The 230686-nt window shown below is 70.4% G+C and carries 186 protein-coding genes, 4 tRNA genes, 1 other RNA gene, 5 pseudogenes and 1 CRISPR repeat array (2 of these 197 cut by a window edge); of the genes and pseudogenes, 69 read left to right on the top strand and 127 right to left on the bottom strand.

The window, feature by feature from the left end; all coding sequences use genetic code 11:
• A protein-coding gene (locus tag IPK24_08130; GenBank protein ID MBK8075519.1) for a transposase family protein crosses the window boundary here: on the bottom strand, positions 1 to 441 show its beginning. The gene continues 864 nt to the left of window position 1, outside the view; 441 of the gene's 1305 nt are visible here — the first part of the coding sequence; it begins with the start codon at positions 439 to 441; its stop codon lies beyond the left edge, outside the window.
• 128 nt (positions 442 to 569) lie between these two features.
• On the opposite strand from IPK24_08130, the gene IPK24_08125 reads away from it, so the two are divergent.
• Positions 570 to 646: transfer RNA gene (locus tag IPK24_08125), tRNA-Pro, on the top strand.
• Positions 647 to 1329: 683 nt separating this feature from the next.
• Here the strand turns inward: IPK24_08125 and IPK24_08120 are convergent.
• Positions 1330 to 2535 carry a beta-lactamase family protein gene (locus IPK24_08120; protein ID MBK8075518.1) on the bottom strand — a complete coding sequence of 402 codons (1206 nt, stop codon included), beginning with the start codon at positions 2533 to 2535 and terminating at the stop codon, positions 1330 to 1332.
• A gap of 762 nt (positions 2536 to 3297) precedes the next feature.
• Between IPK24_08120 and IPK24_08115 the strand changes: the two genes are divergently transcribed.
• Positions 3298 to 4740 carry a putative DNA binding domain-containing protein gene (locus IPK24_08115; GenBank protein ID MBK8075517.1) on the top strand — a complete coding sequence of 481 codons (1443 nt, stop codon included), beginning with the start codon at positions 3298 to 3300 and terminating at the stop codon, positions 4738 to 4740.
• 1007 nt (positions 4741 to 5747) lie between these two features.
• Here the strand turns inward: IPK24_08115 and IPK24_08110 are convergent.
• The 8 genes from IPK24_08110 to IPK24_08075 all read right to left on the bottom strand — a co-directional run bounded on the left by IPK24_08110 (position 5748) and on the right by IPK24_08075 (position 11947).
• Entirely contained in the window at positions 5748 to 6281 is a 534-nt protein-coding gene (locus tag IPK24_08110; protein ID MBK8075516.1) for a hydrogenase maturation protease, read from the bottom strand.
• Positions 6278 to 7603 (bottom strand): Ni/Fe hydrogenase subunit alpha, encoded by a 1326-nt coding sequence (locus tag IPK24_08105; GenBank protein ID MBK8075515.1) that lies wholly within the window; start codon positions 7601 to 7603, stop codon positions 6278 to 6280. The genes IPK24_08110 and IPK24_08105 overlap by 4 nt, the downstream gene beginning before the upstream one ends.
• Entirely contained in the window at positions 7600 to 8391 is a 792-nt protein-coding gene (locus IPK24_08100; GenBank protein MBK8075514.1) for an oxidoreductase, read from the bottom strand. Before IPK24_08100 ends, IPK24_08105 begins: the two co-directional genes overlap by 4 nt.
• Positions 8391 to 9242 carry an FAD/NAD(P)-binding protein gene (locus tag IPK24_08095; protein MBK8075513.1) on the bottom strand — a complete coding sequence of 284 codons (852 nt, stop codon included), beginning with the start codon at positions 9240 to 9242 and terminating at the stop codon, positions 8391 to 8393. The genes IPK24_08100 and IPK24_08095 overlap by 1 nt, the downstream gene beginning before the upstream one ends.
• On the bottom strand, positions 9239 to 9703 hold the full coding sequence (locus tag IPK24_08090) for a cyclic nucleotide-binding domain-containing protein (protein MBK8075512.1): 465 nt from the start codon (positions 9701 to 9703) through the stop codon (positions 9239 to 9241). The genes IPK24_08095 and IPK24_08090 overlap by 4 nt, the downstream gene beginning before the upstream one ends.
• A gap of 9 nt (positions 9704 to 9712) precedes the next feature.
• Entirely contained in the window at positions 9713 to 10849 is a 1137-nt protein-coding gene (locus IPK24_08085; GenBank protein ID MBK8075511.1) for a 4Fe-4S dicluster domain-containing protein, read from the bottom strand.
• A 102-nt stretch (positions 10850 to 10951) separates the two neighbouring features.
• Positions 10952 to 11161 carry a DUF4177 domain-containing protein gene (locus tag IPK24_08080; protein MBK8075510.1) on the bottom strand — a complete coding sequence of 70 codons (210 nt, stop codon included), beginning with the start codon at positions 11159 to 11161 and terminating at the stop codon, positions 10952 to 10954.
• A gap of 114 nt (positions 11162 to 11275) precedes the next feature.
• Entirely contained in the window at positions 11276 to 11947 is a 672-nt protein-coding gene (locus tag IPK24_08075) for a DUF4386 domain-containing protein (GenBank protein ID MBK8075509.1), read from the bottom strand.
• A gap of 303 nt (positions 11948 to 12250) precedes the next feature.
• Between IPK24_08075 and IPK24_08070 the strand changes: the two genes are divergently transcribed.
• Positions 12251 to 12895 (top strand): dihydrofolate reductase family protein, encoded by a 645-nt coding sequence (locus IPK24_08070; GenBank protein MBK8075508.1) that lies wholly within the window; start codon positions 12251 to 12253, stop codon positions 12893 to 12895.
• 28 nt (positions 12896 to 12923) lie between these two features.
• Here the strand turns inward: IPK24_08070 and IPK24_08065 are convergent, their stop codons facing one another.
• Together IPK24_08065 and ureB are read right to left on the bottom strand one after the other, a co-directional pair.
• Positions 12924 to 14600, bottom strand: coding sequence for an urease subunit alpha (locus IPK24_08065; GenBank protein MBK8075507.1), 1677 nt, complete (start codon positions 14598 to 14600; stop codon positions 12924 to 12926).
• The gene (ureB, locus tag IPK24_08060) at positions 14597 to 15301 is read right to left on the bottom strand and encodes an urease subunit beta (protein ID MBK8075506.1); all 705 of its coding nucleotides are present in this window, start codon (positions 15299 to 15301) and stop codon (positions 14597 to 14599) included. The genes IPK24_08065 and ureB overlap by 4 nt, the downstream gene beginning before the upstream one ends.
• A gap of 188 nt (positions 15302 to 15489) precedes the next feature.
• Here ureB and IPK24_08055 point away from each other — a divergent pair, with 188 nt between their 5' ends.
• Positions 15490 to 16530, top strand: a complete 1041-nt coding sequence (locus IPK24_08055; protein MBK8075505.1) for an agmatine deiminase family protein — start codon at positions 15490 to 15492, stop codon at positions 16528 to 16530.
• A 465-nt stretch (positions 16531 to 16995) separates the two neighbouring features.
• Here the strand turns inward: IPK24_08055 and IPK24_08050 are convergent, their stop codons facing one another.
• Entirely contained in the window at positions 16996 to 17739 is a 744-nt protein-coding gene (locus IPK24_08050; GenBank protein ID MBK8075504.1) for an HTH domain-containing protein, read from the bottom strand.
• An 88-nt stretch (positions 17740 to 17827) separates the two neighbouring features.
• On the opposite strand from IPK24_08050, the gene IPK24_08045 reads away from it, so the two are divergent.
• Positions 17828 to 18250, top strand: a complete 423-nt coding sequence (locus IPK24_08045; GenBank protein MBK8075503.1) for an SRPBCC domain-containing protein — start codon at positions 17828 to 17830, stop codon at positions 18248 to 18250.
• Positions 18247 to 18663 (top strand): hypothetical protein, encoded by a 417-nt coding sequence (locus tag IPK24_08040; protein MBK8075502.1) that lies wholly within the window; start codon positions 18247 to 18249, stop codon positions 18661 to 18663. The genes IPK24_08045 and IPK24_08040 overlap by 4 nt, the downstream gene beginning before the upstream one ends.
• Before the next feature lie 38 nt (positions 18664 to 18701).
• On the opposite strand, the gene IPK24_08035 is transcribed toward IPK24_08040, so the two are convergent.
• A complete protein-coding gene (locus IPK24_08035; protein ID MBK8075501.1) occupies positions 18702 to 20411 on the bottom strand; it encodes a GNAT family N-acetyltransferase in 1710 nt (569 codons plus the stop codon).
• A 291-nt stretch (positions 20412 to 20702) separates the two neighbouring features.
• On the opposite strand from IPK24_08035, the gene IPK24_08030 reads away from it, so the two are divergent.
• Positions 20703 to 21926 carry an ATP-binding protein gene (locus IPK24_08030; GenBank protein ID MBK8075500.1) on the top strand — a complete coding sequence of 408 codons (1224 nt, stop codon included), beginning with the start codon at positions 20703 to 20705 and terminating at the stop codon, positions 21924 to 21926.
• A 24-nt stretch (positions 21927 to 21950) separates the two neighbouring features.
• On the opposite strand, the gene IPK24_08025 is transcribed toward IPK24_08030, so the two are convergent.
• The 9 genes from IPK24_08025 to IPK24_07985 all read right to left on the bottom strand — a co-directional run bounded on the left by IPK24_08025 (position 21951) and on the right by IPK24_07985 (position 35172).
• Complete coding sequence (locus tag IPK24_08025; protein ID MBK8075499.1) at positions 21951 to 22559, bottom strand: hypothetical protein; 609 nt, start codon at positions 22557 to 22559, stop codon at positions 21951 to 21953.
• 62 nt (positions 22560 to 22621) lie between these two features.
• Complete coding sequence (locus IPK24_08020) at positions 22622 to 23764, bottom strand: MFS transporter (protein ID MBK8075498.1); 1143 nt, start codon at positions 23762 to 23764, stop codon at positions 22622 to 22624.
• A gap of 4 nt (positions 23765 to 23768) precedes the next feature.
• Complete coding sequence (locus IPK24_08015) at positions 23769 to 25265, bottom strand: AMP-binding protein (protein MBK8075497.1); 1497 nt, start codon at positions 25263 to 25265, stop codon at positions 23769 to 23771.
• Positions 25266 to 25274: 9 nt separating this feature from the next.
• Positions 25275 to 26195, bottom strand: a complete 921-nt coding sequence (locus IPK24_08010; GenBank protein MBK8075496.1) for an LLM class flavin-dependent oxidoreductase — start codon at positions 26193 to 26195, stop codon at positions 25275 to 25277.
• Positions 26196 to 26241: 46 nt separating this feature from the next.
• Positions 26242 to 27063 carry an ABC transporter permease gene (locus IPK24_08005; GenBank protein MBK8075495.1) on the bottom strand — a complete coding sequence of 274 codons (822 nt, stop codon included), beginning with the start codon at positions 27061 to 27063 and terminating at the stop codon, positions 26242 to 26244.
• Positions 27060 to 27896, bottom strand: coding sequence for an ABC transporter permease (locus IPK24_08000; protein ID MBK8075494.1), 837 nt, complete (start codon positions 27894 to 27896; stop codon positions 27060 to 27062). Before IPK24_08000 ends, IPK24_08005 begins: the two co-directional genes overlap by 4 nt.
• Positions 27880 to 28875, bottom strand: a complete 996-nt coding sequence (locus IPK24_07995; protein ID MBK8075493.1) for an ATP-binding cassette domain-containing protein — start codon at positions 28873 to 28875, stop codon at positions 27880 to 27882. Before IPK24_07995 ends, IPK24_08000 begins: the two co-directional genes overlap by 17 nt.
• 46 nt (positions 28876 to 28921) lie before the next feature.
• Positions 28922 to 29686, bottom strand: a complete 765-nt coding sequence (locus IPK24_07990; GenBank protein MBK8075492.1) for a thioesterase — start codon at positions 29684 to 29686, stop codon at positions 28922 to 28924.
• A complete protein-coding gene (locus IPK24_07985; protein MBK8075491.1) occupies positions 29686 to 35172 on the bottom strand; it encodes an SDR family NAD(P)-dependent oxidoreductase in 5487 nt (1828 codons plus the stop codon). Before IPK24_07985 ends, IPK24_07990 begins: the two co-directional genes overlap by 1 nt.
• A gap of 347 nt (positions 35173 to 35519) precedes the next feature.
• Here IPK24_07985 and IPK24_07980 point away from each other — a divergent pair, with 347 nt between their 5' ends.
• Together IPK24_07980 and IPK24_07975 are read left to right on the top strand one after the other, a co-directional pair.
• Positions 35520 to 41111 (top strand): SDR family NAD(P)-dependent oxidoreductase, encoded by a 5592-nt coding sequence (locus IPK24_07980; GenBank protein ID MBK8075490.1) that lies wholly within the window; start codon positions 35520 to 35522, stop codon positions 41109 to 41111.
• 31 nt (positions 41112 to 41142) lie between these two features.
• Positions 41143 to 42186 carry a helix-turn-helix transcriptional regulator gene (locus IPK24_07975; GenBank protein ID MBK8075489.1) on the top strand — a complete coding sequence of 348 codons (1044 nt, stop codon included), beginning with the start codon at positions 41143 to 41145 and terminating at the stop codon, positions 42184 to 42186.
• Here IPK24_07975 and IPK24_07970 read toward each other — a convergent pair.
• The 3 genes from IPK24_07970 to IPK24_07960 are packed head-to-tail and all read right to left on the bottom strand — an operon-like array spanning position 42179 to position 44335.
• Positions 42179 to 43222 carry an HAD-IIIC family phosphatase gene (locus IPK24_07970; GenBank protein ID MBK8075488.1) on the bottom strand — a complete coding sequence of 348 codons (1044 nt, stop codon included), beginning with the start codon at positions 43220 to 43222 and terminating at the stop codon, positions 42179 to 42181. The genes IPK24_07975 and IPK24_07970 overlap by 8 nt on opposite strands.
• Entirely contained in the window at positions 43219 to 43443 is a 225-nt protein-coding gene (locus tag IPK24_07965) for an acyl carrier protein (protein MBK8075487.1), read from the bottom strand. The genes IPK24_07970 and IPK24_07965 overlap by 4 nt, the downstream gene beginning before the upstream one ends.
• A gap of 37 nt (positions 43444 to 43480) precedes the next feature.
• A complete protein-coding gene (locus IPK24_07960; GenBank protein ID MBK8075486.1) occupies positions 43481 to 44335 on the bottom strand; it encodes an NAD-binding protein in 855 nt (284 codons plus the stop codon).
• A gap of 307 nt (positions 44336 to 44642) precedes the next feature.
• Between IPK24_07960 and IPK24_07955 the strand changes: the two genes are divergently transcribed.
• Both IPK24_07955 and IPK24_07950 read left to right on the top strand, forming a co-directional pair.
• Entirely contained in the window at positions 44643 to 49439 is a 4797-nt protein-coding gene (locus IPK24_07955; GenBank protein MBK8075485.1) for an SDR family NAD(P)-dependent oxidoreductase, read from the top strand.
• Positions 49436 to 53302, top strand: a complete 3867-nt coding sequence (locus IPK24_07950) for an SDR family NAD(P)-dependent oxidoreductase (protein MBK8075484.1) — start codon at positions 49436 to 49438, stop codon at positions 53300 to 53302. The genes IPK24_07955 and IPK24_07950 overlap by 4 nt, the downstream gene beginning before the upstream one ends.
• Here IPK24_07950 and IPK24_07945 read toward each other — a convergent pair.
• From IPK24_07945 to IPK24_07895, 11 genes are all read right to left on the bottom strand, one after another.
• On the bottom strand, positions 53299 to 55659 hold the full coding sequence (locus IPK24_07945) for a lantibiotic dehydratase (protein MBK8075483.1): 2361 nt from the start codon (positions 55657 to 55659) through the stop codon (positions 53299 to 53301). The two genes, IPK24_07950 and IPK24_07945, sit on opposite strands and share 4 nt — an antisense overlap.
• Positions 55656 to 61460, bottom strand: a complete 5805-nt coding sequence (locus IPK24_07940) for an AMP-binding protein (protein MBK8075482.1) — start codon at positions 61458 to 61460, stop codon at positions 55656 to 55658. Before IPK24_07940 ends, IPK24_07945 begins: the two co-directional genes overlap by 4 nt.
• 14 nt (positions 61461 to 61474) lie before the next feature.
• A complete protein-coding gene (locus tag IPK24_07935; protein MBK8075481.1) occupies positions 61475 to 62887 on the bottom strand; it encodes a hypothetical protein in 1413 nt (470 codons plus the stop codon).
• Positions 62888 to 63034: 147 nt separating this feature from the next.
• Complete coding sequence (locus IPK24_07930; GenBank protein ID MBK8075480.1) at positions 63035 to 63664, bottom strand: response regulator transcription factor; 630 nt, start codon at positions 63662 to 63664, stop codon at positions 63035 to 63037.
• Between the two features lie 216 nt (positions 63665 to 63880).
• Entirely contained in the window at positions 63881 to 65023 is a 1143-nt protein-coding gene (locus tag IPK24_07925) for an acyl-CoA/acyl-ACP dehydrogenase (protein MBK8075479.1), read from the bottom strand.
• 219 nt (positions 65024 to 65242) lie between these two features.
• A complete protein-coding gene (locus IPK24_07920; protein ID MBK8075478.1) occupies positions 65243 to 65899 on the bottom strand; it encodes a 4'-phosphopantetheinyl transferase superfamily protein in 657 nt (218 codons plus the stop codon).
• Entirely contained in the window at positions 65896 to 66750 is an 855-nt protein-coding gene (locus tag IPK24_07915) for a metallophosphoesterase (protein ID MBK8075477.1), read from the bottom strand. Before IPK24_07915 ends, IPK24_07920 begins: the two co-directional genes overlap by 4 nt.
• Before the next feature lie 63 nt (positions 66751 to 66813).
• Entirely contained in the window at positions 66814 to 67569 is a 756-nt protein-coding gene (locus IPK24_07910) for an ABC transporter permease (GenBank protein ID MBK8075476.1), read from the bottom strand.
• Entirely contained in the window at positions 67566 to 68495 is a 930-nt protein-coding gene (locus IPK24_07905) for an ABC transporter ATP-binding protein (protein ID MBK8075475.1), read from the bottom strand. Before IPK24_07905 ends, IPK24_07910 begins: the two co-directional genes overlap by 4 nt.
• A 48-nt stretch (positions 68496 to 68543) precedes the next feature.
• Positions 68544 to 69239: a response regulator transcription factor gene (locus IPK24_07900; protein ID MBK8075474.1), complete on the bottom strand. Its 696-nt coding sequence runs from the start codon at positions 69237 to 69239 to the stop codon at positions 68544 to 68546.
• Positions 69236 to 70396: a sensor histidine kinase gene (locus IPK24_07895; protein ID MBK8075473.1), complete on the bottom strand. Its 1161-nt coding sequence runs from the start codon at positions 70394 to 70396 to the stop codon at positions 69236 to 69238. The genes IPK24_07900 and IPK24_07895 overlap by 4 nt, the downstream gene beginning before the upstream one ends.
• 373 nt (positions 70397 to 70769) lie before the next feature.
• Here IPK24_07895 and IPK24_07890 point away from each other — a divergent pair, with 373 nt between their 5' ends.
• Positions 70770 to 73781 carry a CotH kinase family protein gene (locus IPK24_07890; protein MBK8075472.1) on the top strand — a complete coding sequence of 1004 codons (3012 nt, stop codon included), beginning with the start codon at positions 70770 to 70772 and terminating at the stop codon, positions 73779 to 73781.
• Here the strand turns inward: IPK24_07890 and IPK24_07885 are convergent.
• Together IPK24_07885 and IPK24_07880 are read right to left on the bottom strand one after the other, a co-directional pair.
• Positions 73742 to 76219: an EAL domain-containing protein gene (locus IPK24_07885; GenBank protein MBK8075471.1), complete on the bottom strand. Its 2478-nt coding sequence runs from the start codon at positions 76217 to 76219 to the stop codon at positions 73742 to 73744. The two genes, IPK24_07890 and IPK24_07885, sit on opposite strands and share 40 nt — an antisense overlap.
• 158 nt (positions 76220 to 76377) lie before the next feature.
• On the bottom strand, positions 76378 to 77577 hold the full coding sequence (locus tag IPK24_07880) for an amidohydrolase family protein (protein MBK8075470.1): 1200 nt from the start codon (positions 77575 to 77577) through the stop codon (positions 76378 to 76380).
• A 375-nt stretch (positions 77578 to 77952) separates the two neighbouring features.
• Here IPK24_07880 and IPK24_07875 point away from each other — a divergent pair, with 375 nt between their 5' ends.
• The 4 genes from IPK24_07875 (at position 77953) to IPK24_07860 (ending at position 84310) form a co-directional block, all read left to right on the top strand.
• Entirely contained in the window at positions 77953 to 79428 is a 1476-nt protein-coding gene (locus IPK24_07875; protein MBK8075469.1) for a DUF4389 domain-containing protein, read from the top strand.
• A 56-nt stretch (positions 79429 to 79484) separates the two neighbouring features.
• Positions 79485 to 80528, top strand: a complete 1044-nt coding sequence (locus IPK24_07870; protein ID MBK8075468.1) for a hypothetical protein — start codon at positions 79485 to 79487, stop codon at positions 80526 to 80528.
• Positions 80529 to 80671: 143 nt separating this feature from the next.
• A complete protein-coding gene (locus IPK24_07865) occupies positions 80672 to 81592 on the top strand; it encodes a hypothetical protein (GenBank protein ID MBK8075467.1) in 921 nt (306 codons plus the stop codon).
• A 237-nt stretch (positions 81593 to 81829) separates the two neighbouring features.
• Positions 81830 to 84310, top strand: a complete 2481-nt coding sequence (locus tag IPK24_07860) for a glycogen/starch/alpha-glucan phosphorylase (GenBank protein ID MBK8075466.1) — start codon at positions 81830 to 81832, stop codon at positions 84308 to 84310.
• A gap of 148 nt (positions 84311 to 84458) precedes the next feature.
• Here the strand turns inward: IPK24_07860 and IPK24_07855 are convergent, their stop codons facing one another.
• Positions 84459 to 84800: a winged helix-turn-helix transcriptional regulator gene (locus IPK24_07855; protein MBK8075465.1), complete on the bottom strand. Its 342-nt coding sequence runs from the start codon at positions 84798 to 84800 to the stop codon at positions 84459 to 84461.
• An 89-nt stretch (positions 84801 to 84889) separates the two neighbouring features.
• Here IPK24_07855 and arsM point away from each other — a divergent pair, with 89 nt between their 5' ends.
• Together arsM and arsB are read left to right on the top strand one after the other, a co-directional pair.
• Positions 84890 to 85774, top strand: coding sequence for an arsenite methyltransferase (gene arsM, locus IPK24_07850; GenBank protein ID MBK8075464.1), 885 nt, complete (start codon positions 84890 to 84892; stop codon positions 85772 to 85774).
• A gap of 108 nt (positions 85775 to 85882) precedes the next feature.
• Positions 85883 to 86944, top strand: a complete 1062-nt coding sequence (gene arsB, locus IPK24_07845; GenBank protein ID MBK8075463.1) for an ACR3 family arsenite efflux transporter — start codon at positions 85883 to 85885, stop codon at positions 86942 to 86944.
• Here arsB and IPK24_07840 read toward each other — a convergent pair.
• Both IPK24_07840 and IPK24_07835 read right to left on the bottom strand, forming a co-directional pair.
• Positions 86931 to 88013: an aspartate-semialdehyde dehydrogenase gene (locus tag IPK24_07840; protein ID MBK8075462.1), complete on the bottom strand. Its 1083-nt coding sequence runs from the start codon at positions 88011 to 88013 to the stop codon at positions 86931 to 86933. The genes arsB and IPK24_07840 overlap by 14 nt on opposite strands.
• The gene (locus IPK24_07835) at positions 88010 to 89287 is read right to left on the bottom strand and encodes an aspartate kinase (GenBank protein ID MBK8075461.1); all 1278 of its coding nucleotides are present in this window, start codon (positions 89285 to 89287) and stop codon (positions 88010 to 88012) included. Before IPK24_07835 ends, IPK24_07840 begins: the two co-directional genes overlap by 4 nt.
• A 319-nt stretch (positions 89288 to 89606) precedes the next feature.
• On the opposite strand from IPK24_07835, the gene IPK24_07830 reads away from it, so the two are divergent.
• Together IPK24_07830 and IPK24_07825 are read left to right on the top strand one after the other, a co-directional pair.
• Entirely contained in the window at positions 89607 to 90578 is a 972-nt protein-coding gene (locus IPK24_07830) for an ABC transporter ATP-binding protein (GenBank protein ID MBK8075460.1), read from the top strand.
• On the top strand, positions 90575 to 91729 hold the full coding sequence (locus IPK24_07825) for an ABC transporter permease subunit (GenBank protein MBK8075459.1): 1155 nt from the start codon (positions 90575 to 90577) through the stop codon (positions 91727 to 91729). Before IPK24_07830 ends, IPK24_07825 begins: the two co-directional genes overlap by 4 nt.
• A gap of 137 nt (positions 91730 to 91866) precedes the next feature.
• Here the strand turns inward: IPK24_07825 and IPK24_07820 are convergent, their stop codons facing one another.
• The 4 genes from IPK24_07820 to IPK24_07805 are packed head-to-tail and all read right to left on the bottom strand — an operon-like array spanning position 91867 to position 96312.
• Positions 91867 to 92478 carry a DUF5063 domain-containing protein gene (locus IPK24_07820; protein ID MBK8075458.1) on the bottom strand — a complete coding sequence of 204 codons (612 nt, stop codon included), beginning with the start codon at positions 92476 to 92478 and terminating at the stop codon, positions 91867 to 91869.
• 51 nt (positions 92479 to 92529) lie between these two features.
• The gene (recR, locus tag IPK24_07815; GenBank protein MBK8075457.1) at positions 92530 to 93129 is read right to left on the bottom strand and encodes a recombination protein RecR; all 600 of its coding nucleotides are present in this window, start codon (positions 93127 to 93129) and stop codon (positions 92530 to 92532) included.
• 10 nt (positions 93130 to 93139) lie between these two features.
• Positions 93140 to 94015 carry a beta-lactamase family protein gene (locus IPK24_07810; GenBank protein ID MBK8075456.1) on the bottom strand — a complete coding sequence of 292 codons (876 nt, stop codon included), beginning with the start codon at positions 94013 to 94015 and terminating at the stop codon, positions 93140 to 93142.
• Positions 94012 to 96312 carry a DNA polymerase III subunit gamma and tau gene (locus IPK24_07805; GenBank protein MBK8075455.1) on the bottom strand — a complete coding sequence of 767 codons (2301 nt, stop codon included), beginning with the start codon at positions 96310 to 96312 and terminating at the stop codon, positions 94012 to 94014. Before IPK24_07805 ends, IPK24_07810 begins: the two co-directional genes overlap by 4 nt.
• 169 nt (positions 96313 to 96481) lie before the next feature.
• On the opposite strand from IPK24_07805, the gene ffs reads away from it, so the two are divergent.
• An RNA gene (gene ffs / locus IPK24_07800) (signal recognition particle sRNA small type) lies at positions 96482 to 96578 on the top strand.
• Between the two features lie 175 nt (positions 96579 to 96753).
• On the opposite strand, the gene IPK24_07795 is transcribed toward ffs, so the two are convergent.
• Positions 96754 to 99273 (bottom strand): GGDEF domain-containing protein, encoded by a 2520-nt coding sequence (locus IPK24_07795; protein MBK8075454.1) that lies wholly within the window; start codon positions 99271 to 99273, stop codon positions 96754 to 96756.
• A 127-nt stretch (positions 99274 to 99400) separates the two neighbouring features.
• Here IPK24_07795 and IPK24_07790 point away from each other — a divergent pair.
• Together IPK24_07790 and IPK24_07785 are read left to right on the top strand one after the other, a co-directional pair.
• Positions 99401 to 99485: transfer RNA gene (locus IPK24_07790), tRNA-Ser, on the top strand.
• Between the two features lie 165 nt (positions 99486 to 99650).
• Complete coding sequence (locus tag IPK24_07785) at positions 99651 to 101315, top strand: GGDEF domain-containing protein (protein ID MBK8075453.1); 1665 nt, start codon at positions 99651 to 99653, stop codon at positions 101313 to 101315.
• A gap of 51 nt (positions 101316 to 101366) precedes the next feature.
• Here IPK24_07785 and IPK24_07780 read toward each other — a convergent pair whose 3' ends face one another.
• The 4 genes from IPK24_07780 to IPK24_07765 form a co-directional block, all read right to left on the bottom strand.
• Positions 101367 to 101993, bottom strand: a complete 627-nt coding sequence (locus tag IPK24_07780; protein MBK8075452.1) for a class I SAM-dependent methyltransferase — start codon at positions 101991 to 101993, stop codon at positions 101367 to 101369.
• Between the two features lie 62 nt (positions 101994 to 102055).
• Complete coding sequence (locus IPK24_07775) at positions 102056 to 103132, bottom strand: hypothetical protein (GenBank protein MBK8075451.1); 1077 nt, start codon at positions 103130 to 103132, stop codon at positions 102056 to 102058.
• A 153-nt stretch (positions 103133 to 103285) separates the two neighbouring features.
• Positions 103286 to 104950 carry a glycoside hydrolase family 3 protein gene (locus tag IPK24_07770; protein ID MBK8075450.1) on the bottom strand — a complete coding sequence of 555 codons (1665 nt, stop codon included), beginning with the start codon at positions 104948 to 104950 and terminating at the stop codon, positions 103286 to 103288.
• Positions 104947 to 106533, bottom strand: coding sequence for a DUF853 family protein (locus tag IPK24_07765; protein ID MBK8075449.1), 1587 nt, complete (start codon positions 106531 to 106533; stop codon positions 104947 to 104949). The genes IPK24_07770 and IPK24_07765 overlap by 4 nt, the downstream gene beginning before the upstream one ends.
• Positions 106534 to 106663: 130 nt before the next feature.
• Here IPK24_07765 and IPK24_07760 point away from each other — a divergent pair, with 130 nt between their 5' ends.
• The 3 genes from IPK24_07760 to IPK24_07750 all read left to right on the top strand — a co-directional run bounded on the left by IPK24_07760 (position 106664) and on the right by IPK24_07750 (position 108904).
• On the top strand, positions 106664 to 106963 hold the full coding sequence (locus tag IPK24_07760) for a type II toxin-antitoxin system VapB family antitoxin (protein ID MBK8075448.1): 300 nt from the start codon (positions 106664 to 106666) through the stop codon (positions 106961 to 106963).
• Positions 106964 to 107037: 74 nt separating this feature from the next.
• Positions 107038 to 107706: a LytR C-terminal domain-containing protein gene (locus tag IPK24_07755; protein MBK8075447.1), complete on the top strand. Its 669-nt coding sequence runs from the start codon at positions 107038 to 107040 to the stop codon at positions 107704 to 107706.
• Between the two features lie 82 nt (positions 107707 to 107788).
• Positions 107789 to 108904 carry an ionic transporter y4hA gene (locus tag IPK24_07750; protein MBK8075446.1) on the top strand — a complete coding sequence of 372 codons (1116 nt, stop codon included), beginning with the start codon at positions 107789 to 107791 and terminating at the stop codon, positions 108902 to 108904.
• A gap of 25 nt (positions 108905 to 108929) precedes the next feature.
• Here IPK24_07750 and IPK24_07745 read toward each other — a convergent pair whose 3' ends face one another.
• The 4 genes from IPK24_07745 to IPK24_07730 are packed head-to-tail and all read right to left on the bottom strand — an operon-like array spanning position 108930 to position 113331.
• Positions 108930 to 110174, bottom strand: a complete 1245-nt coding sequence (locus IPK24_07745) for an FAD-dependent oxidoreductase (protein ID MBK8075445.1) — start codon at positions 110172 to 110174, stop codon at positions 108930 to 108932.
• A complete protein-coding gene (locus tag IPK24_07740; GenBank protein MBK8075444.1) occupies positions 110171 to 111649 on the bottom strand; it encodes an NAD(P)/FAD-dependent oxidoreductase in 1479 nt (492 codons plus the stop codon). Before IPK24_07740 ends, IPK24_07745 begins: the two co-directional genes overlap by 4 nt.
• Positions 111646 to 113079, bottom strand: a complete 1434-nt coding sequence (locus tag IPK24_07735) for a carbohydrate kinase (protein ID MBK8075443.1) — start codon at positions 113077 to 113079, stop codon at positions 111646 to 111648. Before IPK24_07735 ends, IPK24_07740 begins: the two co-directional genes overlap by 4 nt.
• A 24-nt stretch (positions 113080 to 113103) precedes the next feature.
• Complete coding sequence (locus IPK24_07730; GenBank protein ID MBK8075442.1) at positions 113104 to 113331, bottom strand: hypothetical protein; 228 nt, start codon at positions 113329 to 113331, stop codon at positions 113104 to 113106.
• Positions 113332 to 113605: 274 nt separating this feature from the next.
• Between IPK24_07730 and IPK24_07725 the strand changes: the two genes are divergently transcribed.
• Genes IPK24_07725 through IPK24_07710 form a run of 4 tightly spaced genes read left to right on the top strand, consistent with a single transcriptional unit; the run spans position 113606 to position 116485 of the window.
• Positions 113606 to 114049, top strand: coding sequence for a hypothetical protein (locus IPK24_07725; protein MBK8075441.1), 444 nt, complete (start codon positions 113606 to 113608; stop codon positions 114047 to 114049).
• Between the two features lie 34 nt (positions 114050 to 114083).
• Positions 114084 to 114926, top strand: coding sequence for an ATP-binding cassette domain-containing protein (locus IPK24_07720; GenBank protein MBK8075440.1), 843 nt, complete (start codon positions 114084 to 114086; stop codon positions 114924 to 114926).
• A complete protein-coding gene (locus IPK24_07715; protein ID MBK8075439.1) occupies positions 114923 to 115684 on the top strand; it encodes an ABC transporter permease in 762 nt (253 codons plus the stop codon). The genes IPK24_07720 and IPK24_07715 overlap by 4 nt, the downstream gene beginning before the upstream one ends.
• Positions 115685 to 115714: 30 nt before the next feature.
• On the top strand, positions 115715 to 116485 hold the full coding sequence (locus tag IPK24_07710) for a MerR family transcriptional regulator (protein MBK8075438.1): 771 nt from the start codon (positions 115715 to 115717) through the stop codon (positions 116483 to 116485).
• 64 nt (positions 116486 to 116549) lie between these two features.
• Here the strand turns inward: IPK24_07710 and IPK24_07705 are convergent, their stop codons facing one another.
• From IPK24_07705 to IPK24_07680, 6 genes are all read right to left on the bottom strand, one after another.
• A complete protein-coding gene (locus IPK24_07705; protein MBK8075437.1) occupies positions 116550 to 118037 on the bottom strand; it encodes a beta-lactamase family protein in 1488 nt (495 codons plus the stop codon).
• A gap of 113 nt (positions 118038 to 118150) precedes the next feature.
• Complete coding sequence (locus tag IPK24_07700) at positions 118151 to 118489, bottom strand: hypothetical protein (protein MBK8075436.1); 339 nt, start codon at positions 118487 to 118489, stop codon at positions 118151 to 118153.
• Positions 118490 to 118510: 21 nt separating this feature from the next.
• A complete protein-coding gene (locus IPK24_07695; protein ID MBK8075435.1) occupies positions 118511 to 118723 on the bottom strand; it encodes a hypothetical protein in 213 nt (70 codons plus the stop codon).
• 560 nt (positions 118724 to 119283) lie between these two features.
• The gene (locus IPK24_07690) at positions 119284 to 120102 is read right to left on the bottom strand and encodes an ABC transporter permease subunit (GenBank protein ID MBK8075434.1); all 819 of its coding nucleotides are present in this window, start codon (positions 120100 to 120102) and stop codon (positions 119284 to 119286) included.
• The gene (locus IPK24_07685; GenBank protein MBK8075433.1) at positions 120099 to 120998 is read right to left on the bottom strand and encodes an ATP-binding cassette domain-containing protein; all 900 of its coding nucleotides are present in this window, start codon (positions 120996 to 120998) and stop codon (positions 120099 to 120101) included. The genes IPK24_07690 and IPK24_07685 overlap by 4 nt, the downstream gene beginning before the upstream one ends.
• A gap of 165 nt (positions 120999 to 121163) precedes the next feature.
• Entirely contained in the window at positions 121164 to 121853 is a 690-nt protein-coding gene (locus tag IPK24_07680; GenBank protein ID MBK8075432.1) for a hypothetical protein, read from the bottom strand.
• A 45-nt stretch (positions 121854 to 121898) separates the two neighbouring features.
• Here IPK24_07680 and IPK24_07675 point away from each other — a divergent pair.
• Positions 121899 to 122869: pseudogene (locus tag IPK24_07675) on the top strand (DUF4143 domain-containing protein).
• Between the two features lie 209 nt (positions 122870 to 123078).
• Positions 123079 to 123459, top strand: coding sequence for a RidA family protein (locus tag IPK24_07670; GenBank protein MBK8075431.1), 381 nt, complete (start codon positions 123079 to 123081; stop codon positions 123457 to 123459).
• A 174-nt stretch (positions 123460 to 123633) separates the two neighbouring features.
• On the opposite strand, the pseudogene IPK24_07665 reads toward IPK24_07670, so the two are convergent.
• The 4 genes and pseudogenes from IPK24_07665 to IPK24_07650 form a co-directional block, all read right to left on the bottom strand.
• Positions 123634 to 123827, bottom strand: a pseudogene (locus IPK24_07665) (NUDIX domain-containing protein).
• 115 nt (positions 123828 to 123942) lie between these two features.
• The gene (locus tag IPK24_07660; protein ID MBK8075430.1) at positions 123943 to 124224 is read right to left on the bottom strand and encodes a helix-turn-helix transcriptional regulator; all 282 of its coding nucleotides are present in this window, start codon (positions 124222 to 124224) and stop codon (positions 123943 to 123945) included.
• Positions 124221 to 124625 carry a hypothetical protein gene (locus IPK24_07655; protein MBK8075429.1) on the bottom strand — a complete coding sequence of 135 codons (405 nt, stop codon included), beginning with the start codon at positions 124623 to 124625 and terminating at the stop codon, positions 124221 to 124223. The genes IPK24_07660 and IPK24_07655 overlap by 4 nt, the downstream gene beginning before the upstream one ends.
• A gap of 176 nt (positions 124626 to 124801) precedes the next feature.
• Positions 124802 to 125508 (bottom strand): annotated as a pseudogene (locus tag IPK24_07650) (4a-hydroxytetrahydrobiopterin dehydratase).
• Positions 125509 to 126448: 940 nt separating this feature from the next.
• On the opposite strand from IPK24_07650, the gene IPK24_07645 reads away from it, so the two are divergent.
• Together IPK24_07645 and IPK24_07640 are read left to right on the top strand one after the other, a co-directional pair.
• Entirely contained in the window at positions 126449 to 127165 is a 717-nt protein-coding gene (locus IPK24_07645) for a helix-turn-helix domain-containing protein (GenBank protein ID MBK8075428.1), read from the top strand.
• Positions 127162 to 127884 (top strand): hypothetical protein, encoded by a 723-nt coding sequence (locus IPK24_07640; protein MBK8075427.1) that lies wholly within the window; start codon positions 127162 to 127164, stop codon positions 127882 to 127884. The genes IPK24_07645 and IPK24_07640 overlap by 4 nt, the downstream gene beginning before the upstream one ends.
• Positions 127885 to 128439: 555 nt before the next feature.
• On the opposite strand, the gene IPK24_07635 is transcribed toward IPK24_07640, so the two are convergent.
• A complete protein-coding gene (locus IPK24_07635; GenBank protein ID MBK8075426.1) occupies positions 128440 to 128757 on the bottom strand; it encodes a helix-turn-helix transcriptional regulator in 318 nt (105 codons plus the stop codon).
• A complete protein-coding gene (locus IPK24_07630) occupies positions 128754 to 129101 on the bottom strand; it encodes a type II toxin-antitoxin system RelE/ParE family toxin (GenBank protein ID MBK8075425.1) in 348 nt (115 codons plus the stop codon). Before IPK24_07630 ends, IPK24_07635 begins: the two co-directional genes overlap by 4 nt.
• A gap of 141 nt (positions 129102 to 129242) precedes the next feature.
• On the opposite strand from IPK24_07630, the gene IPK24_07625 reads away from it, so the two are divergent.
• Positions 129243 to 129581, top strand: coding sequence for a hypothetical protein (locus IPK24_07625; protein ID MBK8075424.1), 339 nt, complete (start codon positions 129243 to 129245; stop codon positions 129579 to 129581).
• Positions 129582 to 129600: 19 nt separating this feature from the next.
• The gene (locus tag IPK24_07620; GenBank protein MBK8075423.1) at positions 129601 to 130545 is read left to right on the top strand and encodes a transposase family protein; all 945 of its coding nucleotides are present in this window, start codon (positions 129601 to 129603) and stop codon (positions 130543 to 130545) included.
• A gap of 428 nt (positions 130546 to 130973) precedes the next feature.
• Here IPK24_07620 and IPK24_07615 read toward each other — a convergent pair whose 3' ends face one another.
• Together IPK24_07615 and IPK24_07610 are read right to left on the bottom strand one after the other, a co-directional pair.
• Positions 130974 to 131720 carry a hypothetical protein gene (locus IPK24_07615; GenBank protein MBK8075422.1) on the bottom strand — a complete coding sequence of 249 codons (747 nt, stop codon included), beginning with the start codon at positions 131718 to 131720 and terminating at the stop codon, positions 130974 to 130976.
• Entirely contained in the window at positions 131717 to 132217 is a 501-nt protein-coding gene (locus IPK24_07610; protein ID MBK8075421.1) for a sigma-70 family RNA polymerase sigma factor, read from the bottom strand. Before IPK24_07610 ends, IPK24_07615 begins: the two co-directional genes overlap by 4 nt.
• Positions 132218 to 132617: 400 nt before the next feature.
• On the opposite strand from IPK24_07610, the gene IPK24_07605 reads away from it, so the two are divergent.
• On the top strand, positions 132618 to 133400 hold the full coding sequence (locus IPK24_07605; GenBank protein MBK8075420.1) for a hypothetical protein: 783 nt from the start codon (positions 132618 to 132620) through the stop codon (positions 133398 to 133400).
• A gap of 419 nt (positions 133401 to 133819) precedes the next feature.
• Here the strand turns inward: IPK24_07605 and IPK24_07600 are convergent.
• Positions 133820 to 133902 (bottom strand) — tRNA-OTHER (locus tag IPK24_07600).
• Between the two features lie 746 nt (positions 133903 to 134648).
• Between IPK24_07600 and IPK24_07595 the strand changes: the two genes are divergently transcribed.
• Positions 134649 to 139730, top strand: a complete 5082-nt coding sequence (locus IPK24_07595) for a tetratricopeptide repeat protein (protein MBK8075419.1) — start codon at positions 134649 to 134651, stop codon at positions 139728 to 139730.
• Positions 139730 to 141123, top strand: a pseudogene (locus IPK24_07590) (hypothetical protein). Before IPK24_07595 ends, IPK24_07590 begins: the two are co-directional and overlap by 1 nt.
• A 33-nt stretch (positions 141124 to 141156) precedes the next feature.
• On the opposite strand, the gene IPK24_07585 reads toward IPK24_07590, so the two are convergent.
• The gene (locus IPK24_07585; protein MBK8075418.1) at positions 141157 to 141318 is read right to left on the bottom strand and encodes a hypothetical protein; all 162 of its coding nucleotides are present in this window, start codon (positions 141316 to 141318) and stop codon (positions 141157 to 141159) included.
• A gap of 211 nt (positions 141319 to 141529) precedes the next feature.
• On the opposite strand from IPK24_07585, the gene IPK24_07580 reads away from it, so the two are divergent.
• Entirely contained in the window at positions 141530 to 142306 is a 777-nt protein-coding gene (locus IPK24_07580; protein MBK8075417.1) for a hypothetical protein, read from the top strand.
• A 75-nt stretch (positions 142307 to 142381) separates the two neighbouring features.
• Positions 142382 to 143083, top strand: a complete 702-nt coding sequence (locus IPK24_07575) for a hypothetical protein (protein MBK8075416.1) — start codon at positions 142382 to 142384, stop codon at positions 143081 to 143083.
• Between the two features lie 712 nt (positions 143084 to 143795).
• Here IPK24_07575 and IPK24_07570 read toward each other — a convergent pair.
• The 4 genes from IPK24_07570 to IPK24_07555 are packed head-to-tail and all read right to left on the bottom strand — an operon-like array spanning position 143796 to position 148469.
• The gene (locus IPK24_07570; GenBank protein MBK8075415.1) at positions 143796 to 145277 is read right to left on the bottom strand and encodes an SAVED domain-containing protein; all 1482 of its coding nucleotides are present in this window, start codon (positions 145275 to 145277) and stop codon (positions 143796 to 143798) included.
• A 5-nt stretch (positions 145278 to 145282) separates the two neighbouring features.
• On the bottom strand, positions 145283 to 145822 hold the full coding sequence (locus IPK24_07565) for a Mov34/MPN/PAD-1 family protein (protein ID MBK8075414.1): 540 nt from the start codon (positions 145820 to 145822) through the stop codon (positions 145283 to 145285).
• On the bottom strand, positions 145819 to 147441 hold the full coding sequence (locus IPK24_07560) for a ThiF family adenylyltransferase (GenBank protein MBK8075413.1): 1623 nt from the start codon (positions 147439 to 147441) through the stop codon (positions 145819 to 145821). Before IPK24_07560 ends, IPK24_07565 begins: the two co-directional genes overlap by 4 nt.
• Positions 147438 to 148469 carry a nucleotidyltransferase gene (locus tag IPK24_07555; GenBank protein ID MBK8075412.1) on the bottom strand — a complete coding sequence of 344 codons (1032 nt, stop codon included), beginning with the start codon at positions 148467 to 148469 and terminating at the stop codon, positions 147438 to 147440. The genes IPK24_07560 and IPK24_07555 overlap by 4 nt, the downstream gene beginning before the upstream one ends.
• 478 nt (positions 148470 to 148947) lie before the next feature.
• Between IPK24_07555 and IPK24_07550 the strand changes: the two genes are divergently transcribed.
• On the top strand, positions 148948 to 149256 hold the full coding sequence (locus IPK24_07550) for a hypothetical protein (protein MBK8075411.1): 309 nt from the start codon (positions 148948 to 148950) through the stop codon (positions 149254 to 149256).
• A 38-nt stretch (positions 149257 to 149294) separates the two neighbouring features.
• Here the strand turns inward: IPK24_07550 and IPK24_07545 are convergent, their stop codons facing one another.
• From IPK24_07545 to IPK24_07485, 13 genes are all read right to left on the bottom strand, one after another.
• Positions 149295 to 152660 carry a LysM peptidoglycan-binding domain-containing protein gene (locus IPK24_07545; protein MBK8075410.1) on the bottom strand — a complete coding sequence of 1122 codons (3366 nt, stop codon included), beginning with the start codon at positions 152658 to 152660 and terminating at the stop codon, positions 149295 to 149297.
• Entirely contained in the window at positions 152660 to 153112 is a 453-nt protein-coding gene (locus IPK24_07540; GenBank protein ID MBK8075409.1) for a hypothetical protein, read from the bottom strand. The genes IPK24_07545 and IPK24_07540 overlap by 1 nt, the downstream gene beginning before the upstream one ends.
• Positions 153109 to 153558 carry a pilus assembly protein gene (locus tag IPK24_07535; GenBank protein MBK8075408.1) on the bottom strand — a complete coding sequence of 150 codons (450 nt, stop codon included), beginning with the start codon at positions 153556 to 153558 and terminating at the stop codon, positions 153109 to 153111. Before IPK24_07535 ends, IPK24_07540 begins: the two co-directional genes overlap by 4 nt.
• Positions 153555 to 153959, bottom strand: a complete 405-nt coding sequence (locus tag IPK24_07530) for a pilus assembly protein (protein MBK8075407.1) — start codon at positions 153957 to 153959, stop codon at positions 153555 to 153557. Before IPK24_07530 ends, IPK24_07535 begins: the two co-directional genes overlap by 4 nt.
• Positions 153960 to 153969: 10 nt before the next feature.
• Positions 153970 to 154170 (bottom strand): hypothetical protein, encoded by a 201-nt coding sequence (locus IPK24_07525; protein ID MBK8075406.1) that lies wholly within the window; start codon positions 154168 to 154170, stop codon positions 153970 to 153972.
• Positions 154171 to 154216: 46 nt separating this feature from the next.
• A complete protein-coding gene (locus IPK24_07520; GenBank protein ID MBK8075405.1) occupies positions 154217 to 155176 on the bottom strand; it encodes a hypothetical protein in 960 nt (319 codons plus the stop codon).
• Positions 155173 to 156045: a type II secretion system F family protein gene (locus IPK24_07515; GenBank protein ID MBK8075404.1), complete on the bottom strand. Its 873-nt coding sequence runs from the start codon at positions 156043 to 156045 to the stop codon at positions 155173 to 155175. Before IPK24_07515 ends, IPK24_07520 begins: the two co-directional genes overlap by 4 nt.
• Positions 156046 to 156077: 32 nt before the next feature.
• Complete coding sequence (locus IPK24_07510) at positions 156078 to 157511, bottom strand: CpaF family protein (protein MBK8075403.1); 1434 nt, start codon at positions 157509 to 157511, stop codon at positions 156078 to 156080.
• 5 nt (positions 157512 to 157516) lie between these two features.
• Complete coding sequence (locus IPK24_07505; protein MBK8075402.1) at positions 157517 to 158368, bottom strand: hypothetical protein; 852 nt, start codon at positions 158366 to 158368, stop codon at positions 157517 to 157519.
• On the bottom strand, positions 158365 to 159015 hold the full coding sequence (locus tag IPK24_07500; protein MBK8075401.1) for a hypothetical protein: 651 nt from the start codon (positions 159013 to 159015) through the stop codon (positions 158365 to 158367). Before IPK24_07500 ends, IPK24_07505 begins: the two co-directional genes overlap by 4 nt.
• Positions 159012 to 159932: a hypothetical protein gene (locus tag IPK24_07495; protein ID MBK8075400.1), complete on the bottom strand. Its 921-nt coding sequence runs from the start codon at positions 159930 to 159932 to the stop codon at positions 159012 to 159014. Before IPK24_07495 ends, IPK24_07500 begins: the two co-directional genes overlap by 4 nt.
• Complete coding sequence (locus IPK24_07490; protein MBK8075399.1) at positions 159920 to 160531, bottom strand: hypothetical protein; 612 nt, start codon at positions 160529 to 160531, stop codon at positions 159920 to 159922. The genes IPK24_07495 and IPK24_07490 overlap by 13 nt, the downstream gene beginning before the upstream one ends.
• A 234-nt stretch (positions 160532 to 160765) precedes the next feature.
• Positions 160766 to 161380, bottom strand: coding sequence for a hypothetical protein (locus tag IPK24_07485; GenBank protein MBK8075398.1), 615 nt, complete (start codon positions 161378 to 161380; stop codon positions 160766 to 160768).
• A 91-nt stretch (positions 161381 to 161471) separates the two neighbouring features.
• On the opposite strand from IPK24_07485, the gene IPK24_07480 reads away from it, so the two are divergent.
• Genes IPK24_07480 through IPK24_07455 form a run of 6 tightly spaced genes read left to right on the top strand, consistent with a single transcriptional unit; the run spans position 161472 to position 166434 of the window.
• On the top strand, positions 161472 to 161684 hold the full coding sequence (locus tag IPK24_07480; protein MBK8075397.1) for a hypothetical protein: 213 nt from the start codon (positions 161472 to 161474) through the stop codon (positions 161682 to 161684).
• Positions 161685 to 161689: 5 nt separating this feature from the next.
• Complete coding sequence (locus IPK24_07475; protein MBK8075396.1) at positions 161690 to 162364, top strand: hypothetical protein; 675 nt, start codon at positions 161690 to 161692, stop codon at positions 162362 to 162364.
• Entirely contained in the window at positions 162298 to 162444 is a 147-nt protein-coding gene (locus IPK24_07470; protein ID MBK8075395.1) for a helix-turn-helix domain-containing protein, read from the top strand. The genes IPK24_07475 and IPK24_07470 overlap by 67 nt, the downstream gene beginning before the upstream one ends.
• Positions 162441 to 163268, top strand: a complete 828-nt coding sequence (locus IPK24_07465) for a bifunctional DNA primase/polymerase (GenBank protein MBK8075394.1) — start codon at positions 162441 to 162443, stop codon at positions 163266 to 163268. The genes IPK24_07470 and IPK24_07465 overlap by 4 nt, the downstream gene beginning before the upstream one ends.
• Positions 163265 to 165037 carry a hypothetical protein gene (locus IPK24_07460; GenBank protein MBK8075393.1) on the top strand — a complete coding sequence of 591 codons (1773 nt, stop codon included), beginning with the start codon at positions 163265 to 163267 and terminating at the stop codon, positions 165035 to 165037. Before IPK24_07465 ends, IPK24_07460 begins: the two co-directional genes overlap by 4 nt.
• Positions 165034 to 166434, top strand: a complete 1401-nt coding sequence (locus IPK24_07455; protein ID MBK8075392.1) for a hypothetical protein — start codon at positions 165034 to 165036, stop codon at positions 166432 to 166434. Before IPK24_07460 ends, IPK24_07455 begins: the two co-directional genes overlap by 4 nt.
• Positions 166435 to 167108: 674 nt before the next feature.
• On the opposite strand, the gene IPK24_07450 is transcribed toward IPK24_07455, so the two are convergent.
• Positions 167109 to 167465: a hypothetical protein gene (locus tag IPK24_07450; GenBank protein ID MBK8075391.1), complete on the bottom strand. Its 357-nt coding sequence runs from the start codon at positions 167463 to 167465 to the stop codon at positions 167109 to 167111.
• A 1140-nt stretch (positions 167466 to 168605) separates the two neighbouring features.
• Between IPK24_07450 and mobC the strand changes: the two genes are divergently transcribed.
• From mobC to IPK24_07415, 7 genes are all read left to right on the top strand, one after another.
• The gene (gene mobC, locus IPK24_07445) at positions 168606 to 168854 is read left to right on the top strand and encodes a plasmid mobilization relaxosome protein MobC (protein ID MBK8075390.1); all 249 of its coding nucleotides are present in this window, start codon (positions 168606 to 168608) and stop codon (positions 168852 to 168854) included.
• Positions 168855 to 169043: 189 nt separating this feature from the next.
• The gene (locus IPK24_07440) at positions 169044 to 169610 is read left to right on the top strand and encodes a hypothetical protein (protein MBK8075389.1); all 567 of its coding nucleotides are present in this window, start codon (positions 169044 to 169046) and stop codon (positions 169608 to 169610) included.
• Between the two features lie 794 nt (positions 169611 to 170404).
• Positions 170405 to 170557 (top strand): hypothetical protein, encoded by a 153-nt coding sequence (locus tag IPK24_07435; protein MBK8075388.1) that lies wholly within the window; start codon positions 170405 to 170407, stop codon positions 170555 to 170557.
• Positions 170558 to 170636: 79 nt separating this feature from the next.
• Complete coding sequence (locus IPK24_07430; protein MBK8075387.1) at positions 170637 to 171107, top strand: hypothetical protein; 471 nt, start codon at positions 170637 to 170639, stop codon at positions 171105 to 171107.
• A 62-nt stretch (positions 171108 to 171169) separates the two neighbouring features.
• Positions 171170 to 171472, top strand: coding sequence for a hypothetical protein (locus IPK24_07425; protein ID MBK8075386.1), 303 nt, complete (start codon positions 171170 to 171172; stop codon positions 171470 to 171472).
• Positions 171463 to 173526, top strand: a complete 2064-nt coding sequence (locus IPK24_07420; GenBank protein ID MBK8075385.1) for a tetratricopeptide repeat protein — start codon at positions 171463 to 171465, stop codon at positions 173524 to 173526. The genes IPK24_07425 and IPK24_07420 overlap by 10 nt, the downstream gene beginning before the upstream one ends.
• Positions 173436 to 173900 (top strand): tetratricopeptide repeat protein, encoded by a 465-nt coding sequence (locus IPK24_07415; GenBank protein ID MBK8075384.1) that lies wholly within the window; start codon positions 173436 to 173438, stop codon positions 173898 to 173900. The genes IPK24_07420 and IPK24_07415 overlap by 91 nt, the downstream gene beginning before the upstream one ends.
• Positions 173901 to 174008: 108 nt before the next feature.
• Here the strand turns inward: IPK24_07415 and IPK24_07410 are convergent, their stop codons facing one another.
• Entirely contained in the window at positions 174009 to 174500 is a 492-nt protein-coding gene (locus IPK24_07410; GenBank protein ID MBK8075383.1) for a DUF4913 domain-containing protein, read from the bottom strand.
• A gap of 72 nt (positions 174501 to 174572) precedes the next feature.
• Between IPK24_07410 and IPK24_07405 the strand changes: the two genes are divergently transcribed.
• The 8 genes from IPK24_07405 to IPK24_07370 are packed head-to-tail and all read left to right on the top strand — an operon-like array spanning position 174573 to position 181912.
• Complete coding sequence (locus tag IPK24_07405; protein ID MBK8075382.1) at positions 174573 to 174875, top strand: hypothetical protein; 303 nt, start codon at positions 174573 to 174575, stop codon at positions 174873 to 174875.
• Positions 174872 to 175708, top strand: a complete 837-nt coding sequence (locus tag IPK24_07400; GenBank protein ID MBK8075381.1) for a hypothetical protein — start codon at positions 174872 to 174874, stop codon at positions 175706 to 175708. Before IPK24_07405 ends, IPK24_07400 begins: the two co-directional genes overlap by 4 nt.
• A complete protein-coding gene (locus IPK24_07395; GenBank protein MBK8075380.1) occupies positions 175705 to 176652 on the top strand; it encodes a hypothetical protein in 948 nt (315 codons plus the stop codon). The genes IPK24_07400 and IPK24_07395 overlap by 4 nt, the downstream gene beginning before the upstream one ends.
• The gene (locus IPK24_07390) at positions 176649 to 177266 is read left to right on the top strand and encodes a hypothetical protein (protein ID MBK8075379.1); all 618 of its coding nucleotides are present in this window, start codon (positions 176649 to 176651) and stop codon (positions 177264 to 177266) included. Before IPK24_07395 ends, IPK24_07390 begins: the two co-directional genes overlap by 4 nt.
• Positions 177266 to 178126 (top strand): hypothetical protein, encoded by an 861-nt coding sequence (locus IPK24_07385; protein ID MBK8075378.1) that lies wholly within the window; start codon positions 177266 to 177268, stop codon positions 178124 to 178126. The genes IPK24_07390 and IPK24_07385 overlap by 1 nt, the downstream gene beginning before the upstream one ends.
• Positions 178123 to 179538, top strand: a complete 1416-nt coding sequence (locus tag IPK24_07380; protein MBK8075377.1) for a DUF87 domain-containing protein — start codon at positions 178123 to 178125, stop codon at positions 179536 to 179538. The genes IPK24_07385 and IPK24_07380 overlap by 4 nt, the downstream gene beginning before the upstream one ends.
• Complete coding sequence (locus IPK24_07375; protein MBK8075376.1) at positions 179535 to 181313, top strand: type IV secretory system conjugative DNA transfer family protein; 1779 nt, start codon at positions 179535 to 179537, stop codon at positions 181311 to 181313. Before IPK24_07380 ends, IPK24_07375 begins: the two co-directional genes overlap by 4 nt.
• Positions 181310 to 181912, top strand: coding sequence for a hypothetical protein (locus tag IPK24_07370; GenBank protein ID MBK8075375.1), 603 nt, complete (start codon positions 181310 to 181312; stop codon positions 181910 to 181912). Before IPK24_07375 ends, IPK24_07370 begins: the two co-directional genes overlap by 4 nt.
• A 589-nt stretch (positions 181913 to 182501) precedes the next feature.
• Positions 182502 to 184482: direct repeats of the CRISPR family, unit length 28 nt; unit sequence GGATGACCCCCGCGTGCGCGGGGAGGAC.
• Positions 184483 to 184569: 87 nt separating this feature from the next.
• On the opposite strand, the gene IPK24_07365 is transcribed toward IPK24_07370, so the two are convergent.
• From IPK24_07365 to IPK24_07305, 13 genes are all read right to left on the bottom strand, one after another.
• Positions 184570 to 184686, bottom strand: a complete 117-nt coding sequence (locus IPK24_07365) for a type I-E CRISPR-associated protein Cas6/Cse3/CasE (protein MBK8075374.1) — start codon at positions 184684 to 184686, stop codon at positions 184570 to 184572.
• A gap of 38 nt (positions 184687 to 184724) precedes the next feature.
• Entirely contained in the window at positions 184725 to 185246 is a 522-nt protein-coding gene (locus tag IPK24_07360; GenBank protein ID MBK8075373.1) for a type I-E CRISPR-associated protein Cas6/Cse3/CasE, read from the bottom strand.
• Positions 185243 to 186055, bottom strand: coding sequence for a type I-E CRISPR-associated protein Cas5/CasD (cas5e, locus tag IPK24_07355; GenBank protein MBK8075372.1), 813 nt, complete (start codon positions 186053 to 186055; stop codon positions 185243 to 185245). The genes IPK24_07360 and cas5e overlap by 4 nt, the downstream gene beginning before the upstream one ends.
• Positions 186052 to 187251, bottom strand: a complete 1200-nt coding sequence (gene cas7e, locus IPK24_07350) for a type I-E CRISPR-associated protein Cas7/Cse4/CasC (GenBank protein MBK8075371.1) — start codon at positions 187249 to 187251, stop codon at positions 186052 to 186054. Before cas7e ends, cas5e begins: the two co-directional genes overlap by 4 nt.
• Positions 187252 to 187262: 11 nt before the next feature.
• Positions 187263 to 187982 carry a type I-E CRISPR-associated protein Cse2/CasB gene (locus IPK24_07345; protein MBK8075370.1) on the bottom strand — a complete coding sequence of 240 codons (720 nt, stop codon included), beginning with the start codon at positions 187980 to 187982 and terminating at the stop codon, positions 187263 to 187265.
• 88 nt (positions 187983 to 188070) lie between these two features.
• Complete coding sequence (locus tag IPK24_07340) at positions 188071 to 189186, bottom strand: type I-E CRISPR-associated protein Cse1/CasA (GenBank protein ID MBK8075369.1); 1116 nt, start codon at positions 189184 to 189186, stop codon at positions 188071 to 188073.
• Entirely contained in the window at positions 189186 to 189719 is a 534-nt protein-coding gene (casA, locus tag IPK24_07335) for a type I-E CRISPR-associated protein Cse1/CasA (GenBank protein MBK8075368.1), read from the bottom strand. The genes IPK24_07340 and casA overlap by 1 nt, the downstream gene beginning before the upstream one ends.
• A gap of 207 nt (positions 189720 to 189926) precedes the next feature.
• Positions 189927 to 192563, bottom strand: coding sequence for a CRISPR-associated helicase Cas3' (gene cas3 / locus IPK24_07330; GenBank protein MBK8075367.1), 2637 nt, complete (start codon positions 192561 to 192563; stop codon positions 189927 to 189929).
• A 695-nt stretch (positions 192564 to 193258) separates the two neighbouring features.
• On the bottom strand, positions 193259 to 193738 hold the full coding sequence (locus tag IPK24_07325) for an NUDIX hydrolase (protein MBK8075366.1): 480 nt from the start codon (positions 193736 to 193738) through the stop codon (positions 193259 to 193261).
• 11 nt (positions 193739 to 193749) lie between these two features.
• A complete protein-coding gene (locus tag IPK24_07320; GenBank protein ID MBK8075365.1) occupies positions 193750 to 195081 on the bottom strand; it encodes a helix-turn-helix transcriptional regulator in 1332 nt (443 codons plus the stop codon).
• A 134-nt stretch (positions 195082 to 195215) separates the two neighbouring features.
• Positions 195216 to 195938 (bottom strand): aldo/keto reductase, encoded by a 723-nt coding sequence (locus IPK24_07315; protein ID MBK8075364.1) that lies wholly within the window; start codon positions 195936 to 195938, stop codon positions 195216 to 195218.
• A gap of 77 nt (positions 195939 to 196015) precedes the next feature.
• Positions 196016 to 196654 (bottom strand): 3'-5' exonuclease, encoded by a 639-nt coding sequence (locus IPK24_07310; protein ID MBK8075363.1) that lies wholly within the window; start codon positions 196652 to 196654, stop codon positions 196016 to 196018.
• A complete protein-coding gene (locus IPK24_07305; protein ID MBK8075362.1) occupies positions 196651 to 197790 on the bottom strand; it encodes a radical SAM protein in 1140 nt (379 codons plus the stop codon). The genes IPK24_07310 and IPK24_07305 overlap by 4 nt, the downstream gene beginning before the upstream one ends.
• 272 nt (positions 197791 to 198062) lie before the next feature.
• Here IPK24_07305 and IPK24_07300 point away from each other — a divergent pair.
• Positions 198063 to 198221 (top strand): annotated as a pseudogene (locus IPK24_07300) (excisionase family DNA-binding protein).
• Between the two features lie 23 nt (positions 198222 to 198244).
• Positions 198245 to 199492 carry a site-specific integrase gene (locus IPK24_07295; GenBank protein ID MBK8075361.1) on the top strand — a complete coding sequence of 416 codons (1248 nt, stop codon included), beginning with the start codon at positions 198245 to 198247 and terminating at the stop codon, positions 199490 to 199492.
• Positions 199493 to 199567: 75 nt separating this feature from the next.
• Here IPK24_07295 and IPK24_07290 read toward each other — a convergent pair.
• The 3 genes from IPK24_07290 to IPK24_07280 all read right to left on the bottom strand — a co-directional run bounded on the left by IPK24_07290 (position 199568) and on the right by IPK24_07280 (position 200859).
• Positions 199568 to 199654 (bottom strand) — tRNA-Ser (locus IPK24_07290).
• A 171-nt stretch (positions 199655 to 199825) separates the two neighbouring features.
• Positions 199826 to 200260 (bottom strand): nucleoside deaminase, encoded by a 435-nt coding sequence (locus tag IPK24_07285; GenBank protein MBK8075360.1) that lies wholly within the window; start codon positions 200258 to 200260, stop codon positions 199826 to 199828.
• Positions 200261 to 200334: 74 nt separating this feature from the next.
• On the bottom strand, positions 200335 to 200859 hold the full coding sequence (locus IPK24_07280; GenBank protein ID MBK8075359.1) for a tRNA adenosine deaminase-associated protein: 525 nt from the start codon (positions 200857 to 200859) through the stop codon (positions 200335 to 200337).
• A gap of 59 nt (positions 200860 to 200918) precedes the next feature.
• Here IPK24_07280 and upp point away from each other — a divergent pair, with 59 nt between their 5' ends.
• The 3 genes from upp to IPK24_07265 all read left to right on the top strand — a co-directional run bounded on the left by upp (position 200919) and on the right by IPK24_07265 (position 202975).
• On the top strand, positions 200919 to 201554 hold the full coding sequence (upp, locus tag IPK24_07275; protein MBK8075358.1) for a uracil phosphoribosyltransferase: 636 nt from the start codon (positions 200919 to 200921) through the stop codon (positions 201552 to 201554).
• Positions 201555 to 201791: 237 nt separating this feature from the next.
• On the top strand, positions 201792 to 201962 hold the full coding sequence (locus tag IPK24_07270; GenBank protein ID MBK8075357.1) for a hypothetical protein: 171 nt from the start codon (positions 201792 to 201794) through the stop codon (positions 201960 to 201962).
• A 5-nt stretch (positions 201963 to 201967) separates the two neighbouring features.
• Positions 201968 to 202975 carry a PH domain-containing protein gene (locus IPK24_07265; protein MBK8075356.1) on the top strand — a complete coding sequence of 336 codons (1008 nt, stop codon included), beginning with the start codon at positions 201968 to 201970 and terminating at the stop codon, positions 202973 to 202975.
• Positions 202976 to 203048: 73 nt separating this feature from the next.
• On the opposite strand, the gene IPK24_07260 is transcribed toward IPK24_07265, so the two are convergent.
• The 21 genes from IPK24_07260 to IPK24_07160 all read right to left on the bottom strand — a co-directional run bounded on the left by IPK24_07260 (position 203049) and on the right by IPK24_07160 (position 230333).
• Positions 203049 to 203840, bottom strand: coding sequence for a VWA domain-containing protein (locus IPK24_07260; protein ID MBK8075355.1), 792 nt, complete (start codon positions 203838 to 203840; stop codon positions 203049 to 203051).
• A 481-nt stretch (positions 203841 to 204321) separates the two neighbouring features.
• Positions 204322 to 205905, bottom strand: coding sequence for an Hsp70 family protein (locus IPK24_07255; GenBank protein MBK8075354.1), 1584 nt, complete (start codon positions 205903 to 205905; stop codon positions 204322 to 204324).
• A gap of 34 nt (positions 205906 to 205939) precedes the next feature.
• The gene (locus IPK24_07250; protein ID MBK8075353.1) at positions 205940 to 208708 is read right to left on the bottom strand and encodes an ATP-binding protein; all 2769 of its coding nucleotides are present in this window, start codon (positions 208706 to 208708) and stop codon (positions 205940 to 205942) included.
• Positions 208709 to 208718: 10 nt separating this feature from the next.
• Positions 208719 to 208970: a hypothetical protein gene (locus tag IPK24_07245; GenBank protein MBK8075352.1), complete on the bottom strand. Its 252-nt coding sequence runs from the start codon at positions 208968 to 208970 to the stop codon at positions 208719 to 208721.
• A complete protein-coding gene (locus tag IPK24_07240) occupies positions 208967 to 209671 on the bottom strand; it encodes a hypothetical protein (protein MBK8075351.1) in 705 nt (234 codons plus the stop codon). The genes IPK24_07245 and IPK24_07240 overlap by 4 nt, the downstream gene beginning before the upstream one ends.
• Positions 209672 to 209698: 27 nt before the next feature.
• Positions 209699 to 210295: a hypothetical protein gene (locus IPK24_07235; protein ID MBK8075350.1), complete on the bottom strand. Its 597-nt coding sequence runs from the start codon at positions 210293 to 210295 to the stop codon at positions 209699 to 209701.
• 322 nt (positions 210296 to 210617) lie between these two features.
• On the bottom strand, positions 210618 to 210824 hold the full coding sequence (locus IPK24_07230) for a hypothetical protein (protein ID MBK8075349.1): 207 nt from the start codon (positions 210822 to 210824) through the stop codon (positions 210618 to 210620).
• Positions 210821 to 212500: a hypothetical protein gene (locus IPK24_07225; GenBank protein ID MBK8075348.1), complete on the bottom strand. Its 1680-nt coding sequence runs from the start codon at positions 212498 to 212500 to the stop codon at positions 210821 to 210823. Before IPK24_07225 ends, IPK24_07230 begins: the two co-directional genes overlap by 4 nt.
• Positions 212501 to 212531: 31 nt before the next feature.
• Positions 212532 to 214955, bottom strand: a complete 2424-nt coding sequence (locus tag IPK24_07220) for a hypothetical protein (GenBank protein ID MBK8075347.1) — start codon at positions 214953 to 214955, stop codon at positions 212532 to 212534.
• Positions 214913 to 216115 (bottom strand): hypothetical protein, encoded by a 1203-nt coding sequence (locus IPK24_07215; GenBank protein MBK8075346.1) that lies wholly within the window; start codon positions 216113 to 216115, stop codon positions 214913 to 214915. Before IPK24_07215 ends, IPK24_07220 begins: the two co-directional genes overlap by 43 nt.
• 2 nt (positions 216116 to 216117) lie before the next feature.
• Positions 216118 to 218802 (bottom strand): fibronectin type III domain-containing protein, encoded by a 2685-nt coding sequence (locus IPK24_07210; GenBank protein ID MBK8075345.1) that lies wholly within the window; start codon positions 218800 to 218802, stop codon positions 216118 to 216120.
• A 3-nt stretch (positions 218803 to 218805) separates the two neighbouring features.
• The gene (locus tag IPK24_07205) at positions 218806 to 220377 is read right to left on the bottom strand and encodes an Hsp70 family protein (protein MBK8075344.1); all 1572 of its coding nucleotides are present in this window, start codon (positions 220375 to 220377) and stop codon (positions 218806 to 218808) included.
• A complete protein-coding gene (gene grpE / locus IPK24_07200; protein MBK8075343.1) occupies positions 220377 to 221186 on the bottom strand; it encodes a nucleotide exchange factor GrpE in 810 nt (269 codons plus the stop codon). The genes IPK24_07205 and grpE overlap by 1 nt, the downstream gene beginning before the upstream one ends.
• 328 nt (positions 221187 to 221514) lie before the next feature.
• Positions 221515 to 221796, bottom strand: a complete 282-nt coding sequence (locus IPK24_07195) for a hypothetical protein (protein ID MBK8075342.1) — start codon at positions 221794 to 221796, stop codon at positions 221515 to 221517.
• Positions 221797 to 221806: 10 nt separating this feature from the next.
• Positions 221807 to 222469, bottom strand: coding sequence for a hypothetical protein (locus tag IPK24_07190; GenBank protein MBK8075341.1), 663 nt, complete (start codon positions 222467 to 222469; stop codon positions 221807 to 221809).
• A 71-nt stretch (positions 222470 to 222540) separates the two neighbouring features.
• Positions 222541 to 223290 carry a VWA domain-containing protein gene (locus IPK24_07185; protein ID MBK8075340.1) on the bottom strand — a complete coding sequence of 250 codons (750 nt, stop codon included), beginning with the start codon at positions 223288 to 223290 and terminating at the stop codon, positions 222541 to 222543.
• Positions 223284 to 224519 (bottom strand): OmpA family protein, encoded by a 1236-nt coding sequence (locus IPK24_07180; GenBank protein ID MBK8075339.1) that lies wholly within the window; start codon positions 224517 to 224519, stop codon positions 223284 to 223286. Before IPK24_07180 ends, IPK24_07185 begins: the two co-directional genes overlap by 7 nt.
• Positions 224516 to 225847 (bottom strand): hypothetical protein, encoded by a 1332-nt coding sequence (locus IPK24_07175; GenBank protein ID MBK8075338.1) that lies wholly within the window; start codon positions 225845 to 225847, stop codon positions 224516 to 224518. The genes IPK24_07180 and IPK24_07175 overlap by 4 nt, the downstream gene beginning before the upstream one ends.
• A 219-nt stretch (positions 225848 to 226066) precedes the next feature.
• Entirely contained in the window at positions 226067 to 227230 is a 1164-nt protein-coding gene (locus IPK24_07170) for a CHAT domain-containing protein (GenBank protein MBK8075337.1), read from the bottom strand.
• The gene (locus IPK24_07165; GenBank protein MBK8075336.1) at positions 227227 to 228774 is read right to left on the bottom strand and encodes a hypothetical protein; all 1548 of its coding nucleotides are present in this window, start codon (positions 228772 to 228774) and stop codon (positions 227227 to 227229) included. The genes IPK24_07170 and IPK24_07165 overlap by 4 nt, the downstream gene beginning before the upstream one ends.
• On the bottom strand, positions 228771 to 230333 hold the full coding sequence (locus IPK24_07160) for a hypothetical protein (protein ID MBK8075335.1): 1563 nt from the start codon (positions 230331 to 230333) through the stop codon (positions 228771 to 228773). Before IPK24_07160 ends, IPK24_07165 begins: the two co-directional genes overlap by 4 nt.
• Before the next feature lie 187 nt (positions 230334 to 230520).
• On the opposite strand from IPK24_07160, the gene IPK24_07155 reads away from it, so the two are divergent.
• On the top strand, positions 230521 to 230686 hold the 5' portion of the coding sequence (locus tag IPK24_07155; GenBank protein ID MBK8075334.1) for a hypothetical protein. It continues 110 nt past the right edge of the window; only the first 166 of its 276 coding nucleotides appear in the window; its start codon is at positions 230521 to 230523; the stop codon falls past the right edge of the window.

Here is a 230686-nt window from a genome sequence, read left to right as displayed (position 1 = left end):
GGCGGCGACCAGTCCGACCCGGTGGGTCTTCAGGCGCCGGTCGATGGTGGCCGCCGACATCGCCAACAGGGCATCGATCACGGCCGGGTCCTGGGGCAGTTCACCGTGGGCCAGCAGGGCCGGGACCAGGGCCGCCAACGCCGGTTGCAGCCGTTTACCGGTCGGGCCGCCCAGCACCGCCCAACACGTCGCCAACGCCGTGATCGCCGCCTCGTCGTAGGTGTAGACCGGTGCCCGGGCCGCCCGCCGCTGACCGACCGCCCGGTCGCTGCCACCATCGGCCACGGCCGCCCGGATCATCTTGCGGGCGTGGTCACGATGCCACCCGTTGACCGCCACCAGATGATCAAGGATGGCCGACTTCTCGACCTTGGTGGCCTTCGGCCACGCCGCCACCTGCGAGGCCAACACCGCCCTGCGCTGCACCATGGTCAACCCCATCGAGCGAGCCTGACCCACGCGGGCATCCACCGATGAGTCAACGACCCCACCCACGCGGGCATTCGACGTGAGTCAACTCGCCGGTTTCATGGTCCGGGGTTGCCTCCGCTATCCTGACTGGGCTCCACCGGGGTGTGGCGCAGCTTGGTAGCGCGCTTCGTTCGGGACGAAGAGGCCGTGGGTTCGAATCCCGCCACCCCGACCATGAAACCGCAGGTCAGAGGCCATATGGCTTCTGCCCTGCGGTGCTTTGAGTGTTGGTTTGCGATGGTTTCCGGAAGGACTGGGAGAAGATCTTGCCGAGATCGTCTCCCGAGACGTCGCCCAGCGGCCGGCTGACATGTCGCCGGCACGAGGTGGAGGGGCCGCCGACCAGCGGCTTTGCCATCCGGTGACACCCAGCGCCGCTGCCGCACCATGTCGGTTGAGACGAAGTGATCGTGGATTCAGGTGCCGCGGGGTGACGGCGCGCTGGTCCACTGGCGTTCTTCGGGAAAGACTCCGGAGACGATCTTGACTCCGGAGTCCCTCCCGATGCCGTGCCGGGCACGCGCCAGCAGAGGCTCACCGCCCACGTGACAAGGCTCCTTGGAGACGTCACAACACCGGCAGGATGGCCACAGGGACCAACCAGTCGGACCTCGATCCCGGCCGGGGAGAGACCCGGGAGACGATCATGACCCTGAACCCGTCACCGACCATCACTCTCACCATCCGCCGGCGAGGCTGTGACCAGCCATTTCGCCGATCACCACAGGCGACGGCGCGATCGCACCAGCGTTCGGGACGAAGAGGCCGTGGGTTCAAATCCCACCGCCACCCCGACCCATGAAACCGCAGGTCAGAGGCCATATGACTGCCGGCCTGGCTCGAGGCCTGCACGACAGGTCAATTCGCCGAGGCAGCGGTGTGCAACTGCATGACGAGCTCGTAGATCTGCGAGCCGAAGTCGGCCGGCTGCGGCGTGATCACGGCGACGCACACCGGCTGGGCGCCCGCCCACACCAGCGTGATCGAGGTGTAGGGCCAGTCGCGCCCGCCCCCGGCGTGACCGTACGTGGGAGTGCCCTCGTCGTCGCCGACCATGGTGCCGAGTGCGTACGGGCCGACGTTGGGCTCCTCCTGTGGGTCGGCCACCATCTGCTTCACCGAGGCGGAGTCGATGACCTGGCCGCCGAAGAGCAGATACGCCCACCGGGCGAGGTCCGCGGCGTCCCCGGCCATGCCACCGCCGGCGCCGGTGAACGAGGCCGCCGAGCGCGACGGGAGGTACGGGCCGGCAGGATCCACGGTGTCGGCGGCCGGCGTGTTCTTCCCGACGGTCAGCGGGCCCGTGGGTGTCTCAGCGGTCTGGACCCAGGTGCGGTGCAGTCCGGCCGGATCGAGCAGGTCGACGCGCAGGGCTTGGGCGTAGGACTGGCCCGTGACCTTGGCGATCAGCTCGCCGAGCAGGACGTAGTTCAGGCTGTTGTAGTAAGGCGTCCCGCCGAGGGTGCCCTGCCGGACGGAGTCCTTGGGCAGAGTGGCGAGCATCTGCGCCGGCGTCCAGTCCTTGGCCAGGTCGGCGGCGATGGTCTTCACGTACGGCGCGGTCGCGTAGTCGGGGAAGCCGGTACGCATGGCCAGCGCCTGCCGGACGGTAGCCCCTTTCGTGTCGAACGGCGCCTGCACGTAGTCGGTGAGCGGCGCGTCCAGGTTCACCAGGCCTCGTGTGGCCAGCAGCATCACCTCGGCCGCTGTGAAGGACTTGGTGACGCTCATGATCGCCATCGCCGCCTCTGGCTGCAGCCGGGTGCCGGCGCCGTCCACGCCGGTCGCGCCGGACCACACGCCCTGCGGCGTGACGACGGCCGCCGTGGCGCCGATCAGCTTGTCCTGGGCGATCCAGGAATCCAGGGCGGACTGCAGCGCAGCGCCCTGGGTCGCGGTCAGTGCTGCGGTGCCCGGTGCGGCCCACAGCGGCGCGGATCCCGCCGAGGGCGCCACTCCGCTGGTAGGAGTGCCCCCCGAGGTGGAGTCGCTGCACGCGGCGATCCCCAGGGATGCGATGAGAAGGGTTGTGAGGCCGAGCAGCAACGCACGACGGAACGTCATGGCGATCACCCCAAACCCACTCTGTCACCGCGCACACGAGGTTCCAGGCGCGAACGTCCCAGCTCCCCATGCCGGGGGCAGTCGCACAGTTGATCACTTGCGCCAGCCGCGCGTACGGCCCTCAATGCTTGGGCTTCTGCGGTCCGACCCGGATGAGTAGACGGCACCCGGCTACGCGATGGGGAGAGCTCTGGGAGACGATCATGACAATCTGACCGACACGAACCGACGGCTACCTCGGACTACCGACGCCGTGACAAGCGATATCGCCGCTCCATGCTGGTCACGCGCGCCTCGATTGGTCGTTCGGGACGAAGAGGCCGTGGGTTCAAATCCCGCCACCCCGACCCATGAAACCGCAGGTCAGAGGCCATATGGCTTCTGGCCTGCGGTGCTTTGGGTGTTGGTTTGCGATGGTTTCCGGAAGGACTGGGAGAAGATCTTGTCAAGATCTTCTCCCATGGTCGCGCATGCAGACGTCCAACGTGTCGCGACCACGTGCACACAGGGTCGATGGCCAGCGGCTTTGCCCGCGCGTCGAGCGGCGGCTGTGGCGCTACTTCGGCTCGTTCGAAGGAGCCGTCCGTTCAAGGTCTCAGCAGCGAACGACCGCGGCGCTGGGCAGATCACCTCTGGGCATGCCGGGCATGTCCCCGCAGGGAAGCAGACAGCCGGAACGACATCTGCCTCGCCTCCGAAGCCCACGAGGCCACACCTATCAAATGGGACGGAAATGGTGCTGCATCCCAGATAATGGGATCCATGCTGGACGTGGCTCTCGACGAACTCGTCGCACGGCTCCGCGACCGCCGCGGGGACACCCTCGACGTGGAGGTGAAGACCGCAGCGGGAGCCGACGGCCGTGGGGCGCTTCCCGAGGGCGTCCGGTACTCCCTGTGCGCGTTGGCCAATTTGCCAGGTGGCGGGATGGTCCTGCTGGGTCTCGACGAACGGCGTGGTTTCCACCCTGTCGGACTCTCGGATGCCCAACAACTGATGCAGGGCCTGGCTCAGCAGGCTCGCACCTGCACTCCGCCGGTGGTGCTCGATCTCGAGGTGCAAGCCTTCGAGGGTTCACAGGTGATCCTCGCCCGGGTCACCGAATGCGACCCGGCGGCCAAACCATGCCGTGTTCAGGGCCATGGATGGGTTCGCGGATATGACGGCGATTACCGCATGTCCGACCTCGAAGAACAGGCATTCCTTCGACTGCGACAGCCTCCGCTGCACGACCGCCAACCCGTCTCGGGAACCAGCACCGCCGATCTCGACCCTGAGCTGACCCGGATCTGGATCACCACGGCACGATCGCTCGACGCGCACGGGCTGGGACGGTTCACCGATGAGCAGATGCTCGTGCGTGGCGGGGTGGTCCACTCGGACGGCGAGCTGAGCGTCGCCGGGCTGCTCACCCTCGGCGTACACCCTCAACAGTTCTTCCCCAGATTCGTCATCACACTGGCCGCCGACTCCCCTGGGGTTCGCGCCCGCGAACTCGTGAGTCTCAGCGGGCCCATCCCGCGACTGCTCGAGGGTGCCCTGGACTGGGCTCGCAAGGCGCTGCCGCGCACCACGGTCGAGGAACCCTCGGGCCACCTCAGGGACAGCCTCGAATACCCGTTGGAAGCATTCCGCGAACTGGTCGGAAACGCCCTCGTCCACCGCGACCTCGATGCCTGGTCGGCGCACAAGGCCGTCGAGGTGCGGCTGACCCCCGACAGCCTGGTGGTCACCAACCCGGGCGGGCTCTACGGCATCACCGTCGACCGACTCGGCCTACCCGGCACCTCCTCACCCCGTAACGGCCAACTCATCCAGGTCTGCCAGTACGCCCGAACCGCCGATGACGCCCGCGTCGTGGAAACCCTGGCCAGCGGCATCCCTCGCGTGATCCAGTCACTCCGCGAGGCACACATGCCCCCGCCCACCTTCTACGACACCGGTCTGCAGTTCACCGTCCGACTCATCGCCGGCGCAGCCGACCCCACACCAGGCCTGCCGCCATCGATCGCGCGCCGTAACCCGACCCAACGAGCCGTCTACACCGCCCTGCTCGATGGCCCCCTGCAAGTACAGGAGGTCTCCGAACACGCGGGCATCCGCCCAGAGACCGTCCGCAAGGCGCTGCGCACCCTGGTCAAGGACGGCCTGCTCGACCAACACGGTGGCCGCGGCCGCACCACCACCTACAGCGTCCGCACCTGACCCTCACAGTAATGGGAAGCAAATGGGACTATCGCCCATTTGAATCCCATTCGCCTACCCAACGCGACCAACAGCTGATCTTCGTATCATCGATGCTGGTGCAGCAGAGGCCCGGCCGGGCTGAGCCTGCTCCGCCTCGATCTCGATGCCGCGTGAACGACCCGCGGGGAGAATCCTGGGAGACGATCATGAACGCCGGACCCACGCGGACCGATGCATCCAGACCCGGACCGACGCACTGACCAGCGCTATCGCCGGGCTCCCGCAGGTCACCGGGCAGTCCGGACAGTGTTCGGGATGAAGAGGCCGTGGGTTCAAATCCCGCCACCCCGACCCACCGAAAGGCCCGCACGGCGACAGCCGCTGCGGGCCTTTGGTGTGTCGGGCGTGGCCGGATGCCGGGAGCCGGAGCGTGCAGCGACGAAGGAGCTGACCGCGACGGCGGTTCCCGCCGTCATCAGTGCAGTCCAGGCCAAGTTTCGAAATGAAGATCATGCCCCCTTGGGCGACGATGTTGGCTCCCGGCGCTCCTGATGCTCGCCCAGACCGTGCACGCCGAGGCTCTTCTCCCACGTGACCAGGCGCCACCTTGTCGCGGTAGGCGGTTCGCTGGGCGGCTGCGCTTCGAGCGGGACCAGGGATCGCTGAATAGACCGAAGCATCGGTGATCGACCCTCGGAGGGCGGTGATCGATCGATGGGACCGGGCTGACTCCCACAGTCAGCTGTGACATTGAGATTCGCGAAATGGCCAGATTCCGCCCGTGACGGAGCCGGTCACCGAACCCCGAGACGCAGTAGAGCTGCCCGTCGACCCGGGCATAGTTCAGCGGGGTCCACCGCCGCAGGCCGCCGGCCCGTCCGGTATGACCGAGCACCAGCATGCGGCTGGAGCCCCGCGGCCAGATGTTCACCAGGCGACCCAACCCCAGCCGCCACATGATGACCATGAACCGGTTCAGTTACCGGAACACGGTTCGCAGGCGCTCTTGTGAAGCGTGGAGCAGATCAGCCATGCGGCACCTCGACGGTGATGATCGATTCCCGGCTCGCCGCATCGAGGGGCAGCAGTGCCCGCCTCACCTGCTCGACCGCCGCCGGCACCGCGCGCGCCACCACCGGCGACATCGCTGCCCCGTGCCGCACTTGCGCCAGCTCGATCCCGACCAGGACCACCCGCGGCGGCAGGATCCCCAGCGCCCGACCGAGTTCCACCGCACCGAGGACGCCGAAGGCATGCGTCCCGCGGCCCCTGCGCCCGGCGCCCGCGGCCTCCGGCACCGGAGCCGCGCCCACCTCCCGCACCCGCACCTCACCGGGACTGCCGCCGCCGGTCATCGCGTCCACGATGACCGTCACGAGCTGCCTCCCGACGGCCTGCTGCCAGAGGTCGACCAGGTCGAGTGGATCCTCGATCTGGTGCACCTCGGCCCCCGGCAGCTCCAGAGCACGGACGGCGAGCGCCACCGCCGGGCCGACCGCGTCGTCCCCGCGGTCGCCGTTGCCCACGGCGACAACGAGTCCCGAGAGCACGGCCGTCATGACCGGCTGACCCGCAGGTCGAGGAAGTGCGTGGCGCAGGAGATGCACGGGTCGTAGTTGCGGATCGCCTGCTCGCAGCGGCGGGTGAGCGCCTCGTCGTCCAGGTCGACCCAGGCCTGGGCCACCGTCGCCAGGTCGGCCTCGATGCTGCGCTGGTTCTGCGAGGTCGGCGGCACGATCTGGGCGTCGGTGATCAGGCCCTCGGCGTCCAGGGCGTAGCGGTGGAAGATGGTGCCCCGGGGCGCCTCGCTGGCACCGCACCCCTCACCGGCGCGCGGCTGCACCGCCACCGACGGCGGGTGCCCGTCCTGCCAGCCGTCGATGATGCGTAGCGCCTCCTCGACGGCGTACACCAGCTCCACCGCGCGAACCACGATCGAGCGGAACGGGTTGCGGCACACCGACCCCAGCCCTGCCTCATCGGCCGCCTGGCGACTGACGGCACTGAGCTGGTCGTGGTTGAGGCTGTAGCGGGCCAGCGGCCCCACGGCGTAGGTCTGCCCGTCGAGCCGGGCGTGCAGGGCGTTGGAGCGGGCGACATGTTCCTCGGTGATGTGCCGGGGGAAGTCGGCGACGGCGAAGGTGGCCCCGGTCGAGGTGACCGGCGCCCCGGACTCGATCGCGTACCCGTGCGGTGAGCGCAGCGCCAGGTAGGTGTAGGGCTGCTCGAAGTCCGGGATGTCGAAACCCGCTGCCATGCGCACGGTCTCGAGCGCGTCGTCCAGGGCCTGGACGAGCTGCGGCCGGACGGCGCGCAGTTCGGCAAGGGTGGGCATGCGGTAGAACCCGCCGACCTTGACGTTGACCGGGTGGACGGCGCGCCCCCCGACGGCCGCCATCAGCTCGTTGCCGGCCTTCTTGAGCCGCAGCCCGCGTTCGACCACGTCGCGGTGATCCGCGGCCAGTTCGATCGCGCTCTCGTAGCCGAGGAAGTCCGGGGCGTGCAGCAGGTAGATGTGCAGGGCGTGGCTCTCGATCCACTCCCCGCAGTAGAGCAACCGCCGCATCAGCCGGATCGGTTCACCGACCTCGACCCCACAGATACTCTCGATGGCCGCGCAGGAGGCGGTCTGGTAGGCCACCGGGCAGATGCCGCAGATCCGGGCGGTGAGGTCCGGCGGCTCGGTCCACGCCCGCCCGCGCAGGAACGCCTCGAAGAACCGCGGCGGTTCGAAGATGTTCAGCGCGACCGAGGTGACCTGCCCGTCGTGGATCTCGACGTGCATGCCCCCCTCGCCCTCGACCCGGGCGAGCATGCCGACCGAGAGCACCGTGCCGGTCCGAGCGCGGCCGGAACCAGCCGGCCCGCCGTTGTGCGTCATCGTGTTCCCCTCTCGGCCAACCGATCTGCCTCGGCCCGGAACGCCTCGGCTCCGGTGTTGAACGTCCGGTACAGCCGGCGGACGGCGTCCGTGGGCACACCGTGCTCGATCAGGCGGTGGCTGAGCCCGGCCGGGTTGGCGCTGTCCTGTGGGCCGAAGCAGCCGTAGCAGCCGCGGGCCATGGCCGGGCAGATCGCCCCGCAGCCGGCCTGGGTCACCGGGCCCAGACACGCCGTCCCGTGGGCCACCGCGACGCAGACCGCGCCGCGACGCTTGCACTCCACACACACGCTGTAGGTCGCCAGCCGCGGCGCGCGACCCTGCACTGTGGCGGCGATCAGCTCGAGCAACTGGCCGGCGTCCACCGGGCAGCCCCGCAGCTCGCCGTCCACCCCGACGTGGGCCGAGATGGGGGTGGAGCGATCGAGCGTGCTGAGGTACTGGGGGTGCGCGTAGACGATGCTGCGGAACTGCTCGATGTCCGCGGTGTCGCGCAGGGCCTGGACGCCGCCCGCCGTGGCACAGGCGCCGATCGTCACCAACCGTGCGGAGGCGGCTCGGATCTGACCGATGCGCTCGGCGTCCTCGGGGGTGGTGATCGACCCCTCGACCAGCGACAGGTCGTACGGGCCGTCGACCACGGCCCGGGTGGCCTCGGGGAAGTAGGCGATCTGCACCTGCTCGACGATGGTGAGCAGTTCGTCCTCGAGGTTGAGGATGCTCAGCTGGCACCCGTCACACGAGGCGAACTTCCATACCGCGAGCGTGGGCAGCTTCCGCTCGGCCATCACAGCTCCCAGCGCAGCATCAGCGGGGCGAGCCGGCCATAGTCCATCACCGGTCCGTCGACACACACGAACACCTCGCGCAGCTGGCAGTGGCCGCACAGGCCCACGCCACACTTCATGTTGCGCTCCATCGAGAGTCGGATCCGCGAGGCCGGAACGCCTCGATCGCGCAACGCCGAGGCGCAGGCGCGCATCATCACCTCGGGGCCGCAGACCAGGGCCAGGGTGCGGGTCGGGTCGAAGCCGGCGCGGGCCACCAGCTGGGTGACCAGACCGACCCGGCCCGACCAGCCCTCCGGGGCGTTGTCCACGGTTACCTCGACCACCACGTCGTGCTCGTCGGCCCACGAGCGCAACTCCTCGCCGAACAGGATGTCCTGCGGGGTCCGGGTGCCGTAGAGCAGGACGATGCGCCGGTAGGCCGCGCGGTGCGCGATCAGCTGAAGCAGCGCCGGGCGCAGCGGAGCCAGGCCGATCCCGCCGGCCACCACGACGACGTCCCCACCGGCACCGTCGCCCACCTGCCACCCGGTGCCGAACGGCCCCCGAACACCCAGCACCGCACCAGGTTTCGCGGCGACCAGGGCCGCGGTCACCGATCCCACGTTGCGGATGGTGTGCTCCAGCGGGCCGGCGCCGGCCGGGTCGCCACTGATCGAGATCGGCACCTCGCCGACCCCGAAGGCGTGCAGCATGGTGAACTGCCCGGGTGAGAAGCGCAGCGACTCGCCGTCGGTCGGGGCCAGCTCGAGGGTGAAGGTGTCACGCGTGTCACGGCGGGTGCGCTGAACCTGGAACAGCCTCGGCAGCAACGGGTCGAGGGATGGCCGCGCCGTCGTGGGTGCGGTCATGACCGGCCACCGCCGTACAGGTCGAGCAACCGGACCCGCGCCGCCTCGAGCCGTTGGTGCATCACGGCGTTGACCCGGCGCATCAGCTCGTAGCCGACCAGCGGTTCGGCGTCGCACTTGGCGCGCAGGCACACCGCGTCGAAGGCGATGGTGCTGGTCGAGAGCACCGCGCGGGCGTCGAAGCTCCACCGGTAGGGCGGCACCAGCCAGGACCACCCGACCACGCCCCCGGCGTCGACCGTGTCGAGCACCAGACCCCCACCGGCCGGTCGGTGCACCTGGATCGCCACCCGACCGGTGCGGACGACGTAGAACGCGTCGGCGTCCTGCCCCTCGGTGAACATGATCTCGCCCTCACGGAAGTGCACGTTGCGCGCGCACCCGGCGAGCAGATCCACGGTGGCGGCGTCGACGTCCTCGAAGAACGGGTGCTCGCGCACGAATTCGGCGATGGTCCTCATCTCGGCTCCTTACCGGTGCGCGTGGGACGTGGGAGAGGTCTCGTGCAGGGCCGCCACCTCGGCGGTGAGGTCGATCCCGGCCGGGCACCAGGCGATGCACCGTCCGCAGCCCACACACCCGCTGGTGCCGAACTGGTCCTGCCACGAGGCCAGCTTGTGGGTGATCCATTGCCGGTAGCGCGAGCGCACCGACTCCCGCACGCTGCCGCCGTGGATGTAGGAGTACTCGCGCGAGAAGCAGGAATCCCACACCCGGTGCCGCGCGGCCTCGCCGTGCAGATCGGTGGTGTCGGTGATCGTGGTGCAGAAGCAGGTCGGGCACACCAGGGTGCAGTTGGTACAGGCGAGGCAGCGGGTGGCCACCTCCTCCCAGCGGGGGGAGTCGGTGTTGGCGTAGAGCAGGTCGTGCACCTCGTCAGCCGGCAGGGTGCGGTGGATGCGCTCTCGCGCTCGGGCAGCGACCCGGGCAGCGGCCGCGACGTCGTCCGCGGTGGCGATCTCGGCGCCGACCTGCTCGAGAAGATCGGCCCCTCGCGGGCTGGCGGCCTCGACCACGAAGCGGTGCGACCCGTCGTCGTACAGCTCGGTCAGGGCGAGGTCGTAGCCGCTGTCGGGTTTCGGGTCGCCCCCCATCGAGGTGCAGAAGCAGGTGCCGGCGGGGTCGGTGCAGGTCACCGCGATCAGCAGGCACTGGTCGCGCCGGGCGGCGTAATGGACGTCGACCGCGGCGCGGCGCAGCAGGATCGTGTCGTGCAGCGCGATCGCGCGCAGGTCACACGGCCGCACCCCGAGCAGCGCGAACCGGGGGGCGTCCTGCGCCGGGTCGGGGGCCGACAGCTGCGGCCCGTCGGTGCCCTGGCGGCTGCGCCAGAGCACCTGGTCGGCCGGGAACAGCACCGGCTTGACCGACTGGGCGCCCGCGGCGTAGGCGAACAGCGCGTCGTCCTCGCGCTCACGCAGCCGGTAACGACCGGGCGCCTGGTCGTCGCCGACCCCGCGCGCCAGGTCGGCGACGCCGTGCACCGGCGCGAAGTCGATCGCCCCGTCGCGCACGGTCGGGCCGAGCACGCGCCATCCCGCCTGTTCCAGCAGAATGATCAAGGCATCCAGACCGGCGAGGTCGATACGGCGAGCGTCGGTGGTCACGGCAGCCTCCGGAAGGGGTCACCTTCACGCTAGGGCGCACCGCGCACCGCGCACCGTGACCGAAGGCTCGGATTGCCGACGACGGGGGCTCGGGGTGGTCGCTCAGCCGATGGGTCGCTCGAAGGTGATGAGCATGCCGTCGACGCCGCCGGGGCCGACTCGGCCCTTGATCTCGGCCGCGGTGAGCGCCTTGAGCTGCCAGCCCTCGGCGGCATGCTGATTGAGGATCGCCTGCAGCTTCTCGCCCGACATCTTGCCGCCGATCAACTTCTCGCGAAGCTCCACGACCCGGTACTCGTATCTCGCTGTCACGCACCTACGGTACGCCGCCCAGAGCTCGGGGCAGTGGCTACGCGGCTGGAGATGACCCCGCCGAATACGGGGACCTCTGGTGTGTCCAGGTCAGGCAGGTTCAGTGCATTCCGCTCAGCTGTGGACGCCGGCCAGAGCTCCGCTCGCAGACTCCGGCGTGGTCGTCCCACCCGCCGATCGGAAGCCACGGACGATCAACCACACCCCCAGCACCATCTCTTGCAGGGCCAGGGGAAGAACCAGCAGGTTCAGCGCGGTGGAGGTGTAGCCGATCACGTCGTACAGCGCGAGCACGAAGGCGGCGACATAGAACGGGATCCCCGCGAGGCCCCACCCGGCGAGCCAGCGAGGGACGAGGCGCGACCGCAGGAGCAGGGCGTAGAACATGGCGCCGCCGAGGCAGAACACGATGCTGAGCACCACGCCGACGGCGTCGGAGTCGATCAAGAAGATGCCCAGCCGCACGCCTGCCGGCGAGGCCGTGCCCGGCCCAGCCGACATGACCCCGCTCAGCGGCACCAACAGCAGCATGGCCAGCGCGCTGATGACGTAGCAGGCCGCCTCGACCGCTCCGCGGAGGGTCAGATAGCCGATCGCCAGCACCTCGTCGACCCGGCGCAGCACCGGGAAGAGCACGACGGGGACGAACGCGAGCGCCAGTCCCATGACCAGGATGAGCAGAGCGCCCGTCGCGACCCGAGAGGAGTGCTCGGCGGCATAGGCGAGCGGATCGGCCGCGTTCCGCACCGGCCCCTGCACCAGGAGCTTGCAGAGAACGCCGGCCACCGTCCCGATGATGTACAGAACTCCGGCTGTCGTGGTAGCTGTCCTGTGCTCTCGCATGGCGTCCTCGCCCACGGTCGGTCGGGCCCGGACGACGCATCACCCTTGCGGCATCGTCCTTCTACGTCCTGTCTGACGCCGCCCTATATGACCGTATTACCCGCCTCGGGCACCGGCAGCAGGAGTAGAACGTCCCTCTGCGGACCACGTCGCTGCGCCCGACGAGATCGGCGGGAAAAGGCCGGTCGCGACATCCCTGCCGACGTGGGAGCCTCGGGTTCGGTCATCGCGGCCGGAGGAGGAATCATGGGGCAGCTGCTCAGGGTGCAGAACTTCGGCGTCTCCAGCGACGGGGTCGCTGCCGGCGAGAACCAGAGCCTGGAGCGTCCGTTCGGGCATGTCGATCCCGGGGCGCTCTTCGCCTGGGCGGGAGCCACCGCCGGCTGGCCGAACCGCACCGACCCCGGCGGCAGCCGCGGCCTGGACGACTACTTCACCCGCGACTTCGCGAACAACATCGGCGCCGAGATCATGGGCCGCAACAAGTTCGGCCCTCAGCGCGGGCCGTGGGCCGATCACGACTGGCAGGGATGGTGGGGCGAGGAGCCCCCGTTCCACACGCCCGTGTTCGTCCTGACTCACCACCTGCGGCCGTCGATCACCCTCTCGGACACCACGTTCCATTTCGTGGACGACGACCCGGCCGCGGTGCTGGAGCAGGCACGCCAGGCCGCCCAGGGCAAGGACGTGCGACTGGGCGGCGGAGTCACCACGATCAGGGAGTTCCTCGACGCCGACCTCGTCGACACCCTCCACGTGGCGGTCTCGCCCGTGACGATCGGCTCCGGCCTGCGGCTCTGGGACTCGCCCGACGAGCTGCGCGACCGATTCCACCTCGACGTCGTCCCCAGCCCGAGCGGCGTCACTCACCACCTGTTCTGGCGCACGTAGCGCACCCCGAACGCACCTGGAACGCACCTCAGAAGTGATACAGCTGCTGCAACGGCGAACGTGCGACAGGCTGCATCGTCAGCGGGACGCCGTCCAGGGTCGTCACCCCGCTGCCGGCCGCGACCCGCACCTCCCCCGTCACGCCGTGCCGCACCAGCCCCGACAGCCGAGCCGAGCGGCAGCCGACCACCGGGGTCACCCTGCGCCCGGTCAGCCCCGAGAGTGTTCCGGCCTCGTACGCGGCGCGATTGACGAAGAGCAGCGACAGCTGCGCCGCGGTCGAGCCGTGCGCCCCGAACTGGCGACCCAGCCGTCGCGGTTGCGCGCCGTCGATCGCTGCATTGGGGTCACCGACCAGGCCCCAGGCAGGCAGCCCCGCCTTCAGCACCAGCACCGGTTTGGCGGCGAAGAACGCCGGCTCCCACAACACCAGGTCGGCGAGCTTGCCCACCTCGACACTGCCGACGTCCCCCTGCAGACCATGCACGATCGCGGGATTGATCGTCAGCTTCGCGAGGTAGCGCAACACCCGGGCGTTGTCGTCCCCGTCCCCGGCTTCGCCGACCGGGCGCAGTACCGAGGCCAGGGCGAAGGTCCGGCGCCAGGTCTCCCCCGCCCGACCCATCCCCTGCGCGTCGGAGGAGGTGATCGGAATGACCCCCAGATCGTGCAGCACGTTCTCGGCGGCCATCGTCGCCGCGCGCACCCGGTCGTGGGACAGCTCGAGGTCACCGGGCAGATCGTCGCGCAGACCGTGCACCGCGCAGATCATGGCGTGATGTTCGGCCACGGCGTCGCGGCCGAAAGGCAGCGTCGGGTTGGTCGAGGAGGCCAGCACGTGGTCGATCCCGGCCAGCGAGAGCACATCCGGGGCATGTCCCCCGCCGCACCCCTCGACGTGATAAGCGTGCACGGCCCGGCCGTCCAGCACCGCCAGCGTGTCGGCCACGGACAGACTCTCGTTCAGTCCGTCGGTGTGCAGCGCCACCGCTACGTCGTAGTCCTCGGCGGTGGTCAGCGCCGTGTCGAGGGTGCGGGGGTGGGCGCCGGTGTCCTCGTGCACCTTGAACCCGCACACGCCGGCCTCGAGCGCCTCCAGCAGTGGACCCGGCCGACTGGACGAGCCGCGGCCCAGAAGCCCGACGTTCACCGGGTGATCGTCGAAGGCGCCGTACCCGGTGCGCAGCACCCAACCCGATCCGACGCCGACCCCCCAGAACGGGCCGATCTCCTGCCCGATCACGGTGGTCATGCCGGAGGCGAGTTCGGCGTCCAGCACCCGGGGCGAGAGCAGGTGAACATGGGTGTCCACACCACCGGCCGTCACGATCAGTCCCTCGCCCGAGACCACGACCGTGCCGCTGCCGAGCACCACGTCGACGTCGTCCATGGTGTCGGGGTTGCCTGCCTTGCCGATCGCGCTGATCCGCCCCGCCCGGATGCCGATGTTGGTCGCCCGCACCCCGTGCACCGGGTCGAGCAGCAGCACATTGGTCACCACGACATCGCACGACTGCGCCGTGGTGACCGAGCGCAGCCCGATCCCGTCCCGCCCGGTCTTGCCGAACCCGACCAGCACCTCGTCGCCGGCCGTGCCGCGATCGTCGCGCTCGACCCGCACCCGCAACCCGGTGTCGCCGAGCACTACTCGGTCACCCAGCCCCGGCCCGTACGCACCCGCGCGCGCCCGGGGGTCCAGTCTCACGACCTGCTCCCGGAGTCGAGGTAGCCGCAGGCCCGGGCTCGGTCGAGCGCGGCCTCCCGAGCGCCCGGGGCGTCGAGCGGGCCGTCGACCAGACCGGCGAAACCCACCACCACCCGCTCGCCGCGGATCGCGGCCAGCCACACCGTGGTCGTGTCGCCGGGCGGGAACCGCACGTGGGTGCCGGCCGCGACGTCCAGGTGTCGCCCGTAGGCCGCCGCGCGGTCGAAGCGCAACCGTGGGTTCGCCTCGAAGAAGTGGAAGTGGCTGGTCACCGAGATCGGCACGGCGGCGGTGTTCTCCACCGTGACCTGGACGACGCCCACGTCCGTCTCGTGATCCAGCTCGGGTGCCGGCTCGGCCGGCAGGATCGACCCGGGCATGTCGTCGCGCTCGGGCACCGGGCCGAACGGATCGTCCACCACGACCAGGCGGCTGCCGTCGGCGAACACCGCCTCGACGGCCACCCGTCGGACGACGTGCGGCACCTCGGGCATGAGTTCCTCGACGCGCAGCACGGCGCGGCCCGCGGCCACCGCCTCGGCATGACGTCCGCCGCGTCGCGCCACTTCGCACACGGTGTCGGCCACCAGCGCCGTCGCCTCGGGAACGTTGAGCAGGACGCCGTCCACCCGCCGCCGCCGGGCCAGTTCGGCCGCGAGGAAGACCAGCAACCGGTCGTGTTCGGTCTCGGTGAGGTGCATGGCCCTCCGTCCGTTCTTGACTGAATTTTCAGTCAGGGGCACAGTAGTCGCCCATGGGTACCGCGACAATGCCTCCCGCCGAACGAGCCCCCGACGAGCAGGGCATCGCGGCCGGCTACCGCGCCGAGCTGGCGCCCCACGGGCTGGCCGCGGTCGCGCGGACGCCACGACCCGTGGTCGACCCCCGCCTGGCCGAGTACCGGATGCCGGCCGAGTGGGAGCTGCACGAGCGCACCCTGGTCACCTGGCCGACCCGAAACGACCTGTGGGGCAATGCCTTCGAAGCCGCCGAGCGCGACTATGCCGGCGTCGTCCGGGCCGTGGCGCAGTTCGAACCGGTGACCGTGATCGCGCGCCCGGGCCGAGCGCGACGGGTTCTCGATCTGTGTGGCAGCGAGCAGCTCGACGTGCTCGAGGCACCGGTCGACGACTCCTGGATCCGCGACAACGGGCCGCTCGTCGTCCGACGCGGGGACGGTCACCGGCTGGGGGTCGACTTCGCCTTCAACTCCTGGGGCCGCAAGTTCCTGCCCTACGACGCCGATGCCGCTCTGGCCGCTCGCATCCTGGACCATCTGGGCATCGAACGGGTTCCGGTCGACCTGGTACTCGAGGGCGGGGCCATCAGCGTCGACGGCGAGGGCACGCTGGTCACCACGGCCCAGTGCCTGCTGCACAGCAACCGCAATCCCGCTCTGTCGCACCAGGACATCGAGGCGACGCTGAGCGCGGCCCTGGGGGTGCGCCGGGTGCTCATGCTGCCGTTCGGCCACCTGGACGACCGGCACACCGACGGCCACGTCGACGGCGTCTGCACGTTCACGGCACCCGGGCACGTTGTGGCGCAAACCTGCGGTGACGCCGCCAACGTCAACCACGAGGCGATGGCCCGCAACCTGCGGTACCTGCGTGACACCCCGGACGCCGCGGGTCGCGCGCTGCAGGTGCACGGCCTGGACCTGTTCTCGCACGTGGTGGTCGAGGGGGTCGACGACTTCGTCTCCTACGCGAACTTCACCGTGGTCAACGGCGGGGTCGTGGTGCCGCTCAGCGGCAACCCCGGGGACGACGAGCTCGCGCTCTCGGTGATCGGCGAACGTTTCCCCGGGCGGGCCGTCGTGGGCGTGCCCGCAGCGGTCATCGCCTTCGGCGGGGGCGGACCGCATTGCATCACGCTGCAGATTCCGGCGGCCGTGCCCGCGGCGGGCCCCGGACCGGACCAGCCGTGACCGATCGTCGATCCTCGTTGCTCGACGCCACGATCACCGTCATCGCGCGACGCGGCGTCCGGGGCCTGCGGGTGCAGGAGGTCGCCGCCGAGGCCGAGGTCTCGGTGCCCCTGATCTACCACTACTTCGGCAGTCGCGGCGGGCTGCTCGAGGCGGCGCTGGCTGCGGTGCACGAGCGGGCCGGCCGCTACACGCAGGCATCGGCCGACCCCCGGGCGAGCGCCCGCGACCAACTCACCGCCCGGCTGCTCGGCGAACTGCAGGACACCGAGGAGGTCAGGACCACCTCCAGCGCCTGGGGCGAACTGCGCTGGGCATCGGTCTTCGACGAGGGGTTGCGCCCGCCGGTCGCGGCGCTCACCGCCGAGTGGGTCGCCGAGGTGGCGCACCTGATCGACCGGCTCCAGGTGGAGGAGGGCGTGACCGAGGTGGATCGGCGCGACCCCGAAGCCACCGCCGAGATCCTCATCGCCCTGGTGGAGGGGCTCTCCGGACGGTGGCTGACCGGCGCGGCGCCCCTGTCCCGTCTGCGCCGGCTGCTCGAGACGGCGATGACGCGTGAGCTGCCGCCGCGCCCGCGGCGGGCGTCCCGGCCTCGAAGCGCCGACGCGAGACGTTGACCGTCCCCCACTGCGCCTGGGGAATCCGGTGCTGCGGGTCGAGCGCGTCCACGAGTTCCCACCCGACCGCGGTCAGCACCAGCCCCACCGGGTACACCTCACGGCGGTCGGCGTCCTGCGCGCGCAGCCGCACCACCCCGCGGCGCCGTACCGCATCGGCCAGCGCCGCGACGCGTGGGTCCGCACCGTCCGGTGCGGCAGGTTCGATGCGAAACCGGTTGCCCGCCAAGGAGGCCGTGGCGCGCACCGGGTCGGGCAACGACTCCAGCAGCTTGCTGCAGGCGCGCCGTCCCGCCTCGGCCAGGCCGAGAGGCTCCAGCTCGACCGGACGGCGCGACAACAGCACGCCGAGCGCCTCGGCCTCGTCGGTGGCCAGGCCGGTCAGGCGGGTGCGGTAGTTGAAGCCGAGCTCGATCCCGCCGCGCCGCCCGGGCTGCACGAGCACCGGCAGCCCGGCCTGCCCCAGCGCCTCGACGTCACGGAGGATGGTCCGCCGGCTGACCTCGAGTTCGCCGGCCAGTTGGACGCTCGTCATCCGGCCGCGGTTCTGCAACAACAACAGCATCTGCAGCAGCCGGGACGCTCTCATCGGCCTCCGATGTCCTCCACAGCCAGAAAAGATGACAGGGGATGTCATCGTAGGACTGCTAGCTTGCGCGGCGGGAGGAGGCGGACTCATGAAGTACTACGAGGTGCGCCGGCACATCGACGCCGAGCCGTCGATGATCTGGCAGACCCTGACCGACCCTGCGGCCCTGGTGGCCGCCGGGACCGGCATCGAACGCATCGACGGGGCGATCGCCCCCGGCGGCACGTTCACCATCTGGTCGCAGGCGGCCCCGGGGCGAGGCTTCAAGACCCGGGTCACCGAACTCACCGCGCCCTCCTCGATGGAGTGGACCGGCGGGATGCCCGCCGGTCTCTTCCGCGGGGTGCGACGCTTCACGCTCACCCCGTCCGCAGGCGGCACCGACTTCCACATGCGCGAGGAGTTCACCGGCCTGATGCTGCCCCTGATCTGGCGCACCATGCCCGACCTGCAACCATCCTTCGAGGCCTTCGCCGACGGGCTGGCCCGAGCCGGCGAGGAGGCCCGATGAACCAGGTGACCTACGGCGACGGCACGACCGAGGACCCGTGGCTGCTCGAGACACCCTCGCGCACCTCGACGTACTCCGCCTGGCGGGACGAGAGCGCCGATCCGCCGGCGCTCGTGGTCCAGGTCGGCACCACGAGGCTCTCCTACCGTCTCCAGGCCCTGGACGACGCGCTGGCCATGCTGCGCGACCACGGCGACTGGGTGCCGCTCGGCAACGCCGACGAGGGTAAGCCGGTCAAGGACGGCACGGTCGAGGCGTGGGCTCGCGATCCGGCCAACCCCGTGGGCGGGTACTACGGCCTGCGCAAGGGCTACCGAGGCCGGTTCGCCAACTACGTCACCCCGGTGCTCGAGCTGCTCGGCCACGTGGAGCTCGAGCACGGGCCGCGCAACAACCGGGTGCGCGCGATCTGAGCCCGCGCGCGTTCATCGCCGGCACGCCGCGAGCCCCCTCAACCCTGCGCGCTCCCAGCACCAGCACCAGCGTCGCCGTCGGCGACCGGGAGCGGGGCTCGCATCGACAACACCCCCGACTCGATCGTGCGCTCCCAGGTCAGCCCCGGCGCCTCGAGCACGCGCAGCATCGCGGCGTTGTCCGCCAGCACCGTGGCCACCACCTCGGCGAAGCCCAGCCGCTCGGCGAACTCCAGCATGTGGCGCATCAGGCGCATCCCGACACCGCGCCGCTGGTAGGCATCCTCGACGATCATGGCCAACTCGGCGGCGCGAGCGTTCTGTGGAGAATCCGGAAAGACGTTGCCGAGTCCGATGATGGCGCCGTCCTCGTTCATGACGACGAGGGTCGCGCCACGATGGCCACCCGTGACCCGGCGCAGGTTGATCTCGCGCCACTCGTCGACCGGGGTGAAGTAGCGCTGGTAGCGACTCCGTTCGGAGCACCGCTGGTGCATCGCGGCGACCGCGTCGGCGTCCTCCGGCCGGGCCAGCCGAATCCAGACCGTCATACCGCCCGCGATCGGCTCCACCCAACCGAGCGCGTCGGCGTCACCCTGTGCACTGGAGATCGCCGCGGCCAGCCGCAGCAGTGCCGACGCGCGCGTCTTCTCCGCCCGGGCGAACGGTGCCCAGTCCCGATGCAGCACCACGTGCCGATCCGGCGTCCACTGCAGTCGCAACACCCCTTCGGTGTCGTCCTCGCCTGCGGTGGCCGGCTCGACCTCGAAGCGATCGGCCTCGATCAGCGCGGCCGCGGCGAGCGGGGCGGATCCCGGGTTCGTGACCAGTTCCGCGGCGCCGTCGAGCACCCGGGTGGGCAGGTCCGCGGCGTCCTCGAGGCTGCCCTGCGTCACGTGGGCGTTGCGTCCGGCCGACATCGCGACGGCGACGAGCTCGGCCGCGGTCACCTGTGCCGGCGCCGTCAGCGCCAGGTCGATGGTGCGATAGGCATCGTCACCGGTCAGCACCCAGGACGCCGCCACGTCGACGTGCAGCGTGTTCACGGCGCGGATCAGCTGGGCCAGACTCCCTGGCCGCGCAGGGATGTCGACCCGGAGCCGCCAGGGCCGCTCCGCGGCGTGGTCGGGCTTCGGGAACAGTTCCGCCGGCGCAACGGAGCCGCCGATGCGGGCCATCAGCGCGTTCCACGCCCGTTGCGACGCAGGTCGCTCCAGCAGCGGGTCGACCATCGCGAGCCCCACCGACAACGCGAGCGCGAAGTGCACGAACGCGTCGTCGTCCACCTCGGCGGCGACCCCTCCGGATCGGCGCATCTGATCGGTGACCGTGCGCACGTTCGCCCAGCGTGCCCGCAACCGCTCGGACTCCAGCGCTCGAACGTCGGCGTCACGGTGCGCCCGGAGGATCGCCTCGAGCTCGAGCGGGCTCCAACTGCGCTCCGGCGCCGCGAAGATCTCGCCGATCGCGCCCAGTAGCACCGCCATCGGTGGCGTCTGCTCGGGGTGACCGGCCGCATCGGCCAGGCGGTCGGCGGCCTGCGAGCTCGTCCGGGCGGTGAGCACACTCGCGAAGAGCTCGGCGCGTCCGCCGGTGAGCCGCTTGACCGTGTGCGCGCTCACCCCGGCCCGTTCGGCCACCAGCGGCAGCCGGGTGCCGCCGTACCCGCGCTCCGCGAAGAGGTCCGCCGCGGCGTCCACGATCCGGGACCGGATGTCCTCGTCCCGCTGCTCGTCGTCCGGCACCATCGCGGGTCTCCTCCCTGCAGGGTGACTCGAATGGCGATCGCCCCACCCACGGTAGCGGCGCGCCGCCGGTGGACTCCTGCGGGCGCTCGTCGTCCAGGTGCACCCGGTAACTCGACGCATGCACAGGGGCACCCGATCCTGCATGAAAATGGCAATGGATCATGTGTGAAAATGGTATTGATCCATGCATGAAATTGGTACTCTGATCGAGTGACCACAACTGGGTCGGCCTATCGACCTCGCCTCGTGGACCCGCTCTTGACCGACGCGCTCGCCACCTTCGCTGCCGTGATGGTGGTGGGGCCGAGGGCATGCGGCAAGACCACGACAGCTGCTCGCGCCGCCACGCAGATCGACCGATTGGACGTCCCCGACACCGCCTCGCGCTATCGTGCCGACCCGGATGCCGCACTCAGGCATGCTGCGCGGCCCCTCCTCATCGACGAGTGGCAAGAAGTCCCCGAGGTGCTGGGGGCGGTGAAGCGCGCGGTCGACCGTGATCGCACCCCCGGGCAGTTCCTGCTGACCGGCAGTATTCGGGCAACCTCCGAGCTGGCGACCTGGGCGGGCACAGGCCGCGTGATCCGGCTGGCCCTCCACCCCTTGACCGAACGTGAGATCCGCGGCACCGCGGTGGGTGACGACCTCATCACCCGCCTTACTCATCACTGGCTGGACGCGATCCCCCCGACGCTTCCCGAACTCGATCTGGACGCCTACGTCGGGCTGGCAGTGCGTGGAGCCTTCCCCGAGACCGCCCTCGTCGAACGAACCGCGAGGCAGCGACGGCTGTGGCTCGACAGCTACCTCGACGATCTCGTCACCCGTGACATGGCCTCGATCGGTTCTGCTCGCGACCCCGTCCGTCTGCGCCGCTACCTCACCGCCTTGGCGCTCAACCTGGCCGGACAACCGACCGACGCGTCCCTGATCCACGACGCATCGATCAACGCCAAGACCGCCGCAGCGTACGATCGCGCGCTGACGAATCTAGCCGTCCTGGACACTGCGCCGGCCTGGGCCTCGAATCGACTCAAACGGCTCACTCGGGCCGGCAAGCGTTACCTCGTCGACACCGGGCTTGCGGCCGCGGCAGCTGATGTCGATCTCCCCGACATCGTCGGCGTCAGCGATCTCCGCGGCCGCTGGATCGACGCGTTCGCGGCCGTCCAGCTCCGAGCAGAGCTCGCCAGCGCAACACCGAGGCGCACCATGTACCACCTGCGTGTCGAAGGTGGACGCCGGGAGGTCGACCTTCTCGTCGACCTCGGACGAGGTCGGGTGTTCGCGATCGAGGTGAAGGCAGGTAGCGCCCCCACCCGGGACGACGCCCGACACCTGATCTGGCTCCGTGATGAGCTCGGGGCCGACTTCGTGGGCGGCATCCTGCTGCACACCGGCCGAGCCGTCACCGAACTCGACCACCGCGTCGCCGCCGCACCGCTGAGCGCACTCTGGTCACTCCCGACACCCACACCGCACCAGGGTCTCGTGCCGCCGTTCACGACCGGCTGATCGCGCCGACACGCCGGTCACCGATCAGCGACCAGCTTCGTCGTCCAGGGCACTGCGCCGCAGGTCGAGGGAGAACGCGCGACGGATCCAGCTGGTCGTGGACGGCGCCCGGTCGGGGTCTGCGAGCTCCCCGGTGAGGATGGCCTCGCGCGCGGCAGCCGCGGCGTCGGAGCGATCGAGCGCAGCCGAGACGACCCCCTCGTCCACGGCGAACTCCCACACCGTGCGAAACCGCCAGGCCGGGTTGAACCCCATGTGCACGTAGGTCTCCTGCACGAAGTCGCGGCCCACCAGCAGGGTTCCGGTGAACGGAACCGCCAGCTCCCATCCGGTGATCTGCCACGCGGCGCCCCAGGATCGGTCGGCCGGCACGACCTGCCCACCGGCGACCGACATACCCTGCTCCAGAGCCCGTCCCTCGAAGGTCGCCATCGACCCGAGCGCCACCGAGGTCAGCCTCAGCCGGCCCTCCGCGACGGTGTAGTAATCGATGTGCCCCCGCCAGCAGGCCGTGCTGATCATCGGCGTCGCCAACGACACCGACCCCGGGTCGAACAGCCCCTGACCGTCGATGCCGGCGATCGCGTACTCCGTTCCCTCGAAGGTCACGAAATCCGGTGCCTGCGCCGTCATCACCCCATGATGGCCGAGTTGCCGCAAAAGATCCCCTCACCGGTCACGAGGCCGGGCTTCGGCTATGCCACCTCCGGCGATGTGGTCGCCGACGGGACGAACGCCAGCGCCACCAGGACCACCGCGACCGTGACCGCGCAGGCGACGGCCCAACCCGTTGCCCCGTACAGCGCACCGGCCGCCGCCGACCCGAGCACGGCACCGGCCACGGCAGCCGCCCCCTGAATGCCGAAGCCGTGGCCCGCCCGGGTCCCGCTGATCGTGGCGATGAGCGAACGCTCGACGGGGATGGACGCCGCGAAACCCGCCGCGGCCGCCGTCCACCCGACCGCGAGACCGATCACGCTGTCGGCGGCGGCCAGCACGGCGGCGGTGACACCGATGAGCATGAGCATGACGACGAGGGTCCACCGGCGTCCGAGCCAGGCGGTGACCCGGTGAGCAAGGGTGCTGGCGGCCACGAAGACCAGGAAGCCGGGAGCCATGACCAACCCGACGTCGCGGACCGAGAGACCGAAGTGCCGTTGCAGCCGGAGCAGGACCAGCAGCAGGAGCAACGCTCGGGCCGCCGTGGTGACCAGGACCAGAACCGCCACCGGCAGGAGGGCGCGGGTGAGGCGGGCCGGCGGGTCGGCGACGGCCGACCGCCCGGCGCCGTCCGGCAGCCGGGCGAGTCGGATCAGCGTGTACGCCATCGCGAAGACGGCCGCGAAGCCGAGGAACAGAACGGAGTAGTCCACCTGGTCGAGCACCAGGAAGACCACCGTGAAGGCGACCAGGGCGCCTCGGCTCTCGAACGACAGCAGCCGCCCGTAGCCGCGCGGGGACGGGTCGCGATCGGCGACGTGCGCCAGCACCGCGGTGTGGAACAGCGCCATCCCGACACCGGTGGCCGCTGCGGCTGCCACGGCCACCGCCACCGCCGTGGTCGCGGCCACGGCGTAGCCCACCATCGCCAGGGCCATCAGCAGCGTTGCGGAGCCGGCAACGGTGCCGCGGGCCGCGCGGTCCACCACCCGTGCGGCCCAGGGCCGAGCGACCAGGGACGCCGCGGTCTGGATGGCCAGCAAGGCCCCGGCGACCGCGGCCGAAACGCCCAGCGCGGCGCCCGCCCACAGCGGCAGCAGGAACTCGACCACTTCCAGCACCCCGTCGGCTCCCGCGACCGCCAGGAGCAGGCGGCGGTCGACCGCGGTCGACGTCACGACGTCAGCCGCCCAGCAGCCGGGCACAGACCGCCCGATCGACCTTGCCGCGGTCGTTGCGAGGCAGGCTGTCGAGGTGCTGGTACCGCTTGGGGATCATGTGCACCGGCAGGTGCGCCAGCAGCCGCTCGCGCACCTGCCGGGCGGTCAACGACTCGCCGGTGTAGGCGGCCGCCAACACGCCGCCGCCCGCATCGTCGGCGAGCAGGACCACGACCGCCTCGTGCACCCCGGCCCACGTCCGCAAGGCAGCCTCCACCTCCGGCAGCTCCACCCGCTGTCCCATGACCTTGACCTGGTTGTCGAGCCTACCCAGGTGCACGAGCACGCCGTCCTGCTCGGTCACGCGATCACCGGTGCGATACCAGGCGCTGCTCGGGACCGGCCCGCCCAACTCGCCGTCGTCGTCCGGGGCGAACCTGCCCTCGTCGTCCGCAGGGTCGAGATAGCCGTCGAAGCGCTGGGAGCCGCGGACCTGCAACTCGTCGTCCGGCCCCAGTCGCGCCTGCAGGTGCGGGAACGGGGTGCCGATCGGCACGGTTCCGTTGCCGGTCCGAGGCCACTGCGACCGTTCCCGGGGCATCCGATACGACGTCGCCAGAACCGTCAGCTCCGTGGGTCCGTAGGCGTTGTCGAGCGTGCTCCCCGGCGCCGCGTCAGCCCACATCGCGGCTTGCCGCAGCGTGAGTTGCTCGCCGCAGAACACGCTGGATCGCAGCGAGGGCATGGCTGCGGGAGTGAGCAGACCGCTGTCCGCCGCAAAGGCGATCATCGATGGCACCGAGCACCAGTGGGTGACCCCGTGCCGGTTGACGAAGGAGACCGGATCGAAGAGGTCGTCCTCGCTCGGCACGATCAGCGCGGCCCCGGCTCCCCAGGCCAGGAACAGGTCCAGCACCGAGGGATCGAAGGTGAGCCGGAAGGTCTGGCTGAGCCGCGCATCACGATCCACTCGATAGAGGTCCAGGCAGTGCCGCACCAGATCGTCCAGGTGCCGGTGCCGAATGGGGACGCCCTTGGGCATCCCCGTCGAGCCCGAGGTGAACAGGATGTAGGCCACGTCGTCCGGGCCGGGCTCCCGATCGGTGGCGGGATCGGTCGCCGGACCGCCACAGCGCAGCGTCTCGTCGAGCCACGCTCGACCGAACCGCAGCACCGGGCGCCCGATCGCCGCGCCGACGGGCTGATCCCGCTCGGCGACGACACCGTCCAACCCCGCCAACTCGGCGACCAGGGCCAGCCGTTGCTCGGGGTAGTGGGCGTCGAGGGGGACGACGACGCCGCCGCAGCGCAGGATCCCCAGGTAGGCGGCGTACGCCGTCAGGCTGCGCGCCGCCAGCAGCCCGACGCGGGGGCGCGCGGGGAGCGACCGGACGATGCGCGCCGCGATCGCCCGGGACAGGCGGTCGAGCTCCAGGTAGGTCGAGGGACGGTCCTCGACCACCAGCGCTACCCGGTCCGGGAACCGCCCCACCGCATCGGTGAACCAGGTGTGCAGCACGGCGACCTCCTAGGACGGCGCCGGGCCGTAGGCAGCCACGATGGCGTCGGCGAACTCCTCGAAGCTGTCGCCCAGCGGCGACACGATCGGCGTCGACCCGGCCGCACGGAACGCCGCCATCCGATCCTGGATGTAGTCGGCCGTGCCGATCATGCACAGATCACCGGCGTCGACCTCCCCGTAGGCCTCCATGACGTACCGGTAGTGCGGGATCAGGCGGTAGGCGCGCACCGTCTGGGAGAACTGTTCGAGGGCCTTGCCGGCGTTCACGCCGGTGTAGGTGGGCAGCAGGCTGATCACCTGGAAGTCGGCCGGGTCCTTGCCGAAGTCGGCGCAGGCCTGCTCCACGATCGGGGTGACCCGCTCGGCGATGTACCGCGGGGTGCACAACCAGAGCACCAGACCCTCGCAGAACTCGACCGCCAACCGGATCATGTGGGGGCGCAGGCCGGCCAGGACCAGCGGAGTGGTGGTGCGGGTCCCGACGTAGTGCATCCGCGCCGTGAAGTAGCGGCCCTCGCTCATCACGGTGCCGGTGTCGATCAACCCGGTGACGATCTGCAGGTACTCCCGCATCACCGCGATGGGCGGGCCCTGCCGCAGGCCGAGCACGTATTCGTTGATGAACTGGTGGCTGTAGCCGAGTCCCAGGACGAAACGGCCGCCGGACAGGTCGGCCAGACTCAGGGCGGCCTGGGCCATCGAGGCGGGGTGGCGGGTGTACACCGGCAGCACGGCGGTTCCGACGGTGGCCGACGGCGCGTGGGACAGATAGGCCGCGGCCACCACGAGGGAGTCCCGTTGGTCCGGTTGCTGTTCCAGCCAGATCTGGTCGACACCGAGGCTCTCGGCGATCTCGGCCCGGCCGGTCAACTCCTCGACCAACCCGAAGCGTGGGGAGATGACGATGGGCCGTTCTGCGGGCTTCATCTCGGCTCGTCCTCTCGTTGTCGTCGACCGCGGGGCGGTTCCCCGGTCAGAACTGGCTGAGTGTTCCGTTGACCTGCTGATGCCGCTCCGCGGCGCGGAAGGCGACCAGTCCCAGCGCCAGCCAGGCGGTCGAGGTGACCGCCGCGGCCACCACCTCGACCAGCAGCGGTGCCAGGGGTCGTGCGTCGAGCGTGAGGTGGCGGATCAGGTCCAGTGCCCAGGTGCCGGGCACCAGGTAGGTCGGCCAGCGGGCGGCGTCCGGCAAGAGGGTGAGCGGGAACATCACCCCCGAGAACACGACGAAGAACATCGTGGTCACCTCGACCAGGATGTCGGCCTGGCGCAGGGACAGCAGGGCCGCGGCAACCAGGTAGCCGAAACCGCAGTTGCCGATCACCAGCGCCACCACGGCCGGAAGACAGAGCAGGACGCCGAGCGGCGCGAAGGTGGCGTTCAACGCGGCGATCGCGATGGCGATGAGCACGATGCCCGCCGCGCCGCCGAACATGGTCCCGGTCAACACGGCGCCGACCACGTAGACGTGCCGCGGGGCAGGAGTGCTCCAGGAGTGTTCCATCACGCCGGTGACCCGGTCGGCGTCCAGGGTGTTGTACACACTGGTCACCGCTCCCACCGTGAGCGCCGCCGCGAGCACCCCGGTGCCGATCCAGCCGCCGAGATCGCCGGTCCCGGTCTCCCGCTCCAGGCCGAAGGACTGGTTCCCGACGACGAACGCGCTCCCGAGCAGCAGGGTGGGCAGGGCGAGTTGATACAGCGGGGTGAGCAGCACGGTGTTCACCATGCTCACCGGATAGCGCCGCTGGACCTGCCATTCCCGACGGACGACGGCAGCCCACTGCCGGATCAAAACTGCCCCAGCCGACCGCTGCGCCGCACCGCGCGCAGCGCGACATCCAGCATGATCAGCGCCAGCACACCGAACCCGAGCCCGGTTCCCAGCAGGAGCAGCGAACGGGACCACACCGATCCGGCGTCCATCAGGCCGAGCATCGCCCCCCGCAGCGTGTCCAGGATCACCGTGACGGGCAGGGCATGACTCACCGGGTGCAACCAACCCGGCAGGACGGCAACGGGATAGGTGATGCCGCACAGCAGCCCGATCAACCCACGCAGCACACCGTTGAACCCGGCGGAGTCGCGCACCCACATGACGAGGACGTTCACCAATCCCCCCAAGGCGAACAGGACCGGCATCGAGGCCACCATGATGGCGATACCGCTGAGCAGCTCCGACAGCCCCAGGGGGACGCCGAACACCAGGCGCAGCATGAGTCCCACGGCCGCGAACTCGAGAGCCGTCGGGATCAGATACGCCAGACTCGGGCCGTAGAGCAACGTGAAACGTGAGACGGGCGTGAGGAACAGGCTCTCGAGTGACCCTTGCATCCGTTCGGCCCGCAGGGCCGCTCCCGGCCCCCAGATCATCGTGGTCACCCACATGAAGACCGCCCAGCCGAGGTAGATGAACCCCGCGAGACTGTCGGTGCCCGAGCGCTGTGCAAACGCCTCGGTGGCCGCCGGATCATTACCCTCGAAGCCCTGGGCCTGGGCCCAATAGGCCAGGGGCATCAGGATCGTCTCCAACAGGAGCATCACGGTGTTGGGCCAGTACCGCAGCATCACCAGGGATTCCTTGCGCACCGTGGCGAACAGGGCCACGGCCTCACGGGGTGTCGGCATCGACGTTCAGCCTCCTCCCGGTGAGGGTGAGGAAGACGTCCTTGAGGCTGACCGACTCGTTCTCCACCCGCAGCACGTCCACCTGGTGCCGCTGCGCCACGCCGATCAGTCGCGGCACCAGTTCGTCGCCGCCCGAGCCCATCAGCGTGAGGACGACGGTGCCGCCGGCTTCGGTGACCACGCCGTCCACCGTCGTCCTCGCCGTCTCACCCAGATCGCGCAGCGCTCGCTCCAACTGACCGGGCGACTCCACCCGCACGTGCGCGTGCACCACCCGGCTGGCCCCGACCGCGCGCTTCAGCTCTGCCGGCGTCCCCTCGCCGGCCAGCCGTCCGGAGTCGATGATGCCGACCCGGGTGGCCAGCATGTCGGCCTCGGCCATGTCGTGCGTGGTCAGCAGGATCGTGTGGCCCGCTTCGCGGAATCGCAGGATGTGCTCCTGCATGCCCTGTGCCGCACGGGGATCGAGGCCGCTGGACGGCTCGTCGAGCAGCAGGACCCGTGGCCGGTTGAGCAGGGCTCGGGCCAGGACCAATCGCTGCCGCAGCCCCGTCGACCAGGTCTCGATGTGCTCATCGGCCCGGTCCGCGATGTCCAACAGTTCGAGTACCTGCTCGATCCGGCCGCGGGCTCGCCGACGGGATTGGCCGTGGAGCGCGGCGAAGTACTCGAGGTTCTGCCGGGCGGTGAGCTTCCAGTACACGCTGCGCTCGCCGCCGAGGGCCACGCCGAGCAGTGCCCGGGTCTCTCGGCGGTGGGTTGCGGAGTCCAGGCCGCACACCCTCACCTGACCGGAGGTGGGCTCGAGCAGCGTGGCGATCATCCGCACCGTGGTCGACTTGCCGGCACCGTTCGGGCCCAGCAAGGCGTAGACCTGGCCCGCGCCGATGGTGAGGTTCAGGCGGTCGACGGACGGGAGCACCGGCCCGTGAGTCCCCCGGCGGCGGGGGTACACCTTGGTGACGTCGATGAGTTCGATGGCCGGCTGCGCGCCGGCGTCCCCGATCGACGCCTGCAGATGGGTGCTAGCAGAGAGCACGGCGGATCACCTCGAGGATCATCCCCTGGGCCGTGGCCGAGGGAAAGTGGCCTCCCGGGATCACGACCGAGGCGAACGGGCCGCGGGTGATCCGGCTCCACTCCTCCTGGGTCGCCACGGGAACGCTCGCATCGGCGCTGCCGACGAGAGCCGTGACCGGGCAGTCGAGCTCCGGTACGGATGCCCAGGGAAAGGTCTCGACCAGCTGAAGGTCGGCTCGGGCCGTCGCGATCACGAGCTCCGCCAGGTCGGGATGGTCCAGCACCTCGACCGGCATCCGACCGTAGCCGAACATCTTGGCCAGGAAGGGTTCCCGCGGCAGGTGATGAATGGGGAAATCCGGGTCGGGACGGCTGGGGGGACGCGAGGCGCTGACGAACACGTGCAGCGGCACACGCCGTGAGAGCCGGCTCCCGAGGGAGGCCAGCAGGTAGGCCATGTAGGCCCCGGCGCTGTGCCCGAAGACGGCGTACGAGCGTCCGTCGAGGTGCTGGTCGAGCAGGGCCATGACCTGCTCGGCGACGACCGACAGATCGGTGGTCGGCGCTTCGCGGAAACGTCCCTCACGACCGGTCAGTTGCACCGGCCACACCTCGACACCGTGCACCGCCAGCTGCGGAACCCATTCTCGATAGGCCGATGCGGCCCCGCCGGCGTAGGGAAAGCAGACCAGCACGGTCTCGGCCCCCGGAGTGGGGCGGGTGTACTGCACCCACGGCTCCAGCCGGGCCGTCTCGGCGGCTGTGCCCATCAGGGGGCCACGGTGTCGGCGGTGTTCGACCGGCCGTCGATGAACTCGGCCAGCTCGTGCACCGTGGGGTGGTCGAACAGGATGGCGATCGGGAGGTCGACGTCGAGCGTCTCGCGGATCCGAGAGGCGAGCTGCACCGCCACCAGGGAGTTGCCCCCGAGTTCGAAGAACACGTCGTGGATCCCGACCTCCGGCACCCCCAGCGCCGACCCCCACAGTGAGGCGATGGTGCGCTGCAACGGTGTCGACGGCGGCACGTACTCGGTGTCGACCAGACGCTCGGCCGAGCCGGTGAGCGGCAGGTCGTCCAGTTCGCGCTGCACCACATCGATGGTGAGCGACTGGGTCCGGCGCAGGTTCCGATGGATCCCCTCCGGCACGACCAGCAGGTGCGGGGCGGGCCGCCAGTGCAGGATCCGGCGCAGGACGTCACGACCGAGCTGTGGCGTCACGCTGACGTCGTCCAGGGCGTCCCCGGTCGTCGGCGGCGCCACCGGCTCGTTGTCCGGATCCCTGGGGCGGGCATCGACCGCCTCCCGGATGGCCGTGGGGTCCACCCGCCGCTCGGCGTACTCGTCGATGTCGACGATCGCCTGGCCGTCCTCGTGCATCAGCCTGATCGCCATCCGGTCGATCTGCGCCCCGGGCTCGGCCAGGTGACGGATGTGCACCCAGAATCGTGCCGGAATCGGTTCGTACGACCGCAGTCTCCCGTAGCTGAACGGCAGGTAGCTGTCACCGCTCTCCCGTCGCTCCGGCGCGCAGTTCGCCTCGGCGACCGCGGTGTCCAGCAGAGCCGGGTGCAGGTGATGGCGACCGCACTCGGGCCAGTACGCCTCGCCGAGTTCGATGGAGGACAGCTCCTCCCGCTCACCGGCGTACGTCGCCCTGATGAGACCCGTCCAGTGGGCACCGTGATCGATCAGGCTCCCGGTCGACCGCAACTGGTCGGCTGTGGTCGCCAGCAGGGTGCACCGGGCCTTGATCGCCTCGAGGTCGTGCACCGGCGCGGTGGCAGCCCCGGCAGCCACGACCCGGCACCGCAGCCGCTCGGTGCGCGTGAGCCCGTCGACCGGGCCTGCGGTCACGCTGACCTCGTGGCCCGTTCCGTCGGGGCGTAGCGTCACCTGGATCTCGGTCGGCCCCGTCACCCCGATGGGGCCGATGAACACCACGTCCCGGATCTCGGGGACGGCGCCGACGGTTTCACGGTAGGCGGCGTCCACCATCTCCAACAGGCCGGTGCCGACCACGACGTCCCTGCCCTGCAGCCGGTGCTCCGAGGCGATCCAGTGGCGGCCGGGCTCGAGAACCGTGAGGAACACCGTCGCGTCCCCGGGCGCCACCAGGCGCCGATCGAGCAGCGGGTGATCGACGTCCTCGTACCGAGCCCCGGTCTGCAGCCGGCGAAAGGCCTGGGGCGCAGCGTCGACCCGATCGGCCGACATGCCGGAATCCGTCCACTGGGTCCAGCCGATGGAGATCACCGATCGCCCGTGGTGCGTGGCCCAACGGGCGAAGCTGTCCATCACGTTGTTGGCAGCGCAGTAGTCCACCTGTCCGAAGCTGCCGGTCGCCGCGGTCAGCGAGGAGAACAAGGCGATGAAGTCCACCTCGTCGCCGAGCAGTCGGTACAACGCCATCGTCCCGTGGACCTTGGGGGCGAGCACCCCGGCGGCGTCCTCGTCGGAGCGGACGGCCATCATGGCGCCGCCCGCCACCCCCGCACAGTGGAACACCCCGCGGATCGCACCATGGCGGCGGTGCACCTCCTCGACCACCCCGGCCAGGGCGGCCTCGTCGGCCACGTCGCAGGCGAAGGTCTCGACGGTGCACCCCTGTCCCTCCAGGGCGAGCAGCCGATCGATGCTCCGGCGTCGGCCGGGATCGGTGGCGGGGTCGGCGACCAGGCGCTGCCACTCCTCACGGGGCGGTACCGGTGTCCGGCCGATCAACACCACGGTGCTGGGTGCGCTCGCCAGCTCCTCGGCCACCGTGAGGCCGATCGCGCCGAGCCCCCCGGTCACCAGGTAGGTGCCCTGAGGTGTCACCGGCACCGGTGGTTCGTCCAGCGGCACCATCCGATAGTCCAGCCGCCAGCGTTTGCGCCCTCGCCACCCCACCTGGGCATGCTCGTCGGCCACCGTGAGTTCACCGATGAGCTGCCGCGCCACCTGTTCCGGGGCGGGACCACCCGACAGGTCGAGGTCGATACTGCGCGCCGTCACATCCGGGATCTCCCGAGCAGCCAGCATCATCGGCCCGAGCAGTGCGGCCTTCACCGGCTCGAGGGGCTCGGTTCCCGAGATCTCCTGAAGGTTGGTGGACACCACGTGCAGTCGGGTTGCGCTGTCGCTGCGGCGCCGAGCCAACTGCTGCCCCAGGTGCAACAGGCTGTAGAACGACCGCGCGAGGCCCTCGTCGAGGGCGGCCGGATCGATCGGGTCCTCGACCGTCTCGGTCAGACACCAGGCGTGGACGATGTCACTCGGTGGCGCCGGGAGGTCGTCGATCACGGCGGCCAGGTCCTCAGCGGATCCTGGACGCATCGTGAACTCGGAACCGTTGCAGGAGAAGGCATTCCCAGGGTGGACGACGGTGACGTCGGCACCGCCCGACCGTAACTCCCGGATCAGCGCGGCAACTATCGGATGCCCGCTGTCGAAGACCAGGAACGGCGCGCCGTCGACCGAGCCGGCCGGCGTCGCCAACGGTTCGTCACGCCAATAGGGCGCAAAGGTGCACCGATGCGCCGGCAGCGGCCAACCGACCTCGTCGTCCACCTCTGCGTCGAGGCGTGTCACCGGATCCGGCTCGGCCCAGTATCGCTGCCGTTCGAAGGGATAGGTGGGCAGGGCGACCCGTCGGGCGGCCCCGGTCCGAGTCAGCCAGGCCACCTCGACGCCGTGACACCACAGCGCCCCGAGAGCCTCGGCGAAGACCTCGTCGTCGCCGCGCGATTGCAGCCGGTGCCGCATCGTCGTCACGGTCGCCACGCCGGCACCTTCTCGGCACTGACGTACCAGCCTGGTCATCGCGTCTCCCGGACCGACCTCGACGAACAGGGTGGTCTCGTCCTCGGCCAGGGTGGCGACACCGTCCGCGAAGTGGACGGTCGATCGCAGTTGGCGACGCCAGTACCGCGGGTCGACGGCCTCCTCGTCGGTGATCTGCCGCCCGGTGACGTTCGACACGAACGGGATCCGGGGTGGGCTCAGCCGCACGCCCCGCACCACCGACTCGAACTCGTCCAGGCACGGATCCATCGAGGCCGAGTGAAAGGCGTGGGACGTCGCCAGTTCGGCGCACGAGGTGCCCTGCGTCTCGAGTCGCGCACGGAGCGCCGCGATCGCCTCGACGGTGCCCGACACGACACTCGCCCGGGGGCTGTTCACCGCCGCCACCGCGACGTCCGGGGGAAGGGTCGAGCCCAGCAGGTAGGCCGGCAGGTCGACGGCGAGCATCGCCCCAGGAGCCATCTGCTGCATGAGCCGCCCGCGTTCGGCCACCACGGTCAACGCATCGCGGAGTCCCAGGACCCCCGCCAGACACGCTGCCACGTACTCCCCGAGCGAGTGCCCGATCATGACGGTCGGCCGGACCCCGGCCTCGTGCAGCAACCGGGCCAGGGCGTACTCGACGGCGAACAGTGCCGGTTGGCAGTACCGCGTCTGGCGCAACCGGTCTGCAGCCGCCTCGGTCTGCTCGGGGGACGGGAAGAGCAGGCTCGACAGATCGATGTCGAGTTGCCCGTGCAGCAGGGCGGCACACTCGTCGAGGGCCTCCCGGAAGACCGGCTCGGTCCGGTACAGATCGCGCCCCATACCGGGGAACTGCGTCCCCTGGCCGGGGAAGACCATCGCGATCGGGCGTCCCACCACGGCCTTGGCCGCCAGCTGCCGGCGCGATCCCCCAGCCGACAACGCGGCGGCAGCCTCGGACAGGTCGGCGGCGGCCACCGCTCGGCGGAAGCCGAAGGCCGCCCGGCCCGCGTGGGCGGTGAAGGCCACATCCCGAAGGTCGAGGTCCGTTCGCCGGCCGAGGGTTTCGCCGAGCTCCCGGGCCGCCGTGGCGGCCGCTTGCTCACTGCGAGCGGAGAGCGGGATCACGTGCCACCGACGCTCCGGTACCGGCGTCGGCGGAGCCGGCGCGCGCGGTGGAGCCTCCTCGACGACCACGTGGACGTTGGTGCCACCGATGCCGAAGGAGCTGACGCCGGCGCGCCGAGGCCGATCGCCCCGGGGCCAGGGGGTGAGCTGCGTCACCACGTGGAACGGGCTGGACGCGAGGTCGAGATTCGGATTGGGCGTGTCGTAGTTGATGTTCGGTGGGATCGCCTGATGCTCCAGGGCCAGGCAGACCTTGATCAGTCCGGCGATGCCGGAGGCCGGACCGAGGTGCCCGATGTTGGCCTTCACCGAACCGATCGGGCAGAGGCTCGCCTCGGTCGCCCCGGCGATACGGAATGCCTTGGTCAGGCCGGCCACCTCGATCGGGTCACCCACCAGTGTCCCGGTGGCATGTGCCTCGACGAACCCGATGGAGTCCGCGCCGACCTGCGCCGTGGCCAGGGCCTCGACGATCAACTGAGCCTGCCCGAGCACCCCGGGAGCGGTGAACCCGGCCCGGTTCCCGCCGTCGTTGTTGACCGCCGAACCCCGCAGGACGGCGTACACGTGATCGCCGTCGGCCAGGGCATCGCCCAGTCGCTTGAGTGCCACCACCCCCACTCCGCTGCCGAAGATGGTCCCGGAGGCCTTCGCGTCGAACGGGCGGATGTGACCGGTGCGGGTGTAGATGCTGCCGTCCACCCACAGGTGCCCCACACGATCGGGTAGCTCGATCTCCACCCCACCGGCGACCGCATAGTCACACTCACCACTGCGCAGCAACTGCGAGGCCGTGTGGACGGCCAGCAGCGAGGTGGAGCACGCGCTCTGCACCGTCAGGCTGGGGCCCTGGAAGCCCAGACGGTAGGACACCGCGGTGGCCAGATAGTCCGGGTGGCTCCCGACACCGATCGCCATACTCCCGACGGCATCGCCGAGAGCCTTGTTCCGACGCACATATCGCTCGCCGTAGAAGTTGTTCGACATACCCCCGACCACGCCCACCAGTCCCTGGATGCGGGCCGGGTCATAGCCACTGTCCTGGACAGCGGCGTAGCACGTCTCCAGGAACCAGCGGATCTGCGGGTCCCGGGTCTGAGCCTCACGCGGGGTGTCACCGAAGAATCGGGCGTCGTAGTACTCCATGTCCTCCATGCAGAACGCGGCATTGACGTAGTGGGGCTGCCGGAACTCCTGCGCGGGAACGCCACTGGCGGTCAGGTCGTCCTCGGTCAGCCACGTGACCGACTCGACGCCGTCGACGAGGTTCTGCCAGAACTGCTGCGGGTTGTTGGCCCCCGGGAATCGACAGGCCATCCCGACGACGGCGATGTGATCGTTGGCTGAGAGCGGGGCCACCTCGGGCTGTTCGGGCATCCACAACCGCCTCTCACCAAGGCCTACCGACGCCCACGGGCACCTGTACGTCCATCGATGTCGGTCGCGCCCGCCCGCAGGGTGATCCCGGACAGAACGTCCTTCCGGACAGTAGGTGCGCCCGCCGGTCGCCGGAATGTCTCATTAAGTCGACCCGAGAGTGACGTCGTCACAAGAGGAGCATCCCCCGCGTTCGGTACCGCACATCCAGGACGTGCCGTGGTCCAAAGACGGACATGCCGGTTCACGCAACCCCCTCCTACAGTCGGCCTTCGGTGCACCCGGCCCGGGCAGCCAGCTGCCTCCGGCGCTGCGGGCCACGCGCCGGCGATCCGAAGGAGTGGGTCATGGGCGCTGCCGACCGGGGAACCGCAGCAGGTCACCGGATTGCCATCATCGGCATGGCCGGGCGCTTTCCGGGTGCGGTCGACCTCGACCAGTTCTGGGAGAACCTCGTCGAGGGCGTCGAATCGCTCACCGAACTCGACACCGAGCGACTCCGGGCCGCCGGGGTCCCCGAGCAGCGGTTCACCGACCCCAACTACGTTCGGCGGGTCCCGCTGCTGGACGACATCGAGGGGTTCGACGCCAAGTACTTCGGCTATCACGCTCGAGAGGCCCAGGTCGCCGACCCGCAGCAGCGGATCTTCCTGGAGGTCTGCAACACGGCCCTGCAGCACGCCGGGTACGACCCGTCGCGCTACCCGGGCCGGATCGGGGTGTTCGGCGGTGGTGCCCCGAACACCTACAGCCACGACTTCGTCTACGAGAACCAGAGCGTGCGCGACGCCGTGGGCGACATCGGCATCGAGATCAACAACGCGCCCGACTATCTGGCCACCCGAGTCGCCTACACCTTGGGTCTGACCGGTCCTGCGGTCTCGGTCGTCACGGCCTGTTCCACGGCCCTGGTGGCGGTCCACCTGGCCTGTCGATCCCTGACCGCCGGCGAGTGTTCGATGGCGATCGCGGGGGCAGTGAACATTCGCACCCCGCAGGAGAAGGGGTACACCTGGGCCGAGAACAGCATCTACTCACGCGACGGGCACATCCGCACGTTCGATGCCGAGGCCTCAGGGACGAACTTCGGCTACGGCGCCGGGACGGTTCTGCTCAAGCGGTACGAGGACGCCGTCGCCGACGGCGACACCATCCACGCGGTGATCATCGGCTCGGCGATGAACAACGACGGGGCCAACCGCGCCAGCTTCGGTGCCCCGAGCCCGGAGGGCCAGACCGTGGTCATCTCCGACGCCCTGCGTGATGCCGGTGACCTCGATCCCGACACGATCGGATACGTCGAGGCGCACGGAACCGGCACCGCCGTCGGGGATCCGATCGAGGTCGAGGCGCTGTCGACCGCCTACCGACTCGGCGGCGCACGCGGCGTGCAGGCGATCCCGATCGGCAGCGTCAAGACCAACATCGGCCATCTCGGAGCTGCAGCCGGCATCCCGAGCCTGATCAAGGTGGTGCTCGCGATCCAGCACCGCCGGTTGCCCGCCACGCTGCACTACTCCCAGCCCAATCCCCGAATTCCCTTCGCCCAGACCCCGTTCCACGTGTGCCGGCGGCTGCGGCCCTGGCCACACCTGGACGCTCCACTGCGGGCCGGGGTCAGTTCGTTCGGCATCGGTGGCACCAATGCCCACCTGATCCTGGAGGAGCCGCCGGCGGCCGAACCAGCCGACACGACCGACAGGGTCGACACGACCGACACGGCCGACAGGGCCGACACGGGGCGGGCATGGCAGATCCTGCCGCTGTCGGCGAAGACGGCCACCGCGCTGGAGGACCTGAGATCCCGGACCGCCCAGCACCTCGGGCAGAGCACGGCGCCCGATCTCGCCGATGTGGCCTTCACCCTCCAGCTGGGTCGACCCGAGCTGGCGCACCGTGCGGTGGCGGTCTGCGGCGAGGGCGTCGATGCCGCGGCGGCGCTACGTAACGCCCCCAGTCATCAGGTGCCCCCGCGGACCACCCCGGACCTGGTCTTCCTGTTCCCCGGGCAGGGTGCCCAGCGGGTGGGGATGGCAGCCGACCTGTACCGCACCGAGCCCGTCTTCCGCGAGGCGTTCGACACCTGCGTGCAGCTGGCGGCACCACACCTGGACGGCGACCTGGCCCAGCTGGTGCTGGGGCTGGGCGATGTGTCCGTGGACGAGCTCAGCGAACAGTTGCGCCAGACGCGGTTCACCCAACCGGCGCTGTTCACGGTGGAGTACGCGCTGGCCCGACTGTTGGAGGACTGGGGTGTGCAGCCGACCGCCATGGTCGGCCACAGTGTGGGAGAGATCGTCGCGGCGTGCCTGAGCGGGGTGTTCTCCCTGCCCGCAGCCGTGGAATTCGTGGCGGTTCGGGGGCGACTGATCCAATCCATGCCACCCGGCGGGATGCTGGCCCTGCCCTCGAGTGAGGCGGATGTCCTGCCCATCCTGCCCGACTCCCTGAGTATCGCCTCGATCAACGGCCCCCACGCCACAGTTGTGGCCGGTCCACGCGACGAGCTCGAGGACCTGCACCAGCTGCTCGCCCGCACCGGGACGCACGCGACGATGCTGCAGACGTCGCATGCCTTCCACTCGGCCATGCTCGACCCGATGCTCGATGATCTGCGCGCCGCCGCCGAACGCGCCGAACCCAAACCGCCGGCCCGGCGCTTCGTCTCGACCGTCACGGGCGACTGGATCACCGACGAGCAGGCCTGCAGCCCGGACTACTGGGCACGCCAGGCCCGGCTGCCCGTCCGATTCGCCGATGCGATCCGCACGGTGGCGACCCGCTCCGCGGTGTTCCTCGAGGTCGGCCCCGGGCACAGCCTCGCCACCCTCGTGCGCGGCAATGTCGACCGTGGCGACGGCATCACGGCCGTCAGCGCCTCGGCCGGAGCCGGGCGTCAGGAGACGTCGCAGGAACAATCGATGGCCGAGGCGATCGGGCATCTGTGGACCCGGGGGATCGCCGTCGACTGGTCCCGACTGCACACCGGCAGCCGACGCCGCCGCGTCCCACTGCCCAGCTATCCCTATGAGCGAGAACGATTCTGGGTCGAGCCGGATCCTCCGGGGCAGCACCCGGTCTCGGCGGTCACCCACTCGACGGGCGAGGAGGTGCCCAGCGACGACCCGCTCTCGCGCATCACCTTCCTGCCGTCCTGGCGGCAGCGTCGCTGCCCACCGCCACCCGCCGAGGCCGCGGCGTCCGGTCCATGGCTGGTGTTCACCCCTGGCCACGGGCCGGCCGAGGAGGTCGCGCAATCACTGCTGCGGCGCGGCAACCGGGTGGTGCGAGTCAGCCCGGGCACCTCCTTCACCGACCTCGGTGACGAGCACTACCAGGTGTCGACGACGCACCGACCCGACTACGAGGAGCTGCTCGAGACACTCGATGCCATCGGGGCACGTCCCACGGCGGTCGTGCACGGCTGGACCGCGACTGCACCCGTCGAGGACCCGCTGGCCCTGGACCAGGTGCACGCCGTCCGCGACGCCGGGTTCACCAGCGCTCTGTGTCTGTCGCAGGCGATCGCCATCCGCTGGCCGGGCGCATCGGTGGCGATGCGGCTGCTCACGAGCAACGGCGCCGACGTCACCGGTACGGATGTAGTGGAACCGGCCAGGGCGCTGCTCCACGGCCCGGGGCGCGTGGTCCCGATCGAGTTGGAGACGGTGAGCTGCCAACTCGTCGACCTGCCGGCGGACGAACCGGTGGACCTCCTGCTGCAGGAACTCGTGACACCGATCCGGGATCGGACCATCGCCTTTCGGGGCGGGCGACGGTGGGCGCTCGACTACGAGCCCGCCGTCGGGCTGCCCGCCGCCGTCACCCTGCCGCACGGTCTGCGACGACGCGGGGTGTACCTGGTCACGGGTGGCCTGGGCGACCTCGGGCTGCGCATCGCCGAGGAGTTGGCGCGAACCGCCGGAGCGCGGATGGTCCTCGTCGGCCGCACCCCGCTGCCGGATCACGACCAGTGGGAATCCCATCTCGCCGAACACGGCCCCGATGACCGGGTGAGCACCGTGATCGCGCGGGTGAGGGAGTTGGAACGGCTGGGCGCAGAACTGATCACGTGCGCTGCGGACGTCGCCGACGAGGCGTCGATGCGCGAGGTGGTCGACCAGGCCCACGAACGCTTCGGTCCGATCAACGGCGTGTTCCACGCTGCGGGGGTACCGGGCGGCGGCCTGGTGGCGATGAAGGGCCGGGAGCAGGCCGAGGCGGTGTTGCGACCCAAGGTCGACGGCACCCTGGTGCTGGACCGCCTGCTGCGCGAGGAGTGCGACCTCTTCGTGCTCTTCTCCTCGATCATCGCCGTCACCGGGGGGTACGGACAGGTCGACTACTGCGCCGCCAACTCCTTCCTCGACGCCTTCGCCCAGTCCCGCACCGGTGGCCGGGCGCATGTGCTCACGGTGAACTGGTGCGGGTGGCAGGGCATCGGCATGCTGGCCGGTGAGTTGCGTCAGCCGGCATCCTCGCCGTCCCCGGCACCTTCGACGCCGGTGCCCACGGCGTCGAGGACGGACGAGGATGCCGCGCCCACGGTGCGAGCGCTCTGGCCGCTGCTCGGAACGCGTGAGCCGGACGACGACCGGATCGTCTTCACCACCACCATCGGACCCGACTGGCACTGGGTACTCGCCGAACACCGCATGGGCGGGCGGCAGGTCTTCCCCGGCACGTCGTACGTCGAGATGATCACCTCGGCGTGCCGCGAGGCCACTGGAGGGGATGTCGTCGAGGTCCGCGATCTGATCTTCAGCCAGCCACTGGCCGTCGAGAGCCGACGCGAGATCCGTGTCCTGGGCGAACCCCGGGACGAACCGAACTGGTTCTCGTTCAGCGTGTTCAGCCGATCGCTGAGCTCACCGGACGCACCGTGGGAACGCCACGCGACCGCGTCTGCCGGAGTGATCACCGACGACGGCGACGTGCCGCGCCGGGCGCTCGACGAGATCGTGGCCCGCTGCCAGGGACCGTCCTGGACCCCCGACCTCACCGATCCGCAGAACATCGTCGTGTTCGGGCCTCACTGGCAGGTGATCGAATCGGTGACCCGCGGCGAGGCCGAGCAGGTGGCGCGGCTGACGCTGCCTGCCGGGGCCGACGAGGATTCCGGCGCCTTCGCCGTGCACCCGTCCCTGCTCGACGCCGCTACGGCGCTGAGCATGTATGCGCCCGAGGTCGCCGGTGAGGGAGAGAGCTTCCTTCCCATCGCCTACGACCGGATCCTCGTCCGCGAACAGCTGCCGAGGCAGGTCACGAGCCACGTTCGGTTCCGTGGTCGTACGGGCGGCATCAGCTCCTATGACGTCAGCCTCCTGGACGAGGACGGGCGTGAGGTCGTCGCGATCGAGGGCTTCTCGGTGCGGGCGGTCGACGTGTCCGGAATCCACGCGGCACTCGCGCCGTCCGAGGCCAAGCCCAGCGCGCCGACCCTCGGGCTGGCCCAGGAGGAGTTGCTGATCGACGCCGACGAGGCCACCCGGTTGCTGTGGCGCATGCTCGACACCCGCCGGGAGGCGCAGTACGTGGTGACCATCGAGTCGATCCCGGACAAGACCCGGCGTTTGGCGGGGATCGCCGCCCGCGTGGCGGCGGCCCTCTCGTCGGCCGAACGGGGCACCTTCGTCGGCGCTGCGAACCGTACGTCGTCCACCGCGCGATCGGCCCCCTCCCTCGACGTTGCCACGGCGACCGCCACCGAACGAGAGCTGTTGCCGCTGTGGGAAGAGGCCTTCGCCGCCGAACACCTGGGGCTGGACGAGGACTTCTTCGAGCTCGGGGGCAATTCCCTGGTCGCCGTCCAGCTCGCCGTGCGCATTCGAGACCACTTCCTGGTCAACGTTCCGGGCATCGCCGTCCTGGAGTACCCGACGGTCCGTCTGTTGGCAGAGTTCATCGACTCCTCACGGGCGCAGCGAGCGGAGGGCTGAGATGGGCCAGAGGGTGGAGCAGGGTCCGTCCGTGGAGAATCCGCCGGACCCCGACCAGGATCACGTGGCCCTGCGGGTGTACGCGGCGGCGCTGGAGCGGGACCGGTTGGACCTGACCACCCTGGCACCCTGCGACCTGGGCCTGACACCGACCGAGTTGTCCAGGGCCGTCGAGCGACTGCTGAGCATGAACCTGGTGCGCGCCGAGGACTCCCGGGCGCCCCTGGTCCTGAGTCCGGTCTGCCCCGACGTGGCCGCCGCCGGCCTGATCGGACCCCTCAGCGAGCAGATCCACCTTCAGCGCCAAGCGATCGGCCTGATCGAGCATCAGCTCGACCCGTTCCGATCCCACTACGACGCGGCGGCCTGTGCCGGCAGCGCCACGGCAGCCATCGCCGGGATGCCGACCGGCGCCGAGGTCCGCGATGGCCTGCGGGCTGCCGCCCTGGCCTGCCGCCGGGAATTCCTGGGGTGCCTGGACCAGGGCGCCGACGAACTCGCCTGGGTCGCGGCCCTGGCCGCTCGCGGCGTCCGCGTCCGCCTCCTGGTACCGCACGCCCTGCGCGCCGATCTGCAATCCCGGGTGCTCCTGAACGGCATCGTGGGTGCCGGTGGTGAGGTCGGCACGGTCGGCAGTCTGCCGCAGCGGCTGCTGGTCTTCGACGACGAGGCCGTATTCCTGCTCGAGGACGTGGCCGAGGCAGGGCCGTCGGGGGTCGTGATCCGCCACCACCCGACCATTCGGTTGATGCACGGCATGGCCGAGTCGATGTGGTCGGGGTCGCAGCCCTACTGCGCGGGACGGGTGGGCTACCAGGCGGTCGCCGACGACCTGCAGCGGGCCATCCTGGACATGATGGCGCGGGGCCTGACCGATGAGGTCATCGCCCGCCGGCTGGGCATCTCGGTCCGCACCTGCCGTCGTCACATCGCGAGCATTCTGGCCGAGTTGCGGGCCGTGAGCCGTTTCCAGGCCGGGGCGCTGGCTCTGGCCACCGGGCTGGTTCAGGTGCGCCAGTCACCTCCCGCCGGCACGGACCGCACCGGGGCCATGGCCGACTCCGCCGTCAGCTGACCCGCACCTCGACGTAGTCGGCCGGCTTCTGCACCAGGGCCAGATCCGATTCCAGGACGACGTGGGCGCCCTCGCGCTCCACCTCGACGAAACCCGCGAAGGCGTAGGTGATCTGCATGAGGCGATTACGTCCGGTCTCGATCAGGTCCGCGCGAAGCCTGACGCCGGCCTGCAGGGCGAGATCCATGATGTGGTTCAACAGAATCGTGCCGACCCCACGCGACATCGTCCGACAGGACATCAGCAGCAGTCGCAGGTGCCACGCCGGGCTGCCCAGTTCCACGAGGGCGAGGCCGATCGTGCCGTAACTGCCGAACCGGTCCTCCAGATCCGCGACCAGGAGGAGGTGATCCGGTTCGTGCACCAGGGCGTCCAGCTCGTCGTAGGTGTAGGTGCGTCCGGTGGAGTTGAGCTGGTTGGTGCGTACCGTCAGCTCCTCGGCCCGCTGGAGGTCGGAACGGTTGGCGCGCCGGATGCTGAAGACCATGCCCAGGCCGGACAGGAACTCCTGGTTCGTCCCCTCGAATTGCTGCTCGCTCTCGTCACGCGCCAGCTGGCTGCGGTACAGCTCGCGTCGGTGACGTGATTCCTCGGTGACGAAGCGCGGCGTGAACTCGGGCAGGTCCAGCCAGCACGTCGGGTCGGTGGGGTCCAGGCACAGCACGTCGGCGTGAGCATGGGCCACCTCGGCCCGCTCGAACTCCTGGTCGTCCGCGAAGGCGAGGGCGTCCAGCCCGAAGCTGAGTGCCCCGGCGATGCGCCGCACGGAGTCCGACTTGGCGTTCCAGGAGATCTGAGGGAAGAGGAAGTAGTCCAGCATCCCGACCTCGCGCAGCCGACTCAGCGCCGCCTCGGCGTCGTTGCGGCTGGCGATCGAGTGCAGGATCCCGCGGCGATCGAGCTCCTCCAGCGTCTCGCGCACTCCCGGGCGGACCGTGCACGGGTCACCCTCCAAGAGGATCCCGTCCCACACGGTGTTGTCGAGATCCCAGACGATGCACTTGATGCGGCCCTGGACCTCGGCGCCGGGCGTCATCGCGAGATGAGCCCGAGGTTGCGCACCACGAGCGCCGTCACCGATGACGCCTTGCGGAAGTTCTCCAATCGCAGTTCCTCCGCCGGCACCGCGAAGCCGAAGGTCGATTCGACGAAGACGACCAGCTCCATGGCGAACATCGAGTTCACGAAGCCGAGCGCGAAGATGTCGTCGTCCGGGGCGATGTCCTTGCCCGGGAAACGCCCCTGCATGAAGGCCATCACTCGTTCGAGCACCTGGTCATCGGACACGCTGCCCTCACCCTCCGCTCGGTGCGTAGTCGTAGAAGCCTCGGCCGGACTTGCGTCCGTGTCGCCCGGCATCGGTCAGCTGCTTCAACAACGGGCAGGGCCGGAACTTGTCGTCGCCGTAGTGCTCCTGCAGCACCTCGAGGCTGTACAGGATCGTGTCGACCCCGATCAGGTCCGCCGTCTCGAGCGGCCCCATCGGGTGGCCGAAACACCCGCGGAACACCTCGTCCACCGACGCGGCGTCCGCGACCCCTTCGTGAACCAGGAATGCCGCCTCGTTGACGGTGAGCATGAGGACGCGGTTGGAGATGAAGCCGCACGAGTCCCGCACCTCGACAGCGACCTTCCCCAGCTCCGACAACAGGTCTCGGGTGCGCTGCAGGGTCTCATCGCTGGTGTGTACGCCGGGGATCAGCTCGACCACCCGTTTGTGCGGCACCGGGTTCATGAAGTGGACGCCGACCACCCGGTCCGGACGTCGGGTCGCGGAGGCGATGCGCGTGATGGGGATCGCGGAGGTGTTGGCGATGAAGATCGCCCCCGGCGGGCAGACGTCGTCCAGCTGGTGGTACAGCACGCGTTTGGCCGCCCAGTCCTCGGTGATGTTCTCCACCACCAGGTCTGCCGCCGCCAAGGCCCCGACGCCCACCTGCAGTGAGACCGCGTTCGTCACCCGGGCCACGTCGACGGGCGGGCCGCCCAGGAACGCGCTGGCCCGGCAGTTGCGGTACAGCCGCTGTGCGGCGTCGTCGAGAACCTCCTGGCTCACGTCGACCAGGACGACCTCGTGACCGGCCTGGGCGAGGGACTGGGCCACGCCGACGCCCATCACCCCGGCACCGACCACCCCGGTGACCGCCATGACCCTCACCTCCTCAGCCGGCTCTCGTGCAGGTCTCGTGCAGGTCTCGTGCAGGTCTCGTGCACGTCTCACGCGGACACGCGCAAACCACGGCGTGCCTCATGGTCGCCACGGCACGACCGCGACGGAAGCGCTGGTGCTGGCAGGAGGTGGACGTCCAGTTCTTGACAGGAGCGAGCCTGGACCCGGCCAGCCGTAACGGGTTCACTCTGAGCCGAGGCGTGCCGCGTCCGTCGGGACACATGGTGGGCAAGACAGGTCGCCCGCTGCTCAGCGGCACTCGATGTGTCCCGGCAGAGGTGGCGCCATGCCCGATCGAATGATCCGCGACCAGGACGTGGCCGTCATCGCGATGGCCGGCAGGTTCCCGGGGGCGCCCTCCGTGGCGCAGTTCTGGCAGAACCTGTGTGACGGCGTGGAGTCGATCCACGATGTGACCGACGAGGACCTGGCCGCAGCGGGCTATCACGCGTATCAGGCCGGTCATCCCGACTACGTGCGGCGGCGTCCGGTCCTCGACGACATCCGGGGCTTCGATGCCACCTTCTTCGGATACAGCCCGCGGGAGGCCTCGATCGCCGACCCGCAGCAGCGCATCTTCCTGGAGTGCTGTCACGAGACGCTGGAGTTGGCCGGGTACGGCATCCCCGGTGCGCGGGACCGCGTGGGCCTGTTCGCCGGCAGCAACCTGAGCTCGTACATGTACGACCGGTTCGGTGACCCCGACGTGGCGCTGCACATCGACCCCTACGAGATGGTCATCGGCAACGACAAGGACGCCTTGACCACGGTGGTCGCCTATCGGCTGGACCTGACGGGCCCGGCGGTCACGGTGCAGAGCTTCTGCTCGACCTCTGCCGTGGCGATCCACCTCGCCTGCCAGAGCCTGCGGCACGGTGAGTGCGACATGGCCCTGGCCGGTGGCGTGTGCGTCCGGGTGCCGGACCGGGTGGGCTACGTCTACGTCCAGGGCGGCATGCTCGCCCCGGACGGCGTGATCCGGACCTTCGATGCCAAGGCCCAGGGATCGGTCTTCGGTGACGGTTCCGGGGTGGTCCTGCTCAAGCCGTTGCGCCGGGCGTTGGAGGACCGCGACACCGTGCTGGCGGTGATCCGCGGGTCGGCCATGAACAACGACGGTTTCGCCAAGTTCAGCTACACGGCTCCCAGCGTCGCCGGCCAGTCGACCGCGATCGAGGCCGCCCTGGCGGACGCCGAGGTCTCACCCCGCGACATCTCCTACGTCGAGGCTCACGGCACGGCGACGGCACTCGGCGATCCGATCGAGGTCTCGGCGCTGACCCGCGCCTTTCGGTCCGCCGAGAAGGCCTACTCCGGCAGCGATCTGAGAGATCGGCAGTACTGCGCCATCGGCTCGGTCAAGACGAACGTCGGGCACCTCGACCGCGCCGCCACGGTCACCGGGATGATCAAGGTCGTCGAGGCCCTGCGGCACGGACTGATCCCGCGGTCGCTGAACTTCGAGACCCCCAACGCCGAGATCGACTTCCCCCACAGCCCGTTCTACGTGGCGGCCGACCCGGTGCCCTGGCCGAAGCAGTCGGGGCACCCGAGGCTGGCCGGCCTGAACGGGTTGGGCATGGGGGGAACCAACGTCCATGTGGTGTTGGAGGAGGCCCCCGACGCACCGGTGCGCCGGCCGAGCCCGCGGCGATGGCACCTGTTGCCGGTCTCCGGACGTACCGAGCAGGCCGCCAACGACTACTGCGAACACCTGGCTGCCCACCTCGGCGAGGCCGACGCTGCCGGGCAGAGCCTCGACCTGGCCGATGCCTCGTTCACCCTGGAGGTCGGCCGGGCACCGATGGCGCATCGGCGTGCCGTCATCGCCGACTCGGCAGGGGCCGCTGCGGCCGCCTTTGCCGGGCGGCCCGGCCAGGACTCGGTGCTCCTGGCCCGGCACGACCCGGTGAAGGGCCGCCGGTCGATCTTCATGTTCGCCGGTGTCGGTGAGCACTACACCGGCATGGTGTCCGACCTGTACGCCCACGAGCCCACCTTCCGCCGGCACCTGAACGAGGGCCAGGAACTGCTGTCGACGTTCGCCCCGATCGACGTCCTGACCCCGTTGACCACCCGCTCCCCGGACGCTGCGCGTCCCGATCTCGCCGTCCTCATGGGGCGCCAGGCGCCGTCCGATCGCGGCCCGCTCAGCAACACCGCCGTGGCCCAGCCCGCGGTGTTCCTGGCCGAGCTGGCGCTGGCTCGGACCCTGATCGACTGGGGCGTCGTCCCGGACCTGGTGCTCGGCTTCAGCGTCGGTGAGTACGTGGCGGCCTGTCTGGCCGGCGTCCTCAGCGCGCCGGACGCGGTCCGTATGGTCGCCCACCGCGCGGCGCTCATCGCCGAACTGCCCCAGGGGTCGATGCTGGCCGTCGGCCGCAGCTGGGAGGCACTGCAGGCCCTGGTGCCCGACCTGGCCGACCGCGGCGTCGAGCTGTCCGCCGACGTCCCGGGACAGGTGGTGATCGGCGGCAGCGTCGACGCGATCGCCGACGTGGCGAGCGAGCTGCGCGCCCGGGGCGCCGTCTGCCGCGAACTGGACACCAGCCATGCCTTCCACACCGGGCTGCTGCGGCCGGTGGCCGAGGATCTCACCGCGTGGGTGGCCGCGAACATCACCCTCGGGGCGCCCACCCTCGGATTGGTGTCCAACGTGACGGGTGAACTGGCGGACGCCGCGCTGGTCACCGATCCGGCCTACTGGGCCGAGCACATGTGCCGTCCGGTGCAGTTCTCCACCTCGCTGGCGACCGCCCTCGCCCGGTCGAGTCACCTGTTCGTCGAGATCGGGCCGGGCAAGTCGCTGGGGGCGATGGTCAGGTCCCACCCCGAGTGTGACCGCTCCCGCTGGCCCCTGGTCGTGTCCACCGCACCGGGCGCCCTGGACACCATGGCCGGGGACCGCGCCTTGGTCGGCGCCCTGGCCGAACTCCAGCTCGCCGGGGTCGACGTCGACTGGACCGCCTACCATCGGCTCGACCTGGACCGCGTCCCGGGGCGGGTACCGATGCCCACCTATCCCTTCCAGCGCCAGCCCTACTGGTTCGTGACCCCGTCCGAGGCCGACGGCGGCGGCTCCGCAACCAGCGCGGCCTCGGGCCCGGAGGACCTGCTCAGCGAGTACGAGACGTTGCCCCTGCTGCCCGAGAGCAGTTGGCTGAACCTGGGCGTCTGGAAGGAACGCGCACCGCGTCCGGCACTCAGCGACCCGGGCGAGCGCTGGGTGATCTTCACCGATGACGGCGACGCCGACGCCGTCGCGCGGGCCGTGGGGGCGGCGCTGGCCGGGGCCGAGCGCAGCGTCACCCTGGTGCGTCCGGGGGCCGACTTCGCTCGGGACGAGAAGGGGTTCCGGGTCCGCCCCGGCAGCATCGAGGACATCCTCGAGCTGTTCGTGCGACTCAAGCAGCAAGGCGGCACACCGGATCGCGTCGTGCACCTGTGGACCCTCGCCGAGGCCTCGGCGCGGGACACCGTCGAACTCGGCCTGAACACGCTGATCGCCATCGCCCGAGCAGCCCGCGAGGTGGGCTTCGACACCTGGGCGCTGGACGTCGTGACGTCCGGCACGCTCCAGGTCGGTGACGACGATCCGATCGTGCCGGCACGCGCCACGGTGCACGGCCCCTGCACCATCCTGCCCGTGGAGGATCCCGGTGGCACGATCCGGCTGGTGGACCTGGTCCACGGTCGGCCGGCACCGGTCGATCACGTCGTCCGCGAGCTGCTGACCGCACCGGCCAACCAGGTGCTGGCGCTGCGCGGGGGGCGGCGATGGATGCCGGACTTCGAGATCCTCGAGCTGGCCGACGAACTCGATCCGCAGGCTGTTCCCTTGCGCGACAACGGGGTCTACCTCGTCACGGGTGGTCTCGGCGGGATCGGGCTGGCCCTGGCCGAGCGACTGGCCCGAGACGCCCACGCCCGCTTGGTGCTGATGGGCCGCACGCCCACCCCGGCGCGCGAACGGTGGGGGGCGATCCTGGCCGATCCGACCACCCGGGCCGAGGTTCGCCGGCGGATCGAGGGGCTGCAGCTGCTCGATTCGTTGGGGTGTGAGTTCGAGGTGGTGGCCGGCAACGTCGCCGAACCGGCGGACGTCGTCCGGGCGGTGCAGCGAGCCCGAGAACGCTTCGGCGCGCTGCACGGCATCATCCATGCGGCCGGGGTGCCCGGCATGGGCATGATGCAGTTCAAGACGATCGACGATGTCGAACGCGTTCTGGCGCCGAAGGTCTGGGGCACCCTGGCGATCGCCGAGGCCATCGGGGACGATCCCCTCGACTTCCTGGTGCTGTTCTCCTCCGTCGCCGCCTGGACCGGCGCGCTCGGTCAGGCCGACTACTCGGCGGCCAACGCCTTCCTCGATGCCTTCGCCCGCAGCGGCGCCCTGCGCCAGACCAAGGTGGTCTCGATCGGCTGGGGCGAGTGGACGTGGAACGGCTGGGAGGAAGGGCTCGCCGGCTACGAGCCGGTGCTGCGCGCGTTCTACATCCACCATCGCGAGGTGTTCGGCATCGACTTCGATGCCGGGTGGCGGTGCCTGAAGCGCATCCTCACCCTGGATGTGCCGCACCTGGTGGTGAACACCCAGGACTTCTCCACCTCGCTCGCCGGCAGCCGCAACTACACGATCCGCGACATCCAGGCAGGTGCCCGCAAAGGCCGTGGTGACCAACGGTATCCGCGGCCCGAACTCTCGACGCCGTACATCTCACCTGCCACCCCGCAGGAGGAGGCGGTTGCCGAGATCTGGGGCGAATGGCTCGGGATCGACCAGGTCGGCGTCCAGGACAACTTCTTCGATCTCGGCGGCAATTCGCTCATCGGGGTCGGCGTCACCGATGCGGTGCGAGCGGCGCTGGAACTCGACCACCTGCCGGCGCACCTGCTCTACCAGGCCCCGACCGTGTCGGCGCTCACGGCCGCCGCGCTGGCCAGCCGGGCAGCAGACCCGGGCGAGGTCGGGGAGGCGCCGGTCGAGGAGCCGATCGTGCGAGAACCGGACGACGAGCGGGCCCAGTTGCGTCAGAAGCGGTTGGCCCAGCGCCGCACCAGTGTCCGAGGGGAGGCCCGGTGAGCCAGGTCGACTATGACAGCGCCGTCGCGATCGTCGGCATGGCCGGACGGTTCCCGGGCGCCGACACGGTCTCGCAGCTGTGGGCCAACTCGGCGACGGGCCGGCTCGGCCTACGTGAGGTCACCGAGGACGAGTTGGTGTCGGTCGGGGTACCGCCGGGGCATGTCGCCGACCCCGACTACGTCCGGGTCACCGGCTCCATCGAGGGCATCGAACGGTTCGACGCCGCCATGTTCGGCCTGAGCCGGCACGAGGCCGAGTTGATGGACCCGCAACATCGGCTCTTCCTGGAGACCTGTGTCGAGGTGCTGGAGAACGCCGGCTACCCGGCCATGGGCATGACCGACAAGGTGGGCGTCTACGCCGGGTGTGGGTTCCCGGACTACACCTGGAACGTGGCCTTCGGTGCCGCCCCGGGGCCCGGAGGCGCCCTGCTCATGGCGATCGGCACCGAGCGTGACTCACTGGGATCGTATGCCTCGTACAAACTGGGGCTGCGGGGGCCGAGCATCACGGTGCAGACCTTCTGCTCCACCTCGTTGATCGCCGTGCACCTGGGGGTGCAGGGACTGCTCAACTACGAGTGCGATGTCGCCCTGGCAGGCGGGGTGTTCCTCCCCCTGCCGCAGGGCGCGGGGTACTTCTTCGAGGAGGGGAGCATCTACTCCCCCGACGGGCGGGTGCTGCCGTTCGACGCCGGTGCCCGGGGCAGCGTGATGGGCAGCGGCGTGGCCCTCGTGGCGCTCAAACGCCTACCCGACGCGCTCGATGCCGGCGACCACATCAGCGCGATCATCCTCGGATCGGCCACGAACAACGACGGTTCCCAGTGCGCCGGTTACACCGCTCCCGGGGTCGACGGGCAGGCCGCGGTGATCGCCGACGCGATCGCCTTCGCCGGCGTCCCCCCGGCCACCATCGGCTACGTGGAGTGTCACGGCACCGGCACCGTGCTGGGCGACTCGATCGAGATCGCCGCGATGGCGCAGGTCTTCCCCGATCGAGCCGACGACCGCCTGGTGCTGGCCTCCCTCAAGGCGAACATCGGGCATCTCGACCGGGCGGCGGGCGTCAGCAGCCTGATTCGAGCAGCCCTGGCGCTGGAGAACCAGGTCCTGCCCGCGACCCCCACCTTCCGGACCCCGAACGGCGCACTGGCCAACGCCCGCAAGAAGTTCACGGTGCTGACCCAGGCCAGGCCCTGGCCGGTCGGGGCGCACCCCCGACGGGCCGGGGTGAGCGCGTTCGGGCTCGGCGGCTCCAACGCGCACGTCGTCCTGGAGGAGGCACCGCAACGGCCGCCAGCCGCGGCCGAGCCCGGCCCGTTCCTGCTCACCCTGTCGGGGCGCGACGCCACGGTGGTGGACCAGGCCACGGCGAACCTCGCCGCCCACCTCGACGGGCACGAGGACCCGATCGCCGACGTCGCCTTCACCCAGCAGGTCTCACGATCCACCTTCCCCGTGCGCCGGGCGGTGGTGTGCGACGACCTGGCCGATGCGCGAGCGGCTCTGGGCGATCCGTCCCGATGGCTGGACGGCGAAGCCCGGGCCCACAACCCCCGGGTGGAGCTCGTGCTGCCGGATCCGGCCCGCGCCGATCCCGCATGGTGCGCGCAGGTCTCGGGTGCTGCACACCGCATCGCCCGCGACCTCGACGAGATCGATTCCGCGGCAGCAGGTTCTGCGAGCTCGGCCCAGCTGACGGACACGGTGCTGGCCGTGGCTGCTGCGCTGCGTGCCGTGGGCGTCTCCGTGCACGCTGTCGACGGCCCGGAGCTGGCGATCGTGGGTGAGGTTCGCGACGCCCTCGGCCTCGGTGCGGGCCGGCACGGTCAGGTGGCGATCGACATCGCGCCCGACGGCCGGTCGCCGGCGCACTGGATGGCGCACACGGTGGCTCGGTTGTGGCAGGCCGGTTGTGAGATCGATTGGGCGGCACTGTATGCCGGCCGACCGCGGCGCGTCCCGTTGCCCACCTACCCGTTCCAGCGCCGCCGCTACTGGGTGGAGCGTCCCTCGCTGACGGCTCCGCTGCCGGAGCCGTCAGGCCGCGTCGACGACCTCGACCGCTGGACCTACGTGCCCACCTGGCGCAGCAGCCCCCGGGCCATCCGGGACGAGACCGCCGCCCTCCGGGAGGCCGGCCCCTGGCTGGTTCTGGCCGCCGAGCCCCGGGGAGTCCTGCTCGCCGAACACCTTCGGCGCCTGGGCGCCGACGTGACCCTGGCACAGCTGCGTAGGCGGCAGGACGGCGACAGCCGGCCCGGTGGGGTGGTCGGTGAGCTGACGGGTGAGGTGATCGACCCGGCAACAGCCGCGGCCGACCTCGAGGCCCTGCTGCGAGCCGCCGCGCAGCTGCCGCGCGTCGTGGTGCACGCCGGCGCTCTCGGCGATCGCACCGATGGCCCGGCCTCGATCGACACCCCCGGCGACCCCCTGCTGACGGGGTACCGGATCGCGCTGGCCCTGGTCACGGCCTTCAACGCGGTCTCGCCCGGCACCGACGTCGAGCTGCTCGCCCTGACCGACGCCGCGACGGCCTTCGGCGATGTACCGCCGGGCAGTTCGGCCCAGGCGGCACTGGCCGCTCTGCTACCGGTGCTGGCCCAGGAGAACCCCGGCTGGGTCTGCCGTCACCTCGACATCGGCACCGGCCTGCCCGTGCCACCCGCCCACGTGGTCGCGGAGGCTCTCGAGGAGCACGCCGGACCGGTGGCGCTACGCGGCTCGACCCGATGGACACGAGCGTTCGACCATGTGCCGCTGGCTGCCCAGGGGCAGACCTGGAGCCTGCCGCCCGGCGGGGTGATGCTCGTGACCGGCGGGCTCGGAAAGGTCGGGCTGGCGTTGGCTCGTCATGCCGCTCTGGATCGCGGCTGCCGCGTGGTGCTGCTCGGGCGTACTCCGGTGCCGCCGCGAGCCCGGTGGAGCGAACTCGCCTCGGGCACCACCCCGGCTGCCGCCCGACTGCAGGCACTGCTGGCGATCGAGGAGCGGGGCGGCCAGGTCGAGGTCGTGACGGCCGACGTCGCGGACGTCGACCAGGTGCGCGCCGCCATCGAGACGACGCTCCAGCGATTCGGTGCCCTGGACCTCGTGGTGCACGCCGCCGGCAGTTCGGCCGCCGACGGCTTCGGCCCCGCGCAGTTGGTGTGCGAGGCGGGTACCGCGGGACACTTCGATGCCAAGGTGGCCGGGTTGCGTGCCCTGGACGACGCCCTGGGCGATCGCGATGTCGCACTGGTGGCCTTCTCGTCGCTGTCGGCGACCCTCGGTGGTCTTGCCCTCGGGCCCTATGCAGCGGCCAACGCCGCGTTGGACGTCGAGGTGCTCTCGCGGCGGGTACGAGGCCGCCGCTGGTGCACCGTGCACTGGGACACCTGGGGCATCGACGGCGGAGACCCGTTCTCCGCCGGGGAGTTCGACATGGCCCCGAGTGAGGCGATGCAGATCTTCGATCGGATCGTCGCGGCCGTCGACCAGGTCGACCACCTCGTCATCTCGACCGGTCCGCTCGACGCCCGGTTCACGCAGTGGGTGGTCGAGAGCGGGCTGGGCGGCGTCCTCGGCGACGACGGCGAGCGCGATCCCCGCCCGGATCTGTCCACTCCGTACGCCGAACCGGCACCCGGTCTGCAGTCCGACCTGGCCGAGATCCTGACCGTCGTGCTCCGGCTGGAACGGGTCGGGCTGGACGATGACTTCTTCGCCCTCGGCGGCAACTCCGTGTTGGCCATCGCCCTGATCGCCAGGATCCGCAAGCAGCTGCAGATCCCGGTCCCGACGTCGGCTGTCATGGGTTACCCGACCGTGCGCGGATTGGCGGCCCAGATCACGGAGATGGCGGCCACGCCCGGCTAGACCGGCCCAGCGCCTGATCGGTCGACGATCGCCACGCGAAACTCACTGGTGCTGTGCCGATCCGGAGCTCCGTGCGGCAGCCAGAGGTGGTCGGGGTGCGGGTGCATCTCGGTCACGGTGACCAGACCGTCGGGAGCGGTGCGCCGACTGCGGCGCAGCTGAGCCGCGCACATGTTGATCAGTAGCGGACTGGTCAGATCGACGTAGCACGGCTTGGGGTGGTCGGGAAAGCGCACGAAGACGAACCGAGGAAGACCCAACCGCCCCGCCCATTCCCGAACCCGTCGATACCGTTCCGGGTCGCCGGCCGTCTCGCCCCAGGTCAACGAGGCGGCCGGGACTCGCCACTGCTCCCGAGCCACGGTGAGCCGGTCGATGTCGATCCGCGGCCGGTGTTCCGCAGTCGGGAAGGGGACGAAGGAGTCGGGGAGGACATCACCGAGGAATTCGCCGAGCACCGCCATCGGGTGCCACCGGCGCCCACCCTCGGCCTCCACCCACAATCCGTCGTCGGCGCGCACGAGGGCCAGGGTGGCGAGCGGGACTCCCGGTCCGGGAACGCTCGACCGGGGTGGTTCGGCAACGAGCCGCAGATAGTCCAACCGCTCGCTGGTCAGGTGGGGCGAGGGATGGGACCGCCCGCTGACCCCCGGCCACCCCGAGGGGAAGATCGGCACCATCCAGGACTCCCGGCCCAGGTCCTCGTCCATCGCCGTGCGCAGGTCCTCCGGCCACGGCGCCGACTGGACGAACAGGCCCTGGTTCAGCGTGTTGACCCCGCAGTGCATCTCGCCGAGCACCCACTGGTATTCGCCGCGGCGAACAGCCTCGACGTCGGACGCGGCGAGCAGCAGATCGGGTGAGTGGCATCGGCCCGACAGCCACGGGACGGGCCGAGCCGGGAACCGCTCCGCCACGGCCGCTTCGAGGTCACCGGCCGCCACGCGATGGTGCCGCACTCCCGGTGGCACCGGCAGGATGGCGGCCCAACGGCGGCCCAGGTCTGCCACCAGGCCCCCGACGTCGGCACGAAAGGCCTCGGGGGTACAGCGCAGCCAGTACTGGGCCGCCACCCGGTTCAAGGGTTGGCGCCCACCACCGAGCCCGGTGTGGATGCCCTCGAGCAGGTGGAGGTGCGCCTCGGCCACCGCTCCCACGAGCCACTGCGCCGAGGCCAGCATGAGCCGCAACGGGGGAGCAACGCACGTCAACATGTTCTGGCTCAACCGAACCCGCACCGTATTGGTGCAGTCATGGACGACGGGAGTGCGCCCCCGCAGGTCGGCCTCCAGCTGGCGGTTGGCGGGCTTCCCGCTGAGCTCGGCGAACATGGTGGTCAGCCGATCCAGCTCGATCATCAGGTGGCGGGGATCGCCGGCAGCCCGGTCCACCCGCGCGACCGCCGACCGCAGGCGAGCCACCAACGGCAGGTACCGCTCCCGCACCACCGGGTCGGGTACGGCACCGAGTTGCGCCTCGAGCGGGTCGAGCGGGTCGTCGTCCGGGGGAACGTGCAGCCCCAGGACGACGAGTCCCTGCCGACACAGGGTGAGGACGTGACCCTCGACCTCCTGTGGCGAGTCGAGACCGGGGACGCCGGCGTCCGACAACCGCTCGGTCATCTCGGCCAGGGTCGTGCGGCCATCGCAGGCTGCCAGCACGGCGAACCGCTGAACGGACAGGGGGAGCCGGCCGAGGGCGCTCGACACCGTCCCGTGCTCGGCCCGCACCGCCGGAGCCAATCCGGGTCGCAGCTGGCGACGCAGCGCCGGGTCCCGGCCCCACCGGTCGGCGAGGACGGCGACGGCCCAGGTCTCCAGCCGAACCCGGCGGGTGGCGATCGTCCCCGCGGCGCCCTGGACGGCGAGCAGTGGGTTGCCGTCCGTGTCCGCCGACGATTCCCACCGAGCCCATCCCACCGACCCGAAGAAGCCGATCGACTCATTGCGGCAGTGGTATCGCTGGACGTAGCGAGCGAGCACCGTCTCGATCTGGCGCCGACGATAGTTGCGACGAGGCGACGTCGGGTCGGCGACGAAGGGGTCGAGCGCGGTCTTCACCAACCGCGGGTGCTGCCAGGCGATCGCCTCGCGGAAGGCCGGGCCGTCGGCGATCTGAGCCAGGTACGCGCATTCGGACTCGAACGCCCGGGTCCACATCTCGGGCTCGGTCGGCCGGGCTGGTGACGCCGGATCGAGCTCGGCGTCGACCTGCGCTGCCAGCTCCGGGCAACCGAGCCGCAGCATGTCCTCGAACGCGAACCCGGCGGAGCGCACCGCGACATCCCGCCACATCCACCACTGACCGCCCAGCGACACACTCGGCCCATCGCGGTCGACACCGGGATCGAGCGTCATCCGCGGATCCCCCGAGGCGCGAGTGCGTCCGCGATGGTGATCCGCAACTCGCTCGTGTAGCGCCGTCCGGCCGCATCGGTCAGCCACAGCTGATCCGGGCCGGGGTACATCTCGACGAACGTGACCGTGGCCTCGCCGGACCGGGCCACCCGCCGCAACTCGCGCACCAGCAGGGCACCCAACACCGGACTCTTCAGATCGAGGTAGATCGGTTTGGTGCCCGGTGCCGCCCGCCAGAACGTGTGCCGGGCGATGCCGTGCGCGGTGGCGATCTCGCACAACCCCCGGTAGGCCTCCGATTCGGGGACGGCCGTCAGCGAGATCAACTCCGCTGCGGGGATCCGCCAGGTCTCCCGCGCGATCACCAGCCGGTCGATGGTCACCCGGGGTGAGTGCGGTGCCTCGGGCAGGACCTGGAAGCGGTTGGCCGCCATGTAGCCGACGTACTCTCCCAGGACGGCGATGAGCGGGTAGGTGCGCCCATCGGGCAGGGTGGCCACCAGCCCCCCGCCGTCACGGGTCACCACGATGTCAGCGGCCGCGATCACCGGTCCGGGTGGGCGACGCTCGCCGATGCCCTCACCGAAGGACAGGTAGATGAACGCGGCCGAATGGCCGTCGGGCGGCGGGTAGTCCCAGCCGGTGATGGAGGTCAACTCGCCCCGGACGTGCAACGGGACGAATCGGGGCTCGTCGTCCGAGAGCGCGAGGTCGGCGAGGCGACGCACCTCGCCGGGCCACGGTTCGCTGTCGGTGAAGGACCTCCCATCGACGGTGATCATGCACGCGTGCACCTCACCGAGGACGAATTCGGCTCTGCCCGAGACGATGTCGTCTGCGTCGGCGGCGGCGATCATGACGTCCGGACTGTGGTGACGGGCAGCGGCGAAGCCCGCGGGCGGCCCGTCGAACTGCTCGCCCACCGCCGACGCGAGGTCCGCACTCGCGCGCCGAACGCCGCCCGCGGTCGGGTCGACCGCGAGGACGACGCCCCACCGCCGACGGAGATCCTCGATCACCTCGTCGAGGATCCGGCCCGTGGCCACGTGGGGCAGCACCCGCTGGCAGAGGGCGTTGAGCTGGACGCGCTCGCTGCCGAACAGCACCCGCAGATCGTCGTACTCCCGCTCGGCGAGCTCGCTGAAGCGCTCACCCGCCGAACGGGCCAGCCAGCGGGCACTCTGCATCACCAGGTTCAGCGGGGCGACGAGGTCGTCGACGAGACCTGCCCCGAGCCGCAGCTCGAGGTCGCGCTGCGCCTGACCGACCGCCATGCGCCGACCGACCTGCGACTCGGCCCGGGTGCGTACCGCTCGCCCCCCGGTGCATCGGGTGAACCACTCGCCCAGCTGCTCGAGCGCATCGCCCAGCTCCGCCTCGGTGGCGGCACGCTCGACCCGGCCGCGCGCCGCCTCGAGCTCCGCCAGGAGCCGCAACGGCTCACCGGCACTCTGTTCCGGCAGCAGCTCCGACAGCCGTTCACGGAGCCGGAGCTCGGCATCGAGATCGGGCGGGACGTGGAGCGCTCGGTCCACGAACCCCTGGTCGCCGAGGCGGAGCAGCACGGCCTCGACCTGCTGGATCGGCCGGTCCAGGGCTGCCGCCAGGTCGGCCGTGAGGCGATGACCGTCGACGAGGGTGACGACGTCGCTCTCGAGGGGGCTCAACGCCGTGGTGTCACCCCCGGGCAGGATCAGCTTTCGCCCCAGCCGGGTGACACCGAAGGCGAGGGAGGGCGGGATGAACCGGGCCACCGCGGGGTCGGCGCAGAGGGTGGCGGCGAGCTCCTCGACCACCCAGTCCTCGACGTACACCCTCATCCGGTGGGACACCCGGGTCCCGGGACGAACCGCGAACACCGGGGCGCCGTCCTCGATCCTCACCCAGCGAACCGGCCCGTAGAAGCCGACCGACTCGTTCTTGGTGTGATAGCGCTGGAGGTACTTCACCAGGGTGTGCTCACTGGCTCGCCGACGGCTGGTGCGGGGCCCATCGGGCTCGGCGAGCAGCCAGTCGAGGGACAGCGACAGGACAGCAGGGTTCTGCCACTGCAACGCCGTGCGGAAGTCCTCGCGACGGGCCAGGTCGAGTACGGCCTGCCGCCCCGCGCGCAGGGCTGCCTCGACGTCCGGGGAATCGATCCCGGCCGTGCCCCAGCTGCCCTCACCGAGCGCGCTGTGCAGGTCCGAGAAGGCAAACCCGGCGCTGCGCAGGACGACCGGACGCCACAACAGCCAGCCGTCGCCGAGCGGGATCCGGTCATCCTCCTCGCCGCGGGGGCCGGGCGCCGGTCCGGGATCGGTCGCGTTCTCGGATCGCAGGCCCGGGGAGCGGCGGGCGGCCAACCGCCGGGCGGACTCGACCCGTCGGTCCTGCGCCGTCGAGGTCGCCGGGCGCGAGCGGGCCGAGGGCTCGTTCCCGGGACGACGCGACAACGCCCGCGCCAGCGAGCGCACCGTGGGGTTCTCGTACAGCGTGGTGAGGGGAAGCGTCGTGCCGAACTCCCGCCGGACGGCCGCCTGCAGCCGGATCATGCTCAGTGAGGAGCCGCCCAGGTCGAAGAAGGAGTCCGTGACCTCGAGGCGATCCACGCCGAGCACCGTGGACCACACCCGGGCCAGACGAGATTCCGTGGGGTCGCCGGCGGCGATCACCGAGGCAGCGACCGCAGGGCGCGCCGCCGCCACGGGCAGAGCACGTCGATCGACCTTGCCCGTCGGACCCAGGGGCAGCTGTTCGAGCATCACGATCGAGGTCGGCACACCGGCCGCCGGCAGAACGGTTGCCAGGTGGGCGCGCAACTGCGGGCCGGTGACGTCACGGCCGACGACGAAGGACACCAGTTCCGTGCCGTCCGGGCCCTCGCGCGCGACGGTGATGCTGTTGCTCACCCGCGCGTCGAGGGCGAGCGCGCGGTCGGTCTCCAGGGGATGCACCCGGTGACCACGCACCTTGACCAGGTCGTCGTCGCGGCCGAGATGCTCCACCGAGCTATCCGTGCGGTACCGCCCCAGATCGCCGGTCACGAAGCGCATCACGCCGGCGACGGGGTCGGGGGTCAGGGCCGCCAGATCCTCGGGATCGCTGTCCGGCAGCAGCCCGGCCAGGTGTCGGCTGCGGACCACCAGCCGTCCCGGCTGCCCGATGCCGCAGCGACTGCCGTCGGCATCGAGCACCAGCACCTGGCTACCGGGTGCTGCCGTGCCCAACTGGGGCGAGCTGCCGGGGGTGAGCCGTCGGACGGAGACCAGCTGAGGCGTCTGCGTCGTGCCGTATCCGTTGACCAGCTGGGCACACGGCGCGACCCGGGCCAGGCGATCGACGTCGGCGGCGGTCACGGTGTCCCCGGCGAGGCAGACCAGGCGCACGTCCTCGAGGACGACCTGCTGGGCCGCGATCAGCCGTGCCACCTGTGGAGTCAGGTGCATCACGCTCACCCGCTCGCGCCGCAGCCAGTGCGCCAACCGCTCCGGATCGGCGTAGGTCTCGGGTGTGGGGATGCACAGCGTCCCGCCGAGCCAGATCGGCAGCAGCACGTCGCGCAGCAGCGGATCGTGCGCGATCCCCGACAACAGGCTGACCCGGTCATCGGCTCGCAACTCGAAGGCCGCGGCGTACCACGACAGGAAGTGCTCCACCGGGCCGAGATCGCCGACCACCCCGGTGGGGCGCCCGGTGGTGCCCGAGGTGAATGCCACGTACCCGGGACGGCGCTGGACGCCGATCGCCTGCGCCGGCCGCGCGGTCGGCGTCGCCGGGAGGACGTCGACGACCCGCGCCGTGGCGTCGAGGTGGACGGTCACCGGCACCGAGAACGCGGGGGCGGGCCGGTCACGGATCAGCATCGCGGGGCGCACCCGGGCCAGGATCTCCTGATGCCGCGCCGGCGGATGCCGGGGGTCGAGCATCAGCACCTGGGCCGGCAGCGACCACGCGGCGAGCATCGAGACCACGAGCGGGAGCCCTCGATCGGCGTACACCGCGACGAGGTCACCGCCGCCGATCCCACCCTCCCTCAGTTCGGCGGCCAGGCGCCGAACCCCCTCGGCCAACTCGGTTCCCGAGACATCGCGATCGCCGGCACGTACCGCGACGTCGTGGGGCCGGTCCCGGGACATCGCCGAGATCCGTTGCCCCACCGTCGATCCCTGCCACGGCGCGGCCACGGCATCCTGGCCGGCCCCGCTCGCGCCGTCCGTGGCCAACACGTCGTCGAGGTCCGGCAGCCCGGCCGATCGGGTCGTCGCCGGGCGATGGCTTCTCAGCGGCACCTGCGGCGCGGCCACGGCGGCCCGGAGCAGCCCGTGGAACTGTTCCAGGAACTCCTCGGCCGCCTCCGGTGAGCAGACGGTCGGTTCGTAGATCAGGTCGACGGTGATCTGCTCGTCGTCCTCGACGATGTAGATCCCCAGATCGAACAGCGCCGGGGGCTGCGTGACCTCGACGATCGTGGTGCTCAGCCCGTGCATCGTCGGAGGACGCAAGGGTTCCCCCAGATCGTTCACCCACACCCGGAAGGGGGGAGTCCGGTTCCCGCGGTGGGTGGCGATCCCCTCGGCGAGCAGATCGAACGGCACCACGTCGACCGTCGCCTCGCGCACGGCCCGGTGTGCCTGGTCGAGCAGGGAGTACAGGTCGCCGGAGCCGGACAGCTGGAGCCGGACGAGGCCGGTCTCGAGGAAGAACCCGAGCAGCTCGTGCGCGCAGGCCGGCTCGCGCACACTGATCGGGAATCCGAGGTAGTGCTCGTCGTGTCCCGACCACCGCGCCACGAGCTCACCGCACATCGCGAGCAGCGTGACGAACACCGTCGTGCGACGACCCGCGGCGAGCGACCGGATCGCCTCGGTGGTCGCCGGGCTCAGCACACACCGGACGCGCTCCCCGATGCCGTCGGCGGATCGGCCCGGCATCGCCTCCAGGGGCAGGGGGTGGTCGGGCAGCCCGCCGAGCGCTGTCCGTCGCCGGTCCAGCCGGTCGGGGTCTGGCGCAGCCCTCGCGGCCCGTTGCCAGGTGACGAGGTCGCCGTAGGACGTTTCCGGCGGGTCGGTCGGTAACGACGTCCCGAGGGCCGCAGCCGTGTACAGCGTGCCCAACTCGGCCAGCAGCAGGCGCAGGGAGTCCCCGTCCGTCGCGATGTGATGGGTCGAGACGAGCAACCAGTGGCGATCGCCACCGACGGGCAGGACGGCGCAGCGCACCGGAGGCTGCCGGCGCAGCTCGAACGGGAGTTGCAGGAACTGGTTCGCCCGTACGTGGGCATCGGGGGCCTCGCTCGCCGCCAGGGTGGGCACCTCGACGGGAGCCGGGGGCAGGACCTGCCCGATCGGACCACCCGAGCCGTCGGGGTGCTCCGGGAACACCGTGCGCAAGGGCTCGTGGCGTCGCACCAGTTCGGTCAGGGCCTCGTCGAGTGCCGCTCGGTGCAGTGGCCCGTCGAGCTGGATGATCAACGGGACGTTGTAGGAGAAACTCAGGGGCCGCAACCGGTTGAGCAGCCAGAGCCGCAGCTGTCCCGGACTCAGGGGGTGCGTCGCCGGGTCGGCCCGGAGCGGGATGTCGGGCTCGGGTGCCCGGAGCCCGCCGACGTGGGCGGTGAAGGCACCGAACGTGGGGTGGTCGAAGACGGCCCGAGCCTTGACCTCCACCCCGAGCTCACCAGACAGCCGGCGTGCGAGGCGAGCAGCGCAGACCGAATCACCACCGAGGGCGAAGAAATTGTCGTCCTCGTCCAGGTCGTCGGTGCTCAGCGCCTCGGCCCAGGCAGATCGGACCCGTTCCCGACACGAGTCGGTCCCCACGCTCTCCGCCACCATCAGACGCGCCCCGCGGGATCGATCCGCTGGGCGGACAACACCTCCACGAGCTCACCGAGCCCGGTCCCCCAGTCGGTTCGCGCAAGCAGGTCGAGCGAGTCCGCCCAGCGGCGCAACACGGCGTCCAGCTCGGTCGGGGTGTGCCCACACCAACTGCTCGCCCCCAGGGTCAACGCCGCCGACTGCACCCTGCGCATCGGGGGTGCCCCTTCGATGACGAACAGGTCGAGGTCGGCTCCGGTGGGGCAGATGGAGACCGCGGTCCGCGTCGCGATCGCCTCGCCCAGTCGGCGTCCGGCCTGTCGGCCACCGCTGAGATCCTTGGGGAGGTACACCATCGCGCACGTCGGCCCGCCGGGGACCCCATCGGCCAGGACGTCCTGGACCAACTCCCACGGAACGCGCTGGTCGGCCAGCGCCTGGAAGACCTCCGCGCGCACGGTGCGCAGGTACTGGGCGATCGTGCCCTCGCGAGTCGGCAGCCGCAGCACGACCTCGGTGGCCAGGCCGCCGACGACTGCCTGCTCGTCGGCGTCCTCCCGCGCCGCGAAGGTCGACCGCAGGGCGAGCGGAGGACGAACCGGCGGCCCGGCGTCCGCGCTCGCCGGATCCGCGCTGCGCCGGAGTTCGACCGCGTCGACGCACCCCGCGACCAGTGCCGCCGCCGCCACGGCGAGCATGGTGCTGCGCCCTGTGCGGATGGCCGCGTGGAGGGCGGCGGCCACGTCCTCGTCCAAGGCCAGGAACTGTTCTGCCTCAGGGTGTTCGACGTCGCCCGGCGGGGTGTGGACGCCGATCGGCTCCAGGCCCGGCCAGTGATGCCAGGCTCCGCGGACAGCGGCGCGACGGCGCTCGACGGCAGCGCTGCCATCCGGTCCGGTCAGCCATGCCTGTCGCCGGCGCCACAGGCGGGAGTAGCCGTCCGGGGCGGTCCCGGCCGGGGCGAGCAGGTCCTCGACCAGGTGGCTGACCGACCAGGCATCACAGACCAGCGGGTCGACGGCCAGGACCAGCAGGTGACGACGAGGACCGGCGGTGACGACGGTGAGCCGGGCCCGGGTGGTGGCCTCGGGCGGGAACGGGACGGCCGACTGCGCGGCGGCGACGTCCTCGGCCGCACGCCATCGACCGGCCTGGTCGGGGCCGTCGACCTCGACCACGCGGACCTCCGGTAGAGCGGCCCCCAGGGCGTGGCTCCCCTCGGTGCCGAACACCGCGCGCAAGGCCGGCCGCCGTTCGAGCATCTGGGCGAACCGGCCGCGCAGGTCCTGGAGGTCGAGAGGGCCGCTGAGTTCCACGCCCACGGTCAAACAGTGCTGCAACCGGCCGGTCAGTCCACGTTCGGCGATCTCCCCGAGTCGGTGGCGCTGGGACGGGCTGTTGGGCAGTTGTTCCCGCGCCTGGTTCATCATCGATCGTCCCCACTCCCGACGACGCCTGAGCGGCGGACGCACCGCCCCCGCCATGGTCCAGCCGCGCGCGTGGGGCGACAACGTCTCATTCCTGTGTCATCCCTTGTGGCATCGCGCCGCGAGGGTCACGCGAGGGTCACGGCCGGCTCAGCCGGTGGGCAACAGGTGCAGGTCGATCGCGAGCCTGGTCAGTTGCGCCTTGTTCCCACCGCCGAGCTTCTGACGCAGCCGGTAGACGTAGGTGTCGACGGTGGACTTGGTCAGATTGAGCCGGGTGCCGATCTGTTTGTGGGTCATGCCTTGCGCGATCATGACCAGGACGTCGCGCTCCCGAGCGGTGAGGTTCTGGACGGAGGCAGGCGGTCCGACCGGCTCCACCGGCTCCTCCAGGAACAGCCGGTCCAGCGGTCGACCGAGGTAGATCCCACCGTGACCCACCGCGCTGATCGCGTTGACCAGCGTGGAGAGGTCCGTGGTCTTGCTGATGAAACCCCGTGCACCGTCGCTGATCGCGGATCGGACCAAGCCGGTGTCGGTGCAGTCACTGATGAGCAGGAGCGAACAACGCCGAGGGGTCCGCGCGATGTCGGCCCTGCGGTGTGCGGCGACGAAGGGGTCGATGAGCACCACACAGGAGCGTGCCCCGATCGCCTCGACGCATTGCTGGAGGTTCTCGAACACCCCGACCGCGCTGAGCAGGGGGTGTTGGGCGATGCACTGGATGGCGCCACCCATGGCGATCGAGTCATCGCGGATCACCGCCACCGAGATGGTCACGAAGGCATCCCCCTCACGTGTCCTCGCGGTGCTCGCCCATGGTGATCGCGGCCGGTCGCCGAGCCGCCACACGCCCGCGGCCCACCCGAACGATTCGGACACGAAATCATGCCATCCAGTCCCAGATGCTCCCGTACCAGGAGTAAACCGGCAAGGGTGCTGGCGGGTGGTCTGGCACTCCTGCGCCAGGCGAGCGCCCTCGTCGGCCTGTGCGGCTCACAACCCCAACCCCTTGCCGATCAACTCACGCTGGATCTCGCTGGTGCCGCCGTAGATGGTCGACAGCAGCGCCATCCGGGCCGCCCGCTCCAGACCGAACTCGCTGGACACCCCGGCGGCTCCCATCAACTGCATGGCCTCGAGCGTGGTCCGCCGGGCGGTCTCGGTGACCTTCAGCTTGACCATGGCTGCGCGCTGAGGCGACAGCTTGCTCCGGTCGCGGTCCGCGCTTCGGGCCGCGTCGTAGACCAGCAGCCGACAGCACTCGAGCTCGGTCGCGAGATCGGCGCATCGATGACGCACGGCCTGGAAGGTCCCGACCGGCTGCCCGAACTGCTCGCGCTCCTTGACGAACTGCAGGACGTCGTCGAAGGCCCGGCGGGCCAGGCCGAGCATGGCCGCCGAGATCACCAGCCGTTCGAAGGTCAACCCCGACATGACCTGCAACCAGCCCTGACCGACCAGCCCCACCACCGCGGTCCGTGGCACGTGACAGTCGGTGAGGAACACCTCGTTCAGCTCCGCACCGGCCAGTGACCGAATCGGCCTGATCTCGACCCCGGGGGCGTCGGCGGGAACCTGGAACAAGGTCAGACCGGCGTGACGGTCCCCCGTGTCGTCGGTGCGGGCCAGCACCAACAGGTGATCGGCGAGATGCGCGTTGGAACACCAGCTCTTCTGACCGTTGAGCACGAAGCCGTCGTCGAGCCGATCGGCCCGGCACCGGGCACCCGCGACGTCGGACCCGGAGCCCGGTTCCGACAGCGCGAGGGACTCCACCCTGCCCGCGGCGATGCCACCCAGGATGGTCGCCTTCTGCTCGGGCGTTCCGAAGCGCAGGTACCACGAGCCCACGATGGCCGAGGTGGGGTACGCCCCGATGGGGGCCAGGCCGTGGTTGGCGGCATCCAGGAAGCAGCACAGATCGACCAGTCCGCCGCCGGATCCACCGAACTCGGTGGGGATCGCGATCCCCAGCCACCCCAGGTCCGCCATCTTGCGTGCGATCAGCGGGCTGTGGACCTCGAACCCACCATCGGTCAGCCGGTCGCGGTCCGCAACCGTGCCGACCTCCTTGCGGCAGAAGTCCGCCACGGCAGCCGCGAGAGTGGTCGGCTCATCGTCGGTTCCGATCGACATGTGTCTCCCTGGAGGCGGGTCCGGCCTGCGGTCCATGTCTCATTTCTATGACACATTTTCTGACGTCTACATTCTGTCCAGCGGCATTTCCCTGCTGCCACAAGCGAATTCGCGTGTCGGCGTGACCTCTGTGCTACTGGATCGAACCGGTCGCCGTCCAGTGTTCGCGGCCACGAGATACGTCGCGGCCACCTCTCCACGACGCCCGTCACCGCGGCGTCAACCGGCGACGGGGACGGTCACCGCTGTGACGACCAGGCCACCGGCCACGATCCAGCGGCCGTGCACCGAGGCGAACGGCCGAGCCCGCGGCTCCAGCTCGCCACCCACCACGTCGGCCCGAAACGAGCCGTGTTCGTCGAAGGTCACGACCACGTCCTCGAAGCCGAGCCAGCACCGAGCCGACGGGAACCACGCCTTGTACACGCTCTCCTTGGCGCTGAACGCCAACCGGCCCCAGGGCAGGTCCGGGTGACGACGAGCCAGCGATGCCAGCCGCTCACGCTCCCCGGGCAGGGTGACCAGCTCGAGGACGCCCTCGGGCAGTGGGGCATCCTCCTCCGCGTCGATCCCCAGGCCGGCGAACTGGGTGGCCCGGGCGACAGCCGCCGCCCGATAGCCAGGGCAGTGCGTCATCGACCCCACGACTCCCGGCGGCCAGGTCGGGGCTCCCCGATCCCCGGGGACCATCGGCGGCCGAGGAAACCCCAACCGCGCCAAGGCGAGTCGCGCACACCCCCGGACCGATCGGAACTCCCTGCGCCTGATCGGGGCCACCCGCGCGACCGCGGCCTCCTCCACCCCGAACAGCGGCTCGTCCAGATCGCCCACGGTGTCTGCCGAGGCCACGTTTCCCGGGAGCAGGGCCTCGATCACCGACTACTCCGACGCGGCAGGATCCGCCGTGGCCCCCGCGGGCCGCCGACGGCTGCCCACTCGGCGGGGTACCCCAAGGAGACCTCCACGAACGGGACGCCGTCGTAGGTCGTCGTCCGGGGAATGTGCAGGTGGCCGTACACCGCGACCCGGCAGCGATACCGACGGTGCCAGTCCGCCGTCTGCACGGTGCCGCACCACTGAGCGAACTCGGGGTGCCGCAGGACGGCTGTGGGCTCACGCACCAACGGGAAATGGTTCACCAGAACCAGCGGCAACGCCGGGTCCAGGGCATCCAGACGCCGCCGGGTCGCCTCCACCCGGGCACGACACCACGCCTCGCGGCCGGGATGCGGATCAGGGTGGAGCAGGAACTCGTCGACGCAGACGATCCCGTTCTCGTGCGCCAGCTCCAGGCTCTCGGTCCGGGACGACGTCCCGGGGGCCAGGAACGTGTAGTCGTAGAGCAGGAACAGGGGGACGACGACAACCGGCCCATCGTCGTCCGGCCAGATCGGATAGTCGTCCTCCGGGGTGACGACCCCGAGCCCCCGCACCAGGTCGACCAGGTACCGGTACCGCTCTTCTCCCCGGAGCTGGAGCGGGTCGGACGGATGCGTCCAGAGTTCATGGTTGCCCGGAACCCAGATCACCTTGGCGTAACGGGACGCCAGCGTGCCCAGCGCCCATTCGAGCTGAGCGCTCGTCTCGCCCACGTCGCCGGCGACGATCAGCCAATCCGCCGCGGACGCCGGTCGCGCCGCCTCGACCTCACGACGACACCGGGGAAAACCGACATGCAGGTCGCTCCACGCCCAGAGCGTGGGCTCTGCGGGCCGACCGGACGTCACGGGGCACCAGTGTACGGATGGCCGGATCTCGAACACCGGGTCGGCGGCCGGTCCGAGGCGGCCTCAACGGCGTCGACCGAGCACCCCCAGGGCCGCGACGACGACGACGAGCCAGATCAGCAGCGCGAACAGGTCGCCCTCGGCACTGCCCGTTCCGAGCCACGGTTTGCGCACGGCCGCGGCCACCCGCCCCAGGGGCAACAGGTCGGCGACGATCCCCATGGCCTCGGGCATCACCTCCCGGGGAGGGCCACCCGCCCCGAGCAACCACATCGGGAAGAAGGCCAACAGACCCATGGCCTGGGCCGACCGCGCGGTGGGGGCGAGCAGCCCGAGCACCGCCCCGATGCCGATCATGACCACGCCGCCGAGCGCGAGACCCGCCAGCGCGCGGCCGGGGTCGTGCACCGCGGGAACACCGTAGACCGGCGCCGCGACGGCGAGCACCACGACCCCACCCAGCAGGACCAGGACGACCGTCACCAGTACCTGGGCGCCGAGCACGTAGCGGGTGCCGATCCCCGCGCTCGCGAACCGCCGCAGGACCCCTCGCTCGCGATACCCCGAGAGCATCACCGGCAGACCCACGAGGGCCAGCGCCCCGAGCGGGACGATCACGTAGTCGGCGACGAAGTAGTCGTCGGGTGAGGCACCTCCGTAATCCGAGGACGGGTCGGTGCCGAAGATCCCGCCGAGGATCAACATCAGCAGAACCGGGAAGGCGAAGGCGAAGACCATCGAGGCCCATTCGCGGGTCATCAGGCGCAGTTCGGTACGAGCGATCGTCAGCACCGCGCCCGCCGGGCTCACCGCGGTCACGACGCGACCCGCTGCAGATCGGCCGCCGGCCCATCGGTCAGCGCCAGGAAGACGTCCTCGAGACTCGGCCTCGTGACCGTGAAGTCCTCGGGCGTCAGACCCCGTCGCCACAGCTCACCGGCCACCATCACCACCGAGGCAGCCTCACTCACCACCCGCGCACGGATCCCGTCGTGGGAGATCTCCACCACGCCGGGAAGGGATTCCAGGCCGGCGAGGGCATCGGAGGTGACCGTGAAGCCGATGCACACCGGCCCCCCCAGGCGCGTGACGAGCTCCTGAGGCGTACCGGAGGCTGCGACCCGGCCACGGTGAACCAGCACGAGTCGGTCGGACAGTCGTTCGGCCTCGTCCATGTCATGGGTGACCAACACGACGGTCGCGCCCTGGTCACGAACCCGTTCGACCAGCCGCCAGGTGTCGCGCCGAGCGGCCGGGTCGAGGCCCTGGGTGAGCTCGTCGAGAAAGACCAGACTCGGACGGTTGACCAGTGCCAGCGCGATGAACAACCGCTGGCGCTCGCCGCCGGACAGCCCACCGAACGCGGCACCACCCAGCGAGTCGAGCCCCCATTCGGCCCGGAGCCGGCGCCAGTCCACGACATCCCCGGCGAGCCGGGCGAAGAGCCTGAGCGCCTCGTCGACCCGCAACCGGTCGGGCAGCGCGCAGGACTGCAGTTGCGAACCGATCACCTCGCGCAATCGATGCCGGTGGCGGTTCGGATCGACGCCGGCCACGAGCACCTCCCCGCCGTCGCGACGGCGCAGGCCCTGGACGATCTCGACGATGCTGGTCTTGCCCATGCCGTTGCGTCCGACGATGCCGAGGATCTCTCCACCCAGCACGTCGAAGGAGACCTCGTGCAGCACCTGGCGGGCACCGTAGGACTTGCGCAACCCGCGGACGGTGACGATCGGCGTCCTCATGCCTCGACGCTAGGCCCTGTCGCGATGGCGCGCGTCAGCCGAAGGATGTCAGTCGGGGTACCCCGTGCGAGGTAGCTCGCCGGGCCGCACCAGCCCGGTCTCGTACGCGAACACGGCCGCCTGAACCCGGCTCGTGAGACCGAGTTTGCCCAGCACGCGGGAGACATGAGTCTTGGCCGTCAGCTCGGAGATGGACAGGCTGCCCGCGATCTCCCGGTTGGACTGACCCCGGGCCAGCCGTTCGAGCACCTCGCGCTCTCGTTCGGTGAGCACCTCGAGCGCCGGCGAGGCCGGTCTCGGCGCGGGGGCGGCAGGCAGGGTCCGACTCGCGACGATGCGGTCCACCAACCGACGAGTGGTGACCGGCGAGATGACGGCACCGCCATCCACCGCGGCGCGGACGGCGTCCAACAGCTGCGCGGGTGGGGTGTCCTTGACGAGGAAGCCCACAGCACCCGCCTCCAGTGCATCGAAGACGTTGTCGTCGGTGTCGAACGTCGTCAGGATCAGCACCCTGGGGCGTTCGGCACGCTCACTGAGCCTGCGGGTCGCGGAGATGCCGTCGAGTCGGGGCATGCGGATGTCCATCAGCACCACGTCCGGCGCCAACTGCTCGGCCAACGCGACCGCCTGCTCACCGTCGCCCGCCTCACCGACGACCTCCACCCCATCGGTGGCCTCGAGCAACGCGCAGAAGCCGGCTCGGACCAGCGCCTGGTCATCGACCACCAGAACCCGGATCATCCGACCACCCGATCGTGCTGGAGCGGAAATGTCGCCCGGACACGGAACCCGTTGCCGGCAGAGCCGTTACCAGCTTCCAGCACCCCGTCATAGAGCGTCACCCGTTCGGCCATCCCGCTCAGCCCCTGACCCCGTCGGACGCCGTCCGGAGCCCCCGGGCCATGGTCGGCGACCTCGACCTCGACGGTGTGCGACTGCCAGCGCAGGTGTACGTCGACCCGCGATCCGGGCGCGTGTTTGGAGGCGTTGGTGAGGGACTCCTGCATCACGCGGTACACGGCGAGATCGAGCCCGGGGGACAAGGGCGCGGGGGACCCCTTCTGATGCATCGACACCCGCAGCCCCGTGGCGCGGGCGTTGTCGAGCAACAGCGGCAGGTCGGCCACGCCGGGTTGCGGCGGTGCCGCTGCCGCGTGGTCGCGCGGCCGCAGCACCAGCAACATCCGCCGGAGCTCCGCCAGCGCCTCGCGGCCGGTGCCCTCGATCACGCCCAGGGCCTCCGCCGCCCGCTCCGGCCGGGACGCGATCAGGTGCCCGCCGACCCCGGCCTGAACGGTGATGACGCTCATTGCGTGGGCGACGACATCGTGCAACTCCCGGGCCAACCGCGCGCGCTCCCGGGCGACCGCCTGATCCGCGAGGGCGTGCCGGGCCTGTTCGAGTTCGCGGGTGCGCACCTCCAGCTGCGAGGCATAGCTGCGGCGGCCGGCGTCGACCACGCCGAGCCACCAGACGATGACGAACACCAGCGCGACATAGATCAGATCGTCGACCGAGGTCGGCCAGTACCCGGTGACGGCAGCTCCGAGCATCCAGGCCGGGGTCGCCAGCGCGAGCCCCCGGACCCACAGCGGGCGGTTCCAGGCGCCGGCGGCGTAGAGCGCCACCAGCGTCGGCATCGATTGCAGGACATGCCCTTCGCGCACCAGGTCGCTGCCGGGGGGGTCGAGCCAGAGCTGGTAGGTCACCGAGAACGCCAACACCACGACCACGGGGTTGCGAGCCACGAGCAGCACGGGCGCGGTGTTGAGCAGGACGAGCGCGCAGGCCGCTACGCCGGTCAGCTCGCCCTGCTGCAGGGCCGAGGCGGCGAACACCACGGCCAAGGCGACCGTCAGGGCCACCAGCCGACCGCCGCGCATCAGGTCCACACTCACCTGCCCGTTTCGCGGTGCTCGTGGGGCACGACGCCCGGGACCTCGCCGTGGCCCGAATACCTGGATGTCAACGGTGCGCGGGTCCTGCCCGACGGGCGTGCGGCCATGATTCTCATCCCGGGTCTGGTGGACGTGAAGGGTGGCATGACCCCCGCGAGGTCGTCTGGGTGAGCCGCCAATTACAGCATCCGATGCACCACCAGTGCCATGCCCCCCGAGGGCGACAGTTGTCACGACCGCCTCGGTTGCCACCTGACCAGCTGGGCCGGCACCCGCGGTGAATTCCGGTGCATCGTTACTCCGCGTGGGTATTCTCTGGCCTATTGCGCGGGGAAGACCTGACATTGGTCACGCTGCGTGGTTACTTTCAGACATGACCAGTCGATCTCCCCGCCGGCAGCCGGCCTCTCGGATCGCCGCGACATCCATCCTCGCCGCCGGTGGGCTCCTGGGGGCGCTCGTCGTCCAGGTCCCCTCCGCCACGGCTGCCACGGTCACCACCGGGATCGCGCCGACGGTGATCATCAACGAGGTCAGCACCACGAACCTGTCGGGCGCCGCCGACGAGGCCGGCAAGCAGGGTGACTGGGTCGAGCTCTACAACACCACCTCCGCGGCCATCAACCTGTCCGGTTGGGGTCTGTCGAACACGGTGAAGTCGCCGTTCAAGTGGGTCTTCCCGGCGAACGCCTCCATCGCGGCCAAGGGGTACCTCCGCGTCTGGGCCGACAAGGCCGACCGGACGGCGTCCCTGACGAACCTGCACGCCAACTTCAACATCGACAACGGCGCGGACGCCGTCGCCCTCACCGCGCCGAACCAGACGGTGCTCGGTCAGCTCGTCGACAGCACGGTCCCACCGTTCACCCGGCCGGACGTCTCCTGGTGCCGCATGCCGAACGGCGACCCCAAGGCCCCCTGGACCACGTGCCTGACGCCGACACCGGGCGCGGCGAACAGCGGCTCCACTGCCGTCGGATTGCTCAGCACCCCGACCTTCTCGGTCGCCAGCGGGGTCTACGCCGGCACGCAGACCGTGACGGTCACCGCCGGCGCCGCCCCCGTCGACGCCGGCGCCCAGCTGCGCTTCACCAGCGACGGCAGCATTCCCTCGGCCACCTCCACGCTGGTCACCGGGCCGCTCACCGTGCCCTCGTCGCGCACGCTGCGGGTGCGGGCCTTCAAGACCGGCGTCCAGGCGAGCTACACCGCCAGCGCCACCTACGTCATCGACTCCTCGGGCAAGTACGCCGGGCAGCGCATCATGTTCCTCAGCATGTCCCCCGCGGACAGGACGGCCTGGACCTCGACCAAGCAGGCGCCGTCCTACGGCTGGCGCACCGGGGTCGAGATGCTCGCCCCGGACGGCGCCCCGGCCTTCGCCGGTGAGGCGGCCACCGAGCGCGCCGGCGCCGGCGGCAGCCTGAACGGACAGAAGACGGTGCCGATGGACATCGCGTTCAAGGACGCGACCGGCACCAAGGAGATCAACTACCCGATCTTCTCGGAGAAGCCCACCCAGACGAAGTTCAAGAAACTCCGGTTGCGCAACTCGGGTGACGATTACCAGGAAGCCCATCTGCGCGACCAGTTCTGGCAGGCGATCGGCACCGAGGCCAAGCTTGCGCCGTCCGCCTCCGAACCGGTACAGGTGTTCGCCAATGGCGCCTACATCGGCATGTACGACCTGCGCGAGAAGGAGGACGAGACGCTCGTCGAGTCCTCGTTCGGGGTCGACAAGGACTCGGTGCAGTACCTGAGCGATGCCAAGGTGCTCGGCGGCGAGGGAACCGTCGCCAGCTACGACGCGATGTACGCCTACATCTCCGGCAACTCGATGGCGACGCCCGCCAACTACGCCCAGGCCAAGACCCTGCTCGACATGGAGTCCTTCGCCCAGGACTTCGCGCTGCACATGTTCTCCCTCAACCGGGACTGGCCGCAGAAGAACCTGCACATGTTCCGCATGCCCTCCTACGACGGCACCTGGCGGTTCCGGCCCCACGACTTCGACATCTCCTCGGACGGCACGAACGCCTGGGGCTCCAACACCACGACGTCGCGCAACATGAACGACAAGTACGGGACGACGTACCGGCCGTCGGTGATGATCCGGGCACTGCTGGCCAACCCCGACTTCAAGCGGCTGTATGCCAATGTCGTTGCCGACCAACTGAACACGGTCGCGGCGCCCGCCGAGTCCCAGCCTCGGCTGGACGCGATGGCAGCCGAGATGGCGCCGTACCTGCCCAACCAGGTGGCCAAGAACGGCGAGCCGACGTCGGTGGCCAAGTGGACCACCGAGGTGGCCCGGTTGCGGACCTTCCTCGCCCAGCGCGAGCAGTACTACGTGACGCACACGCAGTCCTACCTGGGGCTCGGTGCCCGCGCGACGGTGACCGTCGGAGTGGACGACGCCGCCAACGGCACGGTGCAGGTGAACACGGTCAACCTGTCGACCCGGATGACCGGTGCCGGCGCGACCTGGACCGGTAAGTACTGGACTGGTGTCCCGGTGACGATCACCGCAAAGCCCAGGCCGGGCTTCGCCTTTGCCGGCTGGTCGGACGGCGTCCCGGACGCTACCCGAAACGTGAACCCGGGTAGTGGGCTCACCTACACCGCCACGTTCACGGCCCTGGCGAGCGTGCCCGCGCCGGTGCTCGCCGCACCCCCGGCACAGACCGTCGTCACCGGAAAGGCGCTCTCGCTGCAGGCTTCGGGCAGTGACCCGAACGGGTACGCCCTCACCTGGTCGGCCAAGTCGCTGCCCAACGGTCTGGACATCCACCCGGTCACCGCCCTGATCTACGGCAAGCCGACCCGGGCAGGTTCCTTCGCCTCCACGATCACGGCGACCAACGGCGTCACCAAGACCACCGTCGCCCTGACCTGGACCGTGACCAACCAGCTCGATCGTCTCGTCACCCTGCCCACCACGATCACCGGCGACGGGCTCGGCCTCACCGCGGTGTGGTCCAACGACAAGACGATGGCCGGGACGGCGGCCGTCACCCGGGTGCAGGCCCCGGCCGTCACCGTCGGCAGCGGCGCCGGCCCCTTCACCGGGTACGGCACCTCGAACTGGAGCGTCCGGTTCACCGGGCTCATCACCGCCCCGACCACCGGCACCTACTCCCTCCGCGCCACGATCAGAACCGACGACGGAGCCCGGATCATCGTGGACGGCACCACCCTGGCCGATGCCTGGACCAGCGGGGCGACCACGCCGACCGGCACCGTCCAGCTCACCGCCGGTGTCCCGACCCCGATCACCATCGAGTTCTGGGACAAGTCGAGTTCGGCCTCGCTGGCCATGAGCTGGCAGCTGCCGGGTGGCGCGACCTACATCCCCCTCGACAGCGGAGTGCTCGACCCGGCCTGATCGGGCGATGGGGATGGCCTCGGAATCCCCTGCGGCAGAGGAGATCTGCCGTCCGGCAACGGTGCGGGCGGGGCGTCGGCACGAGCGTCCAACCAGTCCGTGAGCTCGCCCGGCGGCAACGCCCGGGCGTAGTGGTAGCCCTGGGCGGCGTCACAGCCGTACCGCACCAGCTCCTCGGCGGCGGCTGCGTGCTCGACGCCCTCGGCCACGATGCTCAACCCGAGCGAGTGGGCGAGTTCGACGGTGGAGCGGACGATCGCCGCAGCGCGGGCGTCATCGGCCATCGGGTAGACGAACGACCGGTCGAGTTTCAGTTCGTCCACCGGCAGCTCGCGCAGATAGGCCAGGGACGAGTAGCCGCTGCCGTAGTCGTCGATGGCGATCCGGACGCCGAGTCGACGCAGTCGAGCCAGCACCTCACGGGCCCGCACCCGGTCGCCGAGCAGCGAGTCCTCGGTGATCTCGAGCTTCAGCAGCGACGGCGGCACCTGGTGGCGGGCCAGGGACTGGGCGACCCGCTGGGGTAGATCGGCATCGACCACCGTCGCGGGCGGCAGGTTGACCGCCACCGTCAGCTGCCGTCCCGCCCGATGCCAGTGAGCGGCCTGAGCCAGCGCCTTGTCGAGAACGGCAGCGGTCAGGGCAGGCATCAGCCCGGCGTCCTCGGCCAACGCGAGGAAGGCGTCGGGAAACAGCAGACCCTGGGTGGGGTGATCCCACCGCACGAGCGCCTCGGCACCGGTCACACACGACGTGGCGAGGTCCACCTTGGGTTGGTAGTGCACGATGATCTGGTCGCCCTCGATGGCTGCGCGCAGGTCCTGCACCCGTTGCAGCCGGTCCTCGCCATCGGGGTCCCGTTGGTCGGGGTCGTAGATGGCATGCCCGGCCCGGGTGTTCTTGGCCCGGTACATCGCGATGTCGGCGCGGCGCATCAGCAACGACAGGCTGGTGCCGTGCCACGGGGCGACCGCGATCCCGATGCTGATCGCCGCCTGAACCCGCACGCCGTCCACCACGAACGGCGCAGCCAGCGCGGCACCGATGCGGGCGGCGACGTGCTCTGCGCCGTCCAGGCCGGTGCCGGGCAGCAGGACCGCGAACTCGTCACCCCCCAGCCGCGCCAACAGGTCCCGCGGCTCGCGACAGGTCTCCACGAGCCGCTGACCGATCGCCGAGAGCAACTCGTCGCCGGCGTGATGGCCCAGGCTGTCGTTGACCTCCTTGAACCGATCCAGATCCAGCAACAGCAACGCCGTTCGGTGCTCGGGCCGCACCGGGCCGTCATCGCGGCCCAGGCCCTCCGCCGCGCGCAGGTGCGCCTCGGCCAGCGCGGTGAAGCCGCGCCGATTGGTCAAGCCGGTCAACTCGTCGGTGTGCGCCTGGCGCCGGGCATCGGCCAGGTCCCACAGCTCGCGGTAGGTGAGCACCGTGCGCACGCCGACGGCTGCCAGCGCCCCCGCAGCCAGCCACGCGGCGGCCGCCGGCGCATGCCAGCCGCCCCACGGCACCAGCAGGGCCAGGCTGGCCAGGGCAGCGGCCATCGGGGTGGCCAGCAACCCCCACCGGAACGCGGCCGAATTCGAACGACCCGGGCGATCGTCGGCGTCGGTGCGCAGCGGCGTCAACGGCCCGGCCACGGCCCCGGCAGCCATCAGCAGCACACCCAGCGGCCAGGTCAGGTCCAGCGCGGTGCCCTCGCGGTAGAGCCCAGCCGAGTCCTGCAGCAGGTACACGCTGTCGCCGAGCGCCATCACGCTCAGGCCGGTCCCGAGCAGAATCCAGGTCCGGTCCAGGCCGCGGCGCAACAGCCAGGCACCGGCCAGCACCGTGGAGATCAACAAGAGGTCGCCCAGCGGGTAGGCCGCGTTCGTCACCGCGACGGCGAACCCTGCCCCCGTCAGGTCCAGCACGGGCGCCAGCAGCAGCGCGGCACCGAGCCCGGCCATCCCGAAGGCCAGGATCAACCCGTCGAGCCAGATGCTGGGATGCCACCGCACCACGCGGGCCTTCAACACCACGACCAGCGTCACGTAGGCCAGGGGATACAGCACCAGCAACCCGGCGTCCGCCCAGGAGGGGTACGGCACGGTGTCCAGGTGAGCCAGCACCAACGAGTAGTAGAGGTTGGCGGCCACGTTCGCGGTCAAGCCTGTGGCGAGGGCGGCCCATCCCAGGCACTGCCCGGCACCGACCGAACGAGCGGCGCGGACCGAGATGGCCACCACGGCCGCCACCCAGACGAGGTTGTACAGGCCCAGATCACGCACCGCCGACGACACCGGCACCAGCTCGAAGACCGCCGCGGCGAACCCCACGAGCCCGAGACCGCCGACCAGGAGGGCCGCCCGTTCGATCAGTGCCCCCGGTGCCCCCGGTGCTCCCGGCTCGTGACGGCGAAGCAGGCCACCGTCGTCGCCACCTGATTGCCCTGGCACCCGTTCGACCCCCTGCGACTGTCGGCCCTCGGGTGTGAGAGCTGTCCTGGCAGGCAGACCGGGACGGCGCCGTGCCGGTCTGCGACCTCGTCGAGTTCATCGTGTGGAAGAGCCTCGAACTCGAGGCCGATCACCCGATCGGCCCACCCGGACGCATCTCAGGCGTCGAGCACCACACCACCCTGGACGACGACCCGCCCGGCCGAGCGCTGCCACAGCACCGCGGGACGCACGAAAGGATCACCGTCCAGGATCAGCAGATCGCCCGCGGCGCCCGGCCGGATCCAGCCCACGTCCTCCACCCCGAGGATTGCCGCGTTGCGCGAGGTGAGGCTGCGCAGCAGTTCGAGGGTGCCCTGCACCTCGTGCTGAACCTGCAACCCGCGCAGTTGCTCCGACTCCAGCACCCCCATCAGGTCGGTGCCGAACCCGACCACCACCCCGGCCGCCATGGCCAGCTCGACGGCGCGCTGCCCGGCGTCCAGCACCTCGTCGTTCTTGCGCCGCGCCACGTCGGCCATGCCCAGCTCGGCGCCGCGCTCGGACATCACGCGGTAGGTCACCAGCGTCGGTACCAGCACGCTGCCGTGCTCGGCCATCAGCGCCGCGGTCTCGGCGTCCAGCAGGTTGCCGTGCTCGATACTGCGCACCCCGTTGGTCACCGCATGCACGATCGACTCGGGCGAATAGGCGTGGGCCGCGACGTAGAGCCCGCGGCGGCTCGCCTCCTCGGTCACCGCGCGGATCTCCTCGGGGCTGTACTGCGGCACCCGGATCGGATCGGACAGCGACACCACGCCGCCCGAGGCCATGATCTTGATGGCGTGCGCACCGGTGCGAATGCGTTCGCGCACAGCGACTCTCAACGCATCGACCCCGTCGACCACCTCGGTGTCGTGCTGGTTGCCGCAACACAGGTCGAGCCGGGCGTCGCGCGGGTCGCCGTGTCCGCCGGTCTGGCTCAGGGCGGCGCCCGTGTAGTAGTACCGCGGCGAGGCGATCACGCCCTCGGCGATCGCCTGGGCCAGCCCGATGTCACCGCCCGCCACGTCGCGCACGGTGGTGAACCCCCGGCGCAGCGCCCGGCCGAGGCGCTGCGACCCGAGCAGGGCCACGTAGCTGAGTCGGCTTCCCGCGAGCTCGAGCATGTCCAGGCTGGTGCCATAGGCATGGAAATGACAGTCGATCAACCCCGGGACGACGACCCGTCCGTGCGCGTCCAGCACGCTCGCGCCCGCGGCCAGGCCTGGGCCGACCTCGACGATGCGCCCGCCCTCGATACGCACGTCCACCTCGACCAGCTCGGGGCCGTGCCCATCGAAGATCAACCCGTTGACGACCGTCAGGGATCCGGACATACGCACGCCGTCCTCTCGATGCCCGGGGACGGCTCGATCGCCGGCCCTGGCTCACACCTTCTCGCAGGCAACCCCATCCGTGCCGCGCGCCACCCGATCCACGGGACAATGTGCACTCGCCGACCGACGATCACGCACCTAGGCTGAACAGTGGATCGACCGGTGCATACCTCGCAGGTCCACCTGTACCGGTCCGGAGGGGACAGCCCCTGACCCAACGCCGAGCGCGGCGAGGAGTCGGAGACCCGCGAGGTGGGGCGAGAACCGTTCGATGAACCGCGGGTGCGCGCAGCGCACGACAGGCCACCGATCGGGTGACCGGCGCCGCTGCGGTGCCCCGCATCGAGGTGAGACATGACCACGCCATCCGCCGCAATGACACCCGAGACCCCGCCTCCACCAACGCATTCCGTCTACCCCGTTCGCATCGACGCCGTCCTGGACGAACCCCTGTCCCGATGGCTGTGGCTGGTGAAGTGGCTGCTCGCCGTCCCGCACTACATCTGCCTGGCGTTCCTGTGGCTGGCCTACGTGGTGCTCAGCGTGGTGGCCTTCTTCGCCATCCTGTTCACCGGCCGCTACCCCCGCGCGATCTTCGACTTCAACGTCGGAGTGCTGCGGTGGTCGTGGCGGGTCTCCTACTACGGCCACAGCGCCTTCGGCACCGACCGCTACCCGCCGTTCAGCCTGCGCGAGGTGTCCGACTATCCCGCCCACCTCGACGTCACCTACCCCGAGCACCTCTCCCGCGGGCTCGTGCTGGTGAAGTGGTGGCTGCTGGCCATCCCGCACTACCTCATCGTCGGCCTGCTCGTCGGTGGCGGCACCTGGACCACCGCGGCGGAAGAGCACGATCGCTGGCGCGGCAGCTGGGGCGGTGGCGGCCTGGTCACCATCCTGGCGCTGGTCGCGGCCGTCGTCCTGCTCGTCACCGGCCGCTACCCCCGCGGCCTCTACGACGTCCTTCTCGGCTTCGATCGCTGGGTGCTGCGCGTGGCCGCCTATGCCGGACTGATGACCGACGACTACCCGCCCTTCCGGCTCGACATGGGCGGGCGCGACCCCGGCACGGCGGCCACCGCCGCGCTCCCCGGGCAGGAGCCTGCTGTGGCCACCACGGCCCCACCGGCAGCCCACCACCGCTGGACGCCGCGACGCACCGTCTCCGTGATCATCGGCAGCATGCTGGTCCTGCTGGCCACCGGCCCGGGCATCGCCGGACTGGCTCTCGGTGGCGCGGACCGGTTCGGCCGCACCGACGGCTATCTCACCTCCCCGGCCCAGACCTTCACCGTCGCCGCACCGGCCCTGACGACCGAGGGCATCGTCCTGGACGCCGATGGCCCGGACTGGGCACTGCCGGGGCGCATCCTCGGCACCACGCGCATCCGGGTCACCCCACTGGACACCACCCGAGCCGTCTTCGTCGGCATCGCGCCCAGTGGTGACGCCGCGCGGTACCTGTCCGGTAGTCGCTACGCCACCGTGCGCTCGCTGTCCAACGGCGAGGTGACCTACGTCGAACACAGCGGCGTCGCCACGCTCCCGGACCCCGCCGCGCAGCCGTTCTGGGTGGCGCGGGCCACCGGCACCGGGCAACAGACGCTCACCTGGCCGGTGCAGAACGGTGACTGGACGGTCGTCGTCCTGAACGCTGACGGCTCGTCCGGCGTCGACATCCGGGCCGACATCGCCGCCACGGCACCCGCCCTGGGGTGGCTCGCGCTGGGACTGCTGGTCGTCGCCGGCCTGATGCTGCTGGTCGGGATCGCCCTGATCGCCGCCGGGGTCCAGGCCGCCGCCCACGACCCCGAGCCGGTGACGAGCGGAGGCCCCCCACCCCTTTCATGATCCCGCTCAGCCGCCGGGGGGCAGCTGCCGACATCTGAGGTGTGCGCACCAGGCTGATGCTCGCACCGACGATCGCAGTGGTCGCGGGCGCCGTCGGCGTGCTGTTCGCCCTGGCCCTGCCTCGCCTGCTGACGGCGGGCCAGGCGCCGGCGGCCGGGGCGGACGCCGCCGATTCCCGCCCCGTGACGGTGTTGTCGTCGTCCTCGGCGGCCCCGAACGCCCAGGCCGGCCCCGCGCCGTCGGGGCCGGCCCTGGACGACGCGGCCCGCCGCGCCCTCTGGCCGCTGCCGGCGAGCTGTCACGGCCCCGGCGCGACCTGGGCGCCGGGGAGTGCTCCCCGGGTGCGATCCGGGATGTCCGCCTATCAGATGCCCGGCGCCGATCTGGTGGTCGACTACCAGGTCGAACCCGAGGGCCTCACCCCCACCGCCACCGGCAGCAAACGCCGAGCGGCACCCACCGATTGCGCCCGACGCCTGTGGCGCGTGATCACCGCGGTGTACCCGGACGATGCGCGCACCCTGATCACCCACCTGGTGATCTTCGATGGGACCGGCGCCCGAGATCCCGACGATCGCGACGTGTCGGCCTTCGTCCAGCCGGTCGGCGAGAACCTCACGAGCTGGGTGCTGGCGGTCGACCCCGGCTTCGACGACGGCGAGGCGCTCGCCGACACCCTGGTGCACGAACTCGGGCACCTGCTCACCCTGAACCCGCAGCAGATCGACCTCACCCACCGGGACAGCCCGACCTGCACCACCGAGCCCACCTCGGAAGGCTGCTCCGTGCCGGGATCGATCTACGACAGCTATGTCCGCCAGGCCTGGGATCCCGCCGTCCTCGACGAGTGGTGGCAGCTCTACGACGCCTCGGACGGCGAGCTGAGCACCGCCGAGGTGACCCGCTTTCACCGCCGGCACGCCGACCACTTCGTCGAGGAGTACGCCGCGTCCGACCCCGAGGAGGACTTCGCCGTCACGTTCGCGGCCTGGTGTCTCGGCCGACCCGCCTCCAGCCCACCGGTGAAGCGCAAGCTGGCCTACCTCGACACCCGGCCCGAATTGACCGGAATGACCCAGCGCTGTCGGTTGATCACCTGACGCTCACCCCCAACCGCCGCGAGGGCGGCCCGACGGTTCCGTACCACGCAGCTGTCGTTCGGCGGGCGTAGGGTGTCCGCCACATGACGCATCAGGGTCATCCGTTCGGTGGCCCTGGAACCTCGGGGAAGGACCGTCCCGCCATGTTCCCCACCGACGACGCGAGCGCGGCCAGGGGGCACAGGTCGCGTGCGGGATTCACCGCATCCCCTGATGTCCTGGCCGATCCGTTCCCCACGGGCACCAACGGCTACCGGCGCGGCGATCCGCCCGAGATCTTGCTGCGCGCGCCGGGCGAGAGCGGTGCGACGCCGTCCGCGCGTCGCCGATCGGGCCAGACCCGGCGCAGCCCGGCGCCGGGTGAACCCCTGCACATCACCGTCAACACCCTCCGCGTCCGGCAGCTGATCTGGGCCGTCATCGCCTTCCTGGTCCTGATGAACCTGATCTCCAGCGCCGGGGCGGGCCTGCGCTTCCTGCCGTACACCCTCACCCGGTTCTTCGACGGCGACGACAAGGTCAACTTCCCCACCACCGGCAAGACGCTCCTCCTGCTGACCAGCACGGTTCTGTTGCTGACCTGCTGGGCAGCCGCGCGCCGACGTCGCGACCCCTCTGCCGCCGGTTGGTTGCTGCTGGGCCTGTGCACCGCCTTCGCCTTCGGCGACGAGAGCATCTATCTGCACCAGACCCTGGCCGAGGTGCTCAACAAGAAGTTCCACTTCACCGGGCCGCTGACGTTCGCCTGGACCATCGTGTACTGGCCGATGGCCGCCATGGCCTCCATCGTCCTGGTGCGCTACCTGCGCACCATGCACCCGCGGGTCCGACGCCTCCTGCTGCCCGGCGGTGTCCTGTACGTCACCGGCGCGATCCTGATCGAGCCCGTCAAGTCCGAACTCGCCGACCGATTCGGCGAGGGCACCATCCAGATGGAGATGGCTGCGGCCCTCTCGGACAGCATGCAGCTGATCGGTCTGGCCCTCCTGGTCGGCTCACTGCTCACGGCCCTGAGCCTGCTCACGCCGGAGATTCGGTTGTCGCTGAGGACCCGACGAGGCTGAACCACGCGAACCACTAGGACCTGGGTCCTGCTCTCCCCCAACGATTTCGCACTCTCGGCTGCACCGCACCGACGTGTTCTGCGACCTACGTCCCACTCGGGTGAACCACTCGACAGGTCGAGGGGTTCAGCTGTCGGTTTATTCACCCCCAACATGTCGACATGCCGTGTTTTGTCACGGTAGGCATGACAGTCCAGCCCAGTGGCCACCCACGGCCGGCGAAGAGGGGACTCCCTGATGGACGCTGCACCCAACCGACCGCGGCTACGCACACCGGGCACCACGATCGAGGACCTCGAGCAAGATCTGCTCAACAACCTCTACTACCGCCGGGGCACCACGATCGAGTCGGCCAGCCTGCACGACGCCTATCACACCCTCGCATTGACCATCCGTGACCGTCTGGTCGACCGACAGGCCCGCACCGCCGCCGCGCACTACCAGGCCAACCCCCGCTTCGTGTACTACCTCTCCGCCGAGTACATGCTGGGCCGCCAGCTCGGGCAGAACCTGCTCTACACCGGCACCGAGGACATGGCCCGATCGGTGCTCACGTCCCTGGGCCTGTCGCTCGAGACCCTCGAGGCGTTCGACGTCGAACCGGGGCTCGGCAACGGCGGCCTGGGACGGCTCGCGGCCTGTCTGCTGGACTCCCTGGCCACCCTCGACATCCCCGCGGTCGGGTACGGCATCCGGTACGAGTTCGGCATCTTCAAGCAGGAGTTCGTCGACGGCGAGCAGGCCGAGGCCAGCGACGACTGGACGTTCTACGGCAACCCGTGGGAGTTCCCGGCCCCCGACGACCGCCAGGTGGTCGGCTTCTACGGTCACACCGAGGACGCCGGCGACCCGACGGGTCTGCGACGACGCTGGGTGCCGAGCGAGACGGTCCGCGGCGAACCGAGTCACATGCTGGTTCCCGGCTACGGCACCGAAACCGTCAACATCATCCGGTTGTGGCAGGCCCGGGCGAGCCGGCAGTCCTTCGATCTGCGCCGGTTCTCGGCGGGTCAGTACGCCGAGGCGGTCCAGGACGTCGTCCGGTCGGAGAACATCAGCAAGGTGCTCTACCCGGACGACAGCACCGAGCTCGGTCGCGAGCTGCGCCTGAAGCAGCAGTACTTCCTGGTGAGCTGCTCGCTGCGCGACATCATCCGCCGGTTCAAGTTCCGCAACAGCGAGTGGGAGGACTTCCCGAGCAAGGTCGTCGTCCAGCTGAACGACACCCACCCGGTGCTGGCCATCGTCGAGCTGATGCGCCTGCTGGTCGACGAGCACCAGCTGCCGTGGGACCAGGCCTGGTCGATCACCCGGCAGACGTTCAACTACACCTGTCACACCCTGTTGCCCGAGGCGCTCGAGACCTGGCCGGTCTGGCTGCTGCACCGATTGCTGCCGCGGCACCTCGAGATCATCTACTCGATCAACTACTTCTTCCTGCAGGGGGTGGCGCTGCGCTTCCCCGGGGACATGACCAAGCTCAGTCGGCTCTCGCTGGTGCAGGAGGGGCCCGAGCCGCGGATCCGGATGGCGAACCTCGCCGTGATGGGCAGTTCGGCCACCAACGGCGTGGCCGAACTGCACTCGCAGTTGTTGGCGGACACCACGTTGCGCGACTTCGCCCAGATGTGGCCGGCGCGGTTCCACAACGTGACCAATGGGGTGACACCGCGGCGCTTCCTCCGGCTGGCCAACCCGCGGCTGTCGTCCCTGATCAGCTCTCGCCTGGACGGCGACGGCTGGCTGCGTGATCTCGATCGGCTCCGCGAGCTGGAGCAGTCCGCCGACGACTCGGTGATGCGCGATCACTGGCGTCAGGTCAAGCACGACAACAAGACCGACCTGGCCACCTACACCGCCCAGGTGACCGGCGTCGTGATCGACCCGGCGGCCCTGTGCGATGTGATGATCAAGCGGTTCCACGAGTACAAGCGCCAGCTGCTCAAGCTGCTGCACGTGGTCACGCTGTATCAGCGCATCATGGACGACCCGCAGGCCGACATCGTGCCGCGCACCATCCTGTTCGGCGGCAAGGCCGCGCCCGCCTATCACGCCGCCAAGCGGATCATGAAGCTGATCAACTCGGTGGCCGGTGTGGTCAACACCGACCCGGTGGTCGCCGACCGGCTCAAGGTCGTCTTCCTGCCCGACTACAACGTGACCCGGGCCGAGCTGATCGTGCCCGCGGCGGACCTGTCCGAGCAGATCTCGATGGCCGGCAAGGAGGCCTCGGGCACCGGCAACATGAAGCTGGCGCTCAATGGCGCCCTGACCATCGGCACCCTCGACGGGGCCAACATCGAGATCCGCGACCAGGTCGGCGGCGACAACTTCTTCCTGTTCGGTCTGGACGCCGTGGAGGCGGCCGCGTTACGCGCCGGCGACTACCAGCCGCGGGCCTACTACGAGTCGGACGACGAGCTGCGCGCCGCCATCGACGCCATCGCGGGCGGTGCGTTCTCCGGCGGGGACGGCACGGTGTTCTCCTCGGTGGTCGAGAGCGTGCTCGGCTGGGACGAGTACCTCGTGCTGGCCGACTACCGCGGCTACATCGACGCCCAGGACGCGGTGGCCACCGCCTGGCGCGACCAGGACTGGTGGACCCGAGCCTCGATCCTGAACACCGCCCGCTGTGGCTTCTTCTCCTCCGACCGCACCATCCGCGACTACTGCTCCGAGATCTGGAAGGTCGACCCCGTCACCGTCCCCCACGAGTAGCCCCCCCCCCCACCACCCCACCACCCCACCACCAAACCCGCTCATGCTCCGTGGGTGACCGCTCATGCTCCGCCGAGACGCGCTGTATCGGGACAAAACGCCCGGCATGGCAGTCACCCGCGGAGCATGAGCCGGTTTGGTGCTGGAGTCAGGCGAGGAGCGCGCCGAGGGCCTGGAGGGCCGCAGGTCGGACCCGGTAGTAGACCCACGTCCCGCGGCGCTCGCCGTCGATCAGGCCGGCCTCGCGCAGCACCTTCAGGTGATGACTGATCGTGGGGGCGGACACATCGAAGGCACCCGTGAGGTCACAGACGCACGCCTCGGGCACCGACGCGATCATCGACATCAGGCGAAGCCGCACGGGGTCACCCAGCGCCTTGAACATCGGGGCAATCCGGACGGCGTCCGCCACCTCGAGCGCTCGCACGGCCAGCGGTGGGCAACACGGCAGCTCGACCTCGACGACTGCAGCAGCAGGATCCCCGGTCATGACGATAGATTGACATTCATCGAATCAGAGGGCAAGCTGGCAGTTGATTAGACGTTCGTCTAATCAATCATTCGGATCGAGGAGTCCCCATGAGCATCGACGACATCCGTACCGCAGTCCGCGACCGCTACGCCCAGGCAGCCCTCGCCGTCACCACCGACACGGGCGCGAGCTGCTGCGGTCCGACCTGCTGCGGTGGCGACGCATCATCTGAGACCAGCTCCGCCGCAACGGATCTTCGTGATCCGATCACCCGAGACATCTACCAGGGCGACTTCGCGGACGACGCCGCGCAGACCTCCGCCACCGCCTTCGCCGCCTCCCTCGGCTGCGGAAACCCGCTGGCCCTGGCCGAGTTGTCCCCTGGCGAGACGGTGCTCGATCTGGGGTCGGGTGGCGGGCTCGACGTCCTGCTCTCGGCCCGCCGGGTGGGGCCGACCGGCCGCGCATACGGCCTGGACATGACACCCGAGATGCTCGCCCTCGCACGCAGCAACCAAGCCGAGTCGGGCGTGACCAACGCCGAATTCCTGCAGGGCACCATCGAGGACATCCCGTTGCGCGACAACCTGGTCGACGTGGTGATCTCGAACTGCGTGATCAACCTGTCCGGCGACAAGGACGCCGTCCTGCGCGAGGCGTTTCGGGTCACCAAGCCCGGCGGCCGGTTCGCCGTTGCCGACATCGTGCTGCTTCGCGACCTGCCCGAGGCGGCCTCCTCGATCATGGCGCTGTGGACCGGATGCGTCTCGGGTGCGCTGCGTGACACCGACTATCTCGCTCGTCTCGAGGCCGCCGGATTCACCGAGGCCTCCGTCGAGGTGACCCGCAGCTATGGCCGCGACGAACTGTTGGAGCTCGCGGGATCGCTTCCGGACCAATCCATTCCGGAAGACACCCAGATCGATGCCCTGATCGAGGCCATGGACGGCGCCGTGGCCAGCGCCTTCATCCGTGCCCACAAGCCCGCCTGATCTCACCCGACATCAGCACCATCAGCGCACGGCAGCCCATCACCCTTCGACCCTCACAGAGGACCCACCGTGTCCGACCCACTCAGCCCGAGCACTCCGGGCACCAGCCTGTCGCCGTCGAATCCCCCGGGAGCGGGCCGGCTCTCACGACTCGACCGGTTGCTGCCACTGTGGATCGGCGCGGCCATGGCCGCAGGGTTGTTGCTCGGCCGGTGGGTCCCCGGGCTCGACGAGGCGCTGAACGCCGTCCAGATCGGTGGCATCTCACTGCCGATCGCCCTCGGCCTGCTGGTGATGATGTACCCGGTCCTGGCCAAGGTGCGCTACGACGCCCTCGGCGAGGTCACCGGCGATCGGCGCCTGATGGTGCCCTCGTTGGTGCTCAACTGGATCGTCGGCCCGGCGTTGATGTTCGCCCTGGCGTGGCTGTTCCTGGCCGATTCACCGCAATACCGCACGGGTCTGATCATCGTCGGGCTGGCTCGCTGCATCGCCATGGTGATCATCTGGAACGACCTGGCGTGCGGTGACCGCGAGGCAGCGGCGGTCCTGGTGGCCCTCAACTCGGTGTTCCAGGTCGTGGCATTCGGGCTGTTGGGCTGGTTCTACCTCACCCTCGTGCCACGCTGGCTCGATCTGCCGGGGGCCGAGCTCGACATCTCGGCCTGGGACATCGCGCGAAACGTGGTCGTGTTCCTCGGGATCCCGTTGGTCGCCGGCTACCTCACCCGCCGGATCGGCGAGCACTCCCGCGGCCGGCAGTGGTACGAACACACCTTCCTGCCGAAGATCTCACCGGTTGCTCTCTACGGCCTGTTGTTCACCGTGGTGATCCTGTTCGCCTTGCAGGGCGACCAGATCACCCACCGCCCCTGGGACGTCGTCCGGATCGCCCTGCCGTTGCTGGCCTACTTCACGATCATGTGGGCCGGCTCCTACCTGCTCGGCCGCGCTCTCGGACTGACCTACGAGCGGACGACGACCCTGGCGTTCACCGCTGCCGGCAACAACTTCGAACTCGCCATCGCCGTGGCCATCGGCACGTTCGGTGTCACGTCGGGGCAGGCACTGGCCGGCGTCGTCGGCCCGTTGATCGAGGTGCCGGTGCTGGTGGCCCTGGTCTACGTCAGCCTGGCCCTGCGCCCCCGGCTGTTCGTCAGCGGGGGGTGAACTCCTCGGCGACCAGCTCGGCGATCTGAGCGGTGTTCAACGCGGCACCCTTGCGCAGGTTGTCGCCACACACGAACAGGTCCAACGCGTTCGGGAAGTCCAGCGCCTGGCGGATCCGGCCGACGAACGTCGGGTCGGAACCCACCACATCGGACGGCGTCGGGAACTCCCCGGCCTCGAGGTCGTCGAGCACGACCACACTCGGCGCGTCGTGCAACGCCTTCAGGGCCTCCGACACGCTCACCGGGTTCTGGAACACGGCGTGCACCGCGAGCGAGTGGGTGGTCACCACCGGCACCCGCACACAGGTGGCCGACACCTTCAGGTTCGGGATGCCCAGGATCTTGCGGGACTCGTTGCGGACCTTGAGCTCTTCACTGGTCCACCCGTCGTCCTTGGCCGAACCGGCCCAGGGAATCACGTTCAGCGCCAGCGGCGCCGGGAACGGCGAGGTCTCGAAGCCCAGCTTGCCCTCGATCGCGCGCCGGACGTCGCCCGTGCCCTGCCCCAGCGACCGGTCACCGGCCACGATCTCGAGCTCGTCGTAGAGCCGGTCGACGCCCGGCTGTCCCGCCCCGGAGGCCGCCTGGTACGAGGCCACCACCAGCTCGGTCAGGCCCCACTGCCGGTGCAGGGCTCCCATGGCGTCCATCATCGTCAGCGTGGTGCAGTTGGGGTTGGCGATGATCCCCTTGGGCCGGTTGCGTACCTGGGCCGGGTTCACCTCGGGGACGACGAGCGGCACCTCGGGGTCCATCCGGAAGGCGCCGGAGTTGTCCACCACGACGGCCCCGCGGGCCACGGCGATCGGCCCCCACTCCGCCGAGATCTCGTCCGGCACATCGAACATCGCGACGTCCACGCCGTCGAAGACCTCGGGCGCCAGGGCCTGCACCTCGAGCTCGCGACCACGGCAGATGAGCTTCTTGCCCGCCGAGCGCGCCGAGGCGACCAGACGGATCTCACCCCACACGTCCTCACGGGTGGACAGGATGCGCAACATCACCGAACCGACGGCGCCGGTGGCACCGACGACGGCCAGAGTGGGCTTGCTCTTCGACGAGCTCATCGTCCAGTCCCTCCATAGACCACGGCCTCGACCTGCTCGGCGTCCAGGCCGAAGGCGGTGTGCACGGCACGCACAGCCGTGTCGACGTCCTCGGCGCGGGTGACGACCGAGATCCGGATCTCGGACGTACTGATCATCTCGATGTTGACGCCGGTCTCGGCGAGGGCGGCGAAGAACTTGGCGGACACACCCGGATGACTGCGCATCCCGGCCCCGATCAGCGACACCTTGCCGATCTGGTCGTCGTACTGCAGCGAGGCGAACCCGATGTCGCTCTGGTGGGTGTTCAGCGCCGTGAGCGCCTTCTGCCCGTCCGACTTGGGCAGGGTGAACGAGACGTCGGTCAGGCCGGTCGCCGCCGCCGAGACGTTCTGCACGATCATGTCGAGGTTGACATCGGACGCCGCCACCGCCTCGAAGATCGCGGCGGCCTTGCCGGGCTTGTCCGGCACCCCCACAACCGTGATCTTGGCCTCGCTACGGTCGTGCGCGACACCCGAGATGATCGCGTCTTCCATGGCATCTCCTTCGCCCTGGGCGGGTTCCTGAGTCACCCAGGTGCCTTGACGGTGGCTGAACGAGGACCGGACGTGGACCTTGACCCCGAACCGACGCGCGTACTCGACGCACCGCAGGTGCAGCACCTTGGCGCCCGAGGCGGCCATCTCGAGCATCTCCTCGTAGGAGATGTTCGAGATCCGCCGCGCCGTGGGCACGATGCGGGGGTCGGCGGTGAACACGCCGTCCACGTCGGTGTAGATCTCGCAGGCATCGGCACCGAGCGCGGCGGCCAGAGCCACAGCAGTGGTGTCCGAGGCGCCGCGGCCCAGGGTAGTGACGTCCTTGGTGGTCTGGCTGACGCCCTGGAAGCCGGCGATGATCGCCACGTCGCCCTGGGCGAGTGCCGAGGAGATCCGGCTGGGCGTGATGTCGATGATGCGGGCGTCACCATGGTGGGCGGTGGTGATCACCCCGGCCTGGCTGCCGGTGAACGAGAGCGCCTGGACGCCGCGATCCATGATTGCCATCGCGAGCAGTGCCGCGGACATCCGCTCGCCCGCCGTGAGCAGCATGTCGAGCTCACGGGGCGGCGGGGCGGGAGTGACCCCGCGCGCCAGGTCGAGCAGATCGTCGGTGGTGTCCCCCATCGCCGAGACGATCACGACGACGTCGTGACCGGCCTTCTTGGTCTCGACCACACGTTGTGCGACCCGCTTGATGCCTTCGGCGTCCGCGACGGAGGATCCCCCGTACTTCTGCACGACCAGGCTCACCGATGACTCCAGGATGGCTCGACGCTCAACACGGCGGGGCAACCCTGCCACGCCCGGTTCGATTCGCGCACGCCGATTGGCTTCCGGACACCCCGAGGAGAGCCGAGGGAATGTGACTGTGAGCGCACGCCGGGGGCCAAGCTTACCCGGGCACCGGGGGATCCCCCGCACTCGGACCTGCTCCGCCGGCAACCCGTTTCTGGAGATCTGCTGAACAACGATCGGGGACGCAACCAACCGGCCACCCCACGCGTCACTATGACCAGAACGTTTCGATCACGGCGGTCGCCCGGCGCGCATCGCTGACCCGGGAGGGTGGATGACCACCGCCACAACAGCATCACCCCAGGACGCCGCCACCACGGGCGGCATCATCGCCCGCGGTGTCCGTCGCACATTCGGCGACGTCGTCGCGGTCGACTCGATGGACCTCGAGGTCCCGTTGGGCCAGGTCACCGCCCTGGTGGGTCCCAACGGCTCGGGCAAGACGACGCTCCTGCTGGTGTTGGCCTCGCTACTGGTGCCCGACGCCGGCGAGGTCCGGGTCGCCGGCTACGACCCGGTGACCACCCCGCGCGAGGTGCGCCGGCGGATCGGGTGGATGCCGGATGTCTTCGGCACCTGGGAGACCCTCACCTGCCGTGAGGTGCTGCAGACCGTGGCCGATGCCTATTACGTGCCCCGGGCGACGTCCGAGGCCCGGATTCCCGAGCTGTTGGCCATGGTGCACCTGGACGAGCTGGCCGACCGGCCCACCCAGGTGCTCTCGCGCGGTCAGAAGCAACGGCTCGGGCTGGCTCGGGCACTGGTCCACGACCCGGACATCCTGCTGCTGGACGAACCTGCCTCCGGGCTCGACCCGCGTTCACGGGTCGAGCTGCGCACCGTCGTCCGGCGGTTGGCCGCGAGCGGCAAGGCGGTGCTGATCTCGAGTCACGTGCTGGCCGAGCTGGACGAGATGGCCGACCGCGCCGTGATCGTCGCCGGCGGCCGCACCGTGGCCACCGAGCAACTCACCAAGCAGGTCACCCAGACGCGACCGTGGCGGGTACGAGCCCTCGATGCGGCCGCCCTGCTGCAGGCCTTGGACGCGCGGCGGCTCACCTATTCGCTGCCCGAGGCGGGCGCTGAGCGGGACGGCGTGGAGCTCGCGATCGCCTCGGACGCCGAGGCCGCCGCACTGCTGGCCGACCTGGTGCAGTCCGGTGTTCCGGTGCTGTCGTTCCAGCCCGCGGCCGGTGTGTTGGAGCAGGCCTACCTCACCCTGACCGCGGACGGAGAGCGCCGATGACCACGCAACTGCTCGATTCCGGGTCGGCCCCGGCGGCGCAGGATCGGCGAGAGAGCTTCGTCGGGGGCGTGGTCACCGTGGCCCGGCTCGAACTGCGCCAACGGGTGCGCTCGACCCGGTGGATCATCGTGCTCATCATCTGGACGGCGCTGTTGCTGCTGCTCACAGCGCTGATCCGGTGGTCGGTGTTCCAGGCCTTCGACCCCGTCGAGGTGATGGGGGCGTCTGTCGATCAGGAGGCGAGCGCCACGGCCGGACGAACCGTCTTCGGCATCGTGGTGTTCCTGGTGCTCTCACTCGGCGCCCTGGTGGTGCCGGCGCTGTCCTCGACGAGCATCAACGGCGACCGCTCGGCCGGGGTGCTGGCGATGATGCAGACCACGTTGCTCACGCCGACCCAGATCGTGGTCGGCAAACTCGCGGCCGCCTGGGCCGTGGCGCTGGCCCTGCTGGTCTGTGCCCTGCCGAACATCGCGTGGGCGTACCTGCAGGGTGGGACTCCACTGGGCCGGTTGCTGGTGGTGGTGGCTCTGCTGGCCGTGGTGCTGTTGGTGATCTGCGCCATCGGCCTGGGCTGGTCCGCGGTCGCCGCGCGGACGTCGTCCTCGGCCCTGCTCACCTATCTCAGTGTGGCGCTGCTCGGCCTGGGGTTGCCGCTGTTGTTCGCGTTGTCCGTGCCGTTGGTGTCGACGCGCGAGCAGGTGACGGTGCGCAACTTCGAGTTCAATGCCGACGGCACCACCGGACGCTGCGTGACCCAGCGCCAGGAAGAGAGCGTCTTTCACAGTGAGCGATCGTGGTGGCTGCTGGCAGCCTCCCCCTACGTGATCGTGGCGGACGCCGCGCCGCGACCCCCCGGCACCGGCATGGCCTCGGACCCGTTGACCGCGATCCGTTCCGGGGTGCGCGAAGCGCGGCTGGGCCCCAACCCGATCCGCGACTGGTGCGGCCCCGGGGCAGACCAGGAGATGACGGCTCAGACCTATGAGCAGCGGGAGGCCGCTCGGGACAAGGAACGCGAGCGGCTCGGCATGACCTGGCCCTACGGTCTGGCCGTCAACCTGCTGCTGGGTGGCGGCTTCACCGCCCTGGCGATCCGCCGCCTGCGCACCCCTGCCCGCGCCCTGCCCCGTGGCACCCGCATCGCCTGATCACGCTCATCCCCGACGGGCACGCTCATCCCCCCACGGGCGCAATGTCACATCACGCTCGCTAGACGAGTGCAACGTGACATTGCGCTCGTGGGGGGTGAGCGTGGGGGTGTGAGCGTGGGGGGACGAGCGTGCGCTCAGCCGCGGGGGGCGCCGTCCTCTTCGTGGAGGGCCTCGAACTCGGCTTCGCCGGCGGTGTCGGCGTCCACGTCGAGGCGCAGGTGACCGATCATCGACTGCAGCACACGCAGCGCACTCGTGGCCCGGGGACCCCAGGTCGACAGGTAGGAGTACTGCCACCACCACAGCGCCTCGTCGACCCGGCCTGCCTGGTAGTGACGCAGGCCGTGGGCCAGCTCGGCGGCGATGTCGGCGAGATCATCGGACAGCGACCCGCGCACCAGCTCGACGCTGGTCAGCGGGTCGACCACGTCGGCGTAGTCGTCGACACCCTCGAACAGGTTGGCCAACCCCACCCGCACCGGGTCGATGTCGGCGTCGGGCCCCGGGTCGGGCTCGAAGCGCTCGCTGGGCACGACGTCGGTGATCGCGCCGAGCCGCGCCCCCGACAACAGGATCTGGGACACCGCGAGCATCAACACCGGGATCGCGCTGTCGGGGTGGTTGCCCGCGGCGACCTCGGTCACGGCGTCCAGGTAGGTCTGGGCATCGGTGGCGGTCTCGACCCCCAACCGCCGCAGTTCCAGGACCTCCGCCTCCTGGCGGGTCCCCCTGATGGTCTTGGTCATGATGCGCACCTCTTGCCTGTGTGGCGGAACGGGCCTTCACAGCTCGTCGGGTCAGACATCGAGCAGTCGCCGCCCCTCGAAGGCACGACCCAGGGTGAGTTCGTCGGCGTACTCGAGGTCACCACCCACCGGCAGCCCACTGGCCAACCGGGTGACCCGCAATCCCAGGGGTTTGAGCAACCGGGCCAGGTAGGTCGCCGTCGCCTCACCCTCGAGATTGGGGTCGGTCGCCAGGATGATCTCGGAGATCGCGCCGTCCGCCAGCCGGGTCAGCAGCTCGCGGATGCGCAGATCGTCCGGACCGATCCCCTCGATCGGGCTGATCGCGCCACCCAGCACGTGATAGCGGCCGCGGAACTCACGGGTCTTCTCGATCGCGACGACGTCCTTCGGCTCCTCGACCACGCACAGCAGAGCCGGGTCACGCCGCTCGTCACGGCAGATCCGGCACCGGTCATCGGCCGAGACGTTGCCGCACTGGGAGCAGAACCGGACCTTCTCGGTGACCTCGGTCAGCGCCGTGACCAACCGCCGGACATCGACCGGATCGGACTGCAGCAGGTGGAAGGCGATCCGTTGGGCACTCTTCGGCCCGACCCCGGGCAATCGCCCGAGTTCGTCGATGAGGTCCTGCACCACGCCTTCGTACACAGACGTGAGCCTACGTGGTGGCACCGACAACCGACGAGGGCCGATCGAACGTCTCGATCACCACATCGCTGAACGGTGGCCACAGCTCGAGCGCCCAGGCGTCGAACGGCCGGTCCGTCAGGCAGATGCACGCGATGCCGGCGACCGGATCGAGCCAGAAGAACGTGCCCGCACCGCCGAAGTGGCCGATCGTGCCCGACGACACCCGTGACCCCGCCCAGTGGTGCCCGCCCGAGGCGGTCCGGCGCGAGAAGTTGCGCTCGAACCCGTACCCCCAGTCGCAGGGGTCGAACCGGCCCACGCCGGGCACGACGCCGTTCACGCCGGGGAACTGCACGGTGATCGCCTCGGCCAGCGTCTGCGGGGCGAGCAGCTTCGGCGCGAACAGCTCGGCGGCGAAGCGCACCAGATCGTCCACCCCGGCATGGACGGCGTGCGCCGGCGAGCCGAGCAGCTGCGCCCCGCTCATGCCGAGCGGCGTGAACACCGCCTCGTGCAGATAGGTCTCGAACGGGATGCCGGTCTCGGTCGCCAGGTGCTCAGCGGCCGCCTCGATGCCCGCGTTGGAGTAGATCCGGCGCTCCCCCGGGCGAGACAGGATCGGGTCACCGGGGTCGAAGCCCAGCCCGGAGGTGTGCGCCAGCAGGTGCCGGATCGTCGCCCCCTGATCCCGGACGGCGGGTGGCCCGGCCGGGTCGTCCAGCCCGACGGCCTCCTCCTCCACGGCGATCAACACGGCGTAGGCCGCCAGGAGCTTGGAGATCGAGGCCAGCCGGAACGCCGCCGTGGTGTCGCCCTGATGGTCCACCACGCCACCGTCGGAGGCCACGACCGCCACGGCCACCGTGGGCACCGGCCAGTCGTCGACCTGCGCGAGCACGCTCACTCGTCTCGCTCCTCGATGACCTTGCCCCCGAGCAACTGCTCGACCACCGGGCGCCCCACCATGCCGGATCCCTCGATCTCCGGATCGTCCAGGCTGATGTCCCGGTCCATGGACGCCGATACCGCCGGTCGGGGCGGCGGCGGCGGAGCCGGTCGGGCGCGCACCGGTGCATCGTCCGGGGGCGGGGGGGCGTCCTCCGGCGGCGGCTCGTCCATCGGCGGCGGGACGTCGTCGTCCGGCGGAGCTGCCGGAATCGGAGGCTCCACGTCGCGTCGGCCACCCGCGGCCGGCCCACTCGGGCGGTCCGGCCGACGGGGAGATCCGGTCGCCGAGGCCGGCTCGGACGGCGCCGCGGCCGGCGACGGGGTGTCCCATCCACCACCCGCCGGAGCCGGGCCGGAGCCGGCGGCGCGACCAGCGGACGATCCCGCGGTCGATCCCTGCCCACCACCCGAGGCAGCGGACGAGAAGCGTTCTCCGACATGGGGTTCCACCCGACAGTCCAGCCCGACCACGTCGATCAGGGCCTGCCGCAGGAACTCCTGGTGCGCGCCACGCCCGAAAGTCGAGGCGAGCCCTGCCGTGGCGAAGCCGATCAACAGCCGCGAGCCGTCGTAGTCGAGCACCTGGGCGTTCTGCGAGATCAGCGACCAGGTGGCCCGCTTGAGATGCGACAGCGTGTTGAGCACATCGGGCCACATGCGCCGGATCTGCTCGGTGGTCATCGCCCCGGCGGCCGGCGCACCCCCGGCCACGGGGCCGACCCGTTCGGCGGCAACGGGTTCGGCAGCTCGCACCGGATCGGCCGGCGCTCGCGGTGCCGTGCCGCGCGAGGTGTCTCTTGCCGGACGAGGGGCCTCGGGCCGGGCCGGCGGCCGGTGCCCGGCCTCGGGGTGAGCGGCCGGTGGGGCACTCGCCGGCACGTCCCACCCCGCGGCGACCTCCGCGGCCCGGGCCGCCGAGACGGCGTGATCCCGTTCCTCCCGTTCACTCTGTTCCTGCCGTTCATCCCGCCGGGGGGCCTGATCCCGGGCAACCGGCGCCTCGGGCCGCGGCTCGGGCTGGTGCTGGCGAGCGGCGGCCGCGGGACGTTCCGCCACCCGCTGTTCCACCGGTCGCGCCTCGCCCGGGGCGGCCACGCCGAGCCGTTTCTCGACCCGGTCGAGCCGTGCCCGCAATCCGCGTTCGGTGTCCTCGGCACCGGGCAGCAACAACCGGGCGCACAACAGCTCCAGTTGCAGCCGCGGCGAGGTCGCTCCGGTCATCTCGGTCAACGCCGCGTTCACCACGTCAGCCGCTCGCGACAGCTCCGAGCGTCCGAAGCGTCCGGCCTGGCCCCGCATCCGCTCCAGTTGGTCGGCCGGCAGGTTGCGCAACACCGCGTGCCCGCCGTCCGGCACCGCGGCCACCACGAGCAGATCTCGCATCCGCTCCAGCAGGTCCTCGACGAATCGGCGCGGGTCGTGGCCGGACTGGATCACCCGGTCGACCACGCCGAACACCGCCGCGCCGTCCCCGGCCGACAGCCCGTCGACCACGTCGTCCAGCAGCGTGGCGTCGGTGTAGCCGAGCAACGAGACGGCGAGCGCGTAGTCCAGACCCTCGGCCCCCGCACCGGCCATCAACTGGTCGAGCACCGACAGCGAGTCGCGCACCGAGCCGCCGCCGGCACGCACCACCAACGGCAGCACGCCGTGCCCCACGGCCACCCCCTCGGCCTGGCACAGCTGGGCCAGGTAGGCCTGCAGCCGCTCGGGCGGCACCAATCGGAACGGATAGTGATGGGTGCGCGAGCGGATGGTGCCGATGACCTTCTCGGGTTCGGTGGTGGCGAAGACGAACCGCACGTGCGCCGGCGGCTCCTCCACGATCTTCAGCAGTGCGTTGAAGCCCTGCGTCGAGACCATGTGCGCCTCGTCGATGATGTAGATCTTGTAGCGGTCGCGGGCCGGTGCGTAGGCAGCCCGTTCGCGCAGGTTGCGGGCGTCGTCCACCCCGCCGTGGCTGGCGGCGTCGATCTCGACCACGTCCAGACTGCCCGGACCGCCGCGGGCCAGGTCGGTGCACGAACCACACACCCCGCACGGGGTCGCGGTCGGCCCCTCGGCGCAGTTCAGGCACCGGGCGAGGATGCGCGCCGAGGTGGTCTTGCCGCAGCCTCGCGGCCCGGAGAACAGGTACGCGTGGTTGATCCGGTCCTTGGTCAGAGCGGCGACCAGCGGGGCCGTCACGTGATCCTGACCGATCACTTCCGCGAACGTCTCCGGCCGGTACCTGCGGTACAGCGCTGTCGACACGCCTGAACCCTAACCGCGCCCACCGACGACCGGCAGCCGGACGCCGAGCCTGTGGACGCAGCGAGCACACTCGGGCAACGGTCGGGCAACAGTCGAGCAACGGTCGGGCATGGGCGAGCACCGGTCGGGCTCGGCTGCGGGCCCGGCGGCAGGCTGGGCTAAAGTGGCCCCAGACCCCTCGCGTGGCGTCACCCCGCTGAACTCCCCCAGGGCCGGAAGGCAGCAAGGGTAGGCAGGCTCTGGCGGGTGCGCGGGGGGTCCTTCGCTGTCCGCAGCACGTCCGCCGAGACCCCTGCAGCACGCCGCCGAGCGAGTGCGGTCGCCTCCAGACTCCTGCGGTCACTTCCGACCGATCTGCGGTCACTTTCCGGCAGTGACATCGCTGTCATCCATTCCGAGGTGACCGCACTCGAGCCAGCGCTCGACCCGACCAGCGACCGCTCAGCCGAGCCGCGCCGCGGCGTCCGAGGGAGCCTGACGGGGCGCGGGCACCGCAGTCGAGGTCGAGGCCGGACGCATCGAGGTGGCCCAGCTACCCAGCTGGCCGATGTCGGCCAGGGAGTCGACGGGCTCCGGGCGCGCGTAGTAGAAGCCCTGCCCCAGATGGACGCCGAGTCGGCAGACCCATTCGTGCTGCTCGGCGTTCTCGATGCCCTCGGCCACCACCCGCAGACCCAGCTGACCGGCGATCCCCACCAATCCGCCCACGATCGAGCGGGCCGCCTCGCTGTGCGGCAGCACCCGGGTGAACCGTTGGTCGATCTTGAGGCCGTCGATCGGCAGATCGACCAGATAGCCGAGCGAGGAGAACCCGGTGCCGAAGTCATCGATGATCACCGGCATGCCCATCGCGCGCAGCGCCCGCAGGGCCGAGTCGGAGGCTGCCGCCTGTTCGAGCAGCTGGTCCTCGGTGACCTCCAGCTCCATCCGGGACGGCGCCACGCCTCGCCGAGCCAGCAGGTCCCCGAGCTGGGCGGGTAACCCGGGAGAGACCAGAACCTCGGGCGGGATGTTCACCGCGATCGCCACGTGCGGGGCCGAGGCCGCCAAGGCATCAACCGCCCGCTCCAGCACCCAGGTGGTGATCTCCGCCATCTGCCCCGTGCGCCGGGCGAAGTCCAGGATCTGCGCCGGGGGGCAGACGGTGCCGGTGTCGTCCACCCAGCGCAACAACGCCTCGGCCGTCTCCACCCGGTCCCCGGGCAGCGCCACCAACGGCTGCAGATACAGCTCCAGCGAGCGGTCCCGCAGCGCCTTCGAGACCGCGACATCGGTCGTGGCGCGGGTGAGTGCCGCGCGAGCCAGCTGAGGCTCGTACCGCACCCACGGCCGGCGGCGACGCTTGGCGTCGTACATCGCCAGGTCGGCCTGGCGGATGAGTTCGTCGGGCAGCAGGCCGGCGGTGCCCAGCGCGATGCCGATACTCGCCCCGAGCTGGTAGATCCGACCCTCGATGTCGAACGGCTCGGTCATCGACCGGGCGAGCGCCTCGGCCACGTGCTCGGCGACCTCGCGCCCTCCGGCCAGCACGGCGACGAACTCGTCACCACCGAGGCGCCCGACCAGATCGCTGTCACACATCTGGCGCCGCAACCGCTCCGCGACCTGCTTGAGGACCTGATCACCGACGGTGTGTCCGCTCGTGTCGTTGACCTGTTTGAACCTGTCCAGATCGACGAACAGGACGGCGCACGGCTCGTCCGCGCCGATCATCGCGGCGATGCGCGAGAGCACTCGGCTGCGGTTCACCAGGCCGGTCAGCGGGTCGTGATAGGCCAAGAAGTGCAACCGCTGGCGCAGCCGATCGCGTTCGGTGACGTCGCGAACGGACGTGAGGACCTCGTGCTCGCGCAGCGAGAGGGCGGCCTCGAGTGTCAGGTGCCCGCGCCGTCCCTCGACCAGGACCGAACCACCCTCGGACTGCAGCCGGACGACTGCCGCGCGGAAGGCCTCCTCGGTGACGGCCATCGCCGTCCAGACCGGGTCGCCCTCGACCGCGGCACCGTGGCCGAGGACGTGATCGGCGGCCGGACTGACGTAGTTCAGCCGGCCGTCCAACGAACTGATCATGATGACGTCGGTGGAGTCGGCGAGCAGGCTGCGGTAGTACCGCTCCCGCACCCGCAGGTGCTCGGTGATCTGTCCGAGCCCTCTCAGGGTCAGCACCTGCCGGGTGATCAGTGCCGCCAGACAGAGGCTTCCGACGAGGTAGACGAGCGGACGGTTGAAGCGCGGTTCCACGACCAGCCCGGGCACGATGGCGATCAGGGTCGCCCCGCTCAGGACGTAGGGCAGGAATGTCGAGCGCGGACGCGGCGTCCCGATCGAGACCGGCTGGGCAGCACGGGCCAGGAGCAGGGTGAACACGCCTCCGGCCAGGTAGGACGCCGTGAACGCCAGCGCCGGCAGCCACGACGCCAGGCGAAGGGGGGTGGAACTGTCGAGCGCGACCACCACCCAGCCGAGCCAGTGCAGGACGGCGCACCCCATGAAGGCCACCAGGCGGGGCACGGACTGCAGCTCCGGGAGGGCGTCACACATCGCCCAGACGACGTAGATCGCCCATCCGGTGACCAGCACCGCGATCAGGTCGGTGGCCACCGGGTCGGCCAGCGCGTCCGGCACGACCAGCACCAGGGCACCGAAGGTGATCAACAGCGAGCAACCGGCGATCATGGCCGCATCCAGGACCACTTCGAACCAGTTGGTCAGCACGGTATGACTCAGCGCCAGCATGCCGACGACGAGGCTCGCCGCGGCGGCCATCGTGGTGGTGCCGAAGGGGGCAGCGACCAACAACCGCAGTGCATCGCCCAGCACGATGGTCGCCAGCAGCAACGGGACGACGAGCAGCAGCCGCCGATTGCGGATATCCGGCGTCTGCAGGCCGATCAGGCGCAGATAGGCGATCGAGCCGGCGCCGAAGACCAGCCCCCCGGCGAGTAGCAAGAGGGGCGTCACCACGGCACCGCCGTCCCGTCGTCCTCGGCCCACTGGCGGTTCACTCTGGGGGCATCGGCAGGGCAGCCCGCGGCCTTCAGCACAACGCGTTCACGGGGTGCGGCGGCGCGACTGTAGACTCCCCGGCGGAGGATTCGCCTAGTGGCCTAGGGCGCACGCTTGGAAAGCGTGTTGGGTTAACACCCTCAGGGGTTCAAATCCCCTATCCTCCGCCGAACCGGTGCCCCGACCAATGGTCGGGGCACCGGACGTTTGGTGCCCCGAAAGGGTCAAGTGCCACTGCCGCGGGCCGACAGTTCACTCAGGGCCGGATCACACCGCCCTGCCATCGAAGGGCAGCGCAGGGGCTGCTCGACGCGGCCGACCTAGGCGAGCGGATGACAACCAATGCCACGCCGTCGGTGGGCCCGACGGCGCTGGGATCGCTGACGACGACCGGATCGATCCCCTCACCCCGCACGCCTCCGGAAACCCATGTCGCCCTCGGGCGACTCCTCGATGACGGGGCCATCACACACCCCAAGCTCTCCGAGGTGCTGCACCTGCTCGACCTGGCGACCTTCGGGGACCGCAGCGGGCTGGCCGAGCTCACCGACCGGGCCGAGCGGACCGCGACGACACACGGCTGGATCGATCTGATCTGGTACTCCCAGCTCATCCGGGCCGAACTCAGCCGGCGCCAGGGTGACCTCACCGCCGCGGCCTCGCTGGCCAGACCGGTGAGCAACTGGGCGATCCAGGCGGGCCAACCGCTGGTCCGTGCCCGAAGTCACCAGGTGCTCTCGGTGATCCACCGTGTCATCGGCGATGAGGGCGGTTGCCTCACCCAGGCGATCCTGTGCCTGCAGCACCTGCCGCCGGAGGCACCGAGCTGGATGCGGGCCGTTCACGTGACGACCCTGGGGACCGCCCTGTTGATCACCAGGTCGGTGCCCGAGGGGCAGGCCTACATGCGGCAGGCGCTCGACCTGGCGGAGGCCGCCGGGCGACCCGACCTGCACATGATGGTGCTCAACAATCTCGCGTTCGGCCTCTACCTGGCCGGCGAGCAGGCCGAGGCGCTGGCCGCCACCGAGGACATGCTCACCCTGCACCGCCGCTGCGGCGGCACTCTGTTCGCGCACTATCGCGACACCCTGGCCCGGGTGCGGATGCTGTCGGGCGACCTCGTCGGAGCCGAGGAGGCCTTGATCGACGTGGTCACCGACCCCTATGGCATCTGCGTCAACGAGGCCGATGGCCTGGCTGCCTGCCTGGTCACCCTGGCCGAGATCCAGCGACTCACCGAGCGGGTACCTCAGGCTCAGGCCACCCTGGACTGGTGCCGGGCGCTGGCAGACGCCCGGGGGTTGGTGACCTGTTCGACCTCGGTCACCCGGGAGCAGGCACGCCTGTTCGCCAGCCAGGGCGAGTATCGCCAGGCCTACGAGGAGCTCTGTCGCTACCTGGAGGCCTTCGAACGCCTGGTGGGGTCCCAGCGAACCGTCCGGGCCCAGGTGGTCCACGCGCTCTATCAGGTCGAGCAGACCGCGCAGGAACTGGACCAGTTTCGTGAGCTGGCCTGGCGGGATCCGTTGACCGGGCTGCACAACCGGCGGCGGGTCGACGAGGAACTGCCGGTGTTGGTGGCCCGTGCCTCGCAACAGGATCGCCCGTTCTCGGTGGCCCTGTTCGACCTCGATCACTTCAAGCAGGTCAACGACCGATGGTCGCACCAGGTGGGTGACGCCGTCCTGCAGCGCATCGCCGGCCTGGCCACCGCGGCTGTCCCGGAGGGGGCCACGGTGGCCCGCATCGGTGGCGAGGAGTTCCTGGTGCTGCTGCCCGACACCGATCTCGATGCGGCGCGCGAGGTCGCCGAGCGGCTGCACGCCCGAGTTCGCGAACACCACTGGGGCGATCTGGTCGGCCGCACCCCGATCACGATCAGCGTCGGACTGGCCAGCTGCGACGGCAGCAGCCGGCCGGCGGCGGTGATTGCCCGGGCCGACGGACATCTCTACGCCGCCAAGCGATCCGGGCGGGATCGTGTCGTCGGCTGAGCCAGGTCGGTCAGCCAGGTCGGTCAGCCAGGTCGGGTCGGCCAGGTCGGGTCAGCCGCGCCGTCGGTGCACGCTGACCGCGTAGTCGCCGCCCGCCACGAACGGTCCACCGTCCCAGGTCGACGTCCGTTCGATCAGCTCCAGACCCGCTGCCGCACACCAGGCGTCGTACTGGGCCAGCCCGAATGGCGCGTGATCCAAGGGTAGGTGCGTGGGCGTCAGACCGAACCCGGCGACCACCAGGCCCCTCGGCCGGACGACGCGAGCCAGGTTCGCCAGCACGTCGGGTTCGCTGCCGGCAGCCACCAACGGGATCACGTTTCCGGCCGCGACCACCAGATCGAAGTCTGCGGCTACGCCGTGCTCACCCGGGTCGAAGCCGGCCAGATCGGCATGAATCCAGGTCAGCTCCGGGGCCTGGGTGCGCGCCTGGGCCAGCATGCCGGCGTCCAGGTCGACCCCGACCACCTGGTACCCACGACGGGCGAGTTCGATCGCCACCCGTCCGGTGCCACACCCGGCGTCCAGCACCCGCGCGGGCGCAGCCACCAGGGTGGTGCACCGCGATGCCTCGCCGTGCACGTCGACCCCGCTGCGGGCCAGGGACTCGAACCGCTGCCGATACGCCGCACCGGCCTCGTCCGCAGCACCACGATCCAGTTCCTGCCAGCGACTCATCCGGGCAGCCTAGAGGTATGCGAGGGCTTCCCGAGCGAGGTAGATCCGGTCGAGGGAGCCGCTCAGCTCACCACGTCGATCTGGTGCGTCAGTCCCACGGAACCGTTCTCGGCCAACCAGACCCCCGTGCTGCGCAGCTCACCCACCGTCTGATCATGGGTGATCATGCGGAACGGGCTGGCGACCGCTTGCACCGAGATGGCCCCGACGCCCCGCTCGGCCAGGGATTGCAGCGCACCGTCCGGGCTGCCCCACAACCGCAACTGCCCGAACACCGGGTCGGCCTCGTCGATCCAGCCGTTGCCGTCGCTGTCGTGTGCGGCCAGCTCGGCGAACCCGTCGTTGGTCTTCGGGCCGAACAACTCGGTGCCGTCGTCCACGGCACCGTTGCCGTTGCGGTCCAGGGCCAGGTAGGCCAGGCCGTCGGCGACGAACGGCAGCGCCTCGGCCGTGCCGTCACCGTCCAGGTCCAGGTCGACCGTCGTCTCGCTCAGGGAGGGAGTCACTCCGAAGCTCAACGCCAGCGGGTCCTTCGGTGCCGGCGCGGGATCGCCTGCTGAATAACGGATCTGAGTGGTGCGTGCCGACTCTCGATACAGCTCCAGGTCTGCCTCGAACGAGATCTGCCGCCCGTCGGCGGTGGTCACCGACCCGGCGATCTCGACCTGGGCCGACTCGGACTCGACGACCGTCTCGCTCGCCTCGACCCGGATTCCCCAGCCGGCGCGGTCCGGCGGCTGGGGCCGGGGCGCCACCTCACCGCCGATGCCACCTGCCCGGCTGCGCTGATGGGACTCACCGCCGTGCTCACCTCGCCGATGAGGCCGGTGCCGATCGGGCCCCTCGGGGACGTCCACCACGTGCCCGGTCAGCCGCTCCAACAGGGCCACCAGGGAACGCAGCCGATGCGTGCGGGCATCGTCACCGTCCGGCTCGGCGGCCTTCGCATCGCCCTCGGACAGGGCATCGGCGGGTCCGTCGCCGGCGGTGGTCCGCGGCGCACGAGCAGGAGCAGGAGCAGGACGGGTGGTGGCGCCGGGGGCCGGGTCACGCCAGCTGTCCACCGTGACCTGCGTCGTCCGCGCGGTCGTGTGCTGGAACGCCGACTTCATCGACACCGAGCTGCTCTGAATGATCACGCTGGCACCTCCTGTGCCGTCATGGCTTCCATGCCAACCGGTCTCGACCCTGGCCCGGGTTACCGGTCACGACCCCGTCGGCCGGGCGGCGAGACAGCTGAGCCGGCGCCGTACCGATTCACCCGAACGGCACGCCGCGCGACCCAGCCGGCGTCAGGTGCCCGCGCAGGAATCCGCTTCGGCAACCCCCGCCACCTCGACCGGGAGGGCTCCGCTCGGGCGCAGCCGCCCCGAGAGCACCTGGGCCAGCGCGGCAAAGGCACCCTCGGTGTGCCCGTAGATCGCGAAACCGGCGATCGTGGCGTGTGAGGAGGCCAGCACCGTGGGCCGGTCGAGGGCGACCACGATGTCGGCTCGCGCCGGAGTCGACCCCACCAGCGACACGGTCGGACCCGAGCCCAGGCGCAACCCCGCCGAGCGGGCCGCGGCGGTGAAGCGCTGCCGGTCCGGGGCACTGCCACCGACGATCCGGACGGCGGTCACCGCGGTCAGGGGGCAACGACCCGTCACCTGCGTCACCCCGGCCGCCGACAGCGCGGCCGAGGCGGTCTCGGCGCGCCGCCGCGCGTCGTCCGGCACCGTCACCTGGGCGGCGCGGCGGGCCTGCCAGCGTTGCAGCGCAACGACTCTCGTGGCTGCCTGGACGACCCTCGGCCGCGGCAAGGTGCCCGCCACGAGGGCTGCCATCACCGCAGCGTGAGTGGCGGCGGTATCGGCCGGCATGAGCAACAGATCGGCCCCGGCGGCCAGTGCCCGAACCCCCGGGTCGCCCCCGGCTCGCACCGCGCCCATCCCGAGCGAATCGGTGATGGCCACGCCGTCGAAGCCCACCTGGCCTCGCAACAGTCCGTACACGCCGGCGGACAGGCTGGCCGGGCGCACCGCCGCGTCGGGTTCCGCCGCAGGCACCGCGACATGGGCCACCATCACGGCCGGGGCACCTGCTCGCACGGCCGCGGTGAACGGCATCAGGTCACGATCGGCGAGTTCGGCCAGACTCGCTCGCTGCACCGGCAGCGCACGATGGCTGTCGCTGGTCACCGAACCGTGCCCCGGGAAGTGTTTGGCGGTCGAGACCAACCCCGCGGCGGTGAACCCGCGCACTGCCGCCACCGTGGCGGCGGACGCCACATCCGGATCACCACTCGGCGATCGGGTACCGATCGTCGGGTCCGCGGCACCCATGGTCACGTCGGCCACCGGTGCGAAGTCCCAGGTGAATCCCGCCGCACGCAACTCGAGTCCCAACGCCCGGGTGGCCTCGGCCACCACGGCCTCGCCCGCTGCCGCCTGCCCACGCCGGCGGGCGCCGGCCACCACTGCACCAGCGGTCATGAAGGCGGGGTAGGACGCCGCCAGAGTGCCCAGGTGCGCCACCGTGCCGCCCTCCTGGTCGACCCCGATGACCGCGGGCAGGTCACGCCCGTCGGCCCGGACGGCTGCGTGCACGGCCGACGTCATCGCCCGAACCTGCTGCGCGTCGACGATGTTCGCCCCGGTCAGGCAGAGCCCGGCCAGGTGCAGCCGTCGAACCTGGGCTGCCGCAGCGGCCGGCGCGCTGCCGTGGAACCGGCCCACGATCACCTGCCCGGCCAGGCGAGCGTCGTCCCAGGTCGCCACCTCGGCCCGGGCCGCGGCCAACTCGGCGACGGTCGGACCCCAGGGCAGCGCCGTCCCGGACGTCGTGGGTCGCGAGCCGGTACCGGCGCTCGTGGTCGTGCCGGCGGCGACGCCCCCGGCGGCACCGGTCCCGCCGCCCGTGGTGCACCCCGCGAGCACCACCGCCGCGAGCGCCAAACCCACGCCGGACCGGGTCATCGGCGGCGTGCGGTCCCGAAGATGCTGCGGGTGATCTCGCGGCCGAGCACGGTGCCCGCCGAACGCAGGAAGCTCTTGAACGCCGACGACTTGACCACCTCGGTCACGATGCCCGGCCCCTGCTGCTCGGCACGTTCCCGGGACGGCGCGCGCTCGGCCCGCCGCTCGGGCTCGGCCGCCCGGGGGGCGGGCTCCTCGCGGAGCGTCTTCTCGATCGACGGCGGCGGCGCGAGTTTGGCGGCCAACCGTTCGTAGGCCGACTCCCGATCGATCGACTGGGCGTACTCGGCGTTCAAGGGCGAGGCAGCCACGGCGGCCGCGAGGGCCTCCGCGGGGGCGGGCGCCATCAACGACTGGGGCGCCCGGAGGCGGGTCCAGGCCACGGGAGTCGGCGCTCCACGCTCCGACAGCACGGTGATCACGGCCTCACCGATGCCCAACTGGGTGAGCAGTTCCTGCAGGTCGTAGCTCGAGTTCGGGAACGTCGAGGCGGTCGCCTTCAACGCCTTGGCGTCGTCCGGGGTGTAGGCGCGCAGCGCGTGCTGGACCCGGTTGCCCAACTGGGCCAGCACCTCGGCGTCGACGTCCTTGGGGGTCTGGGTGACGAAGAAGACCCCGACGCCCTTCGAGCGGATCAGGCGCACCGTCTGGGTGATCTGATCGGTGAACGCCTTACTGGCGTCCTTGAACAACAGGTGCGCCTCGTCGAAGAAGAACACCAGCTTGGGTTTGTCGAGGTCCCCGGCCTCGGGCAGGTCGTGGAACAGGTCGGCCAACAGCCACAGCAGGAAGGTCGAGAACAACGCCGGCTTGTCCTGCACCGCAGGCAGTTCCAGGCAGGTGATGAGGCCCCGTCCGTCCGGGGCCAGCCGCAACAGCTCGCTGGTGTTGAACTCGGGCTCACCGAAGAACACCTCGGCGCCGGCATCCGAGAACGCGATGAGCTCACGCAGGATCACACCGGCGGTCGCCTTGCTCAGCCCACCGAGACCCTGCAGATCAGCCTGGCCCTCGTCCGAGATCAGGTACTGGATGACGGCCCGCAGGTCCTTCAGGTCCAGCAGCGCCAGCCCGGCCTTGTCGGCGAAGTGGAACACCAGCGCCAGCGAGGAGGTCTGGGTCTCGTTGAGGTCGAGCACCTTGGCCAGCAACGTGGGGCCGAAGGAGGTGATGCTCGCCCGCACCGGGGCGCCGACCCCCTGCCCGCCCAGGGCGAGGAACTCCACCGGGAACCCGGTGGCCTGCCAGGCCTGCCCGATGCTCGCCGTCCGCGCGGTGAGCTTCTCGCTGGCCTGACCGGGCTGGCTGATGCCGGAGAGGTCACCCTTGATGTCGGCCATGAAGACCGGCACACCCTGTGCCGACAGCTGCTCGGCCATCACCTGCAGCGTCTTGGTCTTGCCGGTGCCGGTGGCGCCTGCGACCAGGCCATGGCGGTTCAACATGCCCAGCGGAACGCGGATCTGCGCGTCCACCACGGGCTCGCCGTCCACCAGCAGGGCGCCCAACTCGAGGGCGGGGCCGGTGAAGGCGTACCCCTGGGTGATCTTCTGGACGACGTCGTCCTGGCCGGCTGCGGTCATGATGGGATCCCCTTCGGTGTGCTGCGCCCCGAGGCTTGTGCTCGCGCGCAGCGTATCCGTTGATCCTCTCTGGTGACCCGTCTGCTGACCTGCTCGGGCCTGGTCGAGCACCGTCCGTAGACTGCCTCGGGTGATATTCAAAGCCGTCGGTGATCACCGGCCCTATCCGGAGCACGGGTACACGACCGCTCGGCAGTGGGCCGGGGTGGCCCCGACCCAGGTGCGGCTCGAGGACCTGGTCACCACGCGCACCACGCTCGACCTCACCCAGCTCCTCAGCGAGGACTCCACCTTCTACGGCGACCTGTTCGCGCACGTGGTGTCCTGGCGCGGCACCCTGTACCTCGAGGACGGGCTGCACCGCGCCGTCCGGGCAGCGCTGGGGCAGCGTCCCCTGCTGCACGCCCGGGTGCTCGAGCTCGACGACTGACCAGCCGGACCAACTGGATACCTGACCGCGCGTCGGCTGGACGCCACGGCATCCCTGACCTGATCCTGAGCGGGATGGCTGGTCGCGAGGACGATTCCTGGCACACCGAGGAGATCGGGTTGCCCGGCACCGAGGATGACGGACCGGGCGCGGTGTTCCCCGGGCGCACTGCTGTGCGCACCGACCTGCCGACCACCTCCGAGCCACGGGGCATCACCCGACGCGAGCGACGTCAGACCATCACCTTCCTGGTGTTCTTCTCGGTCATTGTCGTGCTCGGGTTGCTGGCGCTGGCCGCCTACTTCGGCAAACTCGACTTCGGCGTGGGCAGTGGCAAGCCGGCGGCCCTGCCCACCTGCCCCTCGGCGGCCCCCTCGCTGCAGCCGAACGCGGTGAGCGTGAACGTCTACAACGCCTCGAGTCGCAACGGCCTGGCTCTGGCAACGATGCGCGACCTGCAGAAGCGGGGCTTCAAGGTGCCCGCCGCCCCCGCCAACGATCCGATGAAGAGCAAGGTCACCACGATGGCCGTGGTCCGGCACGGCCCCACCGGCGACGTCGCCGCCAAGACGGTGGCCGCCGCGGTGGCCGGCGAGGTCACCTTCGTGCAGGACGATCGCACCACCAGTGACGTCGACCTGGTGCTCGGCCAGACCTTCAAGCTGAAGCCCATCGCTGCCGCGGCCCCCGGAACTCCGTCCGCTCCCGCTGCCGAACCCACCTGCGTGCCCGCGGAAGGGTGAGGCACGCACCGTCCCGAGCTCGACGGCAGGCGTCTCCGGCTTCCGGCAGGCGCTGCGAAGCGAGCACCGAGATACTCGGATCATGACCGCGCGGACTGGCGTCACCGGATCGATCACTCGGCTGGTCACTCGCTGGACGACGCTGATGCCTCCGCTCGCGCTGATCGTCCTCGCCGCGACGTGGGGGCGCAGCGTCCCCGCCGTGGTGGCCGCCGTGGTGGCCGTCGTCCTGGCGGGCGCCGTCTTGGCCGCTGTTCACCACGCCGAGGTGGTCGCCCACCGCGTCGGTGAGCCGTTCGGCTCGCTGGTGCTGGCCGTCGCGGTGACCGTGATCGAGGTCGGGCTCATCCTCACCCTCACCGCTGCCGGAGGACCGGGGGCCGAGACCCTCGGCCGGGACACGGTCTTCGCCGCCGTCATGATCACCTGCAACGGCATCGTGGGCCTGGCGATCCTGGCCGGCGTGCGACGTCACGACCTGGTCAGCTTCAATGCCGAGGGCGCCGGCGGGGCACTGGCCACGGTGATCACGTTGGCTGGGCTGTGCTTCGTGCTGCCGAACGTCACCTCGGCCACCCCGGGACCGGAGTTCTCACCCGGTCAACTCGCGTTCGCCGCCGTGGCCTCGACCGTGCTGTACGGGGTGTTCGTGGTCACCCAGACGGTGCGTCATCGTGACTTCTTCCTGCCGGTGGACGACGCGGGCCAGGCCATCGAGGAGGTTCACGCCGACCCGCCCTCACCCCGCACGGCCTGGATCAGCGTCGGGATGTTGATGGCCTGTCTGGTGGCGGTGGTCGGGCTGGCCAAGGTGGAATCGAAGACCATCGAGTCGCTGGTGGACGCAGCCGGGCTGCCCCATGCCGTGGTCGGGGTGGTCATCGCGCTGCTCGTGCTGGCCCCGGAATCGCTGGCCGCCGTCCGGGCGGCCCGGCGCAACCGGATGCAGACCTCGTTCAACCTGGCCTACGGCTCGGCGATCGCGAGCATCGGGCTGACCGTCCCGGCGCTGGCCCTGGCCACGCTGTGGGTGGACACGCCGTTGCTGCTGGGTCTGACCCAGGTGCAGCTGGTGCTGTTCTCGCTCACCGTCGTGGTGAACATCCTCACCGTGGTGCCGGGGCGGGCGAGCCGGCTGCAGGGCGGGGTACACCTGGCGCTGCTCGCCGCCTACCTGTTCCTGTCGATGAATCCCTGAGCCGGCGGGTTCGACGGCGGCGCGCTCAGCCCAGGCTCACGCGCACGGTGCCGCCCTGCGGGTCGGCGTGGCGCAGCAGCTCGGCGGGGAGCCGGACGGCGCGCCCCGGCGCCGCAGGCCAGGGCAGACGACGGGCCGCCAACCGTCGTCCGTCCTGATGCACCTCGATGCATGGCGTCCGCACGTAGCGGTCGGTCCAGAGCAGGTAGTGACGACGGGGCGGGGCCGGGTCGCCGACTCGCAGGATCTGCGGCGTGATCCAGAGCAACGGTGTCTGCGCCTCGATCCGTGACCCCGGCGCCCGGTCGGTGTGGCCGGCCAGCCAGCCTCGAACCTGTTCGGCGACATGGCGTCCGTCCAACGCGGCCACATCGGCGGTGTCGACCGGGTGCACCACGTTGCCGGCGGCGAACACGCCGTCCGAGCTGGTGCGTAGCGCGGCGTCCACGATCGGACCCCGAGTGGCAGGGTCGAGATCGAGACCTGCGGCGCGGGCCAGTTCGTTGTCCGGGATCCAGTCGCCGGTGACGATCACGGTGTCGCACTCGACCCGGCGCCGGGCGCCGGTGTCGAGCTGTTCGATCTCGACGGAGGTCACCCGGGTGCTGCCGTTGATCCGCACGATGCGCGTGCGGGTGGCCACCGGGATCTGCCAGCCGAGCCGACCGATCAGGGTGAAGACACCGTAGGCCTCCGCCCGCGGGTGGATGGTGGTCATCAGCTCTGTGGCGCAGCCGGATTCGCGCAGGGTCAGCACCGCCGACCAGCTGACCGACTCGGCGCCGACGACCACGGCACGCCGGCCCACCCGGGCGTGGTGCTGGTGGACGAGCTGCTGCAGCTGACCGGTCGTGTACACGCCCGCCACCCGGTCACCCGGAATGAGCCGGGCCATCCGCGAGCGTTCCCGGGCCCCGGTCGCCAGGACCACGGCGTCTGCCTCGAGAACGTGGCGGCCGGACGGCGCGGTCACCTCGAGCCGGCGCTCGCCGTCCCAGCCGGTGACCATGGTGCGGGTGGCCACCACGGCGCCGGCGGCGTCCGCGGCCTCGGCCAATCGGCGGGCATAGGCCGGCCCGGTCACCACCCGGCGCAGGTCACGCAGGCCGTAACCGGTGTGGTCGCTGTGCCGCGGGATGCCGCCCGGCTCGGCCTCACGTTCGAGCACCCGAACCTCGCCGTCGATCGTGCCGGCGAGGGCTGCGGCGGCGGTCAGGCCGGCGGGTCCGGCACCCACCACCGCGACCCGCACCCGCTCGAGGCCGGTCATCGACGGGCCTCGCGTGACCCGGATGCATCTCGAACACCCTCGGCGAGAAGGTGTTCCACCTCGGCGCCGCAGAAGAAGCCCTGGCAGCGACCGTTCATGACCCGGGTGCGGCGGCGCAGGCCACCCAGCGTGGTGGGCGGGATGGTCGAGGCGAAGGCATCGCGGATCTCCCCTGCGGTGACGCGTTCGCAGAAACAGACGATGTGTCCGTATTCCGGATCGTGGGCAATGCGTTCGGCATCCTGGTAGGGCCGCACGAAGGCTTCACCGACCATCGGCATCCGGGGCGGTGACGGCAGCTCCGACCGAGGGGTTAGGTCGAGCCCTGCGGTGACCAGCAGGTCACGCACGTGCTCGGCGATGGCCATGCCGGCGGTCAGACCGGTGGAGCGGATGCCTCCGACGAGCAGGTAGCGCTGCTGCGCGTCGGCCTCGATCAGGTAGTCCGGGTGATCGATCGCCGCGCGCAACCCGGCATAGGTGGCCGTGACCTCCTCGCACATCAGGGCGGGCATCAGGGCCTCCCCCTTGGTGCGCAGGACGGCGATCCCGGCCTCGGAGGTGCCGGTGGCGGTGCGATCGTCGAGGTCCTCTGCGGTCGGCCCGAGCATGACATTGCCGTAGATCGTCGGGCTGATCAGGACGCCCTTGCCGACGGACGAGGGAACCGGCAGCACGATCCTCGGTGCCAGCGGACGGGCCTGCTTGTCGAAGACCAGCAGCTCACCGCGGCGTGGCGTGACGGTGAAACGCTCGTGGCCGAAGAACCGATCGATGTGGTCGGCGCCGAGACCGGCTGCATTGACGACCCACCGCGCTCGGATGACGTTGCCCGCCGCGGTGTGCAGTGCGGTGTGGTCCGCGTGCACGGTCACGGCGCGGACGGCGTTCTGGCACATCAGGTTCGCCCCGCGGTGCACGGCCTCGGTCGCCAGGGCGAGGTTCGTCGTCCAGGTGCAGATGATCGACTCGCCGGGGACGGCGAGGCCGCCGAGCACGCCGGGGCCGAGGTCGGGTAGCTGGTCGTAGACCTGCTCGGAGGTCAACCTGACGCAGTCGTGGTAGCCGTTGCGTTCGGCCTTGGCCTGCAAGCCGGGCAGGACGTCGAGTTCCTCCGCCGACCACGCCACCAGGATCGCGCCGGTGCGCTCGACCGGGATGCCGGTGGCCTCGGCGTACTCGGACAGCAACTGGTAGCCCCGGGCGACGAGCCGGGCCTCCAGGGTGCCCGGGGTGGCGTCGAACCCGGTGTGCAGGATGGCGGTGTTGGCCTTGCTGGTGCCGTCGCCCACGTCGGCGCGGGCCTCGACCAGGACGACGGACAGCGGCTCGCCGTCCAGCAGGGTGCCGGTGAGCTCACGGGCGATGGCGGAGCCGACGATCCCGGCGCCGAGGACGGCGACGTCGACGATCGGGGCGGCGTCCCGGGTGGCGTCCTGGGTGGCGTCGGCAGACACGGGGATCAGGGCTCTCATGGCGCGCGGACGACGCCGAGCGTGGCCTGCGCGGCTCGCTGCCAGCGGTCGAGATGATCGGCGGCCCGGTCGGGCGACCAGGCCGGTTCGTAGCTGTGCGACGGCGTCCAACCGCCGACGATGCCGGCCAGGTCGGCGGTCGGGTCGAGGGCGAGGCGGGCGCAGGCCGCCGCGCCGTAGGCCGTGGCGTGCGGGTGGGGGTAGACCTCGACCGGCAGCTGCGCCAGGTCGGCCTGGGCCTGCATGAGCACGGCGGATCGGGTCAGGCCCCCGTCGACCCGCAGCCGGGTGAGCGGGGTCCCGAGGTCGTCGCCGACGAGGTGAACCAGGCCGGCGACCTGGGCGGCGATGCCCTCGAGAACGGAGCGCACCAGCTGCCCGCGGCCTGAGCTGAGGGTCATGCCCGAGAACGAGGCGGTGGCCGTCGCGTCCCACCACGGGGCGGCGAGGCCGGCCAGCGCCGGGACGCAGAGCACACCGTCGCTGGCGGGGGCTGCGATGGTGTCGAGCTGTTCGGCGCCGGTGACCAGCCCGAGGTCTGTCAGCCAGCGCACCGCCGAGGCGGCGGTGTAGACCTGCCCGTCGATGCAGTACGGGGTCTGGCCCCGCAGCCGCCAGGCCACCGAGGTGGTGAGCCCCGCGGCGGAACGCACTGGGCGAGATCCGATGTGCGCCAACAGAAAGGCGCCGGTGCCGAAGGTGCACTTGGCGGTGCCGGGCTCGATGCAGGCCTCACCGAGCAACGCCGCCTGTTGGTCGACGATCAGGCCGGTGACGGGCACCTCGGCGCCGAAGGCTCGCGTGGTGCCGACCACGGTGTCACTGGCCACGATCTCGGGCAGTGCCTCGCCGCCCAGGCCGAACAGCTCGAGGAGCTCGCCATTCCAGGCGACGTCCTCCAGACCGAGCACCAGCGATCGGCTGGCCGTGGAGGCATCGGTGACGAAGGCGCCACACAGCTGGTGCACCAGCCAGGTGTCGGTGGTGGTGACGACGCCCTCGGTGGTGACGTGCTCGCGCAGCCACCGCATCTTCGGGGCCGAGAAGTAGGGGTCGAGCACCAGCCCGGTCAGAGCGGCGATGCGATCGGCGGCCTCGCGAAGGGCGTGACAGATGGCCTCGGCGCGCCGGTCCTGCCAGACGATCGCCGGGGTGAGGGGGCGGCCGGTGTCCCGGTCCCACGCGAGCACGGTCTCGCCCTGGTTGGCGAGCGCGACGGCGTCCAGAGGTACCCCGGCCAGCGCGACGGCGCGGCGTCCGGCGGTGAGCACCGAGTCGAGCAGAGCCTGCGGGTCCTGCTCGACCCCGCCCCCCTCGAGGTAGACCGGGTGCAGCGGTTGCTCGGCGACCGACAGCACCGCGCCGTCGCCGGACACGACGATGGCCTTGGTGCCGGACGTGCCCTGGTCGATCGCGAGGACATTCGCCATCCGAGACCCTCCTCGTCGGTCTGCTCAGCGGGGGTGACGGTTGCGAGGGTGGTTCCTGGCTGTGCGCTCGTTGCCCCGGCGATAGTTACCGGTCCACCGCGCCATGATCAACTGCTCGTCGCCGGAGGCCACCTCGGACAGGAATTCCTCGGCACGGGTGCCGCGCAGCGTGGCCGCCGGCCGACCCCCGTGTCGAATGGTCACCGACCCGTCGCCGTTTCTCCGGTAGGTGAAACCCTCCGGCGCCGGCATGGGATCCCCTCCTGTCGGTGCTGCGCCGTCGCAGATTCTGACGGGTTCGCGGTCGTCGAGCACACCCTAGGACGCCGCGAGGGCGGACCATGAGCACATGGAGGAGGACATGCAGGACGGCATGGACCGGCTTGGTACCTCGGGCGATGCCGTGATCTGGCTCCTGGTCGGGTAGATCGTGCGACAAGCCGTCGGCGCGGCTCGCGGCCACGAGCCGTTGCCGAGCGTGTGGCGCCATGCCACGCTGATGCCATGATCTCGACCCCCTGGAGCCGTGGCGCGTAGACGCCCGAGCGAGGTGCGCGCCGGCTTGCGTGCCCATCCACGATCCCTGACCGATCGCCCGCCGATGATCGATGGCCTGTCGTCGTCCACTCTCCGCGAGATCTCGCGCTGGGAACTGGCTCACGATCTGTGGCCGGGGTGGGTGGCCCAGAGCCTCACCGAGTGGCACCGGATGGCCGCGCTCCCACAACGGCAGCTCGACCGGCTCAGCGAGCCGGGACCCAACTGCGGTGTTGCCGAATGTTGCCCGGATCCGCACGTCATCCGGTCTCGCCTGGAACGCGTGGTGCAGTCCCTGCCGCGGAACGCCGGCCGCGAGGTGCGAGCGCTGATCGCGCCTGTCGACGACCGACTCAGGCGGCGGATCGTCCCCGACCCGAGCATCGGACGACGGTCGAGCGGGTACGTGTCGGCCGACGCGATCTGGGCTTGACCTTGACCCTGCGTCAAGGTTGCACGCTGTCCCCATGAGCGCACCGACACAGCACACCGACCAGACCCGAACCCCCGCGATCCGGGTGCGTTCGCTGGAACGGTCCTTCGGGGACCTGCACGTCCTGCGTCGCGTGGACCTCGACGTGGCCCAGGGCAGCATCTTCGCCCTGCTCGGCTCCAACGGGGCGGGCAAGACCACCCTCGTGCGCATCCTGTCCACCCTGGCCCGAGCCGATGCCGGGACGGCGAGCGTCGCCGGCTTCGACGTCGCCACGCACGCGGCCGACGTCCGCGCCTCGATCAGCCTCACCGGGCAGTTCGCGGCCGTGGACGAGATCCTGACCGGGGCCGAGAACCTGCGCCTGATCGCCCGGTTGCGGCGGGTGCCGGACGCCGATCGCGGCGTGGCCGAGCTCCTCACGAGGTTCCAACTCACCGAGGCCGCCGGACGGCGGGTGGCGACGTATTCCGGCGGCATGCGGCGCCGGTTGGACATCGCCATGAGCCTGATCGGCAATCCCCCGGTGATCTTCCTGGACGAGCCGACCACCGGGCTGGACCCGCAGGGCCGGCTCGAGGTGTGGGACTGCATCCGAGAGCTCGCCGGCAAGGGCACCACCGTTCTGCTGACCACGCAGTACCTGGACGAGGCCGAGCAGCTCGCCGATCAGATCGCGATCCTGCACGAGGGGCGGATCATCGCCAACGGCACTCTCGCCGAGCTGAAGCAGCTGCTGCCGCCGGCGAAGGTCGAGTACGTCGAGAAGCAGCCGACCCTGGAGGAGATCTTCCTCGCGGTCGTCGGCTCACCCCATCAGCCCGCCGCCCACGCGGCAACCCACCCTGCCGCACCGACCCCTGGGGACCAGTCATGAGCCCGCGTTTCCTCGGTGATACCGCCCTGTTGACCGGACGATCGCTGCGCCACATCGCGCGCAGCCCGGACACCATCATCACCACCGCGATCATGCCGATCGCCTTCATGCTGCTCTTCGTCTATGTCTTCGGCGGCGCGATCGACAGTGGGACGGATGCGTACGTGAACTACCTGTTGCCCGGCATCCTCGTGATCACGATCGCCTCGGGCATCGCCTACACCTCCTACCGGCTGTTCCTGGACCAGCAGAGCGGGATCTTCGAGCGCTTCCAGTCGATGCCGATCACCCGATCGGCTGCGCTGTGGGCACACGTGCTGACCTCGTTGGTCGCCAATCTGATCTCGCTGGTGGTCGTGGTGCTGGTCGCGGTGGTCATGGGTTTTCGTTCGGGCGCAGGGCCTCTGGCCTGGCTGGCGGTGGTCGGCATCCTGGGCCTGTTCACGCTCGCGTTGACCTGGCTCGCGGTGATCCCGGGCCTGACCGCGAAATCCGTGGACGGCGCCAGCGCGTTCTCCTACCCGCTCATCTTCCTGCCGTTCGTCAGTTCCGCCTTCGTACCGACCGCGAGCATGCCGGGCCCGGTGCGGGCGTTCGCCGAGCATCAGCCGGTGACCTCGATCGTGAACGCGATCCGCGATCTGTATGCGCAGCAGCCCGTCAGCAGCGACCTGTGGATCGCTCTGGCCTGGTGTCTGGGTCTGCTGGTCCTGGCCTACGCCGGTGCGGTCCGTATTCATCGGCGCACGACGAGGTGACACCGTGTCCAGATGGGGCAGATTGACGCCATGCTGACCATCGGGCAGTTGGCCACCTACGCCGGCGTGACGATCCGCGCGGTGCGGCACTATCACCATGTCGGGCTGCTCCCCGAGCCCGGACGCGACGCCTCCGGGTATCGCAGCTACGACGCGGCCGCGGTGATCCGCCTGATCCGGATCCGAACCCTGGCCGAGGCCGGCGTCCCCCTTGCCCGGGTACGCGAACTGCTGGACGCCGACCCGCCGACGTTCGCTGCCGCCACGGCACAGATCGACCGGCAGTTGCGGGCGCAGATCCGCGAGCTGCAACTGCATCGGCGACGGATCGCGCAGCTGGGCACCGGCGACGCGTTGGCGCTGCCGAAAGAGGTGGTCGACTACCTGGACCAGTTGCGCGCAGCCGGCGCCCCCGAGGCGACCATCGAACCCGAGCGGGACGCCTGGATCCTGATGGCGGCACGCTACCCCGCCGTGATCCCCGCGATGATGGCCGACAAGACGGCGCAGCTGGCCGACCCCAACGTGGTCCGGCTCTATCAGCTCATCGGTCGCATCGCCGCGAACTCGGACGACGAGGAGCTGCTGCACGAGACCGCCGACCTCATGATCGAATTGCTGGAGAAGGCTTCCTCCAGTGGGGGTTTGGACCAGCAGGACGAGCAACTGCCGGACGACGGGTTCGTCCGGCTGATGGACTCCTTCGCCGAGGCGTCCCACCCGGTGGTCACCCGGCTGCGCGAGTTGATCACCGAACGCGGCTGGACCGGCTGGACCCGCCTCGAGAAGCGAACCGGGTGAGGATGCCGTCACACCTCACCGAGCGCCTCGAGCAGCGGCCCGCCCCCTGAAGGCCCCGGTGCCGTCAGCCGTCGGCGAGATCGCGCAGCAACCTCGCGGCCTCCTCGTGGGTGGGGTCCACATCGAGGGCGCGCTGCAGCGCAGATCGCGCCTGCGCCACCTGCCCGTCGACCTGATGCGCCCAGCCGGTCATGGTCCAGGCAGGGGCCGACCCCGGTCGCGCTCCGGTCCAGACCCGCAGCAGCGGCCAGACCAGGTCGGTGCGGTGCAATTCGATCGCGCCCCAGACCGCTTTGACGAACTCCTCGTCGTCGGTGTCGAACTCGACCGGGTCGAGCGCCGCCAGGTCGTGCGCGAGGGCGATGGCGGCGTCCGGCCCCGAGGTGGCTGCGGCCTGCGCGACCGGGCCGACCAGCGGAGGCAGCGCGGCGCGCAGCACCGCCACGCCGTCACCGGGATTCGACGCCTCACCCGGGCCGGGCAGGACGATGTCGAGCGCCGCGGCAGCGATGCTCCAAGTCGGCATGGTGTTGGAGTTGGCCAGCACGACCACTCCGGTGCGCTGTTCGGGTACCAGCACCAGCCGGGCACCGAACCCTGGGTCGGCACCGCTGTGGCTGAGCGTGCGGTGGCCGCGGTACCTGCCGACGCACCAGCCAAGGGCCATGGCCTCCTCCCACGGCGGGTCGCCCACCGGGAACACCGGGCGCCACACCAGGTCCCGCACCGAGGGGCTGAGTCGGGGCGGTTGAGCGCCGGTGTCCGGCGTCGACGAGAAGTGGGCCTGCATCCAGCGACACAGCTCGACCAGGTTGGAGTGCAGGCTCGAACTCGGCGCGTGGCACCGGGTGTAGGGATAGCTGCCCTCGGGCACCACCAACGGCATGCCCACATGCGGCGCGGCAGCCAGATGAGGCGGCACCTCGGCGCGCAGGAAGGTGCTGGCGTGCATGCCGAGCGGTTGCAGCAGCTGCCGCCGGACGGCGTCCTCGAAGGTGGTCCCGGTCAGGCGTGCCAGCACCAACCCGAGCAGTTCGTACCCGGCGTTGGAGTAGGAGAACGCCGACCCGGGGTCGGACACGAGCTGCCGGTGCGACAGGCTGCGCGCGAACTCGGCGAGCGCGTCGTCGCGCACGTTCGGTGCGTGCCAGCCGTAGTCCGAGACGTCCGGCAGCCCACTGGTGTGGCTCAGCAACCCGCGGGCCGTGACCTCGTCGGCCCGACCGTCGGCCAGGGTGAACTCCGGGACCCAGGTACGGATCGGGGTGTCGAGGGCGAATCCGTGCTCCTCGGGCCCGCTCGAGTGGATCAGCGAGACCAGAGCCGTCGCGACGAACGGCTTGGACACCGACGCCAGATGGAACATCGTCTCGGGGGTCACCGGCGCGCCGGTGCGCCGGTCACGGACGCCGAGGCCGCGGGTGACCACCTCGTCGCCGCGCACCACCGCGATCGCCAACCCGGCCGTCGCCCGGGAACCCAGAAGGTCGTCGATGAGCGGCCACAGACCTCGCTGCAGGCTGTCCTGCAGGCTGTCCGGATCATCGCCCATATGGGTGACGGTACGTCACACGGTGGCCGCCGGTACCCGACGACTGCACGACGCCGGCCACAGCGGCTGGTGGCAGGTCGCACCGTGGCGTGAACCACGCCGCGGGTCGACCTCTACTCAGGAGCCGAGACCTGAGGAGACTGCCCGGTCTGGTCGGTCGCCAGCCGGAGCCGTTGGGGACCGGTGCCCGGGACGCGCTCCACCAGACATCGAGCTTCGAGGTCGACCTTCGTGTAGGTGCAGTAGTTCCGCAGGCGGCCCTTGGGGAATGCCGGATGCTTCCCGAAGCGGTCCTGCGCAGCCTCGACGAGGTCCTTCAGGAGCACCGTTCCCGCCTCGTCGCACTCATCCGCGAGCATCGTCAGGATGTGATCGAGCATGAGCGTGTACTGCCCGAGGTCCATCGTCCAGCCGTCGAGCCCGCCGGGACGGGTGGCGTTGAAGATCTCCATGTTCTCGTGGCCATTCACAGCTCAGGCGGGTTCGACGGTGCGGCGCATCACCGTATTCTTCATGCCCTTGGGACGGATGAAGTCGAAGCCTGCGCGCTCGTACACGGCCCGAGTGCCGTTGTAGAGGAACGACGACGACAACCGCTTCTCTCCCGGGATGTGGGGGTAACCCTCCACCACGCCGCCGTCTGCCTGCGCGATCAGGTCGAGCGCCCCCTCCAGGGCGACGGTCACCAAGCCCTGACGGCGAAAGCGCTTGTCGACGAAGATGCAGGTGATCCGATAGTCCGGCTCGACCTCCCCCTCGGCCTTCAGGTCAGCCAGATATTGCTTGCTGTGGTGGATGTTCGGCAGCTCCGCCGCCGTCCCGTACTCCGCCCAGGCGATCGCCTCCTCGCCGTCGTGACCGTCGCGGACGACGAGTGCGGCGTGCGCAGCACCGCCGGCAACAAGCCGCTGCTTCAGTGCCCGATTACCGTCGTAACCCTGACCGCGATGTTATGCGGCTAGCAGACGTTCGGTGGCGGGGGCGCCGCTGCGCCGTCCGGCGCATGAGACGTGCGAACGCGATCCGATCAGCTCGAGGGTCTTTCAGCAGATCACTGGCGACCGGCACACCGAAACCCGAGGCCTCCTGGCTCGACGAACAGGTCACCCTCGGACACTGATCGACGCTCGGGCTGGTGACCGAGTCGGACCGGGACATCGGTCCACCGGCCAGGGTCTGCTGACCGGGCACGAAGTGCGAAGACTCCGTGCCCGGTCAGCGAGTGTTCAGGTGCTCTTCCGCCCGGTCACTTCACTTCGGAGCGGCGCAGGAACAGCAGCCCGATGGTCAGCGGCAGCACGATCCAGATCGCGGTGGTCGAGCCGAGCATGGCCCACTCCTTGCCGGTGTTCGTGGCGCCATCGAAGAGGGTGACCTGGGTGTAGTTCCAGTCGATCCACGGCTGCAGGTCGTTGAACCACTCGCGCACCTGGGCGAGCAGGGCGAGGATGCCCGGCAGCACGAGTGACACGACGAAGTAGCCGACGATGGCCGCAGCCGAGTTGCGCAGCACGACGCCGAGGGTGAACCCGATCGCCATACCGACGAGGTTGCCGAGCACGATCTGTAGCGCCGTCGAGACCGAGATGTCCCAGACTGTGTCGACGCCGGCGAGCGCGGAGCCCGCCAGGTTGCCGAGGGCACCGACGGCGAAGGCGACGGCCATCGAGACGACGCCGACCAGGAAGGTCGCGATCGCCTTGGCCCCGATCACCCGGCCGCGACTCGGCACGAGGGTGAAGGTCGTGAGCCCGCTGCGCTGGCTCCATTCGCTGGTGACGCCGAGGATCGCGACCATCGGCAGGATCACCGACATCGGGAGGCCGATCGCGGTCGCGAATTTCTCGTAGGTGACCCCGTCGTCGGGCACGAAGATGATGACAGCGCCGGTGGCCATGACCGAGAGGACGCCGATGCTGAGCAGCATCCAGAAGCCCGAGCGGGTGTCGAACATCTTGCGCAGCTCGACCTTGATCAAGCGTGTTGTCGGTATGGCAGGCTGACGAGCCTGGACGGTCGCCGTCGTGTCGGTGCTGGTCGTGGGGGAGACAGTCGTGGCGGTCATGCCGCAACTCCTTCGCGTTGGGTGTCGGCAGTGAGCGACAGGAACATGTCTTCGAGCCCCGCGCCTTCGGCAGAGCGGAGCTCGGTGAGGGCGATGCCGGCGGCCAGCGCCACCGCTCCCACCTGGGCGGGATCTGCGTCGGTGCGCACCGAGCCGTCGCCGGCAAGCGTGCTGGCGATCCCGGCCTGCTCGAGGGCGTGCGCGAGGTCGCGCGGCGACGTGGAGCGAGCGAGGGTGCCGGCAGCAGCGAGCAATTCCTCCTTGGTGCCGGACGCGACGATCTTGCCGTTGCCGATCACGACCAGGTCATCGGCGATGACCTCGATCTCGTGCAGGAGGTGCGACGACAGCAGCACAGTGCCGCCCTTGTCGGCATGACCGCGCAGCAGGTCGCGCATCCAGCGGATGCCGGCGGGGTCGAGGCCGTTGGCGGGCTCGTCGAGGATCAGCACCCGCGGGTCGCCCAGTAGCGCGGTCGCGATGCCGAGTCGCTGGCGCATGCCGAGTGAGTAGTTGCGGACTCGGCGTTTGGCCTCGTTCGGCGTCAGACTGACGAGCTCGAGCATCTCGTCGATGCGGGTGCGTGGCAGCCCCATCGTGTCGGTGGCGATGGTGAGGATCTCGCGGCCGGTGCGGCCGGCGTGCTGCGCAGACGCGTCGAGGAGGACGCCGACCTCGAGGCCGGGGTTGGGCAGGTCGGCGAACCGGGCACCGTCGATGGTGGCCGAGCCGGACGTCGGGGCGGTGAGACCGGCCATGACGCGCATTGTGGTGGACTTGCCAGCGCCGTTCGGACCGAGGAAGCCGGTCACGCGGCCGGGCTGGGCGATGAAGGAGACGTTGTCGACGGCGGTGAAGCCGGCGTACCTCCGGGTCAGCGAGTCAACTGTGATCATGGCTCCAACCCTCGCCGCTCGACACCGGTCGGCACATCGGGTGTCACCCCCACGCTGCCCCCAAACGACCCCCGCTCAACCCTGAGACGGTCTCGGGGTCCTTGGTCACCACGAGGGTCAGGACCGAAGGGAATCCAGCCCCTTCGTTGCTGTGGCTGACGTGGCTCAGAGTCCCCAGAAGGGTCCGGAGAGTCCGACGCTGCGCAGGTAGTCGGCGGCGGCGGCAGGTTCACGTCGGATGTAGCCGCGGTCGAGGCGGCCGGTGTACCAGTCGGACGCGAATCGCCACAGGGTGGTCAGGTCCATGACGTAGCCGCGGGTGTTGCCGGTCTGCTCGAGCCAGTCGTCGACGCAGGCGTCGTTGCAGAACAGGCGCTGGTGGCTGCAGGTGTGGACGACGTCGTCCCACATCCGGGCCGCGGGGACCAGGAAGTGGGCGACCTGCTCGCCGGACGGCGGTGCGGTCCGGTCGACGTTCCAGGCGTGCGCGGTGGAGCAGGCCGGGCAGGTGGTCGCCACGAGCAGGGAGGGTTCCCAGGTGAGCAGGTGGGCCATCGCGAAGGAGTCCCAGGCGCACCCGCCCCACCACAGGGTGTTCGCGCCCATCACGGAGAACCCGAGCGGGACGGCCGCGAACGGATGCGCCATGGCGATTCGCCCGGTCCCGTCGAGGGCCAGGTGCCGGGCCGCGGCGAGCTCGGTGATGGCGTCCCGGACAACCTGTTCTGTCACCTCGAGTTGGCGGGCGATCTCCTCGACACTCGGCGACCGACCTTCGTGGGCGAAACCGGCGTAGACGGCCAGGCGGACATCCTCGATCGTGGCGGAGGCGCTCGGGTCCGCGGAGGCCTTCATGGCGGGAGCGTAGTGCCGGCCGAGGCAAGGTCCGTGAATCACGGAATGAGAGAAACCCAGCTCTCATGCACAGGAAAGGTATATCCGAGATCGAAGCAGACCGGCCGGCTCCGCACGGTCACGATCTGGCCGCTGTCGCAGGGCGAGCTGTCGGTCGGCCACGAGAACCTGCTGGAAAGCCTCCACACGGATCCGGCGACCGTGGTGGCACAACACCCCGTCTCGCAGACCACTCGCGAGGACTACATCGACCGAGTGTGCGCCGGCGGCCTGCCCCTGGCCGTGCGCCGATCACCGACAGCCCGCGCCCGCTGGTTCGACGACTACGTGCGTCAATCCATCGAGCGGGATGCCTCGAACTGAGCCGGGTGCGTCAGCGGCAGTCGCTGGCAGACCTCCTGACCCGATTAGCGTCCCAGACCGGTCAACTGCTCAACATCTCCAAGGCCGCCGAGGCCGTCGGCGTGGAACGCAAGACCGCCGAGGCCCACCTACGGCTCCTGGAGGACCTGTTCCTGGTGGTCCGCCTGCCCGGCTGGGGAAAGACCTTGCGCTCACGGGTGAGTGTGCGACCCAAGGTGCACCTGGTCGACTCCGGTCTCGCGGCCCGACTGCTACGACTCACCCCCACCAAGCTCGCCACCTTGGACCCAGCCGCGCTCACCGACTTCGGAAACCTGTTGGAGACGTTCGTGGTCGGCGAACTGCGCAAACAGGCCTCCTGGCTCGACGAACCCGTCACCCTCGGCCACTGGCGCACCAGCGACGGCACCGAGGTCGACCTCGTCGCCGAGTTCGACGACGGACAGGTCCTCGCCTTCGAGGTCAAAGCCAACCAACGAGCCACCGGAACCGACATTTCCGGCCTCCAACAACTACGCGAGGCGCTCGGACCCCGATTCCGCGCCGGCATTGTCCTCACGACCGGACAACGCACCTACACCCACAGCGACCGCATCCACATCATGCCGATCGACCGCCTGTGGCAAACCAATGACCCAGACCCCGACACGTGATGCACGGAGTCTTCCGGTGGCCAGCATCACGTGGACTCCTTCCCAAGATGAAGATCATCATCTCAGATCAAGGTGTCCAGGAAACCGGGTCAAGCTCCCGCTCGAACCTCTGACGGGCTGTGAAGGACCGAACATTCCGAGGACGTCCATGAGTAGCCTTCCCACCATGCGCACGTCCATATGTGGAGGCTGAGTCGAAGGAGGCCGCGATGGCTGGTCAGATCGTCACGACGAAGGACGCCCCGCAGTCCCCGCTGTACGCCCAAGGGATCAGGGTCGGGGCGCAGATCTGGGTCTCGGGAATGACAGGAATGGACCCAGCGTCGGGCCAGATGGCTGGCTCTACCATCCAGGAGCAGACCGAGCAGGCGCTGACGAACTGCGAGCGGATCATCGAGGCCGGCGGTGGCACGCGAGACGACATTGTCGAAGTGGGTGTGCTGCTGGCCCGACCGGACGACTTCGCTGGTTTGAACGAGGCCTACGCCGAACACTTCTCCGAGCGCGCGCCCACGCGCTACGTCGCGCGTCTCGGGCCGGATCTTCCAGGCGTGCTGGTGTCCATCCGCATGACCGCAGTCATTGGATAGACCTTCCGTGGATTGTGGGGCGCGAGACGACGTCCGGCTAGCCGGGGAGCGGCCCTTGTTGATCGGCGCAGGTGGATCCCGCCGTGGCGCCTCGGGCTGAAGAACACACGCTCTTGCCGCGAGGTGACTGATCTCGGGGCCTGTCCGTGGCGGCTTTCCGGTTGCGACCCGTGCAGCACTCAGGTGGACACCGAGCTCCTCGAGGCACTCCCGAATGACCGCCTCGCCAGGCGACTCGCCTTTCTCGACATGTCCACCGACCAAGTCCCAACAATCCGGATACCACTCACGCAGCGGATGACGATGCACCAGGAGCACGAGACCGTGCGAACAAGCACTGCGACTGCGATCGGAATCCGGGCGACCATGGCGGCACGCTACGCGCGCATGCGCTCTCATGCCGTTGTCCGGTTGATGCGGCCCATGCCGATGAGTGAGTCTTGGTGCTCCTCGCTTTAACCCGGGGCGGACGCCGCGTGCCGCTCAGTCCTGCTCAGCGCCCCAGCACGCAAGGGCAACGATCGCCTCGCGCAAGGCGAGCCCGCGCTCGGTCAGGGCGTAAGCGCGGGTGTTGTGTCGAAGGGGCAACCGGTGCAGGACACCGGCCGCTTCAAGCTCGCGCAGGCGGGTGGCAAGCATGTTTGTCCCCAATCCAAGGGTGCGCTGAAGATCGCCGTATCGCTGCGGGCCGTCGAGTAGTTGTTCCACGATGAGCAGGGCCCACCGTGCTCCGACGACATCGAGGGCCGCCGCGAGGTCGCTCACGCGGTCGGAACGGGTTCTGGCCTCATCCAGAACGGCGAGTAGTGGTAGCCGTCGGGATCGTCGAATTGACGCTGATACATGAAGGGGTAGTCGTCGGTGTCGCCAACTCGCCCGCCAGCGGCGCCGGCGCGCTCAACGAGCTCGTCCACCGCCTCGCGGCTGCCGAGGTCGAACGAGACCGTGACCTTCGACGGCGTGTGGGGCCCGCCGATCAACTCCTCAACGCCGCCGACGCTGGCGTACATCTCACGGCTCCCGAGCATCACGTACTGGTCGGCAGCGATCGCGAAGCACGAGACGTTGTGATCGGACATGTCAGGGTTCAGTGTCCAGCCGAGGGCCGTGTAGAAGGCTGTCGCTCGCTCGACGCTCTCGACTGGACAGGTAATGAAGAGGCTCATGGGGGCTGATACTTCCAAAATGGAAGTATCTGCGTCAAGCTGGACCCTGCCCGTCGTCCAACACACTCATCTGCCGCGGACAGGGCGTTCGGTCCTGCCGAGAGTCGGATGTTCGGATCAGTCGCCGAGATGCTCAAGATGCCGGCGCGCTTACCGCGTCAGGCCGAGTCGGCGCTTCAACCCTTGTTCGCAGCTGTAGCGTCGACACAGACGACTCCCTGATTGCCTTCCTGGTCGGCGATCACCGTCATTGAGGGTGCCTTGCTGTCATCAATGACGGACCCGCCCGCGGCCAGGGCGGCGGCGATCCGTGGCCCGGCCGACTCAGGGGCCACGTATACCTCGACGTGGAACCGCTGACGAGCGGTGTCGTGCGCGTCAGCGTCCCCGAACCACAGGTTGGGTACTCGTCCCGTGGCGTCCCTGATCTCGTCGCCAGGAGTCCCGAGGCCCTGCGACTCGGCCTGCCGGTCAGCAGGGCGGCCCAGACCGGTGCGATGGTCGCGGAGCGCACCGTGTCGAGGCCGAGCTCGATCTCGCTGACCGAGCCCGGGTCGGCGGTGAGCTCGTGGTCGACGGCGATCTCGCTGATTCGGCGGGCAAGGTCGACGTCCTGCTGGGTCACCCACTCGATGACATATTCGGTGCCTTCATCGTCGCGGAAGACGGCGTCGGCGCTCACCAGCTCGAGGTCGACATACCCCTTACCGATCGACACACGCGGGTGGTGGCCGAACGCGTCGCCGGCCTCGCCCACCGCGGCGACGAACCGTGCACCGGCGCCGAAGTCACCGACCAGGTAACGGGCATGAAGTCCCTGGGCCAGCTTGCGCCAGTCAGTCAGGTTCGCCTCGGCGATCTGCTCGCCCGTCAGCATGTCCATGCTCGGGGACCCTATCCGGCTCTTCCTGATCGAGGGTGTAGCCGGGCTTGACCGGTCGCCTCGGGCAGCCAGACGAGCGTTCAAGGCGCCTGACTCCAGGAAGCTGTTGGCAACGTCCGCTTCTGCCGCGATCCGCGCGTTCGGCCCTCCCGAGTTGAGAGCGGTGAGCGGCATCAGGAGGCGCTCATGGTGAAGCTGAGGATGACCGCCGCACTGGCGACGATGTGCCCAGGTGCCAGACCTTGCTCGCTGGCTGCACCCGAGGCCTCTCCCACGCCCTCGATACTGCTCAGGCCGCGTGGCCGCAGGGGTCTACGTCATCGATATCCACCCACTTCCGATTCGTGCACCGGCAGCCTCGGCGTACAACTCCGCCTCGCGACGGCCGGCGTCTGCGTCGCGGGTTCTCCCGACACCGCGCGGCGATGTCACGGACGCGCAGCCGAGGTGCACTGTCCCCGTTTCGCCACACACGCTTTTCGAGCATGCTCACCTACGGGCAGCCCGGCGGACCACCCGTCCACGGACGTCGACGGACGCTCACGGACACGACGCCCACCCTGACCAGGGCGCCGCCGGGGACAAACTGAGACGAACAATTGAGACGAAGACACGAAGCGCGGTCATACCCCCAAAGGGGTATGACCGCGTTTCCGCAGGTCAGACGCGGTGGCGGTGGGATCCGCGGGCGCCGTCCCCGCTCCGCGCGACCGGCGGCCCGCTCCCGGCATCCACCCGATTTGAACCCACGGTGGACTTGCGCCCACTCACGCTTTCGAGAACTGCACCCCAACCCCAGTTGGAGTTCGGGAACGTCCGTGAGCTGCAGGTTCACCACGGAACAGACGGCTCCGGACATCGGCGGACGCCGGCACATGAGACGAGAACTGAGACGAACGATCTGCAACACAAATCTATAAGTTCATGTAGTATTCTGTTCGTGACCTTCGTCAGTGTCTCCGAAGCCGCCGACCTGATCGGTGTGAGCGTGCCGCGTATCCATCAACGGATCGCTGACGGTTCCCTGCGCGCACAGCGGATCGGCGCCCAGTGGGTCATCGACGAGCTGTCATTGCTGCGCATCGCCGAGCGACACCGACCAGGCCGACCGCTGTCGACCCGCTCCGCGTGGGCGATCATCGCCACCTCCCTGGACAACCAACCCGCCCTGACCGGACTGGCGCACGCCGAGCGCCTCCGGGCGCGAGCACGTTGGAACGGTCTGCTCGAGTCGGCGAGCCGCTGCTCGGCGACCGAGGACGACGTCCGGCACCTCTCGACGACCCTGCGCTCGGTGTTCCGCAACAGGGCCTCCCGACTCCAGCGCACGGCAGCTGTGGCCGACCTCTCCCGACTTCGCCAGGACCGCCGGTGGCAGGCTCTGGTCTCTCCTGCCCAGACCGGGATCGCCTCAGCAACTGTCGAGGGGTACCTCTCGGCCGACGATCTCGACCCGATCTCCCGCGAGTACCTGTTGGTGCCGGTCGACACCGACGCCAACGTCGTGATCCACGTACTGCCCGCGGGGCAACATCCCTACCCGACGTCCACGCTGCGCCTGGCCGCCGACCTGGCCGACCACCGCAGCCCCCGCGAAGAACTCCGGGCTGCCGAACTCCTCCGCGGCCTCGCAGCCGAGAACCTGACCGACCGATGACCGCGTTGCCGCCCATGCCGCCCGAACAGACGGCGTCCTGGCTCGCGCTGCTCGACCTGTACGAGCGCCTCGACCACGGGTGGACCCTCATCGGTGGCCAGCTCGTGCACCTGCACTACGCCGAACGCGGCCAGGCTCCGCTGCGTCCGACCAACGATGTCGACACCGTGATCGACGTCCGCGCGGACCCGAACCTCCTGAACCGGTTCACCCGCACACTCAGCGACATCGGATTCCTCGCCGACGGGATCTCCGCCGACGGCAACCAACACCGCTGGACACGAGGACCCGCATCCCTCGACGTCCTTCTCCCCGAGGGCATCGGCACACGCGCACGCGCCCGACTCGGCGTGACCGGCAGCCCCACCCTGCCCACCGACGGCGGCACCCAAGCCCTCCACCGCACCCACACCGTCCCCGTCACCATCGACGGGCGTCACGGGCACGTCCGCCGACCCAACCTGATCGGCGCTCTGGTCGCGAAAGCCGCAGCACACAGCAACCCCGGCGACCCCCGACGCCACCGGCACGACTTCCTCACCCTCGCCGGCCTGATCACCACCCTCGACGTCGCCGACGACGTTCTCACACCCACCGACCGAAGGCGTCTGAGCAGGATCATCCATGCCATCAACGCAGACCGCGTCCTACTCCTGGAGAACCCGAACGCTCACGAAACGATCGCCCGGCTCACCATCGCCACCGGCCTGGCCACCTGAGTGCGAGCCGGAGCGTAGCGAGAGGCGTCGGGACCTCGGACCAGCACACGCCGGAGCACACAGCGCCCAACTCCGCACACGCTTTGAGGGCGTGCTCATCCCCCGCGCGCTCATCGGACCAACCGTCCATGGACGTCGACGGACGCTCACGGACACGGCGCCCACCCTCACCAGGGCGCCACCGGGGACAAACTGAGACGAGAACTGAGACGAACAACTGAGACGAAGACACGAAAACGCGGTCAGAGCGGTGGCGGTGGGATCCGCGGGCGCCGTCCCCGCTCCGCGCGACCGGCGGCCCACTCCCGGCATCCACCCGCCACCGCCAACGAAAAACCCCGGGCAAGCCCGGGGTTTCGTTGGCGGTGGCGGTGGGATTTGAACCCACGGTGGACTTGCGCCCACACACGCTTTCGAGAACTGCACCCCACCCCCAGTTGGTGTTCACGAACGTCCGTGAACTGCAGGTTCACCACGAAACAGACGGCTCCGGACACCAGCGGACGCCGGCAAATGAGACGAGAACTGAGACGAACCCAGCCCGCGTGACCCGCATCAGGCGATGGCCGCGATGTCCCCGTCGTCGAAGTAGATCGCCTGATGCAACCGCCCACCCAACGCCGCGGCATACCGCGCCAGGACATCCTGCCCCGACACCCGGCCCCGCTCGATCTGGGAGACCCGCCCCTTGGTCACACCCATCCGCTCAGCCACCTGCAGCTGGGTCAAACCCCGCGACCGACGCAACTGCGCCAGACGCGCACCGATCACCTGCGCCACCAACTCCTGCTTACCCGCCTCGAACGCCGCCGGCCCACCCGCCTGCTCGACGAACTCCTCGCGGACCTCACTCCACCGCACCCGACCACTCATCGACCCACGCCCTCCTCGCCCAGCTCGGCATCCCGTTCGACCAGATACGCCTCATAGCGTTGCTCGGCGACCGGGATCGCCTCCCGGTACCACGCCCGCCACCGATCGGTCTTGTCACCAGCCACCAACAAGATGCACGCCCGCCACGGATCGAACGCGAACAAGATCCGCACCGTGCCGACCCGCAACTCCTTCAGATTCGTCACCGACGAACCCCTGATCGAGTCCACCAACGGCCGACCCAAACCCGGACCATGCTCAGCCAGGACATCGATCGCCTGCGCCACACGGTCCCTGTCCGACGCCTCCAACGCCCTGATCCAGGCCAACACCTCATCGACCACGAAGACGTCCCAGTCCTCCACCCGCCGAGTATAGCTTCCGCTCTACTATCGGCGGCATCGCCGAGTTGACTCACGTCGAATGCCCGCGTGGGTGGGGTCGTTGACTCATCGGTGGATGCCCGCGTGGGTCAGGCTCGCTCGATGGGGTTGACCATGGTGCAGCGCAGGGCGGTGTTGGCCTCGCAGGTGGCGGCGTGGCCGAAGGCCACCAAGGGCGAAGTCGGCCATCCTGATCATCTGGTGGCGGTCAACGGGTGGCATCGTGACCACGCCCGCAAGATGATCCGGGCGGCCGTGGCCGATGGTGGCAGCGACCGGGCGGTCGGTCAGCGGCGGGCGGCCCGGGCACCGGTCTACACCTACGACGACGCGGCGATCACGGCGTTGGCGACGTGTTGGGCGGTGCTGGGCGGCCCGACCGGTAAACGGCTGCAACCGGCGTTGGCGGCCCCTGGTCCCGGCCCTGCTGGCCCACGGTGAACTGCCCCAGGACCCGGCCGTGATCGATGCCCTGTTGGCGATGTCGGCGGCCACCATCGACCGGCGCCTGAAGACCCACCGGGTCGGACTGGTCGCCGCCAAGGGCCGGTCCCTGACCCGACCGGGCAGCCTGTTGAAGTCCTCGATCCCGTTGAAGACCTGGCACGAATGGGACGACACGGCACCGGGGTTCATCGAGATCGACCTGGTCGGCCACGAAGGCGGCGACGCCAACGGCGCCTTCCACTACACCCTGGACGCCACCGACGTCGCCACGGGCTGGACCGAGGCGATCAGCATCGCCTCCAAAGGCGAACGGACCGTCTCAGCGGCCCTGACCCGCCTGCAGGTCCGGTTCCCGTTCGCCCTCCTGGGCATCCACTCCGACAACGGCAGCGAGTTCATCAACCACCACCTGCTGAAATGGGCCACCGACCGGCAGATCACCTTCACCCGAGGCCGGCCCTCCCACTCCAACGACCAGGCCCACATCGAGCAGAAGAACTGGACCACCGTCCGTCACGCCGTCGGCTACCACCGCTACGACACGGCCCGAGAACTGGCCCTGCTCAACGAACTCTGGCCCCTGCAAGCCCAACTGACCAACCTGTTCCTGCCCCAACAGAAACTGCTCACCAAGACCCGCGACGGCGCCAAGGTGACCAAGACCTACGACAAGGCCGCCACCCCCGCCACCCGCCTGGCCCGCGACCACCCCGACGTCCTGACCCCCACCGACGCCCACGCCCTGCGCCACCAACTCGACGTCCTCAACCCGGCTGGCCTGGCCCGCCGCATCGCCGCCGTCCAGGCCAGCCTGCTCGAGCTGGCCCGCCGCCGCGGCAGCATCCAACGCCGCGCCAAGACCAACGCCGTCTACCTGTCCAAAACCAAGATCAAACCACCCCAGGCCCCGCGGGCATCCACCGATGAGTCAACGACTCACCCCAAGCGGGCATCTTGACGTGAGTCACCAGGATCGCGGCGCACCCGTTGACGCACCGAACACGCCGACCATCAGCAGCCGCGACCGACCGCCACGTCACACCACCCTCGACCCGTCCGCCGAGACCGTCACCCACTCAGCCGCCGACAACCTCGAACAGCACCACCCCAGGGGACGACCGGCCGCGGCATTCCGAGTTCCGCCCGAACTGAGCTCCAACGTCGCGATCCGCTTCTCCTGCGCCACCACCACAGCCCGCAACTCCGCGACCAGCAAGAGCAGAACTTCCCGCGACGCATCCTCCCGCTGCCACATTTCACGCAGCCAGACAGCCTCAAGACAGCGCCACCCAACAATCGACGCACCAACGGCTACACCCGCAGCCGCCTGGATGTTGTACCGCCCCTGATTTGGGCAGACGGGGTGCGGCGGTCCACCCACAACCACTACTTGGCTGTGATGTCGAGATTCCAAGGCCCGCCGAAGGGAGGGGTGGTGCCGATAATCCCCGGTTCCCAATGAGCGCCTGTCCAGGCGTAGTACTGGTAGCGACCAGGGGGCAAAGGGTCGCCAGCGCACGCGGTGAGTGGAATCCCGCTGGAGAGACTGCCGGAGGACTCTCCCGGCGCCAGTTCGACACCACGGCCACTGGCGCGGACTTCGTCGGCGAGCGCGACCACGACCCCGTCCCGGACGACCGCGGTCCGTGGCTCACCAATGACGCCCTTCAACCGGCTTTTCGTGGGGTTTGCCAGAGTTATCGTGATGGGGAAGTAGGTGTCGCCTATCGCGTTCACCTTGACATCCCGAGGAGCCACCTGAACATCGGTGCCCACATACAGCGACGGCCCCGCGATCGTGGGCATCCGCCGTCCACATGCCACGCTCGGTCGGGGTGCCGGCACAACCGGCAGCCCTGGATCATTGGACGGCCCAGGCGAACCTGCCACCGAGGTTGCGCTAGGGGTGGGTTCCTTGGCGGTCATCACCGGATCTCCGTCTCTTGCCATGGATGTCACCAGACCCACGAACACGACCGCAACGCCGCCGACCGCAGCGGCGGCCCCGACCCGGATGTTCCGTCTACCCGACACCCGGCGCCGGATCCGCTGCACGTCGAGGGCATCATCGGGCCAGGAAAGGCCATCTAGATGCCGGGACACGACCCTGTCGATCTCGTCGTCCGTAATCATCCTTTGCTCACCTTTTCTCCCACCTGGAGTTCGGTAGCCAGACGTTTGCGGGCATCGGCCAGATGCCGCTTCACTCCGCCCACGCTGCACCCGAGGACTGCCGCGATCTGTTTGACCGGAAGATCATCGAAGAGCTGCAAGGAGAACGCCGCTCGCTGCAACGGCGTGAGGCTACCCAAGGCACGGACCACGAGATCGTCCAGGGCAACTTGATCCTCCGGTGATTCCTGGCGCCCGAGCAGCAGCAGGCCCCTCACCTCGCGCCAGCGACGCTCTCGGCGGGCTCGGTTCAGCTGGAGCCTGGTCATGGTCTTGCCGAGGAACGCCTCCAGGTTCTCAATATCGCTCGCATGGCCCGGGCGAGCCCATACCCGGACGAGCGCCTCCTGCACCAGGTCCGCCGAATCGGCCTCGTTACCCGTGAGCAAATAGCCAAGGCGCAGCAGTCGCCGCATGCGCGACCCATCGGATACAAACCGTTGCAGATCGTCTTCCACTGCCACAGCAGACCCTCCCGGGACCGACTCGGATCCATTCCTCCTCGTGGAGCTTCCCAGCCTCACCCCTCTCAGACACCCGGGAACGGCCGAAGGTTGGGCTGCCCGAAAAGCGCGACGCGCACTTCGCTGCCCGCCTCGGTGTGCAGGGCCAGAAGGCCACATACCGATCGCTCGCTTCGGCCGAGGGGATGGCCCAGGCTCCTCGCCTTTCCGGGTCGCCGTGCGCGAGGATCGTGGGCCAGTGGTGAGGGAGGCGGTTGTGCGGTTCCGTGCGATGACGTCCTGGGTGCCGGGCTCGCTGTCGGTGGAGGGAGTCGCGAGGCTGGCTGAGGGTGTGGGGCTTGGATTCGCGCCACGAACGATGCGGGGAGGCTGGTCGCCTCGACGCACGGTCAAGGTGACCCAGCAGGCCTGGGCGCGGTTGTTGGCCGAGGGGTATGGACAGTCACTGGACCTTGAGGGCGAGGGAGGCGACCTGCAGATCAGCTATGTCGCCATGTGGGGCATGGAGATCTTGATATGGACCCTCGACCAGTGGCCGAACGACTGGGCCACCGTGCTCGACGAGTGGAGCTTGTCACCCGGCTTCACCGCCGGCTACGTGGGCGACCCCGACGACCAATTCTGGCAGTCCGCGGACCACGTCAGCACCTACGAACTGTTTCAGCGCCCCGTTCCCACACACAAGATCGTGACTGATCCCGAGACCCAGTGGCAACGCATCGATGTCTCCGGCAACCCAGGCAGGATGATTGGGATGCCCGGGTTCTGGTTCTGCGCCGGGGCGAGCATCTGGCTCGCTCCCCCAAGCTTCCCGATCCTCGCCGAGCACAGACTGCGGGCCTTCGCCGGCGCCGTCCCCGTCGCCACATCCTCGACAATCCGGATCGACCTATTCGACGCCGCCGCCCCGGAGGCGACGATCCGCGCACGGCAGCAGGCCCTTCTCGACCACCTGGACCTTGACGCAGTTCTCGCCGGCATCGACCCATCGGGTCGACAAGGCGACGCTTCAGTGCGGTACGCCATCAGGACCGAAGGGCCAGTGCGGCTCGAGGTCACTCGATGGTTCACCGCCGACGGCCACACACCGTCGCGACGCTCCGCTGCGGCTCAAGAACAGTCCACCACCTATCGCCACGACGGGTCGCTGATGGAGGTACGAGAAAAGCACCTCTGACCCACGGGTGACAGCCGCGCCCCCCGGCGGGAGTGTGACATGACCCCGGCTGCGGCATCGAACCTTCTCGCCCGACCTACCGCGATCAGCGCGAGCGTCCACGCCCAGCCACCCAGCAGCCGTCACCGCACAGATATCCGCCGGGATCCGCACGCGGCCCTGGTCCTGAACCTTCGAGCGTGAAGTGGGTTGGGCTGCTGCCCCACCAAACACGCTTTCCGGCGTGCTCACCGGTGAGTCCTTCGCCGAGCCAACTGTCCATGGACGTCGACGGACGCTCACGGACACGACGCCCACGCTCACCAAGGCGCCGCCCGGGGATAACTGAGACGCAAACTGCGACGAACAATTGAGACGAAGACACGAAAACGCGGCCATACCCCTGAGGGGTATGACCGCGTTTCCGCAGGTCAGAGCGGTGGCGGTGGGATTTGAACCCACGGTGGACTTGCGCCCACACACGCTTTCGAGAACTGCACCCCACCCCCAGATTGGTGTTCACATACGTCCGTGAACTGCAGGTTCACCACGGAACAGACGGCACTGGACACCGGCAGACGCCGGCAAATGAGACGAGAATTGAGACGAGCCGCCATCGCGTCGGGCCGGCTCAGCCGCGACCGGCCGTCCTCCGTCGCCCCTGGCCGGACTCTCGTGAGCCCCTTGCGGACGCGCTAGGCGAGCATCGCGGGCGACGGCGATCCGGGGCGGTTGCTGCGGATGGACCGGGGCCGATACCCCGCCAGGCTCTCCGGGGTCGCCGTGGTCCTCGGGAGCCAGGGCCTCGACCGCGTACGAGATGGCCTGACCGGTGTGGATCGTCTCGCCGTTGGTCGAAGACCGGGCGGATGCGATCCGTGCCAGCGCGCTGCCGGAGTTCGTCCCGCCCCGCCTTCCGCCACGCCTCGTCCGCGGCGAGGTCAGGGCATACCACCACGAGGGCGACCTGGCACCCCGCCGCGGTGTCCAGCGCCCTGAACATCTGGCCGAGTTCCACGTCCCGAAGCCACGAGCCAGCCTGGTGTCGCCCATTCGACAACTCGCTCACCCAGACAACGCAAGGCCCCGAGCACCGACACAGCGACGGCCTCAGATACGTGCTCACAGCCCGCTGGCAGCTGCGTTCCGCCGGTGGTGTCCTGTCCCGGGATCGAAGACCCTGTCCGGCGATCACGGTCGGGCTAGCCTGGTCCCGCTCCGTCACGACTGGTCACCGGAGCTGTGGACACGGTCGTCCTGGGGGTGGGGATGCCAGCTTCGCTGGAGTCGGCGCAGGTGCCCGGATCGAGTGCGCCTCGCGGGCGTTTCGTGGGGGTCGGGGTTGGCACCTACGAGTCGGACTACCTGCCCGATCTGCCACGCGCGGTGAGCGATGTGACCACGCTCGCGCACCTGTTGGCCGGCGGCTTCGATGGTGAGCCCCTGACCGATCCGCAGAAGGCCGACGTCGAGGCCTACTTGGGGCATGTGAGGGGGAGCTTGCCCGAGGGGGGCTCGGTGGTCGGGATCTGGGCGGGCCATGGCACGCCGTCCCCGGTGGGGGTGTTGCAGTTGCCGGCAGCGAACGGGACGGACGAGGACTCGGGGAACCTCACGGCCCAGGATTTCGTCGCGGCGTGTGTGCGCTCGGGCGCCAACCAGATCGTCATCGTCTTGGACACCTGCTTCTCGGGAGCGGCGACCTTCGATGCGGCCAGCCTCTCCTCTCAGTTGATCGCGCACAGGCCTCCCGATGCCGAGCACGTGTGGGTGGGGGTATTGGCGTCGTGCCAGCCGTGGGAGAAGGCCCGCGACGGGACGTTGGGCGAGGTGTTGTGCGCATTGCTGCGGGAGGGGCCGTCGGATCCGCAGACGCGGGTGTACCGCTGGTCGGCGCACCAGCGGCTGCTGCGTGGGGACGACCTGTGCGACGCCGTTCTGAAGGCGTGGACCAGCCGTGCCCAGGAACCGATGCTCGTGACGACGGGCAGTGCCTGGTACATGATCCCGAATCCGTTATATCGGGCCGGGGCCGCGCAGGGAGTGGTCGAGCACCTCCTGCTGGCGGCCCGCGGCGGCGCCGGAGCCAAAGAGGTGTCCGCGTTCACCGGTCGCCGCGGCGAGGTGGACACCGTGGTCGGGTGGGTGAGGGAGCGCGCGCCGGGGGTGTTCGTGGTGACCGGGCCGCCGGGAACGGGGAAGTCGGCGATCGTCGGGCGGGTGGTGAGTCTGGCCGACCCCGTGGAGCGTGCCCGGCTCCGCGACGAACCCGGCTGGCACGGATGGGGGCACGCCGACCCTGGTGAGGGCAGTGTCCACGCGAACGTGCATGCCCGCGGACTGACCGCCGACCGGATGGCCGAACTCCTGGACGCCGCACTGATCGCGGCAGGCATCCTCACCCCAGCCCTGAACGGGCGAGCACGCAACGCGGGACTGCTGGTGGGACAGCTGCAGCAGGACGCCGAGGCCGACGGGTGGGTGGCACCGGTGATCGTGGTCGACGGGTTGGACGAGGCCCGCGGCGAGGTGTTCAGCATCGTCGAGGACCTGTTGTCCCCGTTGGCGGCGGTGGCCACCGTGGTGATCGCGACCCGCCAGGTCGTCCGCGGCGGTGATCAACCCGACCTCATCCAGGCCTTGGCGCCCCATGGCCCGGGCATTGACCTGGGCATCGCGATGGTGCGGGCCGCCGGCCTGGGCGACGTCCGCGCCTACCTGGTCCGTCGTCTCGATCAGGTCCGGTCCAGCATGGATGCTGTCGCGGTCGCTGACCACGTCACCACCAGTCGCCCGGGCGAAGCTGGGGTGGAGCAGCCGTTCCTGTTGGCCCGGATCGTGGCCGATCAACTGCGGGCACACCCGGTCGACACCAGCCAACCGCACTGGCAGTCCCAGGTGGCCTCCAGCTACGGGCAGGCCTTCGACCTGGACCTGGCCCGCATCCCTGCCCCGCCCGATCGCGTGATGCCGGCCGGGTCGACGCCGTCGTCGCGGGCGCGGGTGGTGTTGACCGCCTTGACGTGGGCGTTCGGGGCGGGTTTCCCGGCCGAGGAGTGGCTGACCGTGGCCCAGGCCCGGGCGCCCGAGGCCGACCTGAAGCAGGCCGACATCTGGTGGGTACTGGCCGAGGCCGGACGGTTCATCGTCCAGGACGGCGAACACCAGACCGCGGTCTACCGGATGGCCCACCAGTCCCTAGCCGACCTGTTGCGCGCTCGCTTCGACGTCGCCGCTGACGCCCCTTTCGACCCGGACGCCCGACCCGTCGCGCTGGCCCTGACCGACCGCTACCAGCAACTCATGGACGCCGGTGTCCCCGCCCAGTCCGCGGGCTATCTGTGGCGCTACGTGTGGCGACACAGTGCCGCCTGCGGCCCAGACGGGTTGGACATGCTCCGCGGCCTGGCGGCCACGGAACCTGCCCTGAGGAATGACCTGGCGCTGGCCGCGGGTGAGGTCTCGCAGACGTTCCGATTCTGGGGCCGCCGGCAGGAGGCCCTGGCCCCCACCCAGGAAGCCGTCGACATCTACCGGGAACTGGCCGCCACCAACCCCGCCTTCCGACCCGACCTCGCCAGCTCGTTGAACAACCTCGGCGTCCGCCTCAGCAACCTCGGTCGCCGCCAGGAGGCCCTGGACCGCACCCAGGAAGCCGTCACCCTCTACGGGACCTGGCCGCCAACCCCCGCCTTCCAACCCAACCTCGCCAGCTCCTTGAACAACCTCGGCGGCCACCTCAGCAACCTCGGCCGCCGCCAGGAGGCCCTGGACCGCACCCAGGAAGCCGTCACCCTCTACCGGGACCTGGCCGCCACCAACCCCGCCTTCCGACCCGGCCTCGCCGGCGCCCTGAACAACCTCGGCGTCTGCCTCAGCGAGCTCGGCCGCCGCCAGGAGGCCCTGGCCCCCATCCAGGAAGCCGTCACCCTCTACCGGGACCTGGCCGCCACCAACCCCGCCTTCCGACCCGACCTCGCCGGCGCCCTGACCAACCTCGGCGGCCACCTCAGCAACCTCGGCCGCCGCCAGGAGGCCCTGGACCCCACCCAGGAAGCCGTCACCCTCTACCGGGACCTGGCCGCCACCAACCCCGCCTTCCGACCCGACCTCGCCAGCGCCCTGACCAACCTCGGCGTCTTCCTCGGCGAGCTCGGTCGCCGCCAGGAGGCCCTGGACCCCACCCAGGAAGCCGTCACCCTCTACCGGGACCTGGCCGCCACCAACCCCGCCTTCCGACCCGACCTCGCCAGCGCCCTGACCAACCTCGGCGTCTTCCTCCGCAACCTCGGTCGCCGCCAGGAGGCCCTGGACCCCACCCAGGAAGCCGTCACCCTCTACCGGGACCTGGCCGCCACCAACCCCGCCTTCCGACCCGACCTCGCCCGCGCCCTGAACAACCTCGGCGTCCGCCTCAGCAACCTCGGCCGCCGCCAGGAGGCCCTGGACCCCACCCAGGAAGCCGTCACCCTCTACCGGGACCTGGCCGCCACCAACCCCGCCTTCCGACCCGACCTCGCCATGTCCCTGAACAACCTCGGCGTCCGCCTCAGCGAGCTCGGTCGCCGCCAGGAGGCCCTGGACCCCACCCAGGAAGCCGTCACCCTCTACCGGGACCTGGCCGCCACCAACCCCGCCTTCCGACCCGACCTCGCCAGCTCCCTGAACAACCTCGGCGTCCGCCTCAGCGAGCTCGGCCGCCGCCAGGAGGCCCTGGCCCCCGCCCAGGAAGCCGTCACCCTCTACCGGGACCTGGCCGCCACCAACCCCGCCTTCCGACCCAACCTCGCCAGCTCCCTGAACAACCTCGGCGTCTTCCTCGGCGAGCTCGGTCGCCGCGAGGAGGCCCTGGACCCCACCCAGGAAGCCGTCACCCTCTACCGGGACCTGGCCGCCACCAACCCCGCCTTCCGACCCAACCTCGCCAGCTCCCTGAACAACCTCGGCGTCCGCCTCAGCGAGCTCGGCCGCCGCCAGGAGGCCCTGGACCCCACCCAGGAAGCCGTCACCCTCTACCGGGACCTGGCCGCCACCAACCCCGCCTTCCAACCCAACCTCGCCAGCTCCCTGACCAACCTCGGCGGCCACCTCAGCAACCTCGGCCGCCGCCAGGAGGCCCTGGACCCCACCCAGGAAGCCGTCACCCTCTACCGGGACCTGGCCGCCACCAACCCCGCCTTCCAACCCGACCTCGCCAGCGCCCTGACCAACCTCGGCATCCGTCTCAACGACCTCGGCCAGGAGCATGGCGACCTGTGGGAACCAGTGGTGGAGGATCTGTCACCGGCAGAGCGGGCGTTGCTGTTGCTCTATCGGTCGACGAACACCAGTGAACCGGCGGCGGAGGCGGCGTCCTGGATCTGCCGGGCGCTGGTCGAAGCCGGTGAGGATCAGCCTGTCCTCGCGGCACTACGCGATCAGGCACGCCGCCACCGGGCGGGCGACCCAGCAGCCTTCGACGCTGCCTGGGCCACGGCCACCACCGAGCCCACACCACCTGCCTGGCTCCACGTCGACCCCACCCTGTTGGCAGCGGCACAGGCTTGGGTTCAGACCGAGACCTATGAGGATGAACAAGCCCACCTGGTCGAGCACCCCGAGCTGCTCACCACCGACGCCGATGGCGCCGTCGACGAGGCACTCCTGCCACTCGACCCGGTCGAGGCCGCCCGGTACCAGCAGCTACGGGACGCCGCCCGGGTCCACGGGGTCCAGGCCGCCTACAGGCCGCTGCTGCTCGCCATCCTCACCGGTCGTCTTCTGGCCGCCACGGGCCAGGAACGCCGCCTCCTGCTGACCGACCACCGCGACGACCTGCTCGACGACACCGTCCACCAGATCCTCCAGAACCGCGCCGCCGACGAGGACCAGGACGTCGCCATGGCTGCCGCCGAGGGACTGGCCCTGATCATCCTCACCGGTCTGGACGCCACCGGCTCGACCCTGACCGCTGTCCTGGACGCACTCGAGGAGCCCACCCGGTTCGCGCCACTGCTGCAATCCCGAGCCGTGACCCCCGATGCTGTTCTGTTGCAACCGGTCGCCGAAGTGGCCTGGTCGTACGCCGTCCGTACCCGGGACGACCGGCTTGAAGGTCTGGCCGGCCTGTACCTGGCCACTGCCGCCGCCATCACCCACGACACGGACACCGCGCTCGCACTGCTCGACGAGGCCCGAGAATTGACCCCGGACCAACGCGACACTTGGGTGGGCCTCCTCCTCGACATCACTGCCCACCACCCCACCACCCTGCCCCTGGTCCAACACCTGATGACCCCACCCCACCCCACCAGCGACACGGGTAATCCTCTCCAGGGCAACGGATCCCCCGACCCCGATAGGAGACACTGATGGGTGAGCAGCAGACACCGTCGACCACGGACCTGGTGGTGGTGCTGCCCGGCATCACCGGCAGCACCCTGCTACGGGCCGGGAACCCGGTCTGGGCGGTCACGCCCGGGACACTGATCGAGGCGATCACCCACCTGGGCCGCCACCTCGCGGTCCTGCAACTACCCGAAGGCATCGGGGACGAGCATCCCGGTGACGGCGTCGAACCGGGACAGTTGATGCCGACCCTGCACGGCATCCCCGGAGTGTGGACCCCGATCAAGGGCTACACCGAACTCCTCGACCACCTCCGCGGCCTCGGATACCGCGAACCCACCGGTGACCAGCCGGGGAACCTGCTGGCGATCCCCTACGACTGGCGACTGTCGAACCGCTATACCGCCCGCCGCGTCAAGGCAGTCGTCGAACCCGCCCTGGCCCGCTGGCGCGCACGAGGCGGCCGCTACGCCGACGCCCGCCTGGTGTTCGTGTGCCACTCCATGGGCGGACTCATCGCCCGCTGGTACATCGAGATGGAAGGCGGCGCCGAGATCACCCGCAAACTGATCACCCTCGGCACCCCCTACCGCGGCGCCGCGAAAGCCCTCGCCCAACTCGTCAACGGCGCCCCCCGCAAACTCGGACGCCTCGCACCGGACCTGACCCCCCTGATCCGATCATTCCCGTCCATGTACCAACCCACCCCCGAATACGCGTGCATCACCCACGGGCGCGACCTGCTCAAGACCGCCGAAACGACCCTGCCCGACCTGAACACCACCATGGCCACCGACGCCGCCGCATTCCACACCGCCCTGACCACCGCCGAACATGCCCGCGGCGACACCGTGCACGCCATCACCCACGCCATCGTCGGGATCCGCCAAACCAGCACCACCACCCTCACCCCCACCCCCACCGGCCTGGACGAACGATCCACCTACCAAGCCGAGCAGCTCTACGGCGACGGCACCGTGCCCCTACCCGGCGCCGTCCGCCACGGGCTACCCCTGGACACCCCCCTGATCAAACGCATCGCCGACAAACACGGCAACCTGCAACGCAACCAAGCCGCCCTCGACGAAATCGAAGGCATCCTCACCGGACACGACGTCAACGTCCGCGCCACCACACCCCTGCAACCCCACGTCGACACCCCCGAACTCCTCACCCCCGACGAACCCATCCCCGTCACCATCGACCTCGGCGCCAACCACGGCATCCGCCTCACCCTGCGCAACGAACACGGCACCCCCATCGACACCCTCACCCCCCGCCCCCACCACGGCACCGCCACCGCCACCTTCGACCCCCAACCCCCGGCGGCTACACCATCGACCTCACCGGCCTGGCCCCCGCCAGCCCCATCACCCCCATCAGCAGCGACCTCATCATCTGGCCACCACAAACCTGAACCAGGGCTACCCAGGCTGGGGCAGCAACGGTCTCAGTCAGGCTGATCGAGTGCCCGTGGCAGCTTGCCCAGCTGTCGCACGAGGAGGTCGGCGAGCAACACCACCTCGGCGGCCTCAGTCGCGTCACTGAAGTCGACACGTCGGTGGCTTACCGGGTTCTTGAACAAACCGAGCGCCCCGGCGAACAACTCCATCGTGGCGACTGCCTGCCGGGGTGATCATCTACAGACCAGAGCAGGCCACCCTCACGACCATCGCGGCCGGCCCGGAACGCCTGCCGCATAAGGTCCACGCCGATGAGTGTCCGAGGAAGACCAGAAAGCTCCATGGCGAGAACAGGCAGCAGAGCACCGGCGCCACCTCCAGCAACGCGATAGACCGTCACTGCTGATGTAGGCGGCAATCATGAGCAAGACGACCGCCATAGCCGACGTCCCGTTCAGCGCGGCGAATTACTTCCAACCTCGCCAGCTGCGCAGCGCTGTCGGGCCGGCATCGCCGTTCAGCCGACACCGCAAGCCTAGGGTTGGCAGGATAGGTCCTGGAGCGAGCGTGCTGGATCAACCGAGAGGGGACATCGTGAACAGGTTTCGAAAACTGATCGCCGAGGAGCGGGAGCAGGTTGGCTCCCACATGTCATATGGAGATCAGTGGCGAGCCTCGGGTTTCGACATGGAGAGTCTTCCTGTATTCAAACCTGAAGGAGAGTTTGCGGAGTTTGTCACGGCGGCTCTTGAGTTGGTAAAGCCAAAGATGTGGAACCCGGCATTTTACGGTCAGGCACCAGATGGTGTTACTCGATTGACAGATCGCGACGTGGGGTCAATTGCGAAAGGATCTCGCGAGATAACTGTGCGCAACAGGCAACTCAAGCGATGCGGCTATCTCTTGCTGAAAGGTGGCAGAGAGCTGGATGATACCGCTATTCCGAATCTCCCTGCACTGCATCCAGGATCCGCTCTACTCATGACGGACCAATGGCTCGGCGCCTATCGTGGACCCCTTAGCCTTATGCCGAAGATATTGGCTCAGTACTTGGCCAACTTTGACGGAAGAGCCTACGACAAGCGCAACACAGGGAGTCGACGCGGTCTCCACCATGCCTTTGACTCAAGTGTGAGATACCATCCCAGCCTTCCTGATCCTATGGCACGAACCCTGGACCACTGGCTCCATTCATAGCCGGTAGCCTTACGGTCAATTGCATGGTAAAGAGGTGCTCGCGTGCATGACTTGCCAACTCCACAGGGACTCATCATGCAGCTTCTGGCTGCCATGTTCGGCCCCACTTCGATCATCCTTGTTGTGTATGTATTTGTGACAGCATTCAAGGCCTGGGTTGATGGAGTGCGTTCGCTGGGTCAAGCGCTCTCCCGTTTTCGTTTCTGGGCACTCAGGGGCTCGGAATACATACAGGACCGCGGGAGGCAGAGCGTACTCGGCGCCGTTGCGGTCACGCTCGGAGCAGTTGTGATCCAGGGATCTTGGGTCTTGCTTGTGGCCATTGTCGGCAGCGCGGAATCCGCATACAGACAACAAGAGCAGCCGTCAATGATCGGAGCGAACGCGCTGCACCCGAGCAGATGGGATGCCTACACCGTGGCAACGGTTGTCGCAGCTGCGGCGGCCCTGGCACTCTCCTACCTTCCGGAGCATTGGCGGTCGCGTCCAGGGATGTATGAGTCGACAGACGCGACAGCGTGGGGTCGATTCTATTTCTTCTCCTGGACTGCGGCGATCGGCCTCCCCATTCTCGCAGCTCTCTTCTGCGGATTGGGGTACGTAGCTGGACTATCGTTTGACCTAATTACTCAAGCTACTGACACAGCGCCCGATGTTGCGCGTGACTATCCGATTCTGGGAGTGGTGGCACTCTGTGGACTTGCTTTTCTTGTCTCTACCATGATTGCGGCCTCAAGCACCTCTCTCGTCCGAAGTCAGTGGACCGACATCGTTTGAGTCGCGGCCTCGCATTCACGACGGCACGCTAACGCTCTGCGCTCCTTCACCCTTCCGAGACCGGTGGATCTCGAAAAGGCAGGGCACGCCGAAGTCGAAGCCCGGCGTGAGCCGCGGTTGTTGGCATCCAGCCTTCTTGTCATTCTGCACTACCTGTGAGTCGCGGCTGGCAACTTGCATTGCGATGGTTTCAGACTGGCGGACTACTCGGGTGGGGAGGCACAGTCCCTCAATGCTGTATTTTCGGGCCTGGAGATGGCGTTACCAGGAACAGGCACAGATCAGTATTCCAGTGCGGAAGGTCTGACTATGAAACCGAGTCCACGTGTCGTGAACTGCAGAAATTGGCTCGAACACCTGCGCGGCTCCGCCCTCGACTTCCGCAACCTCACCAACTACATCGCCCGATCCCTGCACCGGGCAGCGCCGGGATCATCGCTGCGCGCCTCGAGACGGCAGGCTTCAGGCCGCGACTACACCCTCGATTCCGAAGAGCCACTTTGCGCCGTTCAACGGTGCGTGTGGTCGACGGCGAACCGGGGGGTGGAGGGTCAGGCAGCTTCGCTCAACTGGGCCAGTTCACCGATCCGTGTACGGGTCGACGGCGGGGTCCACACCCTGATCCCCACCGCCGTCGTCTCTACGCCGATCCCGGTGGGCGGCCGCCTCGATACTGAAGTCGGCCATGTCCACCTGGGCCGATGCAGTTCGATCAGTTGATCGAGAACGCAGGGGTGTAGCCGAGTCCGTCACCGAGGTGCTCGTAGACGATGGTGGGTCGCAGCCTGTTCCAACGGTGACCCAGCAGCAGCGCGAGTCCGCCAGGTCCGGCCAGAAACAGGTGGATGACATCGACGGCAGGGTTGCTGGTGAGTTCCTGACGGATGATCTGCCTGACCTGCTGGGCGTACAAGGCGGCGTGCCCGGACCCGGCAATGGAGGCGTCGTGCGGCATGTTGCCGGGAGTGATCGAAAGCAGGGTGTTGGCAGGAACTGCTGTCTGCTGTAGGTACGCGCAGACATCATGGGTGGCGTCGAGGGTGCTGCTGAGGACCACGGCGAGATGTTCCCCCTGCCGGAGGGCGAGGACGTCGACCCGCGGTTCCGAGTTCAGTTGGATGGGTGCCTCAGTGTCCCACGATTGCCCTGCCCCACGATCGCGGCGCTGGACATAGTTGATCTTCCAACTTCGGGTCTTCGGCGCGAGCGCGCCGACCAGGAAGAAGGTGGCTTGCCGCATCATGCCGCGCAGCGTGAGGTACTGCCATCCCTCCATCTCTAGCCGAGCGATGGCCTCCGTCAGCTGGGCCTGCATGATCATCCAACCGTCGGGGGTCTTGGGCTGACAACGCGCTTTGGGGTTGTCGCCTTGGAACAGGTCGACCCAGTCGAGGACCTCATGGGCGTCTTCAGGGTGCCGGTCCCAGTCGAGTGCCTGGACGAGCAAGACACCACGCTCGTCCCCCGCCCGAAGCTGGCGAGCGTCGATGCTGGCATGCACGTCTTCCGGGGTGAGCACGCGGCGGCCCTCGCGGACCCAGCTCTGCACTTCGGCGGTAGCCAGCAGCAACGCGTTGTCGTCCGATTGCAGGCCAGCCGCCTCCATCAAGGCGCAGACCCGGTCGATCTCGGAGCTGATGCTGCGTCCAGTGACGAAGCGCAGCGCGCCGAGCAGGCCCCGCAGGTCGTCCTCGCAGCCGTCGACGTGCCGGCACCAGGCCTGCAATGCCTTGCCGACATGGCTCCGCCTCGTCACCTCCGCAGGCAGCTTCAGCAGCTCGGTACGCCCGTCGATGGCTCCGAGCAGCGGATGCTGAGGGTCGGGAGCTCGGTTGGTGATGATCTGCAAGTCCGGGTTGGTGCCCCGCAGTTGGAGGTAGCTCGCGAACAGCTTCTGCAGCAGCGATCTGCCGTTGGCCCGCGCCGCCGTAAGGTACGTCTCGTCGATCGACGCACCGGAGGTCGTGGACCACTTGACCTGCGACAGCAGGTCCGGGCGAGTGGTGCCACGCAGAATGACGTCGTCGAAGTTGCCCACCCCCGTGCGTTCGACCTCCAGCCGGCAGAAGCCGCTGCGGGCACGGATCAGTTGCATTGCGTGCGACCAGACCATCAGGTCTTGGTAGTAGTCGCCGCCTCGGCGCACGCCGCTGGGGGACGCGGGTCCGGCAGCGTGGGGCGGGAAGATGCTCATGCCGGTCAGCAGCCCTTCGTGTCGAGCGGATCGTACGTGACTTGGCGCGCTGGCTGGCTGCGTCCCGCTCTGGCGGCGCGGATATCTAGGCGGCCGTCAAAGCGATGTACGAGGAGGACCAGGGGGTCGGCGAACTGCGTGGATGCCTCGCGGATGCAGGCCTCGTCCTGCCTGCTGGGTGGACATGCAGCCGGGTGGGTATGCCAGTCTCCGACGTAGCCGAGCCAGGGATGCTCGTGGTCGTCGATCGCGCGTATGAGCGCCGCTTGGGTGAGCTGCTCCTGACGGTGCCACGAAGTGGATGTCGCGTCGGGATCGATCACCTCGACGGCGTATCGGAGGACTACCGAGCCGGCCTGCCACCAGCCGAGCAGCAGCCCGCCGGTTTCCTGAGGATGTGCCGCGGATGCCGCCTGCGTCACCATGGCGTGCGCGTCCGGGTGGACCTGCACGGGTAGTCCGCCGACGTCAGGCGGCTGATTGGTCACGGCCGTGGCCGTCGTCTGGGCCTGACGGCGTTTCGGTCTGCGTTGCCAGGAGGTCACGCAAAGTCCTGGCAGTCCGTGGCACGACGCTCAGTTGTGGGAAGGTCAACCGCGGCGAGCGATCCCCCTGGCGCTGTCTGGGGCGGCGGCAGCACCAAACCTGTCCGATTGAAGGGTTCCTCCGGCTGGGCGACGCGGACGTCGACCAGGCTGGGAGGGCAGACGCCGTGGAACAGAAGATGGTCAATCACCACACGGCTGCCGAGCTCAGCTGCTGCGATCACTGCGCCGGGCGGGGTGAGGGACACGGCGCTGCCACAACCGCGCTCCCGCGGTAGGTGCTCATCGTCGAGACTTGGCAGTCCAGGAAGATAGCTCTCCCCCATCCGGAGCGGGAACCGGTCGACCCGTGCGATGCCGCCCTCGCGTTGGACGCACACTGAGACCACGATATGACCTATGCGGCGCCCAGCAGACTCCACAGCTGTGGCCAGCAGGCTACTCAGGGCGGCGCCGGCCGTCGCATCGATGACGACGTCGTGGCCCTGAATCAGATCGACCGCCTCCTCGAGGGTGGTCACCCAGGCGCGCCGCACGACCACACTCGAGTCGCCCTGGTGCGCGGTCAAGCGGGCCCGTACCGCCTCCACCTTCGCCCAACCCACGAAGGACTCGCCGGCGAGATGCCGCACCAGGTTCCCCGGGCGCAGCACCTCGGGGTCGATCAGCGTGAATCGTCTGACACCGGACCGGTGAAGGATGTCGGCCAGGAACGACCCGATCGCGCCGCAACCGATCACCGCGACGCTCCTGCTGGAAAGCTCCCCCGCGTGTGTGCCTGCCCGCAGGTTCCGGGTGCCGGAGCTGGTGTCGGCGGCCTCGGAGGCGCGCAACAGAACCCCGGTGGGGCACGTCCTGGCGCGCACGACCAGCACCCCCGGGCTACCGTTTCGGTGGTAGCGCAGCAGCAGTCGGTCGATCACACCCAGGCCGATGCCGTGCCCGACGGTCGTCGCGTGCGGTCCGAGCAGGGCTGCCAGGTCCACCCAGTCACAGACCGGGTGACGTACCTCGCCCAGATCACCGATCCAGGCCAGTTGGCGATCCTTGCGGCGGACCCGGGTGCTCGCTTCGGGCATACGCCGCACCTCGTCGGTAATGCGCACGGTGGGCGCTCCTGAATCGCCGGCGACGCGGACGGTCACGGCGGACAGGCCTTGAAGGGCGTCAGCGTCATAGAGGACGAGCGCTGCCGACAGCGGTTCGTGTTCGAGGTGACGGTCCAGATCGCAGGAGGCGTCGCCCGGCCAGCCGTTCGCCGTCGCCTCCAGCCAGCCGACAACCCGCTCCAGGACGGCCACCGGGTCGCGCCAGGGCGCCTGCTCGACGCTGAACCGGCCGGGCTCCCACAGACACATCACGCCGTAGTGCTGCCCCGGCTCCGGACGCGCGAGATGGAAGGTGGCGTCGAAGGGTGCACCGGCCTCCAGCAGCCTGACCTCGGGTGCAGCGAACGGGAACGCATTGGTCAGGACGATCTCGACACGGGCGGTGGCCTTCCCCTGCGAGGGATGTCGCCAGGTCACCGGCCCCGTCAATCGCACGCCGTCGTCGCCGAAGCCGTGGGCCAGCAGCTGCTCTCGCCACCGGTCCGCTTCGGCCGCGCACGCAGCGTTCACGCGTAGCGGCCCTGACCGGCCGGAACGGTGACCGAGCCACGGGTGAGGCTGGCATCGGCCTTCGTGCGCCCGTCCGCCGTGCAGTACTCCGGCATGGCGAAGATGTGCTCCGGGTCGTCCGTGTTGTGGGTCATCCCGAGCAGCTCCTGCCATTGCAGGGCCGATCGGCAAGCGTCGTCCTCAGCGAGCGCGCTCTCGGCGAGATCGGCGGCCTCGGCCATCCGCTTAGCTGCCTGCCGGACCTGTTCCGGCGTGGCCTTGCTCTTGATCGTCTTGCCGTCGAGGGTGGGGTCGACCGGTCCGTCGCTCTCGTAATCCGGGAGGTGATCAGCGATGTGGCGAAGGACAACAGTGAGATAGCCGGCGAGCGTTGACTCCTCCGGCTGGAGATCCTGGAAGGCGTGCCAAGTGAGGACCTCGAAGTAGTAGCCGCCGGGCTGGTCGTCCCCCCACGTGCGGCGCACCTGACGCACCAGTTTGACCACCCGGACGTATGCGCCGCTCTTGGCGTCGTCGGCGTTGAGCAGGTAGGTCTTGTTAGCCTCGGTGGTCAGCTCCGTCATCCGGTCGGGGTGGGTCTCCACCCAGCGCGCGTTTCCGTCCTCTTCGATCTTCTCCGGAATCTGCCAGTGCTCCTCCGGGTGCTTCACGCACGGGCGGGCGATGACCACGTCCACCGACAGATCGAAGTCGGGGAAGTCGACCTTGAACGAGCGGTGCTGACGCTCAACCCGATCAGGGAAGGTGTCCTCCAGCACCACCGCCACGTGATCCATGATGTCGCCGGGCCGGGTGCTGGCGGTGGCCTTCTTCAGGCGGGCGAAGACGTCGACGTCCTTGACCCGGCGGATAGAGACCTGGCGCTTGTAGGAGCCGATCAAGATCGGCGAGATGTCCAGATCCTTCAGCTTGGGGTCGGCCTTGAGCGCTTCGCTGACCTCGGTGTGCGCTTGCTGTGCGTGGGCGGCGTCATCCCCGGGGTTGATGCGGCCCATGGCGTCGTTGAACTGCTTGGCGTGGGTGGTCACGGACGTGTATCTCCTTGCTGCTGTCGAACCGTTCGCGGACTTATCCGCCTCGATGTGCACCGCTGCAAGAACTCCCCGGGTACTGCGCGCCGTGCCTCATGCGAGAGCTGCACGCAGCGTAGAAGGCACCACCGACAGTATTCGGACCGCGTCGATCACAGCCCGGACGGGGCGCCGCGAGCCGTTGCCCCCAGCAGGAGCGGAGAGCAGGGCGGCACCGTGCGATCAGTGGCGACGCGGTGGCCCCAGATGATGGCCAATCCTTAACAGCAGCGTGTCCCCTTCGGGCTCGAGCTTGCCTGCCGCGGTCTCCACGACGTCGGCCAGCTCGGCCACCCGCCCCAGGAGGACCTGGTGGTTATCCACAGGCTCGTTGACGGTCAGTGATCACTCGCCGCAGTGTGGATCCATCTTCGAGGCGGCCCCCGGTTCGCGTTGCACCGCTTGCCGGGGGCCTGGATGACCCCGGGAGGTCACCGTGGATCCGACGTTACCCACCCCTGCCCCGCGCCGTCCTGATCCGGGTGAGTCCGGTCCGGGGCGGCGGTCGTGGGCGTTGCAGGTCAGTGAGGCTCGTTTCTGCATCGTGGTCGAGTGCACGGGTGATGGTCCGGCGCTGCACCTGGTGTTGACGGTCCCGGCGGGTGCTGCAGCGGAGCGGGCGTTGCGGGCGGCGGGTTGGCATCCGGTGGGGCAGTGGCGGTGGCGGTCCTGGGGGCTGCTCGCCACCGTCGAGCCTGGCCCGCCCGTCACACCTCCGGCACCGCCGGCCGGTCCGAACGCCTGACCTCGACTCTCCACTCCACGGGCCAGACCGCTGGTGGGTCAGTGGGTTTGGGCTCTCGGGTCGCCGTGCGCCGGTTGGTTCCTGGCGGCGAGGAGTTGGGCGGTGCGCGGTGGCAGGTCGTCCATGCATTGGGCGTCGTGTCCGGCGAGGAGCCGGGCGACGTACAGCTCGGCTTCGGCGGCGAGCCCGAGGGCATCGCAGGCAGCGATCAGGTCGAGCAGCGGGACGTCGTCATATGGCGCGGCCTGCGCCGCCACCGACGCGGCGGCGTGCGCGGCGCCGGGGTTGCCGGTGGTGAGGTGGTGGATGGCGAGCAGGTGGGCGACGTCCACGATCATCGCGGTGTACTCGGAATCGAGGGGGGTGTCGGCGAGCCAGGTGTAGCCGCCGGGGCGTTGCCGGTCGAACGGCATTCCGGTGACCAGGTCGAGCGCGGCCTGCAGGTCAGTGATCCCGTCGGCGCCGCGGGTGGTGCCCCGCAACCGGAGCCGGGCCATCAGGTCGGCGTCGACCAGCACTCCCTGCACCCGGTACAGGCCGCCGCGTCCGTCGGTGCCGGGTGCGGCGGGCGGCAGGTAGGGCTGCCCGGTGGCGGGGTCCTGGCCGAGCCAGGTCCGCACGACCGAGATGGCCTGCCGCAACCGACCCGACCCGGCCACGCCACTGGCTGCGGGCCACAGGTCGGCGGCGATCTGTTCGGCGCTCAGGGCGCGGCCCCGGGTCGCCAGGTAGGCCACGACCTCGGTGTTCCACGCTCGCCGCGGTTTGCCGGCGGGTAGCGTCCCGGGTGCTTCGACCTGGACCGGGCCGAGGACGCGGACCGTCGGCACGGCCCGGGTCGGGTCGTGCCAGGCGGCGAGGTCGGCGTCAAGGGCCGAGTCGGCGTCGGCGACGCGGCGGGTCACGGGTTCGGGTACCGCGGGGGCCAACGCCACGACCTCGGCGGCGGTGGTCGCGGCGGTCGCCACGTAGGTGGGTGTGGGTGAGGGCAGGACCGAGGACGTCGCCTGCGCGCCGGCCAGGCCCAGGTGTGGGACGTCGTCCGGCCGGGTGCCGCCGTTCTGGGACGCCGCGACGGGGGTCACCGTGACCAGTTCGGGGCGCAGACCGCCGTGGGCGTCGGCGAACTGCTCCCAGTCCCGGTCCCCGTGCGCGGCCGGGACGGGGGCGTCGTCCAGGGCGGCGGCGGTGCCCAGCAGGGCCGCGAGTTCCCGACCGGCCGTGCTGGTCAGGCGGTGGGCGGTCAGGTGCAGGCCGAGGCGGGGCACGTGCAGGTGGCCGTCGGCGGTGACCTCGAGTCGCCATTCGCGACCGACACGGCTGGCGTCGGCGCCGGTGACGACGACGACCTGCCCGGTACGCACGCCCTGCCCGAGGGTGGTGAGCAGCTCGCCCAGGCCCGCTTCCTGGGGGGCGTCTGTGGCCAGGATGAGGATTTCGGGGAACCAGGTGTCGCCGGCCACGTTGAGCAGCCGGGCGGGCAGCACTCCCAGGCCGATGCTGTCGATCACCTCGTGCACGCCCTGCACGTGGCGGGTGGCGTCGCGGACGGCGCGGGTGATCTCGGTGGGGTTCTGGGCGATCTGGATTCGTTCCGGGCTCAACGCCACCAGGTCGTCGTCGAGGCCGGCGAGGGTGAGGTAGACCAGCTCGGGCCACGGGTTCTGGGACAGTTCGGCGGCCAGGTAGCGGGCCAGGTCGGTGCAGCGTTGCGGGTCGCCGGTCAGGGCCAGGGCCGCGATGTGTTCCAGGTCGAGTAGCCAGGTGTGGCCCTCAGGGGTGCAGCCGACCGAGACCAGCCCCGGGTACGGCGCGGGATAGCGACCGCGGTGTTCGGGGTCGAACCCGGTTGCCGCGTCGCGGGCCAGGTGCCACCGATTGCCGCCGTCGCGCGCCTGCCAGTCGCCGGGGGTCTGGCGGACCGGTTGCGCCAGAACCAGTTCCACCCCGACGGCGTCCAGGCAGACGGCCATCACGTCGGGCAGCCGACCGCCGGGGTCGCCGGCGAGTTGACGGCACAACCCCCGCAGTGCCTCATCGAGCCAGGTGATGTCGCGGGTGCTGGCCGAACGCACCGCACGTTCGGTGGCGACGGCACTGATCGGCGTCGGCGGCGCGGCTCGACCCGGGGCACGGTAGCGGCGTTGCTGGCGGCGGGCCTTGACCATCGACAGCAGCGCCATACCCCCGACGAAACCCGACCCGAGCCCGGCCGCGACGAGCGCGGCGAGACCGTCCACCTCGTCCGGGGCCGGTTCGGGTTGCGCGGCATCGGGTTGCGCCTGCCCCGCGGCGGTGGGTACGGCGGGCGATCCGGGCGTGGCAGCGGGCGGCGCTGACTCCACCGACCGGGACGCCGCGGCCGGCGACGACGGCGACGCAGCGAGGGTCGGTGTGGGCATGGCAGCGGGATGGGTCGGTGTCGTGGGCGGAGCGGAGTTCGCCGGCGGCGCGGGCGGTGTCGCTGCGGTGCGGGGCTCTCGGCCGTTCGCCTCCGGTACGGCCCTGGGACGCCGTGCCGTGGGCGCCCCAGCCGGCTTCTCCTCCGTCGCCGACACGTTGATGACCCAGCCGGGTTCGATGTGGTCGGGGTCGGTCAGCTGCTTGCCCCCGGGTTGAGCGCTCCCGGCGTTGGCGGCCCACAACCGGTGCCAGTCCGCGACGTCGTGCGCGGCGGCGATCCCCGACAGGGTGTCCCCGGGCTCGACCACCACCTCGCCCACCCCGGCGGCTCCGGCACCCGCGGACGGCGAGGCGGCGGCGTCCGCGGGGAGCAGGACGGTCCAGCCGACCCGCAGCATGCCGGGGTCGGTCATCACCTCACCGTCGCCCTGGCGTCGTCCGCGGTTGAGGTCCCAGATCTCACCCCACCGTTCCCCGGCGCCCAGGTGCACGGTGGCCAGGTCCCAGTAGGTGCCCGGCCCACCAGCGGTGATCACGTAGCTGGGTGGCGTGGGAGCCGTTGGCGTGTGCGGGGTTCGGGTACTCGGCAGGGCCGCGGGGGCGGTGGCCACGGTGGCGGTGGGTGCGGCGTCCGGGATGGTGTGCGCGAGGGTCGGGGTACTGGCCAGCGGCCCGAGGGCGAACACGGCGGCGACCAGGGTGTGGGCCAGGCGTTGCTGGGCGGGGAAGATCCCGACCAGCCGCACCGGGCGCCGCATCCGCAGGGCGGCGGCGACCAGTTCGACGATGACGGCGACAGCGAACTGCGCCCAGGCCAGGTAGGCAACAGCGGCCAGGACGGCGACGAGCACGGTGTCGGACAGGTCTCCGGCGATCAGGTCGGGCCAGCTGTGCCAGGGGTTCCCGACGGTGGTGGCCAGGAGCACGGGCATTCCGGCGACGACCGCGACCAGGACGACGACGGCGGCCAGGGCACGCAGGACGGTGAGGGGTCGGCGCATCACGGGGCTCCTGTCGTCAAACCGTGCAGGATCGTCGCGGTGGCTTCGGCGGTGCCCGTCAGATCGGTGATCCCCACGGCTGACAGCACCGCGGCCTGCCGTGGGACGTGGGCGATCACGGTCACCTCGCGGGTTCCGACGCTGACCTCGCCGCTGGCCCCGCCCAGACCGAGCACGCGTTGGGCGGCGGCTTCGGCGGCCACAGGGTCGATCTGCAGGTTGCTCGCCGAGGTGGCGCGCAGGGAGGTCTGGGTGATCGAGTCCGCGGCGGCGCGGGCCGCTTCGTTCGCGAGGTCGGCGGCGCGGCCCCGGGCGGCGATCGCTGCGCCACCGTCGATGACCAGCCCGGCCATGGCCATCAACCCGACCGCCATCACCGCCATGTACAGCGCCAGGGAGCCCTCCTCGTCCCTGACCCGCTGCGCGGTAAGCCGGTTCACAGGCCGGTTCACGGCGCACTGCCCAGGTCGCGGTGGGCTTCCACGGGTGAGATGGCCTGCCCGGTCAACACCATCGCCCCGCCGAGGCCGGTCAGGGTGAGCGCGGACAGGTCGGCAGTGCACCGCACCGAGACCGCCACGTGTCCGCCGGGGCGCACGGCGGAGGTGTCGACGTCCACGCTCGGCCCGGTGCACGTCAACCCGGCGCCGGCCAGCGCGGCCAGCGCGGCGGCGCGGCCCTCGGCGTCGGCCTGCCCCGGCGTGCTCGTCAGGGACGCCGCGCGGGCCCCGGCCGCTGCGGCGGCGTCCACCAGCGACCGGGCGTGGGTGACGCGGCCGAAGGCGACCACCACCAGCAGCATCACGATCACGAACGGGGTGAGGATGGCCAACTCGATGACCATCAGCCCCTCCTCGCCCCGGGGACGGCGACCCTCGACGGCAGGCCGGCCGGTCATGACACGAACCGTTCGACGGGACCGGCCGCGGTCTGGGTGACGTCGAAGTCGGCGAACGGGACGACGGACAGCAACCTCGCGTGGACCTGCACGGTGACGGTGGTCGCGGTCCGGCTGGTGGTGACCGTGGGGGAGGTGAGCAGGTTCGGGGCGACGTGGGCGAGGTAGCTGGTGGCGGCGTTCTGGCCGGCCTCGGCGGTCGACTGATAGGTCCGGGCGGCGCGGACGGCGTTCAGCGCCGCGGCCTGCGCGACGTGCCGGCCGTGCCAGAGCAGGGCGTACTGCACCACGAGCATCGTCAACAGGATCATCGCGGGCAGGGTGAACGCGGCCTCGATGGTCGAGTACCCGTCCTCGTGCCCTCGCCGCTGCTTCGGCGGCGGCGTCCCGGTGTGGCTCATGGCGGCAGAACTATTGGGTTTGAACCGAGTTCGCGGCCTCGGTGGCCTTGGCGACCAAGATGCCGACGATGATGATCGTCGCGGCGACGAACAGGGCGATGATGACCGCGGTCTCGACGATGCTCGCCCCGCCGTCCTCGCGGGGGCGTTCGGGGCGGGCAGCGTGTAGCCGGGCCCGGAGCCAGGTCAGGGCCAGTTGGATCTCGGTCATGTCGGTTCCTTCCGTGGTGTCGGATCCTGGTGCGGGGCAACGGGTGTCAGAAGGCGAGCACGTTGATCACCGCCGGGTAGGTGAGGAACACGATGAACCCGAAGCCGATGAGGATCTGGGCCAGGCGCATCGACTGGTCCTTCTCCCCCGCTTCGCCTTCGGCCTCGGCGAGTTCCTTGCGGCGCATGGTGGTGGCGCGGGCGGTGAGGGTCTGCCGGATCCGGGCGCCGTCACGCCCGACCAGACGTACCAGTGCGCCCAGGTCGCGCAGTTCGGGGACGCCGATCCGGGCGCCGAGTTCGGTCAGGGCGTCCCACTGGTCCTGCCCGGACAGGCTTGCCCGCCAGAGGGTCTCGCGCAGCAGTGCCATCGACCAGCCGCCCCCGACGCGGGCCGCGTTCGGCAGCGCCTCGGTCGGGGCAGCCGACCCGGCCATCTCCAGGGCGACCAGGTCGAGGTAGGCGGCCAAGGCCCGACGGAACTCCCGCCGCTTCCTCGACGCCTCCCGGCGGGCCTCGACATCGGGCAGGAACGCGAACCCCGCCCCCACCACCAGCGCCGCCGCCGTGACCACCGCGGGCGGCGTCGCGACCCCGGCGGCCACCCGCAACGCGACGGCGGTGCCGGCGACGACCACGAACCCGGCGGTGAACGCGAGCAGTTTGCGGCCGAGGGTGGCCTCCATCGATCCACCGGTCAGGGCCAGGTCCTGCCGCAGCGAGGTGTAGGCGACGCCGCGTTCGGCGAGCCGTTGCGCCATCCAGGCACCGGCGCGTGATGTCCACTGCTGCACAGGGTTGCGCGGTCCGGTGAGGGGCTCAGCCAACCGATCGCCCAGACTCGACCGTCCAGTCAGCCCTCCCGGCCCGGTGGGCTGCGCGTGGGCTTGGTGGGCGTCGAACCGGGCCAGCTGGACCAACGCGGAGGGGCGGGGTGCGACCAGCCGCCAGATCACGGCGAACACCAGGGCACCGATGGCGGCGCCCACCAGCGCCATGGCGGTCACGGTGCCCCCTGCCCGGGCCGGTTCAGGAACGCCGGGGCACGCTCGGAGGCCGACAGGTGCCTCATCCATGTGAACCCGAGGGCGAACATCGCCACCACCACACCCAACGCGAGTTGCCCACCGGCGGTGTCGTAGGGCTGCACATAGGTGCCACCGAAGACGAACAGGAACACCGCGAATCCCAACGTCAACCCGATCACGATCTGGACGCCGCGGCGCAGGCCCGCCCGCCCGGCCGAGATCCGGCGCCGCAGGTCCAGTTCCTCCCGGGCGGTGTCGGCCAGGCCGGTCAGGACCTCCCCGAGCCGGTCGCCGCGGCGGCGCACGTTGAGGATCAGGGCCGCGATCACCAGGTCGGCGGAGGCGTCGTCCAGTTCGGCCGCCAGCGACAGCAACGCGACGTCCAGCGGGGTCCGGGCCCGGATCCGGCCGGCGAGGCGCACCAGGGCGGGCCGGATCAGCGGCGGCGCGCTGTGGGTGGTCGCCGGGATCGCGTGTTCGAGGCTGGCGTGGGCGGCCACCGTGTCGCGCAACGCCTCGGTCCAGGTCACCAACGCCTCGAGCCGGTCGATCTGGGCCTGCTCGCCGCGGGTACCGCCGAACATGCGGGGCCACCACACCACCAGCGCCGTCAACCCGGCCGCGGCCACCGGCCAGCGGGTGACCAGCAGGGTCGCCGCCCCGATCCCGACCGCCGCCGCGATCCGGCCGGTCCACGCCGCCGACCCCGCCCGTGCGCGCCACCGGGCCAGCCGCGACGGCGGGCGGGACGCATCGGGGATCGTGCCCCGCACCGCGACGACCAACAGCACGACCCCGACGGCCAGCCCGGCGCCGGTCACCGCGGCAGCCAACGCTCCCGGCTGCAGGACGGCACCCGCTGGCAGAACGCTCAGCGCGGTCATCGTGGCCCCCCGGTGAGGGCGCGGTGGGCTGCGCCGTCGTCATAGGCCTGGTGGTAGCGGGCGTCGTCGTAGCCGGCATCGGCCAGCAACCGCCACCTGGCGATCTGCACCTCACCGTCGCGGACGGCGCGGCCGTCGTCCGGTGACTCGGTGAAGATCCGGGACCGGGTGACGCGTCCCTCGCTGCTGCCGGTGACCTCGAGGACCTCGGTGACGGTGCGGCGTCCACCCAGGCGCGGGTTCTTGCGGACGAAGACGATGAGGTCGAGGGCCGAGCCCATCAGAGCGTGGGTGACCTCGAACGGCATGCCCTCGTACTGGGCGGCGTAGGTCGCCAACCGTTGGAACACGTCGGCGGCATCCCGGGCGTGCAACGTCGACAACGACCCGTCGTTGCCCTGGCTCATCGCCGAGAGCATCTCGACGACCTCGGGGCCGAGCACCTCCCCCACGATCACCCGAGACGGGTTCTGCCGCCGGGTGCGGCGCACCAGTTGCCCGATCGTCAGGCCCCCGCCGCCGTCGGCCGACGGGAGCACCTCCTCCATCTCGGCGACGTCCCAGTGCAGTTCGGGGTGCATCCGCACACCGAGCTCGAGGGCACGTTCGACGGTGATCAACCGCTCGTGCGGCGGGATGCAGTTGATCAGTGCGCGCAGCAGCGTGGTCTTGCCGGCATCCGTGGCCCCCGCGATCACGATGTTGCAGCGCGCCGTCACCGCGGCCTGCAGGAACGCCGCCAACTGCTCATCGACGGTGCCCAGGTCGAGCAGGGTCTGCGGCGCCGTCCCGCTGCGGGCATGCCCGGCGCGGCGCGCGGTCGCGGGCACGGCGGCGAGGAACATCTGCGGGAACCGGTTGCGGCGCACCGAGATCAGTGGCCGCTCGGAGGCGGCCATCACCGCCGACAACCGGGACCCGTCGGGCAGGCGTAGATCCAGCTCGGGGTGAGCGGGGGTGAACGGTCGGGCGTTCAGGCCGGCGTAGGCACCCAGGGTGCGCACGACGTCCACCAGGTCTTCGTCGCTGGCCGCGACCGGGCGACCGCGGACCTTGCCCCGCTCGTCGGCATAGGTGATCCACACCTCGTCGCAGCCGTTGATGTCGATGTTCTCGATGTCGGGGTCATCCAGCAGCTCCTGCAGGGCACCAGCCCCGAACATCGCGGCGTCGATGGCCTCCACCAGCCGGCGGTCCACGCCAGGATCGGGCAGGTCGGCGCCGGCCGCGAGCAGGGTCTGCATGTGACGAGCGACCACCTCGGCGGCGTGACTCATCGCCAACTGCCGTTCATCGGCCGGTGCCAGTCCCGCCAGGCCCTGCTGCTCGCGCGTCTGCTTGTGCCGGGTCATCAGGTCCGCGACCCGCTCCTGCAACGCCCGCACCAGGGCGTAGTCCACGTCGGACGCCGCCGCGTGGGTCGCGCTCACCGCGCTCACCGGGTGGCCCCGGCCGCAGCAGGGGCGACCTGGGTGTTCTCGCCGGGTCGCGGCGCGGTCAGTTCGGGCCACCACCGCCCGATCCCCTCGACCAGGCGTGACATGGACGCCACCAGGTCGCCGCGGCGCCGTCGACGCGGCGCGGGGTTCCCGGCCCGCAACGCTGCCGCAGCTGCCGGGTCGTGCCACACCGATCCGACCACGGGCACGGGTGAGCCGGCAGCGGCGAGCATGGCCGCGATCTGGGCCTCGGCAGCGCCGTGGTCTCGACGGCTGGTGCGGACCACGACCCCCACGAGGCCGCGGGAGCGTGATGGGTCGCCGAGGGTGTGGACCAGCTCGTTGACCCGGTCGCGGGCGTGATAGAGCCCTTCGACGCTGTGGCTGGTCAGCACCAACACCGCGGACGCCGCCCGAGCCAGCGGCGCCGCAGGGGCGCCGCCGTGGAAGCGGCCCAGGTCGGCGACCACCAGGTCCGGCCAGGACGCGGCGTGCGCGGCGACGCCGTCCCACAGTGGGCGAAGCGGCGAGAACGCTGGGGCGGCAGGCGGTGCCGGGATCACATCGATGCCCCACCGGGTGGGTTGGGCGTAGCGGGGCAACGCCTGGGGCGCGAGACCGGAACGGGCATCGGCGGCCAAGGTGATCAGCGACGGTTCGGCAGGCAGCAGGGCGCCGTCCGCGGGGGTCAGGCCCGCCTCGTCGGGGCGGCGTCCCCAGAACGCCAGGTCACCGCCGCGGGTGTCGGCCTCGAGCAGGACGGCGCGCCGCGGCCAGGCCATCGTCAGGGCCAGAGCCGTGGTGCTCACCCCCGGGGATCCCTTGTCGGCGCAGACCGCGAGGATCATCGAGGAGCCACCTCGATCACGGCGATCCGTCCCGCGCCGCTCGCCGCGGCGACCGCGCCGGCGCTCTCCCGCGGCACGATCAGGGTGAGCACGCTGCCGCCGGTCTGCGCCGGATCCTCTCGGACGCTGTCGACCCGCGCCGAGGTCACGATCACCTTGGCGGGCTGCACCCCGGACGACGTGCCCGCACCGGGCAGCGCCACGACATCGACGGTGTCGCCAGGGCTCAGACCACCGGCGGGGATCTGACCGGACTTCACGGCCACCCCGACCGCGGCCTGCGCCGCGGACAGGGCCGGTTGATCGGTGAGCATCGAGCGCTGCAGCAACATGTTCGGCAACAGGTGCACGGTCGCGGTCTGCCCGACCACCGAGTCGAGATGTGAGCCGGCCACCGCGGTGACCCCGCCCGCCACGGCCACGGTCGAGACGTCCGTGCGTTGCACGACATGCCCCGCCGGGACGTCGGCGACCACCACGACGACCGGCACCTTGGCCCCGGCCCGCAGATACAGGAAGGCACCCAACGCGGCGAACCCCAGGATCAGGGTCACCGCCAGCGCCGCCCAACCCGGACGACGCTGCCGCGTCGACAACGGAGTCCGGGCCGGCGCCGGGGCCTGCGGGGCACGCACGGTCGTGGTCATCGGGTCACCACCTGAATCTGTTGCACCACAAAGGATGTCGCGGTCGTGGTCTGCATGTCGGGCAGCACGCCCGAGGTCCCACCCGAGCCCTGCCAGGTCACGGTCCACTGCACCGACAACGTCGCGGTCAGCGGCCCGGACCGGGTGATCCGGGTGTAGCGGTGGGCGCACACGTCGGAACCGGGCTCGGTGTCGGCGTCGACCTCGGTCCAGGCGCGGCCCGGCCCGGCGCAGGTCACCGGCGCGGCGCCGTCCCCGGGGTTCAGGACCATGCGCGTCGGGCGGACCGTGACAGTGGCCCACTGTGCCCCGGCCCGGGCGGTGGCGGTCCGCGGCTGCCAGGTCGCGGGCGTCGTCCACCACCACGTCCACAGGTTCACCCAGGTATAGGGGGAACCGTTGTCGTTGTTCGCCTGCGAGGGTGAGCGCTGCACCACCGGCTTGGGCAGCTGCACACTCGCCAGCGCCTGCAACGCCAACTGCTCGGGAGTCACCCCTACTGGAGGCGCGGCCAACCACACCCGCCGCGTCGACGGCGTCAACGCCGTGGTGCACAAGTAGATCGCCCCGGTGGTGTGGCCTCCCCACACCGGATCGGACAAGGCAGGAGGGGGCGAGTACGCCCGCAGGTAACACTGCAAGGCGTTCGACCACGAGCCCGCGCTGCTCGAACACGGCACTGCGACGAACATCGATCCCTGGCGAACCGAGCAGGGTACGGCGGCGCCATTGTTGGACGGCGGGCGAGTGGGGTCGCCCGGGCTCGCCGGTTGCCCGACTCCCACGTCGCAGACATCGAACTGAGGGTCACACCCCACGACGGGCGGCGGGGTCGCGGCCGCCATGGCCGGTGCAGCGTGCAGCAGTGCAGTGGCCAGTAGCGTGGCCAGGGTCAGGGCCGAGGTCAGCCGGTGCATGTCGCGGTGTTGTCGGCGGTGATCTTCGAAACTCCCCAATGGCCTTGATACTGGATCACTTCCACCTGCAGTCGATAGGGCTGCGGCACGCTGGCCGGCTTGGCGGGGATGTCCTTTCCGGTGGCCAGGGAGTACGCCGTCCAGGTCGGGGCAGGGGTCGGGCAATTGCTGAGCTCGACCATCGGGTAAGGCTGGGCCGCCAGATCCACCCTGCTCACCGTGATCCGGGGCGTCGGCGGCGAACCTCGGTAGGCGACCTTGTCCGAGGCCAACCCCATCACGAACGCGATGTACTGGCCACGCAGCGGATCGAAGGAGTAGTTCCGGAAATCGGATGCTCCAGGCTTCGGCTCCGTGGCCAGACGCCCCGGGTTTCGGGCCGCCTCGAGTCCCGCAGCGAAGAACGCACGGTAGGCCGCGATGGCCGGCTCGGCGCGAGGGTCCGCCGAGGGCGTCGGCGAGGAAGCGGTACTGGGTGAGGCGGAAGCCGTTGTCGCCGAGGGTGTTTCCAGCTTCGGGGTGTCGGTGCTGGTGCACCCTGCGAGAACGAGAGCAAGCGTCAGGGCAGGCAGAACCCGTCTCGTGGCCCAGCGAGGCACGCGCGCTTCCCCTCTCGACACCGACGGTGGGCCAGACCGTCGGTGAAGTCTCAGTTGTCCGTTTCGTTCGTTCGTCGTATCCAAGGGAACCCCCGGTTGCACTGTCAATACGTTGCGATCAACGAACACGAAGCGACCGTGCTTGATCGCAGAGAGCAGCCGCGGTTACCCCGAACGGGGGTATGCCATCACCGCGTTCACCGCGGAACGCACACGCGTTGCTCGATCTCGCCGTCAGTTGGCGGGTGGGATGAGTCCTTTGACGCGGGCGCGGTGGATCTGGCCGCGGACGGTGTTGAGGGTGACGTCCTGGCCGTCCTCGACGAGGGCTTGGTGGACGTAGATCGAGGGGCGGTGGGCGGAGTCGCCGCCGGCGGCGACGGCGCGGTTGAACAGGTCGGCGACGAGTTCGAGTTGGCTGCTGGCGGCGCGGGGTCCGGTGCTGCGGGGCCGGCTGGGGGTGGTGAGGGATTCGAAGGTCCGGGCGGCGGCTTCGCGGGTGGCCTTGTCCAGGCCGCGGGTGGTCGACTTGGTCGCGAGCAGGGCAGCGAGTTTGGCGCGGGCGGCTTCGGCGATCTCCCCGGCCCGCAGGGACCGCAGGGCGGGGTGGTTGACCTCGGCCAGTCCGGTCTCGCCGGGGATCGGGGTGCCGTCGGTGTCGAGGGTGAAGCTGCGGACGTCCAGGCCGACGAGCATGGTCCGTCCGTCGACGCGGGCGAGGTGGCAGGTCAGGTGGAACGGGCCGTCGGCGTCGGGCCAGGCCAGTTGGACCGGGGTGCCGTCGGGGGCGGGGGTGAGCCACTCGACCTCCTGACGGGAGGCGGCCGACCGGCGTCCAGTTCTGCTCACGGAACCCAGCCTAGCGCGCAGGTAGAGACCGGGCGGTCCCAACAACACTGAATACTAGCACGGTCCTATTATTCCGTAGTAGTTTGCGTTCATGAGTCCTCGCCAGCGCGATCGGTCCCTGCCGGACCCGGATGCCGAACCGACGATCTCGGTGCCCCGTGCGGGCCGGATCCTGGGGATGAGCAAGAACGCCGCCTACGCCGCCGCGCGGGACGGCCGGTTCCCCACGGTCGCGATCAGCCCCTACCGGCGGGTGGTGCTCACCGCACAGTTCCTCGAGCAGTACCGGCTGCGGGGGCGGTGAAACCGGTGAGGCCCGAACCGGTCCCGGCCCTCGTACCCCGACCTGCGGCGTCCCGTGGCGTGGTGGGGGTGCGGGTGGTGTGGCCGCTGTATCTGGGGATGGCGGTGGCCGGGTCGGCGGCGGTGGTGGCCAGTGCCTCCACCCTGGCCGCCTTGGCGCGGGTGGCGGGCTGGGCGGGCTGGACTCCGTGGCTGCTACCCGCCGCCCTGGATGTCGGCGGCAGCGTGGGCGGCTGGTGTTGGCTACGCCCGGGGACGCCGCCCCGCGCCCGGGATTTCGGGCGTGCGGTCGCCCTGGTCGGTGCCGCGGGAACCCTGGTCGGCAACGCCGCCGGCCACCTGATCGCCGCGCGCTACCTGCACCCCGGGCCCGGCCTGGTCGTCATCGTCGGCGCCGTCCCCGCCGCCGTCCTGGTCGCCCTGGTACACCTCGCCGCCCTGCTCACCGCCACCGATCCCCCCCCCCGCCCGACACCCAGCCGCACAGCCCGCCACATCCAGCCCCCGACCGCCGCGCCGGAGCGTCCCGCTCCGCAACCGGCCACGACACCCCGCTGCCTGCTGCGGCGGTGCGGGACGTCGTCCTGGGGTTGCTCGATCAGGCGCCCGCGACGGTGGCCGAGCTGGTCCAGGTCAGTGGCCGGCCGCGGTCGACGGTGGTGGGGCAGTTGCGGGTGCTGACCGAGGCCGGGCTGGTGGCCCGGGATGAGACCAAGCGGTACCGGCGGCTGCCGCGCCCCGTGACCGAGGAAGTGGCATGAGTCGCCGCCTGGCCGAGCCGCACGCCGTGCTGACCGCGGCGTTGGGCCTGGCCGCATCGGGGTGGCCGGTGTTCCCGTGTGTGCCGGGGATGAAGCGGCCGTTGACCCGGCACGGCCTGCTGGACGCCACCACCGATACCCAGCAGATCCGGTGGTGGTGGGAACACGCCCCGACCGCGAACCTGGCCATCCCCACCGGCGCCGCCACCGTGGACGTGTTGGACATCGACCGGCGCCCCGGCGGATCGGGGTACTCGGCGATCACCACCCTGGCCGAGGCCGGACTGCTCGAGGACTACATCCGCGCCGTCGCCACCCCCTCCGGGGGCATGCACCTGTACTTCCCCGGCACCACCCAACCCAGCGGCCGACTGCCGGAGAAGTTCATCGACTTCAAGGCCAGCGGCGGCTACGTCCTGGTGCCACCCTCGGTCGTCGACGGCGCCTCCTACGCCGACATGCGCATCCACCCCCGGGCCGGCCGCCCCCTGGACTGGCCCGCCCTCCGCACCCTGCTCGCCCCACCCCCGCCCGCGCGACCCGTTAGCCCGCAACAAGTTCGGACCGGGACGACGTCGGTGCAGGTGCTCGCCGCCTGGGTCGCCACCCTGCCCGAGGGGCGCCGCAACAACGGGACGTTCTGGGCCGCGTGCCGGGCCGCCGAGGAAGGCCACACCGACCTGCGGGCGATCGTGCACGCCGCCGTCCGCGCCGGGCTGCCCGAGATCGAGGCCCACCGCACCGTCGCCTCCGCCCAACGCATGGTCGCCCGCACCCGCCACGACCCACCCCACCCACCGACCGCCGTCCGGGGCCGACGGTGACCACCCCGATCGCCGAACCCACCCCCGAACAACGCGCCGCCCTGGACGCCATCGACGCCGCCCGCCACCCACCACCACCGGAGCTGCCGCAGCGGGCCCGCACCGACGACGCCAACGCGCTACGGCTGGTCGATGAGTACGGCGGCACCATCCGGCGGCTGGCGGACATGGGGGCCTGGTGGTGCTGGCAGGACGCCGCCTGGGGACGCGACCACGACGAGGCCCACATCCGGGAAGCCGCCCGCGGCCTGGCCCGCCACCTACCCCAGGAGACCGTCCTGGAGAAGTCGTTCAAACGGAACTCGCTGTCTTCGGCCGGGATCGCCGGCGCCGTCCGCGTCGCCCAATCCGACCCCCGCATCTCGATCCGTGCCGCCGACCTGGACGCCCACCCGCTGCTGCTGAACACCCGCGACGGCATCATCGACCTGGCCACCGGCACCCTGAGGCGCCACGACCCCGACCTGCTGCTGACCCGGATCACCGCGACCGGCGTCCGCCTCGACGCAGCCCACCCGCGGTGGACGGCGTTCCTGGACGAGACCTTCGCCGGGGACACCGACCTGATCGGCTACGTGCAACGCCTGGCCGGGCTCGCGTTGATCGGGCAGGTCCGCGACCACGTCCTGCCGTTCCTGTACGGGGTCGGCGCGAACGGGAAAACCGTTCTGCTGCTTGTCCTTCAAGGACTCCTCGGCTCCGCCGACCTCGGCGGCTACGCCGTCGCCGCCCCCGACGGATTCCTCATGACCGGCCGAGACACCGCCCACCCCACCGAGATCGCCCGCCTGCGCGGCGTCCGGCTCCTGATCTGCTCCGAGCAGTCCTCCGGGCGACGCTTCGACGAAGCCAAGGTCAAACGCCTCACCGGCGGCGACATGCTCACCGGACGCTTCATGCGCGGCGACTTCTTCGACTTCACCCCAGCCACCTCGTCGTCATCGCCTCCAACCACCTCCCCAAGTCCGCGAAGGCGGACCTCGTTCTGGCGCCGCGTCCGCCTCATCCCCTTCACCCAGGTCGTCCCCGAACACCGCCGCGACCCCGACCTGCACCACCGGATCCTGCACGAGGAAGGACCCGCCGTCCTCGGCTGGGCCATCCACGGCGCCATGCACGTCCTGGCCACCGGATTGAACGACCCCGACCAGGTCCGCGCCGCCACCGAGGACTACCGGATCAGCGAAGACACCCTCGCCTCGTTCCTCCGCGACCACTGCCTCCTCGGCGACGCCCACTGGGCCGAGGTCGGCGCCGTCCGCGCCGCCTACGAACGCCACTGCCACGACATGGGCGCAGAACCCCTGTCCGCCAAAGCCCTCACCATGCGCCTGGTCGCAGAACACGGCATCACCCAAGCCCGCCTCTCCCGACCCTCCCGACGCATCTACCGCCACATCGCCCTCCTCGACCCGACCACCAACCCGAGGAGCCCACAACCCCACGATGACCAGGCCCGACCACCCCCTGCCCACCCCCTGACCCACCCACGTCGAGACCGCCAGCTATGCCCTGGCCTGTGTCCTGGACGACGAACACCTCGACCTCGACGTCCGCCTCACCCTGCTCGATGCCTTGCGGATCCTCACCGACGTCCGCCCCGCCTACGCCCCATCACCGAACCGTTGGTGGCGATGACCCTGGTCGAGGGCCTCGGCCATGCCCGCCGCGCCCTAGTCACCGTCCTCGCGGTCTCGTCCGATATCGGTGACCTGCTCCGTGCCGCCCGCACCGCCCAGGTCCTCGCCGCCCTACCGGCCACGCCATGACCTACCGGACGAACATGTCCGAACTCGCCGCCACCCTCGCCCGCAGCATCACCGCCGGCAGCCCGATCCCCGACAGCGACCTGGACGTCGCGCTCACCGGATACCAGGCCACCCTGGACCTACTCCGCGGCATCCACCGCGACCTGACCGGATCCAGCCAACACGCCACCCCACGCCTGATCAGCGAAGCCGAACGCAACCCCGTCGGACTGCTCGGGACCCTGCTCGCCGACATCCCCCGCCTCGCGCCGCTCTCACCCACCGAGGCCCTGACCCAACCCACCCGCTCGGGTGCCGGTGCCCGCTGGCAACAGGTCACGCGCAACGCCGTCCTGGCCGCCGGGGCTTGGGACGCCGCCGGCCCCACCGCACACCCCACCGGGCAAGCAGCCTGGACCGAACTCGCCGACATCGCCGCCCTCACCCAAGGAGTGCTGGCGGCCTCCGACGACCTGGCCACCTCCCTGACCCACGCCGGACGCCACAGCGACGCCGACGCCGTCAAGATGGACCGCCAATCCGGTCTCGGCGTCGCCGCCGAACACACCGGACGCCGCGCCACCACCACCCAGCCCCACGTCACCGTGAACCTGCCCCCGCGCCGGCCACCACCCCCTGCTGCCCCGCAACGCCCGCGACCTACCCGAGGCGTTCCACCGACTCACCGACCTCCTGCACGGCGCCAGTGCCGTGGCGCCCGCGACGTCGAACTCATCGCGTTGACCATCGCCACCGCCGCCCACCAGGGCAGCCAACCCCTGGCCCGCACCGGCCTACCCCACGACGCAGCCCTCGCAGGCGTGCTGCGCGAACACGCCGAACTGCTCGCCCGGGCCAGCGACACCACCCGCCGCCTGGCGACCATCGCGCCCAGCGACCCTCGGCCCCTCGCCCAAGCCCAGGGCATCCACCAACTCCTCGCCGGGATGCGCCGCACCACCACCATCCCCTGCGGACGTCGCCCGCGGCTACGCCGCCGAACTCACCGCCCTGACCACCACCCTGGACGACGTCACCCGCCACCACCTCGAAACCGGGCGATGGCTCACCCCCCTGGAATGTCAGACCGTCGCGCCCAGCTGGGGCAGGGCCGACCGCCGGGCCACCGAGCCCCGCATCGCCCACCAGATCCGCGCCGCCGCCGACCACCTCCGCAACCCCGCCGCCCGGCGGGTCCTCCCCACGCCGACGCTGGGAATGTCGATGGCACCCCGACCACAGCAGGTACTCCAAGCCGCGTTAGCAGCCGTCACACCGAGCCGAGGCGCCCACCTGGCTTCCGGGCCGCAGCGAAACCGTGGCCGCTAGCGTTGATCAGACGGACCCGCCGAACATCGGCTTGGCCCCATCCACGGGAAGTTCAGTCACGCGCGACGGCAAGGGACGGGGGCCGGTGAGGGCTGACAGGCGCTGGGACTTCACCCGGATCGCCGAGATCCCACTCAGCCGGGGACAGGAGCTGGACGCGGTAGGCTCCCACCGGGGCGCCTTAGTGGACCGGCTCGGGGACGCATTCGCCATAGTCGACCACCTCGAGGGCCGGGCGTTGAAGGCGTCGTGCGTGCCTGGTCGCGGCGGGCCCCCCCCCGGCCCGCCCCCCCCCAGGCCGCGCGGGACCTGCTTCATCTGCCGCGAGGTCTGCTGTCAGGATCGCGATGGTGGACCGCCCGGTCGAGGCCCGTGCCTCGTACGCGCGCCACAGCGACTCGCCCAATTCCACCCGGCCGCGGCTGGGGCTTTCGAAGCCGCTACCGACCGCCGAGGACGCTGCTGCCGATCTCCTCGCGTCACCCCGCCCACGCCGGCTCTCGGTGACGCGGATCTCGACCCCAGACGGCCGGTTCAGCTTCTGCGCGGTGCACGTGCCCCGCGGCCTTCCTGGACACCGCTGGACGCGGAGGCAGTGCCGCCGCTCGTTCAAGCACTTGCCGTTCGTCTCGAAAGAGAAGAACCTGACGCCCGCAGCGATGCACGGGCGTCCGTGAGGCTTCGGACGCCAACGGGTTCGCAGGTGATCGTCACTGAGGTCGCCGCGGTCTTGGACGCCGAGAACACTGAGAACTTCGTGTCACTACTGGACGGGCTGACCGACGACCTCAGCTGGTGCTCTTTCGAGTTGTCGGAGTGGTGGGGTGAACTCGCCGGTGGTGCAGACGCGGCAGTGACGCACCCGTCCACCAGGGCGTCCGCTCAGGGACCGTTCGAGGTTGCTCCAGCGACCCCAGACGTGGCCGGCGTCCTCGCAGGCCCGCCGCAGCGAGCAGTCGGGGCACAGCAGTTGGTCGTCGTCGATCTGCCAGCGGGCCTGGGCGGCGTAGTCGAGTGCGGCGGCGAGGCTGACGAAGGACGGTGGGTCTTGGGTCGCCGTCCAACCGTCGCCGCATCGACTGCACGCGATGGTCACTGGTTCGTCAATGGTGGCGGTCACGTCGGCCTCTCCCGGCTCGTGGTCAGACCCGGGGGCGTCGTCGTCCGAGGTTGACCTCTGCCATAGATGTAGGCCACCGACGCCGGGGACATCGACCGCGGCGACGGTGTCTGTGGACAGGCCAAGTGACGTCCCGGGGTGTGGACGACGCAGCCCGCCGCCGTTCACCGCAGCGTTGGCCGTCGGGTGGGGTGTGGTGGTCATGGCCGTGCAGCGTGGCCACATGGGGTTACGCGAGGCGTCACCCGTCGCCGGCCACGGTCCGGGGTGACGCCACAGCCGACGCCGGATGACGGCCTGCGGCGACGGCGCCACGACGGGTCACCCTCACCCGTCGCATAGACCCGCTGACGACGGTCGACTCGACCGTCACCCCGGTGGGTCGGGCGGGGTGACGCAGGTCAGCGGCCCGTCACCCCGATTCGCCCACCCGTTACCCCACCCCGACGAGTCCGTCACCCACCCACCGACCAACCCCGTCGTCCCGGCCGAGAACGCGTCCGAACCAGGCGCGGTGGCCGGCCGCTTGGGGGTGATGACGGATGACGGATTCGGGGGTCGTTGCCATATCCCCCGCGTACGCGTAGGCGTACGCAGGTAATAGCGACAGAGGGCCTGATCCGTCATCCGTCATCACCCCGGTGGGAATACCTGACCCGCCGGCATCGAGGTGGGCGCGGATGGCCTGGACTGCCTTGAGACCGACCCCTGCATAGACCCCGCCTGTGTCCTGTGGCGCAAGTCGTCACGGACGCCGCGGGCCGTCCTGGACGCCGTGACCGCCCACCCCGTCGGATCTCTTGCCCACAACCCAACCTGACCGCTCGCCGCTGCTGCCGCGAGCGAGGTCGATCCGCGGGCCTGGTCCCGGGGGTGGCGGTCCTACTCACCGCGTCCTCAGCCCTGCTGCCTGCCCGGGCAATGACGCGCCGCCGGTCGGCTCGTAACCGGCCGAGGGCGATGCTCGGTTCGTCCCTGCGGTTCCCGGTGCGGCCCGGTGCGCCTTCTGGTTTCAGGCGGGAGCGAGCTAGAGCTAGCGCCGGTGCTACGCCCGGCGCATGCTGGTGGAACGGCCCAGCGGGGCCGTACCACTACGGCCGACCGGGCGCGGTCGACCCCCGAAACTGCCCGGGGTGTGCGATGACCGGGTCGCCAATCGGCGGGCGTGGGGCATCGCCGCGGTTGGTGCTGGCAGAGGTGATGGAGGCGACCGCGGCGGTCAACCGGGTCGGGAACAACCTCAACCAGCTCGCCCGGGAGAAGAACACCACCGGGCAGCGACCGGTCGGATCGCTCGAAGCGGAGGTCCGGGTACTGGTGGCGTTGCAGCGCCTGGCCGAGGCAGCCGACCGCGCGGCCGGGCAGCCCCCTTGCGGAGGCGGATCGTGATCGGCAAGGTGACCCGAGGCCGGGACCTGGGCGGGTTACTGCGGTACCTGTTCGGCCCAGGGACGAGCCAACGAGCACACCCGCCCGCGCCTGGTCGCCTCCTGGCGCGGCGACGACGGCCCATCCCTGGCCGAGCTCGCGCCCGCCTGCCGGGCCGGTCGCCCGGACGTCGCGGACCTGACCGCGCGGATGTTGTTGCCGTTGCAGCTGCAACCCGACGTCGATCGCCCGGTGTGGCAGTGCTCGATGCGCACCGCCCCCGGCGACCGCACCCTGACCGATGCCGAGTGGGCGAGCATCGCCCGCGACGTCGTCCACCGCACCGGGTTCGCTGGCCACGGCGATGACGCCGCCTGCCGGTGGATCGCCGTCCGGCACGCCGACGACCACATCCATATCGCCGTGATCCTGGCCCGAATGGACGGCCATCCGGTCGAGGTGTTTCGGGACTGGCCCAAGGTCCACGCCGCCGCCCGCGCCGCCGAACGCCGCCTCGGGTTACAGGCCGTCGCCATGCCCCATCGGACGTCGTCGCGAGCACCGACCCGCGCCGAACTCGCCAAGGCCACGCGGACCGCAAACCCCGAGACAGCGCGGCGGTGGCTGACCCGCCAGGTCCGCGACGCCGCCAGCCGTGCGGGGGCCGGGGCAGAGTTCGCCGAGCAGCTCGCCCGGCGGGGCGTGCTGGTGACCTGGCGCGAGTCGCAGCGCACGCCCGGGCAGGATCACCGGGTATGCCGTCGGGCGGCCCGGTGACCTCGACGCCGCCGGGCGGCAGGTCTGGTTCGGTGGATCCAAGTTGGCCGGCGACCTGTCCCTGCCCAGACTCCAAGCCCAATGGGCAACCGGTCCGAGGTCGCCAGAGATGGCTGCGGAGGCGTCGCGGGGTCGGGAGACGGTAGCCGCACGGAGGCTGGCTGCTGGCGATCGGCCTGCGATCGGCGCGCTCTGGCGCACTATGTATCGGGTGGCAGCACAGGTACCGATGGGCCGTCGGCCGTCCAGTGAGGTGGCTTACGACCTCGCGGCAATCGCCAACGCGGTCCTGCGTGCCCGGCTGCCTCGCTCGCCCTCCAGGCGCCGGTCCGGCCAGGGCCGCGAACGACCTTGGTGAGGGTGAACCAGGTCCTTCCCTGGACTCTGGGCACTCGCCGTTGCAGCCGTGGATGTGATTGTTGGTCCTCGCGGGACTGGGTTGATCACTAGGGTGGCGTAGAGGGGTCGCGGCGGGGCCGTTGGGCTGGCTCTGAGTCAGGGCGGGAGGTGGGCGGGTGTCCTCGTCCGACAAGCAAGGTGCGCGCGGTATGGCACCGGTGGCCGGCTACGAGGTGGCGGTGGCGGTGATCGGACTCCCGGTGGTCGCTGGGGTCGATGCCGATGCGCTGCCGTCGGGATGAAGAGGCGTTCGGTGCCCGGGGCCGCCACGCCACCGAGACGCGTTCGCGGATCGCGGCGGTTGGCGATGAGGCGGTCCGCGTGGCGACCGAGGAGTTGGCCCGCCAAGTCGGGTCACGGCCCGCCGGTTCGCCGAGGTCCTCGACAACGAACCGGTGAGCGATCCAGCGCCGGGAGATTTCGGTGTGGAGTCGGTACAGGTCACTTTCGGGGTGACGTTGAGCGGTGGAGTGCAGGCGTTGTTCACCGCGCAAGCCGAGTCCAGTGCCCAGGTGACGCTGACGCTGAGCCGCCGACCCAGGGCTTGACCCTTCGCGTGGACAGCGAGGGCGTGTGATGGGGATGCGGGTCGGACGGATCCTTACCGACGCTGAACGAGCCCGCCGCGTGGCCGCTGAGGACGCCGCGGGCCGGGCGGGGGAGCAGTTGCGGTCGGCGTTCGCGGTCAGTGCGGGGCACGTGCTTACCGCGTGGCACTGCGTGCGGGATCTGCTCGACGGTGGCGAGCCGCTGTGGTTCCGGTTGCGCGCGACCGGCAGAGGCCAGGCCTACGACTACCTACCCGTGGTGCTCGCCGACCACGACACAGCCTGGGATGTCGCGGTCCTCACCGTCGACGACGACCGGCTCAGGCAGATCGGGCTGGACCTTGCTCGAGCCACCGAGGTGCTCGCGGCCGCGGTGATCCCGTTGGGGATGGAGGTCAAGCCCGGGCCAGGTCCGGGTACTCGGTTTCCCGTCCAACGCGCCGACATCCGCCGACCACGACACCGAACTCGCCGACGTCGCCGACGTCGCCTTGCCATTGGGTTCGGTGCATGCACTGAAACTGACCGGGCCGGCGTTCGCGGCGTGTGACCCGGTCCACCCTGCGGGGATTGTCCGGCGGTCCCGTGGTGCGCAGGTGTCGCGTCGCCGGGATGGACCGGGATGTTGCGGTGGCCCTGGTGCGGGCGTTGCCCCGCGGCCAGGAACCGGGAGTTGCCTTGGGTGGCAGCTTGGTGGCTACGCGGATCGAGGACGTCGCGGGCGTGCCGGCGATCGCAGCCGCGTTGTTGCCCGAGGCCCGACCCGACACGTACCGGGTCGGCGTCGATCGGCAGGTCGAGACATCGCTGGTGACGATGTTGCGGGCGTACGCCGCGATGGTGGACTTCTTCGGCCGCAAGGCCAGGTGGATGGACGAACTGGTGCCACGACGGGATAGTCGGCGGTGCTTCTGAGCGGTCCGGCCGGGCAGGGCAAGACCCGCCTGGCACGCAGGCTGCTGGAGGTGGTCCTCGGCGGTGGCGGGTGGGCCGGGGTCCTGGTCCGAGGGGCCGGAGACGTGGGTGCGGTGCGGGATCTGTTGCGTCGTGCCCGTGCCAGCGATCATGCGGTGTTGGTAGTCGTCGACTATGCCGCCGAATTCGGTGCCGTCGTCCTGAACGAGTTGGTCGAGACAATGACCGGTGAGGACGTCGCCGGTGCCCGGTGGCGGATACTGCTGGTGGCCCGTCACGGCGGCGACTGGTGGCAACCCGAGGGTGCCCGCGCCAACACCGGAGTGCAGGCACAGTTGACCCGCCGTGGCGCCGCCGTGGGCGAACCAGTCGAGTTGTCGGCGCTGGCCTCGACCAATACTGGCGACCGGCGGGCAGCGTTCGCGCGTATCCGGGCCGGGCTGCGTCCGGCGGTGGCTGCTTTCGCCGCCGTCCACGCCATGCCCCTGGCCGACCCGGCGACCGAACCGGACCTGGCCGACGCGGATCTCGGTTCGGCGCTGATGCTGCACCTTGCCGCTGTGGTTTCGTTACTGCCCGCCGCCGGCCCGGAGAGGGAACCGAACCGGGGTGCGTCCGCGGGCAACCTGGTCAACCGGGTTCTGGACCTGGAAGCTGAACGGCACTGGCTCCGCCGACCCGAGCCGCTGAGCTGTATCCGCCGACCCGGCAGCGTTGGAGACCTCGGGGACGGACCCGGGGTGGCTGTGGTGGAGACTGCGGTCGCGGCAGCCACTCTGGTCGGGGCCGCGAGCCGGTCGGAGGCCACCGCCGTGATCCGGGTCGCGTTGGGCGTCGATGCGCATCGCGCCGCGGCGATCGCGGACTGGTTGCACGACCTCTACCCCACCCCGGAGGCCGGGGCTGGTTGGCTCCCACCGCTGCAACCCGACCGACTCGGCGAAGAGCTGATCACCCGAGTCATGCGCCGCCAGCGCGACGACGGCATCGCCGATGATGACCTCTTACCCCACACTCTGCTGCGGGCCGTCCACGGCGGCAGCATCACGGCAAGGCACGGGCTCGGCCCGGCTCAGATCCATCGCCTGCTCACTGTGCTGCTGAGGGCAGCAACGCGAGCCCGGGATGTCGCGGATCTGCTCGCCGCTCCCGACGGCACCGGTGGCCTCGTGGCGGCCGTGCCTGGACAGGTCGACATGTCCGTGGTCGTGGCGGCCTTGCCCCGATCGAGCCGCTACCTGCAACCGGCAGCAGTCGCCTTGACCCGGCACGCCCTCTCCCATCACGACCAAGCCCATCAAGGGTGGCGCGAGGCGCCTTCTGACGAGCACGGTTTCCCCGCTACCGCCCAGGGTGCCCGTTTGCTGAACAACCTCGGGATCAGGCTGTCGGACCTGGGGCGGCGCGAGGAGGCCCTGGCCGTGACCGAACAGGCCATCGAGATCTACCGGCGGTTGGCTGCGGCCCGACCCGACGCCTTCGACCCCGACCTCGCCATGGCGCTGACCAGCCTCGGGATCCGGCTGTCGGACCTGGGGCGGAGGGAGGAGGCCCTGGCCGCGACCGAACAGGCCATCGAGATCCGCTGGCGGTTGGCTGCGGCCCGACCCGACGCCTTCGAACCCGACCTCGCCACGGCGCTGAACAACCTCGGGATCCGCTTGTCGGACCTGGGGCGGCGGGAGGAGGCCCTGGCCGCGACCGAACAGGCCGTCGAGATCTACCGGCGGTTGGCCGTGGCCCGACCCGATGCCTTCGAACCCGACCTCGCCATGGCGCTGAACAACCTCGGGGTGATGTTGTCGAATCTGGGGCGGAGGGAGGAGGCCCTGGCCGCGACCGAACAGGCCATCGAGATCCGCCGGCGGTTGGCTGCGGCCCGACCCGACGCCTTCGAACCCAACCTCGCCTCGGCGCTGAATAACCTCGGGGTCCGGTTGTCGAATCTGGGGCGGAGGAGGCCCTGGCCGCGACCGAGCAGGCCATCGAGATCTACCGGCGGTTGGCTGCGGCCCGACCCGACGCCTTCGAACCCGACCTCGCCAGGGCGCTGAACAACCTCGGGGCCTGGTTGTCGAACCTGGGGCGGAGGGAGGAGGCCCTGGCCGCGACCGAACAGGCCATCGAGATCCGCTGGCGGTTGGCTGCGGCCCGACCCGACGCCTTCGAACCCGACCTCGCCAGGGCGCTGAACAACCTCGGGGTCCGGTTGTCGAATCTGGGGCGGAGGGAGGAGGCCCTGGCCGCGACCGAACAGGCCATCGAGATCCACCGGCGGTTGGCTGCGGCCCGACCCGACGCCTTCGAACCCGACCTCGCTCGAAGTCTCTGGGCCGCGGGGTGGGTGGTGGCGAACGCTCCGCAGGGTCACGATCGAGACAGCGTCGACCGTGCGCTCACGTTGGCCCAAGAGGCCGTGGCCCTGTAGGTCACTCGCCTCAGGCGCCCCGCGGTGTTCGCTGGTGACCTCAAGGCTGCCCGGGACGCGATCAGCTACAGGATGCCCTCGACTCGGAGTGATCGTCCGGATCGGCCGTTACGTGGTGTGGACATTCTCAGCGGCCGAGCAAGCTCGTAGGGGTCCGTCGTCGGCGGTGATCAGCGGCCAGTGGTGGTCGAGTCCGTCGCGGTACCAGGCCAGGCGTGCCTGGGGTTGGGGCCAGTGGGTTTCCCAGGTGTGCCAGAGGGTTTCGAGGCGGTCGGCGACCTCTGGGTGGTCGGCGTAGCGGTGGCACCAGCGGTAGCGGTGGGGGCTGCGGTCGATCCGGGGGACGAGCCAGTCGTCGACCCAGTCGGTCCAGGTCGCATAGATGGTCTCGGTGGTGGTGGCGCCCAGGCCGTGGCGGGCGAGTTCGGTCATGAGTTCGTCGAGCAGGGCGCGGTCTTCGTCGCGTTGAACGCGTAGCCGCTCGAGTTCATCGGCCAGGGCGGCGAGGCTGCCCGAAGCCGGGTCGGCCAGCCGAGCAGCCGGTTCGGTGGATCCTCCTCCACCGGTGACGGTTGCCCGTTCGTGGTTGTCACGGAGCATGCCCTCCTCCTATCATCAGGGTCCCTAGTATTACGGTCTGCTACATCCCTAGCGGTCTGGCGAGGAGTTGTCATGTGGTGGGTGTTGATGGTGGTGCAGGCTTCACCGCCTCCGGGGGTCGGGGTGGGGATCCCGAATCCGGTGCCGGTGGCTCCGCCGGGGGTGGCTTCGGCGGTGGGGGCGTTGGTCGCGAACGCAAAGTGGATCGCGTATGCGATGTGTGGGTTAGCGGCGATCATCGCCGGTGCCCGCACGGCGATCGAGGTCCGCCAGCATGGTGGGTCTCCGGAGGCGGTCAAGCAGTTGGCGTTGGCGTTGATCGGCGCCGGGATCGTCTCCGGCGCGGTCGCGTTGGTCAGTCAGGGCGTCTCGTGAGCACCCGGACAAGGCAACGGCCCCTGCGCTCCGCACCTGCCGTACGCCGCATCGATCCCAGGCCTGGGCGCCGCCCCGGTTCCCTGCTGTGGACGGGCGTCGCGTTCCTGGCTGCCCTGGGCATCGGCATCGTCGGCACGGACCTGGCCCGCTCCGAGGACTCCACCTCACCGTCGACGCCCCGCACGGCCACCCCGGCGGCGTCGAGCACCCCGGACCTCGAGCACGGCACCCTCCGGTGGGTGGACTTCGCCGGCCTGCAGCTGCCGGTCAGTGCCACGCACGGCCCTCGTTGCCTGTCCGGCCTGCGAGCCGCGTGCTTCTCCCGGGATGAGGCGGGGGCGGCGTTGGCCGCCGTCCATGTGTTGGTGCGGACGTTCGCGTTCGCGGGACCGGGAGTGTTCACGCCCACGATCGCCGAGCAGGTCGTCGGGCCGGGCCAGGCGCAGTTGGCTCGCGAAACGTCAGCCACCTATCGCTCGTATGCCGCCGAGGCCGGCGTCCGGGGTGAGGGACCGATCCGCGGTGAGGCCGGGTCGATCGCCGGGTACCGCACCGAGCCAGCGCCCAGCCCACGGACGCCGTCCGCGGCGTCCGTCTCGCCGTCGTCGTCGGACGCCGCGGTGGCGGAGCGGGTCGTGGTGGTGTTGGTGAAGGGTGTCGGTGAGGCGGGGGCGCCGGTGTTCACCGAGTACCGGGTCGGCCTGGTCTGGGTCGAGGGTGACTGGCGGGTGATCGCGCCGCCGTGGGGGGACTGGTCGGGCGTGGCCCGGGTGGTCTCATCCCCGGACCCGGCCACCTACATCTCCTACGACGCCGTGGGTGCGTCGTGACGGCGGGGTTGGCGGCGTGCCTGTCGCCGCAGGGCTGCGTCGCGGGGGCGGTGGATTCGTTCTGGGGCAGTGTGTCCGGGGCGATCTCGCAGGCCGCGGGGCAGATGATCGCCCTGGTGTTCGGGTGGTGGACCACCACCCCGTCGGCGAGTGTGGACACGGTGGCGTTGCGGGCGGCGCAGTCGTATGTGACGACGTGGTTGGCGGCGCCGGTGGCGGTGGTGGCGATCCTGGCCGCGGTGACCTGGGGCGTGGCTGGTTCCTCGCATGGGTGGGTCCGGGACATCGCGCGGGGCCTGCTGGTGTTCTCGGTGACCGCGGCGGGTTCGATCCCGGTCGTGCGGGCGATCCAGGAGTGGGCGCAGGCGTTGGCGGCGGGGTTGTTGGCGGCGGTCCCGGCCCGGGATCTCGGGGAGCGGCTCGGCGCGATGCTTCCCTCGCAGGGTGGTTCCCCGGCGCTGGTGGCGTTCTGGGCGACGTTGGCGTTGATCGTCGGTGGGGTGCAGTACGTGGTGATGCTGTTCCGGGACGGCGCGGTGTTGGTGTTGACGGTGATGTTGCCGGTGGCCGCGGCGGGCCAGTTCAACCGGGGCAGCCTGTTGTGGTTGCCGAAGGTGGCGGGCTGGTTGCTGGCGTTCGTGTTCCTCAAGCCCGCGGCGGCGTTGGTGTACTTCATCGGCCTGTCGGTGATGGGCCAGTCCCAGGGTGTGCAGGCGTGGGTGAGCGGGCTGTGCATCATGCTCACCGCGATCGCCGCGTTGCCGGTGCTGCTGCGGCTGGTCACCTTCGCGGTCAACGCCGCCCCCACCGGCGGCGCCCTGGGCGGTGTGGCGACGGTGACCGGGATCGCCGCGACCGGCGCGCAACTGGCCGCCACCCGCGGCCTGTCCACCGCGGCGCGGGGTACCGGCGCCACGGGCACGAGCGGGTCGGGGACGCCGTGAGCAGCGACCGGTTGTACGGCAACTGGTTACGCCCCCAGAAGCTGTCGATCCGGGGCCTGCCCTGGCCCCTCGCTGTGGCCGTGGTCGCGGCGTACCTGACCGGGGTGATCGTGGCGCAGTCCGATCCCCGCCGCGGCGCCCTCATCCTCGGTGGCTGCGCCCTGGCCACCGCCGCCGGGACCGCCCGGATCGCCGGCAGGACGCTGGCCGGGTGGCTGGGTGGGAAGGCGCGGTGGCGGTGGGCCGCGGCCACCGGCGCCACCGGTTTCCAGGCGATCACCCCGGCCGGGTGGGTGTTGCCCGGCCCGCTCGCCGAGACCGTGATGCTCACCGTCCCCCACCCGAGTGGGGACTACGGCGCGATCCACCAGCCCCGGGCGCGGCGGGTGGCGGTGACGGTGCGGGTGGCGTCGAGCGCAGCGGAGTTGTCCGAGCCGGGCGCGCACGACGCCGCGGTCACCGCGTGGGAACGCTGGCTCGAACACCTCGGCCACCGCCCCGAGATCGCCTTCGTCACCGTGACCGTCGAGACCTCCCCCACCCCGGGAACACGCTGCGGCACACCATCACCCGCCGCCTGTCCCCCACCGCACCAGCCGACTGCCGTGCCCTGATGACCACCCTCGCCGAGACCACCCCCGAGACGGCGATGCAGGTGGAGACCCGGATCAGCCTGGTGTTCGACCTGCGGGCCTGGGATACCCAGCTCGCCCGCCGGGACCGGCGCCGCGGCGTCCAGGCCTGTCTGCCGTTGCTGGATGCCTCGGTGCAGCACCTGACCGCCGGGCTGGCGGCGTGTGGGCTGCGGGTGCTGGGGCCGATGAGCCCGGCGCGACTGGCCGGGGCGGTGCGGGCGGCGTTCGACCCGGCCAGTGCGGGCGGGGTGGAGGTGGCGTTGCTGTTGGGCCGCGGCGACGTCCCGGACTGGGAGCACGCCGGCCCCGCCGCGGCCCGCGAACACCGCGATGACTACGTCCACGACGGTGGGGTGTCGGCGTCGTTCGTGTGGGCGCAGGCCCCCCGGCAGTTGGTCACCTCCCGGGTGCTGGACCCGTTGATGCGCCCCGGCACCGCCCGCAAGCGGGTCACTGTCACCTACCGGCCCACCCCCGCCACTGCCGCGTTGGACGCCGCGACCCGCCAGGTCCGCCGCCGCCTCCTGGCGCGGATGGTTGCTGCCCTGCCCGTCATCGGGCGCGCCGCGACGGCCCAGGACGACCGGGACGCCGCCGCCGCCGACCAGGCCACCCGCGAGGTCGCCGCCGGCGCCGGATGGATCGCCGCGACCCTCACCGCCACCGTCACCGCCCCCGACCAGCAGGGCTTGCGGGCCGCGGTCGCCGACCTCGAGCAGGCCGCGGGCGCCTCTCAAGTGCGGCTGCGGCGGTTGTATGAGCTGCAGGCCGCCGGGTTCTACGCCGGGTTGCCGGCCGGGTTGTCGCTGACCGAGCTGGCCCGGTCGTGGACCCGATGACCCCGCCTGCGTTCATGGATGCGGGGGTGGATCCGGGGCCGTGGGCGTTCGCCGGGACCACGACCCAGGTGGCGGGGTTGTTCCCGTTCGGGGCGGGGTCGGGGGCGCCGGGGGTGGGGGTGCCGGTCGGGCACCACGCCCACACCGGTGAGCCGGTGTGTTGTGACCCGTTCGCCTGGCACGAGGCCGGGCTGGTCACCAACCTCGGCATGATGGTCCTGGGTGCCCCCGGCGCCGGCAAGACCAGCCTCGCCAAACGGATCATCCGCGGGCTGATGGCCGCCGGGACAGGTGTTCTCATCCTCGGCGACCCCAAAGGCGAATACGTCCCCATCACCCGCTCCGCCGGGGGGCAGGTGATCCGGATCGGCCGTGGCCTGGACCGGATCAACCCCCTGGACGCCGGCCCCCTCACCCACGCCCTCCCCCACGTCGACCCGACCGAACGACGACGGCTGCTGGCCGAGATCCGCGGCCACCGCCTGGGCACCCTGACCGCCTTGTGTGCGCTGCTGCGGGGCGGGCCGGTCGCGGACTGGGAGGCCGCCGTCCTGGGTGCCGCGCTGGATGCGTTGACCCACACCGGGTCCGGGGACCTCGGGTCCGGGGATCTCGGGGGGGGTGGGCAGCCGACGGTGGGTGACGTGCTCGCCGTCCTGACCGCGGCGCCGGCGCCGTTGGTCGCGGCGTGCCAGGTCGATGTGGCCCGGTTCGAGCGCGAGACCACGCCGTTGCGGCGGACCCTGTACGGGCTACTCGAAGGCCCCCTGAAGGGGGTCTTCGATGCCGCGACCACGACACCGTTGGACCTGACGGCGCCGATCGTGTGTGTGGACCTGTCCGCGATCACCGCCACCACCGATGCCCTGATGGCCGCCGCGATGCTGGCGACCTGGTCGCACGGGCACGCCGTCATCGACGCCACCACGGCCCTGACCCGCGTCACCGGGACGGCGCCGCGGCGCTACCTGGCGGTGCTGGATGAGATGTGGCGTGCCCTGCGCGGCTCACCCGCCCTGGTCGAGCACGCCGATGCGTTGACCCGGATCTACCGCCACAAGGGCGTCGCGCACCTGATGCTCACCCACTCCCTGGACGACCTCGCCGCCGTCGCCGACGACACCGACCGCGCCAAGGCCCGCGGCCTGCTCGACCGCTGCGCCATCACCGCCCTGACCGCGATGAGCGACCGCGAACTCGACCACGTCAACGCCCTACGCCACCTCACCTCCACCGAACGCCACCTCGTCGCGTCCTGGTCCTCGGCCGCGACCTGGACCGGCACCGGACACCACCCCGCCCGCGGCCACTACCTCCTCAAAGCCGGTGACCGACCCGGGATCCCCGTCCAGATGACGCTGGTCGGGGACGAGGCCGCGCTCTACGACACCGACCCCGCAGCCCTGCCATGACCACCACCGTGCCGCGGACCCGGCGGACCTCCAGCCCCGACGGCCCCCTCGGCGGACTCCTCGGCAGCGGCGACGCCTGGACCGACCTGCTCGTCCTGGCCGGGATCGCCGCCGCCGCAACCACCGCCGCCGGCACCGTCGTGTGGGCCGCCGGATGCAGCCTCTCCCTGCTGGCCGACCACGGCTTCGGCCCAGGTCTCGGGGCCACGCTGCGGGCACTGGCTCACGGCACCGGCCCGGCAGGGATCTGGGGCGGCGTCCCGGCGTGGGCGGTCGTCGTCCTCGCCGTCGCCTACGCCGCCGCCGTGGTGCTGGCGATCGCGGTCGGGGTGGCGTGGTGGCGGCGCCGGCATCCCCCGCGGGAGGGCTACGGCAGCCGGTCCCAGTACGCGCACCTGCTACCCGGGCGAGCGGCGCTGCAGCACGTGGCCCGGCTGCGGCCTTCGCTGCGGGGGCGGACGAGGCTGGCGCCGTCCGATCTGGGGGTTCCGTTGGGACGGTTCGGCTCCGCGCGGCGCGGGCCGCTGCTGCGGGCCACGTGGGAGGACGTCGTCCTGGCGATCTGCGCGCCCCGGTCGGGTAAGACCACCTGCCTGGCCGTGCCCGCCATCCTGGAGGCGCCCGGGGCGGTGGTGGTGACCTCGAACAAGGCCGACGTCTGGGACCTCACCGCCGCCCTGCGCGGCCGCGACACCCGCGAACGGGTCTGGACGTTCGACCCGCAACACGTCACCCGCACCCGGCAGGACTTCGCGTGGGACGCCCTGGACGGCATCGACACCCTCGCCGACGCCCGCCGCCTCGCCGGACACTTCCTGCACGAGATCCGCCGCGCCGAAACCAGCGACTTCTGGGACCGCGACGCCGAAGACCTCCTCACCGCCCTCATCCTCGCCGCCGCCCTGTCCGGCGCCGGCCTGGCCAAGGTCGCCACCTGGCTGACCTCGATCTCCGCGGTCGAACCCCGCACCATCCTGGCCCGCAACGGATTCACCCAACTCGCCGACGTCATGACCGGCCGCTCCCACGGCGCCCACGAAACCCGCGAAGGCGTCTACGCCACCGCCCGCGCCGCCGCCGCCTGCCTGTCCGACCCCGCCATCATGGCCTGGGTCACCCCCCGCCCCGGCCTGGACCTGTTCGACCCCGCCCACTTCGTCCGCTCCCACCAAACCCTCTACCTGCTCTCCCAAGACGGCGCCGGATCCGCCGCCCCCCTGATCGCCGCCTTCGCCGACCGCCTCCTCCTGGACGCCGTCCGCGCCGCCGAACACACCCGCACCGGACGCCTCGACCCACCCCTGGTCGCCGTCCTGGACGAAGCCGCCAACATCTGCCGGATCACCGAACTCCCCCGCCTGTACTCCCACCTCGGCTCACGCGGCATCGTCCCCATCACCATCCTGCAATCCCGAGCCCAAGGACGACGCGTCTGGGGACAAGGCGGCATGGACGAACTGTTCTCCGCCGCCACCATCAAACTCATCGGCGCCGGCATCGACGACCCCACCTTCGCCGACGACATCTCCCGCCTCATCGGCGAGACCGACACCCGCGTCCGCACCCGCACCCACGGCCGCGGCGGCGGGACCTCGGTCACCACCCGACGCGAACGCGCCCTGCCCGCCGACCAAGTCCGTGCCCTACCCAAGTTCACCGCGTTGCTGCTCGCCACCGGGATCCGGCCCACCCCCATCCGGCTCGTGCCCTGGATGGACGGACCCCGCGCCGACGACATCCACGCCACCGCGTCCGGACTGGACGCCGCATCATGAAACGCGCCCTCGTCGTCCTCGTGCTTCTTGTCGCGCTACCTGCTGTGGCGCTGCCCGCCCTCGCCGTCGCCTACCACGCGGCGTCCCCGGCTGGTGGTGGCGTGGTGCCGTGCGTGGCCGGGGCCACCCTGGACGGCGCGCCCTGCCTTCCCGAACCCGGACCGGCGGCGAGTTACCGTGGAGACAGCAGCCGCTGCGTGCAAGATCCCTCCGGCACCAGCGGCTGCGTCACGCCCACCCTGGCCCACCTCTACACCCAGATCGAGGCCACCTTCGGACACCAGCCCGCCGCGTGCTGGTCACCCCGCGGCGGAGACCCCCGCAGCGACCACCCCAAAGGCCGCGCCTGCGACTACACCATCGGCCGCATCGGCACCTACCCCAACCCCACCGACACCGCCCGCGGCTGGCAACTCGCCCACTGGCTCCACGACAACGCCACCGCCCTACACATCGACTACGTCATCTGGCAAGGACGGATCTGGTCCCAACGCCGAGCCGCCGAGGGCTGGCGCGCCTACACCGGCGGCGGCTACTACCCCAGCACCGGACCCACCTTCGGCCACCACGACCACGTCCACGTCAGCGTCACCGAGTAGCGCTGCAAGCACCCCAGGGCGCACGTTTGCTGCCAGATGGGGAAGGACGGGTTCATGTTCAGAGCGGGCGGAGCATCGCGGCCGGCACTTGGCCTGGACGACGATCTGGCGACCCTCGTGAACGACCGCCATCGTCACCTCACCTACCCAGCCGGCATCCCCGCGCGCCCATCGGTGCAGCAACCCGGGCCAACGGCCAGGCCAACCCGGTGGATCGACCACCCAGCAGTGACGTGCCGAGAGCGGCGAAGCGGCAGGGATCGACGGTCCCCCAGCGCGCGAGAGCAGGACGGCCAGCCGCTCGGGCTGAGGCCTCCTGTTCATCCCGCCCGCCATCCGGCCATGATGCGCCACCATCGCGGTTTACCAAACATATGTGTGAGTAGATGTGTTCGTCAGCTGCGCCATCGCGATCATTAGTGGGCGCCGTACGCGGCTGGCTGCATCGCGCGACAGCGAACGCCGAGCAGGCGCAGGCCGAGGCGATGCTTCTGGCGGTCGAGCTCGACCCACTGCTCGGCCAGGTCGCCCCAGCCGGCAGCCCGTTGTCCGATGCCCGAGGCGCCGGGGACCTGCGTGGCGGCGGCTCGGCTGACCCCCGCGTGCGCGGGGAGGACAGGTACTTGTTCGACGTCCGCGGTTTGAACTCGGGATGACCCCCCGCGTGCGCGGGAGGACCAGACCATCGGCATAGCGCTGCCCGCCTCGCACGGATGACCCCCGCGTGCGCGGGGAGGACCAGGCGCGTCTCCTGGCCACCCATACCCAAGTACGGATGACCCCCGCGTGCGCGGGGAGGACTTCCACCACTTCAACGAGCCGTTCGCATACCTGGGATGACCCCCGCGTGCGCGGGGAGGACGTCGGCGTGGTCGGGCTGACCGTGGCCTGCCCGGGATGACCCCCGCGTGCGCGGGGAGGACGCGCTGCGATGGACAGCGACCCGGTCGTGGCGGGGATGACCCCCGCGTGCGCGGGGAGGACATCGTCCGTGTGCGGATCCCGCGATAGCGGGTTGGGATGACCCCCGCGTGCGCGGGGAGGACTTGTTGCGGGCGTCGCCATTGCAGATGGCGTAGGGATGACCCCCGCGTGCGCGGGGAGGACGTCGACACCAACAACCCGATCCGGCTGCTGCAGGGATGACCCCCGCGTGCGCGGGGAGGACGACCCTTTTAGAGCCATGATCAGATGGCGGAGGGATGACCCCCGCGTGCGCGGGGAGGACTCCACGCGTGCCCCTGCAGTGCCCTCCAAGCTGGGATGACCCCCGCGTGCGCGGGGAGGACATCGCCGCCGAGACAGCCCGCTGCAACGACTGGGGATGACCCCCGCGTGCGCGGGGAGGACTTGTTCGTCCATTCGGATTTGAAGCCCCAGTCGGGATGACCCCCGCGTGCGCGGGGAGGACAGTGGGTTCGAGGAGCTGGCCATCGCCAAGGCGGGATGCCCCCCGCGTGCGCGGGGAGGACGGGATCTCCAGCTGGACGTCGAGCTGAACGGCCGGATGACCCCCGCGTGCGCGGGGAGGACGCCAAGGAATACGCCCAGCCCACCGGCAACGGCGGATGACCCCCGCGTGCGCGGGGAGGACTGCACGATGCGCAGGATCGAGAGCAGGTAGCTCGGATGACCCCCGCGTGCGCGGGGAGGACACCATGGCGTCGCTGACCAGTCGAGTGCAGACCGGATGACCCCCGCGTGCGCGGGGAGGACGTCACCACGTCGTTGATCGCGGCGTTCGTCGCGGGATGACCCCCGCGTGCGCGGGGAGGACAAGGGGCTGCACGACACCACCACCGAACCGCTGGGATGACCCCCGCGTGCGCGGGGAGGACTTGGTCGACGAGTTGGCGCTCTTGGCCGAGCAGGGATGACCCCCGCGTGCGCGGGGAGGACGAGCGCGTCGAGCGTCCCATGCCGCTCCTCCCGGGATGACCCCCGCGTGCGCGGGGAGGACGGCAGCGGCCTGACGACGACCCCGGGCAAGCTGGGATGACCCCCGCGTGCGCGGGGAGGACCTCCTCTAGACGGGCTTCGATCTGCTCGGCGGCGGATGACCCCCGCGTGCGCGGGGAGGACCCAAACGACTGGATGAGAGCTACATCGACATGGGGATGACCCCCGCGTGCGCGGGGAGGACGTCGGCGGGTTGAACGTCGACGACTACCTCCAGGGATGACCCCCGCGTGCGCGGGGAGGACAGGTTGGTGCCTTCGTCCCAGCCCTTCGTGGAGGGATGACCCCCGCGTGCGCGGGGAGGACTTCCAGTCCCACGCGTTCAAGTTGGGGTTGTACGGATGACCCCCGCGTGCGCGGGGAGGACGGTCGGCCCGGACACAAAGACGTGCTGACCCTGGGATGACCCCCGCGTGCGCGGGGAGGACTTCACCGGTATCGAGGGGATCGGCCCGCAGACGGGATGACCCCCGCGTGCGCGGGGAGGACGCCGCGGCCCGGGCGTCCGCCGCGCTGCAGCTGTGATGACCCCCGCGTGCGCGGGGAGGACCCGGTGGTGGCGAAGGCGCCGGGGGTCGGCTCGTGATGACCCCCGCGTGCGCGGGGAGGACACTTCTTGACCTGCGGCGATGCGACTGAGCGCTCGGGATTTCATTCAGTCCAGCCGTCGGGCGTGGGACCTGCGGCCTCTGGTCGTGTCACGCCATGGGACGCGCGGACAGCAGACCGAATCCGTAGGCCCTGGCCTTGCCGACACCGTCGATGATGGCCGTCGATAGTGCCTCCGCTGAGGTAACTGCGGCGATGCCTTCCACGATGGCGGGTGCCCAGGCGGCCCCAGTCGACGAGCAGATCATGTTCTCTCGGGAAGCTTCCACCCGAGGTCGTCGTTCGTGCGCAGTCCCGCGGCATCGGCACGATGCCGCCACCACTCGCGTAGCTCTGGCTGGTGGACCGACACGCGTTGCCCGGCCCGCAGGAGGACTTTCCCGCGCTCTTTCACTGCCGATACGCGGGTACGGATCTGCAGCTGCATCCCGTCCTGAAGCGTGTGTAGGAGGCCCGCTAGGGAGGCCTGTCTTATCTGGTGGGCCCACCCGGCCGGGAGGCGGTCGAAGTCCAGGGGCATGCCGCTCTGGACGAGGAGGACTGGCTCGCGGGATTTCTCCAGCCGGTACAGCAGCCGGGCAGCTGCGCGCGGGGTGTCCCCCAGGTCGTCGGGGAGCAGGCTCATCAGCCGTCGGTGCATCTGGGCTGGGTCGGCGAGGTTCCGGCGTGCCGTCAAGTTCCGGGGGTTGACTTCGACCCGGTACAGGGACGGCGTTGGCCTGGCGCCGATCGTGACGTCACCTGTCGAGGTCGTTGCTGTGGTCATGTTCGTCGTGGTCCTTCCTCGAAATGAGCGCGAAGCGTCTCCAGGTGTTCCAGTGCCTCGCTCTCATGGCTCGTTGCGAGGGGTCGCTGTGGGCCGTCCACTGGTATGTCCTCGACGAGGACCTGCCGGATTCCCTGTGCCCGGCGGCGCGGCGCATAGGACATCGGAAGGTCCGGGAGCAGGTCTGGGTGGCCTGCGGCTCCTGAGCATCCGAGGTCCCAGACGACCCGGACCCGGTTCCTCGGTGCCCCGGATGGCAGCGGGGCGGTTCTGAGCGCGAGTCCGCAGCCGATGCCGCTGGTGAGCAGGGGCGGGGTCTGCGGCGGGCAGGATCGCCTCCCCAAGAACAGCGGCCATCGGGGCGCGTCGAGGGCTGCAGCCAACGTGTCCAGGACATCGAAGTCGCCTTCAACGATGACGGTAAACCGGGCCCCGGACAGGTACTGCCTTCGGGTCACGATGGCCTCGCGGCGTGTCGCGCCTGAAGCGGTCAGCACTCCCCCACCGGCGCTGGCGCCGCCGACTGTGTGATAGTCGGTGATGATCAGGCCCGGGTCGTCTATTCGCACGGCGACTTGGAGGGCTGCGAGGTCATCGGGGAAGGTGTCGCGGTCTCTGCCGAGGGCGCAGGCGAACAGGCCGACCAGTCCGGACTTCGACGGGTGGGGCAGGGTCGGACGGGACGTCTCGTAGGCGGCGACCCCTCCCCAGGCCTGGAGTGGCGCGGCGAGGTGCAGCACGAGCCCGGCCGGCAGGTCGGACTGGTGGGCGCCTGGGTGGTCGCTGGTGGGGTAGGTCTGGTCGGTCACAGGCCCACCGCGGTCAGGGCGGCAGCGACCGCGGCGGGGAGTTTCGAGGGCTGCCCGAGGGCGGGGTAGGTCCTCTCATCGATGTCCATGACCCAGCCGTTCTGGAGTCCGCCGTCGCCGAACACGCGGGCCTGCCGGGCCGCGTAGTCGTCGAGGCGCTGGCGTGCGGGGGTGGAGTGCCCATCGGATGTGGCCCGCACGGGGGCTTCGAACGCGCCGGCGAAGTTGCGGGGCGCCTGGGTGCGGGCCTGGATACACACCAAGTCGGGCAATGTGTAGGTGCCGGTGGAGCGGCGCTTCGCGCCGGGCACGGTCTCGACGAAGGCGGTGAGGAACAGCTCGAGGAGCAGCCGGGCGACGGAGTCGTCGTTCAGGTTGGACTGGAGCTCGCGCACGTCGACGCTGGCGTACCGGTAGTAGACGCCTGCGCCGTGTTCGGTGTTTCCCATCTGTCCGGCGCCGGGGTCATCGACACGGTTGAGGTCGTCGACGGCGGTGAAGTAGTCGTCTTCGGCGCGGGCGGTGTGGACGGTGAAGGCGTGGGCGACAGAAACAGCGCCGTCGACGGTGCCGCCATCCACGCCGGTGAGCATGCGGCCCATGAGGGCGACCGTTCCGCGTGCCTGCCCGAGGGCCTTCGCGGCCGCGGCCGCGTCGACCACGGTGTCGGTCGCCTTCTTCCCTCCTCTGGTTGCCTTGCGAGTGCCGTCCACGATTGCCTGATAGTCGCCGATCCGGGCGGCGGCCAGGTCGGCGAGTTCGCTCATCTGGGAACGGGTGAGGTAGATCAGTTCTCCCGTCCGGCGATCCTTGTCGATGGCCTTTCCGAGTGCTGCCACGACGTCGGCTCCGGCGAGGTCGGCGAGTTCGCGGGCCATGCCGCGCTCGGCCAGCAGGTCGGCGATGCCGATGGCCAGGCGCTTGGTGCGCACCGCGGGATCGCCTCCGCGGGCGGCGAGGTCTTCTTCGATGCGCTCTCTGATCGCGCGCTTCCAGCACTGGCTGGATACCCGTAGCCGTGGGGTGGCGTACGTCATCGTCTTGTGGGCGCCGAGGTCATCCCGGTTCAGCAGGGCGAATGGCACGGGATGGATGGCGTGCAGGTCGAGGAAGCGGGTGCTGGTCATCTCGATGGCTCCTATTGATCTTGGCTCGGTGTCGGTCCAGGTCCAGTGCTCGCGGCCGTAGGTACACACGGCGGCGAGGGTCAATCCGCTGTGGTCGGGGCCGGTTCAGCGGTGTCGGCTGCAGGCGCTTGGGCGCTCTCGGCGCGGTAGAACGAGCGCATCCAGTGGACGCCGGGACGGATGGTCCGCTGGTCCCACCAGGTCAGCTCGTCCAGTAACTGGGCCCAGTCCACGTCGGTGACCTCGAAGCGGTCCACCAGCCGGGGCAGGCGGTCGCGGATTCCAGGGGCATCGTCGCGGGCGGCGGATCTCAGGAGACGTTCGGCGGCCCGGTAGGTCGGTGAGTCGGTGGCGTATCCTGCCTTGGCGATCGCTGCGGCCAGGCTGGCTCCAAGGTTCCGTGATCTGTAGGGCGCGTGAGTCTCTTGTCCCTCGGTCGTCTCGTTGGGGTGGGGGGCATCGCCTGAGGCCTCTTGCTGGACGTCTCGGGGTTCGTCAGGAGTGTCGGCCTCGTCCCGGTGAGGTGTGCGAGGTGCTTCCCAGGTCATCGCGATCAGTGCGGCGACACAGTAGATCGCCTCGACGCGTGCGGGTCTGCTGTCGGGCGAGATACAGCGCTCGAGGTACGGCATAGCTTCCAGGGCTTCGGCGCTGGGGCGTCCCCCGGCGCGGCGCAACGCGGCACGGGAGCCTCGATCACGACACAGCTCCTGGACGTAGGAGACGAAGGCAGCGTCTGCTGTCTGAGCGGATGCACGACGCTGAGCGGAGGCGGCATTGGGTGCTGTCGTGTTGTTCACGGCTGGGTCCTGTTCTCTGTGTGCCAGGCCGATAGGGGACGGCACACGGGCCTGACGGGGTCGGTGGCGGTCTGGTCCGGGCGGTCGGTCAGGGGCGATTCCGTGCCACGGATCGGGTGTACGGCAAGCGGGTGGCCAGAGGGGCCGTCACACGGTCGTAGATGGTCCGGGCGAGGGATCGGTAGTCGGCCGCGGGATCTGGGCCAGGCGGTTCGGGGGCATCGGGGTCGAGCGTGGCGTGGGCCTCGATGATCGCGGCCAGATGGACGTGAGACCAGAACAGCTCCTCGGCGGCGGCCCAGTACTGCTGCTGAGCGTCCCTGCGCCAGCCGGTGCTCAGGTCCTGGTCCTTCACGGCCTTGTTGGCGGGTCTCCCGTCCGTGCCCTCTCCTTCGCGGAGCCACACCCGTTCTAGAGCGATGTCCAGGCGTCGGGCGCTCGTGCCTGCCCGTTGGAGGGAGGTCGCAGCGGCATCTGCGGCGCGCGGATGCCTTGCTCTCAGCATGGGTGGGACCGGCCGTGTCCGGGACGCCATCATCGCCGTGTTCTTCGACCTGCCGTCCTGGTCGATCCCCAACGCCTCCACGCAGATGTCGTCGACGGCGCCATCGAGGCTGTCGTCGTCCAGCTCCGCCAAGACGCGTGGACGCAGGTCGACCGCGCCGACGTCCGGGAGGGCGAGCAGGAGCGCGTCAAGGTCTCGCCATGCCGCCCGGGTCGCGTCTGCTCTGACGGCGAACACCGCGCCCTCTCGGTTCGTCCGCCGGCACAGGAACGGGTCGGCGAGGATCACGGGAGAGGTCGCGACAACACCGCCGGTCTCCCAGGCGGCTCGTTGCAGCCTGCTGTCCCGCCCCCAGGTCACAATGGCGTCCACGACGGTCACACCGTCTGCGGCCGGTTGCAGCAGGACGGCGTGCACAGGTGTGCGGGCGAGGGTCGCGGCAGGCCCGATGACATCGAACGGGGCAGTCGGGTCGGGCAGTGTGGCGGCCTCCCATGGGGCCTCGTCGGCTCCCGTGCCCGTGGACCGGGTGAAGGTTACGGGCGCGACGAGGTTCAGCAGCAGCGTCTGATGCAAGGTCGATGCGATCGGATGGTAGGAGGCCAGGGCACGTAGCGGCCCCGCCGACCCGTTCCCGTGTCCGGAGCGGGGGGTCATCTGCCCGGCGGCCCCGAAGTACAGGTGGATCAGCAGGAACATCACCGCCTCGGCCGGGGTGAGCGGTTCGGGGCGGCGTCGAAGTGGTGGCCGAACCAGGCCCGGTTGTTGCCCGCCGGACGGGTCACCGCGAGCTTGTTGACCCCACTGGTAGACGTGCAGACTGCCGGGTCGCCGAGGCGGGGATCCTGCATGAACGGGCGGTCCCCGAACAGGTGGAGTCCGGCGGCATGCCGGTGGAAGTAGGTCTCGACTGCGGCGGGGTCGAACCGGCCGGTGTCCATGACGGCTCGTCGTTGCCGCCGCCACCGGCCGACCGGGAGGTCGGGGTCGTCGAGGCCGGCGATCCGGTAAGTCATCACGGCCAGGACGCGGCGCAGGGCGGTGGTGGCGGCAGGGAGCGGTAGGCCGAGGTCGCGCAGTTCGTGGGCTCGCAGGAACAGTTCGGTGAGGCCGACTGTCTCGGTGCGCCCGTCGTGGGTGAGGACGGGAATCCAGGGCTGTCGGGTCAGGTCGTAGCTGGGTGCCGTCTGCGGGGCCGGGATCGTAGGTGGTGAGGGTGCCGGGTGGGTCACGTGTTCTCCCTGGTCGTGATCATCAGGCCGAGCAGTGGATCGAGTTCGATGTCGCGGGTGTCGACGACGGCGCGCAGCGCGTCAGCCGGGGCCGACGGTGGGTCTCCGTCCTGCTCGTTCGTGACCGGGGCGAGGCGAACCTGGCCCAGGTGCAGGAGCCTCAGGTCGGACAGCAGGGGATGGGACCGCCAAGGACTCGGGGGCAGGTCATCGGTCCAGGAGGTCCCGCTCCGGCGGTAGGCGGGGACGGTGACCGTGGTCGATCAGCGCCTTCACCTGGGCCGGGACGGGCGTGTCCGGCAGCGCGGCGCCGGACACGTGGCCAGGTTCGGCGAGGCAGATCACGCCGTCGACGGTCACGACAGGTAGGACGGCCACGGTGTCGGCACCGAGGCGTGCGCGTGCGACGGCGCTGCTGTCCTCCACAGGGCTTGTGAACTCCTCGACGTGCCCGAGAGCCGCCGGCCTGGGCACAGCGACGACGTCAGCGATGGCCTCCCGGCCGTAGGTGACCTGCCGCTGTCGCGTGTCCGCCGCGAGGATGTCATCGGCCAGGGCGGGGGTGTCGCCGCATACGGCCTCGACGATGGTCTGAACGTCCTCGGGCACGCGGATGCGTGACCGGCCTCGGAGGACGTCGGCAGTGCGTAGGAGGTGGGCTTCCGGGTAGATGTGCCTGTCGGTGCGGAGGTTGAGCCGACCTTGGGCCGTCACGGGCCACAGGATCGCCAGCGTGGGCTGTCGGGCGACGTCGGGGCGGCCGTCGCGGTCGTGCCGGTGTCCTCGCCCGGAGCGTTGCAGCAACAGCGGGACGGGGGCGAGGTCGGACACGACCAGGTCGAAGTCGATGTCGAGGGACTGTTCGACGACCTGGGTGGCGACCAGGACCCCACGGCGCGATGCAGCCTCCGGCTCCGGTTGACCGGCGTCGGATCCACTGGGCGGCCCTGCGTAACGGCGCGGTGGGCCGTACTTGGTCAACAGGCGTGTGGTGCGTCGGCGGCGCTCACCGACCTGCAGCCGGGAGTGCAGGGTGTCGACGTCGACGTCGGCGGGCAGAGTGCGTCGCAGGTATGCCGTGAGCGCTTGGGCTCGAGCGACGGTGTTGCACACGAACAGGACGCAGCCGCCGCTGTCCACGACCGGGCGGACGAGGGCGAGGCAGCGGTCGGCACGGTCGGTGTCGGTGACGTCGTAGTGAGCCAGTTGCAGAACTTGCGGTCGGCTGACCGTGAGAGCTTCGACGACGGGAGGCCGGTCGGTGTACCAGACTCCCCAACCGGGGTAGGTGAGCCCGCTGGTGCCGCGCGCCTGCGGGGATGCCTGAGCGCCTTCTTGCCACGCATCGACCAGGGCGGCCGTGGTTGCAGTCGGCAGAGTGGCTGACATGAGAACGACGGGCACTCCGAGCTGACCGGCCCAGGTCAGAGCACGCCGTAGCAGGGCCTGTTGGTAGTCGTCGTACGCGTGCGCCTCGTCGATCAGCAGAACCTTGGAGGCGAGGCCGAGCAGCCGCAGAGGCTGGTGCCGGAGCCGCAGGACCGCCATCAGGAGCTGGTCGATGGTGCCGACACCGAACGGAGCAAGCAGACCGCGCTTGTGCCCGTGGAGCCACTGCGCCGATACGAGCGTCCCCGTCACCTGGTCGTCCGCGGCGCCAAGGGTTGCGCTGTCCGGCGTCGGCCCGGAACTGGCGGCAGGCAGCGTTGAGGGAAGCGCGGCGTAGGTCGGGTTCAGGCTGGCGAGGGAGTGCAACAGGGTGCTGTGCGCAGGACCGTCTGCGGCGCGAACCAGCCAGTCCAGCACACGGCCGTACATTTGGTCGGCGGTGGCTTGAGTGGGCAACGCGACGTACACCCCGTGGCGTCCGGCGGTCCGGGCGAGGGCGCTCGCGGCGAGCAGACCGGCTTCGGTCTTGCCCTCCCCCATGGGGGCGGTGATGACGACACAGGCAGGGCCGGTCGCGTCGGTGGTGTCCCCGAGGACGCGAGCGACGGCGTCCTGGAGTGGGCGCGGCTCAGTGATGTGCGGGAAGGCGTCGGAAAGACCCGAGGGCCGAAGTCGTGCCCTGGCGAGCCCGCTGTCGCGGAGCAGGCCAGGCGCGAGATCGCGGGCTTGAGCGAGATGCGAGGCGAGCTGGCCTGGGTTGGCGGCCTGCTCGGTGGTCAGGGTTCGGCCGGCCAAGAAGGTGGTGCTCGACACCAGCCAGTCCGCGATGATGACCATCCCGGTGATCAGGGCGACTGCCGCGTGCCGGGTCACCTCGTCGACGAGCAGGCCTGGGGTGAGCCCGGCGGTCTCTCTCACGCGCAGCTGCGCGTCCAGGAAGTCGATCAGCTCGGTTCGGGCCGTCTCCCAACTCCCCCTCCCGAGAAATGGAACCCGTCCTAGGGCGGTCTGGCGTGGGACCCGGGAGAACCGGCCGTGGTGGCCGCCGACGGCCTCGGCCAGCCAGCTGGGGTGGCCTGTCGCGGTGAGCAGAACTTGGCCGGCGATGTCGTGTGAGACGACGTCGTTCGAGCCAGGACGTGTCAGCTCGGGTAGGGCATCTCGCATCTGCTTGAACGCGAGGGCATCGAGCTGCTGGAACTGAGGTGTCGCTTTCCCCAGGTCGTGCAGGACGCCCGCGGTCGCCACCGCAGCCAGAACGGCGCGTGCCCCCTGCTCGGGGTCATGCTCCGGATCGAGAGTGCTCCACTCAACGAGGGTGGAGGTGAGGCTCTGGGGCAGCCACAGGTCTACGAGGGCTTCGCTCACTGCGGCGGTGTCCAGGAGGTGCCCCACCAGGGGGTACGGGGTGGAGAGCCCGGCGGACTTGCCCCAGATGCGACAAGCGGTGATCACAATCAGACCGTAGCGTCACCCACTGACAACCTTCAGTAAGATCAATCCCCGGGGAGTGGCGCTCAACTCGCAGAATGAACGCCAGCCAGCCCGGCGCCGGCCTGATCGAGCTTCACAGCCTCATCGCCCGCGGCTTCCGCAACCGCGACAAGTACCGGCTACGCGCGCGCTTCATCGGCCGGCGGCCACGCCGAGCCAACAAAGCACTATTAGTCGTCAACGCCAGGGCGAACTCGACCTGCACCTGGTTCGGATCCGCCCCGGGCCGTCCGCGTCTCAGCAACCGAGCCGGCCGCCGGAGTACCTAGTGACACGATCACGACTTGCGCCCTGTCGAAACGCGGACAACACCCGATGCCCGGCTTCGTCCAGGCGTCCCGAGGTTGGTTCATCTCCAGGCTCGGCGACAGCCCGGACCAGCACCTGCACTCCATCGACCTCAATCGGCACCCACCTGTCCATAACCTCACGATCGCGGAACATGGTCAACAAGCGCGGGAGCCCAGCCCAAGGGCCTGCACGAGTTGGCTCAGCAGTTGTGGTTCGGTGAGGATGCGCCAGGCCTTGGACCGCCCCTTACCGCCGATGGGGTCGATCCCTGGGTCGGAGGTGTTACCAGAGCGTGTGCGACGCCTGTGACAAGGCGCGGAATCCGCCTTCCGCCTTCGCCACGTGCACGATGACCGTGTCGGGGTCTACGGTCCCGGTTTCGGCCCAGCGGCGGCGGGCGCTAATGGCGCGCCGTGCTCGGCATACACGGCGACGTCGCCGGCGACCGCTTCCAACGCGAGAAGCAGGCGCCGAACCAGTCGGTCCGGCATCAACCCGGCCAGCGAGTCCGGCGGATGGAAGCGCGCCTCAGCGATCTCGCCCGGGTCCAGTGTCAGGTTCGATACGTCGCGGGAGGTGAGACAACCGCCGTCGAATACGAACAGCAGTTTGTCGCCCTCGTCGGGGTGAGGTGCCCAGTCGACGACCAGCAAGCGGCTCGGTGCCAGCACCAGGCCGATCTCCTCGGCCAGCTCCCGAGCGCAGGCGGCTGCGGGGCTCTCTCCCGGCTCCACGTAGCCACCGGGTAGATCCCAGCCCGGCTTGTAGGTCGGACGGACGAGTAACACCCCGGAGCCATCCTGTTCACGGATCAGTGCTCCGGTGGCGACCCGTGGTGTTGCCATCGGTGGCCTGTTCACGCCTCTGATCCTGGCAGGGGACTGCTCGAACGATCCACACTCGGGGATCCAACCCGCGCCCCGCTTGACAGCGCTGTGGCGTCGCGGGCCATCCGGCTGATCAGCTGCCGGACGTCGGCCCGGCGCGTCAGCTGCGGGCTGTGGCACCAACTGCGGGTGAGGTCCCGGGTGATGAAGTGTCGGCGAACATGGAGCGGGGCTTGCCGTTCGGCGTCCAGTAGTTCGTCGGCCGCGTCGTGGGGTCGCTGGCCGAGGTGGGCGATTCGGGCTTGCTCCAGCAGGTGCCGGATGCGCCGCTCCCGCGGGAGCCCAGTGGTCGAGATGGTCGCGGCGAGCCGTGCCGCTTCGTCGATCCTGCCCAGTTCCACCGCGACGGACACTCGGTGCAGCGCGGTGTTGGTGGGGCCGAACCCGGTCCAGCAGTGGTTGGCGTCCTGGCCCAGCCGTTCGGTCAGGCGCTCTGCCTGGCACAGGAAGGTGTCTGCCTCGTGTTGGCTGCCCTTGCGCGCGGCGGCGAGGGCGCCCACGAGCCAGAGGCTGCCGAGCAGCGACAGCGTCCGCGGGTCGTTGGTGTCTGGTGCGTGGGCGTTCAGCTCGGTCGCCGCCTTGTCGACGAGGTCGATGGCGGCGTCGTCATCGGTGCCGGCCAGCACGGTGTGGGCGATGCACCGGTGCAGCGCGGCGAGGGTGTGGGCGTCTCCGCAGGCAGTCGCGGCGCGCAAGCCATGCTCGGCACTGAGAGCGGCCAGGGTCAGCTCTCCTCGCTTCGCCAACGCGGCAGCGGCGACGTGATGGGCGAGGGCGAGCAAGCGCCAGGCTTCGACCGGGGTCAGTGTGCCTGGCGCTTCGACTGCCGACCGAGCACTGGCCAACAGGGCTGGCGCTTGTTCGCACACCTTGGAGAAGGCCGAGGCCTGATAGTCCGCCCACGCCGAGGCGACGACTCGCGGCAATTCTTCGGCGGGCAGTATCCGTGGTGCCGGGCGAAGCCCGACCAGGTCGCGGTACCCGAGTCCGGATAGCCGCCCGCCCGGGACGGCAGCATCCTCGGGGCCGCGCGGGCACGGCGGAGTCGCCTCCAGCAGCCGGGAGTAGGCAGCCCAGAGTGTGCCGCCGGCCTCCAACGCGAGGTCCAGCCCGCGCACGAGATCGGCGTCCGGTCGCCGTTCCGCCTTCTCCAGTTTGCCGATCAGGGCACCGCTGACATGGATCACGCAGCCGAGCTGGCGTTGAGACAACCGAGCTGCCACCCGACGTTCGCGCAGCGCAGCGCCGAACGCCGCCAAGGGCGAGGCAGCCGGGTTGAGTGCACGGGGTGGCTGCGGCATCACCGACCCCCTCGCTCGCCCCGCGCGCCTGGCGATGCCAGGCCACTGATCGGACGATAACCAGGCCGCGATCCGCCGCGACAGTCCTGCACGGCGATTCACCAGCGGTTGATGCGGACAATCGGGCTGGGTCCTCACCCCATCGCCGTCAGGTTCTCCTGAAGGTGCGCAAGGGATCGCGTGCCGGGCACGGTCGCGACGTGCGGGCCGTGTGCGAGTACCCACCGCAACAGCTCTGCCGTGCTCGGTCGCCGGTGCCCGGGCGATGGGTTGGGGCGAATCAGTGCGCCCTGCGCGAGGGGCGAGTGGGCCACGAAGGCCACCCCCGTGCTGCCGCAGTGCTCGACCACGTCGCGGCTGTCGGTGTCGGCCTGGTGGTAGCGGTTCTGGACTGCCGCGATCGGGGTGAGGGCCTGCGCTTCCTGCAGGTGGTCGAGGGTGACCTGCGACAGTCCGATGTGGCGGATCTTTCCCTCGGCCCGCAGGTCGATGAGGACACCGATCTGGTCGGCCAGCGGGACGGCGGGATCGACCCGGTGCAGGTAGTACAGGTCGATGCACTCGGTCTTGAGTCGTCTCAGGCTGAGGGCCACGCATTGACGCAGGTACTCCGGCCGCCCGCACCGGGCCCATTGGTTCGGACCTGACCTGGTCATTCCGCCCTTGGTGGCGATCAACAGGTGCGAGGGGTAGGGGTGCAAGGCCTTGCGGATCAGGTGTTCTGCTGTCTCGGGGCCGTAGGCGTCGGCCGTGTCGAGGTGGTCGACGCCGTGGTCGATGGCACCGCGCAACAGGTGTCGGACGGCGTCGAGGTCGTCCGGGTGCCACCAGTGGCCGGGGCCGGTGAGCGCGGTCATGGTGCCCAGGCCCACGGGGTGGACGTGATGGTCCCCGATGGCGACCCTCACGGAAACCCTCGGTCGTGCCGCCACGGTCAGGGCACCTCGAACAGCGTCGGCGCGGCGTCCTCGCGCCCTGGCGCGCGGTTCGCCCGGGCGGCGCCGGGGTTCAGGAGGTCACCGACGGTGGGGGTCGTCATCGCCGTGGCCAGGTGCACGAGCAACCTCGCCGCGACGGTGGCGTCGAATGCCGCTCGATGCGCGGAGCCGGGCAGCGCGTCGGCCAGTCCCAGGTGCTCGGCCAGGGCGACCAGGCGGTGGGAGGACAACTCCGGGAACAGTCCCCGGGCCAAGCGGAGGGTGTCGGCCGCCGGCAGGTCGGGCCAGCCGACGATGACACGGCGCACGACGGACAGATCGACGCTCACCTGGTGTCCTGCCACAACGTCCACGTCGGCCAGCTCGGCGAGGATCTCGACGGCGAGCTGCTCGATGGTCGGGGCGTGCTGGAGATCCTCATCGGACAGACCGTGGACCTGCCGCGCCTGCCACGTCACCGGGCGTGGCGGGCGCACCAGCCAGGACCGGGCCGGGCCGACGTCGCCGCCTCGGATCGGGACGATGGCGATCTCGACGAGGTCCGGTTGCGGTTGCCCGTTTCCCTCGACGTCCACCACAGCCCAGGTGACATCGGTCCAGGCCCGATCGAGGACGGATGCGGAGGGCTGGATCATCGGGGATCTCCTTCGCTCCAGCCGATCTCGGCGCGGCCGTGTCGCCCGGGCCGGTGAGGGTGCCGACTGTCGTGCACCTGGTAGCCCAGGGTGTGCTGGAGGTAGTAGCGGGGCTGCTCGTCCAGGCCATTGACGAGCATGCGCCGATCGTCGATATCCACGACCTCCAGGTCGTCGGACTCCGGCAGCCTCGACGCTACCCGTCCTACCTCCTCGACGGTGGGCAGCCGGCGCGTGGTGAGGCAGCGTGCCAGTTGAGCCGCCGGGCAGATGTCGCACAGCTCCCGGATGCCGACGTGACCGTTGTAGTCGGGCATCGCGTGGGCGTAGGACACGGCGCACGACGTCTTGCGGAACAGCGGGACCGTTCCAGACGGGAAGGCGTCCAGGATGCGCCGCTCCAGCTCTGCGGGCACGATCTTGCGGCGCGCCGTGCCTTCGTAGGGCTGGGGCACGCCGTTCGCTCGGTAGTAGGCAGCGATGTCGTCGCGGTAGAAGAGCCCGGTGAAGACCGTGGCGTGCGCGTGCTCGGCCAACCGTCGAGCGTGCCTGAGGTGGTCGGGGGTGTCGTTGAGACCCGGCACAATGGGACGCCAGTAGAACACCGTGCGATAGCGATCGGCGTGCTCGAACGCCGTGGTCAACGACCTCGCCGCAACATGTGAGGGGAACGGCTCGATGCGGGTGTCGTCGATGCCTGACCAGGTGAACAGCAGGGTCACCTTCAAGTGCGTGAGCTCGTTCAGGGCAGCGCAATGCGCCTGGTTCACCGTGTGACGTGTGATCACCAGGACGTGGTTGGTCAGCCCCCGCGCGTCGAGATCCCTCAACACGGCCATGGTGTGCGGTTCCACCTGCGGCAGAAACGGATCCGTCGCCCGATTGAACAGCTGCACCGGAGTCACGTGGGGCTGGAAGTAGCGGTGCCCTACCAGCTCTGCCACGGCCTCAGCGTCGCTGGTCAGGGCGACCGGCCGCTGGTTGTCCCACAGCCCGTAGGTGTGCCGGATGCAGTAGGAACACCCCAGCGGGCAGCCCTGGATGTGGTTCAGACTGAGTCCAGACTTGCGGTACTCCACCACCTCACGCGCCCGATCCGGAAGCCGCCCGAGCACCACGCGCGGCAACAAGGGCACCTCGGCGCAGCGACGTCCCGACACGGCACGACGTTGAACAGGCACATCAGTCATGAGGACGAGCATCGAGACCGCGCCCGACACAGGGAACTGATCGATGCGGACACCTGAACCTGTCCGCATCGGTTGCGGCGCACCACGGATGCGGCGCGACCTTCCCTCCGACGTCACCCATGTATAGTATTACGGTCTAGTACTTCTCTAGCATTGGAGAGTCATGACCGACATCGCCGACCACCAGCCCCGCCTCCTGCTCACGATCCCCAGGCCGCCGCGCGCTCGGGGTCGGCCGCTCGACCATGTACGGCCTGGTCCTGGACGGCGCCGTCGAGTCGGTGACCATCGGACGCCTGCGCCGCATCCCCGCCGACGCGCTCCCCCGTTTCCTGGCGACCCTGCGCGGCGATCACAACACTGCCCAGTCCGCCTGACCGACAAGGACTTTCACTCCGCCATGCCCCGCACACCCGACAGCGGTCGTGCCCCCAACCACGCGTCGTCCATCTACAAGGGCACCGACGGGTACTGGCACGGCCGCGTCACGGTCGGATTCAAGGACGACGGCAGCATCGACCGCCGCCACATCTCGAGCACCAGCCGAGCGGTCGTCACCCGCAAGGTGCGTGACCTCGAACGCCAGCGCGAGCAGGGAGCCATCACCCTCGCGGGCACCTCCTGGACGGTGACCGCGTGGCTCACCTACTGGCTCGAGAACATCGCCGGCCCCTCGGTGCGGCCGAACACGCTGGCGGGCTACTCGGTGGCGGTCAACATCCACCTGATCCCCGGGGTCGGCAAGCACAAGCTGAAGAACCTCACCGCCGAGCACCTCGAGAAGCTCTACCAGCGGATGATCGCCGACGGCAGCAGTCCCGCCACCGCCCACCAGGCCCACCGCACGATCCGGGCCGCCCTCAACGAGGCCGTCCGCCGGCACCACCTACCCAAGAACCCGGCCCAGCTCGCCCGCGCCCCCCGCCTGAACGAGTTCGAGGTCGTGCCGTACACCCTCGCCGAGGTCCGACGCATCCTCGACACCGCCGCCCAGGGCCGCAACGGCGCGCGATGGGCCGTGGCCCTGGCCCTCGGCCTGCGCCAAGGCGAATGCCTCGGCCTGCAGTGGACGGACATCGACCTCGACACCGGCAAACTCACGGTTCGGCGCCAACGCATGCGCCCCAAGTACCGCCACGGCTGCACCGACACCGCCAGCTGCATCGCCCGACAGCCCGGCTATTGCCCCCACCGAGAACTCATCCGACCCGAGGCCGACGACACCAAGTCTCGAGCCGGACGACGCGTGATCGGCCTGCCCGCCGAACTGGTCGACCTGCTCCGCACCCACCGCCACCAGCAGGACGACGAACGGCGCGCCGCCGGGGACATGTGGGTCGAGGGGGGCTGGGTCTTCGCCACCCCGACCGGTGAACCGATCATCCCACGCACCGACTGGGACCACTGGAAGCGCCTGCTGCGCCGCGCCGGCGTGCGCGAATCCCGCCTGCACGACGCCCGCCACACCGCCGCCACCGTGCTCCTCCTGCTCGGCGTGCCCGAACGAGTCGCCATGAGCCTGATGGGCTGGTCCAGCACCAGCATGGCCAGTCGCTACCAGCACATCACCGAAGGACTACGCCGCGACGTCGCCGACGACCTGGGCGCCTTCCTCTGGGGTCGCGAACGGCCGCCAGAGACCAATTGAGACGAAAATTGAGACGAACGAGCAACGCCCGGCTCTGCCAAGATCGGCAGGCCGGGCGTTTTCGCAGGTCAGACGCGGTGGCGGTGGGATTTGAACCCACGGTGGACTTACGCCCACACACGCTTTCGAGGCGTGCTCCTTTGGCCGCTCGGACACGCCACCGTCCGCGAGGATACCTGGTCCAGGCCCGTGCACCCCAATCGGTATCCCCGAGGCATCCCGCCCCCCCCCTCCCGCCGGCCCAGCGCCACCGAGCCACCAACGAGTGGGGACGAACGCACCGTTTCATCATGATCAACGGTGCGTTCGTCCCCACTCGTGGCCTCAAGGTGGTCAGGGGCGACGTCCATCGAAGAACTCACGCAGCACGAGCGAGCACTCGGCCTCACGGACGCCGCCGAGCACCTCGATGCGGTGATTCAGGCGCACATCACGCAGCACGTCGCGCAACGAGCCGGCAGCGCCCGCCTTGGGGTCCCAGGCGCCGAACACCACCCGGTCCACCCGCGCCAGCACGGCCGCCCCGGCGCACATGGTGCAGGGCTCCAACGTCACCACCAGGGTGCATCCCGCCAACCGCCAGGCCCCGAACACGGCCCCGGCCGCGCGCAACGCCAACACCTCGGCGTGTGCCGTCGGGTCGCCGTCGGCCTCACGCGCATTGCGCGCTCGGGCCAGCACCGCGCCGTCCGGGCCGAGCACCACGGCCCCCACCGGCACATCGCCGCCGGCCACGGCAGCCCGGGCCTGCTCCAGGGCGAGCGCCATCGCGGCGTCGTCCGCGGCAGTGACCGGCACGTCACGCCCCGGGCTCAGCCCCGACCCACTCGGGCCGGACACGATCAGCGCAGCGCCTCGAGCAGATCCGAGAAGCCGACCGCCTCGCCGATCTCGCCCAGCACGAATCCCGGGTCGTCGGCGTGCTCCTCGACCAGCTTGCGCAGCGCCTTGCCCCCGACGCCCAGGTCATCGAGTAGGTCGGTCTCGCCCGCCCAGGCGTCGACGGTGATCTCCTCGGGTTCGGCGTCACCGTCCTCGTCCTCGTCGTCGCCGTCGGCCGCTTCGTCCGAGCCGTCGTCGGAGTCGTCGTCCACGTCGGCGGCCGGCGCGAGCAACTCCCCGTAGGACGACCGCGAGGCCGCGTACAGGTCGGAGACGAACAACCGTGGCTCGTCCTCCCCGTCGACGCGAATGATCGCGAACCACTCATCCTCGTGCTCGACCACGGCGAGCACGGGTTGGTCGCCGATGGCGACACCTCGAAGCGCGTCGGCGAGGTCGTCGAGTGAGGAGGTCTCGTCGACCTCCACGTCCCGGGCCTTCCATGCCGCTGCGGACCTGGCCATGACTGCGGTGAAGTACGCCACCTGCACATCGTGGCATCGACCATGGCCATGCGCGAAGAGGTGCGGGTAGGTTCCGCATCATGCATTTGCAGGTGGTGGACCATCCGCTGGTCGCGCACAAGATGACCCTGCTCCGTCAGGACACGACGGACTCACCCACATTCCGCCGCCTGGCGGACGAACTGGTGACGCTGTTGGCCTACGAGGCGACGCGCGACGTCCGGGTCGAGCCGCACCCGATCCGCACCCCGGTGGCCGAGACGATCGGCGTCCACCTGAGCCACCCGCGACCGCTCGTGGTACCCATCCTGCGGGCCGGTCTGGGCATGCTGGACGGTATGACGCGGCTCCTGCCGACTGCGGAGGTCGGCTTCCTGGGCATGGTGCGCGACGAGGCGACGCTGCAGGCCACGACCTATGCCAACCGCCTACCCGAGGACCTCTCGGGCCGGCAGGTCTACATGCTCGACCCGATGCTGGCCACCGGCGGAACGCTGGCCGCCGCGATCCAGTTCGCCTTCGATCGAGGCGCGGACGACGTCACCGCCATCTGCCTGCTGGCCGCCCCCGAGGGCCTCGCCGCGGTCGAGCAGGCCTTCGGCCCCGACGCACCGGTCACCATCGTCGTGGCCGGGGTCGACGAGCGGCTCAACGAGAGCGGCTACATCGTGCCGGGCCTCGGGGACGCCGGGGACCGGCTCTACGGCGTGGTCTGAACCTCGCCGGACTCACCCTCGCCCCTGTCGGACTCGCCGCCCGAGTCGTACTGTGAGTGACAAGAGGTGACACGGCCCGAGGTGTCCGATCCGTCACGCCCGTACCGAACGTGGTACAGATGTGACTGGTGTTGCGTGTGAGAAGTTCGTCGGCGCGCCTCCGTTGCGTCGTCGGCACGGGCGGCCATGCTGAGCCGTTGGACGACGCGAGCAAGCGGAGCCGGTGAGGGAGGTGCAATGAAGGTCAAACCCAAGAGCATCATCATCGGCGTGCTCGTCGTGTTCCTCATCTACGCAGTGATCGTGGATCCGACGACTGCGGCGGACTACGTGCGGGCGATCTTCTTCTTCATCGCCGATGCGGTGAACTCGGTCTTCACGTTCTTCGATGCCCTGCTGAACCGGTAGTTGCGATGTTCGCGTTGCCGCAACCGTGGCCGTGGACCGTCCGCAAGGGGCGGGAGCTGCCGAGCGAGTTCCAGCGGTACCTGTCCGACCCGGAACTCAACGGCGAGGCCCTCGGCGGGCAGGCCCACTGGACCGTCATGATCCAGCCGATCCTGACCACGGCCGGTGGGCTGTTCCTGTGCTTTCTGTTGCTGACTCAGCTGTCCGGCGACCGACTCGCCGGTCTGGGCTTTCTCGTGACCCTGGCCGTGCTGCTGCTGGTCGGCAGACTCGCCTTCCACTACTGGGAGTGGACCCGCAACCTGGTCTTCATCACGGGTAAGCGCGTCATCACCGTGACCGGCATCTTCACCCGAAACGTCGCCATGCTGCCGCTCGGCAAGCTCACCGACATGAACTACATCCGCGGCCCGATCGGCTACCTGCTCGGCTTCGGCCAGTTCCGCATGGAGACGGCCGGCCAGAACCAGGCCGTCGAGATGCTGCGCCACATCCCCAACCCCGATGCGTCCTACCGGCATGTGCAGAACCTGCTGTTCGGCCGGGGTACCACCGACGTCATCCTGCTCGACGTGAAGACCGACAAGCCGGTCACGGTCCGGCAGGAACGTCCGTTCAAGGTCAGGTTCCGCGGCCGCACTCGGCCCAAGGGGGCCGGCGTCGAGTTCGAGACGGACGACGACCCGGACGACTGGTACAGCGGGCCGACGTCTGCCGCGCCACCACCGGCCGCACCGCCGCCTCCCGGACCTTCTCGCACACCTGGTCCGCGGCGTCCGGCGCCGCCCGGCCGTGCCCGAGGGACGGGGACACCCGGTCCGCGCCCCGCCTCGCCCCCCGGCACACCCGGTGGGTCCGCCGCGGGGTCCGCGCCCCCGCGCAGCCGACCGATCCCTCCCCAGCCACCGCACCCATCGGGCGGATCGACCCCCGGTTCGGCCGCGGCCCCGGGCCCAGCGCCACGAGGCAAGAGCTGGAGCCTGGACGAGGCCTGGGACGACGAGGCCGATTAGAGCGGCTGGAGCGGCTGGATCGGCTGGATCGGCACGGCCTCGGTCGGCGGCGTGGCGCCGTCCTCGGCGTCGGTCACGAGCCCGGGTTTCTGCGCAACGAGGTCACCAATCCCGCGACAGCATCGGAGATGGTGTCCGCCGCCGCCGTCCGGGGAGCGCTGCGGTCCTCGGTGGAGATCTCGTCCAGTGCTCGGGCACTCGCATCACCCAGCCCGCAGGTGATGATGCGAATGTTCTTCGCTCGCAGTACATCCGCCGCCTGAGCTGCTGCCCGGGGGTCACCCAGGTCACCGTCCCCGAAGATGGCCACCACCCGGTCGCCACCGCGTCCCTCCAGCAGTCGATCCGCCAGCCGCAGGGTGGGCACGATGTCGTTGCCGCCGCCGGCTCGGGCGGCAGCCAGCAGCCGGTCCAGCGGGCGGCTCTCACGCGACAGCCTGGTGTGGTCGGCGACGTCGGAGTGCCAGAGCACCACCGCCACCTCATAACCCATCGACAGGGCCTCGGCGACGAACCGGTGCGATCCGGCCACCGCCTGAGCCAGCGGCGTTCCGTACATCGACCCACTCACATCGAGGCAGAGCACCACGGCCCCACCGAGCTGTTGCTGGATCGAGGCCAGGTGCTTTCCGACCGGGTACTGCGTCAGCCCGACCGCCTCGAACCGGCGGCGCAACCAGACCTGCTGGCTCCCGCTGCCCCTGTCGCCCTCGGTCCCGCTCACCCTGCACCTCCGCGTCGCAGCCCTGTCGCCAGCCCGGCCACCGCGTCGGCGATGCTGTCCGGAGCGGCGGTCCGCGGCGCCGCTTCGCGTTCGGTCGAGATCTCGTCCAGACTGCGCGCGCTCGCCGCACCCAGACCACACGTCACGATGCGGATGTTCTTGCGCCGCATGGCATCCGCCTGCGTGATGGCCCGGTGACGATTGCCCAGGTCACCGTCACCGAACACCGCCACCACCAGATCGCCGGGGCGACCGCTCAGCAGGTTCTCGGCGGTGACCAGCGCCGCGAAGACATCGGTTCCGCCGGCGATCGCGGCCTGACTCAGAAAGCGGCCGAGCGCCTTGGCATCGCGCTGCAGGGCGATCTGCGCCGCGACGCCGGTGTCCCACAGGATGATGCCGACGCTGTAGTGCTGGTCGAGCGCCTCGCCGACGAAGCGCCGGGCACCGGCCACCGCTTGTTTCAGCGGCGACCCACTCATCGATCCACTGACGTCGATGCAGAGCACCACGGATCCACCGAGCTGGTCCTGAATGGCCGACAGGTGCCGTCCGGTCGGGTACTGGGTCAGGCCGGCGGCGGTGAAATCCCGCCGGATCCACGACACACCAGGTGGCGTGCTCATGAGGAGATCCGCAGGGAGGACACGTGGTGACGCTGTGCGGCGGCCGCCGCGCCGTCCACGACGCCCTCCATGTAGGACTCGAGTACCAGGACCTTGCCACTGCGTGGCTCGAGTGCCGTGCACCGGATGCGGCCGTCGGGGGCCACGGCGAGGGTCAGCTCGATCGGTGACCCCGCGGGCAGTTGCGGCAGGCCGATCAGTTCTCCGTCCAGCACGCGCCGATTGTTGGCCAGATCGGGTGAGGGCATCGGGCCGGCCTGCTCGAAGAGCTCGACCCGCACCCGGTCCTGGTTCTTCATGATCGTGGCGAACGTCGCCTCGACACCGACGACCGGCAGCGGGGTGTTCGCCGTCACCAGATGCTCGACGAACAGGCGGGTGCCCGACGGGTCGTGGCTGTCGCGCAGGAGGACGCCGATGGCCCGCGGCACCACCCCGGTCGCCGGCTGCAGCGAACGCGCCCGTTCGCCCTTGGCACTCACCGCGATCAGCGGCTGCTCGGGCGGCACCCCGGCCCGTCGATCGAGCGCCGCTGCGTGCAGGGCCGCACCCTTCGCGACCGCCAGGTCGGGGTCGCGAAGCGCCACCGGGACGTTCACCGCCTCCCGCAGCGCCGCCGCGATCATCGGCATCTTGGTCGACCCACCGACCAGGATCACCTCACGCAGCGGCAGCCGGCACCGCGTTCCGGCCAGGGAGAGCGCTCGCTGCACCACCTCGAGGGTCATCGCCACCAGATCGGCGGTCCGCTCCTCGAAGTCGCTGCGGGAGAGGGCGATGCGTGACCTCTCCCGGCCACGGGTCAAGGTGACCGACGCCGACTCCCGTTCGCTCAGCTGCTTCTTGAGGTCCTCCGCGGCGGCGGCCACCGCGAGCTGGAAGTCGTCGTCGTCGAGGGCATCCTCGTCCTGCGTCACGGCAACGAAGCGCTCCAGGAGCAGCGATTGCAGCCGATCGTCCCAGTTGAGACCACCCAGGCGACTCGACCCATCGGTCACCAGCACTCGCGGGCCTTCGGCGCCGACCTCCAACACCGTGGTGTCGAAGGTGCCCCCGCCGAGGTCATAGACCAGGACGAGCCCGGACGTTCCGCTGTCGACACCGTAGGACACCGCCGCAGCCACCGGCTCGGCCACCAGTTCCATCAGGTCGAGGCCCGCGATCGCCGCAGCCTGAGCGGTGGCCTCCTTCTCGGCGACACCGAAATAGGCCGGCACCGTGATCACCGCACGCAGCGACTCGGGGGCGACCCCCAGCGCATTCGCCGCCGTCACCGCCAAGGCTCGCAGGATCACACCGGAGATGCCCTCGGGCGTGAGGTCGACCTCGTCGAACCGGCGGGTCAGTTCCGTGCCCATGTCCCGCTTGACGGCGGTGACCACGCGGTCCGGCTCCACGGCCTGCGAGGCCTTCGCGAGCCGACCGACCACCGCCTCGCCCCGGCGGACGAAGTGCACCGCCGACGGGATGAGCACGTTCCCCTCGACATCGGTGAGCGCCTGCGCCTCACCCCGCTCGTCGAGGGCCGCGACGACGGAGTACGTCGTGCCGAGATCGATGCCGATCGCTCGACCGGTCATGACCACCAACTCCTCGTGGTTCGCATCCTCATCGTCACGGACAGATCCTGGCGACCAGCTGCTCGAGTACCGACCGGGGCAGCGCACCCTGCTGAACCCCTTGCGCCAGCTGGCATCGCATCACCGTCTTGGCAGCGCGCTCGCCGAGCAACGGGAGCAACTCGGCGAACTGCGCCACGCCCCAGTCGACGACATCGGGCAGATCACGGCGCCACCCGGCAGTGCGCAGCACACCCGGTCCGTAGCGGGGTGCGGCGCGGTTGAGGACGGCGGCCGGCACCCGGACCTGGCACTTGCGGCCACATTGATCGCACACGCCGCCGCGCAGCCCCGGCAGGGTGGCCGCCTCACGTTCGGCGGGCCGGCGCTCCTGCCACGCCTGGAAGGCCACACCGAGCATGACGTCGTACTGCTTGCGGCTGCCGATGGCGCCCAGCGAGCGCTCCTGCCCGATCACCCGGCGTAGACCGGCCCAGGCCAGGCAATCGGTCGGCAGCCCGGCCCCGATGGACAGCAGCGACCGGTACACCTTCGCGCGCAACGCCGTCCCGTCGCCCTCACCCAGCCGCAACCCCACCAGGAACAGGGCCAGGTGGGACGCGGCCTCCGGAGCGGCCGCCCACGCCCGGAAGTGATCCTCGACCGCGACCGCGGTCTCGGCGGTACAACACGGCCAGGTACTGGCGCCGGAGGCCACCGTGGCCGCCCGCGCGGGAAATCGAGGGGACGCCGGGTGAACTCGCACCGTCTGGGGCACGGGCTCTGATCTGGTCGAGACCAGCACCTGACCTCGCTGCAGGGTACCGAGCAGGCCCGCCCGGTCGGGCGGCAACCCGATGGCGCCGGCCACCTGCTGCTGATCGTCGGGATGGACGATGCGGTGAACCAGCTTCAGGTTGGTGTTGCGCAGCACATCGGAGGACACCTTCGACGGGCTCTGGTCCACCACCAGGACCTGCTGGCCGTAACTTCTGACCTCGGCCAGCATGGCCGAGAGCAACTCGGCCGAAACCCTTGCGGCGCTGCCGTTCTCGCTGTCCGGAGCGGACGGCCCAAGCTCGGGGATCACCCGGTGCGCCTCCTCGAGCACCAGCACGTGGTCCACCACGGCCAACGGCCGGCCGGAGCGGGCTCGGGCCCGGGCACGATTCCAGGTGGCCATCGCCAGGAGCAGCACGATGAACGATCGTTCCTCGTCGTCCACCAGGTCGGCCAAGGTCACCACCGTCGGCTGGTCGAACAGCCCGTGCACCATCGAGGAATTCGGCCAACCGAACCGGTGCGCACGCACCGGTGCGAGCAACAACGACAGCCGGGTCATCAACGCCGCACGGATGTTGGTCCGGGCCTCGGCCGCATAGCCCAGGGAGTCGATGAGGGGATCGAGCGCGTCCCGGATGTCGTGCAGCGTCGCTCCGGCCGGACCGCCCGGCTGCATGGCCACCGTGTCGAACAGGTGCGTGACCACGTACGGAGCCGGACTCGGCATCGTGAACGCGCCGCGAAACGCCTGCGCCACCTGGACGATGTGCCGGCGATCATCGGTACCCGGCCATGGCTCGAGCAGGTTCATCCGCAGGTCGTTGCCGGTCACCACCCGCACGCCACCGCGGAACAGGGACGCCGCCCCGGAGTACTCGTCCTTGACCGGGTCGATCACCAGGAACGGCACGTGGTTGTCGTTCCAGAGTGCGGCGAGCAGCCGGTGCAGCGAGGTCGTCTTCCCCGAACCTGTCGTGCCGGTGAGAAATCCGTGACCCTCGAGGTCGTCCAGGCCGATCTGCGCCGGCAGGTCGACCCCCCAGTAGGTGCCCAGCTCGATCGGCTGCGACGAGTCCGTCGGTCGACGACCACCCGGCGGCGCCGCCCGTACCGCGAGCCCCGGGACACCGCGGCGCGGGGGCACCAGCATGCCGCCTAGGTCGGCACTGGTGAGCAAGGAGGTCGGCGCGGCGCCGCCTGATGCCGCCAGGGCCGACGCGGCGAACGATCGACCCGACTCACCCGGAACGGCCGCTCGCAGCGCGGCGATCACCTGATCCAGCGTCGCCGGGTCCGGGCCGGCGGCCCAGGTGTCGACCGACCACAGACCGATGGTGCGGCCGCGGGTGCCGTGGGCGTAGAGCACATCGAGCCAGGTCTGCACCCGGGTCCAGGCCTGGCTGACCACGGTGGTCGACTCGACCGCTGTCAGCGTGGTGGTGACCGACATCATCGCGGCCGCCTGGTCGGCCAGGGCGAGCAGCCGCTCGGTGAGCGCGTCCACCTGTTGGGGCCCGGATCCGGTCAGGTGCCAGTGCACACACCAGCTGCCGGGAATGCCCTGGATGCGATCGACCAACGATTCGGGGCGTTCGATCGCGGGCGAGCCCTCGCGCACCTCCACCACGCCCTGCACCCGGTGAACCACCCCGAGGGCGTGCCAGGCCTCGGCACCGGGCGGCGTGGCCTCCTCGAGATCGTGGTCCGGGGTCAGCAGGGCGCGGGCACGGGCCGTCGTCGCCTGGTCGAGGAAGCCGAGGTACAGCCCGATGCCCGAGGCGTCGTCGTGGCGGAGCACGACGTCCAGCTGCATGCCGGGACCGGCGAGCACGCTGAGCAGCATCGCCAGCGGCGACTCCGTACCGCCGTCCCACTCCGGGACGGCGAGCACCCGCACCCAGCGTCGCCGCGGCGGCCCCGGCCACGGGGCACACTCACCGGACACCACCCGGCCGTAGCGCAGGGCCACCAGGGCATCGGACGGGGCCTCGCGCACCAGCCGGGCGGGCAGACCGTAACGCTCGACGAGGTCGAGGGGCATCGGCGTCCCGTCAGCCGGCCGGGCGCGAGAGCTCGTCGAGCAGTGCCTCGGCCGTGCGTCCGAGTCGCACCGGACCAGCGCGTCCGGTGGTGTCGGCGACCACCCAGGCCACCGTGCCCACCGGGGGCGAGCCACACTCCGGACGCCACCGGAACAGCCATCCCGCCGGACGGCGCGTCCCGACGTAGCACTCGGGATCGGCTGCCGGTGATCCCATGCTGCGCAAGGTGATCCGCGCAGCCTCCTCCGTCATCTCGCTCACCACAACGCCCTTCCGTTCCCGTCCCAGCCGACGGCACGAACCCGATCGACCGATGCCATGGCGGGGTGTCCCGTGCCCTCGTGCCAGTCGTAGACCTCGCCGAGCTGGCCGTCCACGACGCGCACCTGCCCTTCGTGATTCACCACGTTGTAGGCGTGGCCCCCGGGGTTGCCGTCGTGGTCGACGAAATCGGTGTGCACGATGGCGCTCGATCCCGGACCGCCCTCCAACACCCGATCACGGACGTCGTCCGCCGAGCGCATCGCGTGAAACGACTCACCGGCCCATTCCTGGGTGCGCCCATCGGTCTCACCCCTCAGCTCCGAGCGTCCGGCGGCCTCCTCGCGGTCGCCTCGCCAGGTTCGTTCCACCGCTCGAGAGCAGTCCGCACAGTTGACCTGATACGCAGGGGAGCTGTCGAGCATGGGGTTGATCTGATGAACCGTGCGCTCCGGGTCCTGGAACCGCTCGACCGGCGTCGTGCGACTCATGGGCTCGAGATACTCCCCCGGGTGCCGATCGTGCAGCTCTCGCAGCGGAACCTCGCGCAACCCGGTCGATTCCGGGGCGCTGCGGTCGAGGCGCTCCAGCCCGTCGTCCGGCCGTTCGAGGTGTTCGCTCGTCGGTTCCTCCGCGGAGCGCGCATCCTCGATCGTTCGATGATCGTCGGGTTCGCCCCGATCCGTGAACTCGGTACTCACACGAGACCTCCTCTCTCCACAGCGATCTCAACCACCCAGCCGGATCATGCCGCACGACTGCAGCAGGACCAGCAGAACGAACAGTCCGGCCGCCACCTTCAGCAGGCCTCGTGCCACCGGGTATCTCGCCGCCGCGGGGACATGGCCGCGCACCGACGCACCGGAGGCCATGTCACGGACCGACGAGGCCAGCAGCACGCGAGCCCTGGTGAATCGTCCCCGGACCTCGACGTCGGCGCCCTGGTAGATCCCGGTGCCTCGCTGCTCGCCCCGCAACAGGCAGTGGACGACGGTGCCGTCGGCGCACTGCACCCGAAACGGGGTGGAGGGAACCTGGAGCGGGGTGGGGGGCATGCCGGCCGATCGGCCACCCATGCCCATACCCATCCCCAGGATCCAGCGCAGGGGGGAGAAGAGCAGACCCAGGACGATCATGATGGCTTTCGGCACGGCCGTGGCGAGGCCGAGGCCGAAGCGGCCCAGGGCGCCCTCGAGTTCGCGGTTCACGGTGTCGAATCGCGGCGGCTGCACCTCCACGACGCGCCCGATCACATGGACTCCGCCCAGCAGGGACTGCGAGACCTGGGCAGGCCCCGAAGCCCGCCCCGACGCGCCACCAGGCACGCCGGGCCCACCTGCGGCGGTCGAGCCGGCGCCCGGAGCCGGAGGAGCAAAGGACCCGTCCCCGCGCGGCGGCGGGGCGGGCGGCCTCGGAGTCGTGGCGCCCGGAGGGCGCGACGGCGGGGCGGGTGACGGAGCAGGTACCGGAGACGGCACTGGAGCTGGAGACGGCGATGGAACCGGTGGCGATGGAGCCGCACCGCGATAGCCGCCGTCGCCCACCGGTCCTGATCGGGTCGCCGGGAGCCGGAAGTGGCAGACCGGGCATCGGTTGCTGCCGGCCGGCCAGGCGCGCTCGCAGCGCGGGCACTGGGTCGGCGTCATGTCATGCCCACGGGAAGTCCACGACGTGGAAGACCTTCCACTGCAGGAACCACGACCAGTCCCACCAACCCTGAACCAGCCTCGACCCGTTGCCGTCCGTGACGTACCAGCTCACCAGCAGCAGGAACGCCAGGACGATCGTGACCAGGTGAAGCACGCTCCAGGACCGACGCAACACCCGGTGTGCCACCGGGATCTGGCTGGTCACGACGCGGCCTCCTTCGGCTCGGGGATCAGTTGTGCCCCACCCTGCTCGATCGCGCAGAGCAAGGGCTGCACCGGATGCAGCGGATGGTCGACGTCCGTGGTGTTCATCGAATCGACGACGAAGTACCGAACCGTGAGGAAGTCTCGTTCCAGCCGGCGCACCAACAGGTCCTGGTCGACCCCGATCAGCCACGACCGGATGCCCTCCGAGTCCGCATCTCGCAGGTCACGCCCCACGCCGAGGCGGGTCAGGACGTCGGCCTTGGGTAACACCACGACCAACGTGCGCTTGTCGGTGGGCACCCCTTCCTGGCGCAGGCGGTCGACCACGGCCGCATACGCCTCCTCGGCCCGCCCCTCCGCGACCAGCAGCTGCCCCTGGTGGGTGGAGCGGCGGAACTCCCGTTGGACAGCGGGGATGGCCAGCGGATCCATCACGAACAGCATCGAGCGGGCGTTGTCGAAATAGCGCAACCGCGCCGTGGTGTCCCAGTTCTGGAACAGCTCGCCGGCGGCATCGAGCAACTGCAGCTCCACCGGGCGAGGTCCGGACCCCTGCGCCAGCAGCGCGACCCCCCGAGGGATGGCGTCCGGGGTCTTGACGGTGTTGCGGCGGTCGACGACGAGCGCCTCGGCGTCCGAGAGGAACGCCTCCGCCTCATCGTTCAGCGGGGTCAGCGACCCGCCCGTGCGGGTCAACCGCATCGCCAGACCCACACTCGCCGCGACCAGCAGCCGGGTCTTGCCCGCGGCGACCTCCCCGATGATGGGCAACATCACCGTCTGGCGGGTTCCTGCGCCCGCGGACTGCTCCGCATCGCACGAGGGGCACCGGATCGCCAGGCTGCGCGAGGCGGAGGACACGGTGGTCGGCAGCAACTCGCCACACGCGCATCGACGGCCGACCACACCGAGCGGGCCGGGGCGCATGTCGCGGTGGATCACGCCACACGAGGCGTTGCTGCAGGCGTAACTCGGCACACTCGACTCGGTGAAGCACTCGACGCAGATCATCGAGGCGCGGTCACGGCGCAAGCTCACCCGGTCACGCAGCCGGTGCACCCACAACATGAGCGCACGACCGAGCGAGAGCAGGGCACCGACGGCCCCCATGAGCAGGAACCACACCGCCACCGACGCGACCAGGCCGATGCTGAAGCCGGCGAAGGGCACCGCCAGGAACAGGTATCGCGCCGCGGTCGGGGCTGCCGGCGCGGCCAGGGCGATGTCTCGCCCCCGCACCGCGCTGACCAGGGTGGCCCAGTGCATCGGACGCGTGCCCGAGACCAGTCCCCAGGCTCGGTGGAGCCACAATCGGGTCTCGGCCGCCACCGCCCGGGCATCGTATTCGGCTTGGTAGGGAAGGTAACTGGGCCAGGCGTGGTCCCAGCCGAAGTGCTTGGCCGGCCCCCTCGGTCGGCCGCGCAGCGCGGTACCGGCGATGACGTCGTCAGGGGTCAGCAGCCGGGGGACGGTGTGCGCCCGCCCCGCCAGCACCGTCCAGGGCACCCACAGGCCCACCAGGGCGCCGACGAGGGCGCCCACGGCCAGGACCACGGCGTAGTAGAAGATCAGGTAGGACAGCAGCCGGAAGAACAGCACCAGCGCAATCCACAACGCGTAGAAGATCAGCATCACGACGGCCATGACCGCGAGGGCGCCGAAGACGAATTGCATTACCCCTCCACCCCTGCACCGACGATCAGTGCTACGTGCGACCTGTTCCTCGTCTGAACCACCCACCGATCCCGGTCGAGGAGCGCAGCAGCTGTTCCAGGGCTTCGTCCCGGCCGGCCGAGAGTCGTTGGCGGGCGGCCTCGAGTTCCCGGGTGTCCTTGTAGCGCTTGCACCAGTCGACGAGCACCTTCTGCACCGCGGTGTTCACCGACCCGGCCCAGGAGTGCTCCAACAACCGCACTCCCAGGTACAGCCCGCGCGGCATGCTCTGTTCGAGCTCGATCTTCAGCAAGTAGGCGATGCTCTCGCCGAGGTCATCGCCGTACCGGTCGAGCAGGGCCGAGGCGGCCTCGTGGTCACGACACACCACCACGAGCTGGGCGACCTGGTCGTAGTACACCTGCAGGACGACAGCCGGAATGGTGTTCAGCTCCTGCAGGGCCTTGTTGGAGGCCCGATCGGACTCCCGCAGCGCCGCACTGCGCAGGGTGCGGAACATGGCGCCCTGATCGATCAGGTGGATGGTTCGTCGGCGCAGTTCGGGTGCCGCACAACCGGCCACGACCTCGAACAGGTGCTGCATCGCCAGATACCATCGCCGGTCGCGCAGGTAGTTCTCGATGGTGGTGTCGAGAAGCCGGCCCAGATCCGGTGGGACGTCGCGGTGAATGCCCAGCCAGGCGGTCAGCATCTCGACATCGGGCCGCGCCGGGTCGAGGAAGGCGGGCCAGCTGGAGGCCGGAAAACCCACCGCGGTGCGCTGCAACAAGCCGACCTGCTGGGTGAGCTCGGCACGGGCGATCCGGCGACCGGCCAGCCACGGCGCGAGCCCCACCGGAGGATGAGCGACGTCGGCGAGCTGGTCCCAGAGCCCCGCCCTGACAGCGGCGATCACAGCGCCGTCACCCTCGTCGAGAGCAGCGGCGAGCTCGTTCAGCACGATCTCGAGTACGTGGTCACCGTGCAACCAGGACGTCGAGCGCGCCGTGAGCTCCGGTTCTCGAACCCACACTCGCGCCAGGCGTTGCAGCGGTCCGGTGATCTGTTGTGCCGCGAGGCCGGTCCCCAGATCCCGAGCGAGGACGAACGCGGTGGCCAACTTGTCGTCGGCGACCCCGTCGAGAAAGGCGGCCAAGAGCCCGGCCGCATGATGGCGGGCGTCCTCATCCGGCCAGTTCACGGGGCGTCGAGCCGCCGAAGGCGCCGACTTGATGTGTGAATCGGCCCAGGCGTGCGCCTGACGGGGATTGCTCGCTGCGCGTTCCAGTGCGGCGAGCGCCACGTGCGGGGCCTGGTTGTCGAACCCCTTGTCCTGCAACGCCCACAACGCCCTCACGACGTCCTGCAGGTCATCCCCCGAGGGCACGGTGATCGCCGTCAAGAGCCCCTCGCCGTACTCGTCGAGGTCATCGGTGAGCTCGTGCTCGGCCAGCTGCCGCACGGCGATCGCCGCGGCACGGGCGGCGTCCGGCACATCCTCCAACCCCAGGACGCCGACGCCGGCGGCCCGAGCCGCGAGGTCGGGATCCATGACCGCGCCCCAGCGGCGGCTGACGTCGATGGCCTCCAGCGCGGCGAAGGTGTCCCCCGACCTGAACCACTCGGCATGCCGCACCGCCGTCGGTGACGGCGTCACCGGCGAGTGTTCGAAGGTGGTCAGGTCGAGCACGTTGACCCCGACGGCCCGCGCCACCGGCAGCGTCGTGTCCAGGACGCGGGGCGAGGTGCCGACGATCGGGAACGAACTGTCACTCAGTGGGTTGGCCGAGAAGGCCCGGAATGCTGTGGTCAAGGCCGTCGCCGAGTCGAGGAACGAGGTCCCGAGGGCGATCCACCGCACGACTGTCGTGAGGTCGGGATGCAGCAGGATGCACCGTGTCCGTTGCGCGGAGACCGCCATCTCGATCATGGTCAGGAACACCGGGAGGACGGCGACCGCCGCCGGGTCGCCCAGCACCATCTCACCGAGCGCGGGCAGATCGAAGTCGGCGCCCACGAGTAGCGGCCCGGCCGTCTCGGCCATGCGGGTGCTGCTCGCCTTGTGCAGCGCCCACACCGGTGCCGAGAACAGTTGCGCCGGCCGGTTCGGCAAGATGTCGGACGGCGATTCGGTCATGAGGCAGTGCGTCACCTGATTACCCGAGCGCCCGTCCCCGACCCGACCCAGGTACTTGCCCCGCGCCACATAGAACCGTCCCTCGCGCGCGGTGTAGGCGAAGGAGTGGGGATAGTCCTCGACCGGGGTGTCGGCGCCCAGCAGGGTTCGGGGAACGACGTAGAGCAGGGTCTTGGCAGCGTCCTCGTCGTTCTGCGCGACCCCGTCGCTGATCGCCTGGAACTGAAACCCCTCACCCCCGTGAACCGACTCGTTGCGACGTGCGTCGGTGTAGAGCAATCCCTTGAAGACCATGGTCAGCCGGCCTTGGGGATGAAGCCTCGCAGCGACATCAACCACAGCAACGGCTCCGCCACCCGATGGGGCAGCACGCCGCGGCTGTTCACCCGCTCACTGCGGTACTCCGGCTCCGCACCCAGAGCGGAGGCCGCGAAGAACCGGTAGCGCTCGTAGTTCAGGCGCAGATGTGCCAGGACGTCGTCGCCGTCCCAGTCGTGGATCAGCGCCTCGATGTGGTCGTGGACGCTGCGGGACTCTGCCTCGTCGAACAAGGGTCGGTTGGATCCGGGCTGGCGCACCGGGTGTTCCGGCGGCAGGTCGCGGAAGAAGGCATCGATCTTGCTCACCACGATCGCCATCGGCCGATCCACCTTCTTGCGGCCCCCCTTGCCGGCTTCCTCGCGCAGCATGGTGGTGATCGACCCCAGGACGTTCACCGGTTCGATCTCGAGCTGGGTCTCCGGGATGCCCATCGCCAGACCACGGTCTCGGTTGGCGCGGAAGCCGAAGGGGTCCAGCAACACGATCAAGCCGTCGGCGGCGGCGAGGTAGTGCTGGTTCCGGGTTCCCTCGAGGGTCTTGAGATCTTCACCCGCGGTGTCGTAGAACGACAGCACGGTGGCCTCATCTCGGCTGATGCCGGCTACCCCCTTGCGCTCGTAGCGCCATTCCAGCACGGCCGGAACGGTTTCGGCGGGGTTGAACTCCGCTGTCGACTCGGGTAGCTGGCCTCCGGAGTCCATCTGGTCGCGCCACCGCGCCATCTTGCGCATCAGCGCCGAGGACCCGACATCGTCGATCGAGGCGTCGAAGCGCCGGGCGACCGAGGTCTTCAGTTCCTTGCTGAGCACCGTGAGCATGACCGTCTTGCCCGAACCCTTGACCCCCACGACGCCGAACATCGGACTGCGACCACCGAAGCTCGCGGGCAGCACCGAGTGACACTGCGGGCAGACACGAATCCCGCTGCGGCCGAAGCAGTTCGGGCACTCTCCCGACAGGGCGCTGCCCAGGGACAACCGGCCGCGAGGTGGCGCGAAGGACGGCAGCACCGGGGTGGAGTCACCCAGCACCCGGTTGCGAGCCGGATCCTCCTTCAGGGTGCAAGCCTCCCGCCCGGGGGCCGGCCGGCCGGTACACCGGATCATGATGCTTCGAGGATCGACCCGGTAGTAGCAGTACGGACAGGCCGCCTTCGGCACGAGAGAGAAACCCACCATGCTCATCGTCCTCGCATCTCATCGGTCGCCGGGTCGATCATCCGAACCGCGCCGTCCTCGGCGGGGAACAGCCGGATCCAGTACTCCTTGCCGAGTTTCGGCAGTGGGACGTCGAAGCGGTGTTCGCCGGCGTCGGTGATCACCAGTCGCTGCGACGCCAGCGTCATGCCGGCCGCGGCGCGACCGGGCAGGTACCGTCCCTCGGCGGCGACCACCAGCACCTCGGTCACCACCGCCTGGGGCGACGTGCAGACCACCGTCACCCGATCGGCCTGACCGAACAGGCGTCGCGGCCACAGGAGGCGGTACGAGACCGCCGCCGCGAGCACCGGCACGGACACACTCACCGACGGCGACGTCCAGGTCCCGTCATTGCCCACCACGCTCGACAGGGTGACCGTGGTGGTGCGGGGCCCGGCGCCCAGTCGCAGCCCACCGCGAGCCCGGTACTCCGCCCGGGTGATCGTCGCCTGTTCCGGACCTGCAGCCGAGACCCACCGCGCCTCGATGTCGACGTCATCGGTGGGCCAATCCCAGGAGACGACGAGCTCGTCACCGAAGCGCTCCACGATCGGGTTGCGCGGTGGGGTACAGATGCCGAACTCGCGCAGTTGACCGACCAGCCCCAGATCGCCGTCCCGGGTGAACGGCAGATAGTGCCCCAGCCCCGGCGGGACGGTCGAGGTCACGCTGGCGCGCTGCCCCTTGCGCTCGAGCCGACCGACGAGTTTGGTGCCCTGGGCCGCGGCGACCTCGCTCATCGGTACCTGACTGCCGTACGGCCACGGCGGTGGCGTCTTGAACCACCACACCTCGACGTCGTAGGCCGCGATGATGCGCCACGAGGCGGTGACCCTGCCCCCGTCGCCGGTGGCTGCCTCCATCGAGACATCCAGCATGGCAACCGGTTTGGCCTCGGCGCGCGGTGTTGCCTGGCAGGTCTCGGTCGGGCCGGCCAGCTCGGCGCCGTCCGGGCCGAGGAAACCCGCCGTGACCCTGAACGTGTACGTGCTCCCGGTGACCACCTCGGTGACGGTCACCGACTCCGGCGAATCGAGCGACAGGTTCCGCTGGGCGCCGTCCGGGCCGATCTGCACCACCCGGACGTCGCGCACCCCGGCCGGGTTGCGCCAGGTCAACGTGATGCTGGTGGGGGTGCTGCGGGCCTGCAACCGGCTCACGGGCGGCAGGTGCAGGACCTCGCGCACGGTGACGCGGGACGGCGCACCGCCCCGGCCGGCGGAGACGCCGTACCAGAACCGTCGCGCCACGGGCGGTGAGGTATCCAGCACCTCGGTGGCGTCCAACCCCTCCGCCACGACCACGCCGTCCCGGGCATCCTCGGGCGCCCTCGTGACGTTCCGGACGACGCGGTACCGGGTCTCGGCCGTCCCGCCGAAACCGGAGGACCAGAGCAGGCGCACACCCTGCTCGACGGCAGTGACCACCAGTCCGGTCGGCGCGCCGGGCGGCAACGAGCGGAGCAACTCGGCCAGTTGCTCGTCGTCCGCGGCGAGGCGTGACGCCTCGGCCAAGAGCTGGGTCGCCTGTTCGATGTCGCCGGACTCCATGGCCGTCCGGCCGTCGGCTCGCAGCTGGCGAACCCGCTGCTCGACCTTCTCGAGCCGATGCCTGGCGGCATCCAGCGCCGCGGAGGACGACCCGGCGTCCGCGGCACCGAGCAACAGCTCCAGCACGCGCCGGGCCTCACCGAGTTGGCCCGACTCGATGTTCTCCTCGACGGTCTGCGGGGTGACGCCGGCGCTCTTGACCCCGGCCTGCAACACGATCCGACCGGCGTCGATGGGGTCGACGCCGGCATCGATGAGGCGTTTGACGGCGGCCGAGGCCAACCCGGCCGACTTCGCGGCGATGGCCAATTCGACGAAGTGCCGCAGCACCAGGTCGTGCAGTTGCTGCGGCGTGCTCGCGGCCGACGCCAGCACCCCGAGCACCTTGATCACGGCGTCGTTGTGCGGCGTCTGCGGCCGCACCTGCATCTCGCCCCGGGCGGCGGCCAGCTGGGCCGGTGTCAGGCCCGGGAACCCGTCGACGATCAGGAACCTCGCCGGAGCACCCTCGAGGAAGATGGCGTCGATCAGGCTGCGGCACTGCGAGACGTTCAGCTCGCTGAGACCAGAGGGCAGCGTCGCCGTCGGCAGGGTGAACTCCGGGACGACGCGCAGACCGACCTCGCCGGCCGCTGCCACGAGCTGGGCGTCCGTCACCCGTTCCAGCCCGCCGACCGAGTCGGCCGCAGTCCGCAGCAGGGCCGGGGTGATGACCTTGTAGACCGCGTACTCGCTGCGCAGCATCTCGCTCAGCTCACCGAGCGTCTGCTGCGCCGCCTGGTCCTGGGCGGCAAACCGAGTGAGCCAGAAGGCGGCGGAGCGCAGGTTCGGGGCGACGCCCTCCAGCAGCCGGTGCAGCTCGAGCAGGGTCGGGGCGACGTCCTTGTAGATGGCGTTGTTGATCGACTTCGACCAGACGTCCTTGACCCAGTCGACCTGAGCGGCGCACTCGTGATCGGCCATGCCCGGGGACATGGCGTAGAGATACGTCAGGTCCAGCCGGGTGGGCAGCTTGCCCGAGCGCAACTCGTCCAGGCCGGTGACGAGTTCGCTGCGACGCTCGGCCTTGAACGGTTTGAGGACCTGCTTTCGGTAGGCCCCGGGGTCCTGCGCCATCTGTCAGCGGGTGGTCATCCGGGCGATGACATCCATGGCCGCCCGCTGTTCCTCGGGCTGCATCACGGCCATGGTGACCTCGAGGTGCAGCTTCTGACCCGTGGCCGGCTCGATCGCCTCGAGGGTGGCCAGACCCTCGTGGTTGATCGTGAGGTAGATGTCGATCGGCGAGTCGGCGGGCAGCGAGGGCAGACCGGTGAACACGGCCCCGGACGCCGGCGTGACCTCGTTGTTGTCAGCCGGGCGCTCGGACTCGACCTCACCGCCCTGCTCGAAGATCTGGATGTGGATCTCGGTGGCATTGGCGTCGGCCGTGAAGGCTCGCTGGTGCAACCGCTCGATCGGCAGGGTGTCGTTGCGGTGGGCCAGGAACCCGACATAGTGCGACTGCGTCTCCGGCCGCCAGAAGAGCACCCCGAGACCCTTCGGCAGCACGTTGGTGACCGACGGGGCCGAGGGCAGCAGGTGCCGGTTACCCTCACCTGCAGCGGCTGCCGCATCGGTGTCGCCGCCCACGGCGTCGGGCGACATGCCATAGATGGCGGCACCCTTGGCCACCGCAAGGTCGGGATCGGCGAGCTTGGGAGTCCAGGCCTGGGTGCCCCGCAATGCGGCGGCGACGGCCGGCATCTTGGCCGAACCACCGACCAGCAGGACCTCGTCGATGGTCAGGTCCGGCACCTTCTCGTGGGCCGCGCGCAGCGTTGCCTCGACCTTGTCGAGCGTGGCCTGCAACAGGTCCCGGGTGGCCTCCTCGAACTCGGCGCGGGTCACCGTGACGGTGTCCTTGGCCGGCCCGTAGGCCAGGCTGACCGGAACCGACTCGCGAGCCGACAGGCTCTTCTTCGCGGCCTCGGTGCGCTCGGCGACGGTCTGGCGGAAGTCGTCGTCCTCCATCGGGTCCTCGGCCAAGCCCGATGCGGCCACGAACTTCTCGACGATGAGCTGGCTCAGACGCATGTCCCAGTCCGCGCCGCCGAGCTTGCGGTCTCCGTCGATGACCAGCACCTCGACGGCGTTCGGGGAGGTGCGCATGATGGTGGTGTCGAAGGTGCCGCCACCGAGGTCGTAGACGAAGAGCGTCTTGGACTGGCCCTTCTTGAAGCCGTAGGAGAGCGCGGCTGCCACGGGTTCGGTGACGATGCCCACCACCTCGAGCCCGGCGATCTCGCCGGCCTGCCGCGTCGCTTCCTTCTCGCGGACCCCGAAGTAGGCCGGAACGGTGATCACGACCCGGTTGGAGTCGATGCCGGTCTCCTCACGGGCCCGGGTCACCAGCTCCTTGAGGATCAACGCCGAGATCATCTCGGGGGTCTGGCGTTGGCCGTCGAAGGTGGTCTCGTAGTCGCTGCCCATCTGCCGCTTGATCAACGACACGGTGCGCTCGGATTCCACCACGGCGCCGTTCTTGGCGACCTGACCCACGACCGAGTTGTGTGCACTCTCGAAGAACACGACGGAGGGTGTGGTGTCGACACTGTCGGCGTTCTTGATGATGGACGGCTGCCCGTTGTCGTCGATATAGGCGATCGCCGAATACGTCGTGCCCAGGTCGATACCGAAAACGTCATTCATCAGATGAATCCTTCGTGGGTGGCGGGGTCGGGCGACGCTGAGTGGGTGCCGGCTGGATCGGACTCCTGCACCGGCGTGGGCTGACCGGTTGACGGGCCAGGGGGAGCCGCGGGCGTCTCGCTGACCGCCGGCGCTTCGTGGCGATAGACCGTGACCTTGGCGTACAGCGCCGGCGTGGCGTCCTCGGGGGCTCGGAACCCCTGGCGGACCACGCGGGCGATGTGACGCGCCAGCGCAGGGTCGGGCGTCGGTACCTTGCTGGAGGCGGTGTGTTGCCGCGGATCGAACTCCTGGCCCGACTCGACGCCGATCGCGTCGAAGCCGAGCTGGGCGATCGCCTGCTCGACGAGTTGGGCGAAGTAGTCGAACGTTCGGGACACCTGGCGGGCGCTCCAACCCGAGACATCCTCGGCCGCAGTCGACACCGCCTCGGCGTGCAGGTCGGCGAGCACGATCAGCACCGGCTTGAGCAGCGCGCGCACCTGATCGGCTCGCAGCGACTCGATCTGTTGCTGCATCCGGGCAATGAGGTCCTCCTGGGCCGTGGAACGGTCATGGTGCCGCTCCAACTGATCCCGGAACTGTGTGATCTGCCCGGAGACCAGGTTCAGCGCGTCGGCCACGGGGTCCGAGGCCTGCGTGTCCGACTCGGCAACCTGCTCTGCCGGCTCGGGTCCCGTCGCGTCCTGCCGCGGCGTGACGTCCTCGTCCGCCGACTCCTCGACAACCGGGGTCGAGTTCTCGGGCGACGCGTCGTCCACCAGCTCTTCGGACTGGGCCAACCGTTCGGTCGGCTCCCATTGATCCACCAATGCCCCCTGCCTCTGGCCCCCGGGCGAGTGTTGTTACTCAGGCGTCGAGTCCCGAACCAAAGCTGGTTAACGTAACACGAAACCTTGCCCCAGTCCTCACCTTTCAGCCGTTGAGTGACTGGTCATTCCGCGACCCGGTGGAGAGGCCGCTACACACGATTCAACCGCAAAGGCTGGAGCCAGAAGCGGCGTTGTGCGGATTCGCGCGTCATTCGAGTGATCCCTGGAACCACGGTGGCCCGATAAGACCGATTGAGGCCGTTTGATGCCCTGCATCCGTGCGCACTCATCGATGCTCCGGTCATCGATGCCCCGGCTGGGACTGTCATCCGGACGACTCCGGATAGGACTCACCCGGGAACCACTCGGCCCACAGCTCGCGCAACCACGCCACGGCGGCCTCGTCGTCCGGGACGGCGCGGCCCGTCAAGCGCTGCAACAGTTCCGGCGTCAACGCATCGCCCAGGACGGCCTGCTCGAAATCTGCCCGGAGCCACTCGGCGTACCACGGCGGAGGATCCTCGCGCAGCCGCGGACCGATCTCCTCCGAGTCGGCGTCCGCATCGAGGTAGGTGAAGATGAAGTCCTCGAATCGCTTCGTCAGCATGTCGTCCTCCTCACTGGGCGCTCGGGAAGCATGTCTGGCAGTACCACGTACCCTCGCCGTCGAGCCGCCAGCGAGTCACGACAACGCTGTCTGCCGTGAATCGGGTCTCCTCGCGGCCACCCGATGCGTGCGAGCGCCCGGTCACGTGATCGCGCCAGTCCGGGCCGAGCGCCTCCTCGATGGGTATCACGCACTTGACCTGGATGTCGTGCAGCTCTTTCGAGCTCGCCTGCTCGGGCAACCCGGCCAGGGCAGCGTCACGTCGTTCGCGGCCGGTGTCCGACTCCCAGGCGGCAGCCTCCGCCCGGACCAACGCCGCTGGTGACTCGAACCGGGTCGCGTTGACCGGTGGCGGCTTGGTGATGTGATGCCGTTCCGGGTGTTTCGGGTCCATCCGGGCATCGGTGCCATCGAGCGCTCGCTGCGCCAGCTGGGCATCGGTCACGTCGAGATGCTCGACCACCGCGTGCCCCTCGCCCACGGCCTCCCGCCGGCGCAGTTCGGCGATCCGCTCGTCGACCATCGCCCGGGGCAACTCCTCCGGCCGGGCGGTGCTCTCCAGATGGCGGCGCGCCTCGTGACGAAAGGCCAGATCACGCTCGGAAACCCCCGGCTCGCCGGCATCCTCGTCGAGCTCGAGACGCTCGGGCCCTTCGCGAGGTTCGAGGCGCACGGTCAGAGCATCACACCTCCCGTCATCGGTGTCGACGAATGTCATGGGTCTGTCCTTCAAAGGTCTGCCCCTCAACGACGTTGCAGGGTCTGCCCGGTCGCGTGGGCGATGGCCCGGCCGATCGCCAGGGCGATCTCACCGGACGCCTCGGGTGAGGACGCCAGCACCTGCTCGTAGTCGAAGACGGACGCCCAGTCCCGCGTGGGGCGGACCCCCTCGGGCACGATCAGCGTCATGGTGGCCGCGTCGAGCTGCCGGACCTGCCGGTCGACGGCGGTGCGGTCGAGATCGCTCACCACGGTGTCGGAGACCACCACCAGCGTGGTGGTGCGGCCGGGGGTGACGTGATCCGCCGCCGTGTGCAGCAGCGGTTGGATCCGCGTGCCGTCCACCGCCGGACCCGCGGCCAGCAGCCGAGGCCCGGTGCGGGCCAGCTCGGCCATGGTGACCTCGTCGATGAGGACGTCGGCCCCGCCGGCGAAGGTGAGCACCGTGAGGGTGTCGTCCGGGCGCAGATTCGCGGGCGCCCAGCGGACCACCTCCTCCAGCACCCGGGTCCGGACGGCGGCGTAGGAGGCGAAGCTGCCGGACACGTCCAGCGCGACCACGAGTCCCACCGGGGCGGGGCTGCGCGGCCCGACCAGCCGGGATTCGCCGAGCGATCCGATCCGGCCGAGTGCGGCAGGAGCGAGCCACGCCAACGCTGCCAACAGCGGCACCAGCAACCAGGCGAGCATGCGGCGCGGGTTACGCAGCGGCGCCAGGTCGCGCAGCCCGGCGGGCACAGCGGCATTCGAGGCGATCCGGGCCCGGGTCAACACGAGGCACCGGCCACGGTGAGGGTGACCCGCCGCTCGCGCGCGGCCACGGACTCGATCTGCTGTCCGCTGGTCGGGTCGATGTCCTCCGCCAGGGGCTCGGTGTCCCCGACCCCGCGGGTGGTGATCCGAGTCTGATCGACGCCCTGCTCGTGGAACCACCGGGCGACCGCATCGGCCCGGCGCAGCGACAACGTCCTCAACCCGGCCGCGTCATAGCGAGCCGAGCTCGCGGTGTGACCCACCACGACCAGACGAGCCTGTGGATCCTGCTGCAGCTGGCGCAACGGCTCGCCGAGCAGCTGACCGACGTCGTCCCGTAGGTCGGCAGAGTCCCCCGCGAAGCTCACACTGCCGGGGACGGTGTAGGTGCATCCGCCGCCCGTGCGTCGCCGGGTGACCCGGGGGAAGGCCGGCATCGGATCGGCGGGCAGGCCGGCAGCGCCGGTGCGCACCGGGTTCACCGGATCGAGGGCCAATGCCTCGCACCCGGTGGCATGCCACCCGCTGCACAGCACACGGCCGAGATCACGCAGCCACTCCTGGGTCGCGGGCACCAGCGCCGCCGACGTCGCACCGATCCCGACGACGTGCCAGCGCACACCCTTCAGATCCAACGGGGCAGCCCGCAGCAGGCTCTGGCCGGCCGCCGCGGCACCCCGGCTGACCAGCTCGTCGTCCAGGGCCAGCGACCCGGCGGTGGGCACCAGGTCGGTCAGGGTCCAGAGCCGGGTGCCCGGGGTGAGCAGGTGCGCCGCCACCGCCATGGCCCGATACAGATCGCTGCCCGCCGACACCGGGCGTACCGGATCGACGTAGGTCGCCGCCACGCAGGCCGGGATCACCGTGGCGAGCCGTTCGACCGAGGGACGATCCCGCTCCCCCGAGGTGCTCAAGGCGACGTGCTTGGCCAGGATCCGGGGCGCGGCGCCGTCCCCGTCGACCGCCACGACGGTCAGGGATCCGTTGCGCCGGCTGACCTCCGACAGATCCGCGGCGAGCGCGGCCGGCATCGGCTGGTCGGCCACCGAGGCGGTGCGATCGACCACGAGCAACACGTTGTCGGCGGCGGCCGGGACGCTCTGGGCGAAGACCTTGGCACAGGCCGCCGGAGCCACGCCCGCCGATGGCCCGGGCGCATCGCTGTCGGCCGAGCCGCCACAGCCGGTCACGACCAGGACGGCGGCCAGCACGGCAGCGTTGCTCCAGAGACGGGGTGCGGTGGGGTTCATGACTGCTCCCGGGATGAGACGACGTCGAGGTCGGTGACGCGATCGGCACCGTTGCGGGCGGCCGGCACCCGCTCGGTGCCGGTGAGGTCCAGCCGCACCAGGCGGCCGGTCCCCGTGGTCCCAGCACTGATCCCGGCCGCCTGCTCGGCGCGAGTCCGCGCCTGCCGCCACAGACAGGCGGCCTCGGATGCCTGGGGCACCGGCGGCAACCGGCGCCAGGCCGTCACGGCACAGCGCACCCGGTTCGGGACGTCGTCCAGCCCGGGCAGGAACCGTCCGGCCACCCGGCCGGTGGCCTCCACGGCCGGCACCCCGGAGGGCAACGGGTCGGCGGGGAACCGCCAGGCCTGTTCGACCGCCGAGACGTCCACGGCCCCGGTCTCGTTGCGCGCCCGGTAGGCCTCGTGATCCGTGCGGTGCGCGATGTCGCGCAAGACGTCCGCCAGGACGGCGAGCGACCAGTCCGCGCGGGTGCGGCGCCGGTGCTCGAGGCTGATGCGGCGCTGGTCGGCCGCGATGTCGAGCCGCTCACGCAGTCGGTACCGACGGCTCCACCCGGAGGCCTTGCGGGCGAACTCCACCTGCGGGGCACAGGCCAGGGTCTGAAACGCCAGCACCACCAACGGCAGCATGGTGATGCTCCACACCACCCAGGTGCGGGCTCTGCCACCGGTGATCGAGGCGGCGATGTCGGCCTCGAACCGGGCCACCGCGAAATGGTGCAGCAACACCATGAACCAGAACATCGGGACGATGCCGATCGTCGCGATGATCGCCGCGGGAACGGTGCCCATGAGCCGCTGATGCTCGGCGATCCCCGGGAAGGCACCCCTGGAGTCCCCCTCATCGGTGCCGGCCCTGGCCAGATGCGGCCGGAACAGCAACGTGGCCAACGCATTCCCGGTGACGTGCGAAGCCGCCACGAGAACCGTTGTCACCACGAACGCGCCCGCCACGGCGACCAGCACATCCGGATTGCGCACGTCGAGCGCCCCGGTCGAGAGCGGGATGTCGAACGCCTCACGCAGGGTCATCAGCACGAAGACGGGATCGTTCAGCACCATCCCGAAGGCGAGCGCATACACCGGCAGCGTCGAGATCCACACCGAGAGGTGACCCAGACGTGCGGCGGAACGGTCGTGCGCGGCGGCAGCAGCCAGCCGGGCCTGCGTCCGACCGGCGTCGAGCCGCCCGCGAACGCCCTCGAGGGCGGCCGAGCGGCGACGGCGCACGATCTCGACCCGGCGGACCCGGCGCCCCAACCGACGAGCCGGACGCCGCGTCCGGTCGCCTGCGGTGACGCTGGCCCGCAGGCCGAGCAGGGCCACCGGACCACTGGTGTCCGGCAGGGGGTCCTGCAGTGGCTGAGTCTGCTGTAGGTCACGACTCAGAGTCGTTCGTGCCGAACGGGTCGGGCTGGGGCGACCGGTCGGCAACGGATGGCGGGATCGGCGTCGGAACAAGGACGGCACGGGAACCACTCCCTGGGATCTCGGGGCCAGGCACGGTCAGCACCTGTGTCCCCTCGACCGATCCCGGTCAGGGAGTCAGTTCGGCGACTCCACCTGGGCCACCGGAACCAGGTAGGTGGCCAGTGCCCCCCAGAGCAGTGGCGAATCCCGGCGCCGGCCCGTGGTCCGCCACGCCGTCAGGCGTTCACGCTGCCAGGCGCCGATGGCCGTGAGGGGATCGGGGGCGCGGTGGGCGGCGTCCACGGCCAGGGCGAGCGCCGTCGTGGCGGCCTCGGCGGGATCGACGTCCAGCGGCAGGGTCCACCGGGTCACCGTGAGCACCTCGGCCCCGGCGTTGACCGCGGCCACCGGCAACCCGGACTGTTCGAGCTGCACCGAATCGTCACTGCCACAAGCGATCAAGGCCACCCGAGCAGGGCAAGGCCATCGCTCGGGATCGCCGAGCCAGGTGTGGGCCGTGAACTCCTGCGACCCGTCCGGGGTGCTCAGCATGAGGCAGGCCCCGGCCGGGGTGTCCGCCGTCCCCGGACGGCAGTGACCGAAGTACAGCAATCGGCTCCACCCGGCCTCGGCTCGGAGCAACTCACCGAACGCCTCGGCACTCAGCGGCCTCCCGTCGGGGATCAACCGCTCCCCTGGTTGCAGCACGTCGTCCCAGTCGAACGGGTAGCCGCCGGGGTAGATCGGCTTCAGATCGGCGTCGTGCCGGCTGCCCGGATCGAGCAGCCGCAACGCCGGCGCACCCGGACGCGGCGCCGGCGCCCGCCGGCGGCCTGCATTGACCGTCGGGGACAGCCCGGCGCCGACGCGAGCTCGCTCGATGAGCCGAACCCGGCCCGAGGCGTCCAGTGCCAGCACGTCCCACGGCACCTGGGCCAACCAGCCGCGGCAGGCAATGGTCACGGTGTGCCGGACCCGGGAGACGTCGGCAGCCAGCAACTCCTCGCGCAGCGCGTCCGGGATCAGGCCCCGACCCAACCGGACCGCCGTCCAGGGTTCGGCCTCGTGATCGACCAGCGGTCCGGTCCACAGCTGCGCGGCGTCCCGTTGCGGCAGCAGGGCCTGGGCCAACCGACGCAGCGGAGCGGTGCCGTCGAGCAGCCCGGCGGCGACCGGGCCGGTGGGCGGTTCGTCGTCGACCCGGATCAGCGACCAGGCCACCGCATCGGCACCGACCGGTTCGAGCGCGAACCACCACCCCACCCGCTCGGGCGCGTCGCCGTCGGCTGCCGGGATCACGACGAGCTCCGGGTGCCGAGCAGGCCCAGTTCGGCGACCGTCGGAGCCCAGGCCGGGTCGGTGAGATCGGGGACGGCGACATCGATCGGTGTCACAGTGCTCGCGCGGTCGTCGAGCTCGGCCCGCAACCGCCGGGTGCGGGTCTCTCCGTTCGCCTCCAGATGGGCGACGATCACCGCGAGACAGCGAACCTCCTGCCGGGCCGCCAGCGCAGCACCGGGGCCACCGCCCTCGGCCACCGTGGCATAGAGCTGGCGCGCCCGCTCCCATGGTTCACGGACGCCGTCCCGGGGGGTGCCGGGGGCCGCCCGCGACAGCCGCAGCAGGGCCAGACCCCGGCCCGCCCAACGCATCGCCTCGGCCGGGACGGCAGCGGGGCCGAACCGCGGCGGGGCCAGCCATCCGGTGCCGTGCACGTCGACCAGGATGCCGTCGTCGCCGAGCGCCCGGGCCGGGACGTCGACCGACCCCCGCCACAGCTGCCCATCGCTACTGGGCCGCAGCTCGGCGTCCGCCACAGGCAGCGGGAATCCGGGGACGTAGACCCGCACCCGCAACCCGCGCGTCTGCTCCCGACGGCTGAGGGTGACCAACACCTCGCGCGCCGAGGGATCCCCGCCGACCAGCCGGGCCAGCGCCGACGTCCGCACCGGAGCCCGGTGAGCGAGTACCTCGACCTCGATCCGCACCCGATCGGCGCCGGACGGCGCCACCCACCACAGCACGGTCCCCTCGGCGGCGTCGAGAACCCCTGGTGGCACGTGCGCCCAATCGACGCTCGACCGCCCCGAGCGCACGACGGCCTCGTCGGCGACCCCACCGACGCCGGCGTGGACGGCGGCCTCGGGACGTGCCGACCCCACCGCCTGCTGCCACGCGTCCCAGTCCAGTGCCCCGGTGCCGAACCGGTGCATCGCCCGGCGCAGCTCGGCCTCGTGGTGCGCCACGGCACTGATCGGGTCATCGAGCGACACCCGACGACAGATCGCCGCGAGCGAGTCCTCCAACAGATCGGGCAGGCCCGGCCAGGCCAGCCCGTCACCACCGGTGCGCAGGGTGCGAGCCAACGCCACGGCCAGCGGCGCGAACTCCACGACGTCCGGCGCCTCGTGGACCTCTGGATCGAGCAGGTCCTCGGCGTCGTCGGCGGCGACGGCACACTCCAGGGCGAGCGTGGCCCGGTCCACCGGCAACGGCCCGGTCGAGGTCAGCCAGCGCAGCGCTGCATACCGGATCAGTCGCTCGCATCCCTCGGTCCGGGCGGCGGGCAGCAGTCGGGGTTGCTCACCCGCCGTGCTCGCCCCCGCGGCGACGCCCTCGCCGAACACCCGGTCGATCGCGGTCGCCGCCCGGCCCTCGTCGACGACGACCAGGGCCGGTAGGGCATCGACCGCCGAGGGGTCGACATAGAGGGTGCCTCCCGGCACCGGCAGCGTGACCACGCCGGCCGGGGCAGCGGGCAGCCGCCCGATCACGACGTCCCCAGTGCTACCCCGGACGACGGGAACCACCCCGGGCGGCTCGGGCGGGACCGATGTCGTCATGCCTGATCACCTCGTGCCTGTCGTAGCACGTCGAGGAGCTCGTCGGCGGTCGAGAACCTCGCGGCGTCCAACGCACCGGCCGAGGCCACAACCTGCTCGGCCACGAAGTCGGCGTACTCGCGACGGACCAGCTCGTCGTCTCCACTCGTGATGGCGATTCCCCAGTGACGCAAGCGCTCTGCCCCCGCCGCAGAGGCCCGCGCGTCGTCCATCAGGCGCAGCATGGTGTTCTCGCGCCGGCTCAGCTGGTCGGCCTCGGCCGCCGTCGGGCCGACGCGTGCCTCCGGCAGTCGGGGCCGGTCGGCAGGGTCGGGCGGGCCCGCCTCACCGGCACCGAGTGCCCGTCCCTGCACCGCCTCGGGAACCACTTGGTCCATGGCCACCTTGAGATGGCGCGCCACCGAGGGACGGTCGGCCGGGGTCAGGAACTCGCGCTCGCGCCGGTGCAGGTCCATCCAGACCTTGCGACCGAGCGCCGAGGCGATCACGTCCACGTGGCTGTCGAGATCGCCATGACGGACGGCGAGCAATCGGGCCGGCTCCGAACGTCGCCAGCCGTCGACCAGGTCGCGCACCGCGGCCACCAGGCCCTCGTCCGGCACCGCCTCGGCCGGACGCCCCGCGACCAGCGGCAGCAGCGGATCCGGGCTGGTGCGCAGGGTGTGGAGTGCACCGCGGCTGGTCCGGGCGTCGCCGCGTTCGGCGCCGTAGGCGATGGCCAGCACCACGCCGTGGTGCTCGGCCGCCACGAGACCGTACGGCGAGCAGACCCGGGCCAGTTCCTCCTCGACGCGCTCGGTACCGTCAGCCGGCAGCGGCCGGCGATCAGGTTCGTCCCGCGACCGCCGAGTGCGCGCCTTGCGTTGGTAGTGCAGGCCATATCGGTCATAGACGCTGCGGTCGGTACCGAGCGCCCAGCCGCCACGGCCGGCCCCGATCGATCGATCGGGCAGCAGGGGCGGACGAGCGTCGGCGCCCAGACCGACCCCGGACGGCGGCCAGGCCGCCCACACCGCTGCCCCCCTCTCGCGCCAGAGCGTCTCGTACCGAGGCGCCGCGAGGGCCTCGAAGTCCGCGGCGGGCAACGATTTCGCCGCGCCCGCGAGCTCCGCGGCGATGCCCGCCGAGATGGCCGAGAGCTCGGGTGGACCCTGCGGGCAGCGACCGAGCTCCGCCGAGGCGACCAACAGCCGGGTGGCGACGATCTCGCTCAGCTCGTGGGGGGTTGTCCGCACCCCGTGGTCGGCGAGCAGCTCGATCGCGCCCCGGCTCACCTCGGGGGCGATCGCGCCCAGGGCCGCATAGTCGTCGAACCCTCGCTCGGCGGCCTCGCGCAACCACGGGACGACCTCACGCTCGGGGACGGCGTTCGCTCCCGGCGCGCGACCACGTTCCAGCGGCCAGGTGCGGATCACCACACCCCAACCGACCCGCAGATCATCGGAGCGGCGCAGCCACGGAGCCCACGGCCCGCGCCGACCACCGTCGTCGATGCCCCGCAGCCGGGCCAGTCGCTGCAGCACCTCGGCGACGACGTGCAGGCAGGTGTACCTGCTCATCCGCCCGCCCTGCTGATCACGACCAGCCCCTCCCCTTCGCCCCGACCTCGCCGCCCAGAAGCATCTCCTACCGATCCCGGCCCATCAATGCCCGTGATCACCGCACCCACCATCCTGCCGACCGGGATCGGTTCCAGCGGTGAGACGTCCAGAACCGGCCGTCGACCGGACGAGATGGGGAGGTTCCATGCACGCCACGCTGATGCGGTCCCGCTGCGGGCGAGGCCGACGAGAACGGCGCATCGATCGTCACCGCGCCACGATCTGCCCCGCCACAGGCAAGCAGCGCTACCGCGACCACCGTCAGGCCGCCGACGCCCTGCGCAGCCGGCGGCGAGCCCGACAGCTCGCCC

The organism is Kineosporiaceae bacterium (assembly GCA_016713225.1).
Taxonomy (GTDB): Bacteria; Actinomycetota; Actinomycetes; order Actinomycetales; family Kineosporiaceae; genus JADJPO01.
Note: the sequence above shows the minus strand (reverse complement) of the source record. Positions and strands in the feature narration are given on the sequence as shown.

What these genes read in the sequence shown, in the direction of transcription:
- IPK24_08120 (MBK8075518.1), bottom strand. Translation starts at nt 2,535, where the DNA reads ATGACGTTCCGTCGTGCGTTGCTGCTCGGCCTCACAACCCTTCTCATC.
- IPK24_08115 (MBK8075517.1), top strand. Translation starts at nt 3,298, where the DNA reads ATGCTGGACGTGGCTCTCGACGAACTCGTCGCACGGCTCCGCGACCGC.
- IPK24_08110 (MBK8075516.1), bottom strand. Translation starts at nt 6,281, where the DNA reads ATGACGGCCGTGCTCTCGGGACTCGTTGTCGCCGTGGGCAACGGCGAC.
- IPK24_08105 (MBK8075515.1), bottom strand. Translation starts at nt 7,603, where the DNA reads ATGACGCACAACGGCGGGCCGGCTGGTTCCGGCCGCGCTCGGACCGGC.
- IPK24_08100 (MBK8075514.1), bottom strand. Translation starts at nt 8,391, where the DNA reads ATGGCCGAGCGGAAGCTGCCCACGCTCGCGGTATGGAAGTTCGCCTCG.
- IPK24_08095 (MBK8075513.1), bottom strand. Translation starts at nt 9,242, where the DNA reads ATGACCGCACCCACGACGGCGCGGCCATCCCTCGACCCGTTGCTGCCG.
- IPK24_08090 (MBK8075512.1), bottom strand. Translation starts at nt 9,703, where the DNA reads ATGAGGACCATCGCCGAATTCGTGCGCGAGCACCCGTTCTTCGAGGAC.
- IPK24_08070 (MBK8075508.1), top strand. Translation starts at nt 12,251, where the DNA reads ATGGGGCAGCTGCTCAGGGTGCAGAACTTCGGCGTCTCCAGCGACGGG.
- ureB (MBK8075506.1), bottom strand. Translation starts at nt 15,301, where the DNA reads ATGCACCTCACCGAGACCGAACACGACCGGTTGCTGGTCTTCCTCGCG.
- IPK24_08050 (MBK8075504.1), bottom strand. Translation starts at nt 17,739, where the DNA reads ATGAGAGCGTCCCGGCTGCTGCAGATGCTGTTGTTGTTGCAGAACCGC.
- IPK24_08045 (MBK8075503.1), top strand. Translation starts at nt 17,828, where the DNA reads ATGAAGTACTACGAGGTGCGCCGGCACATCGACGCCGAGCCGTCGATG.
- IPK24_08040 (MBK8075502.1), top strand. Translation starts at nt 18,247, where the DNA reads ATGAACCAGGTGACCTACGGCGACGGCACGACCGAGGACCCGTGGCTG.
- IPK24_08035 (MBK8075501.1), bottom strand. Translation starts at nt 20,411, where the DNA reads ATGGTGCCGGACGACGAGCAGCGGGACGAGGACATCCGGTCCCGGATC.
- IPK24_08030 (MBK8075500.1), top strand. Translation starts at nt 20,703, where the DNA reads ATGGTGGTGGGGCCGAGGGCATGCGGCAAGACCACGACAGCTGCTCGC.
- IPK24_08025 (MBK8075499.1), bottom strand. Translation starts at nt 22,559, where the DNA reads ATGACGGCGCAGGCACCGGATTTCGTGACCTTCGAGGGAACGGAGTAC.
- IPK24_08010 (MBK8075496.1), bottom strand. Translation starts at nt 26,195, where the DNA reads ATGAAGCCCGCAGAACGGCCCATCGTCATCTCCCCACGCTTCGGGTTG.
- IPK24_08000 (MBK8075494.1), bottom strand. Translation starts at nt 27,896, where the DNA reads ATGCCGACACCCCGTGAGGCCGTGGCCCTGTTCGCCACGGTGCGCAAG.
- IPK24_07990 (MBK8075492.1), bottom strand. Translation starts at nt 29,686, where the DNA reads ATGGGCACAGCCGCCGAGACGGCCCGGCTGGAGCCGTGGGTGCAGTAC.
- IPK24_07985 (MBK8075491.1), bottom strand. Translation starts at nt 35,172, where the DNA reads ATGCCCGAACAGCCCGAGGTGGCCCCGCTCTCAGCCAACGATCACATC.
- IPK24_07980 (MBK8075490.1), top strand. Translation starts at nt 35,520, where the DNA reads ATGGGCGCTGCCGACCGGGGAACCGCAGCAGGTCACCGGATTGCCATC.
- IPK24_07970 (MBK8075488.1), bottom strand. Translation starts at nt 43,222, where the DNA reads ATGACGCCCGGCGCCGAGGTCCAGGGCCGCATCAAGTGCATCGTCTGG.
- IPK24_07965 (MBK8075487.1), bottom strand. Translation starts at nt 43,443, where the DNA reads ATGGCCTTCATGCAGGGGCGTTTCCCGGGCAAGGACATCGCCCCGGAC.
- IPK24_07960 (MBK8075486.1), bottom strand. Translation starts at nt 44,335, where the DNA reads ATGGCGGTCACCGGGGTGGTCGGTGCCGGGGTGATGGGCGTCGGCGTG.
- IPK24_07955 (MBK8075485.1), top strand. Translation starts at nt 44,643, where the DNA reads ATGCCCGATCGAATGATCCGCGACCAGGACGTGGCCGTCATCGCGATG.
- IPK24_07945 (MBK8075483.1), bottom strand. Translation starts at nt 55,659, where the DNA reads ATGACGCTCGATCCCGGTGTCGACCGCGATGGGCCGAGTGTGTCGCTG.
- IPK24_07935 (MBK8075481.1), bottom strand. Translation starts at nt 62,887, where the DNA reads ATGATGAACCAGGCGCGGGAACAACTGCCCAACAGCCCGTCCCAGCGC.
- IPK24_07925 (MBK8075479.1), bottom strand. Translation starts at nt 65,023, where the DNA reads ATGTCGATCGGAACCGACGATGAGCCGACCACTCTCGCGGCTGCCGTG.
- IPK24_07905 (MBK8075475.1), bottom strand. Translation starts at nt 68,495, where the DNA reads ATGAGGACGCCGATCGTCACCGTCCGCGGGTTGCGCAAGTCCTACGGT.
- IPK24_07900 (MBK8075474.1), bottom strand. Translation starts at nt 69,239, where the DNA reads ATGATCCGGGTTCTGGTGGTCGATGACCAGGCGCTGGTCCGAGCCGGC.
- IPK24_07890 (MBK8075472.1), top strand. Translation starts at nt 70,770, where the DNA reads ATGACCAGTCGATCTCCCCGCCGGCAGCCGGCCTCTCGGATCGCCGCG.
- IPK24_07880 (MBK8075470.1), bottom strand. Translation starts at nt 77,577, where the DNA reads ATGTCCGGATCCCTGACGGTCGTCAACGGGTTGATCTTCGATGGGCAC.
- IPK24_07875 (MBK8075469.1), top strand. Translation starts at nt 77,953, where the DNA reads ATGACACCCGAGACCCCGCCTCCACCAACGCATTCCGTCTACCCCGTT.
- IPK24_07870 (MBK8075468.1), top strand. Translation starts at nt 79,485, where the DNA reads ATGCTCGCACCGACGATCGCAGTGGTCGCGGGCGCCGTCGGCGTGCTG.
- IPK24_07865 (MBK8075467.1), top strand. Translation starts at nt 80,672, where the DNA reads ATGTTCCCCACCGACGACGCGAGCGCGGCCAGGGGGCACAGGTCGCGT.
- IPK24_07860 (MBK8075466.1), top strand. Translation starts at nt 81,830, where the DNA reads ATGGACGCTGCACCCAACCGACCGCGGCTACGCACACCGGGCACCACG.
- IPK24_07855 (MBK8075465.1), bottom strand. Translation starts at nt 84,800, where the DNA reads ATGACCGGGGATCCTGCTGCTGCAGTCGTCGAGGTCGAGCTGCCGTGT.
- arsM (MBK8075464.1), top strand. Translation starts at nt 84,890, where the DNA reads ATGAGCATCGACGACATCCGTACCGCAGTCCGCGACCGCTACGCCCAG.
- IPK24_07840 (MBK8075462.1), bottom strand. Translation starts at nt 88,013, where the DNA reads ATGAGCTCGTCGAAGAGCAAGCCCACTCTGGCCGTCGTCGGTGCCACC.
- IPK24_07830 (MBK8075460.1), top strand. Translation starts at nt 89,607, where the DNA reads ATGACCACCGCCACAACAGCATCACCCCAGGACGCCGCCACCACGGGC.
- IPK24_07825 (MBK8075459.1), top strand. Translation starts at nt 90,575, where the DNA reads ATGACCACGCAACTGCTCGATTCCGGGTCGGCCCCGGCGGCGCAGGAT.
- IPK24_07820 (MBK8075458.1), bottom strand. Translation starts at nt 92,478, where the DNA reads ATGACCAAGACCATCAGGGGGACCCGCCAGGAGGCGGAGGTCCTGGAA.
- IPK24_07785 (MBK8075453.1), top strand. Translation starts at nt 99,651, where the DNA reads ATGACAACCAATGCCACGCCGTCGGTGGGCCCGACGGCGCTGGGATCG.
- IPK24_07780 (MBK8075452.1), bottom strand. Translation starts at nt 101,993, where the DNA reads ATGAGTCGCTGGCAGGAACTGGATCGTGGTGCTGCGGACGAGGCCGGT.
- IPK24_07770 (MBK8075450.1), bottom strand. Translation starts at nt 104,950, where the DNA reads ATGACCCGGTCCGGCGTGGGTTTGGCGCTCGCGGCGGTGGTGCTCGCG.
- IPK24_07765 (MBK8075449.1), bottom strand. Translation starts at nt 106,533, where the DNA reads ATGACCGCAGCCGGCCAGGACGACGTCGTCCAGAAGATCACCCAGGGG.
- IPK24_07755 (MBK8075447.1), top strand. Translation starts at nt 107,038, where the DNA reads ATGGCTGGTCGCGAGGACGATTCCTGGCACACCGAGGAGATCGGGTTG.
- IPK24_07750 (MBK8075446.1), top strand. Translation starts at nt 107,789, where the DNA reads ATGACCGCGCGGACTGGCGTCACCGGATCGATCACTCGGCTGGTCACT.
- IPK24_07745 (MBK8075445.1), bottom strand. Translation starts at nt 110,174, where the DNA reads ATGACCGGCCTCGAGCGGGTGCGGGTCGCGGTGGTGGGTGCCGGACCC.
- IPK24_07740 (MBK8075444.1), bottom strand. Translation starts at nt 111,649, where the DNA reads ATGAGAGCCCTGATCCCCGTGTCTGCCGACGCCACCCAGGACGCCACC.
- IPK24_07735 (MBK8075443.1), bottom strand. Translation starts at nt 113,079, where the DNA reads ATGGCGAATGTCCTCGCGATCGACCAGGGCACGTCCGGCACCAAGGCC.
- IPK24_07730 (MBK8075442.1), bottom strand. Translation starts at nt 113,331, where the DNA reads ATGCCGGCGCCGGAGGGTTTCACCTACCGGAGAAACGGCGACGGGTCG.
- IPK24_07720 (MBK8075440.1), top strand. Translation starts at nt 114,084, where the DNA reads ATGAGCGCACCGACACAGCACACCGACCAGACCCGAACCCCCGCGATC.
- IPK24_07715 (MBK8075439.1), top strand. Translation starts at nt 114,923, where the DNA reads ATGAGCCCGCGTTTCCTCGGTGATACCGCCCTGTTGACCGGACGATCG.
- IPK24_07710 (MBK8075438.1), top strand. Translation starts at nt 115,715, where the DNA reads ATGCTGACCATCGGGCAGTTGGCCACCTACGCCGGCGTGACGATCCGC.
- IPK24_07705 (MBK8075437.1), bottom strand. Translation starts at nt 118,037, where the DNA reads ATGGGCGATGATCCGGACAGCCTGCAGGACAGCCTGCAGCGAGGTCTG.
- IPK24_07700 (MBK8075436.1), bottom strand. Translation starts at nt 118,489, where the DNA reads ATGGAGATCTTCAACGCCACCCGTCCCGGCGGGCTCGACGGCTGGACG.
- IPK24_07690 (MBK8075434.1), bottom strand. Translation starts at nt 120,102, where the DNA reads ATGACCGCCACGACTGTCTCCCCCACGACCAGCACCGACACGACGGCG.
- IPK24_07685 (MBK8075433.1), bottom strand. Translation starts at nt 120,998, where the DNA reads ATGATCACAGTTGACTCGCTGACCCGGAGGTACGCCGGCTTCACCGCC.
- IPK24_07680 (MBK8075432.1), bottom strand. Translation starts at nt 121,853, where the DNA reads ATGAAGGCCTCCGCGGACCCGAGCGCCTCCGCCACGATCGAGGATGTC.
- IPK24_07670 (MBK8075431.1), top strand. Translation starts at nt 123,079, where the DNA reads ATGGCTGGTCAGATCGTCACGACGAAGGACGCCCCGCAGTCCCCGCTG.
- IPK24_07655 (MBK8075429.1), bottom strand. Translation starts at nt 124,625, where the DNA reads ATGAGCCTCTTCATTACCTGTCCAGTCGAGAGCGTCGAGCGAGCGACA.
- IPK24_07640 (MBK8075427.1), top strand. Translation starts at nt 127,162, where the DNA reads ATGACCGCGTTGCCGCCCATGCCGCCCGAACAGACGGCGTCCTGGCTC.
- IPK24_07635 (MBK8075426.1), bottom strand. Translation starts at nt 128,757, where the DNA reads ATGAGTGGTCGGGTGCGGTGGAGTGAGGTCCGCGAGGAGTTCGTCGAG.
- IPK24_07625 (MBK8075424.1), top strand. Translation starts at nt 129,243, where the DNA reads ATGGGGTTGACCATGGTGCAGCGCAGGGCGGTGTTGGCCTCGCAGGTG.
- IPK24_07615 (MBK8075422.1), bottom strand. Translation starts at nt 131,720, where the DNA reads ATGATTACGGACGACGAGATCGACAGGGTCGTGTCCCGGCATCTAGAT.
- IPK24_07595 (MBK8075419.1), top strand. Translation starts at nt 134,649, where the DNA reads ATGCCAGCTTCGCTGGAGTCGGCGCAGGTGCCCGGATCGAGTGCGCCT.
- IPK24_07585 (MBK8075418.1), bottom strand. Translation starts at nt 141,318, where the DNA reads ATGGAGTTGTTCGCCGGGGCGCTCGGTTTGTTCAAGAACCCGGTAAGC.
- IPK24_07580 (MBK8075417.1), top strand. Translation starts at nt 141,530, where the DNA reads ATGAGCAAGACGACCGCCATAGCCGACGTCCCGTTCAGCGCGGCGAAT.
- IPK24_07575 (MBK8075416.1), top strand. Translation starts at nt 142,382, where the DNA reads ATGCAGCTTCTGGCTGCCATGTTCGGCCCCACTTCGATCATCCTTGTT.
- IPK24_07570 (MBK8075415.1), bottom strand. Translation starts at nt 145,277, where the DNA reads ATGAGCATCTTCCCGCCCCACGCTGCCGGACCCGCGTCCCCCAGCGGC.
- IPK24_07545 (MBK8075410.1), bottom strand. Translation starts at nt 152,660, where the DNA reads ATGCGCCGACCCCTCACCGTCCTGCGTGCCCTGGCCGCCGTCGTCGTC.
- IPK24_07535 (MBK8075408.1), bottom strand. Translation starts at nt 153,558, where the DNA reads ATGACCGGCCGGCCTGCCGTCGAGGGTCGCCGTCCCCGGGGCGAGGAG.
- IPK24_07530 (MBK8075407.1), bottom strand. Translation starts at nt 153,959, where the DNA reads ATGAGCCACACCGGGACGCCGCCGCCGAAGCAGCGGCGAGGGCACGAG.
- IPK24_07525 (MBK8075406.1), bottom strand. Translation starts at nt 154,170, where the DNA reads ATGACCGAGATCCAACTGGCCCTGACCTGGCTCCGGGCCCGGCTACAC.
- IPK24_07505 (MBK8075402.1), bottom strand. Translation starts at nt 158,368, where the DNA reads ATGATCCTCGCGGTCTGCGCCGACAAGGGATCCCCGGGGGTGAGCACC.
- IPK24_07500 (MBK8075401.1), bottom strand. Translation starts at nt 159,015, where the DNA reads ATGACCACGACCGTGCGTGCCCCGCAGGCCCCGGCGCCGGCCCGGACT.
- IPK24_07495 (MBK8075400.1), bottom strand. Translation starts at nt 159,932, where the DNA reads ATGCACCGGCTGACCTCGGCCCTGACCCTGGCCACGCTACTGGCCACT.
- IPK24_07480 (MBK8075397.1), top strand. Translation starts at nt 161,472, where the DNA reads ATGAGTCCTCGCCAGCGCGATCGGTCCCTGCCGGACCCGGATGCCGAA.
- IPK24_07465 (MBK8075394.1), top strand. Translation starts at nt 162,441, where the DNA reads ATGAGTCGCCGCCTGGCCGAGCCGCACGCCGTGCTGACCGCGGCGTTG.
- IPK24_07455 (MBK8075392.1), top strand. Translation starts at nt 165,034, where the DNA reads ATGACCTACCGGACGAACATGTCCGAACTCGCCGCCACCCTCGCCCGC.
- mobC (MBK8075390.1), top strand. Translation starts at nt 168,606, where the DNA reads ATGACCGGGTCGCCAATCGGCGGGCGTGGGGCATCGCCGCGGTTGGTG.
- IPK24_07440 (MBK8075389.1), top strand. Translation starts at nt 169,044, where the DNA reads ATGTTGTTGCCGTTGCAGCTGCAACCCGACGTCGATCGCCCGGTGTGG.
- IPK24_07425 (MBK8075386.1), top strand. Translation starts at nt 171,170, where the DNA reads ATGGACCGGGATGTTGCGGTGGCCCTGGTGCGGGCGTTGCCCCGCGGC.
- IPK24_07410 (MBK8075383.1), bottom strand. Translation starts at nt 174,500, where the DNA reads ATGCTCCGTGACAACCACGAACGGGCAACCGTCACCGGTGGAGGAGGA.
- IPK24_07405 (MBK8075382.1), top strand. Translation starts at nt 174,573, where the DNA reads ATGTGGTGGGTGTTGATGGTGGTGCAGGCTTCACCGCCTCCGGGGGTC.
- IPK24_07385 (MBK8075378.1), top strand. Translation starts at nt 177,266, where the DNA reads ATGACCACCCTCGCCGAGACCACCCCCGAGACGGCGATGCAGGTGGAG.
- IPK24_07380 (MBK8075377.1), top strand. Translation starts at nt 178,123, where the DNA reads ATGACCCCGCCTGCGTTCATGGATGCGGGGGTGGATCCGGGGCCGTGG.
- IPK24_07375 (MBK8075376.1), top strand. Translation starts at nt 179,535, where the DNA reads ATGACCACCACCGTGCCGCGGACCCGGCGGACCTCCAGCCCCGACGGC.
- IPK24_07370 (MBK8075375.1), top strand. Translation starts at nt 181,310, where the DNA reads ATGAAACGCGCCCTCGTCGTCCTCGTGCTTCTTGTCGCGCTACCTGCT.
- IPK24_07360 (MBK8075373.1), bottom strand. Translation starts at nt 185,246, where the DNA reads ATGACCACAGCAACGACCTCGACAGGTGACGTCACGATCGGCGCCAGG.
- IPK24_07340 (MBK8075369.1), bottom strand. Translation starts at nt 189,186, where the DNA reads ATGTTCCTGCTGATCCACCTGTACTTCGGGGCCGCCGGGCAGATGACC.
- IPK24_07325 (MBK8075366.1), bottom strand. Translation starts at nt 193,738, where the DNA reads ATGGCAACACCACGGGTCGCCACCGGAGCACTGATCCGTGAACAGGAT.
- IPK24_07320 (MBK8075365.1), bottom strand. Translation starts at nt 195,081, where the DNA reads ATGCCGCAGCCACCCCGTGCACTCAACCCGGCTGCCTCGCCCTTGGCG.
- IPK24_07315 (MBK8075364.1), bottom strand. Translation starts at nt 195,938, where the DNA reads ATGACCGCGCTCACCGGCCCCGGCCACTGGTGGCACCCGGACGACCTC.
- IPK24_07310 (MBK8075363.1), bottom strand. Translation starts at nt 196,654, where the DNA reads ATGATCCAGCCCTCCGCATCCGTCCTCGATCGGGCCTGGACCGATGTC.
- IPK24_07295 (MBK8075361.1), top strand. Translation starts at nt 198,245, where the DNA reads ATGCCCCGCACACCCGACAGCGGTCGTGCCCCCAACCACGCGTCGTCC.
- IPK24_07285 (MBK8075360.1), bottom strand. Translation starts at nt 200,260, where the DNA reads ATGGCGCTCGCCCTGGAGCAGGCCCGGGCTGCCGTGGCCGGCGGCGAT.
- upp (MBK8075358.1), top strand. Translation starts at nt 200,919, where the DNA reads ATGCATTTGCAGGTGGTGGACCATCCGCTGGTCGCGCACAAGATGACC.
- IPK24_07270 (MBK8075357.1), top strand. Translation starts at nt 201,792, where the DNA reads ATGAAGGTCAAACCCAAGAGCATCATCATCGGCGTGCTCGTCGTGTTC.
- IPK24_07265 (MBK8075356.1), top strand. Translation starts at nt 201,968, where the DNA reads ATGTTCGCGTTGCCGCAACCGTGGCCGTGGACCGTCCGCAAGGGGCGG.
- IPK24_07255 (MBK8075354.1), bottom strand. Translation starts at nt 205,905, where the DNA reads ATGACCGGTCGAGCGATCGGCATCGATCTCGGCACGACGTACTCCGTC.
- IPK24_07250 (MBK8075353.1), bottom strand. Translation starts at nt 208,708, where the DNA reads ATGCCCCTCGACCTCGTCGAGCGTTACGGTCTGCCCGCCCGGCTGGTG.
- IPK24_07225 (MBK8075348.1), bottom strand. Translation starts at nt 212,500, where the DNA reads ATGCAATTCGTCTTCGGCGCCCTCGCGGTCATGGCCGTCGTGATGCTG.
- IPK24_07215 (MBK8075346.1), bottom strand. Translation starts at nt 216,115, where the DNA reads ATGGTGGGTTTCTCTCTCGTGCCGAAGGCGGCCTGTCCGTACTGCTAC.
- IPK24_07210 (MBK8075345.1), bottom strand. Translation starts at nt 218,802, where the DNA reads ATGGCGCAGGACCCCGGGGCCTACCGAAAGCAGGTCCTCAAACCGTTC.
- IPK24_07205 (MBK8075344.1), bottom strand. Translation starts at nt 220,377, where the DNA reads ATGAATGACGTTTTCGGTATCGACCTGGGCACGACGTATTCGGCGATC.
- IPK24_07195 (MBK8075342.1), bottom strand. Translation starts at nt 221,796, where the DNA reads ATGCTGACGAAGCGATTCGAGGACTTCATCTTCACCTACCTCGATGCG.
- IPK24_07180 (MBK8075339.1), bottom strand. Translation starts at nt 224,519, where the DNA reads ATGAACCCCACCGCACCCCGTCTCTGGAGCAACGCTGCCGTGCTGGCC.
- IPK24_07165 (MBK8075336.1), bottom strand. Translation starts at nt 228,774, where the DNA reads ATGACGACATCGGTCCCGCCCGAGCCGCCCGGGGTGGTTCCCGTCGTC.
- IPK24_07160 (MBK8075335.1), bottom strand. Translation starts at nt 230,333, where the DNA reads ATGAGCAGGTACACCTGCCTGCACGTCGTCGCCGAGGTGCTGCAGCGA.